The organism is Streptomyces sp. NPDC086549 (assembly GCF_044746205.1).
GTDB lineage: Bacteria > Actinomycetota > Actinomycetes > Streptomycetales > Streptomycetaceae > Streptomyces.
On record NZ_JBIVBS010000002.1, the window covers coordinates 385,612 to 550,195 of the forward strand.

Sequence of the window (164,584 nt, forward strand, 5' to 3'; positions counted from 1 at the left end):
GTCTGGGGGACGCCCGTCGGGGGCCGGGTGACGTTCACGGAGACCTACGAGGGCGACTCCTGGGACCGGCCGAGGGTCAGTACGACAACGTTGCGGTTCCTGGACACCGAGGCCCTCTCCGGCTTCCTCGCGGAGGCCGGACTGGAGGTCGTCGAGCAGTACGGCGACTGGGAGCGGGGGCCGGTGACCCCCGCCGGCCCGGAAATCATCACCGTGGCCCGGCGGTCCCGTTAGGACCTGCCCGGCGGATCATGCCGACGTCGCGGGGTCTGACACGCCGATCTGCGGCGTTGTCGTCGGTTGCCGGCTCCCCCAAGTTCTCGGCTCCGCTCGAACAGGGGGACCCCCATCACGTCGGCGCCCTCCTCCGCCTTGCAGCTCGACGCTCCCCCAAGCTCTCGACTGCGCTCGAGCAGGGGGACCCCCATGACCCCGCTCACCTGCGCCGAGAAGGTGCCGTTGCCTGGAACCGGCCTGATCCGCCGGACAGACCCTAGCCCTCGCCCTCCTCCAGCGCCGCCAGCGCCGGGTCCAGGACGATGTCCTCCTCGCGGGCCTCGATCGTCGGCTCCTCCGGGAAGTGGCACGCCGTCAGGTGGCCCGCACGGTTGCCGGAGATCCGGATCAGCGGGGGCTCCTCGGTCGCGCACTTGTCCTGGGCCTTCCAGCAGCGGGTCCGGAAGCGGCAGCCGGAGGGCGGGGAGATGGGTGACGGGACATCGCCGGCCAGGCGGATGCGCTCGCGCCCTGCCGAATCGGTGTCCGTGAGGTTCACCTCGGGCACTGCGGAGAGCAGCGCGTGGGTGTAGGGGTGGCGGGGGCGGGTGTAGATGGAGTCGCGGTCGCCCACCTCGATGATCTTGCCGAGGTACATCACCGCCACGCGATGCGAGAAGTGGCGGACCACCGCCAGGTCATGGGCGATGAAGAGGAACGCGATGCCCAGTTCCTTCTGGACCTCCTGGAGGAGATTCACCACTTGTGCCTGGATGGAGACGTCCAGGGCCGACACCGGCTCGTCCGCGACGATCAGCTTCGGCTCCAGGGCCAATGCCCGTGCCACGCCGATGCGTTGCCGCTGACCGCCGGAGAACTCGTGCGGGAAACGATTGAAGTGCTCGGGGTTCAGGCCGACGATCTCCAGCAGCTCGCGGACCCGCTTCTCCCTCCCGCCCTCCGGATCGATCCCGTTGATCTCCATCGGCCCCGAGATGATCTTGCCCACCGTCTGTCGCGGGTTCAGCGACGAATACGGGTCCTGGAAGATCATCTGGATCTCGGAGCGGATCGGCGCCAGCTGCTTGCGCGAGGCGCGGCTGATGTCCTGGCCGCGATACGCGATCTTCCCGCTCGTCGGTTCCAGGAGGCGGGTGATCAGCCGGCCGGTCGTCGACTTGCCGCAGCCCGACTCCCCCACCAGGCCGAAACTCTCCCCGACGTGCACGGTCAGGTCGATGCCGTCGACGGCCTGGACGTGACCGACCGTCCGCCGGATCGGAAAGCCGCCCTTGACCGGGAAGTGCTTGGTCAGGGCCGAGACTTCGAGCAGCGGTTCCCCGTCGACGCCGCCGGCCGACTCGCGCGGGGCGGGGAGGACCAGGTCCTCTGTCATGCGTGTCCTCCTGGCCCTAGCCCAGCCTGGGCTTGATCTCGTCGATGAAGATGGTCCGCTTCTGCTCGCCCGTGAGATGACAGGCGGAAGCCCGATCGGGGGCCAGCAGCGGGCGTTCGTTGACACAGCGTCCGGCGCCCTGGACCCGGTCCTGGAAGGGGCAGCGGGGGTGGAAGCGGCAGCCGGACGGCGGGGTGAGGAGCGAGGGCGGGGCGCCCGGGATCGGGGTGAGCGGGGCATCGAGGTCGGAGTCGAGGCGGGGCATCGAGTTCAGCAGGCCCCAGGTATACGGGTGTTGCGGCGAGCGCAGCACCTCGTCCGTCGTACCGCGCTCCACCGCACTGCCCGCGTACATGACCATGATGTCGTCGGCCATGTCGGCGATCACGCCGAGGTCGTGGGTGATGAAGATGATCCCGGAGCCGAACTCCTGCTGGAGGTCCTTCAGAAGGTCGAGGATCTGGGCCTGGACCGTCACGTCCAGGGCCGTGGTCGGCTCGTCCGCGATCAGCAGATCGGGGTCGCAGACCAGCGCCATGGCGATCATCGCGCGCTGGCGCATACCGCCCGAGAACTGGTGCGGGTAGTCCTTCGCCCGCTCCTTCGGATTGGGGATGCCCACCTTGCCGAGCATCTCCACCGCGCGCTCCCAGGCCGCCCGTTTGGATGCGCCGTTGTGCTTCATGAACGGCTCGGCGATCTGACGGCCCACGGTGTAGTAGGGGGAGAGCGCGGTCAGCGGGTCCTGGAAGATCATGGCGACCTTGTTGCCGCGCAGCCGCTCCAGCTCCGACTCCCGGGCGGTGGTCAACTCCTGCCCCTCCAGCAGGATTTCGCCCTCGACCGTGGTGAACATGGGGTTGTTCAGGCCCAGGATGGTCAGGTTCGTCACCGACTTCCCCGAGCCCGACTCCCCCACGATCCCCAGGGTCCTGCCGCGTTGCACGTCGAAGGAGAGCCCGTCCACGGCCCGTACGATGCCGTCCTCGGTCTTGAAGCTGACGTGCAGGTCCCGCACCGACAGCAGGGGACCCGCGCCGGCCGGGACGGGGGCGCCGGCCTCCTTGGTCAGAGTGGTCACGAGAGTGCTCCTAAAACGGCCGCAACGGCCTAGGCCAGCCGCACGCGCGGGTCGATGAAGGCGTAGCAGGCGTCGACGATGATGTTGAAGAGCAGGATCATGGTCGCGGAGAACAGCATCACGCCGAGCAGCAGCGGCAGGTCGCTGAAGAACACGGACAGCACCGCCAGTTGGCCGAGGCCCGGCAGGCTGAAGGTGTACTCGGTGATGATGGCGCCGCCGAGCAGGGCTCCGAGGTCGATGCCGAAGATGGTGACGATGGGGATCAGCGAGCCGCGCCAGGCGTAGCGGAAGAAGACGTACCGCCGGGACATGCCCTTGGCGCGGGCGGTGCGTACGTGTTCCTCCTGGAGCTGTTCGATCATCGATGAGCGCGCCATACGGGTGTACTGCGCGGCGAAGATCGTGGACAGGACCACCCAGGGGATGATCAGGCCCGTGAACCAGGTGACCGGGTTCGCGGTGAAGTTGTTGTAGGCGGGTTTGTCGAACCAGTGGGTCTGGTAGACGAGGATCGCCAGGGCGAGCGGACCGAGGAAGTAGATCTGCATCGAACTGAGCACCATCGCCCCGGCCGTGGCCGCCTTGTCGATGAGCGTGCCTCGCCGCCAGGCGGCGAGCAGGCCGCTGCCGAGGCCGACGAGCAGGAAGCAGAACGCGCCGCCGAGGGTGAGCGAGACGGTGGTGGGCAGCCGGTCCATCAGCGTGCTCCACACCTGTTCGTTGGTGTGGTACGAGTACCCGAAGCAGGGCGCCGGGCAGGGACCCTGGGCGAACTGGTCACTGCCCATCACGAGGTTGTGCAGGAAGATCCAGTACTGCTCCGGGATGGACTTGTCGAGGCCGAGCACATGGTGGATGTTGGCGAGGCTGTCCGGGTTGCAGGTCTTGCCGCACATCAGCAGCGCCGGGTCGCGCGGCATCCCGAAGAACAGCAGGAACGTGACGATGCTCAGCAGGAAGAGAATGACGACGGCACCGAGAAACCGGCGGACGAGGAAGCGCAGCATGACAGGGGCAGCTCTCTGACGTCGGCGGGCCGACCGGTACCCGGCGCTCCCCCCTCACTGGGGCGACGCACCGGGTACCGGGCCGGGACGGTTACTTGATGTAGAGGCGACGCGGGTCGATGCCGCCGATCACGTCGTCGTAGACCAGGCCGCCGACCTTGGAACCGGCGATCTGGGTCTGCTTGTAGTACGCCGTCGGGACGACGTTGACGACGTCCTTCACGAGGTACTGGTCGAGCTTCTCCCACTCGGCCGCGGACTTCACCGGGTCGGTGATCTGGTTGATGCGGTCGATCTCGCTGTTGACCTTGGGGTCGTTGACCTGCGAGTAGTTCTGCGCGCCGTCGGCGATCACGCGGCCGTCGTACAGCGGCGGGAGCACGGTCGAGGGGGACGGCCAGTCAGCGCCCCACGCGGTGTGGAAGATGTCGTAGTTGTTGTTCAGCTTGGAGACCTGGTCGTAGTAGGTCTCGGCCGGGATCTCCTGGCGCTGGACGTTGAAGCCGGCCTTCTTCAGGCCCGCCGCCATGGCGGTGGAGTACTGCTGGCCCTCGGGGGTGTTGATGTATCCGAAGGTCAGCTTCATGTTGAGCTTGCCGGCCTTCTTCAGCAGCTCACGGGCCTTGTCCGGGTCACCGGCGGGCTTCTTCTTCTTGCCCCACGGGTCGAAGGCCGCGTCGTAGCCGCTGACGGTCGGGGAGATCAGGCCGCCGGCGACCTCCATGGCGTCGGTGCCGCCGAAGGCGCGGACGAACGGCGTGATGGGCAGGGCGTAGGCGATGGCCTCGCGGACCGTCTTGTCCTTCAGCGCCGGGTGGCTCATGTTGATGTTCATCTGGCCCACGTACGGCTGGTAGCCGGAGACCGTGCGGGACTTGAGTTTCGGGTCCTTGAGGACGTTGGACAGGTTGCCCGCGTCCACCTGGTTGTTGAAGCTGACGCCGGTCTGGTCGGCACCGCTGTCGGCGAGCAGCGCCTTGGTGGAGGTTTCGAACTGCTGGTTGAAGGTGATGTTGAACTGGTCCACGTACTGGTGGCGGATCGGGTCCGTCTTCGGGTCCCAGTTGGTGTTCTTCACCAGCACCATCGACTTGCCGGACTTGAACGACTGGACCTTGTACGGGCCGCTGACCACCGGTGCCTTGTCGTACTTCTCCTTGGTGTCGCCCTTCTCGGAGACGACCGCGTAGCCCGCCATGGCCAGCGCGTACGGCAGGTCGGGGTGGGCGGTCTTGAAGTGGAAGACGATCGTCTTGTCGTCCGGCGTCTCCAGGATGCTGCTGGGCAGGTGCTTGCCCTTGTACGGGCCGTCCTTGAGCAGCTTGCGGTAAGCGGTGCCCGGCGAGTCGGCAAACCACTGCTGGAGGTAGGTCGGGCCCTGGTTGATGAAGGACGCGAAGAGCCGCTCGAAGGTGTGCCGGAAGTCCTTGGACGTGATCGGCGAGCCGTCCTGGAACTTGATGCCGTCCTTCAGCGTGTACTTCCAGGTCTTGCCGCCGTCCGTGGTGGTACCGGAGTCGGTGGCGAGGTCACCGACGACCTCGTGCTTCGCGCCGTCGTCGCTGGTCGCCTTGTAGCCGGTGAGGCCTCTGTGGAGCAGCGTGGCCAGGGAGCCCTCGTCGGACACATAGATCTGGGCCGGGTCGAGGTGGGCGTAGGTGTCGCGCTGCAGTACTTCCATGGTGCCGCCGGTCTTGGCGCCGGGCACGTCGGCCGCCGGTCCGGTGGAGTCCGCCGTGCTGCCGAACTTGATCGACGCCTGCTGGCGCTTGGCGTTCTGCTGATCCTTCTTGTCGTTGCCACCGCTGTCGCTGCCGCCCTTGCTGCAACCGGTGAGCACAAGAGCTCCGGCCGCGAGCACGGAGAGTGCGCCGTAGACGTGGCGTCCGCCCCTACTCATCACTCAGTTTCCCACCCATCTTGTGTGTCACCGGTGCCCCGTCTGCCACCAGTGCGGAAGAACTGCCGTGGAGGAATGTGCAAGTGCCCGGTCAGCGGGCGGTCTTGGGGTCGAAGGCGTCCCTGACCGAATCCCCGAGCAGGTTGAACGCGACGATGAAGATGATCATCGAGATGCCCGGGAAGAACATGTAGGTGATGTCGTTCTGCATCACCAGTTCGGTCGACGCCTTGGAGAACATCTGCCCCCAGTCCGGCGTCGGTTCGACGATGCCCACGCCCAGGAAGGACAGACCGGCCTCGGCGGTCACGAAGCTGGGCAGCAGATACGTCGACTGCACCAGGAGCGGTGTGACGACGTTCGGCAGGATCTCCTTGCGGATGATCCGCCAGGGCGAGGCGCCGCTCACCTTGGCCGCCTCGATGAACTCCCGTTCACGCAGGGCGAGTGAGGTGCCGCGCAGGATGCGGGCCAGGCTCATCCAGCCGAGGAACCACTGGACGAGGATGAGCGCGACCACGCGCACATAAGTCGGCGTCTCGTCGCGCGGGCTGACGAACAGTGAGACCACGACGGGCATGCTGGCGATGAAGAACAGCTGCGCCGGGAAGGCGAGCAGGAAGTCGATGACCCGGCCGATGAAGAAGTCGGTCCTGCCGCCGAGATAGCCGGCCGCGACGCCGAGCAGGATGCCGGTCACGACGACCGCGATCGTGACGGCGACCGAGATCATCAGCGAGGTGCGGATGCCGTAGATGAGCTTGGTGAAGACGTCGTAGCCGTTGCCGGGTTCGAGGCCGAACCAGAACTCGCCGCTGATGCCGCCGTTGGGCTGGACCGGCACGCCGGCGCTGTCGAAGAGTTCGGGGCGTTCGTCCGCGTACACCGTGTACGGGTCCTTGCCGTACAGCTTGGAGATCAGCGGCGCGAGCAGCCCGACCAGGAAGAAGAAACCCACGACGTAGGCCGAGATCACGCCCGTACGGTCGCGCTTGAAGCGGATCCACATCAGCTGGCCGGGGGACCGGCCTTCGAGTTTGACGGCCTCGGGCTGCGGCTGCGGCCCTGAGTCGCCACCGACGGCCACCGCTGTCCCGCCGCCCTCAATGTCGATAGGACTTGTCACTGTTCGTCCGTTTCACAGGTATGGGTGTGAGAGGCGTCCAGGTACTCCGAGACACGCGAATCCGCAGTGGGACGCGCGTAGTCGAGCGGCCGCACTGAGCGGTCGCGGGATTCTCAGATCTGGTCGCCGGACGAACGGCTGGAATAACCGCGCATGGGGGTTCCTCCTCATGACGTCACGTGTTCACCATCGGGAGGGGGTTACCGTCCGCATCCTCCGACACCCCTGACGGAGGGTCAGACACCCCCTGGTGCTCGTGAGTCGGCGCTGTCCCCACAGCGCGTGACCCATTGACCCGAGCGCTACGCGGCTAACTATCTGCCATGGGCCGACTACCGACCACCGTTCTTAAATCTCAATTCAGTCACAGCTCACGCGTAGAACTTCCAAAATCTGGACAAACGGTTCGACCGAAGAAGGCCGCGAAACGGACGTGTTACATGGCTATCGGGCAGGGATCTCCGCATTACGGACATCCGCCGCCTGAAAAATGGCTTGCAAAAAGCCCGGGTGCCCCCACCATGGGGACACCCGGGCTCATGCCGTGAGTTGCGCGGTGTGACTGCCGCGCCGGGCGGGTCAGCCGTGCTTGGCGCGGCTCGCGGTGCGGGCGCGGTCCCGCTGGTCGAGCACGACCTTGCGGATGCGGACCGCCTCCGGGGTCACCTCGACGCACTCGTCGTCGCGGCAGAACTCCAGCGACTGCTCCAGGGAGAGCTTGCGCGGCGGGACGATCGCCTCGAACGAGTCGGCCGAGGACGACCGCATGTTCGTGAGCTTCTTCTCCTTGGTGATGTTGACGTCCATGTCGTCGGAGCGGGAGTTCTCGCCGACGATCATGCCCTCGTACACCTCGGTGCCCGGATCCGTGAACAGCACGCCGCGCTCCTGGAGGTTCGTCATCGCGAAGGCGGTGACGGCACCGGCGCGGTCGGCGACCAGGGAGCCGTTGTTGCGGGTCTGGAGCGTGCCGAACCAGGGCTCGAAGCCCTCGTGGATGGAGTGGCCGATGCCGGTGCCGCGGGTCTGGGTGAGGAACTCGGTACGGAAACCGATCAGACCGCGGGACGGCACGACGAACTCCATGCGGACCCAGCCGGAGCCGTGGTTGGACATGTTGTCCATCCGGCCCTTGCGGACACCCATGAGCTGCGTGACCGCGCCCATGTGCTCCTCGGGCACGTCGATCGTCATGCGCTCGACCGGCTCGTACGTCTTGCCGTCGACGTCCTTCGTGACGACCTGCGGCTTGCCGATGGTCAGCTCGAAGCCCTCGCGGCGCATCTGCTCGACCAGGATGGCGAGCGCCAGCTCACCACGGCCCTGGACCTCCCAGGCGTCCGGACGCTCGGTGTCGAGCACGCGGAGGGAGACGTTACCGACCAGCTCGCGGTCGAGGCGGTCCTTGACCTGGCGGGCGGTGACCTTGCGGTCCTTGACCACCGCCTTCGCGTCGGCGCCCTTGCCGGTGCCACCGCGGCCGACCAGGGGAGAGGTGTTCGTACCGATGACCATCGAGATCGCCGGCTCGTCGACCGTGATCAGCGGGAGCGGAATCGGGTTCTCGGTGTCGGCGAGGGTCTCACCGATCATGATGTCGGCGATACCGGCGACGGCGCAGATGTCACCCGGGCCGGCCTTCTCGGCGGGCTTGCGGGTGAGGGCCTCGGTCATCATCAGCTCGCTGATGCGCACGTTGCTGACCGAGCCGTCGCGCTTGATCCAGGCCACGGTCTGGCCCTTGCGCAGCTCGCCCTGCTCGACGCGGAGCAGCGCGATACGGCCGAGGAAGTTGTCGGCGTCCAGGTTGGTGACGTGGGCCTGGAGCGGGGCGGCCTCGTCGTAGTTCGGGGCCGGGATGTGCTCCAGGATCGTGGAGAAGAACGGCTCCAGGCTGGTGGAGTCGGCCGGGACCGTGCCGTTCTCCGGCTTGGTCAGCGAGGCGATGCCGTCACGGCCACAGGCGTAGACGATCGGGAACTCGATCTGCTCCTCGTCCGCGTCCAGGTCGAGGAAGAGGTCATAGGTCTCGTTGACGACCTCGTCGATACGGGAGTCCGGGCGGTCCGTCTTGTTGATGCACAGGATGACGGGCAGGCGCTGCTGGAGCGCCTTGCGCAGCACGAACCGGGTCTGCGGCAGCGGGCCCTCGGATGCGTCGACGAGCAGGACGACGCCGTCGACCATCGACAGACCGCGCTCGACCTCGCCGCCGAAGTCGGCGTGGCCGGGGGTGTCGATGATGTTGATGGTGATCGGCTCGCCGCCGTCCTTGGGGTGGTACTTCACCGCCGTGTTCTTGGCGAGGATCGTGATGCCCTTCTCACGCTCCAGGTCGTTCGAGTCCATGACCCGGTCGTCGACCTGCTCGAGCTGGTGGGCGGCGAAGGCACCGGCCTGCTTCAGCATGCCGTCGACGATGGTCGTCTTGCCGTGGTCGACGTGGGCGACGATGGCGACGTTGCGGATGTCGTGGCGCGTGGCCATGGTGTGGCGTTCTCCCGGGGTGTGAGGAAGGCCTGTGCGTACGTCCGTGTGACGCGGGCCCTGCCGGGCTTGACACGCCACGGCCTCACCCCATGTTACGTGGCCCGGCGGGAAGCAGCCTCCGCAGGGCCACTGGAGATCACTTCGCCGAGGGGCTCGGGGAGATTTTCACACCCTTCTTCAGGAAGCCCATGTCCTCGTAGACGGGGGTCTGGAAACCGAAGGCACCCGCGTTGACCAGGTCTTTCCTCACTCCGATGAGCTGGGGGCGCTGATAGAGCGGGAGGGAGCCGGCTGCCGCCCAGATGCGGGAGTCGGCCTTGCGGAGCAGGTCGTCGGACTCGCCTTCGTCCAGCGTGGCCACGGCCTGGTCGAAGAGCTGGTCGACCTGGTCGGTGCCGACGCGGGTGTAGTTCTGCTCGACGCTCACGGAGCCGTCCGCGGCCGGGACCGGCTTGGCGTAGATGGGCCGGGCGTCGGTGGCGGGGAAGGCGGAGGACGGCCAGGAGTAGAGCGCGAGGTCGTACTGGCCGGCGGCGATGTGATCCTTGAAATAGCTCTCGTCCGGGACCGCGGTGATCTCGGTGCGGATCCCGACCTTGTCCAGCATCACCGAGATCCGGTCGGCGACGGTTCGGAGGCTGTCCGAGCCGGGACCCGTGGGGAGCACGAAGCGGAGCGTGAGCGCCTTGCCGTCCTTGGCGAGCGGTCCGGCCGCGGCGCCCGCCGGGGCGGCGGTGCCCTTGGGCGCGTACGCGCCGGGCGCGCCGCCCTGCTGCAGGTGGTTGCCCGTGTACTGCCGGCCGTCCTGCGCGAGGTGCCTGCCGCCGTCGTCACCGGTCGACTCGCGGTGCTTGTTCTTGCGGTCCTTGGGATTGTCCTTGTCGTCCTCGCCGACGATGAAGGTGCCGTCGTCGCCGCCGTCGGACTCGTCGGCCTTGGTGGCCTGCGGCCCGGCCGCCTTCTCGGGCTTCGTCTGCTCCTTGACCGGCCCGCCCGGCACCCAGCCGGCGTCCGCGAGCAGTGCCTGCGCCGCCGCCGTGTCCTGACCGCCCAGGGCGCCGCTGTTGTCGGCGTAGGCGGCCTGGCCGGAGAGGGCGAGGTGGCTGCCGACGGGGACCGCGGGCAGGCCGAGCGGGGTCAGGACGAGCTTGGCGAGCTCCGTACGGTCGAGGGCACGGGCGACGGCGCGGCGCACCCGCTCGTCGGCGAGCGGTCCGCCGGAGCCGTTGAGGGCGAGCTGGGTGTAGGCGGGTTCCAGGGACGTGCGGACCTCGACGGCCTGCAGCTCGTCCTGCTGGGCGGGCACCTTGTCCCGGCCGGCCGGGGTGATGCGCTCGGCCTCGGAGGTGTCGAGGTCGGCGAGGTCCACCGTGCCGTCGGCCAGCGCGGCGACCCGCTGGTCCTGGGGCACGGCGTGCAGCACGATCCCGGACAGTTTCGTGGGGTGGCCCCACCACCGCGGGTTGCGGGCGAGGACGATGTCCTTCTTGGCGGTGTCGACCTTCTCGACCCTGAAGGGACCGGCGGTGACCTTGAGCTGGCGGCGCGCCCCATCGTTGAAGGCGTCCGGGGTGCCCATGACGTCCTTGGGGTACAGCGGGGAGAACAGCGACTTCCAGTCGGCGTAGGGGCGGCTGAAGGTGACCCGGACCTCCAGGTCGTTGGCGCCGCGTTCGATCTTTTCGATGCGGTCGTAGCCGGCGTTCCTGGCGGTCCAGTAGCCGGAGTCCGTGCCGGACAGGGCGCGCCACTGGGCGGCGAAGTCGGCGGCGCCGATCTCCCGGCCGTCGCTCCAGACGGCCTGCTGGTTGAGCTTGTACAGGACGACCTGGCGTGGCTCGGTCTCGATGACCTTGGCGGACTCCAGGTAGTCGGGGTTACGGACCGGGCGTCCGTTCTGGTCGAGGCGGAACATCGAGGGCAGGACGGCCTGGGCCACCCGCGTGGTGCCCGCGTCGGCGTCGGCCTGGAAGGTGTTGAGGGTCTGCGGCACGGTGTCCACGGCCCAGCGCAGGGTGCCGCCGTCGGCGACCAGGTTCCGGGCGGCGGGGGCGATGTCCTGTCCGGCCAGCGGACGGCTCACCTGGTCGTCGTCGGAGCCGCAGCCGGCGAGGAGGGGCACCGCGAGCGCGCCGGCGGTGAGGAAGGCGACCGAGCGCATGACCGCGCGCAGTCCGACGCCGTCGTGGGACATCTGCTACCTCCGGGGAGCCCCGTGACACAGGTGTGGTCTGTTCACATTGGGCGTATTTTGGTGCTGATCAGATGTACGGACCCACTGAAGAGGAAAGGGTTCGCCTGCCGGGGGCGACACGGCGGCGGGGGCGCCCAAGCCCACCCGTGCGGCGCAACACGCGCCCCCGGCGCACACAGAGCGCGTGCGGGCGTGCGGCGGAGGCATGCAATCCGCCAATCGCTGCACATGGCTTCACATCAGCAGGTGTGACGCGCAACACTCGCAGGCGCATGAACGTTGCCGCCTTGGACCACGAGGTCCGCGGAAGTGAGGTCACGTCATGTCCGTGCACGACGACCTGACGTCAGTCCAGCGTTGCCTAGAGGACCTGTCCCGGTCCGTCGCGCGCCTGGAGCAGCAGCTCGGGAGCGGCGGTCTGGAGATGCGCCGCGTCCGCACCGACGCCGATCACCTGCGCGAGAGCGTGGCACTGCTGCGCGAGGCCGCACCCGGCCTCGGCCAGCCGCGGCGTCCCGATCTCGTGACCATCTCCGACACCCCGTACGACATCAGCCTGTGGACGGACTCGGACGACGAGGGTCTCGGCGCCCGCGACCGGCACGCCCCCTAGGAGCGCGGCCCGCAGGCCCCCCGTAACCCGAACCCGACCGGAGTCAAGAGTTGGCCACTGGTACGGAACCCAATATGAACAGCGGCGGCGTACGCACCGGTACGCGCGCCGCGATCGCCGCCCCGCATCTGCGGACCGACCGCTGGTGGCTGGCCCCGGCCGTCACCGCGGCCGGTCTGTTCGCCTTCGTCGTCTACTCGACCTGGCGGGCCTTCGCCAATGCGCACTACTACGCGGCGCCGTACGTCTCACCCTTCTACTCGCCGTGCCTGGCGGAGAACTGCCGGACCATGCGCGCGGGCCCGAACGCCGACCTGTTCGGCAGCTGGTGGGCGATCTCCCCGGCGATCATCATCCTGATCTTCCCGCTGGGCTTCCGCCTGACCTGCTACTACTACCGCAAGGCCTACTACCGCAGCTTCTGGGCGTCCCCGCCCGCCTGCGCGGTGGCCGAGCCGCACAAGAAGTACACCGGTGAGACCCGCTTCCCGCTGATCCTGCAGAACGTCCACCGGTACTTCTTCTACGCCGCGCTCCTGGTCGCCGGCGTGCTCACCTACGACACGGTGCTGGCCTTCCGCGACGAGCACTACCGCTGGGGCCACATGGGCCTGGGCACCCTCGTATTCCTGCTCAACATCGTGCTGATCTGGGCGTACACGATCTCCTGCCACTCCTGCCGGCACATCGTCGGCGGGAAGCTCAAGCACTTCTCGAAGCATCCCGTGCGCTACAAGGCGTGGCAGTTCGTCGGGAGGCTCAACGCCCGCCACATGCAGCTGGCCTGGGCGTCGCTGGTGAGCGTGGCGCTCGCCGACTTCTACGTCTATCTGGTCGCGTCCGGTGTCTTCGACGATCCGAGGTTCTTTTGATGTCCGTGGTGGACCGGCAGGAGTGGGACGTCGTCGTGGTCGGTGCCGGTGGCGCCGGGCTGCGTGCCGCGATCGAGGCGCGGGAGCGGGGCGCCCGTACGGCGGTGATCTGCAAGTCGCTGTTCGGCAAGGCGCACACGGTGATGGCCGAGGGCGGCATCGCGGCGGCGATGGCCAACGTCAACGAGCACGACAACTGGCAGGTCCACTTCCGCGACACCATGCGCGGCGGCAAGTTCCTCAACCAGTGGCGGATGGCCGAGCTGCACGCCAGGGAGGCGCCGGACCGGGTGTGGGAGCTGGAGACCTGGGGCGCCCTGTTCGACCGTACGAAGGACGGGAAGATCTCCCAGCGCAACTTCGGCGGCCACGAGTACCCGCGCCTCGCCCACGTCGGCGACCGGACGGGCCTTGAGCTGATCCGCACCCTCCAGCAGAAGATCGTCTCCCTCCAGCAGGAGGACCACCGCGAGACGGGTGACTACGAGTCCCGGCTCAAGGTCTTCCAGGAGTGCACGGTCACCCGGATCCTCAAAGACGACGCGTCCATCAGCGGCTCCGCCGCCGGGCGCGTCTCGGGGGTCTTCGCCTACGAGCGGGAATCCGGCCGGTTCTTCGTCCTCGAAGCACCCGCCGTGGTGATCGCGACCGGCGGCATCGGCAAGTCCTTCAAGGTCACGTCGAACTCGTGGGAGTACACGGGCGACGGACACGCCCTCGCCCTGCTCGCCGGGGCGCCGCTGCTGAACATGGAGTTCGTCCAGTTCCACCCGACGGGCATGGTCTGGCCCCCGTCGGTGAAGGGCATCCTGGTCACCGAGTCCGTGCGCGGCGACGGCGGGGTGCTCAGGAACTCCGAGGGCAAGCGGTTCATGTTCGACTACGTCCCGGACGTCTTCAAGGAGAAGTACGCCGAGTCCGAGGCGGAGGGCGACCGCTGGTACGACGACCCGGACAACAACCGGCGTCCCCCTGAACTGCTCCCCCGCGACGAGGTGGCCCGTGCCATCAACTCCGAGGTGAAGGAGGGCCGCGGCTCCCCGCACGGCGGGGTCTTCCTCGACGTGTCGACGCGCATGCCCGCCGAGGTCGTCCGGCGCCGGCTGCCGTCGATGTACCACCAGTTCAAGGAGCTGGCGGACGTCGACATCACGGCGGAGGCCATGGAGGTCGGACCGACCTGCCACTACGTGATGGGCGGCATCGCGGTCGACTCCGACACCGCGGCGGCCCGGGGGGTGCCCGGACTGTACGCGGCCGGGGAGGTCGCGGGCGGTATGCACGGCTCGAACCGGCTCGGCGGCAACTCGCTCTCCGACCTGTTGGTGTTCGGGCGCCGGGCGGGCCGGCACGCGGCCGAGTACGCGGCGGGGCTCGGTGACGGACGGCCGCCGGTGGACGAGGTCCAGGTCGACGCGGCGGCCGCGGAGGCGCTGCGCCCGTTCTCGGCGGAGGGCCCGGCACCGGGCGAGGAGGCCGAGGAGGGCCGCCCGCCGGAGAACCCGTACACCCTCCACCAGGAACTCCAGCAGACCATGAACGACCTGGTCGGCATCATCCGCCGCGAGGCCGAGATGGCGCACGCCCTGGAGAAGCTGGGCGAGCTGCGCGTACGGGCGCGGCGGGCCGGGGTCGAGGGCCACCGCCAGTTCAACCCGGGCTGGCACCTCGCCCTCGACCTGCGGAACATGCTGCTGGTCAGCGAGTGCGTGGCGCGGGCGGCCCTGGAGCGCACGGAGTCGCGCGGCGGGCACACCCGCGAGGACCATCCGACGATGGAACGCGAGTGGCGCCGAGTCAATCTGCTGTGCCGGCTCGCCGACCCCACGGGCGGGCTGGCGGCGACCGACCCGGTCCGGGGCCAGATCCGCCTCACCCGCGAGACCACCGAACCCATCCGCCCGGACCTGCTCGCCCTCTTCGAGAAGGAGGAGCTGGTCAAGTACCTCGCCGAAGAGGAGCTCTACGAGTGAGCAGCTACGAGGCCCGCTTCAAGGTGTGGCGGGGTGACGTCGGGGGCGGCGGCCTGGAGGACTTCGAGGTCGAGGTCAACGACGGCGAGGTGGTACTCGACATCATCCACCGCCTCCAGGCCACCCAGGCGCCCGATCTCGCCGTGCGCTGGAACTGCAAGGCGGGCAAGTGCGGTTCGTGCTCGGCGGAGATCAACGGACGGCCGCGCCTGATGTGCATGACCCGCATGTCGGTCTTCACCCGCGACGAGACGATCACGGTCACGCCCCTGCGCACCTTCCCGGTGGTCCGCGACCTGGTGACGGACGTCGGCTTCAACTACCAGAAGGCCAGGGAGGTTCCGTCGTTCGTGCCGCCCGCCGGTCTCGGCCCCGGCGAGTACCGGATGATGCAGGAGGACGTGGACCGGTCGCAGGAGTTCCGCAAGTGCATCGAGTGCTTCCTGTGCCAGGACACCTGCCATGTGGTCCGTGACCACGAGGAGAACAAGAAGGCGTTCGCCGGGCCGCGCTTCCTGATGCGGGTGGCGGAGTTGGACATGCACCCGCTGGACTCGGCGGAGGAGACCGGCCTGGACCGCAAGAGCACGGCCCAGGACGAGCACGGCCTCGGCTACTGCAACATCACCAAGTGCTGCACGGAGGTGTGCCCCGAGGGGATCAAGATCACCGACAATGCGCTGATCCCCTTGAAGGAACGGGCCGTCGACCGCAAGTACGACCCGCTGGTGTGGCTGGGGTCGAAGATCAGGAGGCGGACTTCGTAGAGGTCAGCCCGGGGGTACGGCCGGGCCGGGACGCTGGGCCAGCATCTGAATGCCCAGGCTCCCCATGAACAGGAACCAGCCGACGAGCGGGACCACATCGAATTTCCCGGGGAACACGCCGAGGAACATCCACAGGGACATCCCGACCGCTCCGAGCAGTTGGCCGTACCCCCACAGCTTCGGCCGCAGGACGCGGCGCCGGCCGAACGGCGCCACCCAGCCGGTCGTGATGCCGGCGATGCCGAACACCGCCATCAGCGTCACGACCAGCACGGCCGCGACGACCAAGTACATGTGCATGACGGTCATCGTCCCACCGGGGTCGACGCCCGCGCCAGGTCGTACTCCGCGGTCCCGCGTATGGATTCCGTGTGGGAAAAGTCCCCGTCGAGCGGACGCGGCGGCCGCTGTCGTGTGCGGGGTCGTGTGCGGGTCACCGCACCCAGTCCTCCCTGTACGCCGTCCAGTCCGCCTCCGTGGCCGCGAAGTCCACGTACAGCGCCACGCCGAAGCGGGCGCGGTCCGCGTCCGTGCGGGACAGGCCCAGGCGCACGCCCCGTACGGCGGCCGTGACGGTCTCGGCGTGCGCCCAGTGGCCGAAGCGGTTCTCGTGGTAGAAGGGCAGGCCCATGAGGAGGTCGGTGGAGTCCGGGGTGACCTCCAGGGCGAGGCTGGTCTGCTGGGCGACATAGCCGCCGTACAGGCTGTCCAGCGGCTGCATGGTGTCGTACGACATGACGGCGATCTGGTCGACGCGGCGGGCGACCTGCCCGAAGTACGCCTGCGACCACCACTTGGGGTGGCCGGTGGTCGTGCCCCAGAAGGAGTGGAACGCGGGCAGCGGGTCGATCTGGTGAGCGGCGACCGAGAGCAGGGCGTCGCTCTCGCGGGTGACGCGGTGCAGGTCGTCGAGGAGGGAGAGGTAGTCCTGGTCGCCGGAGTGGAGGGGCTCCAGGTCGAAGTGGGCGCCCTCGAAGCCGGTGGCGAGGATCTGCCGGGTGGAGCGGACGACGGCGGCGCGGGTGGCGGCGCGTTCGAGCCGCAGGCCGTCCGGGGACTCGCTGGCCAGCTTGTCGCCCAGCCAGGCCTGGACGCGGATGCCGGGCAGCTCCCGGTGCACGGCCGCGATCAGCCAACGGGCCTTCGGGTAGTCCGACTCGGGGAGCGTGCCGTCGTGCTCCAGGGGGCCCGAGTGGACGTACAGGTCCCGGATGCCGGTGCCTCGCAGACGGCGGGCGAGGGCCTCGACGTCGGCGTCGTGCTTGCGGCCGTCGACCCAGGCGTGGCCCAGCCAGATCGCGTCCTTGTTCCTGGTGTACGTGCCGTCCGCCGGGTCGCCGGTGTAGTTCACGCGCAGGGCGGTCTCGGCGGCGAGGAGGGGCAGGAGGACGGCGAGGACCAGACCGAGGACCGTGCGCCTGGCCCACTTGAGCCGGGTGCGGCGCCGGCTCCGGGGGTCGGCGGGCGGCACGGCGTCCCGCGCTTCTTCCTCGGACACCTCTGCGGCCCGCGTTTCTTCCTCGGGCACTTCCGCGGCCCGCGCGGCTTCCTCCCCGGCGGCCTGTATCGGTCCCGTGTCCATTCCGTCCCCCCTGTCCCGTAGTCCCCCCGACGCATCCATCCCGGTCGCGGAGGCGCTTACCTGCCCATACGCTCCGAAATGTGACGTCACCCTCGACCCGTGGCCGGCCCAGGCATGCCAAGTCGCACATAGCCGTGCGGGTGGCCCACGCCCTGCTGGGCATCGTGGTCGGGGTCGGGTGGCTGGTGTTGCCGGGGATGACGATCAGGGCCGAAGATCCGGTTCCCGTGGCGGGGGCCGCCGCCGCGCCGGAGCAGGGCGGGACGACCGCCACCGATCTGATCCTGCCGATAGCGGTCGTGGTCGCGGCGCTGGTGCTGGCGGGGTACGGCTATGTACGGCGCACCCGGCGGGCCCGGAGCCGTACGACGCCCGGTCTGGTGTCCGAGCGGCCGCCCGCGCAGACGGCGCACGACTTCGAGCGGCAGGCTCGGGCCTCGCTGGTCGAGGCGGACGACAGTGTACGGACGAGCCGGGAGGAACTCGGGTTCACCGAGGCGCGGTTCGGGGCAGAGGCCGTAAAACCGTTCGCAAGTGCCCTGCGGGCGGCGCAGACCGAGCTGACGGCCGCGTTCGCGATACGGCGGCGGTACGAGCAGGGGGCACCAGGGGACGAGACGGCCCGGCGGCAGGCGCTGGTCGGGATCGTGGGGCGGTGCGCGGAGGCCGGGCGGCGGCTGGACGCGGAGGCGGCCGGGTTCGACCGACTGCGGGCGCTGGAGCAGGGGGTGGGTGCCGCGCTGGAGGTCGCGGAGAGGCGGTTCCGGGAGCTGGCCGGGCGGACGGGGGACGCACAGGCCGCACTGGCGGAGCTGGGCGAGCGGTACGTGCCGTCGGCCGCCGCGTCCGTCACCGGGTACGTCGAACAGGCCAAGGACCGGCTCGTGTTCGCCACGACCCATCTCAACCGGGCTCGCCAGTCGGCCGATTCGGGGGACGGCGAGCGGGCGGCCCGCGCTCTGCGCGCGGCCGAGGGCGCCGTGGCCCAGGCGGACGTCCTGGTGTCCGGGGTGGAGCGGCTGGCCGGGGAGCTGCGGGAGGCGGCGGGGCTGGTGCCGACCGCGCTGACGGGCGGGGAGGCGGAGATCGCCGAGGCGCGCAGGCGGCCCCCGCTCATTCCCGAGGGCGAGCTCCTGGCCCGCGTGGCCCACGCCGACGTCGCCCTGGCCGCCGTAAGGGAGGAGCTGACCCGTGGGCGGCCCTACGACCCGTTGGACGCCCTGCGACGGATCACCCGCGCCGTCGGACTGCTCGGAGTGGGACGCGCCGGTGTCGTGCCCGTGGCCGCCCGGCTGGCCGCCCGCAGCGCCGTGTCCGCCGCGGGGGACTTCGTCTCCACGCACCGGGCGGCGGTGGGGGCGGAGGCCCGCACGCGCCTGGCGGAGGCGGAGCGGCTGCTCGCCGAGGAACCCGCCGAGTACGCCGTCGCCGACGGCCTCGCCCAGGAGGCCCGGGAGCTGGCGGAGCGGGACGTGCGGGCGCACGGGAATCCGTACGACGGCGCCGCCGACCACGCGAGCGGGCTGGCCGGGGCGGTCCTCGGCGGAATCCTGCTCGCCGAGGAACCCGACGGCGGCCCTCCGGCAAGCTTCGGCGGCCCCGAGACCCGCGACCGCCGCAGGCTCCCCCGGGAATAGCCGACCGCGCTCGCGACAGGAACCCCCAGCGAGTCACGACACCCCGAGACCCGCGACCGCGGAGGTGCCGCCGGTTGTCCTCAGAACAGGCTCAGCAACGCCTCCGCGGGGTCCGTCAGGCCGTTCTCGCCGTCTGGTAGGGGGAGTTCGAACCAGACCGTCTTGCCGCGCGGTGTGCGCCGGGAGCCCCAGGCCGCGCTGAGGAGGCCGACGAGCTGGAGGCCGCGGCCGCCCTCGTCCGTGTCTCGGGCACGGCGGCGGCGCGGCTGGACCAGGCCGGAGTCCCAGACCTCGCAGACCAGGGTGCGGTCCAGCAGGAGCCGGAGTCTGATCTCGCCCTCGCCGTAGCGCAGCGCGTTGGTCACCAGCTCGCTGACCAGCAGCTCCGTGGTGTCGACCAGCGGCTCCAGGCCCCAGCTGACCAGCTGGCCGCGGGCGTACTCGCGGGCGCGGCCCACACTGCGCGGCTCGCGCGGCAGCGCCCAGTCGCCGACGGAGTCGGCCGGCAGGCCCTGGACGCGGGCCATGAGCAGGGCGATGTCGTCCTCACCGTGGTGGGTGTCGAGGGTGTTGAGGACGTGGTCGCACACGTCCTCCAGGGGGCTGGTCGGGTCCGTGAGCGCTCCGACGAACGCCTGGAGGCCCTCGTCCAGAGGGTGGTCCCGGGATTCGACCAGGCCGTCCGTGTAGAGGGCCAGCAGGGCGCCCTCGGGGAGTTCGACCTCCACCTCCTCGAACGGTTCGCCGCCCACGCCGAGCGGCATGCCCGGGGGCACGTCCAGCATCAGCGCCGCCTCGCCCGGCTCCACCAGCACCGGCGGCAGATGGCCCGCGTTGGCGAACGTACAGCGTCTGGACACCGAGTCGTACACGGCGTACACGCACGTCGCCAGGTAGACCTCGGAGAGGTCCGCGTCGCGGGGCTGGCGGGCCGTGCGGGTCGACTGCTGGATGCCTCCGGGGGTGCCGAGGCCGCGCGCGATCTCGTCCAACGCCGAGAGCACTTCCGCCGGTTCCAGGTCGAGCAGCGCCAGCGTGCGGACGGCCGTGCGGAGTTCGCCCATCGCCACCGCCGCGCGCAGGCCGCGGCCCATGACGTCGCCCACCACCAACGCCGTGCGGTGGCCGGGTAGTTCGATCACGTCGAACCAGTCGCCGCCGACCTCCGTCGCGGCGTTGCCGGGCAGGTAGCGGCACGCGATGTCCAGGCCGGACGCCTCGGGGTCGCCCGGCGGGAGCAGGGACCGTTGCAGTATCAGCGCCCGCTCGTGCTCACGGCGGTACAGGCGGGCGTTGTCGATACAGACGGCGGCACGCGCGGCCAGCTCCACGGCGAGGTCCCGGTCGCGGTCGCCGAACGGCTCGCTGCCCTTGGTCCGGGCGAACTGGGCGAGTCCCACGACCGTGTCGTGGGCGACCATCGGAACGGCCAGCGTGGACTGGACGAGGCCGCCCTCCTCGGCGGGGACGTTGCGCGGGCGGGCGGTGCGCAGGGCGTCCGCACAGGGCGAGTTGAAGGGAAAGTGGTGGACCGCGCCGACGGCGACCGCTGATCCGCCGCCGACGAACGGCGCGTCGGAGACCGCGCTGGCGAAGGCGACGCGGCGCAGCTCCGCGCTGCCGTCGGCCAGGCCGGGCGGGGTCTCGTCGCCGGCCAGGAGTCCCTGGTAGAGGTCGACGGTGGCGATGTCGCAGAAGCCGGGGACGACGACGTCCAGGAGTTCGCGGGCCGTCGTCTCCAGGTCCAGGGAGTTGCCTATGCGGGCACCCGCCTCGTTCAGAAGGGCGAGATTCCGCCGCGCGGCCGCGGCCTCGCGGGCGGCCGCGCGACGGGCCGTGATGTCGGTGCCCAGCCAGGCGATGCCGATGGGGCGGCCGCTGCCGCTCTGCACGCGGTAGAGGTTGACGGACCAGTGCCGGCGCTCTTCGGAATCGGGCACGAAGCCCGTGACGTGCATGTCCGTGATGGAGTTGCCGGTCTCCAGGACCCGGCGCAGGGTGGCCTCGACCCGCTCCGCCTCGCCGCGCGGCAGGTAGTCGTGGACTCCCTTGCCCCGGTGGTCGTCCGGCGTACCGCCGAAGATGGACGCGAACCGCATGTTGGCGCGGCGGACCCGCAGGTCGGGGTCGATCAGCAGGAAGCCGAAAGGGGATTGACCGAAAATCGCCTGCGAGGCGGCGAGGTCGGTCTCGATGCGGCGCAGGGTGCGAACGTCGACCACGATGCAGACGGCGGCCCGGTCGCCCTCGACGGTCCGGGTCGGCATGACGTAGACCTCGGCGAGGCCTTCCTCCCCGCGCTGTCCGTCCTCCGTGTCCGGCATCCGGAAGGGGACGACCCCGGTCCACTCCCGCCCGTCGAGGATCTCGGCCATCTTGCGCTGGCCGCGCTCGCGCAGATCGGGGTCGATGAAGGCCTCGATGGGATCCATGCCGACGGCGCGTTCGGCGCGGATGCCGAAGAGCTGCTCGGCGCGCAGGCTCCACTGGTCGACGAGACCGCCGGGACTGATGGAGAAGGAGGCGACCTTGATGTAGTCGTACATGGAGCCGGGCGGACTGATCTGCCACATGGCGTCTCCGGCAGCCGCGGCAGAATCCCCTCCCTCCGCCCTCGCGCCGTCCGACGGGTCCTCGGACTCCGTGGCCTTCGCTGGTATCTCGCTCACGCGAACCGTCCCCTCCAGCTCACCGCGTCCGGCACCGGTCACCGGAAACGGCTGCCCGCAGTATCCAGCACTACGGGGCCGCACGACACGGTGTTCACGATCACAGCTCGGTCCAAACGGTTTTCGGACCGGGCCGCGACAACACTCCCAGTCTTCTAACCAGGGAACACGCCCTCGAATCACGTACTCCGGCAACAGCCGTCGGCCTGTGCCGTTCCGTGGACGGCGAGAGGGGGGCTGTACAGTGCGGGTGCCCGTTTCATCCCGGGACCGAGAGCTCGAACCACACCGTCTTCCCGTTGTCCCCGGGCCGGGTTCCCCAGCGGCGTGAGGAGCTGGCGACCAGTTGGAGGCCGCGGCCGCTCTCGTCCTCGGGACGGGCGACGCGCTCGTGCGGCGGGTCCGGGAGCGGGTCCGAGACCTCCACCAGCAGGGTGTCCCCGAGGCCGGAGGGGCGCACGAGACGAACACCGATGGGGCCGGTGGCATGCCGCAGGGAGTTGGTCACCAACTCGCTGACCAGCAGCGACGTCATGTCCGCGAGGCTTTCCAGCCCCCAGCCGCACAGCTGGTCACAGACCGCGGTGCGGGCGGTGCGCACGGCGCCGGGGTCCGCGGGAAAGGTCCACTTGGCGGAGTGGCCTTCGGTGTCGATCACGCCTGATCACTTCCCAGGCAAGCAAGCCCACTCATGTCCGGTTTCGTGGGGTTAATGGGCACATACCCGATATCCGGAAGGTGGTACCGCCAGGAAGGGCGCACTGTGGCACGAACGGCGTACGGGGACCTCGACGTACCCCCGATTCGCCCACATGCCCCTTACCGACCTTACCTACGCGCCTCTTACCGAGCGCCTCTCGCCGACGCGCCTCTCACCGACGGGCCTCGACCTGCCGTACGGCGGCGACGTCCTGGTCGAGCCAGTCCACGTCCCAGACCTCACCGGGGCCGAGCCAGCGCAGCGCGTCGTGGTCCTGGAGGGGCTTGGGGTCGGCGGAGCCGGGGCACAGCCGGGCGGCCCACACGTGCAGCACGTACGGAGGCTTCAGGGGCCACTCCCCCGGAACACGCTCGACGGCCTCGGCCTCCACGCCGAGTTCCTCGCGCAGCTCGCGCACCAGGGCGGCCTCAGGGGTCTCGCCGGGTTCGACCTTGCCGCCGGGCAGCTCCCAGCGGCCGGCGAGCTCGGGGGGCGCGCTGCGGCGCGCGGCGAGCAGCCGCGCGCCGTCGAACAGGGCGGCTCCCACCACCACGATCCGTTCCGTCATGCGGGGGAGCCTACGGGAGCGCGGTCGAGGTCAGTTGCGCGTACTGTCCCCGTTCTGGGCGATGCGCTCGACCCAGTACAGCTGCTTGTGTCCGCGGTCGTCGAGGCTGTCGGCGATCTTCTGGGCCTCGGCCCGGGTCGCGTACCTGCCCACGCGGTAGCGATTGCCGTTGTCGTCCTGCCGTATCACGAGCCAGGGAAGAGAGATCGTCCCTTCACTCATGGCGCCCCACCCCTCCGCTTCCCGTGGACCCGCACTCCGAGGAAACCGCAATCCGCATATGCCCGAGCGTACGCCTAACATTTACGCAGCGAACACGGCTTTTCACAAAGAGGTACGCAACCAGCCAGAACCCCGGGGGCGCACGATGCCGAATGCGCCGTCCGCGCGCCCCGGTGCGTCCGGTCGGCGGCATGCCGAGGACAGCCGGGTCCACCTGCGAAAACGGCCGGATTCCAACGGCCCGGGACGATACCCGAATCGGGCGGGTGACAGGGGCAACTGCCCAGAGGGTGTGCGCTACTTCACGGGCAGGTGGTACGCGGCACGGTAACGGTCGGCGGGAATCACCAGGTCGGCCGTCTCGACCGGGCGGCCGGAGGCGTAGTACGTGCGCTGGATGACGAGGACGACGTGCCCGGGGACGCCGCCCAGCGTGAGCAGTTCCTCGGCGAGGCCCGGACGGGCGCCGACCTCCTCGGTGACGTTGTCGACGATGACGTCGATGGCGCGCATGCGCTCGACGACCCCCATGCCGCCGAGCGGGCCCTCCTCGGGCAGCATCACGGGCGTGCGGCCGGTGACGGCGAGGGGCTCCCAGGAGGTGGAGAGCATCATCGGCTCACCGGCGTCCCGGAAGAGGTACTTGGTGCACATGACGCGGTCACCGGGCCGGATGCCGAGCCGCTCGGCGATGGCGCCGCTCGCCTCCGCCTGCTCGCTGCTGGACTCCCAGGTGCCGCGCGCGGCGGCGTCGGACTGCTCCTGCCGGAACGGCGAGGCGCCGCCGACCGGGCGGAATCCGGAGCGGGCCACCCGCCGGGGCACGGGCCGCTCGCGCACATACGTCCCCGAACCGGAGCGGCCCTCGACCAGCCCCTCGGCCATCAGCACCTTGCGGGCCTCCAGGGCGACCGTGTCGGAGACGCCGTACTCCTCGCGGATGCGGGCCTGGGAGGGGAGCCGGGCGTGGGGCGGCAGCGAACCGTCGACGATCTTCTGGCGGAGATCACCCGCGACGCGCAGATACGCCGGCTGCTCACCGAAAGTCACTGGCCGCTCCCATCAGATTGTACAGACAGCAACAGCGTGGCAACCGTGGGTTGTGCCATGCAAGCGAAGGCCAGAGAATCACTCGATGTGATGACTTGCCATGGGGGAGGGCTTTACGCAGGCACTTTCTCCCCGTTATGGCCGCCGTCACACCTCCATTCCGGCACCGTCTCCCTCGCTGCCGGAACCGCTGCCTCCGGCGTCATCGGGCGGCGGGGTCGTGGCCAGGCCCAGAGCCTTGCGTGCGGTGACCGTCTTGTTCCGGTCGAGCAGCTTGAGGCCCTTGTCGTAGTGCGCGTAGAAGGCGTCGGCGTCGGAGGCCCCGGCGGCCTTCGCCCACTCGGCCCGGGACTTGTCGATCAGCACAATCAGGGCGGCGACCGGCTTCTTCGCGTCCGCCGGCCACCGGTGGCCGCGCAGCATCCCGGCCTGTGTGGCGAGCGCCTTCTCGACCCGGCCCGCCCACGCCTTGTGCCCCGGCAGGTCGTCCTCGACGTACTCCGCGTCGGGCGCGCTGTCCATGGCGGCGTTGAGCACGGCAGCAGCCTTCAGATAGGCGACCTGGTCCGCGTCGAGGACGGTCTCGTCGTTGCGCAGCGACCCGGTCAGGGGCTTGCCCTCGGTCGTGTTGCCGAACACGCAGGTGACCTCGCGGTCGCCCAGGCTCCAGCTGTCCGAGGTCGGCGTGACGTAGTAGACGTCGACGTCGCGGGGAATGGCCCAGCCGTCCATCGCGTAACTGTCCTGGAGCCCGTAGCACCGCTTGCCGGCGCTGTCCGCGACCGAGTCGTCGCCCGGGTAGGAACGGCCCGTCAGCCTGAAGGTGCCGAACACCTCGCCGTCATGCTTCCCGGCACAGGAGACCTTGTCGGCGCCGTGCGCCTCGCCCGTGAGCGAGCCGTTGGGCGTGTTGAAGCACTCGCCCTTGGCCAGCGAAAGGCTCGCGCCGTCGCGCGCGCCCTCCTTGAACCCCTCCCAGAATCCGGCCGCCCCGCCCGTGGCGAGCGCCAGCACCCACAGCGCGAGCCCGATCCCGGACAGCACGGAGCCGGCGATCGCCATGCCCTTGCCGCGCTCGCCCCGCTTCCTGATCTGGCTCAGCGCGATCAGCCCGAGGACGAGTCCCACGCCCGGCAGGAAGCACAGGATGCCGAGGACGAGGGCGGCGATGGCGAGCCCGTTGACGGGCGCCGGGTGGTTGAAGGGGCTGTAGCCCTGGGCCCAGGGCTGGTACGGCAGTTGCCCGTAGGGGCCCTGGGGGTACGGGCCCTGGGGGTACGCCCCCTGGGCATGAGGCCCCTGGGGATACGGCGGGTACTGGCCTTCGGGCTGCTGGGGGCCGGGAGGCGGAGGTATGGACACGGGTACCGTGCTCCTGGGTCGGGCGGTGGCAACGCTGAACTGACGTACGACTGGGCGCATCGTAAGCGCGCTACGGGTGGGGGTGGAATGCGGGTCGCGGGTGCGACGGTCCGCTCGGTGAACGGGCTGACCGCCCGTTGGGCGGGGGCCTCGGAGGACGGCACGGTGTTCTCGGCCGCGGGGGTGTGGCCGCTGCTGGCCTTCCTGGCCGACGGTGCCGGGGGTGCGGCACGGGCCGAGCTGGCGGAGGCGCTCGGGCTGCCCGCCGGTCGGGCGGCGGGCGCGGCACGGGAGTTGCTCGCCGCGATGGGGGCGATGCCGGGGCTGGACACGGCCGTGGGGCTGTGGACCGAGCGCACGCTGGAGCTGCGGGAGGAGTGGGAGGCGGGGCTGCCCGCGGAGGCGCACGGCGTGCTCACCCACGACCTCGCCGCCTCCCGGGAGGCGCTGGACGCCTGGGCGGCGAAGCGGACGGGCGGGCTGATCGAGCGGATGCCGGTCACGCTCACGGAGGACGCCAGGATGGTCCTGGCCACCGCTCTCGCCCTGCGCACGGACTGGCGGCAACCCTTCACCGAACGGCCGCTGCGCCCGGATGCCGGACCGTGGCAGGGCCGCACCCTGTCCGGCCTGCACCGCAGGAGCGTCCGCCCGGACCGGGTGGGGGTGACGAGCACGCCCGACGGCTTCGTCACCGTGCTGAAGGTGCCCGGCGACAACGGCATCGACGTCCATCTGGTGCTCGGCGAGGAGCGGATGACGCCGGGCCAGGTACTGAGGGCGGGCGTCGGCGTCCTGGAGCGGACGCTTCCGGTGGCCGGGGGCGGCCGGCTTGACCACGGGCACGTGGGACCGGGCCTGTACGTCGAGCGGCAGCCCTCCGTCGCTCCGGAGCCGACGCAGCTCGACGTGACGACGGTGGCGTACGAGGTGACGGCGGACCACGACCTGCTCGCCCTGCACGGCCTGTTCGGGCTCACGACGGCGCGGGACACCTCGCAGGGCCACTTCCCCGGCGTCAGCGCCGCCCCGCTCGCCATCGGGGCGGCCGGGCAGTCGGCGGTGGCGCAGTTCGGGGCGCTCGGGTTCCGGGCCGCCGCAGTGGCGGCCGTCATGCCCGTGGCGGCCGGCGGCCTTCCCCGGTACCGCTACGAGACCACCGTCGTCCGGGCGGTGTTCGACCGCCCCTTCGGCTTCCTCGCCGCCCACCGGGAGACGAGCCTCGTCCTCGCGGCGGGCTGGGTCACGGACCCGACGCCGTTCGGCACCCCGGGCCTCAGGGACGCTCACGCTCCAGGACGGTGACACAGCGGGCGAGGAGTCCGGTCAGTGCCGCCCGCTCCTCGTCCGTGAACTCCGCCGCCAGCGCCCGCTCCACCCGTACGGCCCGTGCGTCCGCGTCGGCCATGACGGCTCGGCCCTCGTCCGTGAGCCGGGTCTCCAGGACGTTCCTGTGCCACTCGTGCGGAGTGCGTTCGATCAGCGCACGGTCCTGGAGGTTCTTCAGGACCGTGTTCATGGTCGGCGGGGTGACCCCGCACAGCCGGGCGAGGGCCGCCGCGCTGATACCGGGGTTGCCCGAGAGGTGGAGCAGCGCCGAGTACTGCGCGACGGTCAGGCCAGCGGGTTTCAGAACCGCGGCCTTGGTCGCGCCGAGGGCCTGTTCGGCCCGCTTGAGGTGGGAGCCGAGGCGCTCGGAGGCGGGCATGGACGTCATCTGCGCATGCTAGGTCCTTGTCCTGTCGGGCACGTCCATCGGTTCACCCTCTCCCGCCCATTAATACATTGACGATGATTAGAGCTCTAATCTACGTTCATGTTCGTCATCCTGTGAGAAGCCGAACCGAGAGGCACCGCTGTGTCCCGTTCGATGCACCGCCGCACTTTCCTCACCACGGCCGCCGCCGTGGCCGTCGCCGCGGCCGCCCCCACGGCACACGCGGCCGCCACGCCCCGTGTCTCTGCCGCCTTCGCGCTGCCCGGCGACCGCGTCTACCCCGAGGGCATCGCCCTCGACCCGCGCACCGGCGACGCGTACGTCGGCTCGTACGCGAACGGCGCCGTCTACCGCGCCGCTCGCGGGGAGCGCACAGCAGAGGTGTTCCTGCCCGCGGGCGCCGACGGCCGCGCCACCGCCAACGGACTCAAGGCCGACCGGGCCGGGCGGCTGTGGGTCATCGACTCGACCGCCGGCGTCGACGTCTACGACCTGCGCGACCGGTCCCTGATCGCCCGCTTCGAGGTGCCGGGCGACGCGCCCCGCTTCGTCAACGACCTGGCCGTCACCCGGGACGGCACGGCCTACCTCACCGACAGCATCCGCGCGGTGATCTACCGCGTCACCCCCGCCGACCTGGCCCGCGGCCCGCGCGGGACGCTGACCCCGGCCTACGACCTGAGCGACGTCAAGGACCAGCGGTCCCCCGACGCCTTCACCCTCAACGGCATCGTCGCCGACCCGGCCGGACACCGGCTGTTCGCCGTCGACATGACCGGCGGCGGCCTCTACCGGGTGGACGTCACCACCGGAGCCGTACGCCAAGTCACCCTGCACGGCGGAGACCTGACCCACGGCGACGGTCTGGAGCTGGCGCACGGCACCCTCTGGGCCGCGCACAACGCCGTCGACACGATCACCCGCTGGCGGCTGTCGCCGGACGGCTGCTCGGCCCGCCTGGAGCGGCGGTTCACCGATCCGGCGCTGCAGATCCCGACCACGCTGGTCCGGGACGAGGGACGGCTGCTGGTGGTGCGGTCCCAGTTCGACAAGGGCGGACCGATGGGACCGGGCGTGCCCGAGTCGCCGTTCACCGTGGCGTCCGTGACGGGAATCTGACGGTCGTTCGTCGAAGACGAGGAGAGTTCCGGTCCAACCGGTTTCCCCTCCGGTTCACCTCGCCGGCCTCCGGCTCCACAACTCCAGCAGCACCCGCTCCGGCTGCTCGCCACGGGCCAGCAGGCGGGCCGCCCTGGACCATGTCTCCGGGGGCAGGCCGTGGTCGGTGACCAGGCGGTACAGCGTGGGGCCCGGGCCGGGCAGCATCAGCAGTTCGCCGAGGAGGCGGGCCTCGCCCGGCGGGGCATCGGTGGCGAGGACCAGGTCCAGCGCGTCGGAGCCGTACCGTTCGACCAGGGCGAACCCGTCGTCCCCCGCCGCCAGCAGCCACGGAGTGAGCCGGCCGGCGCGGGCGCCGTGCTTCTCCCGCTGCTCCACCAGCAGCCGCAGCACGCGTGACCCGGAGCGGCCCGCGAGCAGCGGCAGCCAGCGCGTCCCCCACACCGTGACCGCCTCGGCCGCGCCCGGCAGCCGCTGCTCGACGACCGCCGCGGTCACCATGGCCCGGGGCCCGAACCGGGCACCCACGGACAGCACGGCCTCAAGCGACCGTGCCGCCAACTCATGTGTCAGCGGGGTCAGTTCGGCGAGCATACGGCGCTGCTCCGGGCTGAGTCGGAACCGGTCGGCGAACTGCTGGGCGACCACTCCGAGACCCTCGCGCAGCAGGGTACGCAGGGCGAGGGGCGGATCCGCGGAGGCCAGGATCAACGGGAGTTCACGACGGGCCCGGGGGTCGAGGGTGCCCTCGGGTTCGGCGGCGTGCAGGCGCAGCAGGGCCGTGCGCTGCTCGGAGCCGGCGAGGGCGGCCAGCAGGGGCAGCAGGGCCGGGTCGGCGGCCAGCGCGTCGGCCGTGCCGGGCGGGGCGCCCGGTCCGAGGACGTCGGCGGTGACCCGGTGTGTCAGCCGGGGTCCGTCGACCGCCCAGTCGCGGATCTTCGCGGGCCGTTCGACGACGTTGCCGAGGACCCAGTCGAGGGCTCTGCCGCGCTCCAGCTGCCAGCGGGACCAGGCGACGGCGGCGGCCGTGCCGAGCGGCGCGGTCTGCTCGGCGCGTTCGTAGCCGCGTTCCTGGAAGGCGGCCACGACATCGGCCAGGGAGCGTCCGATGCCGTCGGCGTACCCCTTGAGCAGGCTCATCGCCCGCTGGTCCAGGCCGAGTTCGACGGCGTTGCGCAGTCCGTCGGTGCCGTAGCGGGCGAGGGCCTGCTCGGTGTCGGGGAACGCGGCGACGATCTCGGTGACGTCCAGGTCGCCCTGTTCGGCCAGCCAGCGGCCGGCCAGCACCGGGTGGGCGCAGATCACCGGCCAGTCGGCGGGCGCGGTGCCGAGCAGCGCGCGGACGGCGTCGTGCCCGGGGGCCCGCGCGTCGGCGGCGATCTGCAGCAGCACCCGGGCATCCACCGCCCCGGCCGGGTCCTGGTCCACGACCTGCACCCAGCCCAGGCCCAGCAGGCCCAGGTGCTCGGGCTGGCGCAGCCCGTCCAGCAGGCGCCGCCACATCTGGGGGGTGTAGCGGGAGAGCAGGTCGAGGTCGTCGCCCTGGAAATGCGGCCGGAGCAGGGCGAACAGCTCCGGGTCCTCCAGGCGGGTCGCGAGGAACTGGAGGCTGGGCGCGGGAATGCGGGAGAGCAGGGAGACCAGTGCGTCGTCCATGGCGGTGACCGCGACCGCCAGACGCTGCGGCGGGACCTCGCGCACGGCCGTGCACAGGCGTCCGTACAGGCCGACGCGGCGGATGCCGGCGCGCTCGCGCAGGGCGTCGTCCATCGCCAGTCCGTCCGCGCCGATCTCCCGGCGCGGGTCGAAGACGTCGGCGAGGCGCCCGGCCACCGGCAGCAGGCGCCGCGTGGCCTCGCCGTACAGGTCCTCCTCCGCCGGGCCGAGCAGGGCCGACATCAGGCAGTCCCGGAAGACGGAGCGTGGCACGCCGGACAGGGCGGTCACCATGCGGCGCATGCCCGCCTCGTCGAGCAGCCGGGTCTGTTTGCGCAGGCCGGGCGCGTTCTGCCGGTGGCGGACCGCGACCAGCAGTTCGGTGTTGGTGCCGAAGCAGTCGGCCATCCGGTCGAGCAGCATCGCGCGCTCACGCGGCCGCATGCCCCGCTCGACGCCGTCCAGCTTGAGCGTCCAGCCGCCGGCGAAGGTGCGGCGGCGCATCGCCTGGCCGCCCTTGCCGTCCAGGATCTCCTCGGAGTACGTGTCCATGTCCCGATCGGTGAAGTACGGCAGCTGGTCGGCGCGCACACCCGCGATCTTCGGCGGGATCACGGACATGTCCTCGGGGTCGACCTGTTCGACCCGCCCGCCGCGCACCCGCTGGAGCTCGCGCAGCGAGGGCGCGCCCATGCGGCCCACGACCACCAGCCGGGCGCGCGGGGCGGCCGACGCGGCCCGGCCGGCCAGGCCGACCAGTTCGTCGGGCCGCACGAGGACCCAGCCCGCGCCGGACAGGAGGGTGGCGCTGCGGGTGCTGAGCCGCCGGCTGTCGAAGGCGGCCAGGGCGATCACCTTCGGGCCGTGCTCGTGCAGCAGGCCCAGGCGCAGCGCCTCCGGGTTGACGGCGAGCCGTTCGCCGCCGCTGAACTGGGCCGCGTCGTCGTACACCAGCAGCGCCTCGGCCTCGGCGAAGTCGGCGCGGGCACGTGACTGCTCCTCCAGGCGGGCGGCGCGGGCGAGGGTGTCGGCGAGCTGACCGGGGCGCAGCGCCGGAACGCGCTGGAAGCCCGCCGCCGTCAGATAGCCGCCGAGGTCGGCCGGGCCGTCCACCGATCCCCAGGCGCCGGGTGGCAGCCCGCAGGCCATCCAGCCGGCCAGCCGCGTCAGGGCACGGACCTGGACCTCGCGCCAGCGGACCAGGGCTTCCTGGCCGGTGGCCGCGGTCGGCAGGTCGCCGCCGAGGAGCAGCGCGCTGGGCAGGGACATGCCCTGGGCGCCGGGCATCCGGCCCTCGAAGGGCAGATAGCCGTGCCTGCCGATGCCGGCCAGCATCAGCGAGCCGGAGTTGACCACGAGGTGGTCCGGGGACAGCTCGATCGGCACGTATCCCTCGCGTGCCATGTCGTCCAGGGCCCGGCCGAGCGGCACCAGGGTGCGCAGCGCCCCGGCGGGCGTCCAGCGGTGGCCGGCGACCAGCATCGCGTCCAGGTCGTCGCGTTCGCGCAGCATGTACAGCGGCAGGGAGGAGTCGCCCGGCGCCCAGGCGGTGATCAGGGCGGGCGGCAGCCCGGGGTGGTCGACGATGTCGAGGAGCGCGGGTGTGACGGGGTTCCCGGCGGCGAGCAGGGCGGCGGCCTGGCCGCGCCGCCTGCGGTTGGGGAACAGCCGCAGTGCCCCGTACACGTCGGCGTCCTCGTCCTTGACCAGCCGGGTGGCACGGACCGCGGCCGCGGACCGCAGGTGTCCCGGCCGCAGCTGCACGGTGTGGGGCTCCCAGAAGCGCCCGGAGCGGCCGGGGATGCGGGTGAGGAGGCGGCCGAGTGTTGTGCCGGAGTCGGTCACGACGCCTCCCCCAGTCCGCGCAGCGCCGACTGCAGCACCGTCGCGTCGCGTGCGCGGGCCAGGTCGATGCGGACGCGGTCGACGGTGGCCAGGCGGAACTTCCTGGAGGACAGGCAGGTGGTCAGCGCGTTGGTGAGCACGGGGCCGTAGTCGAGCGAGGTCAGGTACTTGCGGGCGGGGGCGCTGGCCTCGAACTCGTCGGCGTACAGCTGGCGGTACTGCTGCTCGGTGAGCCGGTCCAGCGCGGCGGCGTGCGCGAGGGTGGCGCCGAGCATGTAGATGTCGAAGCGCACGGACGCCTCGGACATCTCGCCGGGGTCGTCGGAGCCCTCGGGGCCGGGAGGCGCGTACGCCGGTGTGGTCGTGGAGATGCGGCCGCCGACCGGGACGGCGGCGTCGTAGTCGATGAGCACGTAGCGGGCCGGTGGGCCCAGCACCAGGATGTTCTCCGGCTTGATGTCGGCGTGGATCCAGCCTTTGGAGGAGGTCTTCCCGGTGTGCCGCTCGGCGTGCAGGGCCGCGAGCGTGTTGCACAACTGCTCAGCCAGATCAAGGAGTTCGTCCTCGGTGTAGCGGCGGCTCGCGTCCTTCCTGGCCTGGATCTCGTGCTTGAGGGTGAGCGGCGTGCCTCCGCGCTGTCCGATGAACTGCTGCACCAGGAAGTCCTCGTGGGGCGGATCCGGGTGCCGGCCGGCGGCGATCAGCGACGGCGACGGCTGGAACTCGACGCTGATGACCACCGGGCACTGCTGGGTGAGCTGGGTGGCCTGCCGGACGGCGCGCAGGCCCTGCTGCCGCTGCCGCCGTTGCTCCGACAGCGTGTTCTGGACCTGCCGCGGGTCGTCGAGGGCGGTCTCCGGCCACCACATGCCCTTGAGCACGACGTCCCCGCCGGACCAGCGGTCCTCGGCGAGCACGATGTAGCCCTGGCCCGCCCTGGCCAGCACGTCGCGGGTCACGAACCGCCCGTCCACGCCGAACTCGGCCGGGATCCACGCCTTGCGTGGCGAGCCGAGCGCGTCGGGGTGGTCGGCGTACTCCCAGCGCGGCACGAATCCGCTCACGCGTCGCCCCCGAAACTGATCCGCAGCCGTACCATGCCCGGCCCCAGGTGGAGTTCGTCGCCGTCCTCCAGCGCGTACGGTGTCGCGGTGGCGAGCCGGCCCGTCCGGGGCCGGCCCAGGCCGTCCGTGTCCGGGTTGAGGAACGTGACGTTCTGATGCGGCTCCGGCACGTGCTCGACCAGCGGCATCCCGTCGTCGTCGAGGAAGATCCGCAGGTGGGTGCGGGAGATCTCGGCCGCCTCGTCCCGGTCCAGGCCCGCGGTCACGTCGGTGACACCGGGGCGGCTGCGCGAGGCCCGGCCCAGTGTCAGACCGCCCTCGGCCGGTACGGCGACGATGTGCCGGAAGATGTGCCCGTGCTGGACGCCCACCTGGACGGGTCCGGCGACCGGGCCGTCGGGCAGGGCCGGTTCGGCCACGATCTCGACGGCCTCGTAGCCGCAGGAGCGGCAGTACCAGCGGGCGCCGTCCTTGTTGACCTGCCGTGGCAGCAGCACCTCGCCGCCCCGTCGGCAGGCCTCGGCGTCGGAGGTGCACCGGAAGCGTTCCTCGGCGTCCCGGCCGAGCAGACCGGCCTTGGTGCGCTTGCGCTGCCAGTCCCGCTCGATCTCCTCCTCGGTGGCCACCCCGAGCTGTCGCGGGCTGAACAGGATCCGGCCGCGTATCCGGCGCACGCTCCACACCCGTGAGTCGTTGCCCTGCAGCCAGGGGTGCTCGCGGCGTGCATAGCGGAAGTTGTCGCTGGAGACGATGGCGGCGTCGAACTGCTCGGCGAGCGCGAGGATCCGGTCGTCGGCGTCGCCCTGGTGGACCTCCAGCCACTGGGCGCGCTCGGCCTGTTCGACGAGGTGCCGGTCGCCGAGGACGGGCCGGACGCTCGCGTCCACGACCGCGAGGGCGCCGGCCCCCGGATGCTCCCGCAGCCAGGCGTCGCGCACGTCGACGACCCGGGCGAACGGCCAGGGACGCTGCCTGGTCGCGGCCACGTTCGACGCGTCGATGATCACACCGGGGACACTCATGACGCACCCGGGCGGAAGGACGGGGGCTGGGTGGGGGCGTCGGGGCCGTCGGCGCCGGGACGGGCGCCGGAGCCCCCGTACGGGCCTGCGGAGCCGTACCCGCCGTAGCCGCCGTGGGCACCACCGGTGTCGTCCTCGTCGTCGTCCAGACTCCGCGTGCGGCGCCGGGCACGGATCTCGTCCGGCATCTCCACCGGGATGGGCTGGAACCAGTCGCGCTTGCTGCGGGTGGAGCTGCGGCTGGAGGTCGCCCTGGACTCGTTCATCACGTCCTTCTCCTGCATCCCCTCGCGCAGTCCGCCCGCCGACTGCTGGAACACGGCGGCGAGGTCGGGGTCGGGGACGCGGCGGGCGCGCTCCACGCCCTCTTCGAAGATCCGTTCGCGCTCGGCCCGCGAACCGGCCGCGTCCGCACGCTGGTTGATCTCGCGTTCCAGGTCGACCGCGGCCACCTCGCGCTCGTAGTCGGGCCGGATGTTCTGCGCCAGCGGGTTGTCGACCGTCGGCAGGCCGAGGGAGCCCGGCTCCAGTGCCCTGGCGTCGGCACCGGATCCGATGCGTCCGGTCGCCTTCAGCACCGGGACCGGGCCGGCGCTGACCCGCTCGGGCGCGCGGATCTTCAGGGCGTAACGCGGCTGGCCGTCGTGGCCCTCGCCGATGGCGCCGAGGGTGAGCCGGATCTCGCTGGGGCGGCGGCCGCCGCCGTCGGAGAGGACGCCGTCGAGACGCCGCCGGACGGGGTCGATCTGGTAGACGCCGAGGACCTGGAAGTGCGGGTTGATCTCCAGGGACAGTTCGCCGCTGCCCGCGACCACGTCCCTGCCGTACGCCGCGAACCGCGCCGTGATCTGCTTCATCGCCTCGGCGGCGGTGGCCCGGGAGGCCACGTGCTCGGTCATCCCGGTCGGCGCGAGCCGCTCCAGCAGGCCGTAGTCGGCGCCCGCGCCGATGCCGATGACGTCGGTGTGCAGCTCGCGGTCGGCCGCCCGCCGGGCGAGGGCGGCCAGCCGCTGCGGGTCGGTCTCGCCGTAGTTGGGCAGTCCGTCGCTGAGCAGCACCACCCGGCGGGAGCCCGCCTGCTGCCGCTCCAGCTGCTCGTACGACCGCTGCAGGGCGCCCTCGATGTTGGTCCAGCGGCGCTCGTCCTCGACGTTGCCGTTCCACCGGCCCTTGCGCCGCAGCTCGTCGGCGGTGCCGGAGAAGCGCACACCGGCGTTCTGCGCGAAGGTGACCACCTCGACCCTCGCGCCCTGCGGCAGCGCTGCCGCCAGCTCGCGCACGCCCGCCTCCGCGACGTCCTTGCGGCTGACGTCGTCGGGATTGCCCGGGTCGGCGAACTCGTCGCTGGTCGAGTCCGCCCTGATGCCCATCGACCAGCTGTCGTCCACGGCGAGGACATAGGCGACGCCGTCGGCCACCCGGTCGGCGCGGCGCAGGATGCGCGGGGCGACGGACACGACGAACTCGTCGCCGAGATGGACCTCGTGCCGGTCTGCCGCGATCTTGATGTCCTCGGTCATACGCCTTCCGCCTCCCCGTCGGTCATGCGTTCCCGCCCTCGTCGGCTCCCCTGGCCGGTCATACGTCCTTCGCCTCCCCGATCGCGCACACCAGCGCCGTGGCGTTGTCCCAGCCGCCCAGCGCCTCGGCCCGCTGCACCAGGGCGGCGGCGAGGGCGGGGGCCGGCGGGCGCCCCGACGCGTCGAGCTGAGCGGCGAGGTCCGCCAGGACCGTCCCGAACCAGCGGTCCCGCTCCGGCTCGGTCGCCCCGTCCGAGGCGAGCAGCAGCAAGTCACCCGGGGCGAGCGCGACGGTGGTGTGCGTCCAGCGGCCGGGACCGTTGCCGAGGTAGTTGACCAGCGCGGACTCCTCGCCCTCGGCGTCCGGGGTGATCCGCAGCCGTTCGGCGAAGCCGGTGTGGGCGGGGGTCAGCCTCCAGGCGGCGTAGGGGAGTTCACGCGAGGACACCGGGTGGCGCAGGGGCCGTACCAGCCAGGCCTCCGAGTCGCCGACGGACACCAGGGAGGCGGTGCCGTCGGGGCGCACGGTCGCCAGCACGGCGGCCGAGCAGCCCAAGGCGGTGGCCCGGCCGATGGCCGCGTCCAGCTCGTCGACCAGCTGCTGCGGCGACAGGTCCTCGTCCATCCGCCAGCGCCGCACGGACTGCTCCAGGGCCGCGCGGGAGGCGAGGGCGCCGGAGCCGTCGCCGGCACCGGTCACCCCGTCGAAGACGGCGCACCGCATCGTGCCGGACGCGCCGCGCACGGCGCCCGCCGTGTCCTCGTTGTCCATGGCCGGATCGCCCTTGGCCTTGCGGGAGCCGACCGCGCTCTCCTGGTAACAGGTCGCGGAGATCCTGTCCGGCGCGCGCCGCTCCAGGGCCTCGTGCAGCGGCGCCAGGCCGGCGGCGACGCCGTGGCGCAGGTCGTGGGTGAGCAGCCGGTGGCAGACCGCGTCCAGCCCCGGCGGATAGGTGCCGGCGAACACCTCCATCATCCTGAGGGCGTCCCGCAGATCCAGACAGGGCCGCTCCGCCACCGCGTCCACCAGGGCCTGCACCAGGGCGCGCCGGTCCCGGGGCGGCGGTGCGACATCGCGCCGGTCGCGCGGCCCGAAGCCGCCGTCGAAGTCGTAGCGCGGCAGGGCGGCCACCTGCCAGCCCTCGTACGTGTCGTGCCGTACGGACTCGGTCACCAGGCAGCCGGGGCCGACCCGCTCCAGCGCGGCGTCCACGGTCCGCCACAGCGCGGGCAGTTCCGCGAGCAGTCCGGCGGGCTCCAGGCTGCCGTGCTCGACGACGGCTTCCCGTAGGACCGGCGCCAGCTCCTGGTTCCAGCGCACGGTGATCTCGGGGACGGCGACGGCGACGAACTCGGGCGCCTCGGCCGGCGCTTCCGTTTCCCGCTCGTGTTCCCGCTCGTGCTCCTGCCCGCCGACGGGGTCCTCGACTCCGTCCACCGGCGACTCCATGGGCTCATCCACGCTCGGACTCCACTGCGCTCGCGTCTCCTCGGGGGTGGCGGCCGGAGGTCCGGCCGGGGACGGGGGCTCCGGCACGCTCAGGCCGCCTTGAGTACGACGGCCAGGACGACCGCGATCACGGCGAGGACGCCGACGAGCACGAGCCGCTGGAGGCCCGCGCGGTTGGCCCGGTTCAGCTCCTCGGTCAGCCGGGTCCGCTCGCTCTCCGCCTGCTGCGTCCGGAACTGCCAGTGCTGCACGGCCTGCCCGACCTCGTCGCGGGCGGCGGCGACCTGCCGCTGGGACTCGGCCCGGACCTCGGCGACCTGCCGGGCGGCCTCGTCCCTGGCCCGCCGCACCTCCTCCTGGGCGCGTTCCTCGCGTGCGCGGGCGTGCCGTTCGGCCACCTCGGCGCGTTCGGCCGCCTCGCGTCGGGCCGCTGCCAGTTCGGCTTCGGCGCGCTGCGCGGCCACGGCGGCCTCGGCCCGCACCCGTGCCCGCTCCTCCTCCGCCGCCCGGTTCAACAGGGCCTCCACGTCCGGCCCTTGGCCGACCGGGAAGGGCGCGGCACGGTGTGGCCGGGCGGTGTCCAGGGGCTCGGTGTCCGAGTAGAGCTCGGCGACGGAGGTGGCGGCGCCCACGGGCGGTTCGGCCAGGGACAGCGAAACAGGGCGGACGGTGAGCGCGGCCGGGTCGAGGACCGTGACCGGCCGCCAGCCGCTGAACCCGTCGGGCTCGGCGTCGTACACGGCGGTGACCGCGACGCCGGATCCGAGCACCGCTACGGTGCCGTCGACCTGTGCCCACAGGGTTTCACCGGCCTTCAACAGGGAGGCGACGACCTCGGGCGTGGGTGTGGGCACCCCGGACGGCGGGGCGGGTTCGGGTCGCGGGGCACCGGGTGTGACGGGCTCGTGGGCGTCGTCGACGAAGACACCCCAGTCGGAGCCCCCGGCGGCGGGGGTGGGATTCGGCGTATGAGCCCCGCCCCGGGCCCCGGACGGCTGCTCGGGCGGTGTCTCGTCCACGAAGGAACCCCAGCCGGACACATCGCCCCCCAAGTCTCGCCGTTACCAAGACCAATGCTCCGTAAGGTAATTAACATCACATCAGGTCCGCGCGTGGGGACTTTCGAGGAAGCGGGGGAATCCTGTGGAGAAGCATCTGACGACGAATTACAAGGAAGCCTGCTTCCTCGTCGACCTCTCGAACGTGGTGCGCCGCCAGGACCTGGGCGAGCCCGGCCTGCGGTCACTGCGCAGGCTGGGTCTCGTCGTCGACGCGGCCGTCGAGCTGGCCCGCGATCCCGACCTCAAGCTGTATCTGGTGGCCGACCGCAGCCTGCGCCTGGGCGGCCGCCACGAGTTCACCGATCCGGCGGACGTGCGCCTGCTGGGGCAGTGGGTGCGGCGCGGCCTGGTCGAGGAGCTGGGCGACGCCGACGAACGGGTCCTGGAACTGTGGGCGATGATCGGCATCCCGGTCATCACCGGCGACCGCTACCGGGGTGCGCGCGAGGACTACCCCTTCCTCCAGGGCAACACGGACGACTTCCTGGAGCCGGTGCCCGGTCCGGGCGGCACGGTGCGGCTCGTCCCGCTGGACATGGGGGTGGCCAGGCCCGACGAGATCTCCCGCAAGTCGGAGGAGGACGCGCTGAAGAAGCAGGGCCTGCTCGGCCCCCGGCGCAAGCCGCGCTCCGAGGTGGTCGACCGCAACTGGCGCTGCCCCGACCGCCGCTGCACCACCTACGACACCCGCAAGGGCTCGCGCGTCCTGCTGCCTCGTATGCACCGCGGCGTCCCGACCTGCGAGCAGCACGGTCTCGAACTGGTCGACGACGGCCCGCGTACCGCCACCGCTCAGGTGAAGCTGCTCGTCGGCGGCAAGGTCACGGCCCGCTTCACCCTGGAGGACGGCTCGACGGTACGGATCGGCCGGGCCCCGGGCACCGGTGACATCGCCCTCCACGACCTCCTCCCCGGCGACCTGGCCGCCCGCGTCAGCCGTGCCCACGCCGAACTGCGGGTGGCGGGCGGCATGGTGCGCGCCAGGGACGTGAGCAGCTTCGGCACACGGTGGCGGGCGACGGCGGGGAGGTCCGGTCCGGGCCCTTGGCACGAACTCCCGAAGGACGCCTCGCGGGACTTCCGCGTCGGGGACGAACTGGAACTGACCGAGGGTGTGGTCCTGGCCCGCAGCGGGCGCCGGTTCCCGGCGGAGCTGTCCCAGGAGTGGCAGCGCAGGACGCCGCCGAGCGGGGAGGGGTCGGACGCGGTCACCCGGATGTACTGACGGGTGCCGGACTCTCCGCAGAGGCCGGGCTCTCCGCAAGGGCCGTCTCATCCATGCGAGAGAGTCACGATGCGGGAGGACCGAAGGACCTTGCCCCGCGCGTCCAGCGCCTTTACCTGGAAGTACGGTCCGGGGTTGTCCGTGGTGACGGCGGTCTCGAATCCGGACCGAGGGGCATGTGCGGTGACGACCGACAGGGAGTCGGGGGCGGGTCCGGCCAGTACCCGCCATGCCCTGGTCTCGGTCGAGCCGTTCCAGGAGGCGTAGACGACGCTGTGGCCGCCGTCGGACCGTGCCGCCGCACTCGGCGGGTAGTACGGCGTGCCGGTCCACTCGTTCCTGAACGCCCGGTACGAGATGTCGGAGCCCGGCTGCTTCGCGTCGTAGAGCAGGTTCCGTGAGGCGTTGCCCTCGGTGTTCCCCGCACCCGCGTACTCCGAGTAGTACGGGCTCTGGCCCCACCCGATGAACTCGTTGCCGTTGGAGAGGGCCTGCGTGTTGCCCTGGGTCGGCGACTCCAGCGGCGGCTGGTGGTAGTAGGCCCTGTCCACGGTCGCCTTCCGGCCGCGGAAGTCGAGGTTGAGGATCAGGCCGTGCGACCGCTGTTCGGGGGCGCCGTCGGGCAGGTCGCAGCAGCCGTCGTCGAACATGCTGATCCGGTTTCCCGGCCGGAACCGGGCATCGTGCTGCCAGTAGAAGTCCGCGTTCGGGCCGAAGGTGAAGTCGCTCTTCTTCCCCCCGATCTGATAGCGGATCCTCCCGGACTTCTTGGCGACGTCGTAGATCGCCCACATGTTCCGGGCCGAGATCAGCAGTCGGCCGTCGGGACCCTCGTCGACCGAGTTGATGTGAAAGGCGTCCCACACCCCGCCCGACGACGACGCGCTGGAGGCGGCCTCCTCGGAATCGGCGGGGTCGAGGTGGTCCAGCGCGTTCCACGAGTAGAGGAGTCTGCCCGTGGCGAGGTCGACCTCCTGGATCTCGCTGTTCTCGATGGCTCCGTTCTGCGGTCCCCCGTAGGGCGTGAGATCCATGGGCACCGGTCTGGAGGCGATGAACAGTGCGGTGCCCCTGCGGGTCAGGGTGAATTCGTGCTCGTCCGGGTAGTAGCCGTGCTGGGCGGAGACAGTCCTGAGCAGGCGGTAGTGGGTGTCGTAGAGGTAGTAGCACCCGCCCGGTTCCGGCGCGCCGGCCGGCAGGTTCGTATACGCCGGGGGAAGCGCGAGGGTGCCCTGCCACCAGGTCAGCACCGGTTGTCCTTGGTCCCCGTGGCCGTCGAAATAGGTCTGGACCCTGAAGTCGGCGTTCTGCAGGTTCGTCGAGGACAGCGGGCGGAACCAGACCGGATCACCGGACTTGTCGTTAATGAGCGCCCCGGTCTGGCCGACCATCCGGTCAGCGCTGAACGGGGCGACGAAGATGCTGCCGGGAGCCGTCCCCGGCCTGTTCGCCGTGACGGTCACCCGCATGGGGCGAAGGCCCGGCTCGGAGACGAAACTCCAGACGTCGCTGCCCGACAGGACCGGGGGCGGAGTGGGTTGCGACGGCGGGAAGGGGGTCGTCGCGCACAGGCGCGATGCGCCCTCCGGCGGACCGGTCGCGGCCGACGGCACGCAGCTCGCGACGACACACCCCGCAGCGAGCGCACAGGCCCACAGGGCGCGACGGGCCCTTCTGCCTGACCGCCGAGCCCACGGCTCTCTCGACGCCATCGCCGACCTCCTTGGCACCCGGCAACAAGATCGGGAGTTGCTCCCCGGGCGAAGGTAAGCGGCGAGGACCGCCCGCACCCGCTCGAAGCCACGCGGGGTAGGCCGTTCGGCAGGCGCGAACTCACCCGGACATATGACGGAGCGCCCACCCCGTCCACTGACGATCTCGTGTGCCCGGATCTTGCCGAGTCGCTACGGTTGAGCTATGACCGCACTGCCCGACTGGATGCGCCCGCCGCGCGCGGAAGGCTGGTTCGCGGAGGACCTGGACCGCCTCCCCGAGGCACCTCGCCATACCGAGCTCATCGACGGAGCCCTCGTCTTCATGATGTCGCCGCAGAGGTGGTGGCACGGCCACCTCGTCACCATGCTCACCGTCGCCCTCATGGAGCAGGCGCCCGGCGATGTCAGAGTCGGCCGCGAGATGACCATAAAGCTCGACGAGCGAAACCGGCCCGAGCCGGATCTCCTCTTGACGACGGCTGACTACGACGGAGACCGCACCTGGTTCGCACCGGACGAGGTGAGACTCGTCATCGAGGTCGTCTCCCCCGAGTCCGCCCACCGCGACCGCACGGTCAAGCTCCGCAAGTACGCGGAAGCCGGTATCCCGCACTACTGGTGCATCGAGGACGAGGACGGCGCCCCCGTCGTCCACGTCTACGAACTCGATGAGCCCACGGGCACCTACGCACCCGCCGGCATCTTCCGAGGCACGCTGGAACGCCCCGTGCCCTTCGAAATCAGCCTGGACCTCGACAAGCTCACCCCGCCACGGGGCAACTGAAAGCCGGCGCGGGACGACGGAAGGGGCCGGGCTCAGCTGAGCTCGACCCCTTCCGACCTGGACGGTCACACGTTGAAGCGGAACTCCACCACGTCCCCGTCCTGCATCATGTACTCCTTGCCCTCCATCCGCGCCTTGCCCTTGGCGCGGGCCTCGGCGACCGAGCCGGTTTCCACCAGGTCGGCGAAGGAGATGACCTCGGCCTTGATGAAGCCCTTCTGGAAGTCGGTGTGGATGACACCGGCGGCCTCGGGGGCGGTGGCGCCCTTCTTGATGGTCCAGGCGCGGGATTCCTTCGGGCCGGCCGTGAGGTAGGTCTGCAGGCCGAGCGTGTCGAAGCCGACGCGGGCGAGGGTGGCGAGGCCGGGCTCGGTGGCGCCGACCGACTCCAGGAGCTCCATGGCGTCCGCCTCGTCGAGCTCGGCGAGGTCCGCCTCCAGCTTGGCGTTGAGGAAGATCGCCTCGGCGGGCGCGACCAGGGCGCGCTGCTCGTTCTTGAAGTCGTCGTCCATCAGCTCGTCCTCGTCGACATTGAAGACGTAGAGGAACGGCTTGGTGGTGAGCAGGTGCAGGTCGTGCAGCAGTTCGTTGCGCTCGGTGCCCTGGACGATGCCGTGCGCGAAGAGGGTGTCGCCCTTCTCCAGGATCTCCTTGGCCTCCTCGACGGCCTTGACCTTCGGCGCGACGTCCTTCTTGATGCGCGACTCCTTCTGGAGGCGCGGCAGGACCTTCTCGATGGTCTGGAGGTCCGCGAGGATCAGCTCGGTGTTGATCGTCTCGATGTCGTCCTTCGGCGAGACCTTGCCGTCGACGTGGACGACGTTCTCGTCCTTGAAGGCGCGGATGACCTGGCAGATCGCGTCGGACTCACGGATGTTCGCGAGGAACTTGTTGCCCAGACCCTCACCCTCGGAGGCGCCGCGCACGATGCCGGCGATGTCGACGAAGTCGACGGTGGCCGGGAGGATCCGCTGCGAGCCGAAGATCTCGGCCAGCTTGGTGAGGCGCGCGTCGGGGACGCCGACCACACCCACGTTGGGCTCGATCGTGGCGAACGGGTAGTTGGCCGCGAGCACGTCGTTCTTGGTCAGGGCGTTGAACAGGGTCGACTTGCCGACATTCGGCAGACCGACGATTCCGATCGTGAGCGACACGTTGCGACTTCCCGTATGTGGAGAGGGCCAGGTGTGGCCAGGGGACCGGCCGATCCACCAGTCTACGGCGTACCGGGCCGGGCCCCGGTGGCCCTGTCGAACGCTGCGGCAAGCTCTGTCCAACGGCGTGTCTGAGGGGCGATTCGACACATAAACAGACCTAAGTTGGTCCAGTGGAGCAACACAGGACGCGACCCCCGCAGCACGGACCGCGACGCGGCACGCCCCGAGCGTCGCTGCCGCCCCAGGCGAGACGCCGCCCGGAGGGCCTACGGCGGCCCGCCTCGGGTCCGGCACGACCCGTACGACCGGTACAGCCGCAACGGCGGATGCCCAATCCCCGGCTCACCGGGCTCGGCAGCGGGCTGTTCTGCGGGGTGGTGATGTTCCTGCTGGGCTGTCTCGACGAGCTGCTGTTCGGGGCATCCCCGACGGTGTACGGCGTGCTGTTCCTGCCGGTGTGCGTGCTGACCGCGATGTGGGTGCGCGGGGGCGATCTGATGACCGCGCCCGTCGTCGTGCCGATCGCGTTCGCGGCGGGGCTGCTGCCCGTCGTCGACAGCAGCGGGGGGACCGCCGGGCGGCTGATGGGCCTGGTGACGGGGCTCGCCACGCAGGCCGGGTGGCTGTACGGGGGGACGCTCGTCGCCGGTGTGATTGTGATCGTACGGAGGATCCGGCTGGTCAGGCGCCGGCGACGGGCGTGAGCGCACTCCTGGCCCGCTGTGCTATCCGTGCTTGGCCGCCCGCATCGCCGCCCCCACGATCCCCGCGTTGTTCTGCAGCTGCGCCGGGACGATCTCCGCCTTGATGCCCTCGATGAGGTGCAGGAACTTGTCGGACTTGCGGCTGACGCCGCCGCCGACGATGAACAGCTCGGGGGAGAACAGCATCTCGACGTGGGCGAGGTACTTCTGGACACGGCGGGCCCAGTGCTCCCACGTCATGTTGTTGTCCTCCTTGGCCTTGCTGGAGGCCCGCGTCTCCGCGTCGTGGCCGCTCAGCTCCAGGTGGCCCAGCTCGGTGTTCGGGACGAGGGCGCCGTCGACGAAGAGGGCGCTGCCGATGCCGGTGCCGAAGGTCAGCAGGATGACCGTGCCCCGGCGGTCGCGGCCCGCGCCGAAGTTCATCTCGGCGACGCCGGCCGCGTCCGCGTCGTTGACGACCGTCACGTCGTGGCCGCCCAGACGGTCGCTGAACAACGCGCGCGCGTCCGTGTCGATCCAGCTCTTGTCCACGTTGGCGGCCGTACGGATCGTGGCGCCGCCGGTGACCACGCCCGGGAAGGTGAGCCCGACCGGGCCCGTCCAGCCGAAGTGCTCGACGACCTCCTTCACCCCGTCGGCCACCCCGTCGGGCGTCGCCGGGTGCGGAGTGAGCACCTTGAAGCGCTCCTCCGCCAGGTCGCCCCGCTCCAGGTCCACAGGGGCACCCTTGATCCCGGATCCACCGATGTCCACGCCGAAGATCTGCATGGCTCTACGTTACGTCGTACGACTGACGGTCACGCTTCGGGCATCCCGCAGGTCACGCGTCCGACGTACCCGAGCCGCCGCGCTCGGCGACCAGGACCGCCGCCTCCTCGCGCAGGTCGCGGCGGAGTTCCTTGGGCAGCGAGAAGGTGATGGACTCCTCGGCCGCCTTGACGATCTCGACGTCCGCGTAGCCGCGCTCGGCGAGCCACTCCAGGACCTGCTCGACCAGGACCTCCGGGACGGAGGCGCCGGAGGTGACGCCGACCGTGGTCACGCCCTCCAGCCAGGCCTCGTCGATCTCGTCGGCGAAGTCCACGAGGTAGGCCTCGCGGGAGCCGGCCAGCTTGGCGACCTCGACGAGCCGCTTGGAGTTGGAGGAGTTGCGGGAGCCGACCACGATCACCAGCTCCGCCTCGGCGCCCATCTGCTTCACCGCGAGCTGACGGTTCTGCGTGGCGTAGCAGATGTCGTCGCTCGGCGGGGAGATGAGCTGCGGGAACTTCTCCTTCAGGGCGTCGACGGTCTCCATGGTCTCGTCGACGGAGAGCGTGGTCTGCGACAGCCAGACGACCTTGGAAGGGTCGCGGACCTCCACCTTGGCGACGTCCCCGGGGCCGTCGACGAGCTGGATGTGCTCGGGGGCCTCGCCGGAGGTACCGATGACCTCCTCGTGGCCCTCGTGCCCGATCAGGAGGATGTCGTAGTCCTCGTTGGCGAAGCGGACGGCTTCCTTGTGGACCTTGGTGACCAGGGGGCACGTGGCGTCGATGGTGGCGAGACGGCCGCGCTCGGCCTCCTCGTGCACCACGGGGGCGACCCCGTGCGCGGAGAACATGACGATGTTCCCCGGCGGGACCTCCTCGGTCTGCTCGACGAAGATCGCGCCCTTCTTCTCCAGGGTCTGCACGACGTACTTGTTGTGGACGATCTCGTGCCGGACATAGATCGGGGCCCCGTACTGCTCCAGGGCCTTCTCGACGGCGATCACGGCGCGGTCCACACCCGCGCAGTAGCCACGGGGGGCGGCGAGCAGGACACGGCGGCCAGGCGAAGCAGTCATGGGCACCATCGTAAGGCCGCCCCGGAGGCCGAAGATCGGGCGAGGGGGATTGTCGGTGGTGCCCGTTACTCTCGGCGCATGGCTGTCAACACGTCCGCGGACGCACCGCTGCCCGTCGGTGAGGTGTCGCGGCTCATCGGGAGCTGGATCGACCGGCTCGGGGCGGTGTGGGTCGAAGGGCAGATCACGCAGTTGTCGCGGCGGCCGGGTGCCGGGGTGGTGTTCCTGACCCTGCGGGACCCGTCGTACGACATCTCGGTGAGCGTCACCTGCTACCGGCAGGTGTTCGACGCCGTCGCGGACGTCGTGGGCGAGGGTGCCCGGGTCGTCGTCCTCGCGAAGCCCGAGTGGTACGCCCCGCGCGGGCAGCTGTCGCTGCGGGCCGCGGAGATACGGCCCGTGGGGGTCGGGGAGCTGCTGGCCCGGCTGGAGCAGCTGAAGAAGACGCTCGCGGCGGAGGGGCTCTTCGCGCCCGAGCGCAAGAAGCCGCTGCCCTTCCTCCCCCAGCTCATCGGCCTGGTCTGCGGCCGGGCCTCGGCCGCCGAGCGGGACGTCCTGGAGAACGCCCGCCACCGCTGGCCCGCCGTCCGCTTCGAGGTGCGCAACGTCCCGGTGCAGGGTGTGCACGCGGTGCCGCAGGTGGTGCAGGCGGTGAAGGAGCTCGACGGGATGGAGGAGGTCGACGTGATCATCGTCGCGCGCGGCGGCGGCAGCGTCGAGGATCTGCTGCCCTTCTCCGACGAGCAGCTCGTCCGCGCGGTGGCCGCCTGTCGTACGCCCGTCGTGTCCGCCATCGGGCACGAACCGGACAACCCGCTGCTCGACCATGTCGCCGACCTGCGCGCCTCGACACCGACGGACGCCGCCAAGAAGGTCGTACCGGACGTGGGCGAGGAGTTCGAGCGCGTGCGCCTGCTGCGGGACCGGGCCCGGCGGTGCGTGGGGGTCTTCATCGAGCGGGAGGAGCGCGGGCTGGCCCATGCGCTGGCCCGGCCCTCGATGGAGGATCCGCACCGCATGGTCGACGAGCGGGCGGACCATGTCGCGTCGCTGGTCGAGCGCTCCCGGCGCACCCTGGGACACCTCCTCGACCGGGCCGACTCCGAGCTGACGCACACGCACGCGCGCGTGGTGGCCCTCTCCCCCGCGGCGACGCTGAAGCGCGGTTACGCGGTGCTGCAGAAGTCCGACGGCCATGTGGTGCGGGACCCGGACGAGGTGACGGCGGGCGAGGCGCTGCGGGCGCGGGTCGCCGAGGGTGAGTTCTCCGTACGAGTCGATTCTTAGGGTGAGTGGATGACCGGCAAGGTGGATGAGGCGCTCGGCTACGAGCAGGCGCGGGACGAGCTGATCGAGGTCGTACGACGGCTGGAGGCCGGGGGTACGAGCCTGGAGGAGTCCCTGGCCCTGTGGGAGCGCGGCGAGGAGCTGGCCAAGGTGTGCCGCCGCTGGCTGGAGGGGGCGCGGGCCCGGCTGGACGCGGCTCTGGCCGAGGAAGAGGAAGAGGCCGAGGAGACGGAAGGGGCGGGCGACTAGCGATATGCGCCGGTCGGTTGTGAAGCGGATCACCATGCCCCGGTTTTGATTGAACCTTGAACTTCTCTGGCGTACGTTCGGTCCCGTAAGCCGGACCGGCACTCCGGGACCGGACGCGCATTCGAGGAAGTTGACGCATGTCTCTCGTTCTTGACCCCGCCGCCCAGGACCTGCTGTTCCGCGAGGCTCGCACCGCGAACACCTTCACCGACGAGCCGGTGACCGAGGAGCAGGTCCAGGCGATCTACGACCTCGTCAAGTACGGTCCGACCGCCTTCAACCAGTCCCCGCTGCGCATCACCCTGGTCCGCTCCCCCGAGGCCCGCGAACGCCTGGTCAAGCACATGGCCGAGGGCAACCAGGCCAAGACGGCCACCGCCCCGCTGGTCGCGATCCTCTCCGCGGACAACGAGTTCCACGAGGAGCTGCCGGCCCTCTTCCCGCACTTCCCGCAGGCCAAGGACGTCTTCTTCGGCGAGCGCTCGGCCCGTGAGGGTGCCGCCGCGCTGAACGCCGCCCTCCAGGCCGCGTACTTCATCATCGGCGTCCGCGCCGCGGGCCTGGCCGCCGGCCCGATGACCGGCCTCGACTTCGCCGGCGTCCAGAAGGAGTTCCTGGACGACGACCACGCCCCGCTGATGGTCGTCAACATCGGCAAGCCGGGCGACGACGCCTGGTTCCCGCGCTCGCCGCGACTGGCGTACGACGACGTCATCACCACCGTCTGACACGCAACGCGTACGAGAGAGGCCCCCGGCACGGTGATTCGAACACCGCCGGGGGCCTCTCTCGTACGCGCGGGTCTCGTACGCGCGGGCGCTCACGCCATCTTCAGCGCCTCCGCCATCTTCGTCAGCTGCGCGAACGAAGCCGTGCCCGCCACCACCGTCGTGGAGCCGGGTGTGTCCTCCAGTACGAGGGCGTCGTAGCGGCCGCCGGTGTAGCGGGTCCACGTGCGGCCGCCGATCCTCTCGGAGGCCTTGGTCGCCTTCGCGCCCTGGCTGGCCGTCTCGATGAAGTCCGCGCGCTTCTGGGTGGACTGCTCGACCTGGACGTACTCACCGGCGGGGTTCTGGAAGCCCAGGTGCCAGCGGTCGGAGTCCGCCCCCTGGAAACGCACGGAGGTCGCCTTCCAGGTGTCCGGCAGGCCCTCGGGCGCGGCCACCGGGTAACTCGCCGCGCGGCGCGCGGTGAGGAGCTCCACGCGGTAGTCCACCCGCGCGATGTCGGGAGCGTGGTCGTCGTGCGGGATGAAGAGGTAGATGACGCCCGCCGCGATCCCGATGAGGCCCAGGGAGAGAATCATGTCCCGGACCGTCTTCTGCTTGCCGTTCGAACCTGCCACGCCCCTATCGTCGCAGGTGTCCGGTGCGCTCATCCGTGGGGGGCCCTGCTCATTTTGTCTGCCTAACGATAGAGTCGTGAGGAAACCCCTCATCCGGCCGTCGTCGTATCAGAAAGGTGCGCTCCGATGACCGAGAATCATCATCTGCCGTCCGAGCTCGAAGTACCCTCCGAGGCTCCTGACCGCAACCTCGCCCTGGAACTCGTCCGGGTGACCGAAGCCGCCGCCATGGCCGCAGGCCGCTGGGTCGGGCGCGGCGACAAGAACGGCGCCGACGGTGCCGCCGTGCGTGCCATGCGGACCCTCGTCTCCACCGTCTCGATGAACGGCGTCGTCGTCATCGGCGAAGGCGAGAAGGACGAGGCACCGATGCTCTTCAACGGAGAGCGCGTCGGTGACGGGACCGGCCCCGAGTGCGACATCGCCGTCGACCCGATCGACGGCACCACACTGACCGCCAAGGGCATGCCGAACGCGATCGCGGTGCTCGCCGCCGCCGACCGCGGCTCGATGTTCGACCCGTCCGCCGTCTTCTACATGGACAAGCTGGTCACCGGGCCGGAGGCCGCCGACTTCGTCGACATCGACGCGCCCGTGGCCGTCAACATCCGCCGGATCGCCAAGGCCAAGCGCGCCACGCCCGAGGACGTCACCGTCGTCATCCTCGACCGGCCGCGCCACGAAGGCCTCATCAAGGAGGTCCGGGAGGCCGGCGCGCGCATCAAGCTGATCTCGGACGGCGACGTCGCCGGCTCGATCTACGCGCTGCGCGAGGGCACCGGCGTCGACCTGCTGCTGGGCGTCGGCGGCACGCCCGAGGGCATCATCTCGGCCTGCGCCGTGAAGTGCCTGGGCGGCACCATCCAGGGCAAGCTGTGGCCGAAGGACGACGAGGAGCGGCAGCGGGCCATCGACGCCGGGCACGACCTCGACCGCGTGCTCACCACGAACGACCTGGTCTCCGGTGAGAACGTCTTCTTCGTCGCCACCGGCATCACCGACGGCGAGCTGCTGCAGGGCGTGCGCTACCGCTCCGAGACCGCGACGACCGACTCGATCGTCATGCGCTCCAAGTCCGGCACGGTCCGCCGGATCAACTCCGAGCACCGGCTTAGCAAGCTGCGCGCCTACAGCGCGATCGACTTCGACAGGGCGAAGTAGCAGGCTCCGCCGACCCGTCGGCATCGCAAGGGGCGCCCCCTGGTGCGGAGGGGGCGCCCCTTCCCGTACCTGGGGTGCCAGGTCAGTAGGGCTAGCCCGCCGCCGCTATGCGGCTGGTCGCGCGTGCCGCCTTCTTCAGCTCCATGTCCCGGCGGCGGCGACGGGCCAGGACCACACGGCGCTCGGCGGCGGTGAGGCCGCCCCAGACGCCGTACGGCTCGGGTTGCAGCAGCGCGTGCTCGCGGCACTCGACCATCACCGGACAGCGCGCGCAGACCCGCTTGGCGGCCTCCTCGCGGGACAGCCTCGCGGCGGTGGGTTCCTTGGAGGGGGCGAAGAACAGGCCGGCCTCGTCGCGCCGGCACACCGCTTCGGTGTGCCAGGGTGCGTCTTGGTCCCTGTCCCGCGCCGGCACCCGCTGGGCCGGAACGGCAGCGACCTGCAAGGACGAATGCGGCGGTTGCAGCACGGTCTACTCCTGACGACGGCTTCGCGAGCGAGAGACGATGGTGCAAGCCCTACCCGCTGTGCGCACGCCTATGCACAGCGTTCCGAGCCGCAGGAGCGCGGCGGCTTGTTCACGACCCTGTGCGCCGCCTGTCCGAGCGCCGATTCGTTCCGGATCCGATCCGATTCGCAATCGTCAACGGTCGAGATGTTTGCGCAAAGTCCGGTCGACCCTGCCCTGAACACGGTCGAGGATGTCCGCGACGAGCTTTCCGCGCTTCGGTCGCGCCTCCACATTGCCCAGCACGGCCCACCCGTCCACATAGACGACAGGCGCCTCCGACTCGGCCGAATCCAGTGGGGACACCTCGAAGTTGCCGAGGACACCGCCGCCGGTGCCGCGCAGCGACACGTTCTCCGGGACGCGGATCTGGACGTCCCCGAAGACCGACACCGCCTTGATCACAACCTGCTGGTACTCGAAGATCGCCTCGCTGAGGTCGATCTCGACGGTGCCGAAGATCGCGAACGCGTGCAGGCGGCGCCCGGCGCGCCAGCGCCCCCGGCGCATGGCGCTGCTGAACACGGCGACAACGTTGGCGTCGGCCTCGACCGGTATCGCACCGGGCGTGGGGCGGGGCGGTGCGGGCGCGTAGACCGAGGCGGCCGGACGCTCATGGGCGGCGGGCAGGTCCCGTATGAAGACCTCCAGCTCACCGACCGTCTTGGCGGCCAGCACCCCCTCCACGCGCTCGGCGTGCTCGTCGGCGGTCAGGCGCCCCTCGGCGAGGGCGTCACGCAGGATGTCGGCGATGCGGTCACGGTCGGCGTCCGAGGCGCGCAGTTCGGCGACGGGAGGCGCCGCGTACTCCTGCTGGGTGTGCTTCTGAAGGTCCACGGCAGCAGCGTACCGAAACGCGATAGATCGCGACTAGGGGTGTGGACAACCCCGCGCGTCGCGAACTGAGCCTTACCTCACAGGTTCCGTGCCGGCGGCAGGTTCTACGCTGGTGAGCGCCCGCCAGCGTCGGCGGGCGCCGTCTGTCGAGTGAGGAATGGGCTGAGATGCCTGAGTTCGCGTACACCGATCTGCTCCCCCAGGGAGAGGACACCACCCCGTACCGGCTGGTGACCTCCGAGGGTGTCTCCACCTTCGAGGCCGACGGGCGGACCTTCCTCAAGGTGGAGCCGGAGGCGCTGCGCAAGCTGGCCGCGGAGGCCATCCACGACATCCAGCACTACCTGCGCCCGGCCCACCTGGCACAGCTTCGCCGCATCATCGACGACCCGGAGGCGTCGGCGAACGACAAGTTCGTCGCCCTGGACCTGCTGAAGAACGCGAACATCGCGGCGGCCGGCGTGCTGCCCATGTGCCAGGACACCGGCACGGCGATCGTCATGGGCCAGCGCGGCCAGAACGTCCTCACCGAGGGCGGGGACGAGAAGGCGCTCTCCCACGGCATCTACGACGCCTACACCAAGCTGAACCTGCGCTACTCGCAGATGGCTCCGCTCACCATGTGGGAGGAGAAGAACACCGGCTCCAACCTTCCGGCGCAGATCGAGCTGTACGCCACCGACGGCGGCGCGTACAAGTTCCTGTTCATGGCGAAGGGCGGCGGCTCCGCCAACAAGTCCTTCCTGTACCAGGAGACGAAGGCCGTCCTGAACGAGGCCTCCATGATGAAGTTCCTGGAGGAGAAGATCCGTTCGCTGGGTACGGCCGCTTGCCCGCCGTACCACCTGGCGATCGTCGTCGGCGGCACGTCCGCCGAGTACGCGCTGAAGACGGCGAAGTACGCCTCCGCGCACTACCTGGACGAGATCCCCTCGGAGGGCTCGGAGCTCGGTCACGGCTTCCGGGACAAGGAGCTGGAGGAGAAGGTCTTCGAGCTCACCCAGAAGATCGGCATCGGCGCGCAGTTCGGCGGCAAGTACTTCTGCCACGACGTGCGTGTGGTCCGCCTTCCGCGGCACGGCGCGTCCTGCCCGGTCGCGATCGCGGTGTCCTGCTCGGCGGACCGTCAGGCCGTCGCGAAGATCACCGCCGAGGGCGTGTTCCTGGAGCAGCTGGAGACGGACCCGGCGCGGTTCCTGCCGGAGACCACGGACGAGCACCTGGCGTCCGACGGGGACGTCGTCCGCATCGACCTGAACCAGCCGATGGACGACATCCTGGCCGAGCTGACCAAGTACCCGGTCAAGACCCGTCTGTCCCTCACCGGCCCGCTGGTCGTGGCCCGTGACATCGCGCACGCCAAGATCAAGGAGCGGCTGGACGCGGGTGAGGAGATGCCGCAGTACCTGAAGGACCACCCGGTGTACTACGCGGGTCCGGCGAAGACCCCCGAGGGCTACGCCTCCGGTTCCTTCGGCCCGACGACGGCCGGCCGCATGGACTCCTACGTCGAGCAGTTCCAGGCGGCGGGCGGCTCCAAGGTGATGCTCGCCAAGGGCAACCGCAGCAAGCAGGTCACGGACGCGTGCGGCACGCACGGCGGCTTCTACCTCGGCTCCATCGGCGGCCCGGCCGCCCGCCTCGCCCAGGACTGCATCAAGAAGGTCGAGGTCGTCGAGTACGAGGAGCTCGGCATGGAGGCCGTCTGGAAGATCGAGGTCGAGGACTTCCCGGCGTTCATCGTCGTCGACGACAAGGGCAACGACTTCTTCCAGGATCCCGCTCCGGCTCCGACGTTCACGACGATTCCGGTGCGGGGGCCGGGCCTGGCGTAACGCCACCGGTGCGGCGGGGGCGGGACGTCGCCCCCGCCGCCCCTGCCCGTCCCGTCCCAGGGGCTCCGCCCCTGCTCCTGCCCACCCGCCCGCCCGACTCGGTGGGCCCAGAAGTGGCCGCCACGGGGCTCCGCCCCGAACCCCGGCGGGGACTACGTCCCCTGCACCCCTCGCGGGGTTCCGCTCCCGCACCCTCACGGGACTCCACCGCTGAACCCCGTCGGGACTCCGCCCCCGCACCCCGTCAGGGCTCCGCCCCAGAGCTCTTTTTCGGCGTGACCTCTCTCGTCCTCAAACGCCGGACGGGCCGAGTGATGCCTCCGCCCCTCCCGGTACCGCTACCGGGCCACAGCCCGGAACATCCGCACCACTCCGGTCGCTGTAACCGGCATGAGCGAATACCGCATCGAGCACGATTCCATGGGCGAGGTCCGCGTCCCCGCCGAGGCCAAGTGGCGGGCGCAGACCCAGCGTGCCGTCGAGAACTTCCCGATCTCCGGTCAGCGCATCGAGCGGGCCCACATCGAGGCCCTCGCCCGGATCAAAGGGGCCGCGGCGAAGATCAACGCCGGGCTCGGGGTGCTCGACAAGGACATCGCCGAGGCCATCCAGGAGGCGGCCGAAGAGGTGGCCGAGGGGAAGTGGGACGAGCACTTCCCGGTGGACGTGTTCCAGACGGGGTCCGGGACCTCGTCCAACATGAACACCAACGAGGTCATCGCCACCCTGGCCGGCGAGCGGCTCGGCCGGGACGTGCATCCGAACGACCACGTCAACGCCTCGCAGTCGTCCAACGACGTCTTCCCCTCCTCCCTGCACATCGCCGCCACCGCCGCCGTCACCCGTGACCTGATCCCGGCCCTGGAGCACCTCGCCGGCTCCCTGGAGCGCAAGGCCGAGGAGTTCACGGATGTCGTGAAGTCCGGGCGGACCCACCTGATGGACGCCACGCCGGTGACCCTGGGGCAGGAATTCGGGGGGTACGCCGCCCAGGTGCGGTACGGCGTCGAGCGGCTTCGGGCCTCCCTGCCGCGGCTGGCCGAGCTGCCGCTCGGCGGGACGGCGGTGGGAACGGGCATCAACACGCCGCCCGGCTTCTCCGCCGCCGTCATCGAGGAGGTCGCCCGCGCCACCGGGCTGCCGCTCACCGAGGCCCGGGACCACTTCGAGGCGCAGGGGGCACGCGACGGGATCGTCGAGACCAGCGGGCAGCTGCGGACCATCGCCGTCGGACTGACGAAGATCTCCAATGATCTGCGGTGGATGGCCTCGGGGCCGCGGACCGGGCTCGCCGAGATCCAGCTCCCCGACCTCCAGCCCGGGTCCTCGATCATGCCCGGCAAGGTCAACCCCGTCATTCCCGAGGCCGTCCTCATGGTCTGCGCGCAGGTCATCGGCAACGACGTGACCATCACGACCGCCGGGGCGTCCGGGAACTTCGAGCTCAATGTGATGCTTCCGGTCATCGCGAAGAACGTGCTGGAGTCGGTCCGGCTGCTCGCCAACGTCTCCCGGCTGCTCGCCGACCGGACCGTCGACGGGATCACCGCCAACCGGGAGCGGGCCCGCGAGTACGCCGAGTCGTCACCCTCCGTGGTCACTCCGCTCAACAAGTACATCGGGTACGAGGAGGCCGCGAAGGTGGCCAAGAAAGCCCTCGCGGAACGGAAGACCATTCGTCAAGTGGTGCTGGAGGGCGGGTACGTGGAGCGCGGCGCGCTGACTCCGGAGCAGCTCGACGAGGCGCTGGATGTCCTGCGTATGACGCATCCGTAACCGATCGCGGACCATTGCCGCCGCCGGGCCAGAACCGTGACGCGCACCGCAGCGTCGTATGCCTACGGCACCTAATATCTGTGCATGGCGGACGGTGGAGCGGTGAGACGCGTGGAAGCGGGCGGCGCGACGGGCTTCTGGGCCCCCGGGAGTCACATCCTGTGGCGGTACCGGGAGAACGCCGGCGAGCGCTTCCACATCGCGCGCCCCGTCACCGTCGTACGGGACGACGCGGAGCTGCTCGCCGTGTGGATGGCACCGGGCACCGAGTGCGTGAAGCCCGTGCTCGCCGACGGCACACCGGTGCACATCGAGCCGCTGGAGTCCCGGTACACCAAGCCGCGCACCGTGCAGCTCGACCGCTGGTACGGCACGGGGGTGCTGAAGCTGGCCCGGCCCGGTCAGCCCTGGTCGGTGTGGCTGTTCTGGGAGTCGGGCTGGCGGTTCAAGAACTGGTACGTCAATCTTGAGGAACCGCTGGCCCGTTGGGACGGCGGAGTGGACTCCGAGGACCACTTTCTGGACATCTCCGTCCACCCGGACCGCAGTTGGCACTGGCGCGACGAGGACGAGTTCGCGCAGGCCCAGCGGGACGGGCTGATGGACCTCCGGCTCGCCGAACAGGTGTGGGAGGCGGGGCAGGCCGCGGTGGAGGTGATCGGCGCCTGGGGCCCACCGTTCTCGGACGGCTGGCAGCACTGGCGCCCGAATCCCTCCTGGGCTGTACCTTCACTCCCGGAGGACTGGGACCGTACGCCTGCGCACGTGTCCTCATGAGACCCTTGCTGCGCCCCCGGACCGCAACCGTAGGATCGTCCTCCGCAAGGGCAGCGCAGCCACAACTCCCGGAGCATGCGCCGGGCTTGACCGAACGTCACCGAGGGGCGGCAGGACGTGAGCGAGGGGTACGAGGGCAACGCAGGCCCTGGGGACCGGAAACGGTACGCCTACGGCACAGGAACAACCTCTGACCACGCGGGAATTCCGTTCCTGGGGCACGTATTCCGGGTATCGGGATTTCTGCGGGACGAACTGCGCGCGCGGCGCGCAGCCCCGGACGGATGGATTCGACACGCGTGACGGAGCACCCCACCCCCTCCTACGAGCGCCCCCAGGCGGGCGCCGACCCCGCGGAGCACCGCGGGGCGCTCCTGCGTTCCCCGAAGCCGCTCGGTGCCACCGCCTTACCCGCACAGGCCCGCACCGGCGAGACGCCCTCGTCGTCGGGTACGAGCACGCCCCGCGGCAAGGGGAAGGAGCCCCCAGTCAACGGCCCCGAGCACTCCCAGCCGGCCGCCGCCGAGCCCGACACCCACCGCCCGCGTCCCGCGCCCGCGCCGGAGGGCATCCCGCCCCAGCCCGGCGCCGAGCAGGAGCGGGCCGTCGGCGGCCAGGACCGCCGTATCGGGCGGGGGCTGCCGCCCGGACGGCCGATGCCGATGCGGCGGGACGGGGACCGGCTGCGGTTCGTGGGCGCCGCGACCCGTCGGATCGCGCGCGGCATCGACCTCGACGAGATCGTGATGGGCCTGTGCCGGGCCACCGTGCCGACGTTCTCGGACGCGATCCTCGTCTATCTGCGCGACCCGCTGCCGGTCGGCGACGAGCGCCCCACCGGCCCCGTCGTGCTGCGGCTGCGGCGCACGGACCGGATTCCGGAGGAACGTGACACCGAGGGCGGCTTCCTGCCCGTGCAGGTCCCGGAGCCGGAGCCGTCGGAGCTGACAGGGCTGTCGGAGCTGTCCTCGCTGACCGCCGAGCTGTGCGAGGTGCGGCCCGGCGGCGCGCTGAACGAGGTGCTGCGCGGGGTACGTCCGGTGTTCGCCGACTCGCCGGCCGCCCGCGCCGCGCTGCCCGAACTCCTGGGTGAGAGCGGCGAGTCGGTCGTACCCGACGGACAGCACGCGATCCTCGCCCCGCTGCGCGGCCGCCGCCGTGTCATCGGTGCCGCGCTCTTCCTGCGCCGCCCGGAGCGCCTGGCCTTCGAGGCCGACGACCTGCTGGTCGCCGCCCAGCTGGCCACGCACAGCGCCCTGGGCATCGACAAGGCGGTGCTGTACGGCCGCGAGGCCTACATCGCCGACGAACTCCAGCGCACCATGCTCCCGGAGACCCTGCCCCGCCCCACAGGTGTACGGCTGGCCTCCCGCTACCTCCCCGCGGCCGAGACCGCCCGGGTCGGCGGCGACTGGTACGACGCCATCCCGCTGCCCGGCAGCCGGGTCGCGCTCGTCGTCGGCGACGTCATGGGGCACTCCATGACCTCCGCCGCGATCATGGGCCAGCTGCGCACCACCGCGCAGACCCTGGCCGGGCTCGACCTGCCGCCGCAGGAGGTGCTGCACCACCTGGACGAGCAGGCGCAGCGGCTGGGCCACGACCGGATGGCGACCTGCCTGTACGCCGTCTACGACCCGGTCTCGCACCGCATCACCATCGCCAACGCCGGCCACCCCCCGCCCGTGCTGCTGCACCTGGGCGGACGGGCCGAGGTGCTGCGGGTGCCGCCGGGCGCGCCCATCGGCGTCGGAGGGGTCGACTTCGAGGCCGTCGAGCTGGACGCGCCCGCCGGGGCCACGCTGCTCCTCTACACCGACGGCCTGGTCGAGTCCCGGCTGCGGGACGTGTGGACCGGCATAGAGCAGCTGCGCGAGAAGCTCGCCGCGACCGCGCAGCTGACCGGCCCCGATCATCCGCCGCCCCTTGAAGCCCTGTGCGACGAAGTGCTCGACATGCTCGGTCCGGGCGACCGGGACGACGACATCGCGCTGCTCGCCGCCCGCTTCGACGGGATCGCGCCGAGCGATGTGGCGTACTGGTTCCTGGAGCCGGAGGACGCGGCCCCCGGCCGGGCCCGCCGGCTGGCCCGGCGCGCGCTGGACCGCTGGGGCCTGGAGGAGCTCAGCGATTCGGTCGAGCTCCTGGTCAGCGAGGTCGTGACGAACGCCGTGCGCTACGCCTCCCGTCCGGTCACCCTTCGTCTGCTGCGCACCGACGTGCTGCGCTGCGAGGTCGGCGACGACGTGCCGCAGCTGCCGCGGCTCAGGCAGGCGCGGGCGACGGACGAGGGCGGGCGCGGACTGTACCTGGTGAACAAGCTGGCCAGGCGGTGGGGCGCGACACGGCTGAGCACCGGAAAGGTCGTCTGGTTCGAACTGAACCGGGGTTAGGGCCCGGTCGAAGGCGGGAGAAGCGCAGAGGGCGCCCGGGGTCTCCGGGCGCCCTCTGGCGTCACTGCTGGTCGGCCGGGTTCAGCGGGTCGTCCGTGACACCGTCCGTCGGTGTGGCCGGCGGGGACGTCGTCGTCGGCGGCCTGGTCGTCGGGGGCTGGGTCGGCGGCTGTGTGGTCGGGGGCTGGGTCGGGGACTGCGTCGGCGTGTCGGACGGGGTCGGCGACTGGGAGGTCGGGGTCTGGGACGGGGTCTCCGAGGGCTTCTCCGTCCAGCTCGGGATATCGGTCGGCTCGACGGCCGCGCCCTGCGTGGTGTTCAGGTCGAACTTCGCCTTGTCCGTGACGCCGAAGGTGTACGCCGCCCAGATCTTCGCCGGGTAGCCGCCGCCGTTGACCCGGAGGCCGGGGACCGGGAGTCCGGTCGCGCCCTTCAGCGAGACGTGGTTCTGGGTCTTCTTGTCCTCGCCGAACAGGCCCACCGAGGTGACCAGGTCGGGGGTGTAGCCGGTGAACCAGGCGGACCGGTTCTCGTCGGAGGTTCCGGTCTTGCCCGCCACCTGCTGGCCGTCGCGCAGCGAGTTCTTCGCCACCGACGTGCTGGCCGTACCGTCGTTGACCACGCCGGTCAGTACCGAGGTCACCGTGTCGGCGGCGGTGCGGCTGATCACCGAGCCGCCGATCGGGTTGGGTATGTCGACCGTGCGGTTCTTCTTCTCCGCCGACTTGACGATGGACGGCGTCACCTTGTAGCCGTGGTTGTCGAAGGTGGCGTAGATGCCGGCCATCTCCAGCGGGCTGGCGCCCATGGAGCCCAGCGTCTGCGCGGGCACCGCCTGCATGCCCTTGGTGTCCATGCCCAGCTTCTTGGCGGTGCTCATCACGTTGTCCATGCCCACGTCGACGCCCATCTGGGCGAAGACCGAGTTGACGGACTTGTTCATCGCCGTCTGGACCGTGATGGGGCCGTAGTTCTGGTCGTCCTCGTTGGGCGGGGCGAAGCCGACCTTGGTGCCGTTGTCCACGACCGGGCGGCGGCTCTTGCCGCTGTAGACCGTGTCGGCGGTGATCTCCTTGCCGTCCTGGGTCTTGGCGTCGTCCTCCAGCGCCGCGGCGAGGATCAGCGGCTTGAACGTCGACGCGGGCTGGAAGTCCGGGCGGGTCGCGTTGCTGATGTAGTGCTTGTAGTAGTCGATGCCGCCGTACAGCGCGACGATCTTGCCCGTCTTGGGGTCGACGGAGACCGCGCCGGCCTGGACGTTGCCGTCGACCTTGCGTTTCTTGGCGTCGAGCTTGCTGGTCAGTTCGGCCTTGACGGCCTTCTCCAGCGCGTCCTGCTTCTTCCGGTCGATGTTCAGGGTGATGGTCCAGCCCTGGTCGACCACCGCGGCCTCCGCCTGGGACTGGTTCAGGCCCTCGGACTCCATCAGCTGCTTCTCCAGCTGGTGGTTGGCGAGTTCGACCAGGTAGCCCTTCTGTCCTTCCAGACCGGGGGCGCCCTTGGGGGCCTTGGGGTACGGGAACGTCATGGCGTCGCGCTTGGCCTTGGTCAGCCAGCCCTCCTCGACCATGTTGTTCAGGACGTAGTTCCAGCGCGCCTTCACCAGCCTCTTGCCGGTGTCGGACGCGACCGCCCAGTCGTACTGGCTCGGCGCCTGGAGCAGGGAGGCGAGGTACGCGCCCTGTGAGACCGACAGCTTCTGGGCGTCGACCCGGTAGTAGGCCTGCGCCGCGGCCTGGATGCCGTAGGCGTTGCGGCCGTAGTAGCTGGTGTTGATGTAGCCCGCGAGGATGTCGTCCTTGGACGTCTCGCGTTCCACCTTCAACGAGATGACCAGTTCCCTCAGCTTGCGCGTGACGGTCTGGTCCTGGTTCAGGTAGAAGTTCTTGACGTACTGCTGGGTGATCGTCGAACCACCCTGCTTGCCCTTGCCCGAGAGCGTGTTGATCAGACCACGGGCGGTACCCCGGAAGTCGATGCCGGGGTCGCTGTAGAAGGACTTGTTCTCGGCCGCCACGAAGGTCAGCTGGACCTTCCTCGGCACCTTGGTGAGGTCCACGATCTCGCGGTTGACCTTGCCGTCACGGGCCAGGATCGTGCCGTCGCTGAACTTGTAGACATTGCTCTGGCGCTTTGCGGCCGGGTTGCCACTGGGCACGTCCACCAGCATGTAGAGCACGAAGAAGCCGCCGATGCACAGCAGGCAGAAGCCCAGGAACGTGCCGAGGATCTTCTTCCAGGTGAACAGCCTGCGTATCCAACTCTTGGCGGGCTTGGCAGGCTTGGCCGACTTGGCCCGCCTGCCCTGCTGGGCCTGCTGGGCCTGCTGGGCGGGCGGGGCCTGCGGGGTCTGTCCGGCCGGCGCTTCCGACGAGCGGCTCCTGGGCGCCGCGCGGTGGCCACCGCGCTGTCGCGCTCGTCTCTCTTCCGCTCGTCCCATGACTACGTCTGCTCCGCTCCGTCTCGGCTGTCGCACAGGTCCTGGCTCAGGTCAGCTCAGAAAGCTAACACCGCTCTATATGACAAAGGGCGTCTGATCCGCTCTTTTACGGACGTGACAATCAGCACCCCGCCCCAAGGGAACCGACGTGCGAACGGGGCGCGAGGTTGCTTCTGCGCGATAAAGTGTTATCACTTAGATAGGCCGACGCTAGATGAGCGAGCGCCGCGCGACCTTTGCCAGACGAACGGGGGGACCACCCATGTCCACACACGACGTACCCGAGATGCCCGCCCCACGCGTGCGGGAGTTCACCGCGCACAGCATCGGCGGCGGACTCGCGCTGCTGCTCGGACTGGTCGGCCTGGCGGCCGCCGTCGGCCTCATAGCCACCTCCTCGGCGATCGAGGCGACGCCCGGCGTCAAGGGCGCACTGGCCGCCGCGGGCGCGCTCGTCCTCCTCGCCTCCGTCATCGCGATGCGCGGGCTGAACACGGTGGCGCCGGGCGAGGCGCGGGTCGTCCAGCTCTTCGGCCGGTACCGGGGGACGATCCGGCAGGACGGCCTGCGCTGGGTGAACCCCTTCACCTCGCGGACCCGGATCTCCACCCGGGTGCGCAACCACGAGACCGCGGTCCTCAAGGTCAACGACGCCTACGGCAACCCGATCGAGCTCGCCGCGGTCGTCGTCTGGAAGGTCCAGGACACCGCCCAGGCCGTCTTCGAGGTGGACGACTACTCCGAGTTCGTCGCCACGCAGACCGAGACGGCCGTACGGCACATCGCCATCGAGTACCCCTACGACGCCCACGACGAGGACGGGCTGTCGCTGCGCGGCAACGCCGACGAGATCACCGAGAAGCTCGCGGCCGAGCTGCACGCGCGCGTGGAGGCGGCCGGTGTGCGGATCATCGAATCCCGCTTCACGCACCTCGCGTACGCGCCCGAGATCGCCTCGGCGATGCTCCAGCGGCAGCAGGCCGGCGCGGTCGTCGCGGCCCGGCGGGAGATCGTCGACGGAGCGGTCGGCATGGTCGAGGCGGCACTCGCCCGGATCGCGGAGCAGGACATCGTGGAGCTGGACGAGGAGCGCAAGGCGGCGATGGTGTCCAACCTGATGGTGGTGCTGTGCGGAGACAGGGCACCGCAGCCCGTACTGAACACTGGGACCCTGTACCAGTGACGGATCCCGCCGAGGGCGCCACGCCCAAGCGCCGGCCGCAGCAGCGCAAGCAGGTGCTGCTGCGGCTGGACCCATTGGTGTACGAGGCGCTCGCCCGCTGGGCCGGGGACGAACTGCGCTCGGCCAACGCGCAGATCGAGTTTCTGCTGCGCAAGGCCTTGGCGGAGTCCGGGCGGCTGCCCCGGGACGCCGGCCCCATTCCCCGCCGCGGACGGCCCCCGGAGTCGAACTGACCGCCGTGTAGCAGAACCGTGACAATCGGTCCCTACCTGCGGAGGCCTACCCCCCGCCACGACCTGCACACTCGACGTATACATACTGCGTATACACCGTGTGTAGAGTGCTCCGCATGTCCATCGGTCACACCCTTCTAGGACTCCTGGAGTCCGGCCCGCGACACGGTTACGACCTGAAGCGGGCCTTCGACGAGAAGTTCGGTCACGACCGGCCGCTGCACTACGGCCAGGTCTACTCGACGATGTCCCGACTGCTGAAGAACGGGCTCGTCGAAGTCGACGGGATCGAGGCGGGCGACGGCCCCGAGCGGAAGCGCTACGCGATCACGGACGCCGGGGTCACCGACGTGGAGCGGTGGCTGGCGACTCCGGAGAAGCCGGAGGAATACCTCCAGTCGACGCTCTACACCAAGGTCGTCCTCGCGCTGCTGACCCACCGGAACGCGGCCGACATCCTCGACACCCAGCGCTCCGAGCACCTGCGCAGCATGCGGATCCTGACCGACCGCAAGCGCAGGGGCGACCTGGCGGACCAGCTGATCTGCGACCACGCACTGTTCCACCTGGAGGCGGACCTGCGCTGGCTGGAGCTGACCGCCGCGCGCCTCGACAAGCTCCGTGAGGCGGTGGCCCGATGACCCCTCCTCCCGGTTCCCTGCTCGCCGCCGAGCAGCTGCGCAAGGCGTACGGGCCGACCGTCGCGCTCGACGGCGCCGAGTTCTCCATCCACCCCGGTGAGGTCGTCGCCGTGATGGGCCCGTCCGGGTCCGGCAAGTCGACGCTGCTGCACTGCCTCGCCGGGATCGTGACGCCCGACTCGGGCTCGATCATGTACGACGGGCGTGAGATGGCGACCATGAGCGACGCACAGCGCAGCGCGCTACGGCGCTCCGAGTTCGGGTTCGTGTTCCAGTTCGGGCAGCTCGTGCCGGAGCTGACCTGCGTGGAGAACGTCGCCCTTCCGCTGCGGCTGAACGGCACCTCCCGCAAGGCGGCCGAGAGGGCGGCGCTGAGCTGGATGGAGCGCCTCGAGGTCGACGACCTGAAGGGCAAGCGGCCCGGTGAGGTCTCCGGCGGCCAGGGGCAGCGGGTCGCCGTGGCGCGGTCGCTGGTCACCGAACCGCGGGTGCTGTTCGCCGACGAGCCGACCGGCGCGCTCGACTCGCTCAACGGCGAGCGCGTGATGGAGCTGCTGACGGAGGCAGCCCGGTCGACCAACGCGGCCGTCGTACTCGTGACCCACGAGGCACGGGTGGCCGCCTACTCCGACCGCGAGATCGTCGTACGGGACGGGAAGTCCCGGGACATGGAGCGCGCGGTATGAACGGAAAGGGGGGGCACCTCCCTGCTCGAGCGGAGCCGAGAGCTTGGGGGCGGTCCAGGGATCTGGCCATGGGGGTTCGGTTCGCCTTCACCGGCGGACGGGAAGGCTGGGTCCGGGCCCTGCTGACGGCCGTCGGCGTCGGGCTCGGGGTGGCGCTGCTGCTGCTGACGACAGCGATACCGAACGCCCTGAGGGCGCGCGACCACCGCGGCAGCGCCCGGGACGACTTCACCTACAGCGCGAAGAAGCTGCCGAAGGCGGACGACACACTCATCATCGCCCGCACCGACACGACGTTCCGCGACGCGGACGTCCGCGGCCGGCTCCTGGAGCCCGAGGGCACCCGGGCGCCGCTGCCGCCGGGCCTCGGGAAGTTCCCCGGGACGGGAGAGATGGTCGTCTCGCCCGCCCTGGACGAACTGCTCAAGTCCGACTCCGGCAAGCTGCTGCGCGAACGCCTCCCCTACCGCATCACCGGCACCATCGGGCAGTCCGGGCTCATCGGGCCCGCCGAACTCGCCTACTACGCGGGCGGGAAGGGACTCGAGAACCGTCTGACGGGCGGCGGCGTCGAACGCATCCACTACTTCGGGCCCTCCGCCGTGATCCGGAGCGACCCGCTGGACCCGGTCCTGCTGCTGCTCGTCCTGATCATCTTCGTCGTGCTGCTGCTGCCGGTCGGCGTGTTCATCGCGGCGGCCGTGCGCTTCGGCGGCGAGCGCCGGGACCGCCGGCTCGCGGCGCTCCGGCTGGTCGGCGCGGACGGGCGGATGGCGCGCCGGATCGCGGGCGGCGAGGCGCTCGCCGGGGCACTGCTCGGGCTCGTCCTCGGCGCCGGCTTCTTCCTGGCCGGCCGTCAGCTGGCGGCCCTGATGGAGGTGCGGGACATCAGTGTGTTCCCGAGCGACCTCAACCCGTCGCCGGCACTCGTCCTGCTCGTCGCCGTCGCCGTACCCGCCGCGGCCGTCCTGGTGACGCTGTTCGCACTGCGCGGGGTCGTCATCGAACCGCTCGGCGTGGTCCGCGCGGCGCAGCCGCCGCGGCGCCGGCTGTGGTGGCGGCTGCTGCTGCCGCTGGGCGGCCTCGCGCTGCTCTACCCGATGATCGGCCAGGGCAGCAGGAACGGGAACTTCAACCAGTGGCTGGTGATCGGCGGCACGGTGCTGCTGCTCGTCGGCGTCACCGCACTGCTGCCGTGGGTCGTCGAGGCCGTGGTGGCCCGGCTGAACTCCGGCTCGGTCTCCTGGCAACTGGCCGTCCGAAGGCTGCAGCTGAGCAGCGGTACGGCCGCCCGTATGGTCAACGGCATCGCCGTCGCGGTGGCCGGGGCGATCGCGCTGCAGATGCTGTTCGCCGGGGTCGAGGGCGACTACACCAAGAGCACCGCCAACGACCTGAACCGGGCGCAGCTGGAGATCTCCCTGCACAACGACGTGCCACTGACCGAGGCCGGCCGGCAGCTCTCGAAGACCGAGGGAGTGCGCCGCGCGTCGGTCATCTCGCAGACCTCGATCGGGGAACGGGCGAAGGAACCCCAGACCGAGCTGGAGGTCGCCATCGGCACCTGCGCGGAGCTGCGCGAGGTGGCGCGCCTGACCTCCTGCCGGGAAGGCGACGTCTTCCAGATCCACGGCAGCGACTACGACAGCAAGACGAAGAGGTTCAGCACACCGGGCAACACCGTGTACTTCGACCCGGCGTACGAAGGAACACCGAACCACCCGGTGGCCTGGAAGGTGCCCTCCGGGGTGAAGACGGCGGGGCCGCGGGAGGATCCGACCGGCTACGCGCGCGGCGGCCTGCTGTTCACCTCGGGCGCACTGCCCAAGGACGCGGCGGCAGGCCTGGCCCAGAAGGTGTTCGTGAGTCTCGACCCGTCGGTGCCGGACGCCAACGACCACGCGCGCAACACGGCCGCGCGGCTGGATCCGCTGGCGGACGTCTGGACCCTGGCCTCCAGTGAGCAGTCGCAGCAGTTCCGGTCCATCCGTACCGGCCTCTTCGTCGGTGCCACCTGCGTCCTGCTGCTGATCGGCGCGAGCCTGCTGGTCTCCCAGCTGGAGCAGCTGCGCGAGCGCAAGAAGCTGCTGTCGTCGCTGGTCGCCTTCGGCACCCGGCGCCGCACACTGAGCCTGTCGGTGCTCTGGCAGACGGCGATCCCGATCGCGCTGGGGCTGCTGCTGGCGTCCGTGGTGGGCATGACGCTGGGCACGGTGCTGCTGAAGATGACCGGCGCCACGGTCCGTGTGGACTGGGCGAGCGTCCTGGAGATGACCGGCGTGGGCGCCGGCGTCGTCCTCCTCGTGACCCTGCTCAGCCTGCCGCCGCTGCTGCGGCTGATGCGGCCGGAGGGGCTGCGGACGGAGTAGCCGCCGCTACGGAGTACCACCACTACGGAGTAGTCACCGCCCCCTTCTCGTGGGCCCCTTCCCGCCAGGAGGGGCCCACGTGCCGTGCGGTCACAGGCTGTGCTCCCGCACCACCCTCCGGGCCTGGGCGAACAGCATGCCGACGTTGACCGACTTGCGGCAGACGACCACGGCAACGACGTCCTGCTGCTCGTTCATGCGGATGAACAGGTGGGTGAGGTTGTCGCTGTTGACCAGGATCTCCTGGAAGAAGTGACCGTCACTGGTCATGCCGCGACGCTCCTTGAAGAGGTCCTCGATCATCACGACCGTACGCCCCTGGAACAGGTCCAGGGTCGCGCCCGCCAGCAGGTCCAGGACCTCGGGCGGATGGTTGTCGATCGTCTCGTACGAGAGCAGCATCCCGGTGGACATGTCGACCACTCCGGCCGCGACACACTCCGGCGCCTCGTTCCGCAGCGATTTGACCAGGCTCATCACCTGGTCCGAGAAACCCGTGGTCATACGCTTCGTCGCCATCCCTTCACACTCCCTCTGTTGCCTTCTCGGTGAGGATCGAGCCAATGCGGTCGAGGACCGGATGGGTCGCCCGGTGCAGGCGCTCCACGTCCATCCCCTCGTCGCCGAGCACGACCATCAGAGCGGTGTCGCCCACCGCGTAGTACGCGACGCAGCCGTGGCTGCCGTAGGTCACCGTCTGCCGCAGCGCACCACGCGCGGTGGCCTCGGCGGTGCGGCGCGCGAGGCCGAGGCCGGCGGCCGCGAGGGCGGCGAGGCCCTCCGGGTCGATGGAATCCGCGGTGTCGGCGGCGATCAGCATTCCGTCGGCGGCCGCCAGAGCCGTGTCGGTGATTCCGGTGACCCGTTCGCGCAGCCCGCGCATTTCCTGCGCCAGGGCTTCGTGATTCATGTGCTCAACTCCCTCATTCCTGACTGAATTCGACCGCTGCGACAATCAACACGCCCTTTTCATTTGGCGGTTCCGTGCCGCAGCCGGAAGAACCCTTTCCAGCTCGCCCCGCTCTTCGGCGGGCCGAGGGCTTCGGTGATGCCGCTGGCGCCGGGATCACGGCGCGGCAGTTCGACGGGGGTGGGGACCGGCTCCGGCTCCGGGGCCGGCGGGGGTGGCTCCCGGTGCCGTACGACCGGAGCCTCCAGCGGCATCCGGACCGGGATCCCGGCGGTCGGGCCGGCGCATTCCAGCAGCCCCTCGCCGAGCATGCGCGCGACCTCCACCGTGACGGTGTAGACCCCGCGACCGGTACGGAAGGCCAGGTCACGGGCGGTGCGGCGGCCGTCGGCGTGGCCGAGCAGCTCCTGTTGCAGCGAGGTGAGGGGGCGGTCGGCCGCGGCGGCGGGCAGGGGGCGTTCCCGGTCGGGGCGCACGGGGTGGGGCAGCGCGGCCAGGGCGGCCAGCTTGCGGTTCGCCTCCTGGAGCAGCCGGGCGGGTGCCTCGCCGACGGCGACCGGGGCGTGCGGCTCGGTGCCGAGGACGGCCTCGCAGCCGTCCACCCGGCCGGCGACGATGGCGAAGGCCGCGTCCTGCAGCGCCATCACGCACACCACTCTGAGCTGGGCCGCCCCCGCGTAGCCGCGCGCGATCAGGCCAGCGACCGGCCAGCGCGCCCCGCCGGACTCCCGCACCAGATCGGCCCACTGCTCACCGTCGATGCGGTCGGAGCGCAGCAGCAGCGCCTCGGGGCCGGGGGCGCCGGGGCTCTCGGTCGCGACCACGAGCCCACCCCGCAGATGGAAGGCGCCGCCCGGGCTGCCCGGCACCCGCAGTTCTCCGCTGAATCCCTCGCGCCCGCACCCGATCAGGGCGTGCGCGAGCCGGCCGTAACCGGCCCTGCCGAGGGGATCCCGAACCTCCGACATCACTCCCCTTGGCATATCGGCATTTCGCACAGACGCCTGATGCGTCGCACCGAGGGGGTATGTGTATCAGCTCGATGGCATATTTCAGCGAGGGATTTCCCACCTGTCCCCAGCTGACGGAAGTTGGAACATTGAGCGACTCAAATCGCTTTGTTCGACACACATTTGATCGATTGAAGGACGGACTCAGGCGCCCCCGCCGAGGACCCGCACCGGCAGCGGCCGCAGGGCCTCGCGCAGGGCTGCCGCCAGCTCCCGGTACTCGGCGCCGCGGGCCGCTCCGGTGCGCATGGCCAGGGCGACGCGGCGGCTCGGAGCGGGATCGGCGAAGGAGCCGGTGAGCAGCTGGTTGCCGCGGGAGACCTCGACCTTGAGGGCGGTGCTGGGCAGCAGGGTGCAGCCGAGACCGCCGGCGACGAGCTGGACGAGCGTCGAAAGACCCGCGGCGGTGGTCGTGACCGGCGCGTCCTCCCGACCCGCCTCGCGACAGATGTCGAGGGCCTGGTCGCGCAGGCAGTGCCCCTCGTCGAGGAGCAGCAGGTTGAGCTCCTTGAGGGCCTCGCGCGGGATTCCCTCGCGGCCGCCGAGCCAGTGGCCGGGCGGGGTGACGAGCACGAAGTCCTCGTCGAAGAGAGGGAGTTCGACCACACCGGGGATGCCGAGGGGCACGGCGAGCAGCAGCAGGTCGAGCCGGCCGCCGCCCAGCCCGTCCAGCAGGCTGGCGGTCTGCTCCTCGTGCACCTGGAGGTCGAGGTCGGGGTACCGGTCGTGCACGAGCCGCAGGACGGTGGGCAGCAGATAGGGCGCGACGGTCGGAATGACCCCGAGCCGCAGCACCCCGGTGAAGGGCGCGCGGACCGCCTCGGCCTCCTCCAGCAGCGCGCCGACCTCATCCAGTACCGCCTTGGCCCGTACGGCGAGCCGCTCACCGGCGGGCGAGAGCAGTACCTTCCGGGTCGTACGCTCCAGCAGGGTGACCCCGAGGGTCTCCTCCAGGGCCGACACGGCCCCCGAGAGGGCGGGCTGGCTCATCCCGATGGCGGCCGCCGCGTCCCGGAAGTGCAGGTGCTCGGCGACGGCGGAGAAGGCACGCAGCTGGGACAGGCTGGGCTGCCGCCGCTTCCCGCTCACGCTACTCACGGTCACTGATAGATCCCTCCGATCAACCCGACCGAGTGTAGCTATTTCCCGTATCAATACACCCTGTGCCAACATCGACAACGTCCAACCCAAGGGAAACGCCCGCGATCCGGGGGTTTCCTCGCTGCAAGGAGAGCGCGTGCTCACTGTTGGTGACAAGTTCCCCGAGTTCGAACTGGCCGCCTGTGTCTCACTGGAGAAGGGCAAGGAGTTCGAGACGATCAACCACAAGACCTACGAGGGCAAGTGGAAGATCATCTTTGCGTGGCCCAAGGACTTCACCTTCGTGTGCCCGACCGAGATCGCGGCCTTCGGCAAGCTGAACGACGAGTTCGCCGACCGTGACGCCCAGGTCCTCGGCTTCTCCGGTGACTCCGAGTTCGTGCACCACGCCTGGCGCAAGGACCACGACGACCTGCGCGACCTGCCGTTCCCGATGATGGCCGACTCGAAGCACGAGCTGATGCGCGACCTGGGCATCGAGGGCGAGGACGGCTTCGCCAAGCGCGCCGTCTTCATCGTCGACCAGAACAACGAGATCCAGTTCTCCATGGTGACCGCCGGCTCCGTCGGCCGTAACCCCAAGGAGGTCCTGCGGGTCCTGGACGCCCTCCAGACGGACGAGCTCTGCCCGTGCAACTGGACCAAGGGCGACGACACGCTGGACCCGGTCGCGCTGCTGGCCGGTGAGTGAGTTGTCCCTCGACTCCCTCAAGTCCCGCATTCCGGACTACGCCAAGGACCTGAAGCTCAACCTGGGCTCGGTCATCGGCAACTCCGACCTGCCCGCGCAGCAGCTGTGGGGGACGGTCCTGGCGACCGCCATCGCGTCCCGCTCCCCCATCGTCCTGCGCGAGCTGGAGCCGGAGGCGAAGGCGAACCTGTCGCCGGAGGCGTACACCGCGGCGAAGTCCGCGGCCGCCGTCATGGCGATGAACAACGTCTTCTACCGGACGCGCCACCTGCTGTCCGACCACGAGTACGGCACCCTGCGCGCCGGCCTGCGGATGAACGTCATCGGCAACCCCGGCGTCGACAAGGTCGACTTCGAGCTGTGGTCGTTCGCGGTGTCCGCCATCAACGGCTGCGGCATGTGCCTCGACTCGCACGAGCAGGTGCTGCGCAAGGCGGGCGTCGACCGTGAGGTCATCCAGGAGTCCTTCAAGATCGCCTCGGTCATCCAGGCGATCGGCGTGACCCTGGACGCGGAGGCCGTGCTCTCCGAGTAGGCCGCTGTACCGCGGGGCCTCGCTCACTCCTGGTGGGCGAGGCCCTCGGTGCTTTCCTGGGCGTCCCTGGGGGCCGCGCTCCCGGGGACGCCTTCGGCCTGGACGGCCTCGTCCTCAAGAGCCGGACGGGCCGGAGGAAGCGGGCCGCTGTCCGGTCCCACTCCCGGTCCCGCTCCCTTCGAGGCCTGCTCCATCGAGTACTGCCGCAGGTACCCCACCACCGTGTTCGTCACCGCCACCAGCGGTACGGCGACCACGGCGCCCCCGATGCCGGCCACCATGCCGCCCGCCGCGACCGACAGCACCACCGCCAGCGGGTGCACCCGCACCGCACGGCCCAGGATGAACGGCTGGAGGATGTGGCCCTCGATCTGCTGGACCGCCAGGACCACCATCAGGGTCATGACCGCGGTGAAGACGCCCTGCGTCACCAGCGCCACCACCACCGCGAGCGCGCCGGACGCCACGGCGCCCACCAGCGGGATGAACGAGAACAGGAAGATGAACACGGCCAGCGGGACGGCCATGGGGACGTCCAGGAAGTAGATGCCGAGGCCGATGAAGATGGCGTCGATCAGGGCCACCAGCACCGTGCCGCGGACGTAGGCGGTCAGCGTGCGCCAGGCGCGCGGGCCGGCGCCGGCCACGCCCGGCCGGGCAGGCGCGGGCACCAGCTTCAGCAGCCACTCCCAGATGCGCTCACCGTCGTACAGCAGGAACAGCGTCGAGAAGAACACCAGCAGGATGCCGGTCAGGGTCTCGACGATGACCTGGACGCCCTCCAGGCCCGCGGACGTGATCTGGTCGGCGTTGGCACCGATCGCCTCGCGGAGGTTCTTGGCGATCTGGTTGATCTGCTTGTCAGTGACGTGGAAGGGGCTCTTCAGCAGCCAGTTGCGCAGATCGTCGATGCCGTTCTGGATCTGGTTGGAGAGGGTGTCGATGTTCTCCATGACCTGCCAGGTCACGAACCACCCGATCAGCCCCATCACGACGAAGCCGAGGATGGCGGTGAGCGCGGTGGCCGGACCGCGCGGCACCCCGTGGCGTCGCAGCCGGGACACCGTCGGGTGCAGAAGCGCGGTGATCAGCAGCGCTATGACGAAGGCGAAGACGACCAGTTGTACGGCGCTGATGACCCGCATCAGCACCCAGACCGTGCCCGCGAGCACCAGCAGCCGCCAGCCCGCCTCCGCGGCGACCCGCACGCCCCACGGCACGGCCTGCGCCGGGTCCGGACGGGGACCGGCAGGCACCGCGGGCGGAAGGGCGACCGGCTCCGGGTCGGCGACGACCGGCTCGGGCTCGACGAGCTCCTTCTCCACCTCGGCCCTGCGCTCGTCCAACCGCTCGCCCATCTCGGTCAGTCCGGCGCCGAGTCGGCCGAGCCACCCTGGCACTCGCGACATGATCCGTCCTTTTCCCCCGCTTCCCCGGGTGCTCGCCACCACTCCCCCCTGGAGTCGTTCGCGTCCGACCGTACAGGGCGAAAGCCCCTCCCCCTAGGACGGGGAGGGGCTGCGCAAGGTTGAGAGGGAACCGGCCGGCTCAGTACCAGCTGTTCGCCTGCCAGAACGTCCAGGCCTGGCAGGGGCTGCCGTACCGGCTGTTCATGTAGTTGAGGCCCCACTTGATCTGGGTGGCCGGGTTCGTCTGCCAGTCGGCGCCGGCGGACGCGTACTTGCCGGCGGGCAGGGCCTGGAAGAGGCCGTAGGCACCGGAGGAGGCGTTGACCGCGTGGTAGTTCCAGCTGGACTCGTGGTCCACGATGTTGCTGAAGCACTGGAACTGGTCGCCCGCCACCATCTGGCGCGCCATCGCCTGGATCTGCGCGACGGTGTACGAGCTCTGGACCGGGAAGCTGGAGGAGTCACGGGCCGCGGAACGGCTGGCCGCCTTCTTCGCCTCGGCGCGCGCCTTGGCTTCCCTCTCCGCCTTCTCGGCGGACGCCTTCTTCGCGACGGCGGTCTCCGCGGCTGCCTTGCGGGCCGCCGCTTCGGCGTCCTTCTTGGCGCTCGCGTCGGCCTGAATCGCCTGGGCGTCGGCCTGCTGCGTCAGGGACGCGGTCTGCACCTGGGCCTGCTGACCCGCGGGTATGTCCGCGAGAAGCGTGGTGTCGGCGGCCGTCGGCTCGGCGTCGTTGTTCTGCGCGACGCTGCCCGAGGCAACTCCGACGACGCTTCCGACGGCGGTGACCGCGGTGGCCGAGGCCACTGCGAATCCCCGGACCGAAATCCGGCTCACACGGTTTCCTTCCAGCATCGTCCGCTTCGGTGACCCTGGCGGACGCAATCGTGCCCCTGAACGCTGGCCTCCCAACTGCGGGGTCACGGGAGGCACGGGCCCGGTGGGCAACTCCCTGCACGGGAGTGCCGCGTGGTACTTCGGGCGGCATACGACGTCGCTGTGGAGTTAGCTGTGGTGCTTTTGTGGTGCCGTACCGCTGGGGGTACAGGGGTGCCGTATGCGGGGCCTGACAGGAGTGAGACTCTGCCGTAACCGGGCGGCGGGTGGCAATTCCGTGTTGCGTGTGAAAGCTCACATCCTGTTTGACCCGGGAATTTTCGAGAAACCGCCACACACGAAGGCGCCGCCCGGCTAGGCTCAGGCCTTTGCCGGACGGCGCCAACTACGGGGCAATCAACCCAAGTTGGACACTCGGGTCAGATATGACCGTCCTCCAGCATTTCGGTCACAAGTGCGGCAATCTGGGACCTCTCGGACCGCGTCAGGGTGACATGGGCGAAGAGCGGATGCCCCTTCAGCTTCTCCACCACGGCGACGACACCGTCGTACCGGCCGACGCGCAGATTGTCCCGTTGCGCCACATCATGGGTCAGAACCACCCGCGAATTGGAGCCGATTCGGGACAGAACGGTCAGAAGCACATTCCGTTCGAGCGACTGCGCCTCATCCACGATCACGAACGCGTCGTGCAGCGAGCGGCCGCGGATGTGGGTCAGAGGCAGGACCTCCAGCATCCCGCGCGCGGTGACCTCCTCGATGACCTCGCGGCTGGTGACCGCGGAGAGCGTGTCGAAGACCGCCTGCGCCCAGGGGCTCATCTTCTCGGCCTCGGAGCCGGGCAGATAGCCCAGTTCCTGCCCGCCGACCGCGTACAGCGGACGGAAGACCATCACCTTCTGGTGCTGGCGGCGCTCCAGGACCGCCTCCAGGCCCGCGCACAGCGCAAGCGCCGACTTGCCGGTGCCGGCCCGGCCGCCCATCGACACGATGCCGACGTCCGGGTCGAGGAGCAGATCGAGGGCGATCCGCTGCTCCGCGCTGCGGCCCTTGATGCCGAACGCCTCCCGGTCGCCGCGCACCAGGCGGACGTTCCCCTCGGCGGTGACGCGGCCGAGGGCCTTGCCACGTTCGGACTGAATGGTCAGGCCGGTGTGCACGGGGAGGTCGGAGGCCTCCGGGACGTACACGTGTCCTTCCTCGAAGAGGATGTCCACCTGCTCGCCGGACAGGCTCAGTTCGGACATTCCGGTCCAGCCGGAGGAGTCCGTGATGGCGAGTTCGGCCCGGTACTCCTCCGCGAGAAGCCCGACGGACGACGCCTTGATCCTGAGCGGGAGATCCTTCGACACGACGGTGACGTCGTACCCCTCGGCCTGCAGATTGCGGGCCACCGCGAGGATGCGGGAGTCGTTGTCCCCCAGGCGGTAGCCGCTGGGCAGCACGCTGGGGTCCGAGTGGTTGAGCTCGACACGGATCGTTCCGCCGAGATCCCCGATCGGGATGGGGGCGTCCAGACGGCCATGCCGCACCCGGTAGTCGTCGAGCAGACGCAGGGCCTGCCGGGCGAAGTAACCGAGTTCGGGATGGTGCCTCTTGGCCTCCAGTTCCGTGACCACCACGATCGGGAGCACGACCTCGTGCTCCTCGAAGCGGGCCAGGGCGTTCGGGTCGGCCAGCAGGACGCTGGTGTCGAGAACATAGGTGCGCCGGTCTGACTTGCGGCGCGTTGTGCTGGTCACCACGGAAGGACGTACCCCCTCGGATGAGGTCGGGGAGCGACGAGATGGAGCTGGACCGGTCCACGGCCGCGATGCACGGGCCGAGAACCGGCCCTCCGCGTCTTCGTCCGTGCAGGGACAGCACGGTCGCGCTGGTGCAAAGGGCCTCCCGGGCGGACGGCCCCGAGCCGCCCGCTGAGATCCGACACCCGTGGTTCGGGCGTCGACCTGCTTGGCTTATGCCCTCGAACATGCGCTGCCATGCAAATGCATAGGACAGCGCGTCGGTGAACTCCTCATCACTTCCGCCCCAACAGGGTTATACGGGACGGTTCCCGGGACGTGCGCCGCTCCGGTCGGGGTACGTCAGCCGCCGTAGCGGCGATGACGTGCCGCATAGTCACGCAGGGCGCGCAGGAAGTCGACCTTGCGGAAGGCGGGCCAGAAGACCTCACAGAAGTAGTACTCGGAGTGGGCGGTCTGCCACAGCATGAATCCGGACAGCCTCTGCTCGCCGCTGGTTCGGATCACCAGGTCGGGGTCGGGCTGGGCACCGGTGTAGAGGTGGCGGCCGATCATGTCGACGTCGACGGACTCGGCGAGCTCCTCCATGGAGGTGCCCCTGTCGGAGGCGTCCGTGATCATCGAGCGCACGGCGTCGGCGATCTCCTGGCGGCCGCCGTAGCCGATGGCGACGTTGACCAGTATCCCGTCGATGTGGGCGGTGGCCTCCTCGGCCTCCTTCAGCGCCGTCTGCATCTGGGAGGGCAGCAGGTCCGGGGTGCCGACGTGGTGCACACGCCAGCGGCCGTCGGCCGCGAGGGTACGTACGACGTCCTCGATGATGCCGAGCAGCGGGACGAGCTCTTCCTGGGCACGGTCGAAGTTGTCCGTGGACAGCAGCCACAGGGTGACGACCTCGACGTCCGTCTCACTGCACCAGCCGAGGAACTCCTCGATCTTCTCGGCGCCGGCCCGGTGACCGTGGACGGTGGTGGAGCCCGCGGCCTTCGCCCAGCGGCGGTTGCCGTCCATGATGACGCCGATGTGCTTGGGCACCTGAGCGTGGTCCAGGTGGCCTTCCACCCGGCGTGCGTAGAGCCTGACCAGAAGGCCGCGCAGTTTGTCGCGCAGGTTCACGAGATTGTCAGCCCCTCCATACGGTGGTCCCCTTGCCGGCGAAGCCTACCCCTGCGGGGCTTTGGCGGGGTTCGCGGGTTCGGGGCGGGTTCGGTTTACGGGTGGGTGCGGGTCGCGGGTGGGTGCGGGTCGGCGGGGGTCTCTCGCGCAGTTCCCCGCGCCCCCGGGGTGGGGGCAGTGGGCGCCCATGGGTGGGGGCAGTGGGCGTCCCTGGGTTGGGGGCAGTGGGCGCCCCTTTGAAGCTGCACGGCGGTGGCACAAAAAACGGGCCGGTCCGTGGGGGGGAGACGGACCGGCCCGAGGGGGGGTTTCCACCATAACCCTTCGTAAGTGATGCTGCGCGCATCGACGCCAAATAATTACTCTACGGAGTCGTCCGGCGACGCCCAGGTGGGGTGGTGAGCCGTTGTTCGGGGGTCAAACATGGCCGATTCACAGCGGATTCCCAGGAAAATGGGGCCCATTTCGAGAGATCAAGAGGGTTTGGGGCGCCTTCAGGGCCGTTCGGGGCTCCCGTCCACCGTCCCCCCGACGGGCTACTGCGGGCGCGAATCACGGCTTGACGTGTCCGCCGGTGCATTTCGGCACCGCGCAGCCCCCTCCGCTGCGCGATGCCGCCCGCGCAGCTTTGCTCACGCGAATTACCTTGGTCTGAACTTACTTGAGGGGAGGGGGTAATGGGAGTGACTCGTGATAACGATGTGGAAACCCTGGGGGGATTTCTGGGTGTGACGCGTCGGTGAGTTCACGTATGCGCAGATCACCCGATTTGCTCGCCGGTGCGAACGGCGGTTCCCGGCCATTTCGCCGCCACCCCGCCCGCGGGAGCGCTGTCGTCGGTGCGCGCTGCTAGCTTCCGGCGGCATGACGACACCTGACCCTGAGGACACTCCGGGGATGCCGTACGCGGGAGACGGAATGCCGTATGCGGGAGACGGAATGCCGTACGCGGGAGACGAGAAGGAAACCCTGCACGCGAGTCTCCGGCAGCACCGCGACGCGGTCCTGTGGAAGCTCGACGGACTGGACGACGAACAGCTGCGCCGGCCGATGACACCGTCCGGGACGAACCTGCTCGGCCTGGTGAAGCATCTGGCGTCCGTGGAGTACGGCTGGTTCGTGGAGACCTTCGGCGGCGAGACCGAGCCGCTGTGGTTCGACCCGTACGAGAGCGAGGACATGACCGTGGGCCCCGGCGAGACGACCGAGCGGATCGTCGCCTTCTACGGCCGTGCTCGCGCCGCCGCCGACCCTGTCATCGACGGACTCTCCCTGGACACCCTCGGCCGGCCCGCGTGGTGGGACCACTCGGTGTCCCTGCGCTGGGTCCTCGTCCACATGACGGAGGAGACCGCTCGGCACGCGGGGCACATGGACATCGTGCGGGAGCTGATCGACGGGGCCACCGGCGACCGTCCCCGGGTCACAGATGGCGACCGTCCCCGGGTCACAGATACGGCCTGACGAGGTCGTACGCCGTCTGCGCGGTCGGCGCGTCTAGGAGACCGTCGGCCTCGGCCAGGCAGCGGCGGACGGCACGGGCGGCGACTTCGTCGACCTCCTCGGGGTTGTGCAGAACTCCCCAGAGGTTCATGAGGAGTTCGCTGAAGCGGGCGAGGGAGCCGAGGGGACCGTCCAGCGGTCCCTCTCTCCTCGCCCAGCGCGCGGCGATGGTGCCGCCGACGCCGGGCACGTCCTCGATGCCGCGCCACATGGCGTCGGCTGCCGCGTACACGACGTGCGGGACATGGCTGTGGATGAGGGCGCTGCTGCACAGCAGACAGGGTTCGAGGGTGGTGTAGAGGCGGTGACCGGGGTGGCGGCGGCCGATCGGAAGCCGGGCCAGGGCGTTGATCTCGGCGTGCGCGATGGCCGTGCCGACCAGCTGACCGGCCGGGGCGATGGACTCCTGACTGCGGTTCCGGCCGGTGGCGACGACCCGGCCGTCGGCGTCGACCAGGACCGCACCGATGGGCCGGCTGCCGGCCCGGAATGCCTCCCAGGCCAGCTCGAAGGGGAGCCGCCAGGGATCGGGGATCGCGGTCACCGTCACCTTCACCGTCACCGCCCGCTGTCCTCCTTCGTCCCCGTCCCGCGGAGCATGAGCAGGACGTGTTCGTCGCCTCCGTACCGGACCGTACCGGCACCCGATCAACGTCTCCCCTACAACCATGGCTCCCCTACGACCACGGCTCCCCTACTTCACGAGGGGCCGGACCTCCTCGGCCGCGAACCGCACGAATCCCTCGGGGTCGGGCTCGTCCCCCGTCGGCTGGAGGACCACGGTGTCGGCCCCGGCGTCCGCGAACCGCCGCACCGCCTCGGCCACGGCCTTCGCGTCTCCGGCGACGCCGAGCTCCGGGACCGACTCCAGTCCCTCGGCCACCAGTTCGGCACGGAGCCGGTCGGCGGCAGCGGCCCCGGTGGCGGTGAGCAGATATACGACGACCTGGTGCGGGCCGGCGTTCCCGGCGGCCTCCCGCCCCTCGTCGATGAGCTGTCGTGCCCGCCGTACGCCGTCCGGTGTGGTGGCGGAGGTGAGGATCGTGCCGTCGGCCGCCTCCCCGGTGAGGCGCAGCGTACGCGGGCCGGTGGCACCGGCGAGCACCTCGACGGCACCCTGTGGCGGCCAGTCGAGCGCGACGTCGTCCAGCTTGACGTACCGCCCCCGCACGGTGAGCCGCTCGCCCCGCAGCAGGGCCCGCAGGGCGTCCAGGTGTTCCCGGAGCAACGTCAGCGGGGACTCGGCGCGCGCTCCGACCTGACCCATCCAGTCCTGCACACCGTGCCCGACACCGAGGACCGCCCGCCCCGGGAACATCCGGTGCAGCGCGGCAGCCTCCATCGCGGTGATGGCGACGTTCCGCAACGGCACGGGCAGCAGACCGACGCCGACCCGTACCCGCTCGGTCCAGGCGAGAGCGGCGGCCGCGGTCGAGAACCCGCCCTCCCGGAAACAGTCCTCCCACAGCCACAGCTCTTCGAGCCCCGCGTCATCAGCGAGCCGAGCCACCGCCTTGAGCCGCTCCGGGGGAAGTTGGGGCCGGAACACAGCACCGAGTCGAGTCATGGTGACCTTCGTAGCGGGCGGCGGGAGAAGCGACAACTCCTTTAACGGCAGGCGCGAAGTGGCGAAGGTTTGGGTAGGGCTGGGGACCGGCGTTCACGAGTTGCCGTTGGGGCCGCCCGCTTCTTCGCCAGTGTCGTGCTTCCGCGCCCCGAGTAAAGGGCGCTCCCTCCGGTCGCGTCGCCTGCGGCGATGGCCCTGCGGGCCACCCTTGACTCGGGCCGCTCCAGCACGGGTGAGAAGCGAGCGGGCAGCCCGGGGAAAGTGGCCGGCTCAGGGGGTTCGCCCTGGGGCAGGCTGCGTTCTGGGCCGGGGCGGAGGGGACGCATCAACCAAGTGGCGGCACGCCGGGTGGGTTTGGCGGCGCGGGATCGGTGGTGGGTGGGGGGCGCGGGGGCGCCTCGCCTGCACGCCGGGCCGGTTTAGCGGCTTGCGGTTGGTGGGGGGCGCGGGAGCGGGGTGATGGCACGCCGGGTGGACTTAGCGGCTTGCGGCGAGTGGGTGGCGGGGGCGGCGCATCGGCGCCTCGCCTCCACGCCGGGCCGGCTTAGCGGCTTGCGGTTGGTGGCGGGTGGGGGGCGCGTCGGCTGGGTGGCGACACGCTGGGGGGATTGGCGGTTTGCGGCCGGTGGGTGGAGCGCGGGAGCTGGGTGGCGACACGCCGGGCGGGGGCGGCGGCTCGCCGCCGGTGGGTGGCGAGGGCGGCGCATCGGCGCCTCGCCTGCACACCGGGTGGGCTTGGCGGTTTGCGGGTGGTGGTCGGCGCCTGGGGAAGGGAGGGGAGAGGAAGAGAGGGGAAGGGAAGGCGCGGCCCTGGGCGGTTCTGGGGTCGGACGCAATGCCTCGCCGGTCACATCGGCCGGACCAATCACCCTGCGCGAGTTGGGAGCCGGACCAGGGCGGTGCCCCGCCAGTCACATGGGCCACGCAGACCACGTCCCCTGAGGCAATTGGTCGATTTGGGCCCACCAGCCCCCCAAAAGACCAGGTCGCACGGCTCCGGGGTGTCCCAAAGCGTCCAATTACCCCTCTCGCCCCCACCCGTCAGCCAACCGGGGGGAACAGAGCCACACCCCCTCCACCCACCGCCGCTCCCGCCCACCGCCCCGTCCATCAGCCGCATGTCGCCCAGCCACCCGGCGTGCCCCCACCCCGCGCCCGCGCCCACCCACCGGCCGCAAGCCACCAAGCCCACCCGGCGTGCCACCACTCAGCGGATGCGCTGCCCCATTCCCGCCGACCGCAAGCCGCTAAGCCGGCCCGGCGTGCAGGCAAGGCGCGACCGCGCGCCACCCACTAGCCGATCGCCGCTAAGCCGACCCGGCGTGCCGCCACCCCGCCGCCGCGCCCCACCAACCACCCACCGCAAGCCGCTAAGCCAGCTCGGCGTGCAGGCGAGACGCGACCGCGCCCCACCCACGGACCGATCGCCGCCAAACCCACCCGGCGTGCCGCCACCCCGCCGCCGCGCCCCACCCAACAGCCGATCGCCGCTTACCCCACCCGGCGTGCTGGCGAGGCGTGGTCGCGGACCGTCGGCTCCGGACGCGGACGCAGCCGACGGTTGCCCGCGAACCCTGGCCGGGACCCCGTCTTTCCGGGCCGCTCGCTCGCTTCTCACCCGGGCTGGAGCGGCCTGGGTCAAGGGTGGCCCGTAGGGCCATCGCCGAAGGCGACGCGGAACGCAGTGGAGCGCCCTTGAGGCAGGCCGTGGAAGCACGACACTGACAAAGAAGCGGGCGGCCCCGACGGCAACTGCTCCAACAGGCGTTCACCGCAAGCTCGTGGGTACGGTCACAGTGGAGGTGGCCCAGGAATGGCACGTTGGCGGGACGGGCGAGGCAAGCTCGTCATTCACGGCGTAGGCGTAGGCGACGGCGACGGAGATGGAAACGGCCGTGGGGGTCTGCTTGCCGTTCCGCTGGAGATCGCGGCCTCTTATCGCGCCCGGACGAAAGGGCTGTTGGGCCGTGATGCCGTCGACGGGGCGATCCTGCTCTCCCCTGCCAACGGCATCCACACGTTCCGGATGCGCATCCCCATCGACGTCGCCTACCTCGACCGCGACCTCACCGTCATCGCCGTACGCACCATGCAGCCCGGACGCCTGGGTCTGCCCCGGCTCCGCTCCCGGCACGTGCTGGAGGCGGAGGCGGGGGCCATGGCGGGGTGGGGAGTGAGGGTGGGCGGGCGAGTGTCGGTCGAGGCCGCGAGTGTCAGCGGTTCAGGTCCATGACACCGACCCCGAGTCCGCCGTAGGCGTCCGGCACGACGGTGGCCACCAGAGCTCCGTCAGGGAGCGCCGGGTTCGGCCGCGTAACATGCACGGCTGCCGCGACGCCGAAGTCGACACCGTCGGGGAGCAGTTCGGCGACGGTCATGGCCATCGCGTAGTCGACGTCGATGGTCCTGAGCACGTCCAGCAGCACACCCACGTGGGCGACGACGCCCGCGCGCTCGCGCTCAGCTTCCAAAAGACACAGGACGGGAGCCCACAACCGCACGTCATCACTGGACGCTGCAGCCTGGATCAGGCCAGAAACCTGTTCGATCTGGCTCAACGGGACGACTCCGCCTCGGCGAGCGCAGCCCGGTGAGCAGCGGTGGCCTCTCGCATCTTGCGCCGCATCTCAGCGGATTCCTCGTCCGTCACGTCGTGCCCGGATAGCTCGGCGAGCAGAGCACGGGTGCGGTCCGCCCGCTTCATACATGCCGTATACGCCGCCTGCTTCTCCGTGTGCCAGTCAGCTTTCCGCGCGTGGGAAGGAGACCTCCACTCGTCGGTTCTTCTTCCGGCCTGCCTCTGTCGAGTTGTCCGCGATCGGGAACTGCTCGCCGTAGCCCCGTACCTCGAACGTGATGTTCGCGTCGTTGAGGTCCGCGTCCAGGACCGCCTGTACGGCGTTGGCGCGCTGCCGGGACAGGACGTCGCCGTGGGCGGACGAGCCCAGGTTGTCCGTGAAGCCGAAGACCCTGATCTGTGTTGCGTTCTGCTTCTTGATCTCCTCCGCGATCGCGTCGATACGGGCCTTGGCCTCCGCGCTCAGCTTGGCGCTGTCCTTGCTGAACAGCACCTCGGCCTGGAGCGCGAACTTCACGTCCGCGTTGGTGTCTTCGCGGCGTTCGTCTCCGCTCTGGTCCTCTACGACCGACTTGATGTCCAGGACCTTGGGATCGGCGAGGGTGGCACCCTCGGGGAGCTTCAGGTCGGGGTCGGTGGGGTCGATCTTCACCGGGGCGGAGGCTGAGGGTTCAGTGCCTGGGGGGACGCTGGGGGTGGTGTCGTCGGCGTGGGCTGCGGTGGTGGCGCAGAAGTTGGCGGCGATGAACAGGGCGGCTGCGGTTACGGCCAAGGGGAGGCGGGTTGTCGTAGTCACAGGCCCTCACCCAGAGATCGTGATGTCAGCGGGGGCGAACATGGGCAGCTGGAAGGACACCTGGTTCGTGTCGGCGGGCGGCGCCGGGAACTGCATGAACACCGGCACGGTCTCTCCGGACTTGACACTGGAGACCCCTGTTGTTGTGAGGGGACGACCGTCGGTGTCGCGAAGGACGTAGTAACGCTTCTTTCCCTTGGAGTCCACAAGCGTGGCTCCTCCGAATGACCGGCCGTTCCTGATGATCTCGGTTTCGTTGCCGCTCAACTGTGCAGGGATCGTGATCAATTTGGCACTGTCATTCTTCAGGTTTCCGCTCACGGTGACGAAGCCACCGGTGTCACGAGCAGCCGAAGTGATGTCAAGCAACAGGCCACCCGGCCCCTTCAACTCGGCGAGGGGCGTGTCCGACTTCCCTTCCTGAGTACTCGGCCGGGAGCCACCTGTCTTCGAGGTCGACGCCGAACCCTCCGGCTTCTTGTCGTCGCCGCCACCACCGCCACAGCCGACCGCGCCGAGGGCCAGACCGGTCGCCACCGTCAACGCGACCAGCCCCCTGCGGGCCTTCGCAGTGAACCGAATGCTCATGACTGCTTCCTTCTTGACTCGTCGTACGCTTGTCAGTCGGCCAGGTGGACGTCGAAGAGGTCCTCGGGCCCCGGGAGATCGGTGAGATCATCCGGGTTGAGGTCCCAGTTCCGGTCCTTGCAGGTGAGCTGTGGCAGCACATTGTCCCCCGCGTCCTCTCCTGGCGATTTGAACGTGCAGAGCGGCTCGATCACAGCCGTGGCGGTTGCCGTCGAGTGCACGTTCTCTGTGCCCGGGACGACGGAGTCCCCAACGGGCTTGGAGGTCCTGACGTCAACCTTGAAGCCCAGCAACCCCACGGGCACGCAACCCCCACCCGCAATGGTGGCGTCGTTCTGCGCGGCAAGCTGATAGGCCCGCCAGCAGGACTCGTCGACCCCCACCTTCCCGTCGAAGATGTCCTGCCACTTGGCCGGATCGAGTACAGCCTCCACCCACTTGTCCGCAAGCTGGTCCCGCTTGTTCTGGGCCGCAGCGAGGGCGGCCGCGTCCGCGGCCGTCTGGGCGCCGTTCCGATTCGCCGCCGCCTGGCCGACCGCGAGGTAGGCGAACGCAAGAAAGAGCAGACCCGCCACCACCGTGATGTAGATGGGGAAGGCCTGCCCTGCGTCGCGGTATTGGCGGAGGTGCGTCAGCCGCCGGTGACCTCGCCAATCTTGTCCGTAATGGCATTGAAGATCGTCTGCCCGATGTCCGTACCCGTGATCGCCAGCACAATCGCCACGACCACCGCAATGATCCCGAGGTACTCCACCGCCGTCTGGCCCTTGTCGCTGCGGGCTGCGCGGGCCTGCAGGTAAGTGACCGTGGTGTTGAGCCAGTTGCTCATGGTGTTCCCCTCCAGGATCGCCTCCGATCCGGCAAACGTAGGCCGGACCGCCCCACCCCTCGTAGGGCCCCAGGACCCATTCCCAGGCCCAATCACACCTCCCCACGTCACGCCACCCCCAACCACTTCGCCGCCGCCTGCGACCGGCTCGTGCTGTGGAGCTTGGCGAAGATGCGGTTGATGTGGTTCTTGACCGTCTTCTCGCTGATGAAGCAGGTGGCGGCGATCTGCTGGTTGTTCATGCCGGACGCGATGAGGTCCATGATCTCCGCCTCCCTGGTGCTGAGTTGGAACCGCGACCGCAACGACTGTCCCACACCAGATTGCAGTTGCGAAAGGTTTTGTGAAGAAATTGTCGGTGAAACGTTGGGTAATCCGCTGGCCGTGTGTGCAGTTGCATGCGATCGGAGCTGGGCCAGTAACGCTCCCGCCGCCGTCGGAGTGAAGTGCGGCCTGCCCTCGCCGATGTCCCTCACCGCCCTCACCAGTTGCTCCACGCCGAACTCGCCGTGGACCAGGTAGCCCCCGGCTCCCAGGCGTACGGCCTCCTGGATGATCTCCGGCTCGTGGCTGTACGTGAGCATCATGACCGGGGCCAGCCGCACGAGGTACGGAAGTGCCGAGATGCCGTCCACGTCGGGCATGCGGACGTCCAGGAGGACCACGTCGGGACGGTGCTGGAGGGCCGCCTCGCAGGCTTCCCGGCCGTTCGCCGCCTCCGCGACCACGGTGATGTCCTCCCGGCCGGAGAGGAGGGCCGTGAGGCCGGCGCGGACCACGGGGTTGTCGTCGGCGACCACGAGCCGGAGCGGTGCGGCGGGGGTGGTCGGCGGAAGGTTCTCGAACTCGAAGGGATTCCGTGGCATCGGGGTGCCTCCTCTCATACGTCTTGACGCTGCGGGTGGGTGGGGGATGTCAGAGCGGCCAGCGGGAGTTCCAGCAGGATCTCCGTGCCCGTGGCGCGGGGGCCCGCTCCCATGTGGAAGCGGGCGCCCACGGACGCCGCTCGTTCGGTCATGCCGAGCAGGCCGAAGTGGCCGGCGGTGCGGAGCCGTTCAGGGGTGGTGCCGGGTGGGAGGCCTCGGCCGTCGTCGTGGACGCTCACGCGGAGCAGGTCGCCGTGGACTCCCGCCGCCACGTCCACCCGGGTCGGCGCCGCGTGGCGGTGGGCGTTCTCCAGCGCCTCCGAGACGATGGAGAGGAGCTGGCGAGCCACCGCGGGCGGTACGGGCGGGAATGGGGAGTCGCTCGTGCGGCGGTACACGGCCGGCAGTCCCGTGCGGGTCGCGAAGTCCTCGGTACGGGCCGCCAGTTCCGTCAGGAGGTCCGTGCCGTGGGCGGGGTCGTGCTCGCGGCGGAGGTCGGTGAGGAGTTCCCGGGCCTCGGCGGCCGCCCTGCGGGCCGAGCGGGCCACCAGTTCCGCCTGCTGCTTGATCAGGGCCGGGTCCATACGGGTGCCCGCGGCCGCCGAGCCCGCCAGGCCGTCGGCGGCCAGGGCCACGCCGTACAGGGTCTTCGCCACCGAGTCGTGCATCTCCCGGGCCAGGCGGGCCCGTTCCGCACTCACCGCCTCGGCCACCGCCAGCCGGGCCTGGACCGTGGTCAGGGCCTGGGTCGCGGCGCCGAAGCGGAGCATCAGGTTGCGCAGGGTCGAGCCCACCGCGCCCGCGATGACGCAGAGGCCGGGGAGGAGGAGGGACTCGGCGACGTCCGCCCGGTGACCCCCCTTCAGCGTCGCGTGGACCAGGAGCAGGATCAGGGACTGGAGCGAGGCGAAGCAGGCCGCGCCCCGCCAGCTGTAGACCAGGCCGGCGAGGAGGGGGGTGCAGACGCTGACGTAGGCGAGGGTGGTGTCCGGGCCCGCCGAGACGAGGAGCAGCGAGCCGAAGAGGGTGTCCGCCGCGAGGAGCGTGGGGTGGCGCAGGAGGAGGGGGCCGAAGCGTTCCCAGTCGCGGAACAGGACGTACGAGACCATGAAGGTGACGACCACGGCCGCGCCCACCAGGCGGGCGCCCAGGCCGGGGGCCGCGTTGACGAGGGCGGCCGGGGCGGCCAGGGCGATCATGGCCATGCGGAAGCCGAAGACCTGCCGGCACATCGCCTGGAGCGCGCGGATCTGGATCTTCTCGGGGTCGGGGAGCGGACCGCGGATCGCGCCGACGGGGGCGGGGGCGGGCGACTCCGGTGGCAACTCCGGTGGCAACTCCGGTGGCGGCGCCGCCACGGCCGCCGACGGGTCGAGCGCGATCCCGGGCGGCCGTGCGCGACGCCACCGCGGCCGCGTGCGTTCCCTCGCTCCCGCTCCCGCTCCCGCCCCAGCCCCAGCCCCCGTCCTCGCCCCCGCCCCCGCCCGCGCCCTCGCCATGACCGTCACCGCCCGCCTACTTCCCCGTGATCGAGCCGAAGTCCACGCCGGAGCCCAGCAGCAGACCCGCGCCCAGCAGCAGCATGGTCGCCGGGACCATGAACGTGGTGATCATCAGCGTGGCCCTGGGGACCGCGCGGGCGGCCTTGCGGCGCGCGTTCTGGGCGTCCGTACGGCGCATGTCCTTGGCCAGGGCGACGAGGGTGTCGACGATCGGGGCGCCCAGCTCCTCGCCCTGCTGCAGCGCCGTCACGAACATCGCCACCTGCTCCGAGTCGTTGCGGCGGCGCAGCTCGGCGAAGGCCTGGCGGCGGCTCATGCCCAGGTCCAGCTGGCGGAGCGTGATGCGGAGTTCGTCCGCCCAGGGGCCCTCGTAACGGGAGGACACGCGGTCCAGGGCCTGGCGGAAGCCGAGGCCGGCGCTGACGACCACCGCGAGCACGTCCAGGAAGTCGGGCAGCGTCCGCTCGATCACGTCCCTGCGGATGCGGATCGCCGACCAGATGCCGACCTCCGTCCAGAACGCGCCGAAGGCGAGCAGGAGCAGGGCGACGAAGTAGTTGCCGCGCATCAGCATCACCAGGAAGCCGACGCCGCCGAGTGCGCCGTACACCGCCCGGCGGGCCGCGTAGCGGTCGATGGTCAGGCCGCCGGGGTTGCCCGCGAGGTCGATCCTGCGGCGGTACTTGGCCACCTGTTTGGGGCCCATCAGGCGCAGGACCGTGGGCGCGTAGCGCATGCCCATGCGGTCGATGACGGAGTCCACCGCGCCGGTGCGGGTCGCGCCCACCTCCAGGGCGATCGCGAGGTCACTGGGCAGTTTGGTGTCCGCGCGGTACATGCGGATCCCGGCGAAGACGCCCCAGACGCTGAGGCCCATGGCCAGAGCCAGCAGAAGTGCCATGTGTCCGCTCCCTCTCAGACGTCGATCCGGCTCATACGGCGGATGAGGACGAAGCCGACCGCGTACAGCCCGAACGCGATGATCACGCAGGCCTGGCCGACCGGTGAGCCGGTCATGCGCTCCAGGGCGCCGTCCTTGACGCCGTCCATGAGGAACAGGGCGCCGATGCCGAGGACGGGAACGGCGTACGAGGTCATGGTGACCTGGGAGAGCTGGGTGCGGATCTCGCGCCGGGTCTCCTTGCGCTCCTCCAGCGTCTCGGTGAGGTTGCGGAGGGCGGAGACCACCTGGCCGCCCGCCTTGTTGGACAGGACGAGGGTGGTGACCAGGACCACCAGTTCGCGGGACGGGAGGCGGTCCGCGAGTTCGCCCAGCGCGTCGTCCATGGAGTGGCCGACCGACAACTGGTTGGCCACCTTGGCGAGTTCCTCGCCCGCCGGGGCCTCCAGCTCCTCCGCCGCCATGCCGATCGCGGTGCGCAGGGCGAGGCCGGCCTGGGTGGCGTTGGCCAGGATGCGGGCCAGTTCGGGGAGTTGGTTGATGAAGCGCTCGATGCGTTTCTGGCGCTGCCAGTTGAGGAACTGGAACGCCGCCCCGATGCCGAGCAGGCCCGCGAGCGGGCCGAAGAAGGGGGCCAGGGCGGCCTGGCCGATGAGCCAGAGGGCGGCGACCGTGGCGAGCATGTACGTGAAGAACTCGCCCGGGGTGACGTCCAGGCCCGTCGCCGCCAGCCGGAGTTCCAGCTTCCGGCCGAACCCGGTGCGGCGCAGCCGGCGGTCGAGGGTGCGGAAGCGGCGTCGGCGGCCGGTCTCCGTGAGGCTGCCGGTGTACGACAGACGGTCGATGAGCGCGGCGCGCTGGGCCCGGCCCGAGGCGTAGGTGTGGACGCCGACGACGGCCAGGACGCAGGTCAGCAGGGTGACGCCGGTGGTGAGGGTGACGAGGGTGTGGAGATCCATGGGGGGTGGCCTACCTACCTGGCTTCTCGGGTGGCGAGCTGGTCCGCGTGCTGGGCGACGCCGAAGGCCTGGGGTATGGGCTGGCTCGCCATGTAGAGGCGGTCGGCGGTGCGGCGTGGGAGGGGGAAGTAGTGGAAGGCGCCGTAGACACGGCCGTCGGGGGTCATGGGCCGTGCGTCGAAGCGGGCCACGGTCGCCAGCCGGTACGGCTCGCTGCCGTGGCTGTCGAGCAGCGCGATCTCGGTGATGCGGCGGGCGCCGTCGGCGAAGCGGGTGAGCTGGACGAGGACGTCGACGGCGCTGTTGATCTGGTCGTGCAGGGCGACGAAGGGGACCTCGACGTCGGACATCGAGGCGAGGGTCTGGAGGCGGGTGAGCGCGTCCTCGGCACTGTTGGCGTGCACGGTGGCCAGGGAGCCGTCGTGGCCGGTCGACATCGCCTGGAGCATGTCGAGGGACTCGCCGCCGCGGACCTCACCGACCACGATGCGGTCGGGGCGCATCCGGAGGGAGTTGCGGACCAGGTCGCGGATGGTGACCTGGCCCTTGCCCTCCACGTTCGGGGGGCGTGACTCCAGGCGGACGACGTGCGTCTGCTGGAGCTGGAGTTCGGCGGAGTCCTCGATGGTGATGATGCGCTCGTGCGCCGGGATGAGCCCGGAGAGGGCGTTGAGCAGGGTCGTCTTGCCGGTGCCGGTGGCGCCGGACACGATGATGTTGAACTTCGCCTGGACCAGGCCCGCGAGCAGGAACAGCATGTGCTCGTCCAGTGAGCCGAAGTCGATCAGCTCGGGGAGGGTGTAGGAGCGCGGGAAGCGCCGGATGGTGAGGGTGGGGCCGGTGAGGGACAGCGGCGGGATGATGACGTTGACGCGCTCGCCGGACGGGAGGCGGGCGTCGACCATCGGGTTCGACTCGTCCACGCGGCGGTTGACCGTCGAGACGATCCGTTCGATCGTCTGCATCAACTGGTCCTGGGACGCGAAGCGGAGCGGCAGCTGCTCGACCCGGCCGCCGCGCTCGACGAAGATCGCGTCGGGGCCGTTGACCATGATCTCCGTGATGGACGCGTCTTCGAGGAGCGGTTCCAGGATGCCGAGCCCGAGCGCCTCGTCGACCACCCGGCGGATCAGCTGCGCGCGCTCCACCGTCGACAGGACCGGGCCCTCGCGGCTGATGATGTGCCCGAGCACCCGCTCCAGCCTGGCCCGGCGCTCGGCGGCGGCCAGCGAGCTCATCTCCGCGAGGTCGATCTCCTCCAGGAGCTTGGCCCGGTACGAGGCGACCAGGTGGCCGTCCTCGCCCCGGCTGCCCTGCTCCTCGGGGGAGTTGATGCGTGCCCGCAGGCTCATGGGTGGGGTGCTCCTCGTTCCTCGGTCAGTGGTCGAGTGGCATGGTGGCGGTCTTGTGGGCGGAGCCGAAGTCCCAGCCGGGGACGATCGAGGGGATGTGGACGGTGGCGGTGACGGTGACCTCCTTGCCGGAGTACGCCGCGGGGCAGCTGGTGTCGCCCGCGAGGAAGCCACTGACCGCGTCCTTGCACGCCTGGTCGGCGCTCTCCCGCAGTGAGGCGGCGCGCGCGCCGGCACGGGCCGCCGTCCCCGCCTGCTGGGCGGTGTAGGCGATCACCCCGATCTGGATGCCGGCCAGCGCGACGAGCATGAGGATCGGGATGAACCCGAGGTACTCGATGGCGACCTGGCCCCGGTCCCGGCGGGCTTCACGCTCGTACGGCATGTCAGTTCTTCACCTCCTCGACGGCGCCGGCGTGGCCGTGGACCGTGACGGGGAAGTCGATCGAGCCCGGGAAGAGCACCGGGACCTTGAGTTCGACGTCAGCGGTCACATAGCCGGTCCCGTCGCACTGCGTCACCTTGGCTCCCCCTTTCCACGCCCCGGACAGGTGCTTGAGCGCCGCCTGCCGGCACACCCCGAAGCGTGCCCCCCGAGGCGCCGCCGTCCCTGCCCGCACTCCTTCGTCGGCAGCGTTCCCCGCGAGCGTGTAGGCGTACCCCACGAGCACGCACTGCCACACCAGCACCAACGTCAGCACGATCAACGGAGTCATCCCGAGGAACTCGATGCTCACCTGGCCCCGGTCCCCGCCGGTTCGTCTCTTCCCCCTGATTCCCGTCGCTCCCCTCACTCCCCTCACTCCTTCCGGCGCCGCAGACTCACCGACCCCCGGTCGCCCCGCGGCCGGCCACCGCGATGCGCCCCCTCGGGCACGCGCACCAGCCCCAGTTCGCCGGCGAGCGCCCACAGGGCCTGTTTCACCACGCTCTTGCTGTCGAGCTCGTGGATGCGTCCGGCGTCCACGGCGCTCTGGAGTTCCTTGAAGTTGGCGGGGACGGCCGTGCCGGCCAGCGCGGTGCCGGTGATGCGCTGGATCAGCGGTGGCTGGATCTCCGTACCGCGGGTGTGACGGTTGACGACGACCGTCGTCTCCTCGGCCTTGCGGATCTGCAGCCGGTCCCACATGCGCACGGTGCGCTTGGCGGCCCGTACCGCGACCACGTCCGGGGTGGTCAGCAGGAGGGCCGTGTCGGCCATCTCGACGGCGGCCGCGCTCGCCCCGGTGAGCTGGGCGCCGCAGTCGACGACGACGACCTCGTAGCGGGAGCGCACGGCGCTGACGATCTGGCGGGCGGCGCGGTCGGTGACCTCCTCGCCGCGTTCGCCGTCGCCGGGGGCGAGCAGCAGGGCGAGGCCGGTGTCGTGGCGGAAGACGGCGTCGGCGAGGACGCGCGGCGAGATGTCGGTGATGGCGGCGAGGTCGACGACCGAGCGGCGGAACTGGACGTCGAGGAAGGAGCCGACGTCGCCGGTCTGCAGGTCCATGTCGATCAGGGCGGTGGCGCGGCCGGACGCCTGGGCGGCGAGGGCGAGCTGGATGGCCGTGACGGTGGCCCCGACGCCTCCCTTGGCGCCGCTGACCGTGACGACCGTGCCGCCGACCCCGGAGAACACGTCGGCTCCGTGGCCGAGATGGCGCCGTACGCCGGTGGACCACTGGGCGACGGCCTGGACGCGGTTGCCCAGCTCCTCGTAGCTGAGCGGGAGGCCGACCAGGCCGCGGGCGCCGGAGTCCATGGCCGCGGCGAAGAGGCCGGGGCTGACGTCCGTGGTGACGAGGATGACGCCGACGGCCGGGAAGCGCAGGGCGACTTCGCGGATCAGTTCCAGCGCGGGGACCGGGCCGATGCGCTCGTGCACGACGACGACCTCGGGGAGTTCGTCGACGGACTCGGCGGCGAGGCGGGCGAGGGTGTCGATCAGCTGGGTGGAGTCGACTACGGGGGCGACCGGTTCGGCGTCCGGCAGCTGGCTGAGCAGGGTCGTGAGGGAGCGGATCGCGTCCGCGTCACCGACGGCCGGGAGGATCCTGATGGGCATGCGGGCCGCCTCTCACTTGTCCGTCGCGAGTTCGTACGTGCGGTCCTTGTCGGGGACGCCGGTCTCGCTGCCGGGGGCCACCAGCGCGAGCCGGACCCGCTGGGCGAACGACTCGGCGTAGGTGATGCGCTGGGCGTCGATGGTGGACAGCGCGAAGGTGATCGGGACGGCGTCGGTGGGCTGCTGGTTCTTGTTGTCCGGCTCCAGGGAGGTGAGCTTGCCGACGGCGAGGACCCGGGCGTTCGTCACGATGATCTTCGACTGGTCGGGGTCGCCCTGCTTCTTTCCCTCGAAGGTGGCGTAGACGTTGACGCGGGAACCCGGGGTGATCTTGCCGGCGACGCCGGTGGCCGCGTCGATCATGATGGCGACCTCCTGCTGGCCCGCCTGGAGCGCGGGCTGGTCGACGATCATGTCGCTCTGCAGTAGGGAGCCCTCGTGCAGGGTGGTGACGGCGATCTTGCCCTGGATCTGACGGAGATCGGTGACGGCGGTGGACGACAGCCACCGCTTGGGCATCTTGATCTTCTCGAACTGGCCCGTGTTCAGCGTCGTGTAGGGCGCCACGTCGGACCTGAGCCGGTACGCGGTGACCTCGGGGCCGACCTTGGACTTCACGTCGTCGATCACGGACAGCACGCCGGCGAACGCGCCGAGCGCGCAGAGGACCGACAGGATCAGGATTATCACGCCGCGGCGCTGACGGGAGTTCATGAACCGTGCAACCTCATTGGGGGAATCGGTCGAGCGGGATCGAAGGGGGGTGAGCGGGGCGGGGCCGGGCCGGTCAGGCGGGCGTGCGTTGCTCCAGGGCCCGTGGAGCGGGTGGTTCGTAGCCGGGCGGGGTGGCCGAGCAGAAGACACAGCGGTCACCGATGACGTCGACGCCGCACCAGTGGCAGGTGCTCTGCCGTACCGAGGTGACCAGCTGGTAGAGGACGGAGAGGTCGGCGAGGTAGCTGCAGAACTCGATGGCCTTGCCCGTCCCCCACCAGGTGGACGACTCGGCCGGCAGCGGGGTCTCGCGCAGCCCGTGCACGCTCCAGGCCTTGGCGAGGGTGCCGACCCACTCGGACTGCAGCTGGCCCTTGGCGACGAGCATCCAGGTGCTGAACTCGGGCCCGGTCAGGGTGGCTTCGGGTCCGACCCGGACAAGCTGGGGCTCGGGATGGGCGACGACGGCGAACTGGCTGCCCGGCACCCAGGACTTGGCGTGCGCCTTGAGGCCGACGGGCACCCGGTCCAGCCTGGCGACGGAGCCGAGGACCGCGCCGCAGTGGATGTAGTGGGTGAGCAGCCGTCCCGCGGAGGCGAGGACGCCGGGGCTGAGGTCGCAGGAGGCGAGCTGTCTCAGCTGGCGGGCCAGTACGGCGATCCCGAGCGGCGGCAGCTCGGGCCGGAACAGGGCTATCCGGTCGCTCTCCATCAGCGACCGGAGGGTGTGCAGCCGCTGCGTCACACCCGCCGGCACGGCCTGCGAGGACACGACGATCACATGTCCGTGTTGTTCCACGAGCGTCTGGAGTTCGGCCAGCGCATGCTCCAGCGGCCGCTTGTCCAGATCCCGCAGCACGACGGCGGGCATGGTCCGTTCGTCCTGCGGCGGCAGCGCCATGTCGGCACTGGTCACGGCAATGGCAGTTGGCACGCGCAGCTCCCCGCTCTTCACACCCGTCGGCCCACCGGTGTTACTCCAATGCGCCGGGACGACTTCATTGCGTGACTACCTCAGCACTGTATCCACGCCTCTGTGACCGGAGAACAGCGTTTGTGTAGCTACCCGGGATCTGCGTTCGCACAACACCCGCCAAATCGGGACAGGTTGAGCGGAAGGCAGGAACTTCATCTGGTCTGGACCTATTGACAGCGCGATTGGTCTGGACCAACTTGTTGTCATGCCCAGATACAGACGACGCACACGAACCTGGTCTGCCGTCGCGGCCCTCTCGATGGCCGTGGCACTGGCGGGGATGTCCGGCGGTCCGGCATCCGCCGCGGATGTGAACAACGTCAAGAACGCCGGCTTCGAGTCGGCCCTGAGCAACTGGACCTGTTCCGCGAGCAGCGGTACGACGGTCTCCTCCCCGGTCCACTCCGGCGCGGCCGCGCTGAAGGCGACCCCGGCCGGGCAGGACAACGCCCAGTGCACCCAGACGGTGGCGGTGAAGCCGAACTCGTCGTACACGCTGAGCGCGTGGGTGCAGGGCGGCTACGCGTTCCTGGGCGTGACGGGCACGGGCACGACGGACGTGTCGACGTGGACCCCCGACTCGACGTCGTGGAAGCAGCTGTCGACCACGTTCACGACGGGCGCGTCCACGACGTCGGTCACGGTGTACACGCACGGCTGGTACGGCCAGTCCGCGTACTACGCCGACGACGTGTCGGTGTACGGCCCCGACGGCGGCGGAGGCGGCGACCCGGCCCCGACGGTGCCGGGCGCACCGGCCGGACTGAGCGTCTCCGGCACGACCTCGTCGTCGGTGTCCCTCGCCTGGAACGCGGTGTCGGGCGCGACGGGCTACAACGTCTACCGCAACGGCACCAAGGTCACGGCGGTCACCGGCACATCGGCGACGGTGACGGGCCTGGCGGCCTCGACCTCGTACTCCTTCCAGGTCACCGCGACCAACTCGGCCGGCGAGTCCGCGAAGTCGGCGGCGGTGGCGGGCACGACGACGGCGTCCGGAGGCGGGGGCGGAGGCGGCGCTCTGCCCAAGCACGCGGTCACGGGGTACTGGCAGAACTTCAACAACGGGGCGACGGTCCAGAAGATCTCCGACGTCCCCTCGGCGTACGACATCATCGCGGTGGCCTTCGCGGACGCCACCTCGACCCCGGGCGCCGTGACCTTCAACCTGGACTCGTCCGGTCTCGGCGGCTACACCGTCGACCAGTTCAAGGCGGACATCAAGGCGAAGCAGGCGGCCGGGAAGAAGGTCGTCGTCTCGGTCGGCGGGCAGAACGGCACGGTGTCGGTGAACGACTCGACGTCGGCGGCCAACTTCGCGAACTCCGTCTACTCGCTGATGCAGACGTACGGCTTCGACGGCGTCGACATCGACCTGGAGAACGGTCTGAACGCGACGTACATGTCGCAGGCGCTGCGCTCCCTGTCGGCGAAGGCGGGCTCGTCACTGATCCTCACGATGGCCCCGCAGACGATCGACATGCAGTCGACGTCGAACACGTACTTCCAGACGGCCCTGAACGTGAAGGACATCCTCACGGTCGTCAACATGCAGTACTACAACAGCGGTTCGATGCTCGGCTGCGACGGCAAGGTGTACTCGCAGGGCTCGGTCGACTTCCTGACCGCCCTGGCCTGCATCCAGCTGGAGGGCGGCCTCTCGCCGTCGCAGGTGGGCCTCGGCCTGCCGGCCTCGACCAACGCGGCGGGCAGCGGCTATGTGTCGCCCACCGTGGTGAACAACGCGCTGGACTGCCTGGCCAAGGGCACCGGCTGCGGCTCCTTCAAGCCGTCGAAGACGTACCCCGACCTGCGGGGTGCGATGACCTGGTCGACGAACTGGGACGCCGCGTCCGGGAACGCCTGGTCGAACGCGGTGGGGGCGCACGTGCACGCACTGCCCTGACGGACACGTCCGACGCCCCGGCGGCCGGCGGGCCGCCGGGGTCAGGGCTGCGGGGCTTCGGGGCTACAGGGCCAAGGGGCTACGGGACTACGGGGCTACGGCTGTCGACTGCCGCAGCCGTCGCACCCGCAGGTGCCCAGCTCGAACCACACGGTCTTGCCCGGTCCCGGCCCGTCCTGGTGGCAGCCCCAGCGCCGGGCGAGCGCGTCCACCAGGGACATCCCCCGGCCACTCTCCGCGGTGCCCGCGTCGAGCACCTCGGGCGTGCTGCGGTCCTCGTCGGAGACCTCGCACCGCAGGACACCGTGGGAGGCCGACAGAGTGAGCCGGAACCGGGTCGCCGCATGGCGCAGCGCGTTGGTGGCAAGCTCGCTGACCAGGAGTTCCGCCACGTCCGCGAGCTCGTCCTGCTCGGCCAGCCCCCACTCCTCCAGTTGTCTGCGGAGCGCCGCGCGCGCCTCGCGGGCCGCCGTGGGCAGGGGGTCGTACTCGACGCTCAGATGACCGGCCCCTATGGGCGGTTGCGGATACGCGGCGTACTGAGGGCCGGAGTCCGGGAAGCCTCTCCCGGAAGGTTGCAGCATGTATTCAGGGTGCCTCCCCGCATACCCGATCACACGGGGAGGATTACCCCATTCCGTACCTGTGTCGACCTGTTCGACACCTACGTATGCATAGATGCGGACATACGTACGTGCCCGCGACCGGCCCGGCTACGCGTACTGGATGCGGACCGTCGATCCCCCGGCATGGTCGCGCACGTCCACGTACGCGCACACCTGCCGGGTGAACCACAGCCCCTGTCCGGGCGCCGGCTCCCCGGTGGGCGGGGGGACGAAGCCGGCGAGCGGGTCGGCGACGCGGTGGGGCAGGTGGAGTTCGCAGACGCAGGACGGGGCCCGGCCCCAGAGCAGGGCGCCGGCGACAGGGCCGAGGGCGGACGCCGCCTCGGTCACCGCCGTGCTGAACAACTCGGCTGCGGCGGGCGGGAGTCCGTGGTCCGCCGACCACGCGCGCAGGGCCTCGGCGGTGGGGGCCGGGAGTGAGGCCGCGTCGTCGGGGGCCGGCGCCAGCGGTACGGCGTCGAGTTCGCGTACCAGGGCGGGCGGGGGCTCGTAGACGCCGGTGCCGGGGTGGGCCCGGCGGGCCGCTTCGACCAGGGCCGGGCCCGCGGTGCGGGTGTCGTAGGCGCACATCGCCGTCGTGGAGAGGGGGGCGAAGAGCAGGTTCGCCAGGGATTCGTAGCGGATCCACTCGGCCGTCTCGCGGGGCGAACTGCCCGCGCGGCCCGCCCAGTCCGGCTCCATCAGGAGGTGGATACGGCCACCTGGGCCCGCGTGCGCCGCGAGGTAGGCGGCACCCTGGGCGACGGCGTTGGCCGCGGAGCCGGTGTACCAGTCGGTGTGCGGGATGAAGCCGACGTTCCCGGCGTCGCTGCCCAGGGCGTCCCGGAGGAGGCCCAGCGCGGCGGGGGCGGCGATGGCCACGGGCGGCGGTTCGTCAGGGGCGGCCAGGCCTTCGGCCAGGAAGGGCAGGGCGGCCGCCACGAACTCGTCGTCCGAGCCGAACACGGCCATGCGGTGGTCGAACTCCCCCTGGTCGGGGCCGGATTGCGCATGCGTTCGTGCACTCATGGAGTCCCCATCTGTTGTACGTCCCTCACGGTGGGCCTGGTCAGCGCTGCGCCGTCACCCAGGCGGCGATCTGGCTGCGGTTGCTGAAGCCGAGCTTGCTGAGGATGCGCTCCACATGGCCCTCGGCGGTGCGGCGGGCGATCACCAGGCGGTCGGCGATCTGCTGGTTGCCCAGCCCCTCGGCGACGAGCTTCGCGACCTCGGCCTCCCGGCGGGTCAGGCGCGGCGGAGCGGGCGGCTCCCGCTGCCCGGAGGCATCCTGGGGATCGTCGAGCGCGTACGACACGATCCCGGCGAGGCCGAGCCCGCCGCCCCTGCCGTACGCCCGTTCGTAGGTCCGCTGCCCCACCGCCGCGCACGCCCGCGTCTCGCAGTCGCGCCGGGCGGAGTTGAGGGCCTCGGAGCCCCAGCGGTCGCGGTCGATGTCGGACCAGACCCGGTCGGCGCCGCCGAGCAGCACGGCGGCACGCTCGGCGGCTCCGCAGCCGTCCGCGATCACCGCCAGCAGGTCGAGGGTGAGCCCGATGCCGATGACGTCGTGCACGTCGAGCTTGAGACGCAGGGCCTGGCAGGCGTACGGCTCGGCGCGCCGCCAGTCCTTCCGCCCGGCGTGGGCGAGGGCCAGGATGCGCAGCACGTACGAGCGCACCCATTCCTCGCCGTGCCGCTCGCAGAGCCGCAGGGCGTCCCCGCAGACGGCGACCGCGCGGTCCGTCCTCCCCAGGAGGGCCAGCGCGCAGGCGAGTTCGACCAGGTCGAGGCCGTGCAGGCTGAGGTGCTGGCCGGGGACGCGGCCGCGGGCGACGGTGGTCTCGTAGTGGGCGAGGGCGGTGTGCAGGTCGTCGGAGAAGAGCTGGACGACGCCGATGACGTAGTCGGCGTGGGCGGCCTCGGCCGGGTCTCCGAGGTCGCGGGCCAGGGCGCGGGCCTCCTGGGCGCGGCGCAGGCCCCGGGTGAGGTCCTCGGGGCTGCCCGCGAGGAGGCCGGACAGCCACAGGGCGCGGGCGCGTTCGCGGGTGGGCTCGGGGCTGGCGTCGAGGGCGCGGTCGAGCCAGTAGCGGCCCTCGCGGGGAGCCCCGCACCCGTGCCAGTAGAACCACAGCGTGCCCGCGAGGCGCAGTCCGGCGAGGGCCTCGTCGGGGGTGGCGAGGCTGAAGTCCAGGGCGGCGCGCAGGTTGTCCTGGTCGGCGCGGAGCCGCGCCACGATCTCCCGCTGGCCCGGTCCGAACCAGGCCTTCTCGTATCCGGCGGCCCTGTCCTGCGTCCAGTCCCGCTGGCGGCGCCGGGCGGCCGCCTCCTCGCCGGGGAGCTCGCGCAACTTGCCGAGCCCGTAGTGGCGGAGGGTGTCGAGCAGCCGGTAGCGCACTCCGCCGGGCCCGTTCTCCCGGTCCAGCACGGACTTGTCGACGAGTCCGGCGACGGCTTCGAGGACGTCGCACGACACGATCCGCTCGCCGTCCGCGCACACCACCTCCGCCGTCTCCAGGTCGAAGCTCCCGGCCAGCACCGACACCCGCGCCCACACCGACTGCTCGCGCTCGGTGCACAGGTCGTGGCTCCAGTCGACGGCGGCGCGCAGGGTCTGGTGGCGGGGCGGGACGGCGGGGCCGCCGGCGGAGAGGAGGCGGTAGCGGTCGTCCAGGCGGGCCAGGAGCTGCTCGATGCCGAGGACGCGCATGCGGACGGCGGCGAGTTCGATGGCGAGCGGCAGGCCGTCGAGGCGCTCGCAGAGGCGGGCGACGGCGGCGCGGTTGCCGGGGGTGAGGCGGAAGCCGGGGACGACGGCGGCGGCGCGGGCGGCGAACAGGGCGAGGGCGGGGTTGGCTTCGGCGGCGGTGAGGTCGCCGTCGGGGTCGGGGACCGGCAGGGGCCGTACCTCCATGAGGTGTTCCTCGGTGAGGCCGAGTCGGTGGCGGCTGGTGGCGAGGACGCGGACCCCGGTGGTGCCGCGCAGGAGGGCGGCGGCGAGTCCGGCACAGGCGGGCAGCAGGTGTTCGCAGTTGTCGACGACCAGGAGCAGACGGCGGTCGCGGAGCTGTTCCACCAGGATGTCCAGCGGGGGCTGGGTGGAGTGGTCGTGCAGACCGAGTGCGTCGGCGGCGGCGAGCGGGACGAGCGCCGGGTCGTACAGGCCGGAGAGCTGCACACAGCGCACGCCGTCCGGGAAGGCGCGTTCGACGCGGGCCGCGAGGCGTCCGGCCAGGCGGGTCTTGCCGACGCCGCCCGGGCCGGTCAGGGTGACGAGACGGGCCCGGGCCAGCAGTTCGCGGCCCTCGGCCAGTTCGTCCCGCCGGTCGACGAAGCTGGTCGTCTCGACCGGCAGGTGAGAGTCCCGTCGCGGCGCTGATCCGCCCATGAGCAGCCCGGCCCTCCTCTTGGGCCTTCACTCTTCCCCCCGGGCGCGCGGGTCCGCACGCCTCCGTCACGCCAACGGGTGCTCTTCGGTGGGGGTCGCTCCGGGGATTGGGGGCGCGCGTACACTGCCCGGCCGATTTCCGACCGGTGACCCTTTGTCCACCCTTGACCAGCTCATGCCAAACCTTCACCATGAGCGCCAACCCCCGCACAGCTCACGCACAGCACCCCGCATCCGCACACATCACCCCGCACCCCGCACCCCGCACGTCGCACTGAAGCACCCCCAGCTCCACTCCACTCCCCACGTCCGGTGACCCCGGAATTCCTGGAGACCCAAGGAGATTTCATGCGACTTCGCACCCGCGGCTCAGGCGCCCGCGGCAGCAGACGGACAGCCGCTCTCGGCGCCCTGCTGGCCCTCGCCCTCGCGGCACCCGTGTCGGCGATGGCCACGCACGCCAGCGCCGCCGGCGTCCGCAAGGCGGCACCCTCCGCCGACGATGTCCGGCAGTACGAGATCCACCAGAGCACCACCCCCGTGACCCGTACGGCCATCCAGCGGACCGGCGTCACGGTGGACGAGGCCGACGAGGAGACCGTGGTGGTCTCCGGACGCGCGGACCAGATCAAGCAGCTGAAGCGGCTCGGCTACGACGTCACCCCGCTGGGCACCGCGCCCGACCGGTCGAGCTCCGCCGACGAGCTGCGGCTGTTCGACTTCCCCTCGGCCGACTCGAAGTACCACAACTACGCCGAGATGAACACGGAGATCGACCAGCGGCTCGCCGCCTACCCGAGCATCATGAGCAAGCAGGTGATCGGCAAGTCCTACCAGGGCCGGGACATCGTCGCCATCAAGGTCAGCGACAACGTGGCCACCGACGAGAACGAACCCGAGGTGCTCCTCACCTTCCACCAGCACGCCCGTGAGCACCTGACGGTGGAGATGGCGCTGTACCTGCTGCGGGAGCTGGGGGCCGGATACGGCACCGACTCCAGGGTGACCAACATCGTCAACAGCCGCGAGATATGGATCGTGCCGGACCTGAACCCGGACGGCGGCGAGTACGACATCGCCACCGGGTCGTACCGGTCGTGGCGCAAGAACCGGCAGCCCAACAGCGGTTCGTCGTACGTCGGTACGGACCTCAACCGTAACTGGAACTACAAGTGGGGCTGCTGCGGCGGGTCTTCGGGCTCGACCTCGTCGGAGACCTACCGGGGCTCCGCCGCCGAGTCGGCACCCGAGGTGAAGGTCGTCTCGGACTTCGTGCGCAGCCGGGTCGTCGGCGGGAAGCAGCAGATCAAGGCGGGCATCGACTTCCACACGTACAGCGAGCTCGTTCTGTGGCCGTTCGGCTACACCTACTCCGACACGGCCACCGGGATGACCGCCGACGACGCCGCCGCGTTCAAGGCGGTCGGGCAGAAGATGGCCGCCAGCAACGGGTACACCCCGGAGCAGTCGAGCGACCTGTACATCACCGACGGGTCGATCGACGACTACCTCTGGGGTGTGCACAAGATCTTCGACTACACCTTCGAGATGTACCCGACGTCCAGTTCGGGAGGCGGGTTCTACCCGCCCGACGAGGTGATCGAGCGGGAGACGTCCCGGAACAGGGATGCGGTGTTCCAGCTGCTGGAGAACGCGGACTGCATGTACCGGTCGATCGGGAAGGAAGCCCAGTACTGCAGCTAGTCCTCGGCCTGTCAGTCCTCGAAGTAGGCGTCCAGCACGGCGTCCAGCTGTGACTCCCACTCCTGGAAGCGGCTCCTGGCCGTCGCCTCGATCTCGATCGGGTACCAGCGGCGGTCAGGAGTGTGCACCGTGATGGTGAACCGCTTGCCGAAGCGGGGCGCCTCCGTCTCGACGGCGCCGATCTCGTCCCAGCGGAACTCGCAGGCCTCCTCGTCGAGGTGCAGACGGACGCCCGCACGGTCGGCCACTATCCTGGCCCGGCGGTCGGAGGCCTCGAAGACGGGGCCCTCCGGGGCCTCCTCCTCGTCCGAGGCCTTGTTCTTCGCCTCGTCCTTCGCTTCGGTCTCCGCCTCGTCCCGCTCCTCGGCGTCCTGGCCGGCGGCACCCGCCGGGGCCGCGTCCTCGGCCGGCGCCGACTCCTCGCCCTCTTCCGGCTCGGCGTCGTCCGGCTCGGCGGACACGGGTGAGGTGAGTCCGGGGACGAAGGCCGGGTCGAATCCGGCGCCCTCCAGGGGCTGGCTGCTCGATCCTATGCGCTGCTCCACGGCGGAAGTATGGACGACATACCTGTGCCGGAACCAGCCAGCCCACCCTTCACCCTGGTTCGACCCGATTACTCGTCATTACTCGCATTACTCATCCATGATGACAATCAGCCGAGTACCGCCAGGGCGTCGATCTCGATCAGCAGGCCCTTGGGGAGACCGACGTACACCGTCGTACGAGCGGGCGGAGGTTGCGTAAGCCCCTGCTCTTCGAGATAGCCGTCGTAGATCTCGTTCATCTCGGCGAAGTGCTCCACGTCCGTCAGATAGACGCGGATCATCATCACGTCGTCCCAGCTGGCACCGCCCTCCTCAAGGATCGCCTTGACGTTGGCGAAGGTCTGGAGGGTCTGCTCGCGCAGGGTGGGACCGGCGGGCGTCGGGGGCCTGCCCTCCTCGGCCGGGACGAAGCCCACCTGGCCGGCCACCTGGAGGATGTTGCCCTTGCGCACGCCGTGCGAGAACTTGGCCGGAGGGGCGGCGTGCGTCTTCGGGGTGAGCGCGGTCTTGTCCGTCATACGGAGTCCTTTACCGGAGTTCTGCCGGAGTACTCCCCGCTGATCGCGTCCGCGGTCCGGCGCACCAGTGGGAGCAGGGTGAGGAGTTCGTCGGCGGTGACGACGACGTTCGGCGCGGAGACCGACATCGCGGCGACCACGCGGCCGTCGGCGCCGCGGACGGGGGCCGCGACGCAGTTGACGGACTCCTCGTGGCCGCCGAGGTCGGTGGCCCAGCCCTGTTCGCGCACCTTCTCCAACTCCCGCAGGTAAGCGGGCGCGTTGGGGGTGGAACGGGCCGTGTACACGGGGTATTCGAGCCTCTCCGCGACGGCGCGGCGCTCGGGTTCGGGCAGACCGGCGAGGAGCAGCTTGGCGACGGCCGCGACGGTGATGGCGACGGGCCTGCCGATCCGCGAGTACATGCGCACGGGGTAGCGGCTCTCGACCTTGTCGATGTAGAGCACCTCGCCCTCCTCGTACACCGCGAGGTGGACGGTGTGTCCGCACTGCTCGTTGAGGCGTACGAGGTGGGGGTGGGCGATCTCGCGGATGTCGAGGTTCTCCATCGCCTCCTGGGCGAGGGCGAAGAGGCGGGCGCCGAGGCGGTAGCGCTGGTCGGACTGGCGGTAGACGAGGCCGTGCTCGTGGAGGGTGCGCAGGAGGCGCAGGGCCGTGGACTTGTGGACGCCGAGCCGGTCGGCGACCCGGCCGAGGTCGGCGGGGCCCTCGGCGAGCAGCGGCAGGATGCTCAGCGCGCGGTCGACGGTCTGGCTCATGGGGTGCCTGCCTCCTCGGGGGCCTGATCGGCGTGCGTCCAGCCGGGGCCCAGTCGAAGTCTCCTCCATGCCTCCTCGTCCAGGGTGGCCAGGCGGTCGGCGTGGTCGGTCCAGGAGGGGCGAGGTGCGGCCGCTCCGTGAGGGGCGGTGGCCGGGTGACGGGTGGGCGGCAGGGCGAGGTCTCCGGCGACGGTGAGCGCGGCGGCGGCCATGAGGTGCCCGTGCCGCAGGCGGTCCCGTACGGGAAGGCCGCGCAGGGTCGCGGACAGGAAGCCGGCGGCGAAGGCGTCCCCCGCGCCGACGGCGGCCACGACGTCGACGTCGGGGGCGGGTACGAAGGCGACGGTGCCCTTGTCGTAGACGGTCGCTCCGGCGCCGCCCTGCTTGACGACCAGCACCTCGGGGGCGGGGAGCGCCATGCGGATGTCGTCGGGGCCGTCCAGCCCCCACAGCCGGGCCGCCTCGTCCTCGCCCACGAACACCAGGTCGGCGCCGCGTGCCAGTTCGAGGAGCACGTGCGCTCCGGCGCCGTCCCGCCACAGCCCCGGCCGGTGGTTGACGTCGAAGGAGACCAGCGGCCGCCCGGCCCGGGGTGCGGTCAGTGTGCGCAGCAGTTCCAGGCAGTCCGCGGAGAGCGCGGCCGTGATGCCGGTCAGATGCAGCACGCGCGTCGCACGCAGTGCCGCGGGGTCCACGTTCTCCGGAGCCATCGCCGAGGCCGCCGATCCGGCGCGGTAGTACGCCACCTCGTGGTCGTCGGCCGCCCGGTCGCCGGCCGTGCGGAAATAGACGCCCGTGGGGCGGGCCGGATCGCGCCGCACGGACGCCACGTCGACGCCGTACCCCCCGATCGTCTCGACGAGGTGGTCGCCGAAGCCGTCCGCCCCGACGCGGCTCACCCAGCGCGCCCGGTGCCCGGCGGCCGCCAACGCGCAGGCCACGTTGGACTCGGCGCCGCCGACGGCGCGGTCGAAGGAGGGGACGTCGGCGAGGCGGCCGGGTCGGGTGGGCAGGAACGCGACCATGGACTCGCCGAGCGCGACGACGTCCACGACGGGGGCACCGGCCGAGCCGTCAGCAGCGTCCAGAATGATGACTCCTGTTGATGTCCGGGCGACGGCGGCTCCGTTGACCCGGTTGTCGGCGAGATGCTAGACACCGATCAGCGCCATACGCAAAGGGCGTTGCACATGTTGCAACGATCCTGAGAGGGAGGCTCCATGAGCACCGAAGCGCTCGCCCGCCTGGCCGGGGAACGGGTAGACCACCGCTTCAAGGGCCTCCCCCCGGACGCCGACGGGCTGACCGTCGGCGAGCTGACCGCCGAGCGGCGCAACCTCTTCACCGACGGCTTCACGACGCCCGTCCTCGCCCTGTCCGCCGAGCGCCTGGAGCACAACCTGCGGCTCATGGAGACGTACGCGGCCCGGCACCGTCTCACCTTCGCCCCGCACGGCAAGACCTCCATGGCCCCGCAGCTCTTCCGGCGCCAGATCGAACACGGGGCGTGGGGCATCACCCTGGCGGTGCCGCACCAGGTGCGGGTGGCGCGAGCGTTCGGCATCCGGCGGATCTTCCTCGCCAACGAGCTGGTCGACCCGGCGGCCCTGCGCTGGATCTCCGCCGAACTCGACAGCGACGACGACTTCCGCTTCGTCTGCTACGTCGACTCCGTGCGCGGGGTGGAACTGATGGACGCGGCTCTGCGGGGCGCCGCCCGCCCGGTGGACGTCGTCGTCGAGCTGGGCGCGGGCCGGGGCGCCCGCACCGGCGCGCGCACGGAGGCGGAGTGCGCGGCGGTCGCGGACGCGGTGGCGGGCGCGCGGACGCTGCGCCTGGTGGGCGTGGCGGGCTACGAGGCCCAGGTCCCCGGCGCCGGTGTGGACCCGGTGCGGGCCTGGCTGCGCCGGCTGACCGGGATCGCCGCGGAGTTCGACAAGGCGGGGCGGTTCGCCCAGGCGGACGAGATCGTGGTGAGCGCGGGCGGCAGCGAGTGGTTCGACGCGGTCGCCGACGTCTTCGCCGAGATCCCCGAACTCTCCCGGCCGGTGCTGAAGTTGCTGCGCTCGGGCGCATACGTCTCGCACGACGACGTGCACTACCGCAAGCAGACCCCGTTCAACCGGGTGCCCGAGGAGGGCGCCCTGGAGCCCGCGTTCCGGTTGTGGGCCCAGGTGGTGTCCCGCCCGTCGGCGACCGAGGCGTTCGTCAACGCGGGCAAGCGGGACGCCGCCCACGACCTCGGCCTGCCCGTCGCCCAGGTGGTGCGCCGGGACGGCGTCGAGCGCCCGGCGGCCGGGATCGAGGTGACCGCCCTGTCCGACCAGCACCTGTGGCTGCGCACCGGCCCGGAGGCGGACGTCGAGGTCGGCGACTGGCTGGGCCTGGGCCTGTCCCACCCCTGCACGTCCTTCGACAAGTGGCAGCTGATCCCGGTGGCCGAGGCGGACGGGACGGTCGTCGACTACATCCGCACGTTCTTCTAGGAGGTCACCGGCCGTGGAGCAGCTCGTCGTCCGGGACGCGGACGTGGTGGACGGCAGCGGGGATCCCTCGTACCGCGTCGATGTCCTGATCGACGGCGGCCGCATCGTCTCGATCGTCAAGGAGGCGGCGGCCGCCGGCTGTCAGCGTCCCCGGGCGATGCGGGAGCTGGACGCCGAGGGCCTGGTCCTCTCCCCCGGCTTCATCGACATGCACGCCCACAGCGACCTGGCCCTGCTGCGGGACCCCGACCACAGCGCCAAGGCGGCGCAGGGCGTGACGCTGGAGGTGCTCGGCCAGGACGGGCTGTCGTACGCGCCGGTCGAGGACCGCACGCTCGACGAGGTGCGCCGGGCGGTCACCGGCTGGAACGGGTACGGCGACGACATCGACTTCGACTGGCGGTCGGTGGGCGAGTACCTGGACCGGCTCGACCGCGGAATCGCCGTGAACGCGGCCTATCTCGTCCCCCAGGGCACGGTCCGGGCGCTCGTCGTCGGCTGGGAGGACCGGGAGGCCACACCGGAAGAGCTGGACCGGATGCGGTGGCTGGTCGCGGAAGGCATGGAACAAGGCGCGGTCGGCATGTCGTCCGGGCTCACCTACACGCCGGGCATGTACGCCGGGGACGCCGAACTCACCGGGCTGTGCCGGGTGGTCGCGGAGTACGGCGGCTACTACTGCCCGCATCACCGCTCGTACGGGGCGGGCGCCCTGGAGGCGTACACGGAGATGGTGGGGCTGGCCCGGGAGGCGGGCTGCCCGCTGCATCTCGCCCACGCCACCATGAACTTCGGCGTCAACGCGGGCCGCGCACCGGAGCTCCTCGCCCTGCTGGACGACGCCCTCGCCGCCGGGGCCGACATCACCCTCGACACGTACCCCTACACCCCCGGCTGCACGACACTGGCCGCGCTGCTGCCGAGCTGGGCCGGCGAGGGCGGCCCGGAGGCGGTCCTCGGCCGGCTCGCCGACGAGGTGACCGCCGAACGGATCCGGCACCACATGGAGGCCGTCGGCGCGGACGGCTGCCACGGGGTGCCCGTGGAGTGGGACACGATCGAGGTCTCCGGCGTGACGGACCCGGCCCTCGGGGAGTACGTCGGCCGTACGGTCCAGGAGTCGGCGCGGCTGCGCGGCGAGGCCCCCTGGACGACCGCGCGCCGGCTGCTGGCCGAGGACCGGCTGGGCACGACGGTCCTCCAGCACGTCGGCCACGAGGAGAACGTCCGGGCGATCATGCGGCACCGCACGCACACCGGCGGCTCGGACGGCATCCTCCAGGGGACCAAGCCGCATCCACGGGCGTACGGCACCTTCCCGCACTACCTCGGCCGGTATGCGCGGGAGCTGGGCGTGCTCTCCCTGGAGGAGTGCGTCGCCCACCTCACCTCACGGCCCGCGGCCCGGCTGCGCCTGCCGGACCGCGGACTCGTCCGCGAGGGGTACCGCGCCGACCTGGTCCTGTTCGACCCGGAGACGGTCGCGGCCGGGTCCACCTTCGAGCGGCCGCGCGCGCTGCCCTCCGGTATCCCCCACGTCCTGGTCGACGGCCGGTTCGTGATCGAGGACGGGCGCCGGACGGACGTACTGGCGGGGCGGGCGGTGCGCCGCGCCCCGCTCCCGTGACGGTTACGGCTTGGGCAGGGTGCAGCCGCTCGCGCTCAGGTTCAGCTTGTTGCCGGTGGTGAAGCAGCCCGGGATGTTGTAGGTCTCCTCGGCGTAGTTGATGCCCTGGCGGACCGTCACGTTGCCGCTCGCGTCGACCTCGCAGGGGTTGTTCTCGGTGCAGCGCTCGCCGTCCTCGTTGCCGGTGTTGTTGACGGCGACGACCTTTCCGGTGGCGTTGTCGATGACCGGGGACCCCGACGTGCCGCCGATGGTCTGGCAGGCGGAGGTGTAGCGGACCGAGTCCTTCCAGGTCCAGTCGCCCTCCTTGAGGCGGTAGACGAACCCGTCAATGTTGCAGGCGTAGGTCCGCTTCCAGTAGCCGGAGACGACGGTGATGGCGGTACCGGCGGTCGGGTGCGTGTCCTGCAGCGTCAGCGCGCTGATCCCGTACGTGCTCTTGATCTGCGCGTACGTGGTGGTCAGCTGGTAGATCGTGACGTCCGTGTCGGTCATCGTCGAGTACGCGACCTTGCTGGCGCGCAGTGTGCCCACCCGCGTGGCCGACGCGTTGAGCAGGCCGAAGGTGCGGCTGGACGACTGGTCGACGATCACCTCACCGGGCTCCGGGAAGCCGGTCTCCAGGCAGTGGCCGTTGGTCATCACCAGCGCCGGGTCGCTGTCCGCGGAGGCCGGGAAGCGGATGACGGAGCCGGAGCAGTTGCTGAGCGAGACGGTGCCGGCGAAGTTGACGGCCTTGAGCGTGGGTGCCGTGCTCTTCGTCGCCGTGGCCGTCTTCTGCGTCATCGTGGCGGCCGCCGCGGGTGCCATGCCCGCCCCGGTGATCACCAGGGCCGCGAGCGTGGCAAGGAGAGGCTTGTTCATGTGGGGGTCCCCTCTGCAGACGTGAGCGACCGGAGATCTTCCGGTCGCCTGTCGTCTTGTCATGGGCATTGTGAGGGGCGCGGGAGATCACGGCAAGAACTTGTATGCGATCCGCGCGAGGCGGACCGCATACTCAACTCACCTCAAAGCAGGCCTACTTGGGGCTCTTGGTCCGGCCCCTGCCGTGACCGGGGCGGCCGCCCTGGCCGGCGTCGCTCGCGGAGGCTGTCACCGACGGACCGGCGGTCGCGGTGGCGCCCGCCGTGGAGGACGCGGGCGAGGGGCTGCCGCTCTCCGTCCCGGTCGCGGAACCGCTCACCGAGGCCTCCGGGGTCGCGCTCGCGGAGGCCGCGGAGCCCGGCACCGCACTGTCCGGCGAGCCGGTGGCGGTGGGCGCCGCGGACGACTGCGGGTCGCTGGGCGCCCCGGAGTCCTCGGCGCTCGAACCGGCGCGCTCACCCTTGCCCTGCGGCCCGTCCGAGGAGGACCCCGAGAAGGCGGACATCCCCGTGATCACGGCGAGGGAGACGGCCCCCACGGCCCCGACGGCCATCACCACCCGGCGCGAGCGCGGCCGGCTCCGCCTGCGCTGGGCGCGGCGTGCCTCGGCCCGGCCCGGCCCCTCCGGAGCGACCGCCGTGGCGACTGCCGGAGCGACCTCCGGAACTCCCGCCGGAGCGACCTCCGGGGCGACCGGCAGGACGGCCGTCCCGTCGGGCACCCGGGGCAGCTGAGTCGTCTCGTCGTACGCGTTCTGCCAGCCGTGCGCGGTCGCCGGATCGGCGTACTGGCCGTACTCGGGGGCCGGCGCGGCCTGCGGGTGGTAGACGTTCGGCGACCCTGCGGGCCCACCGCCCGCGGGACCCGCCTCGGGGATGCCGTGCGCCTCGGGCGCGCCGTTCGCGGCATTCGCGCCGCCGGCCCCGTTTTCGTACTGGCGATGGCTGGACATGGCCGGGAATTCTAGGTACGGGAGGGGCGGCTGGGACAGCTACCGGCGATAACAGGCCAAAGCGCACCGTCTCACGTGGTGGAAAACACGGCCCGCAGGGCGTTACCGGGCCGTAAGCTCACGTGCATGCAGGTGATCCAGTCGACGAAGCTCGCCAACGTCTGTTACGAGATCCGGGGCCCGGTTCTCGAGGAGGCGATGCGCCTCGAAGCAGCCGGTCACCGCATCCTGAAGCTCAACACCGGCAACCCCGCCGCCTTCGGCTTCGAGTGCCCGCCCGAGATCCTGGAGGACATCCTCCGCAACGTCTCCACGGCGCACGGCTACGGCGACGCGAAGGGCCTGCTGGCGGCCCGCCGCGCGGTCGTCATGCACAACCAGACCCTCGGCATCGAGACGGACGTCGAGCACGTCTTCATCGGCAACGGCGTCTCCGAGCTGATCGTGATGGCGATGCAGGGCCTGCTGGACGACGGCGACGAGGTCCTCGTACCGGCGCCGGACTACCCCCTGTGGACGGCGGCGGTGTCGCTGGCCGGCGGCACGGCGGTCCACTACCGCTGCGACGAGCAGTCCGACTGGATGCCCGACCTCGCCGACATCGAGCGCAAGGTCACCGACCGCACCAAGGCGATCGTCATCATCAACCCGAACAACCCGACGGGCGCGGTGTACGACGAGACGGTGCTCAAGGGCCTGACGGACATCGCCCGCCGCCACAACCTGCTGGTCTGCTCGGACGAGATCTACGACAAGATCCTCTACGACGGCGCGACGCACACCCCGACCGCGGCCGTGGCCCCCGACCTGCTGACACTGACGTTCAACGGCATGTCGAAGGCGTACCGGGTGGCCGGCTACCGGGTCGGCTGGATGTCCGTCTCCGGCCCGCGCGCGCACGCCGACTCCTACCTCGAGGGCCTGACGATCCTGGCGAACATGCGCCTGTGCGCGAACATGCCGGGCCAGCACGGGGTCGTGGCCGCGCTGAGCGGCCGACAGTCGATCAACGACCTGGTGCTGCCGGGCGGGCGGCTGAAGGAGCAGGTGGACACCGCCTACGAGCTGCTGACGCAGATTCCGGGCGTGACGTGCGTGCGGCCGAAGGGCGCGCTGTACCTCTTCCCGCGCCTGGACCCGCAGGTCTTCAAGATCAAGGACGACCGCCGGATGGTCCTCGACCTCCTCCGCCAGGAGAAGATCATGGTCGTCCAGGGCACCGGCTTCAACTGGCCGGAGCCGGACCACTTCCGGGTGGTGACCCTGCCGACGGTCGGGGACCTGCGGGACGCGGTGACCCGGATCGGCAACTTCCTGGACGGATACAGCCAGCCGTAGCCGAGGGACCGCAGCCCGTGACAAGGGTCAACTTTAGACGAAATCTAAGCTAGGATGGCTTCCTGTCAGAGCACAGGAGGCCATCCCATGTACGAACCGATCCGCACGGGGCCTTCCCGCAGGTCCGTCCACGGCACGATGGCCGGCACGACCTCGGACTTCCCCCACCGCTCACGCGAGGAGGAGCTGGACATCCAGCTCGCGGGGCACCTCGCGGCACTGCTGGCCGTCACGGACGAGCTGCGGGCGCTCGCGCCGTCCACCGACCTGGACCTGGCGGCCGAACGGCTCGCCGGGCAGGTGGCCCGTCTACGGGGCGGCGGCACGCCGGCCCGCGCGTCCGGCACCGCCGCCGACCCCCGGGTGGCGGCCCTGCACGAGCGGGCGCACACCCTCGCCGGTCGCGCCCTCGTCGTCGCGGCCTCCCGCGCGGACACGTCGGCGGCGATCCTGTCCGCCGAGCGCATGGACGCGCACACCGCCGCGCTGGCGGGCCCGAAGGAACTCAGCGCGGCCCACTGACCCCTCCCCGGGGTCCCCTCGACGGCCCCGGTCCGCGTGCACCCGCAGCGACGCGCGGACCGGGCGCCATTTTTCTGTGCGCGCGACGCGTACATTCGGGTGGACTGCGCGCACCAAGTGCCCGCCGAACGGCGGCTGCATCACCAATGCCTCGTAACGTCGTTGGAAAAGACGGTGGTTCGGGCTCCGGCACGCCATCGCCCCTCACTATTCCACGAGATGTGACAAAGTGAAACGCAGGCAATTGTTGGCAGGGCTCTTCGGTATGGCGGCAGCTGCCACCGGAGTTACGGCGTGGGCAATTCACTCCTACTCGGCAGTGCCCCCGGACTCCAAGCCCCCGTCATCACAGAACATGAACGAGCAGGATGCCAATACGCTTTTGGAGGCGGGCATTCTGCAGCAGAACAACCACGACTTCGAAGCGGCCGACCGCGCCTACCGGCGAGTTCTGGAGCTGGACCCGCAGAACAAGTACGCCTGGTACAACCTGGGAGTCATGGCGCACGGGGACGGCAGGGTGGCCGACGCCCGTGCGGACTACGACAACGCGCTGAAGATCGATCCGGTGTTCCAGTCAGCTCTTTACAACGAATCGCTGCTGCTGGAGTCGAGCGATCCCGACCGGGCCGTCGAACTCCTCAAGAGTCTCATTGACGCCGAGCCGAAGGCGGGCACGGCACATCTGCACCTCGGACGGATCTGGGCGCAGAAGGACCGTGACGACGACGCCGCGAAGGAGTTCCGTCGTGCGCTCGAGGACGATCCCTCGCTGCGTTCCCAAGTACCGGAGGAATTCCGGTGATTCCCAACTCCCCGATCCCCTCAACCCCCTCAACCCCATCACCGACATCGAGCCAAGCAGGGAGCAACAGATGACGTCGACCGCGACACCGAGGTTCTCCGTCTTCACCCCCAGCCACCGGCCCCGTTTCCTCGATGAGTGCCTGGCAAGCCTGCAGGCACAGACCTGTTCGGACTGGGAGTGGATCGTCCTGCTCAACAACGGCGCCCGGTGGCGGCCGGAGCGGCCCGACGACCGGGTCCGCGTCGAGATCGCGGACGACGTCGACGGGGTGGGGGCCGCGAAGCGCAGGGCCTGTGAACTGGCGCGCGGCGAGATCCTCGTGGAACTCGACCACGACGACCGGCTGGCGAAGGCGTGCCTGGCGGAGCTCGGCAAGGCGTTCGACGAAAATCCCGAGGCCGTCTTCGTCTACAGCAACACCGCGCAGATCACCGAGGACGGAAGGCGGGACGACACCCGGTTCGACGAGACGTTCGGCTGGCAGTACGAGGAGGTGGACGTCGACGGCCGCAAGCTGCTGCAGGTCGTCTCCCTGGCACCGACGCCGCACAATGTCGCCTACATCTGGTACGCGCCCAACCATGTGCGGGCGTTCCGGAAGAAGAGCTACGAGAAGGTCGGCGGGTACGACGCCGAGCGTACGGTTCTGGACGACCAGGACCTGATGTGCCGCCTCTTCCACCTCGGCGACTTCCACCACATCGACCGCTGTCTCTACCTCCAGCGGGTTCACTCCGGGAACACCCAGAGCGACCCGGAGATCAACGCGCGCATCCAGCGCGAGACGGTCGTCCTGTACGACAAGTACATCGAGGCGAACGCCCTCGCCTGGACCTACCGGCGCGGACTGCTCGCCCTGGACCTCGGCGCGGCCCACCGGAAGCCCCCGGGCTACGTCGGGGTGGACCGGCGGGATGCCGAGGGCGTCGACATCGTGGCGAACCTGCCCGAGAAGCTGGACCTGACCGACGGCTCCGTCGGGCTGGTGCGGGCGGTGGACTTCCTGGAGTACGTGCCCAACAAGGTGCCGCTGATCAACGAGCTGTACCGGCTGCTGGCACCGGGTGGCATGCTCCTCACCATGACGCCCAGCTCAGACGGCCGCGGCGCGTACCAGGACCCGACCCACGTCGCCTACTACAACGAGAACTCGTTCTGGTACTACACGGACGACCAGTACCGCACCTTCGTGCCGGATCTGCAGGCCAAGTTCCAGTCGTCGCGGCTGGTCACCTACTTCCCGAGCGACTGGCACTCCAAGAACGACATCTCGTACGTGGTCGCCAACCTCATCGCGATGAAGGACGGCGCCGCGCGGTGCGGCGGGAAGCTGCTGGTCTAGGTCCCGCGAAACGGCAGGCGCCCGGTGGACCGTGGGGTTCCACCGGGCGCCTTCGACGTCTGCGGGCCGGACTCACACCGTTTCAGACTCCGACGCGTTGCCTCGCCGCGGCGAATTGCTTCGAGCGCAGGTGGCGTCGTGAGAGCTCCAGGTTCTGGAGCACGCGGTCACGATGTTCGGCGGGCAACTCGTCGCCCGCCAGCAGGCGTTCACAGCAGTCCTCCGACTCCTCGTACTCCCCCACCCAGTAGGCGGACACCCCGAGTTCGTCGAGCGCGCGCCAGCGGTACCAGTCGGGCTCGACGAGCAGGTGGTCGTTCGTCGGATACGGGAGGCGTGCCGCCTGCCGCGCGAACAGGTGGGCGAGCGGCCACCGCTGCCCGTTGAGGCGGCACCAGCGCGCGAGCTCACCGAGCGCCTCGGCGCGTGTGGGGCGGCTCTCGTGCGCACCGAGGTAGCGGTCCATCACCTCGGCCGGCGGCCGCTCCAGCTTCTCGGCCAACTGTGCGGCGAACAGGCGGGCCAAGAAGACCTCCTCGTCCAGGCTGCCCATGCCCGCACGGCGGTCGTAGGCTTCGACCGCCTTCTCGAACTCACCCACGTTGCCCCAGCTCTTGGCCAGGTAGAACACATAGCGTTCGTTGTCGGGCTCCTTGATCAGTCCCTGCTGGAGGATCTCGACGTCTCCCAGGTATTTCTCCCGCACGCTCTTCCCCCTGCTGCGTCCCCCGTCGCCCACGACGACGATGGTGGCGCCTTCCAGGTTCCCGATGCTGTGCTGCGAACCGCAGTCGAGGTACTCGTGCAGGACACCGACGTACCGCCACGGCAGCCGGGTCGAGACCAGGGCGCGGCGCCGGTGCGTGTAGTACCCGCTCCTGATGGTGAGCCGGTAGGCGTCTTGAGTCAGCTCGGGCATGCTGGAGCCGGGCGCCATCTCCATCACGTCGTCGGCGTCCATGAAGAGCAGGTAGTCCGCGCCGGCACGGGCGAGTTCGATCGCCTCGGTACGGCTGCCGTCGAACCCCTTCCAGGGCCGTTCGTACAGTGCGCCGGGCAGGTCGCTGTAGACGTCGCGGATGACCTCCTGCGTGCCGTCGGTCGAGCCGGTGTCCACGATGACCCAGGTGTCGATCAGGGGCCGTACGGATTCGAGACAACGCCGGATAACCGGAGCCTCGTCCTTGACGATCATGTTGAGACAGACCGTTGACTTCACGGGTCCCATCCAATCCAGCCGATGAAAGCCAGGCAAAGAGGCTGGGCCGCAACCATTCTCGGGACTCGTGCATTCGAGTGGTCTGAACGCCCCTCGCGCCTGCCGTACGACGGCACCGTCGGGGGCGACTCGTAACGTCGGTGCGGACGACCTGAGACAGGCCGACTCCATCCGTCCGCCACCTTCCACGAAAAGTGACCCCATGAAACGTACGAGATTGTGGGCAGGGCTCGCCGTGACGGCGGCGGTCGCCACCGGGGTGACCGTCTGGGCGCTTCCATCCCCGTCGACCGTGCGGTCGGAATCCAAGGCCGCGTCCATGCCCCGGAACGGCAAGCAGGCGGACACGCTGTTGCGGTCCGCACTTGATCACATGGCGAAACAGGATTCCCTCGCGGCCGCCCGGGACTACCGGCGTGTACTGGAACTGGACCCCAAGAACAAGTTCGCCTGGTACGGCCTCGGCCTCGTCGGGCAGCAGAACGGCAACACGGCGGATGCGGTCGCCGCCTATGAGAAGTCCCTGGAGACCGATCCGTCATTCATGTCCGCTCTCTACAGCGAGGCGAATCTGCTGAAGTCGAGCAATCCCGACCGGGCCATCGAGCTCTTGAAGCGTGCCGCTGACGCCGATCCGAAGGCCACCTCGGTCTATCTGCAACTGGGTTATTTCCTTGCGGAGCAGAACCGCAAGGCCGAGGCCGAGGACGCGTTCCGTCATGCGGTGGCGGTCGATCACCGGCTTCTTTCCCAAGTGCCGGAGCAGTTCCAGGAGTCCGTGGACCGGTAAGTGCCTGGCGCCCCGGAAGGCGCCCTGCGGACCGTCCGGTTCCGCAGGGCGCCTTCTACGTGTGGCGGGCGCTCGCCCGGGCCGCGGCGGCCAGGTCGGCGAACGCGGGTTCCTTCAGGGCGGCCGTCAGCTGGTCGTCCCACGGGGGGAGGGGGGCCAGGCCGGCCCGCAGCCAGCTGTCGTGGCCGAGGACGCCGAAGGCCGGGCGGGCGGCCGGACGCGGGAACTTGTCCGAGCCGACCGGGCGGATCCGCTCGGGATCGAGGCCGCTGAGCCGGAAGGTCTCACGCGCCAGACCGCACCATGTGGTGCGGTCGGCCGCCGTGCCGTGGTAGATGCCGGCCGGTGCCTGTCCGGTCAGCGCGGCACGGCCGAGGGCGGCCAGCTGTCGGGCGAGCGCCCGGGACCAGGTCGGCTGCCCGTGCTGGTCGGCCACCACGTCCAAGGTCTCGTGCCGGGCCGCGAGTTCCAGCATGGTGGCCACGAAGTTCCGGCCGTGCGCGCCGTAGAGCCAGGCGGTGCGCACGACGTAGCCGGTGCGGGGCAGCAGTTCGACGACTGCCCTCTCCCCCGCCAGTTTGCTTCGCCCGTACGCGTTGACGGGCGCCGTCGGGGCGTCTTCGGGGTACGGATGACGGGCGTCGCCCGGGAACACGTAGTCGGTGGAGATGTGGAGCAGGAGCGCGCCGCTGTCCGCGCAGGCGTGTGCGAGGTGGCGGACTCCTGTGCCGTTCACGGCCGTGGCCGCCGCCTCGGACCGCTCGGCGCCGTCGACGTCCGTCCACGCGGCGCAGTTGACGACCACTCGGTGACCGGCGACGGCGGCGCGGACGGCCGCCGGGTCGGTGATGTCGAGCCCGTCCCGGCTCAGTCCCGTCACCGTGGCGTCCGGATCGGCGGCGAGCTCGGCCAGCACGTCCTGGCCGAGGAGCCCGCGTGCGCCGGTCACCAGCCAGCTCGTGGTCATCGCAGCGCGGCCCTCTCCTTGAGCGGCTCCCACCAGGAGCGGTGTGCGCGGTACCAGGCGACCGTGGCGGTCAGGCCCTCCGTGAAGGGCACCTGCGGGGCATAGCCGAGGTGCTCGCGGATCTTGCTGTCGTCCAGCGAGTAGCGCAGGTCGTGGCCTTTGCGGTCGGCCACGTACTCGACCCGGTCCCAGCCCGCGCCGACCGCGTCCAGCAGCAGGCCGGTGAGCTTGTGGTTGCTCAGCTCGGTCCCGCCGCCGATGTTGTAGACCTCCCCGGCCCTGCCGCCGTGCAGGACCAGGTCGATGCCCCGGCAGTGGTCGGAGACGTGCACCCAGTCGCGGATGTTGCGGCCGTCTCCGTAGAGGGGGACCGTCTTCCCGTCGATGAGGTTGGTGATGAAGAGCGGGATGACCTTCTCGGGGAACTGGTACGGCCCGTAGTTGTTGGAGCACCGGGTGATCACGACGTCCAGGCCATGGGTGCGGTGGTAGGCGAGAGCCAGCAGGTCGGAGCCGGCTTTCGACGCGGAGTACGGGGAGTTCGGCGCCAGGGGCCACCCCTCGGTCCACGCGCCTTCGCCGATCGAGCCGTAGACCTCGTCGGTGGAGACATGGACGAAGCGGCCGACACCGTGCCGGTGGGCCGCGTCCAGGAGCACCTGCGTGCCCATCACATTGGTGCGGACGAACGGACCGGCCCCGTCGATCGACCGGTCCACGTGCGACTCGGCGGCGAAATGGATCACCGCGTCCTGGCCCGCCATCACCTGGTCGACCACGTCTGGGTCGCAGATGTCGCCCCGGACGAAGGTGTAGCCCGAGTGTTCCGCCACCGGTGCGAGATTGGCCTCGACCCCCGAATAGGTGAGTGTGTCGAGGACGGTGATCCGCCCTGTCGGCTCCGAGTTCAGCCGTCGTCGGACGTATTCCGAGCCGATGAATCCAGCGCCGCCGGTTACAAGGACGCGCATAGCTCTCCGATTCTTCCTGCTGCCCGGCGCTTCAGCGCCGGGGCTTCCCTTCCGGTGCCAGGTCGCGGGCACGGGCGCAACGCGGACGGTGCCCGCGAGGCCGAAGCCTCGGGGCACCGTCGCTCATTCCCAGGGGAAGCGGACGGCAGCTGGCGCGCTGCCGTTCGCGTGGGAGTTACGGGGTGATGTCGGCGCAGACCACGTAGGCCGTGACCGTGTTGGGGGGAGCGGGCAGAGGCCCACTCAGGGTGGGCGCGCTGCCGACCTCCCACGCGATGGGGGTGTCCCCTGTATCGTTGGGAACGGGCCTGTTGAGCGAGATGTCGGCACCGGCCTCCGAGAAGTATCCGCCGCCGGTGGCGATGTCGCCGGTGTCGCACGAGGCGATCACCGATTGCTCCGGGGGAGCGAAGGTGGCGAAGTTGACGTACGTCTTGATTCCCGAGGCACCCTGAGCACCCTGGGCTCCCTGAGCACCCTGCGCGCCCTGGGCACCCTGCGCGCCCTGGAATCCCTGGAATCCGCGAGGGCCCTGAGCTCCCTGCGCGCCCTGGGCTCCCTGGGCTCCCTGAGCTCCCTGAGCTCCCTGAGCACCCTGAGCACCCTGCGCGCCCTGAGCTCCCTGAGCTCCCTGCGCGCCCTGAGCTCCCTGCGCGCCCTGGAATCCCTGGAATCCGCGAGGGCCCTGAGCACCCTGGGCGCCCTGGAATCCCTGGAATCCCCGAGGGCCCTGCGCACCCTGAGCACCCTGGAATCCCTGGAATCCGCGAGGGCCCTGAGCTCCCTGCGCGCCCTGGGCACCCTGAGCTCCCTGAGCTCCCTGTGCACCCTGCGCGCCCTGCGCGCCCTGGGCACCCTGCGCGCCCTGGAATCCCTGGAATCCGCGAGGGCCCTGAGCTCCCTGCGCGCCCTGGGCACCCTGAGCTCCCTGAGCTCCCTGTGCACCCTGGAATCCCTGGAATCCCCGAGGGCCCTGCGCACCCTGAGCTCCCTGAGCTCCCTGAGCTCCCTGAGCTCCCTGAGCTCCCTGGGCACCCTGAGCGCCCTGGAATCCCTGGAATCCCCGAGGGCCCTGCGCACCCTGAGCACCCTGAGCACCCTGGGCACCCTGGGCACCCTGGGCGCCCTGAGCTCCCTGCGCACCCTGGGCGCCCTGAGCTCCCTGCGCACCCTGGAATCCCTGGAATCCACGAGGGCCCTGCGCACCCTGAGCGCCCTGAGCTCCCTGCGGTCCCTGCGGTCCCTGCGGACCCTGCGGACCCTGAGCACCCTGAGCACCCTGTGCGCCCTGCGCGCCCTGAGCACCCTGCGCGCCCTGCGGACCCCGCGGACCCTGCGCGCCCTGAGCACCCTGCGCGCCCTGCGCGCCCTGCGCGCCCTGAGCACCCTGAGCGCCCTGCGGACCCCGCTTGCCCTGCGCACCCTGCGCACCCTGCGCACCCTGCGGACCCTGCGGACCCTGCGGACCCTGGGCTCCCTGTGCGCCCTGAGCACCCTGCGGGCCCTGCGGACCCCGCTTGCCGGGCTTGCCGTCATGGCCCGGCTTGCCCTGGGGGCCCCGGTCGCCCTTCGGACCCCGGTCGCCCCGGTTGCCCCGGCCGCCGGCCATGTCTGCGTTCGTGCTGCTGGACGTCGCTTGGGGCACAGAGCCCGACCTGTGGATCGCGTCGGCGATGGCCACCGTGCTCGGCGCAACGTTGAGCACCACCGCCAGCGCGCCCGCGGACATCAGCGTGGCGGACCTCAGGCGTGAACTTCGGATCGTTCTACGGTTCAAGAGAACTTCCTCAGGAACTGGGAGGGAATCAGACCGCACGCGCGGACCCCGTGGGCTTTATTCGCATGCGCGTCACGTCGCCCTTGGCTACGGACAAAACCATTCTTAATCTCTCACCAATTGAATGGTCACGGGTCACGCCACGACTTGCGCGAGGATCACCCGAGCGGCCTCAATAGACCTGCTTTCTCCGTGCCTTCCTCGCAGATTCCTTCGGTGAGCCCGCCGCGATACACGGCGCAGTCCTCGAAGGAAGGCAGCAGACCTTGCCGACCGGCTTCCTCCAGCGTGGGCGCGGCGGCGTCCTTCTCGGAAAGGTGCGGGACGAGTTCCCCGGGCCAGGCGATGGCCAACTCGGAGTCGAGCGGATTGATCCCGTATTCGCGATGCGGCGCGTATCCCTCTGAACAGAGGTAGACAACGACGGAATTGTCCTCCAACGCCATGAAGGCGTGGCCCAGCCCTTCCGAGATGTAGACGCTGCGGTGCGTCGTGTCGTCGAGCCTGACCGCTTCCCACTTCCCGAAGCTCGGGGAACCGGTGCGGATGTCGACCACCACGTCGAGGACGGCACCGCTGACGCAGGTGACGAACTTGGCCTGGCCCGGTGGAACCGATGCGTAGTGGATGCCGCGGAGAGTTCCGAGAACGGAGCGGGAGCAGTTGGCCTGCGCGAGTCGGAGTCCGTGGCCGGTGGAATCACGAAACTGTTCCCCCTTGAACCACTCATGGAATCTGCCCCTGCCGTCCGTGAACACCTTGGGCGTGTCGACCCAGGCCCCTTCGATGCCAAGTGGTTCCATGCGAATGCTCCTTTTCGCCGCGCAGTCGGTTCAGGGTCGGCCCAGCGGTTCTTCGCGGCGCGGTCCGCCGCCTCTCTGGGGCACGACGGCATGCCGGTAGTCCTCCAGCAGCCCGAGCAGGTAGTGGCCGTATCCGCTCTTGAGCAGGGGCTGGGCCAGTTCGCGGAGCCGGTTGTCATCGATCAGTCCGGCGCGCCATACCGCTTCCTCCACGCACCCGACCTTGAAGCCCTGGCGCTCCTCGATCACCCGGACGAACTCCGAGGCCTGCATCATGGAAGCGAAGGTCCCGGTGTCCAGCCATGCGGTGCCGCGGTCCAGCCGGGTGACCTGCAGCGTCCCGGCCTCGAGATAGACCCGGTTGAGGTCGGAGATCTCCAACTCGCCCCGGGCACTGGGCCGCAGACCGCGGGCGACCTCCACGACATGATGGTCGTAGAAGTAGAGGCCGGGCACGGCATAGCGGGACTTCGGCCGGGCCGGTTTCTCCTCGATGGACAGCGCCCGGCCCGACTCGTCGAACTCCACCACACCGTAGGCCGAGGGGTTGGCGACCTGGTAGGCGAACACCCTCCCGCCCTTGAGGTCGTCGTCGTGGCGGCTCAGCCTGGTGCCGAGGCCACTCCCGTAGAAGATGTTGTCGCCCAGGATCAGGGCCACCGACTCGCCGTCGATGAAGTCGGCCCCCAGGAGGAAGGCCTGGGCGATGCCCTCCGGACGCTCCTGCGTCATGTACTCCAGCCGCAGGCCCAGTTGACGGCCGTCACCGAGCAAGCGGCGGAACTGGTGCTGGTCTTCGGGGGTGGTGATGACCAGGATCTCGCGCACACCGGCCATCACCAGTGTGGAAAGCGGGTAATAGACCATCGGTTTGTCGAACACCGGCAGCAGTTGCTTCGACACCGAGCGGGTCAGTGGCCACAGTCGCGAACCGGTGCCCCCGGCCAGGAGAATTCCGCGCATGGCAGCACCATAGGCGAATTGCCAGTAAATACCGGTTTGTTACACGTCGTCATGGAATGTTTCGGACATACTGATCGCCGTCGCGCCCGGATGCCGTCCGCACGGCGCGATCGAGCGCGACCTGAACGGAGTCCGGAATGCTCGACACAGCCGCCGAGACCCCCCGCCGGCAGACCGCCGATTCGACGGTGCTGGCGCTGGCTGCATACACCACGGTGGCGGTAGCCCTCTTGGTGCGTATCCTTCTGCTGCCCTTCGAGTCGGGTGACTACGTCACCTTTCTCGAACCCTGGTACTGGCACATCGTGAGCCACGGAGGGTTCCAGACTCTCGCCGACCCCAGCTTCTCGGACTACAACGTCCCCTACCTCTATCTGCTGACCGCGCTGACCTACCTGCCGCTGCCGTCGCTGGCGGGCATCAAGTGGATCTCGATCCTGTTCGACCTGGCGCTGGCGTACCACAGCTTCCGGATCGTGTCCCTGCTCCGGCCCACGCAACGCTGGACGGCCTTCGGCGCGGCCACGGTGGTGCTGTTCCTGCCCACCGTCGTCGCCAACAGCGCTTGGTGGGGGCAGTGCGACGCCATGTACACGGCCTTCCTGGTCGGCGGGATCCACCATGTGCTGCGCCGTCGGCCGTGGTGGGCGTGCACGTTCTTCGGGATCGCGCTGGCGGTCAAGTTCCAGGCGGTGTTCCTCTTTCCCTTCCTGCTCGTCCTGGTGCTGGTGGGACGGGTGCCGTGGCGGAGCCTGCTCGCCATTCCCGCGGTGTACCTCGCGCTCGATGTCCCGGCCCTCCTGCTCGGCGCCGACCCGGGGAAGCTGCTGACGGTCTACGCCCGGCAGGCGGACACGTACCACTATCTGACCGTCAACGGGCCGTCCCTCTACCAGTTCGTGGCGGTACCTGGTGACGACACCGACGCCGTACGCAGCGCCGGTGTCCTGGTCGCCGGAGTGCTCGTGGCCCTCCTGATCGGACTCGCGGTGTGGTCCCTGTGGCGCGGCCGACGCGGCGGACCGGATTCCGGTCCCGGCATGCCGGGGCTCACGGACACCCGGATCGTGCTGCTGGCCGCGTGCTCCGCGATCGTGGTGCCGTTCCTGCTGCCCTCGATGCACGAGCGGTACTTCTTCACTGCCGACGTGCTCACCGTGCTGGCCGCGTTCCTGCTGCCCCGGCAGCTCTGGTACGTGCCGGTGCTGGTGCAGCTCGCCTCGTTCGGCAGCTACCTGTACTGCAACTCCGCGACCCTGGTTCCGTATCTCTCGATGCCCGCGCACGGTGTGCTGATGCTGCTGGCGCTGATCGCCCTGCTCCGGACGACTGTCCATGAGTTCCGCCACAGGTCCGATGCGCCGGGCGTGCCCGGGCAACAGGTGGTCGACAGGAGCCCGGCCGAGCCGAACCTGGTGTAGCACGTCGCGGACCCGGCGACAGGAAGAGTTCCCCAAGGTGATGCGGGAAAGCCGAACGGCGCTGGGTTCGACCATCACATGAAGCAAAACTCTTTTTTGTGGAGATCCCGATGGTAGCCACCACGCCGCTGTCCCCGCCGCGCGAAGAAATCCGGAATGCAGAGGCGGCCGCACCGAGAAGACACCGGCCACAGCAGCTGCTGTGGCCGTTCGCCCTCACCTTCGCTGTGACCAGCTACGGCCTGACCGCACCCCTGCTGGGGCGCGACGAACTGATCACGTGGGAAGTAGTGACCCGCGACGCGGGACACATCCTTGCCACTCTGCACAATGTCGACGCCGTGCACGGAACGTATTACCTGCTGATGCACCTGTGGGTGAGCCTCTTCGGTGATTCCGTCATTTCCATGCGGCTTCCCTCGGTTCTCGCCGCTTCCGGAGCCGCGGCCGTCCTGAGCCTCATCGGAAAACGGCTCTTCGGATCGCGCGCCGGAATTCTTGCGGGAATCCTCTTCGCATTCGTTCCGGCCGTGAGCCGATACGCCCAGGAGGTACGCAGCTACGCCCTCGTGATCCTCCTCGCGGCACTCGCGACCCTCCTGCTGCTCCGGGTGCTCGACCGCCCTCGCAGCCCCTGGCGCTGGGCCGCGTACGCACTCACGCTGCTCGGCCTCGGACTGCTCCACGTGATCGCGCTGTCCGTCGTAGCAGCCCACGCCTGCATGCTCGCGGCCCACGCGCGGCGTGACCGCTCCCTGTGGTGGAAGTCCGCCCTCGCCCTCCTGGCCGTCGCCGTCTGTCTCGCCCCTCTCGTCCTGCTCAGCCGGTCCCAGGTCAACACCCAGCTGTGGTGGATTCAGGTGCCCGACGGGTGGGCGCTCCTCGCCATCTGGCAGGACATCCTCGCCTCCGGAGCGTGCGCCGGAGCGCTGATCGGCTTCGCTGTCCTGGCTCGCTCGCCGCGCAGGTCTGCGCTGCTCCTGTGCGGCGTCTGGGCCATCCTGCCCCCCGTGCTCGTGTGGCTCGCCTCCCAGGGCGACGTCTCCTACTTCCGCCCCGCGTACCTGCTGTTCACCATCCCCGCCTGGGCGCTTCTCGCCGGCGCCGGCCTCAGCGCGGCCTGTCAGTCCTGGAAGGCCGCGACGGCCCTCCTCGCGGTGCTGGCCGTCCTCAACCTGTTCGACCAGAGACAAGTGCGACAGCCCTACGACCACGACGCCCCGATCATGCAGACCCCCCTCGACTACAGGTCCGCGGCGGACCTGATCAGGAAGCACTACCGGCCCGGGGACGCCGCCGTCTACGACCGTGAGCACTCGTGGAAGATCGACGCCGGAGTCAAGTACTACCTGCCCCGCGGCCTCAAGATGCGCGACGTCTTCCTGCAGAGCGCGCCGAGTGAGATCAACCAGCTCACGGCGGTCGACTGCTCCGTGCCCGACCAATGCCTGAAGGGCGAGCAGCGCATCTGGCTCCTGTCCCACGGTGCCGACCCGGACCCGTTCAACGCCATCAACCAGGGCCAGGCCTCCGTTCTGCGGAACCGGTACAAGCCGTCCTGGAGCCAGTCGCTGGCGGGGATGACCGTCACCCTGCTCGTACGCAACGACTAGCACCAGGTTCAGGGGAGGGAGGGCCGCGCCCTCCCTCCCCTGAAGGTCAATTCCCCTGGGCCCGCGGCGTATTGCGTGGCTGGATCACATGCCAATGGAGGGTCACTCCGTCGGTGTCGCCCGGTTGCTTGTCCGCGGTGTAGGTGTAAAGGGGCGAGCCGTCGTACGTGACCTGATCGCCGCCGTCGGGGAGGGAGACCGTACCGAGTGTGCCGACGATGCCGGGCGGCAGCCGGAGTTCGGTGCCGGGTCGGGTGAGAAGTGGCTTATGGGTGTCCGTGCAGGTCGAGACACAGAGGACTTTCCCGGCGTCCTCGCGGTCGTAGCGGTAGAGCGTGCGTCCGTCCGGGGTCGTGAGGACGCGGCCCAGGTTGTCCGTGTACTCGACCATGACGGTCAGCGGCGGGGGTGTGGGTGCTGCCGCGGGGTGTTGCTGGGGGGCCGCGGCCATGCAGGACGCGACGGCCAGTGCGGCCAGGAAGGGAGTCATCGGTCTCTGCATGGTGCTCTCCTCAGCCCACCGGAGCCTCAGTAGGCGATCTTGACGCCGCTGAGGACCGTGTGATTGTCCGTGTATCCGCCGGTGGCCCCACTGAACCCGACCCGTACGTTCTGGGGCAGGGTCACCGCGGTGTCGATGATCTGCTTGCCGTCCAGGCTGACCAGCAGGTGCCCGGCGGCCGTCACGCTCACGTCGACCGCGTGGGTACCGGACCGCAGGGATGGAATCGCGGTCGAGGTGGCCGCGTACTGCAGTGTGTCGCCGGAACCGCCGACGGCCACTCCGACGAAGTTGTTCGAAGGGTCGTTGCCGTTGCGATAGGTGTCCAGGGCGACGGCGATGCCCGGCAGTCCCGAATAACCGAGGCCGCCGCCACCCGACCCCAGCGCCGTGGTGGGCGCCTTGGCGGGGTCGAGCAGGAGGAAGGCCAGGCCGTCGGCGCCGCTCCCGCCGCCGATCGAAGCGGTGAAGTGTGCCTGCAGTCGCGCCGACGGTACGGCGGTGGCCTGGAGGGCGGACCCCTTGGTGTGCGCGGTCGTGTTGGTGAGCACCAGGTTGGTGCCGGACAGCCCGGCCGAGCCGTTGAAGGTCCAGCCGTTGGGCCCGGGCGGCGGCACCGCGTACGAGGGGGCGGTGATGCCCACGTTCCGTACCGTGTGGATGTCGGTGAGCCCGCCGGTGGAGCCGGTGAAGCTCAGCAGGGCCGTGGGGCCGAGCGAGGGCACCGCGGTCCGCAGCAGCTGCGTGCCGTCCATGGTGACCGTGAGGGTGGTTCCCGTGACGGAGACGGAGACGGCGTGGGTGCCCGAGCGCAGATTGGGCACGGCGGTGGTGGTCGCCGTGTAGGTGAGATCGTCGCCGCTTCCCGCGGTGGAGATGCCGACGAAGTTCGACGACGGGTCGGACCCGTTGCGGTACGTGTCGAAGGCGACCGCCACGCCCGGTTGTCCCGCCAAGCCGAGGCCCCCGCCCTTGCCGCCGAGCGCGCTCGGGGTGGCCCTGGCCGGGTCCAGGAGGCTGAAGGTCAGACCGTCGGCGCCGCTCCCGCCGCCGATGACGGTCGTGAACTGCGCCTTGAGGCCGTCGGTCACCACCGGGACGGGGAAGACCGCGGAGCCCGCCTGGTCGCCTACGGCTTGGGTGAGCTGGAGGTCGTCGCCGGAGAGCTGCGCGGATCCGTTGAGTTTCCAGCCGCCGGCCGCGGGTGCCGGGACGGTGACCCCGGTGCCGGCCACGGTTCCCGTACCGGTGAGCGTCTCGTTCTGCGGGCCGCGGCCGTCGTCCGAGGTGAGCAGGTAGGTGCCGGTGGCGGCACCGGCGGACGTCGGGGAGAAGGTGACGGACTGGTGCACCACGTCCTCCGGGCCGATGACCTGACCCTCGCTGATCGGATTGCTGACCTGGAACGGAGCCGTGGGTGGTGCCGCCTTGGTGATGGTGAGCGGGATGTTGCCCGTGTTGCTGATGTCGAAGGTCCTGGTGACCGACTGTCCGACCGGTACCTGCCCGAAGTCGGTGGAGGTGGGTGTGACCGTCAGCCGCGCCTGGCCGACCACCGCCGTGCCGGTCAGGCTCACGGTCGCCGTGCCGTTCTGCCCGGTGACCGAGAGCGTCCCGGCGTTGTCGCCGGCGGCCGTCGGGGTGTACTTCACCTGGACGGTGACGGACTGCTGGGGCTGGACGACGGTGCCGGCCGCGGGCAGACCGGTGGCGCTGAAGGGCGCGCTCGGCGGACTGGTGGCCGAGATCGTCTCGGCCTGGGTACCGGTGTTGGTGAAGCTCACACCCAGGGTCTTGGACGTGCCGGTGGCCACCGTGCCGAAGGCCAGCGTGGCCGGGACGGCCTTCAGGCCGGATTGGACGCCGTATCCGGTCAGGCCGAGCCCGATCGTGCCGGCATCGGTGGTGAAGTTCAGTACCGAACTGTCCGCCCCGGACGTCGTCGGTGAGAACGAGACCGGCACCGAGTACGTATCGCCGGCGTGCAGCGTGACCGGAAGACCGGTGGGCGCGGCGGAGAACCTGCTGCCCGACTGCGTGGACACCGCTGTGACGGTCACATCACGGGTCGCGGTGACGGTGGCCGTGGCCTTGCCGGTAGTGCCCACCTGTACCTTCCCGAAGTCGACCGGGTTGCCGGTCAGCGCGGTACTCGACGGGCGGCCGAAGGCCAGCACATGGCCGTCCCTCGTGCCGACGTAGACCCGTCCGCCGTCGGTGGCGGGCACGGTGAACTTGGCCGCGGTGCCGATCGGGCCGGACCAGCGCAGCTTCATCGTCCCGTTCACCGGCACGGCGTCATAGGCCCGCAGCTGGCTGTTGCCGCCGTCCGGGTGGACGACCCAGACCAGGGCGGAACCGGGTGTGGTGCCGGTGGAGGTGACCACCGGCGAGCCCGTGGTGAAGTCGAAGGTGCCGGTACTCGTGCCCGCACTGGACAGCGCGGGCAGTCCCGAGCCCGTGGTCCCGTAGGCGAAGGCCCGCAGTGGGCCGTGGCTGCCGATCGTGTATACATAGCCGCCCTCGCCCCCGTAGGCGGCCGGGTGCCCCCAGACGCCCTCGTACGGACCGAAGTTGCCGAGCACCCCGTCGGTACCGCCGGGCCCCTGGCTGCGGCCGCCGAGGTTGTCCCGGTCGAGGAGGAAGAGCCGGCCGTCCTTGCCGATCTGCACCAGGAGGTGGGGATGCTCACTCGTGCCGAAGGGGGAGCCGGGCAGCGCGACCGGGCCCCCGGCGCCGAGGTCGGTGTCGTTCTGGTCGAGCTGTGGGGCGTTGGTGGGGCTGAAGAAGTCCTGGGCGGACATCGTGCCGTCGCTGTTGACGCCCAGCCGCACCACGGACTCGGCGAGCTGACCCGGAGGCTTCGAGCCGGGGCCGGGCGCCGGGGAGACTCCGTTGCCGGTGGTGAAGAGGATCCTGCCGGGCCCGTCGGAGACCAGGCCGCCGCCGCTCATCCAGATGCCGGCCATGCCGTTGGCGGAGGAGTCCTCCGTGGCCCACAGCGTGGTCGCGCGGGTCGTGGTGTTGACGCCCAGCACATAGCCGACGTAGGTGCCGAGGTCGCAGTGCGAGGCGAAGCCCGCGTAGACCGATCCGTTCATCAGGAGCAGGCCGGGGCGCTGGGCGGCGCTGTACGCGTTGAACGGGTGGCCGGGGTTGTTCACCGGAGCGCCCTGCACCTTCACCGGCCAGCCGCTGCGCTCGGCGCCGGTGGCCGCGTCGAGGGCATGGATGTACCAGCTGGGATGCTTGGTGTCGGGACCGTCATTGACCTTCGCGGTGAGGTAGACGCTCTTGGTGGCCGGGTCGTACACGGGGGTCGAGGTCACCCCGATGTTGGGCGTCAGGTCACCGCAGCCGATGGCCGAAGCCGGCCATGGCGCACCGAAGTCCCTCGTCCAGTTGATCTTTCCCGTCGCCGAGTCCAGTCCATATGCCTTGTTGTTCTCGGTGGCGGCGACGACGGTCTTTCCGGCCACCAGGGGCTGGGCGTAGACCTGGCCGTCCACGGCGGTGGAGAACTGCTGGCCGAAGTCGGAGCTGGACACCTGGGAGGGCGACAGACCGGGCTCGTCGGAGTCCCAGCCGGTACGGAACGTGTCGGTCGAGACCGTCGTCACGTCGGCGCGCGCCGGCGAGGCCGACAGCAGCGGCAACGCTCCTGACGCCACGGGCAACAGACAGGTCGTCAGCAATGCGGTCAGGAACCCCGGCAGCCGACGGCCCGTCAGCCGGAGGTGAGTCATCGGTCTGCGCGTGCGGTTCATATACCAACCTCGGAACGCGAATTGCGAGGGCGGAGACATGTTCGTCCCGCCAGCCCTCATGATCGACTGGAGAGGGCGCCATCCGTTCGATCCCGGTCCGCCCGCCCGTCGTTGTCCACCCGGACGGGCCAAGGAGCGCCGCCGCTCGAACCGGGACGGGTCCACGGCCGTACCGGGCAGCGGCGTCTGCCGTTGGAATCCAGCGCTAGAAGGCGTCCTGCCGGCTTCCCTGGCCGCGTCGCGGGCCCGGCCATGCGATGCCCGCCGCGGAGGCGTCCGCCGTGCCGGTGTCGTCGCCGACGTAGTAGGTCGGGCGTTGCTTGACGGCGGAGTAGATGCGGCCGATGTACTCGCCGAGCACGCCCAGGCAGATGAGCTGGACTGCGCCGATGAAGAGAACGGCGATGATCAGGGAAGCCCAGCCGGGGGCGGTGTCGCCCGCCGTGTAGACGGCCAGCGTGTACACGAGCGTGCCGAGGCAGACGAAGAAGGCGAGGGTGCCGAGCCAGGTGGCCAGGCGCAGCGGGGCGACGGAGAAGCTGATGATGCTGTCGACCGCCAGCAGGATCATCTTGCGCAGGGGGTACTTGGTGTGACCGGCGACGCGCTCGTCCCGGTGGTAGGTGACCTCTCCGCTGGGGAAGCCGAACCAGGGCACCAGGAGCCGGTACACCTGCGGCTGGTCGGGCAGGGCCTTCAGGGCGTCGAGGACGTTGCGCGACAGCAGGCGGAAGTCGCCCGCCTGGGCGGGGACGTGGTTGCCGACCAGGCGGCGCATGAGCCAGTAGTAGGCCCCCGCGGTGTGGCGCTTGAAACCGGTGTCGGTGGAGCGGTTGGCGCGTACGCCGTAGACGATGTCCAGGCCCTGGGCGCGGGCCAGGGCGAGCATCTCGGGGATCTTCTCCGGGGGGTCCTGGAGATCGGCGTCGAGGCTCGCGGCGTAGCGGCCGCGGGCGCGGTGCAGGCCGGCCGTCAGCGCTGCCTGGTGTCCGCTGTTGCGGCGCAGCCGTACCAACCGCAGCTGCGGCCAGGCGACCCGCAGCTCCGCCAGCAGTTCGACCGTCCTGTCCGTGGAGCCGTCGTCCACCGCGACGACCTCGTACTGCTCTCCCGTACCGTCCAGCACCGGCCGCAGCCGCCCCACCAGCGCCGGCAGCGCCTCTTCCTCGTTGAACATCGGAATCACGACCGACAGCTCGATCGCCGGCTCGATCAGGTCGGTCGGGTCGTGGAACAGATCAATCATTCGGAGATGCCAGCCCAATCTCGAGCGGGTCGGCGCAGCAATGCGCCCGATTTGCTCGCATACGGTACTGTCCGTGACTGTTTCAATGCGTACAGACACACGTTCTCCGACCCCGGGTGCCGTAATCGATGCCGAACTCCACCGAGACCGCCGCCGATGTGACCGAGGCCGGGGTCGCCCGGCAGCTGCCGGCGTTCGCGATCATCGGCGTACTGTCCACCGCCGCCTATCTGGGCCTGTACACGGCCCTGCGGCCGGTGCTCGACGCCCAGTCCGCCAACCTGGTCGCGCTGCTGGTCACGGCCGTGGCGAACACCGCCGCCAATCGCCGGTTCACCTTCGGGGTGCGCGGCGCGGACGGGGCGGCCCGGCACCAACTCCAGGGACTGGTGGCCTTCTTCGCCGGGCTCGCGCTCAGCAGCGGCGCCCTCGCCCTGGTGCACCGGACCCTGCCGGACGAAACGCAGGTGGAGGTCGCCGCGTTGATCGTGGCCAATGCCGCGGCGACGGCGCTTCGCTTCGTGCTGCTGCGGCTGTGGGTCTTCAGAGGACCCTGACTCCGGAGGACCCCGACTCCAGAAGACCCCGGTTCCGGAGGCCCCCGACTCCCCGGAAACGGGTCCGGGGCCCGCTCCGTACGCCGTTGTACGGTGCGGGCCCCGGGCCCTTCTTCATGGTGCTGTCACCGCGGCCGGCCGTGACGATCGCTGGTCAGGGCATCCGAGGACCGGCCGCGGAGTCTTTTCGTGCGGGTCTCAGCCCAGGCGCTCCACCAGCGCCCGGTACTCGTCCCACAGCTCCTTCGGGGTGTGGTCGCCGAAGGTGTTGAGGTGGTCGGGGACCAGCGCCGCCTCCTCGCGCCAGATCTCCTTGTCGACCGTGAGGAGGAAGTCCAGGTCGGAGTCGGCGAGTTCGAGGCCGTTGGTGTCGAGGGCCGCCTTGGTCGGCAGGATGCCGATGGGGGTCTCCACGCCCTCGGCCTTGCCGGCGAGGCGCTCCACGATCCACTTCAGGACGCGGCTGTTCTCACCGAAGCCCGGCCAGACGAACTTGCCCTCGTCGTTCTTGCGGAACCAGTTGACGTAGTAGATCTTCGGCAGCTTGGACTGGTCCTTGTCCTTGGCCACGTCGATCCAGTGGGCCATGTAGTCGCCCATGTTGTAGCCGCAGAAGGGCAGCATCGCGAAGGGGTCGCGGCGCAGTTCGCCGACCTTGCCCTCGGCGGCGGCCGTCTTCTCGGAAGCGACGTTCGCACCCAGGAACACGCCGTGGTTCCAGTCGAAGGACTCCGTCACCAGCGGCACCGCCGACGCCCGGCGGCCGCCGAACAGGATCGCCGAGATCGGCACGCCCTTCGGGTCCTCCCACTCCGGCGCGATGATCGGGCACTGGGAGGCGGGGACCGTGAAGCGGGCGTTGGGGTGGGCGGCCGGGGCCTCGGACGCCGGCGTCCAGTCGTTGCCCTTCCAGTCGGTGAGGTGGGCCGGAGTCTCCTCCGTCATGCCCTCCCACCAGATGTCGTCGTCGTCGGTGAGCGCGACGTTGGTGAAGACGGCGTTGCCCCACAGCGTCTTCATCGCGTTGGCGTTGGTGTGCTCACCGGTGCCGGGCGCGACTCCGAAGAAGCCGGCCTCGGGGTTGATCGCGTACAGACGGCCGTCCTCGCCGAACCGCATCCAGGCGATGTCGTCGCCGATGGTCTCGACCGTCCAGCCGGAGATCGTCGGCTCCAGCATGGCGAGGTTCGTCTTGCCGCAGGCGCTCGGGAAGGCCGCCGCGACGTACTTCGACTCGCCCTGCGGCGGGGTGAGCTTGAGGATCAGCATGTGCTCGGCGAGCCAGCCCTCGTCGCGCGCCATGACGGAGGCGATGCGCAGCGCGTAGCACTTCTTGCCGAGCAGGGCGTTGCCGCCGTAGCCGGAGCCGTAGGACCAGATCTCGCGGCTCTCGGGGAAGTGCGAGATGTACTTGGTCTGGTTGCACGGCCAGGGGACGTCCTGCTGACCCGGCTCCAGCGGGGCGCCGAGGGTGTGCACGGCCTTGACGAAGAAGCCGTCGTCGCCGAGCTCGTCCAGGACCGGCTGTCCCATGCGGGTCATCGTCCGCATCGACACGGCGACGTACGCCGAGTCCGTGATCTCCACGCCGAGCGCGGAGAGCGGCGAGCCCAGCGGGCCCATGCAGAAGGGCACGACGTACATCGTGCGTCCGCGCATCGAGCCGCGGAACAGACCCTTCTCGCCCTGGAAGATCTCCCGCATCTCCGCGGGCGCCTTCCAGTGGTTGGTGGGGCCGGCGTCCTGCTCCTTCTCGGAGCAGATGAACGTCCGGTCCTCGACACGGGCGACGTCGGTCGGGTCGGAGGCCGCGTAGTAGGAGTGGGGGCGCTTGACCGGGTCCAGCTTCTTGAAGGTGCCCTTGCTGACGAGCTCCTCGCACAGTCGCTCGTACTCGGCCTCGGATCCGTCACACCAGACCACGTTGTCCGGCTGGGTCAGTTCGACGATCTCGTTGACCCACGAGATCAGTTCCTGGTGGTTGGTGGGGATGACGGGGGGAGCCGCGATGTCGCGCGCCACGATTGCTCCTAAATGAGGGATTTTGTCCTTTGTTGCCCCGTGGGGGCCGCGGCCCGGACGCTTCGTAGCCGCTCATCCGGTGCCGACCGCACTCATTTGATCATCCGATGGTAGTGCGCATATGTCCAGAGCGCATCACAGGTGAGCGACGTGAGGAAGACCACGGTTATCGCGTTTCTTTGCGTGCACGATGGGTTCGCCTGAAGGTCTTTTTGCGTTACCGCGGGTTTGCGGTCGAAGTCGGACACAACGGAGGCGCGAGGGCGCGACCCCGTGAGACGATGGCCACTATCGACCCGTCATCGAGCCGGAGTGCGGCGTAACTTACGGTTCCGTAGGTACGATTCCGGTCATGACTGCGTCCGCCCCCGACGCGCCCACGGACCCGCCGGCCGCCGGCCGCAGTTCCGTCGCGCCCACCCTGCCGCACCCGGTCAAGCCCAAGCTCCGGGGCTGGCTCCATCTCGGCATGTTCCCGGCCGTACTCGTGGCGGGCCTGGCGCTCACCGCCCTCGCCGACTCCCCCCGCGGCCGCGTCGCCTGCGGCATCTACGCCCTGACGGCATGCCTGCTGTTCGGCGTGAGCGCGCTGTACCACCGGGGCAACTGGAGCCCGCGCATGGACGGCATCCTGCGCAGGCTGGATCACGCCAATATCTTCCTGATCATCGCGGGCACCTACACGCCGCTGACCATGCTGCTGCTGCCGGACGCCAAGGGGCAGTGGCTGCTGTGGGGCATCTGGGCGGCCGCGGCGGCCGGGATCGTCTTCCGCGTCTTCTGGGTCGGCGCCCCGCGCTGGCTCTACACCCCCTGCTACCTCGCCATGGGCTGGGCGGCCGTCTTCTTCCTGCCGGACTTCATGCGCACCGGCGGCATCGCCGTCCTGGTCCTGGTGATCGTGGGCGGCCTGCTGTACAGCGCGGGCGGCGTGGTCTACGGGATCAAGCGGCCCAACCCGTCACCGCGCTGGTTCGGCTTCCACGAGGTGTTCCACTCCTTCACGCTGGCCGCCTTCGTCGTCCACTACGTCGGCATCTCCCTGGTGGCGTACCAGCACGGGTAACCCCCTCTCCCCCTCCCCCGAGTGGCCACGGCTTGCGAGCCGTGGCCATTTTTCATTGCCTGACATCTGCACCCCATTGACAGTCACTCGATTTTGAAAGCTACTCTCATTTCATGGTTACTGTTACTCCAGACCCCAGGCGTTGGTGGGCCCTCGCGGCCCTGGTCGCAAGCATGCTCACGCTCGGCTTCGACATGACGATCCTCAACGTGGCGCTGCCGACCATGGCCGGCGAACTCGGGGCCACCACCGGACAGCAGCAGTGGATGGCGGACGCGTACGTCGTCGTCTTCGCCGCGCTGATGCTCCCGGCCGGACTCCTCGGCGACCGGTTCGGACGGCGGCGGATGCTGATCGCCGGGCTCGGGGTCTTCCTGGTCGGCTCGCTGATCGGCGCACTGGCCGGGGACGTGAACTGGGTCGTCGCCGCCCGCGCGTTCATGGGTGTCGGCGGCGCGCTGGTCACCCCGCTCGCGCTGTCCGTGCTGCCCTCGCTGTTCGGCCCCGACGAACGTACCAAGGCCGTCGGCATCATCTCCGCCGCCTCCGCGCTCGGCCTGCCGCTCGGCCCGATCATCGGCGGCTGGCTGCTCAACCACTTCTGGTGGGGCTCGGTCTTCCTGGTCAACGTCCCGATGGCCGCGATCGGCATCGCCGCCTGCGTCCTGCTGCTGCCCGAGACCAGCGACCCCGCCTCGCCGAAGGTCGACGCGCTGTCCACGGCGCTCACCGCGACCGGCCTCGGCGCCCTGATCTACGCGATCATCGAGGCACCCGACCGCGGCTGGGGCGACGGACTGGTGCTGGCGACGTTCGCCGCGGCCGCCGTCATGCTCACCGCGCTGGTACTGCGCGAGAGGCGCGTCGAACGCCCCATGCTCGACATGGCGCTGCTGGGCCGGCGAGGCTTCCTGTTCAACACGCTCGCCGCGACCCTGGTGATGTTCGTCCTGTCGGGCCTGCTGTTCGTGCTGCCCCCGTACCTCCAGGCCGTCCTCGGCCACGACGCCTTCGGCACCGGCCTGCGGCTGCTGCCGATGATGGGCGGTCTGATGGTCGCCGCACGGGGCGCGCAACCGGTCGTCGCGCGTTTCGGCCCGCGTGCCGTGGTGAGTGCGGGCCTGGTGGTGCTGGCCTTCGCCGCGCTGCTCGGCAGCCGTACCACGGTCGACTCCGGTTACGGCTTCACAGCGCTGTGGCTCTCGATCGCCGGCCTCGGCTTCGGCTTCTCCGTCGTGCCCGCGATGGACGGCGCCCTCGGCACCCTGCCCCGTGACCGGGCCGGCAGCGGATCAGGGCTGCTGATGACGCTCCGCCAGGTCGGCGCCGCGATCGGCATCGCCCTGCTGGGCAGCCTGCTCGCCAGTGTCTTCCGGGACCGGCTCGACGTCACGGGACTGCCCGCGCGGGCCGCCGACACGGCCGGTGACTCCGTGGTCGCCGCGCATCTGATCGCCGAGAAGGCGCACCCCGAGAACGCGGCCCGCCTGGCGGCCTCCGCGAACAGTGCCTACGTCCACGGCATGGGCGTGGTCCTGCTGGTGTGCGGGATCGCCGCGCTGCTCTCCGCGCTGCTGGCAGCGGCCTTCCTGCCGAGGGCCACGACCGCGGGGCCTGCGGAGAGCGCGGACCCCGAGATGGCCGTCCCGGTGGCGGATGCCCGACAATGAGCCGCATGACGGCCGCACGTTCCCCCCTCTCCCCCGCCGACCGCCCCCAGCTCGGCCTGCGGGAACGAAAGAAGATCAAGACCCGCGAGACGATCCGCGCCGCGACCTACGCGCTGATCAAGGAACAGGGCTTCGACGCCACGACGATCGAGCAGATCGCCGACCGGGCCGAGGTGTCGCCGTCGACCGTCTTCCGGTACTTCCCGACCAAAGAGGACATCGTCATCACGGACGAGTACGACCCGCTGATGGCCGAGGAGTTGCGCTCCCGACCCGCCGACGAGCCCTGGATGGACTCGCTGCGGCACGTGATGGGCAAGGCCATCGGCGCGCTGATGGCGGAGGACCCCGAGACGGTCCGGATCCGGGCACACCTCGCGCTCCAGGTCCCCGCCGTCCGCTCCCGGATCTACGAGAGCATGTCGGAGACCGGACGGATGCTGCGCGACGCCATCGGCGAGCGCTTCGGTCTCGACCCGGAGGGCTTCGAGCTGCGCGTCTACGCGATGTCGCTGATCGGCGGCCTGATGGAAGTCAACATGTACTGGGCCGAGAACGGCTGCGAGGGCGATCTGCGCGCCCTCGTGGACCGGGCCCTGGAAGTCCTGGAAAACGGCCTCACACCGAAAAACTCCTGAGGCCACGGCCATCTTCCGTGCCATCCTGACCGGGTGAACGGTCCCGAGATCCACGTCGAGTTCGCCCCCGACCTCGCCCTGTTCGTCCAGCGCGTCCTGCGCCGCACACTCGTCACCGACGGCGTCTCGACCCTCGGCCACGTCGTCGAGTCGGCCGGCGTCCCGCTGACCGAGGTCGGCGCCCTGTGGGTGGACGGCCGCGAGGTACCCACGTCGTACGTCCCCGCCGCCGGCGACTCCGTCGAGGTCCGGCCCGTCGAACGGCCTCAGCGGGTCCCCGGCGCGCCCCTGCGCTTCCTCCTCGACGTCCACCTCGGCACCCTCGCCCGCCGGCTGCGCCTGCTCGGCGTGGACACGGCCTACGAGTCGACGGACATCGGCGACCCGGCACTGGCCGCCCGCTCGGCGGCGGAGAAGCGGGTCATGCTCAGCCGCGACCGCGGCCTGCTGCGCCGCCGCGAACTGTGGGCGGGCGCCTACGTCTACAGCACCCGCCCCGAGGACCAACTCCGCGACGTCCTCGACCGGTTCGCACCGGAGCTGCGCCCCTGGACCCGCTGCACGGCCTGCAACGGCCTGCTGAAGGAGGCCTCCAAGGACGAGGTGGCGCACCAGCTGAAGGGCGGGACGCAGCGGTCGTACGACGTCTTCGCGCAGTGCCTGGAGTGCGGGCGCGCGTACTGGAAGGGCGCGCACCACGACCAGCTGGAGGCCATCGTGGAGCGCGCCCTGGCGGAGTTCAGCGGGCGAGGCTAACGCTTCCTCGCATCACCCTTCCCACAGGCGATTCCGTCCTTGTCGGGGTCCAGGCCCAGCGGGTCGTCGCTGCCGTTGATCTTCAGCCGGCCGTAGTGGTTCTTCTTGAGCCAGGTGCAGCGTGCCGCGGTCGTCCTCTTCACCTCGGCCGGGAAGACGGTCGGCACACAGACGTTGATCGATCCGTAGTGCCGGTCGCAGCCGGAAAGCGTGGTGCTGACCTTCTGCGACGTCCGCTTCTTGCCGGGCCCGGAGACCTTGCCCTCCAGGGAGTCGGCGAAGGAGTGGATGTGCGCGGAGGGGGCCGAGGCGCTCAGCGCGGCCGGGCCCTGCAGGTGCACCCACTTCGCCACCGACGGCACGCCGTTGGCGTCGACCGCGAAGAGCATGTACCAGCCGGGCGGGGCCAGGTTGGGGTTGCTCGTCACGTTCAGGTCGACGTTGTTGCCGTCCACCGAGAGGGGGAGGTCGACGAACCGCTGGTTGGGGTCGGAGGAGTGGGTGACCGCGGCCGGGCGGATCAGCTCCGCCTTGGCGACGGGCCGGTCGACCGTGATCCGCTGGGTGTCGCCGTACTTCCACTCCTGGTTGATCACCGAGGTGATCGTCGGGCGGGTGCCCTTGTAGAGGTAGGGCGGGGTGTAGATCGACACGTTGTGGTTCCAGGTGCCGTTGCCCGGGTTGTCACCGGTGGCCATCACCCGGCCGTCGGGCAGCAGGAACGCCGACGAGTGGTAGCCGCGGGCCTCCGGGTCGGCCGCCACCGGGTCGAAGGTGTTGGCGTTCGGGTCGTAGAGCGAGGCCTCGTACACCGGGTTGGCGCGGTTGTGCAGGCCGCCGCCCGTCTCCAGGACCTTGCCGTCGGGCAGCAGCACGGCGGAGACGTACATCTTGCCCTGGTTGCCGGTCTCGGCGACCTTGCCGGCTCCGAGGTCGACCGTGCCCTGCGGGATCGGCGGCCCGGCGACGTACGACGGGCTGGCCTGCTTGAGGTCGATGACGTCGGTCAGCCGGTTGGCGTCCGGGTTGGAGTCGATGTTGCCGCCGCCGAGGGTCAGTACCCGCTGGTCCTGCGCCGGGGGCAGCAGCACGCTCGCCGACTGGTCGCGCTGGTCCTTGTTCTGCAGGCCCGGGATCTGCGTGACCGTGTTGGCGTTGTAGTCGTAGACCGCCGATCCGGTGCCCGGGATGTTGTTGCCGAAGACATGGCTGCCCGAGTAGAAGAGGCGGCCGTCCTGCATCAGGATCATCGACGGGTACAGGCCCCAGAACGACCAGGTCTGGTTGACCTTCCACAGCGGCTGCCACGCCTGGTCCTTGTCCGACCAGTACTCGGCGGTCACCGAGCCGGACGAGTCCTCGCGCAGACCGCCGAAGGAGACGACGTCACCGTTGCCGAGTTCGGTCGCCGAGGGGTACCAGTGGCCGTCGTTCAGGTCGTTGGTCTTGCTGTACGTCTCGGTCTTCGGGTCGAAGATGTACGAGTCCTTGAAGCCCTCGTAGCCGTGCCCGCCCGGGACCGGGAACGCCTTGTTGCCGCTCATGACGAGCACGCGCCCGTCCTGGAGCTGGATGTGACCGGCGCAGAACATGTCCTTCGGGGTCGGGATGACCTTGTAGGTGCCGTTCGCCGGGTCGTAGACCGCGGAGGTGAAGGTCCCCGCGTTGAAGTTCTCCTCGCTGTTGCCCGAGCCCGCGATCAGCAGCACCTTGCCGTTGTTGAGGACGACGGAGTGCATGGAACGGACCGGGTTCTGCGTGGGCAGGACCGACCAGCTGCCGTCCGCGCACTGGGCGTTCGTGCCCGTGCACTGGGCGGGCGGGAGCGTGTCGGGGACCTGATCCATGGTGTAGTCGTCGGTGGTGGCCGAGCCGGTGCCGTACACCGAGACACCCCAGGTGATGCGGTCGGTGCCGGCCGGGACCTCCGGCGTACGGACCGAGGCCTGGGTCCAGCCCGACGCCATGTCCAGGGTCTTGAGGTCGGTCCAGTACTGCCAGCCCGCGGTGGTGTCGTGCCGGAACAGGGTGACGTTGGCGTCGGGGGTGGTCGACTTGTACCAGAGCCCGAGGTCGTACTGCTTGCCCGCCGACACCGCCGGCGCGCAGTCCGTCGACTCGGTGATCAGCGCCTTGCGGTCGCCGTCGACGCGCCGGGTGAGCGTGACCTTCATGGCCTTGGCGCCGCTGTGCGCGTCCGACGTCGTCGCGAAGGTGAAGTCGTTGTTCCCCCAGCCCGACTTCTCCCAGCAGTACGGCATCCCGTCGGTGCCGTCCGTCTCGAAGCCCGGGTTCTTGATCAGGTTGGCTGCCTCGGCCGGCTGGGGCGAGGTCAGGAGCAGACCGGCGGTCAGGGCCCCCACCCCGACCAGTGCGGTCCTTCTTCGGTGCAGGTTCACACGGCTCTCCTTGCAGTGGTACGACTCCCGCTCCGCCGCGGGAGGTAGACCAGCGCTTCGGTCCCGACGAAGCGCAGGACGAACGTCGTCACCAGCGCGAGCGCGGTGGCGGGCAGGGCGCCCATCCCGAACCGGTCGACGAGCACCGCGATCAGCGGGATGCGCAGCACCAGGTCGGCGTTGGCGAGCAGCGCGAACCGGCCGACGCGGTCCCACCAGCGGCGGTGCGCGCGCCGGTCGCGGAACAGCAGGTGCTCGATGAGCAGGAAGTTCCAGGCGACGCCGAGCTGGTTGGCGAGGATCTCGGCGAGGACGTAGTGCATGCCCAGCGCGGTCAGCGCCCACAGGCCGACCAGGTTGGGCACGAAGCCGGTGGCGCCGATCAGACCGAAGGCGACCATGCGGGCGACCGGTGAGGCGGTGCGCAGGCCGACCAGGTGACGCAGGAAGCGGAAGCCTTCCTGAGCGGTCGACTTGGACTCGCCGGCGAACCGGTCCTGGAAGACGAACGGCACCTCGGCGACCGCGCGCGGCCGGCTCCGCACGGCGAGCTCAAGGAGGATCTTGTAGCCGAGGGGTTTGAGCACGTCCGCCGTGACCGCGCTGCGCCGGATGGCGAAGAAGCCGCTCATCGGGTCGCTGATGCCGTGCAGCTTGCGCGGGAAGAGGGACTTGGTCAGCCAGGTCGCCCCGCGTGAGACGGCCACCCGGTAACTGCCGGCGAGCCCGGCCCGGCTGCCGCCCTTGATGTACCGGGACGCGACGACGAGCCCCGCGTTCGCGCGCTCCCCCGTGGCCACCAGCTCCGGCACCAGGGAGGGCGGGTGCTGGCAGTCGCCGTCCATCACGACGATCCACTCCGAGCCGGCCGCCTTCAGCCCCTCGACGACCGCCCCGCCGAGCCCGCCCACCGGCTCCTCGCGGTGCAGCACGGTCACCGGGAACGGGCAGTCCTGCGCGGCCTGCCGGATGACCTCGGGGGTGTCGTCGGTGGAGTCGTCCACGAAGACGACCTCGCAGGGCAGCCGGGCGGGCACCGACTCGGTGATCTGGTGCAGCAGCTGCCGGATGTTCGCGGACTCGTTGTAGGTCGGTACGACGATGGTGACGGCACCGGGCTCGGCGACCTCGGCGGCCCGTACGGCCGGATCGCCCAGCTCACCCGGGACGGTGTACTCGTGGCTGCTCATCGCTCGCCTCCCGCGGCTGCCGTCTGGATCTTCCGGATCTCGATGCGGTCGGGTCCGGTGCCGAAGGTGGCTACCGGGGTGGAGTGCTGGATGGCGGCCCTGACGTTGGGCAGGTCGCGGGCGTCACGCCGGACCGTCGGCGAGGCGACCACGTAGTCGAGGTCCTTCCAGCCGTGCGGCATGGTCTTCGTGACGGCCGGGTCGAGGTCGGCCTTGTAGAACCAGATGGCGCCGAGCCCCGGCTGGTAGCCGTGGTGGACCAGGTCCAGCCACAGCGCGTCGTCGACGAGGACCCGGGTGTGCTTCGGGTCGCCCACCTTGCTGCCGAGCCATTTCGAGGCCTGCCGGTAGGAGGCGTTGGCGTCGGCGGTGACGGCGGTGCGGTCGCCGTCGTACCAGTGCGGTACGACATAGAAGCCGGCGGCGACGGCGAGGACGGCGGCGAGCGCGTACCGGCCGCCGGTGAGGTACCGGTTCTCGCCCTCGGACCGCCATCTGCGCAGCACGGCGTGGGTGACGGAGGCGGCGCCCCCGGCCAGGACCAGCGCGAGGAACGGCAGGGCGCCGATGACGTACATGGCGGGCAGGTAGCCGTTCGGCCGCATGGCCACCGCGGCCAGGATCGCCACGGTCAGGGCCGGTCCGGCGAGGGCGCGGGCGGTGACCGACCAGCGCCAGGTGACGAGGAGCAGCAGCGCCCCGGCCAGACCGCCGAGGGGCAGGACGCGGTCGTAGTACAGCCAGGAGTGGAGCACTCCGTACGAGCCGGACGAGGTGTCGAGGATGAATCCCGAACCCGGCCTGGACATCTGGTACTTGATGCCGTCCCAGAGCGACACGTGTCCACTGCCCGGCAGCAGCTCGCCCTTGAGGAGGGCGAAGAGCGGGTAGGAGAAGCCCGCGAGGGCACAGGCGGTGACGGCCCCGGTGAGGGCGAACTTGCGGGTGTCGCGGTGGCTGTGGCGCCACATGGTGACCAGCAGGGCGGGCAGGACGACGAGCATCGTCTCCTTGGTGAGCACACCCGCCGCGGCCGCGAGTCCCGCGCCGAAGTGGTGCCACAGATGCCGGCTGGGCGAGGCGGCGAGGCAGAACGCGAGGAGCAGCCACATCACGGCGATGTTGTCGAGGAAGATCTCGCGCTGGAGGACGACGGCCAGCGGCGAGAGCCCGAAGAGCACCATGCCGAGGCCGGCCGCCCAGCGGGGCAGGGACAGCCGCCGTCCGAGGACGTAGACGAGGACGGCGCTGACGGCGCTGATCACCAGCATGGCGACACGCATGCTGCCGACGGTCATCGAACCCGGGCTGATCGCGGACGGGATCCAGGTGAGCAGGGCTATCTGGATCCAGCCCAGCGGCGGGTGGTCGTACCAGTAGGTGTAGTGGGCCAGGCCCTTGCCCTGTTGCACGGCCCAGGCCTGGGCGAGGTAGGTGCCCTCGTCGTCGCTGAGGGTCGGGTAGTCGGCGATGTTCCAGCCCTGGACGACGAGGATCGCCAGGAGCAGCACACCGCACAGGAGCAGGTCGGAACGGGAGGAGCTGAGCCGGGTCGGCGGCGACGTTCGACCAGTCGAACGCTCCGAGGGCGCAGGTCGGCGCTGCGCGGGGACCTTCGGAGTGGTCACCGCGGGGAGGGTGGAGGTCACGCAGGAACGTCCTCTCGGATCGTCTCGGCCGCGGTCAGGTGCGCGCCGACGTGCGAGGTCAATTCCCAGTCGTTACGGCCGCGCTGCTCACGCCATACGGCGCGGATGGCGGCCCCGGCGAGGAGGACCTGGTAGAAGGGGCCGCCCACGATCAGCTTCACGTAGTGGACGAGGCGGACACGGAGTCCGTACTGCTTGCCGAAGTCGTGCAGCCCGACCACCTCGAAGACGAAGGTGACGGCGGCGGTGACCAGCGGCAGGAAGGTGAGGAAGGCGACTCCGACGGGCACGTCGAGGAAGAGCGCGACCGCGGCGTTGAGCGGGATGACGACTCCGGAGAAGGCCTGCAGGAACGGCGTCATCAGGGTGTACCGGGCGAGCAACCGCTGGCCGAAGCCGGGGAGTTGCTTCCAGTCCTTCTTCCGGTAGACCTGCAGGAAGCCCTGGTTCCAGCGGGTGCGCTGCTTGAGCAGCGACATCAGCGAGCCCGGGGTCTCCTCACGGGTGACCATGTCGGAGTCGTAGGCGACGACGACCTTCTTGCCGACGCTGGACAGCCGGACGCCCAGGTCGCAGTCCTCGGCGAGGCAGTTGGGGTCCCAGCCGTCCGCTTCCCGCAGCACGTCCGTGCGGACGAAGACGGTGTTGCCGCCGAGCGGGATGAACCCCTTCTGCGCGTGCAGGTGGAGCCGGGAGCGGAACCAGAAGAAGTACTCCAGGCAGTTGCGCAGGCTGTACCAGCTGGAGTGGAAGTTGATGAGCTGGACGCCGCCCTGGACGACGTCGGCTCCGGTGGTGCGGAAGGCGTGGTCGACGTGGGCGAGGAGCTCCGGGTGGACCTGGTCCTCGGCGTCGAAGACCCCGACGACGTCACCGCGGCAGTGCGGCAGCGCCGTGTTCATGGCCTTGGGCTTGTTCTTCTTCTCGTGGGTGTCGACGACGACCCGGACGCGCGGGTCGCGTTCGGCGGCCCGCTCGGCCACCGCCGTGGTCTCGGGGTCGTCGTGCCCCACGATCACGATGATCTCGAAGTCGGTGTGCGTGGACTCCAGCAGCCGCTGGATGGTGTGGTCCAGCACGGCCTGTTCGTGCCGCGCCGGCAGCAGCAGCGAGAACGACACATGCTCGTCCCCGTCCGGCCTGCTGAACCGGGTGGAGGCGAGCACCTCGGGCGTGCGCCACGCGTGCATCTGCCACCACAAGGTGAAGGCCGCCATCCAGAACAAGGCCAGCGAAACGGCAGCAATTAAGACAGACGTGAGCACAAAGATCCCCCCAGATCCCAAATCCCCCTGGCGCGACGTGGCACCCCACCCGTCGCGTCACGAAGGAGAGACTATGAGTGATCTGTGAAGCCCGCAGGCCTTTTCAGTGAAGAGCGTGTTTCATCACCATGCACGTCCTCGATGAGCAATTCGAACGCTAGTCACGTTTAGGGCGGTTGGACCCTTGTGTTTCAGCTGTTCAGCGCGGTGCGCAGCCGCTCCGGATCGGTCGTCGGGGCGTCGCAGGCGAAGTTACGGCAGACGTACGCGGCCGGCTCGCCGCCGATCAGCGGCCGGACGGCGAGGAGCGGGAACTCGTCGCTTTCCGGCGACCCGAACGCGACCACCGCGCCGGGAGCGGTGCCCAGAAGTGCCGTACGGTGCAAGGCCCTTGCCGCCTCGTCGTCGAGCGAAGGCCCCACGACCGCGACCTCGCGCGGGCCGTCGAGCAGCGCCTCGGCGACGGCGAGCCCCCAGCCGATGAACCGCGGCACACGCGGACCGAGCGCCTTCACCACGCCCAACGCCTTCTCGGCCGCGGCGCGATGGGGCTCGGAACCCGTGTGGGCGGCATAGCCCAGCAGCGCGCCCGCGGCGGCGGTCCAGCCGGACGGGGTGGCGTTGTCGGTGGGGTCCTGCGGCCGGCGGATAAGCTGTTCGGCGTCGGCGGCGGTGTCGTAAAGCGCGCCGCTCTCCGGGTCGGTGAAGCCGGTGAGGACACGGTCGAGGAGCAGTCCCGCGAACTCCAGCCACACCCCTTCCCCGGTCACCGACGCCAGCGCCAGGAAACCCTCGGCGACGTCGGCGTAGTCCTCCAGCACGCCCGCGTTGGCACCGACCTGGCCGTCCCGGCTGGTGCGGGCCAGGTGGGCGCGGTCGTCCAGGTGCAGCCGTACGAGGAGATCGGCGGCGCCGACCGCGGCCTCGACCAGGTCCGGGCGGTCGAAGTAGGCGCCGGTCTCGGCGAGCGCGGCGACGGCCAGCCCGTTCCAGGCGGCGACGATCTTGTCGTCGCGCCCCGGGGCGGGACGCTCACCACGCGCGCGCAGCAGCCGCTCCCGGACGGACGCGATCTTCCCGGCGTCGAACACCCCCTCGTGTTGAGGAAGTTGGAGGACCGACTGGCCGTGCTCGAAAGTGCCCTCCTCGGTCACCCCGAAGTAGTGGGCGGCGAGTTCGGCGTCGTCACCGAGGACCTCGCTGAGCTGCTCGGGTGTCCAGACGTAGTAGGCGCCCTCGATGTGCCTGCCCGCGCCGTCGTCGCTGTCGGCGTCCAGGGCGGAGGCGAACCCGCCCTCGGCGGTGCGGAGTTCGCGGACCATGAAGTCGGCGGTCTCCAGCGCCACGCGGCGGGCGAGCTCGGAGCCGGTGGACCGCCAGAGATGGGCGTACACGCGACACAGGAGCGCGTTGTCGTAGAGCATCTTCTCGAAGTGCGGCACGATCCAGTCGCGGTCGACGGAGTACCGGGCGAAGCCGCCGCCGAGCTGGTCGTAGATACCGCCGCGCGCCATGCGCTCGCAGGTGTCCTGCGCCATCTGGAGCGCGCCCTCGGAGCCGGTGCGAGCGTGGTGACGCAGCAGGAACTCGATGACCATGGACGGCGGGAACTTCGGCGCCCCACCGAATCCGCCGCGCTGCGGGTCGTACTCGCGGGTGAGCCCGAGGAGCGCCTGGGCGAGGTCCTCCTCGCCGGGGACCTGCGCGGTCTGGTAGTCGATCTCGCGGCCCGCCAGATCCCGCACGATCTTCCCGGCGACCTCGGTGACCTCGTCGCGCCGGTCGCTCCAGGCCTGCCGCACCCCCTCCAGCACCTGCCGGAAGGAGGGCATGCCGTGGCGGGGAGCGGGCGGGAGATACGTGCCGAAGTAAAAGGGTTCGGCGTCCGGCGTGAGGAACACGGTCATGGGCCAGCCACCCTGACCGGTGGCTGCCTGGACGGCCTCCATGTAGACGGCGTCTACGTCGGGGCGCTCTTCGCGGTCGACCTTCACGCTCACGAAGTGGTCGTTGAGGTAGGAGGCGATGGCCTCGTCCTCGAACGATTCGGAAGCCATGACGTGGCACCAGTGACAACTCGAATAGCCGACGCTGAGCACCACCGGTACCGCGCGCCGCCGCGCCTCCTCGAACGCCTCTTCCGACCAGGGCCACCAGTCGACCGGATTGTCGGCGTGCTGGAGCAGGTACGGGGACGTTTCATTGGCCAATCGGTTCGGCATAGTCCCCATCCTGCCCCACTTGCTTCAGTCCGTCGCAGGACAGGCCGCCCGTCAGCCGACCGCCGGGGTCGATGCACGCCCCTCGTTCGACAACCAGAGCGACACTCACAAGATCGATCGATTGATCTCAGGGGCACGGGGGCGAACTCCGTGATCGTCGCCCCCTCGCGCTCAAGTCTCCGTCGAAGGACACTCGTAGGCAAAGGAGTTGCCGCCGGAGGGGGACGGGACATGCGGGACAGCCATCGGACCGAGGCCGAGCGGCTGGTGGCCAGGGCCGTGGAGGAGGAGGTACGGCGCTCGGGCGGGCGCGTCGACGGACAGGTGCTGCTGTCGCGGGCCGGCGGCGCGCTGGACGCCATGGCCCAGAACGCGGCGGAGGAGTACGAGGCCTATACGCGCGCCCTCGACGAGGCGGAGGCCGGCCGGCTGACCTTCGGACAGCGGTACGCCCGCGAGGGCACCGGAACTCCCCTGCTGATAGCGGGCGTTGCCGCGGTTGCCGCCACCGTGGCCGACCTCTCCCTCGGCACCGGCGCGGGCACGGCGCTGGGCGCGGGCGTGGCCGTGGGCGTGGTGGGCACGGCCGCCACCGTCGTGAAGGTGGCGAGCTCCCATCTGCCCGCCGCCCACCACCGCGCCGGAGAGGTCGGACAGCCGGGCGGCCCCGAGCAGCTGCGCCTGCAGTGGCTGACGGCGCTGGAGGTGCGCGGCATCCGCCCGTTCCTCGACCAGCAGCGGGTGCTCAGCGCCTCCACGGGCCCGAAGAAGACGGGTCCCCAGCTGCGCGGCTCGGACAAGAGCGCGGCGGCCCGCAGGCGCACGGCGCTCGACCAGTCGTTCGGCCAACTCCCCGAGCCGGAAGGCGCTTTCACGGGCCGACGGCAGGAACTGGCGCGGATCCGGCAGTGGGCGCAGGCGTCCAGGGCGACCACCGAGACCCGGCCGACGGTGGTCGTGCTGTACGGGACGCCGGGCTCCGGCCGCACCACGCTCGCCGTCCACGCCACGCACGATCTCAGGGACCACTTCCGCGGCGCGGTCGTCGTCAACCTGCGGGGCGACAGCGGCGAGGAGCCGCCGCTGTCCACCCGCGACGCCCTGCTGCACCTGCTCAATCGTTTCGGCGCGCCCCGCGAGCAGCTCCTGTTCCGCGAGCGCTCCTCCCCCGACCAGCAGATCAAGCGTCTGAGCGAGCTGTACCACCAGCATCTGACGGGCCTTGCGGTGACGATCGTCCTCGACGACGCCTCGGACCCCGAGCAGGTCCGCGCCCTCGTCCCGGAACGCTCCGACAGCCTGGTCCTGGTCACCGCCCGAAAGCCCCTCGACCTGCCCGCCGACCTCCTGGCCTGGGTCCACCAGCTCCCGGTCGAGGCACTGGACGCGGCGGGTGCGGAGGAGCTGCTGGGCGCGGCCGCGCAGGACGCCTCGGAACCGTACGACGCCGAATCCGCCGACCGGATCAGGGAGTTGTGCGGCGGGCTGCCGCTGGCGCTGCGCATCGCGGGCTCGTCCCTCGGCCCGCGTTCACCGCGCGGGCTGGCCACCGACCTCTCCGCGTACGGCCCGGTGGAGCCGGTCGAGCGCGTGCTGTGGCTGCGCTACACCGACCAGTCCGAGACCGCGCGCCGGCTGCTGAGAAGATTGGCCATCGCCGGCCGGGCCTCCCTCGGCGCCGCGGCGGCCGCCGCCCTGCTCGCCACCGACGAGGCGGAGGCGACCCGCCATCTGGTGGCCCTCGCGCAGGCGGGCCTGATCGACCACGTCCGCGGCAGCCGCTACCGGCTGCACGATCTGGTCCGCGCCTTCGCCCAGGCCCGTCTCATGGACGAGGAGGAACCGGCCGAGCGCACGGCGGCGCAGGAACGCCTGATCGTGAACTACGCGGAGCTCGCCGACTCCGTGCTCCGTCTGGTCGACGGCAATATGTCGACCCGCTCGGACCGCTTCGGCCCGCACGGCTTCACCTCCCTCGACGAGGCGCTGCGCTGGCTGGACGACGAGTCGAGCTTCATCACGGCGGCCCTGCGTCAGGCGGAGGGCGTGAACCAGGCGGCCGTGCTGAACCTGCTCGGCGCGCTGTGCGACTACTGCCTGCTGCGCGGCGACCTCTACCGCCTCGGCGAGATCAGCGAGCTGACACACGCCGTCGACCGGGGCCTCCTGGTCCGCTCGGTGCAGTGGCGCACCGGCATCGCGGCCCGCCACCTGGGCGAACTGGACACGGCCCGGACGACCCTGGCCTCCGTCGTCGACCTCTACATGGAGGCGCACCACGACGCGGGCGCGGCCCGCGCCCTGTGCTCCCTCGGCATCACGCTGCACCACCAGGGCAACCTCACGGAGGCGGCGGCGAAGCTCCAGGAGGCCCTGGATCTGCAGGCGGCGCCCGAGCTGGCGACGGACCGCGCCTGGACCATGCACGCGCTGGCCGCGGTCCAGCGCGACCGCGCCCGGCTGTCGGAGGCCCTGGACCTGCTCACCCGGTCCCTGGTCCTGCACCACGAGGGCGGATCCGTGCACGGCGAGGCCTGGGCCCACTTCCAGCTGGGCCAGCTGGGGCTGCGCATGGGGGACGTACCGCGTGCGGAGCGCGAGCTGCGGGCCGCCCTCGACCGCTACAGCCGTACCCGCGACGCCCGCGGCGAGGCCTGGGCCCTGACCCAGCTGGCCCGCGCCCGGCTGGTCGCCGGCGACCCCTCCCCGGCCGTGGACGGCCTTCGCCGGGCGGCCGCCCGGCACCGCGACAACGAGGACGCGCGCGGCGAGGCCTGGACGGTCTACTACCTCGGCCAGGCCCTGGAGGAGACGGGCAACCTGGATCTGTCGGTGCGCGAGCTGGAACGCTCCCGCACGATGTTCTCCCGCATGCGCGACGTCTACGGCCTGGCCTGCGCCCGTCACCACTCGGCCCGCGTCACCCGTGACCAGCGCGCGGCCCAGACCGGCTCGCTCAGGAACTCGGGCTTCGCCCGGCAGCTCCTCGTCGACGCCCGCGCCGACTTCCAGCGCATCGGAGTCGCCCACGGCGAGGCGTGGACCTGTCTGGAGCTGGCGGTCGTGGACGCGGGCAACACCCGCACCCAGCAGGCCCTCGCCCTGTGCGACGAGGCGATCGGCCTGTTCACCTCGTACGGCGACCGCCGCGGCGAGGACTGGGCGCGCTTCCTGCGCTGCACCCTGCTCCCCTACGCCGCGCCCGGCGGCGTGGAGGTCGGCACGGCGGTCGCCCTGGAGGAGCTGACCCAGCTCGCCCGCACCGGACACCCCGCGCGCGACGAGAAGCTGGACGACTACGCCGCCGCGTACCGGCTGCTGCTGGAGCGCGGCGTGAACCTGGAGGCGGGCTGGCAGGCATGGCGTCTGGGGATGGTGCCGGACCGGCATGCCCGGGAGGTCATGGGGGTCCCGGTGCCGGCCAGGCAGTGATCCCCCGGTCAGCCGTGCTGCGCCTTCGGGTCGTCCGCGGTGGTCCCGGACTCCGCGCCGGGGGCCGGGGTCTCCTTGAAATCGACCTTCTGCATGTGCTTACTCATGGACTTCATCAGGCCCCACACGGCCAGGGCCATCACCGCGAAGACGATGAAGCCGAGGACGCCGGGGGTGACCTTGTTCTCGTCGACCTCCTTGGCGAGGGGGACGAGGTGCGTCAGTGCCAGGCTCGCGCTCATGTCAGGCATTGTCGCGGATGCCCGCAAAGAGGTCGTCCTCGGGGAGGGATGTGTCGACGAGAGACTTCGCGAGCTCGTACTCCTCGGTCGGCCAGACCTCCTTCTGGAGCTCCATGGGCACCTTGAACCAGCCGCCGTCGGGGTCGATCTGCGTGGCGTGGGCGATCAGCGCCTTGTCGCGGATCTCGTAGAACTCGGCGCAGGGGACGTGCGTGGTGAGCGTGCGCTCCGTGCGCTCGAACTCGCTCCAGCGCTTGAGCCACTCCCCGTAGGGCGACTCCAGGCCGCGCTCCAGCATCGCGTTGTGCAGCGCCTCGGTGCGGGGGCGGTTGAAGCCCTGGTTGTAGTAGAGCTTGAGCGGCTGGTAGGCGGGGCCGAACTCGGACTCCGGGTACTTCTCGGTGTCCGCCGCGCCCTCGAACGCCACCATGGAGATCTTGTGGGTCATGATGTGGTCGGGGTGCGGGTAGCCGCCGTTCTCGTCGTAGGTGGTGATCACCTGGGGACGGAAGGAGCGGATCTGCTTCACCAGCTCGCCGGCCGCCTTGTCGACGTCCTCCAGGGCGAAGCAGCCATCGGGCAGCGGGGGCAGCGGGTCGCCCTCGGGCAGGCCGGAGTCGACGAAGCCGAGCCACTCCTGCTTGACGCCGAGGATCTCGCGGGCCTCGTCCATCTCCTTCTTGCGTACCTCGTGGATGTGCTCCTCGATGTACTTGTCGCCCTGCAGCTTCGGGTTGAGGATGGAGCCGCGTTCCCCGCCCGTGCAGGTCACCACCAGCACGTCCACCCCCTCGGACACGTACTTCGCCATGGTGGCCGCGCCCTTGCTCGACTCGTCGTCGGGGTGCGCGTGAACGGCCATCAGTCGCAACTGGTCAGTCAAGACTCAATCCTCAGTAAGTCGGCGCCCCCGTGTCGTCGGGCGCGATCGGCGGCTTCTATAGTGACCGAATCGGAGGGCGAATAATTCCGGGCCCCGCCCCGGAGGCCCCTTTCGGGACGTTCTGTCCCGTCTCTGCCGAGAGGACGATCATGAGTACGGCGAGCACGCGACTGCCCGAGGGGCGTTACGGCCGTTCCTCGGACGAGAACGCGGACCGCGGGCTCAAGGTCGCCGGGGCCGTCCTGGGCGCGGCCCTGCTGGCGCTGGTCGGCTACTTCGCCTACCACTACGTCGGGCAGAACGAGATCAGCGCGCAGGTGATCGCCTTCAAGGCCTCGGACGACGCCGTCAAGGTGCATCTGGAGGTCCACAAGGACGCCGGCGCCGACGGCTACTGCACGCTGCGCTCCCAGGGCGAGGACGGCTCCGAGGTGGGCCGGGCGGACTTCCGTTTCTCCGGATCGGCCACGAGCATCGACAAGGTCGTCACCCTCCGTACGACGGCCCGGGGCTCGACGGCCGAGCTGCTCGGGTGCCACACCGGCTGACATCACTCGCGTCGCGCAGGCTCCGACCTGCGTCGATGTAATTCTGGTGGCTTATGTCCTCCCCCTTTAGCCGTTGAATTGTTAGGCTCGTGGTTTCGCCCATCCGTGAAGGAACATTCTTCTGGGTAGGGCGATGCTTTGTATTCCCAGTACCGACGAGGAGCACCTGTGACCCAGACCAGCGAGAACGTCACCTGGCTGACCCAGGAGGCGTACAACCAGCTCAAGGCCGAGCTGGAGTACCTGTCTGGTCCTGCGCGCACGGACATTGCCGCCAAGATCGCGGCCGCGCGCGAGGAGGGCGACCTGCGCGAGAACGGCGGGTACCACGCGGCCAAGGAGGAGCAGGGCAAGCAGGAGCTCCGTGTGCGCCAGCTGACCCAGCTTCTCGAGAACGCCAAGGTGGGCGAGGCTCCGGCCTCGGCCGACGGTGCCGTGGCGCCCGGCATGGTCGTGACGATCGCCTTCGACGGTGACGAGGACGACACCATGACGTTCCTGCTCGCCTCGCGCGAGTACGCGAGCGCCGACATCGAGACGTACTCGCCGCAGTCCCCGCTGGGCTCCGGGGTCATCGGCCACAAGGTCGGCGAGGACGCGGAGTACGAGCTGCCCAACGGCAAGAAGGCCTCGGTGAAGATCCTCAAGGCCGAGCCGTACTCGGGCTGATCCCGCTCACGGTTTCCCGGCGAGCCCCCGGCGTCCGCGTGACGCCGGGGGCCTTGTCATGCCGGGCCCCGTCATACCGGGGCCTTCGTCATGCCGGGGGCCTCGTCATGCCGTGGCCGAGCGGTACTTCCGGACCGCGAGGGTCCGGAATATCGCGATGATCAGGACCGAGTAGATCAGCGAGGCCCAGACCGGGTGCTGCATGGGCCAGGCGTCCGATTGGGACTGGCCGGGGTTGGCGAACAGGACACGGGCCGCCTGGACCGTGGCGCTGAACGGGTTCCACTCCGCGACGTGACGCAGCCACGGCGTCATGTTGCTGGTGTCCACGAACGCGTTGGAGAGGAAGGTCACCGGGAAGAGCCAGATCAGCCCGCCGGAGGTGGCCGCCTCCGGGGTGCGCACGGACAGGCCGATCAGGGCGCCGATCCAGGTGAACGCGTACCCGAGCAGGAGCAGCAGGCCGAAGGCGCCGAGGATCCTGGCGGCGTTGGTGTCCCCGAAGGTGCTCGTGCGCCAGCCGACCAGCAGGGCGACGACCGCGAGGACGACCAGGGTCAGTGCCGTCTGGACCAGGTCGGCGAGCGTGCGCCCGGTGAGCACCGCACCGCGGGCCATGGGCAGCGAGCGGAAGCGGTCGATGAGGCCCTTGTGCATGTCGTCGGCGATGCCCGCGCCGGAGCTGGCGGTGGCGAACGTGACGGTCTGCGCGAAGATGCCCGCCATCAGGAAGTTCTTGTAGTCGATCGCGCTGGTGCTCGCGCCGATCTTCATGGACCCGCCGAACACGTACGAGAACAGCACCACGAACATGATCGGCTGGATGAGCCCGAAGATGACCATCTCCGGGATCCGGGACATGCGGATCAGGTTGCGCTGGGCGACGATCAGCGAGTCGCGGACCAGCTGGCTGACGGGGTTGGAGGGAGCCGCGACCCGCACGGCGTCGGTCACGGCACTCACTTCGCGGCCTCCTTGGCCTTCGCCTCGTTGTCGTTGTCCTCGGCGACGTGTCCCGTCAGGGACAGGAAGACGTCGTCGAGGGTGGGGCGGCGCAGTCCGACGTCGTCGATCTCTATGCCGCGGGTGTCGAGTTCCCGGATGACCTCGGCGAGCAGCTTGGCACCGCCGGTCACCGGCACGGTGAGCTTGCGCATGTGCTCCTCGACCGTGGTCTCGCCCTTGCCGAAGCCGCGCAGTACCTCGGCGGCGGTCGCGATCTCCTCGCGCTCGTGCACGACGACCTCGACGCGCTCGCCGCCCGTGCGGGCCTTGAGCTGGTCGGATGTGCCCGTGGCGATGACGCGGCCGTGGTCGACGACGGCTATCTCGTGGGCCAGGTGGTCGGCCTCTTCCAGATACTGGGTGGTGAGCAGCAGTGTCGTACCGCCGGAGACCAGCTGTTTGATGACGTCCCACAGCTGCTGGCGGTTGCGCGGGTCGAGGCCGGTCGTCGGCTCGTCCATGAACATCACGGGCGGCGACACCACGAGCGCGGCCGCGAGGTCGAGCCGGCGGCGCATGCCTCCGGAGTAGGTCTTGGTGGGACGGTCGGCGGCGTCCGTGAGGTTGAACTGCTCCAGCAGCTCCACCGCGCGGGCCTTCGACGCCTTCGCGCCCATCTGGTACAGCCGGCCGACCATCTGCAGGTTCTCGCGGCCGGTGAGGTATTCGTCGACCGCCGCGAACTGGCCGGACAGGCCTATGGAGCGGCGGACGGTGTCGGGGTGCTTGAGGACGTCCACGCCCGCGACCACGGCCTTGCCGCTGTCGGGGCGCAGCAGGGTCGTCAGGCAGCGGACGGTCGTCGTCTTGCCCGCGCCGTTCGGCCCGAGCAGGCCGAGGACCGTGCCCTCGGGCACATCGAGGTCGACGCCGTCCAGTGCCCTTACGTCGCCGAAGGTTTTCACCAGGCCTTCGGCGTAGATGGCGCCTGGCATATGAGTCTCCACGTCTTTGGGGATGGGGTCTTTGGGGATGGGCGGAAAACGCTGGGGGGTGGCTGCAACACACCGTAACGCGATGTATCGCGTTACTCAACAGACTTTTCTCTGGATTGCCCGAACGAGTGACGGACTCGACGTTGCCCGAACAAGATGACGGAAGAGTGTCGGCGAGGTCTCCGACCTCAATCGATGACCGTGTATCCCGCCTCGCGCAGGGCCTGACCGACCTCGGCGCAGTGCACCGGGCCCTTCGTCTCCAGATGCAGCTCCACCTCCGCCTCCGTGAGCCCGAGCCGCGGGTCGGTCCGTACATGGCTCACGTCGAGGACGTTAGCGTCGACCACTGACAACACCCCGAGAAGCGTCGCGAGGGCGCCCGGCCGGTCCGTCAGCCGCAGCCGAACGGCCAGGTAGCGGCCCTGCGCGGCCATGCCGTGCCGCAGGACCCGCTGGAGCAGCACCGGGTCGACGTTCCCGCCGGAGAGCACCGCGACGACCGGCCCTGGGAAGGCACCGGGATGGCCCAGCATCGCCGCGACCGGGCTCGCACCGGCCGGCTCGACGACCAGCTTGGCCCGCTCCAGGCACAGCAGCAGCGCCGCGGACAGCTGGTCCTCGGTGACCGTGAGGACCTCGTCGACCAGTTCGCCGATGATCCCGAACGGCACGTCACCCGGCCGCCCCACCTTGATGCCGTCGGCCATCGTCGACGGGTTCTCGACCGACACCGGCCGCCCGGCCGCGAGCGAGGGCGGGTACGCCGCCGCGCCCGCCGCCTGCACGCCGACGATCCGCACGTCCGGCCGCAGCGTCTTCACCGCGACCGCGATGCCGGCCGCGAGCCCGCCGCCGCCGATGCCCACGACGATCGTGCCCACCTCCGGGCACTGCTCCAGGATCTCCAGGCCGACCGTGCCCTGCCCCGCGATGATGTCGGGGTGGTCGAAGGGGTGGATGAACACCGCGCCGGTCTTCTCCGCGTACTCCTGCGCGGCGGCCAGCGTCTCGTCGACCACCTGACCGTGCAGGCGCACCTCGGCGCCGTAGTCCCGGGTGGCGCTGATCTTCGGCAGCGGGGCGCCCCTCGGCATGAACACGGTGGCGTGCACGCCGAGCAGCGCGGAGGCGAGCGCCACGCCCTGCGCGTGGTTGCCGGCGCTCGCGGCCACGACACCCGCGGCGCGCTCCTCGGGCAGCAGTCCGGCGATACGGACGTAGGCGCCCCTCAGCTTGAAGGACCCCGTCCGCTGGAGGTTCTCGCACTTCAGGTGGACCGGCGCGCCCACCAGCTGCGACAGATGCCTGCTGCCCTCCATCGCGGTCACCCGCGCCACACCCGAGAGCATCTTCTGGGCGCCGCGTACGTCGTCGAGAGTGACGGACCGCAGGGAGTCGGCCGTGCTGTAGCTCATGACTCAAGTCTCGCAGTTCGCAGTCGCGCACAGCTGGTGTGACCAAGCTCCGAGACCGGTTTACACAGCCCCGGTACGGCCCACCCCCCGGCCGCGTACCCTGTCCCCCAACCCAGCACCCTTCATGAAGTGAGCCCCCGGCCATGCCCACAACACCTGAAATGTCGATGGACATGACGACCGTCGGTGACACCGGTCTCCTCGACACGATGCAGCACGAGGTGGCGGTGTTCGCCCGCCGTGCCGAACAGACCCGGCTCGGCGGCGTCGGGCAGGTGCGCAACTCCATGGACCGCGCCGCGTACCTGCTGCTCAATCGCCTCGACAAGGAAGGCCCCATGGGCGTCAAGGCGCTCGCGGCGAGCATGGGGATCGACTCGTCGACGGTCACCCGGCAGGTGGCTCCGCTGGTCGACACCGGGCTCGTCAAGCGGACCTCGCACCCCGAGGACGGTCGCGCCGTGGTGCTCCAGCTGTCCCCGCGCGGGCTGTCCCGGCTGGAGGAAGTCCGCTCGTCCAGGCGTCAGTTGATGGCCGAGCTGACACACGACTGGGCGCCGGAGGAGCGCGAGGCGTTCTGCACGCTCCTCACGCGCTTCAACAGCGCGCTCTCCGCCCGCATGGCAGTGCCGGGTGTGCCCGCGCCGGAGACTCCGCCGACCTCCTGAGCCCCGACTCTTGACCTTGGGCCGCCGCTGGCCTCATATGAGACCGGGTCCTGGTCGTACACGCTTCCGTATGCCGTACCGGCAGGGCCCCTCAGGCGGGAGGATCGGGTGCGAGCACGGCAGGTGTCCCAGAACGCCCGCCGGGCCCGGGAGTTCGAGGCGTTCGTCGCGGGCGCGGCAGGACGGCTGCTGCATGCCGCCACACTGCTGACCGCCGAGGCACCGGACGACAACCCGCGCGCGCGGCGGCTGCTGACCCTGGCCCTCGCGCACACGTACGCGTACTGGGACCGGCTGCACGGCGAGGACCCGTACGACCGCGCCCGCCAGTACCTCGCCACACGGTTCGCGCGCGGGGCGTGGCACCAGTACGGCGGCTTCGGCCGGGCCCGCCCGCATCCCAGGAGCGCCCTCGCCGTCCTCACCCCCCAGGAGCGCCTGATCCTCGTCCTGCGACTGTACGAGGGAGTCGCCGAGGAGCAGGCGGCGGCGCTGCTCGGCCTCCCGGTGGAACGGGTCCGCACGATCTGCGACCGGGCGACGGCCACGCTGCTGCATCCGCGCCGGGGGCAGCCACCGGCGGTGATGGGCCCGAAGGTGGCACCGTCGTGAGGCGTCGGAACGACAGGAGGCCCGTATGAACCGGCCCGAGCGGGAGGCCACCGCACGGCGGATCATGGAGCAGGTGCCGCCGCCGGTGCCACCCGAGCTGTACGCGGAGGTCGTGCGCCGCGGGAGCCGCATGCTGCGCCGCAGGACCGCGGCCCGCCGCCTCCTGTGGCTGCTGCTGTCGGCGGCGACCGTGGCCTTCACCGTCTGGGCCCTGACGGCGCGCCCCTGGGTGGAGCCGCCCTCTCGGACGACTCCACCGATCACCGGCTGGTGAGCCGGCGCCGCGGCCGGCCCTCGGCTAGCCCAGCGCCTGCTGCAGGTCCTCCAGCAGGTCGTCGACGTTCTCGATGCCCACGGAAAGGCGGACGAGGTCGGCGGGGACCTCCAGGGCCGAACCGGCCGCGGAGGCGTGCGTCATACGGCCCGGGTGCTCGATGAGGGACTCGACGCCGCCGAGGGACTCCCCGAGCGTGAAGATCTTGGCGCGGTTGCACACCTCGACGGCCGCTTCCTCGCCGCCTTCCACCTGGAAGGAGACCATGCCGCCGAACGCCTTCATCTGCTTGGCGGCGACCTCGTGACCGGGGTGCTCCGGCAGGCCGGGGTACAGGACCCGCGTCACGCGCGCGTGCCGGCTCAGCATGTCGGCGATCTTCGTGGCGTTCTCGCTGTGCCGGTCCATGCGCACCGCGAGCGTCTTGGTGCCGCGCAGCACCAGCCAGGAGTCGAAGGGCCCGGCGACCGCGCCCATCGCGTTCTGGTGGTACGCCAGTTCCTCGCCCAGTGCCTGGTCGGACACGATCAGCGCGCCGCCGACCACGTCCGAGTGACCGCCCATGTACTTGGTCAGGGAGTGCACGACGACGTCCGCGCCGAGCGAGAGCGGCTGCTGGAGGTAGGGCGTGGCGAAGGTGTTGTCGACGACGAGCCGCGCGCCCGCGTCGTGGGCGACCTGGGCGACGGTGGCGATGTCGGTGATGCCGAGCAGCGGGTTGGAGGGGGTCTCCACCCAGACGGCCTTGGTCTTCGGGGTGATGGCGGCCCGTACGGCTGCCGGATCGCTGGTGTCGGCGACGGACCATTCCACGCCCCACCGGGACACGACCTTCGCGAAGAGGCGGAACGTGCCGCCGTACGCGTCGTTCGGGATGACCACGTGGTCGCCGGGGCTGAGCAGCGTACGCAACAGGGTGTCCTCGGCCGCCAGCCCGGACGCGAACGCGAGGCCGCGACGGCCGCCCTCCAGGGCGGCGAGGTTCTCCTCCAGGGCGGTCCTGGTCGGGTTGGCGCTACGGCTGTACTCGTAGCCGCCGCGCAGACCGCCCACACCGTCCTGCTTGTAGGTCGAGACCTGGTAGATCGGCGGGACGACCGCACCGGTGAGGGGATCGGCGGTGTTGCCCGCATGGATGGCGCGGGTCTCGAAGTGCTGACTGATATGCCTGTCGCTCATGAGCACCGAGCGTAGTGCGCTCGCGCGACTGGTGCCGTGCCGGGCGGTTTTCCACAGGGGAGGGCCGGTTCTCCACAGGGGGAGCCGGACGGGTTGGCCAATTGTCGGCGGCGTCTGGTTCGCTTGAGCCATGGAGATTCTCTGGGTCCTGATGGCGCTGCTCATGCTGAGCTTCGCACTGCTCCCGGTCCTGCGGCGCAGGCGCGGGATGATCGAGCGGGTCTCGCCCGACCACCCGGACGCCGCGGACCCGGCGAACTACGGCTTCGCGCGCGAGGAGGAGCTGGACATCCGGATGCCCGGCCCCGACCAGGATCTGCTGGACGTCCTGGAGCTGGTGCAGCGCACCCAGGACTACCGGGCCGCCGCACAGCTGCTGGCCGGCACCGAGACGGAGGGCGAGCTGCGCTGGCAGCGCGTCCAGGCCTTCGCGGGCGCGGCGGCGCTGGAACTGCAGCAGCGGCCCGGCGGGATCCATGAGACGCCGGGCGGACAGTGGCTGCGGGTGTGGCGGGCCGAGCAGCCCAAGGACGCGGGCGGCGCGGCGGTGCACGCGGAGTTCCTGGTGCAGCAGGCGTGGCGCACGTCGACTCCGGGCACGGACGAGTTCCGGATCATCATGGAGGAGGCCAGGGACGCCAGCGGGCAGGCCGCGCTGCTGTCTCCCGGTGACCCGGTCCCGTACGTCATCGAACTGTCGGTGGCCCGCGGGCTGGCGTATCCGCAGCCGGAGTTCGAGAAGCTGTGGCTGAAGATCCTGGACCGGGCCCCGGCCCACATGGGCGCCCACCTCGCGGCCCTGCACTACTGGTGCGAGAAGTGGCACGGCTCGCGCGAGCTGGCGTACTCCTTCGCCGAGGCCGCCGCGGCGCGCGCACCCCAGGGCTCCCTGCTCGCCGCGATGCCCCTCTTCGCGGTCTTCGAGCACCTCCCCGAGGTGAACCTGGTCAGCAGCTTCTACCGGAGCGAGGTCGTGACCAGGGCGATGCACGGCGCGCTCCACGCGGTGCACGCGGCCCGCCCCGACGACCCGATGTCGGCGCATGTCCGTCACCTGCTGGTCTTCTTCCTGGTCCGCGCCGAGCGCTGGGCCGAGGCCATGGACCAGCTGATACACGTCGACGGCCACGTGGGCGCCCTGCCCTGGTCCCTCTCCCCCGACCCGGCGGCGGAGTTCGCCGTCTACCGCGCCCTGGCGGTGGCGGGCTACGAGGCGAACGGCGGCAGCCCGGCGACCCTGCTCAGCTGACCGTCCCCGCGGTAGGCGACGCAGGCGAGAACGTCCTTTCCCGGGAGCGTCGCTCGAAAGGCTCGGCACCGGCTGTCGCCCGAAGGGCCCAGCAAAAGTTGGCGTCACCCGTACGGCGGCCCTGACGTGCAGCCGGTCGCCACAACCGGAAGCCTAGGATCCGTCTCTGGAAAACGGGAAAATATCCGCCTTGTCAAGGTATGGGCGGGCCCGCTCCACGACCGAAGGAGACGGGATGTCGCACCGCGCCGGCAAGACCCGTTGGCGGCGTTTCGCGGCAGTCCTGGTACCCGGCGTCGCAGCCGCCGCAGCCCTCGGCATCGCCATGGGACAGGGGGCGCTGGCCGCGTCGTTCCTCATTTCCGGGCAGAGGTTCCTGGTCACCGCGGACACCCTGACCTCTCGCGGACTCAGCATCTACAGCATGCTGGACGTGACCAGGCAGGGCGAGCGTGTGCCGGTCCTGGTCACCGGTGCCCGGTACGCGACGATCAGCGCGCTGTGCCAGTCCGTAGTGGTCGAAGTCCCGGTACTGGGCACGCAGACGCTGAGGATCACCGGTGGAAACGACCGCCTGGTCGAGGCAACGAACCTGTTCCTCGACACGACATCCCAGTCGGCCGGGCAGGCGAATTTCACGGGCCTCGACCAGGGCATCGCGCAGGGGGAGATCACCAAGGGACCGATCAACCCGGGCGACCGGGACTCGCGCTTCTTCGACCCCAACGGCTTCGGGCAGCAGGCCACGTCGGTCACCCTGACCGACGTGCGAGTGACCGCGGTCGCGCTCACCGCCGGTACGTTCAACATTCCCGGCCTGCACGTGCAGATCGAGCAGGGCCGCCACGAATGCCCCTGAGCCCCGGGCGGACGAACCTGCCGGACACCCCCCGCATCCGCCTCACGCGGCCCCTGCGCACGCCGCACCGCTGATCAGGAACACATGTGATCCCCAACCTCTTCGGCAGACGACCCCGACTGCGCGTCACGGCGGCGGACGCCCGGCACAGGTTCAGAACCTGGCGTGGCGAACGTCCCTTCTGGGCCGGGCTTTTCACCTCGCTGGCGGGACTGCCCATCCTGTACTGGCCGTACGCGAATCTGGACCTGGGCGGATTTCCGCTGGCCATGTCGACCACGTCCGGTGCCGGAGCCCTGATCATCGGAGTGCTGCTCATCGCCCTGGGGCTCACCCTCTGGTACCACCCGCACCATCGCGTGTTCGCCGGGATCGCCGCTCTCCTGCTCGCTCTCGTCTCCTTCCCCGTCGCGAACCTCGGCGGCCTCTTCCTCGGACTGATCACCGGGCTGGTCGGCGGCTCCCTGGCCTGTTCCTGGACTCCCCCCGTCGCCACCGAACCGTCGACGGCGCCGGCGAACCGCGCGTCCACGGCCGTTCCGGCAGGAGAAGGCCGACGTGACGACTGACCACGCCCGCATGCTCGGCCGGGTACCACGGCCCATCGCCTGCGCGCTGGCCGCGGCCGCCGTGCCCCTGGTCCTGCGCCTCCCCACACCCTCGCCGACGGACCCGCTCCTCACCCCCGGCGGCACGGGCACGCCCACGGCACCGGTGAGCACCCCCGCGGCAACAGCGCCGACACCGTCGAGCGGCACGCCGCCCCCCACAGGCACCACCCCGCGACCGGCCGGTCCCGCGCCGGCACGCTCCGGCAACGCAACGACACCCGCGCACGCCGCGCGGCCGTCCGCGAGCACCGCACGAGCAGCCGCGAAGGCCTCGCCCTCCGCGGCCGCCGCACCAATCGGCGCCGCACCACTCGGCGACGCCCCGCTCGACCCACCGCGGACCCGCCCCGCGGACACCTCCTGGGTACTGCGCGCCGACCGGCTCGTGCTCCGTGCCGTCAGTTTCCGCGGCGTGGTCAGGGTGCGCACCGCGGCCGGGCCCGTTCGGGCACTGAAGTTCGTCGCCCGGTCGGTGGACGCCGTCAACCTCGACGCGACCGCGGGCCGGGGCCGTGCGGCGGTGCGGCTGCGGGCCAGGTCCACGGCCACGCTCAAGGGCCAGGGCGACAAGGGCGTGGTGACCCTCTACATCCGCAAGCTGTCCGGCAAGGTCACGGACCTCGGCGGCGCCCCGCTCCCGGCGAACCGCAGCGTCACCATCACCCCCGACGCCGTACCTCCCTGGCTGGCACACCCGGCCGCCCGCACCCGCACGATCACCTGCGTCGGCGCGACCGTTTCACCGGTCGCGCAGTTCGGCGGCAACCTGTCCGTCAAGCGGCCGCTGCTGCGCGCCAGGGCCGGGTGACCGGCGGACGAACAGGCCATGCCGGGAGGAACGGGAAAGTCGCGGACGGAGACCGGTGGGAGGAACATCGGAGGCACGGAGTCAAGGTGGTGGCTAATGGGGACGCCGTCGATGCTGTTCAGCGAGAGTCCGGAGGATCCGTTCGCCCTCGGGCACGGCGCCTCGGCCGTGCTCGACGATCGCGGCACTGTGGTCGGATGGAGCGCCCGTGCACAGGAACTGCTGGGCTATCCGGCCAAGGAAGTGATCGGACGGGCGTGGCGCGACCTCCTGATCGACGCCCGTGACCTGCCTGCCGCGCGGTCCGTCGTCGTGGACGCCATGAGGGCGGGGGGCTGGTTCGGGGTCCTGCCCGTCCGGCACCACGACGGACGGCGTGTGCAGATAGGTTTCCGCGCCCGCGCGATCACCCGGGACGAGGACAGTCAGGAGTGGGTCCTGGTCGGAGCCCCCGCCGCGGAGGTCATCGCCTGGCAGCGGGACCGTGCGCTGCTGGACGGCCTGTACCGCCGGTCCCCGATCGGTCTGGTCACCTACGGCCCGGACAGAAAGGTGATCCGGGTCAACCGTGCGATCGAAAGGGCGAGCGGCGTCCCGGCCGAGGCGCCGGTGGGCCATCGCCCTCGCGAATTCATGGTCGAGGAGGACGCGGGTCCGGCCGACGACCGGGTACGGCACGTCCTGGAGACCGGCGAGCCGGTGATCTTCACAGAGCAGTCGGCCCGGTCACTTCATGAACCGGGCCGGGAACGGATGGTGTCCGTCTCGGCCTTCCGCATGGAGGACTCCGCGGGCCGGGTTCTCGGTGTGGCCGAGACGATCGAGGACGTGACCGACCGCTACCGGGCCCGACGCAGGCTCACCCTGCTGAACGAGGCCAGCGCCCGGATCGGAACCTCACTCGATGTGACGCAGACGGCCCGGGAACTGGCCGATGTGGCCGCCCACGGCCTGGCCGACTACTGCTCGGTGGACCTTCTGCAACCGGTGACACTCGGTGACGAACCACCCCCCGAAGGGACCGGTCCGCTGCTCCGAGTGTCCCTCTCGCCCCCGGAACCCCGGGTCCCGTTCCAGGCGGGCGACGTGGTCCCGCTCCTTCCGGACTCCCCGCAGGCGCGGTGCCTGGCCGAGCGACGCACGATTCTCGAACGGTCACTGTCCCTCCGCCCCGAGTGGTCCGCCATGGACCGGCGGCGGATCGAGATCGCCCTGGGTCTCGGCGTTCATTCGCTGATCGTGGTGCCCCTGATGGCGCGCGGCCTGGTACTGGGCGTGGTCAGCCTGTGGCGGGTGCGCCATTCGGAGCCTTTCGAGGACGACGACGCGGCGGTGGCCCATGAGTTCTCCTCGCGTGCTGCCGTCTGCATCGACAACGCGCGCCGCTTCACCCAGCAGCAGAGCGCCGCCCTGACGCTCCAGCGCAGTCTGCTGCCGACCGTGGCGCCCGACCTGCCGGCCGTCGAGGTGGCCTGCCGATACCTGCCGGCGAGCGGTGAGCCGGGCATCGGCGGTGACTGGTTCGACGTGATCCCGTTGTCGGGGGCCCGGGTCGCCCTCGTCGTGGGAGACGTGGTCGGCCACGGGATCCACGCCGCGGCCTCGATGGGCCGCCTGCGCGCCGCCGTACGCACCCTGGCCAGCCTCGACCTGGAACCGGACGAAGTGGTGGCCCGGCTGGACGATCTGGTCAGTCTGCTGGCCACCGAGCTGGAGGCGAGCGCCGACGGCAACGGGTCGGCAGTGGAGCAGGTGCTCGGGGCCACCTGCGTGTACGCGGTCTACGATCCGGTCTCCCGGCACTGCTCCCTGGCACACGCGGGCCATCCGGCACCGGTGGTGTCCACGCCGGACGGCCAGGTGACCGTGCTCGACCTGCCCACAGGTCCACCGCTCGGCCTGGGCGGACTGCCGTTCGAGACGTGCGACCTCGAACTCCCCGAGGGCAGCCTGCTCGCCCTCTACACCAACGGCCTCCTGGAGGCGCGCAACGGCGACATCGACGCCGCGCTGGAGAACCTGAACGAATGTCTCACCCACTCCGCCGACTCTCTGGACCACACCTGCCACGCCGTGATCGAAGCACTGCTGCCCAAGGGCCACCGCCCCGCCGACGACGTCGCCCTGCTCATCGCCCGTACCCGGGTGCTACCGCCGGAGGATGTCGCCACCTGGGAGCTGCCCCTGGACGCGACCGCCGCTGCCCGCGCCAGGGAGCTGGTCACGGCACAACTGGTCGAATGGGAACTCACGGAACTGACCTTCACCACCGAGCTGGTCGCCAGCGAGCTCGTCACCAACACCTACCGGTACGCGGCCGGCCCCGTCACCCTGCGCCTCATCCGTTCGCAGAGCCTGATCTGCGAGGTGTCCGACACCAGCCACACCACCCCTCACCTCCGGCGGGCCCTCAGCACGGACGAGGGCGGACGCGGGCTCTTCCTGGTCGCGCAGCTCACGGAGCGGTGGGGCACCCGCTACAGCCACGACGGCAAGACCGTCTGGACGGAGCAGCCCCTGCCGCCCGGGTGATGCGCCCGCGTCATGCCGCCCGGGTGATGCCGCCCGGGTGACTGCTTGTTGGGCTGCAACTCGCGTACCGCCCGATGGGTGCCCGCGGGGGCACCGGCCGCGCCTCGCTCACCCTTTCACCGCTCGTGCCGTGCCGTGGGGCGGTGCGCGGGTGATGCTGGCCGCGGGTTTTCAAGTGCCCTGAACGCTCCCGGAGGCCGCCATGGGGAAAGCTCTCGGTGATGTGCTGGGTCTCGCGGCCGGTGTTGCCGTGAGCCCTCTCCCGGTCGTCGCGATCATCCTGGTCCTGGCCACTCCGCGGGGTCGGCCCAACGGACTGCTGTTCGCGGCCGGCTGGATGCTGGGGCTTTCGGCGCTGGGCGCGGTGATGCTGGTGATCGGGGGGTCCTCCAGTGCCTCCACGAACAAGCAGCCCGCCACCTGGGTCGGGGCCCTCCACCTCGCGCTGGGAGTGCTCCTTCTCCTGTTCGGCGCACAGCTGTGGCGCAAGCGGCCTGCCAACGCCTCCGAGGCCCGGTTGCCGAAGTGGATGGCCGCGATCGACCGCTTCACACCGGTCAAGATCTTCGGACTCGGAACGGCCCTGGCGGCAGCCAACGCCAAGAACGCTCCGCTGACCATCGCCGCGGGTGCCTCGATCAGCTCCAGCGGGCTGCCCATCGGGCAGCAGATCGTCACCCTGGCACTGTTCGTGATCATCGCTTCGCTCGGCGTCCTGGCTCCGCTCGCGGTCCTCCTGCTCATGGGCGAGCGGGCGAAGAGCATGCTCGGCAGCTGGAAGGACTGGGCCGCGCTGCACAACATCGCCATCATGGCGGTCCTCTTCTTCGTCCTCGGACTGAAGCTGCTGGGGAACGGCATCGGCGACCTCACGGCGTAGCCGTGGATGCCCAGGGGGGTACAACACAGTGGGTGGGCGTACTTCGGGCAACGGGGGGCTCTTGTGGAACTGGAACTGAGCTACGACCGGCTGGGTGGCCGGCTGTGTGCCATCGGCGACGTCAGGATCACCCACGGCAAGTGGGGCGGCAGGCCTCAGGCGCTCGGGCCGTGGCCGCTTCAGTACGACATGATGGGCCATCGGCTGAGGTGGATCGGTGACCTGCACATCGGGTACGGGCGATGGGGCAACCGGCCGAGGACGTTCGGGACGTGGGACGTGGACTGCGGCTGGTCCACGATTCCGCGGCGCGTCGGACCCTACGTCGTGGGCCGGCACGGATTCAGCGGGAAGGTGCGGACGATCGGGCCGCTCGCCATCTCGTACGACATGCTCGGCAGCCGTCCCCGGCGCATCGAGTTGCCCAAGGGCCACGACGTCCTCCCCGACGATCTCGGATGCGTTCTCTTCCTGGTGTTGCACCTTCAGGCGGAAAGAGCGAGGGGCGCCGCTGCGGCCTCCTGACCACCGGACGCACGCCGTGGTCGTGCCGAGTGCCGAGTGCCGAGTGCCGAGTGCCGAGGTACCGAGCGCCCGAAACAGGTCTCGCCAGGCACCCGTTCTCTCGAACAGGGTGCCTGGCGAGGCTGTTTCGGGGACGGGGCTAACCGGCCATGGACGGGGCGTAGGGCGACAAGGCCGGGGCGAGTTGCACTCCGGGAGCCAGGCCGAGGGCGACGAGGGCGTCGGGCAGGCCGCGGCCGACGCGGGCCGCCTCCATCGTGCCCTGGGCGGCCAGCTGGCGGCAGCTGGCCGAGATGATGTCGAACAGGTGCTGCACCCGGCCGGGTCCACGGGGCAGCAACTGGCCGTGGAAGTCCTCGTGGTGAGCGAGAACGAGGGCGGCGAGGCCGGCGACGTGCGCCGAGGCCGTGCCGGTGCCGTCGAGGGCCGCGTATCCGCCCTGCGGCACGTCCGACAGGACCGCCACACCGGGGGCGGCCGCGTCGACGCCGGGGCCGTAGCAGCTGAACGGCGCGACGAACAGCCCTTCCGGAGTCAACTGGGGCCCCGAATGGGTTGCTTGGGAGGTGTCCTGCGGGTAGGAGCCGAAGACTCCCAGCGCGCCCACGGCGAACACGGTGGGCAGCGAGCCCGGGAAGGCGACCGGCCCGCCGGTGTCACCGGTCGGCGCGACGCAGGCGATGCCCATCGCGTTGGCGTCGGCGAGTTTGCGCGAGACCAGCGCGGACGAGTACGGGGTCGCCACCGCGATGTGCGCGATGTCGACCTCGCGTTCGATGCAGTGGTCCAGGGCGGCGATGAGATCGCTGAAGTGCCCGTCGGGCATCACCTGGCAGACCTCGATCTCGGCGTCGACCGCGATGCCGATGACGCCCTTGCCGGTGTCCGCCCCGGCGATGATGCCCGCCGCGTGTGTACCGCTGCCCACCGTGTCGCGGGCCCATCCCTCGTCCGTGCCGTGCACGAGATCGACGCCGGAGCGCACCCGTTGCCTCAGGTCGGGGTGCTCGGCGCTCACCCCCGAGCCGATGACCGCGATCTTGACGCCGAAGGCGCGGAACGTGGGGGGCAGCCGGTCCAGCCGCATGGCCTGCTGGCCCCAGCCGTACTGCTGCCGCTTCTCCAGCTCCGGGTACACCTTGGCCAGCGGGGTGAGGGTGACGAGGTTCTCCCGGGTCGCGGACAGGTCGGGGCGGTGGATCCAGCGGTCCGTGTACCCGCCCGCGGGCCGCACGTACAGGGACTGAATGGAATCGGCGGTCTCCGTCGCGAGCGTGATGGTGACCGTCCCGTCCTTCCCGGTGACGCCCTGGCCCGGCCACGTGGCCCCGATCAGGAACACCCCGGCGCCGGCCAGCGGTTCGCCGTCCGGGCCGCAGACCCGCAACGAGATCTCCAAGGGTTGTTCCAGCGGCGTGACCAGCCCCGGATCGGGCAGCGGCAGAATGCCCGCGGTCGGCGTGGCGGCGGGTCCGGTTCCGGCCAGTGGCAGATCCGGCTCGATGTGCACGTGCAGCGACCGCATCGCCGGCACCTGGGCCTCGGCCGCCTCGACGACCGCGAGCTCCGGGCAGGAGGGGAGCAGTCCGGCCGACTGGAGTTTCTCCGAAGGCTGGAGTCTGCGGATCACTTTGACCTCGGGCATCCGGTCCAGCCGGTCGCACATGGCGTCCATGTCGAGTTCGGGCACTCCCGGCGGGAGCAGATTCTGCGGCAGCGGTGTCACCAAGTACCGTGCCAGGCGCGGCTGCACGGGGAAGGCCCCCTGCGTGCCTTCCTTGCGTGGCCCCGTCGCCCTGCCTTCGGGTCCCGGCCCAGCCGCCCCCGCGCCCCCGCCCGCGCTCTCGCCGCCGCTTTCGGACCTTTCCTTGACCATTACGTCCACCTTCACCACGCTCGCGTCGTATTCCTGCACCTGATCCGGTGACGGGCGGATCGCGCTTCCACGGTGATGCGGTGTGCCCGGGACTCCGGGCACACCGCATCGCGCGCCGCCAGAGGTCAGCCGATACCGAAGGGCTGACCCATCAGGCCGTAGCCGAAGCCCGGCTGCTGCTGGTACTGCGGGAACTGCTGACCGAACGACTGCTGCTGGCCGTACCCGCCGCCCCACTGCTGACCCGGCTGGATCTGCTGCTGGCTCTGCTGGCCCGGCTGGGCCTGCTGGAGCAGGGCCACGATCGCGGTGGGCAGCGCCTGCTGCACGGACTGCTCCACCGCGCTGCGGACGCCCGCGTGCAGCGTGTGGTGCAGCGCGAGAGCCAGGTACGGGTGCGCCTGCTGACCCATGCCCTGCTGCTGGAGCTGCTGCTGCACCTGCTGGATGTGCTGCAGCGTCTGCTGCATGCGCTGGGCGATCTGCGTGGCGGCCTGCTGACACGCCTGCTGGATCGACTGCTGGACCACCTGCGCGAGCTGCTGCTGCGGGGCGCCGATCTGCGGGGTGCCGATCTGCTGGCCGAACTGCTGCAGGGGCTGGGTACCGGTCATCACCGACATGAATGCTCCGTTCGATGGGAACGCGAGAGAAACCGACATAAGGCCTATGTCGGGCTTATCGGATTAATCCGACGCCCCGAAGCTAGTCGGCCGTCGCGGGGCCCGCAATCGGAGGACCGCCCTGGTGTGAGTCGGCTCGTCACCCAGCGCACCCGGCGCACCGGCGGGAGACGATGGAACTCCCGGGCCGGGTGAGGTGGTGGCGATGCCCGCATGGCATCTGCACGACCATCACGACGACGGTCTCGCCCAGGCGATCCGGATCTGGGACCAGAGCCGCCGGGCCGACGACGACCCGGTGTTTCCGGTCTCCGAGGTGATGGCCGCGGCGCGGACGGGCCGGACGGCGGCGGTCGCGGCGGTCGGCGACGAACTCGTGGG

Annotated in this window: 145 protein-coding genes and 1 pseudogene (1 of these 146 cut by a window edge); 58 read left to right on the forward strand and 88 right to left on the reverse strand. The window is 70.5% G+C overall.

The features are described from left to right. A protein-coding gene (locus tag ACIPSA_RS08440) for a class I SAM-dependent methyltransferase (protein ID WP_402630398.1) crosses the window boundary here: on the forward strand, window positions 1-234 show its end. The gene continues 507 nt to the left of window position 1, outside the view; only the last 234 of its 741 coding nucleotides appear in the window; its start codon lies beyond the left edge, outside the window; it ends in the stop codon at window positions 232-234. 259 nt (window positions 235-493) lie between these two features. Here ACIPSA_RS08440 and ACIPSA_RS08445 read toward each other — a convergent pair whose 3' ends face one another. The 7 genes from ACIPSA_RS08445 to ACIPSA_RS08475 form a co-directional block, all read right to left on the reverse strand. Beyond that, on the reverse strand, window positions 494-1,612 hold the full coding sequence (locus ACIPSA_RS08445) for an ABC transporter ATP-binding protein (RefSeq protein ID WP_402630401.1): 1,119 nt from the start codon (window positions 1,610-1,612) through the stop codon (window positions 494-496). Between the two features lie 16 nt (window positions 1,613-1,628). Continuing rightward, window positions 1,629-2,693, reverse strand: a complete 1,065-nt coding sequence (locus ACIPSA_RS08450) for an ABC transporter ATP-binding protein (protein WP_402630404.1) — start codon at window positions 2,691-2,693, stop codon at window positions 1,629-1,631. Between the two features lie 29 nt (window positions 2,694-2,722). Further along, a complete protein-coding gene (locus ACIPSA_RS08455) occupies window positions 2,723-3,703 on the reverse strand; it encodes an ABC transporter permease (RefSeq protein WP_402630406.1) in 981 nt (326 codons plus the stop codon). A gap of 91 nt (window positions 3,704-3,794) precedes the next feature. Continuing rightward, window positions 3,795-5,603, reverse strand: coding sequence for an ABC transporter substrate-binding protein (locus ACIPSA_RS08460; RefSeq protein WP_402630408.1), 1,809 nt, complete (start codon window positions 5,601-5,603; stop codon window positions 3,795-3,797). A gap of 91 nt (window positions 5,604-5,694) precedes the next feature. Beyond that, window positions 5,695-6,729 carry an ABC transporter permease gene (locus ACIPSA_RS08465; RefSeq protein WP_402630411.1) on the reverse strand — a complete coding sequence of 345 codons (1,035 nt, stop codon included), beginning with the start codon at window positions 6,727-6,729 and terminating at the stop codon, window positions 5,695-5,697. A gap of 579 nt (window positions 6,730-7,308) precedes the next feature. Next, window positions 7,309-9,216, reverse strand: coding sequence for a translational GTPase TypA (gene typA / locus ACIPSA_RS08470; protein ID WP_402630413.1), 1,908 nt, complete (start codon window positions 9,214-9,216; stop codon window positions 7,309-7,311). Between the two features lie 139 nt (window positions 9,217-9,355). Further along, window positions 9,356-11,413: an ABC transporter family substrate-binding protein gene (locus ACIPSA_RS08475; RefSeq protein WP_402630416.1), complete on the reverse strand. Its 2,058-nt coding sequence runs from the start codon at window positions 11,411-11,413 to the stop codon at window positions 9,356-9,358. 322 nt (window positions 11,414-11,735) lie between these two features. Between ACIPSA_RS08475 and ACIPSA_RS08480 the strand changes: the two genes are divergently transcribed. The 4 genes from ACIPSA_RS08480 (at window position 11,736) to ACIPSA_RS08495 (ending at window position 15,638) form a co-directional block, all read left to right on the forward strand. Next, window positions 11,736-12,026 carry a hypothetical protein gene (locus tag ACIPSA_RS08480; protein ID WP_402630419.1) on the forward strand — a complete coding sequence of 97 codons (291 nt, stop codon included), beginning with the start codon at window positions 11,736-11,738 and terminating at the stop codon, window positions 12,024-12,026. A gap of 74 nt (window positions 12,027-12,100) precedes the next feature. After that, a complete protein-coding gene (locus tag ACIPSA_RS08485) occupies window positions 12,101-12,898 on the forward strand; it encodes a hypothetical protein (protein ID WP_402630421.1) in 798 nt (265 codons plus the stop codon). Continuing rightward, window positions 12,898-14,871 carry a fumarate reductase/succinate dehydrogenase flavoprotein subunit gene (locus tag ACIPSA_RS08490; RefSeq protein ID WP_402630424.1) on the forward strand — a complete coding sequence of 658 codons (1,974 nt, stop codon included), beginning with the start codon at window positions 12,898-12,900 and terminating at the stop codon, window positions 14,869-14,871. The genes ACIPSA_RS08485 and ACIPSA_RS08490 overlap by 1 nt, the downstream gene beginning before the upstream one ends. Continuing rightward, entirely contained in the window at window positions 14,868-15,638 is a 771-nt protein-coding gene (locus ACIPSA_RS08495; protein ID WP_402630427.1) for a succinate dehydrogenase/fumarate reductase iron-sulfur subunit, read from the forward strand. The genes ACIPSA_RS08490 and ACIPSA_RS08495 overlap by 4 nt, the downstream gene beginning before the upstream one ends. A 3-nt stretch (window positions 15,639-15,641) precedes the next feature. Here ACIPSA_RS08495 and ACIPSA_RS08500 read toward each other — a convergent pair whose 3' ends face one another. Both ACIPSA_RS08500 and ACIPSA_RS08505 read right to left on the reverse strand, forming a co-directional pair. Next, complete coding sequence (locus ACIPSA_RS08500) at window positions 15,642-15,938, reverse strand: hypothetical protein (RefSeq protein ID WP_402630430.1); 297 nt, start codon at window positions 15,936-15,938, stop codon at window positions 15,642-15,644. Between the two features lie 133 nt (window positions 15,939-16,071). Next, complete coding sequence (locus ACIPSA_RS08505; RefSeq protein ID WP_402630432.1) at window positions 16,072-17,220, reverse strand: hypothetical protein; 1,149 nt, start codon at window positions 17,218-17,220, stop codon at window positions 16,072-16,074. Window positions 17,221-17,300: 80 nt separating this feature from the next. Here ACIPSA_RS08505 and ACIPSA_RS08510 point away from each other — a divergent pair, with 80 nt between their 5' ends. Continuing rightward, entirely contained in the window at window positions 17,301-18,857 is a 1,557-nt protein-coding gene (locus ACIPSA_RS08510; RefSeq protein WP_402630435.1) for a hypothetical protein, read from the forward strand. An 80-nt stretch (window positions 18,858-18,937) separates the two neighbouring features. Here ACIPSA_RS08510 and ACIPSA_RS08515 read toward each other — a convergent pair whose 3' ends face one another. The 6 genes and pseudogenes from ACIPSA_RS08515 to ACIPSA_RS08540 form a co-directional block, all read right to left on the reverse strand. Further along, complete coding sequence (locus ACIPSA_RS08515) at window positions 18,938-21,526, reverse strand: SpoIIE family protein phosphatase (RefSeq protein WP_402630438.1); 2,589 nt, start codon at window positions 21,524-21,526, stop codon at window positions 18,938-18,940. A gap of 259 nt (window positions 21,527-21,785) precedes the next feature. Beyond that, window positions 21,786-22,215: pseudogene (locus ACIPSA_RS08520) on the reverse strand (ATP-binding protein). A 183-nt stretch (window positions 22,216-22,398) separates the two neighbouring features. Continuing rightward, window positions 22,399-22,794 carry a (deoxy)nucleoside triphosphate pyrophosphohydrolase gene (locus ACIPSA_RS08525; protein WP_402630441.1) on the reverse strand — a complete coding sequence of 132 codons (396 nt, stop codon included), beginning with the start codon at window positions 22,792-22,794 and terminating at the stop codon, window positions 22,399-22,401. 30 nt (window positions 22,795-22,824) lie between these two features. After that, entirely contained in the window at window positions 22,825-23,016 is a 192-nt protein-coding gene (locus tag ACIPSA_RS08530; protein WP_402630443.1) for an SPOR domain-containing protein, read from the reverse strand. A 297-nt stretch (window positions 23,017-23,313) separates the two neighbouring features. Beyond that, on the reverse strand, window positions 23,314-24,066 hold the full coding sequence (locus ACIPSA_RS08535) for a GntR family transcriptional regulator (protein ID WP_402630446.1): 753 nt from the start codon (window positions 24,064-24,066) through the stop codon (window positions 23,314-23,316). 147 nt (window positions 24,067-24,213) lie between these two features. After that, on the reverse strand, window positions 24,214-25,428 hold the full coding sequence (locus tag ACIPSA_RS08540) for a DUF4190 domain-containing protein (RefSeq protein ID WP_402630449.1): 1,215 nt from the start codon (window positions 25,426-25,428) through the stop codon (window positions 24,214-24,216). Between the two features lie 87 nt (window positions 25,429-25,515). Here ACIPSA_RS08540 and ACIPSA_RS08545 point away from each other — a divergent pair, with 87 nt between their 5' ends. Continuing rightward, on the forward strand, window positions 25,516-26,733 hold the full coding sequence (locus tag ACIPSA_RS08545; RefSeq protein WP_402630451.1) for a serpin family protein: 1,218 nt from the start codon (window positions 25,516-25,518) through the stop codon (window positions 26,731-26,733). Here ACIPSA_RS08545 and ACIPSA_RS08550 read toward each other — a convergent pair. After that, complete coding sequence (locus ACIPSA_RS08550; RefSeq protein ID WP_402630454.1) at window positions 26,705-27,145, reverse strand: MarR family winged helix-turn-helix transcriptional regulator; 441 nt, start codon at window positions 27,143-27,145, stop codon at window positions 26,705-26,707. The two genes, ACIPSA_RS08545 and ACIPSA_RS08550, sit on opposite strands and share 29 nt — an antisense overlap. Before the next feature lie 153 nt (window positions 27,146-27,298). Here ACIPSA_RS08550 and ACIPSA_RS08555 point away from each other — a divergent pair, with 153 nt between their 5' ends. After that, on the forward strand, window positions 27,299-28,264 hold the full coding sequence (locus ACIPSA_RS08555; protein ID WP_402630457.1) for an SMP-30/gluconolactonase/LRE family protein: 966 nt from the start codon (window positions 27,299-27,301) through the stop codon (window positions 28,262-28,264). A gap of 54 nt (window positions 28,265-28,318) precedes the next feature. On the opposite strand, the gene ACIPSA_RS08560 is transcribed toward ACIPSA_RS08555, so the two are convergent. From ACIPSA_RS08560 to ACIPSA_RS08585, 6 genes are all read right to left on the reverse strand, one after another. Continuing rightward, window positions 28,319-31,765: a hypothetical protein gene (locus tag ACIPSA_RS08560; RefSeq protein ID WP_402630459.1), complete on the reverse strand. Its 3,447-nt coding sequence runs from the start codon at window positions 31,763-31,765 to the stop codon at window positions 28,319-28,321. Next, the gene (locus ACIPSA_RS08565) at window positions 31,762-32,829 is read right to left on the reverse strand and encodes a phosphotransferase (protein ID WP_402630462.1); all 1,068 of its coding nucleotides are present in this window, start codon (window positions 32,827-32,829) and stop codon (window positions 31,762-31,764) included. Before ACIPSA_RS08565 ends, ACIPSA_RS08560 begins: the two co-directional genes overlap by 4 nt. Further along, entirely contained in the window at window positions 32,826-33,851 is a 1,026-nt protein-coding gene (locus ACIPSA_RS08570; RefSeq protein ID WP_402630464.1) for a hypothetical protein, read from the reverse strand. The genes ACIPSA_RS08565 and ACIPSA_RS08570 overlap by 4 nt, the downstream gene beginning before the upstream one ends. Beyond that, entirely contained in the window at window positions 33,848-35,371 is a 1,524-nt protein-coding gene (locus ACIPSA_RS08575) for a VWA domain-containing protein (RefSeq protein ID WP_402630466.1), read from the reverse strand. Before ACIPSA_RS08575 ends, ACIPSA_RS08570 begins: the two co-directional genes overlap by 4 nt. A 58-nt stretch (window positions 35,372-35,429) precedes the next feature. Continuing rightward, window positions 35,430-36,833 carry a hypothetical protein gene (locus ACIPSA_RS08580; protein WP_402630469.1) on the reverse strand — a complete coding sequence of 468 codons (1,404 nt, stop codon included), beginning with the start codon at window positions 36,831-36,833 and terminating at the stop codon, window positions 35,430-35,432. 77 nt (window positions 36,834-36,910) lie between these two features. Then, a complete protein-coding gene (locus ACIPSA_RS08585) occupies window positions 36,911-37,840 on the reverse strand; it encodes a hypothetical protein (RefSeq protein WP_402630472.1) in 930 nt (309 codons plus the stop codon). 124 nt (window positions 37,841-37,964) lie between these two features. Between ACIPSA_RS08585 and ACIPSA_RS08590 the strand changes: the two genes are divergently transcribed. Continuing rightward, entirely contained in the window at window positions 37,965-39,107 is a 1,143-nt protein-coding gene (locus ACIPSA_RS08590) for an FHA domain-containing protein (RefSeq protein WP_402630475.1), read from the forward strand. A 47-nt stretch (window positions 39,108-39,154) separates the two neighbouring features. Here ACIPSA_RS08590 and ACIPSA_RS08595 read toward each other — a convergent pair whose 3' ends face one another. Beyond that, window positions 39,155-40,576: an arylsulfotransferase family protein gene (locus tag ACIPSA_RS08595; RefSeq protein WP_402630478.1), complete on the reverse strand. Its 1,422-nt coding sequence runs from the start codon at window positions 40,574-40,576 to the stop codon at window positions 39,155-39,157. 448 nt (window positions 40,577-41,024) lie between these two features. On the opposite strand from ACIPSA_RS08595, the gene ACIPSA_RS08600 reads away from it, so the two are divergent. Next, window positions 41,025-41,606 (forward strand): Uma2 family endonuclease, encoded by a 582-nt coding sequence (locus tag ACIPSA_RS08600; protein ID WP_402630481.1) that lies wholly within the window; start codon window positions 41,025-41,027, stop codon window positions 41,604-41,606. A gap of 65 nt (window positions 41,607-41,671) precedes the next feature. Here ACIPSA_RS08600 and ychF read toward each other — a convergent pair whose 3' ends face one another. After that, window positions 41,672-42,760 (reverse strand): redox-regulated ATPase YchF, encoded by a 1,089-nt coding sequence (ychF, locus tag ACIPSA_RS08605; RefSeq protein ID WP_402630484.1) that lies wholly within the window; start codon window positions 42,758-42,760, stop codon window positions 41,672-41,674. A gap of 173 nt (window positions 42,761-42,933) precedes the next feature. On the opposite strand from ychF, the gene ACIPSA_RS08610 reads away from it, so the two are divergent. After that, window positions 42,934-43,467 (forward strand): DUF6542 domain-containing protein, encoded by a 534-nt coding sequence (locus ACIPSA_RS08610; protein WP_402630487.1) that lies wholly within the window; start codon window positions 42,934-42,936, stop codon window positions 43,465-43,467. Between the two features lie 21 nt (window positions 43,468-43,488). Here ACIPSA_RS08610 and ppgK read toward each other — a convergent pair whose 3' ends face one another. Both ppgK and ACIPSA_RS08620 read right to left on the reverse strand, forming a co-directional pair. Beyond that, complete coding sequence (gene ppgK / locus ACIPSA_RS08615) at window positions 43,489-44,235, reverse strand: polyphosphate--glucose phosphotransferase (protein ID WP_402630490.1); 747 nt, start codon at window positions 44,233-44,235, stop codon at window positions 43,489-43,491. 52 nt (window positions 44,236-44,287) lie between these two features. Further along, a complete protein-coding gene (locus ACIPSA_RS08620) occupies window positions 44,288-45,304 on the reverse strand; it encodes a 4-hydroxy-3-methylbut-2-enyl diphosphate reductase (RefSeq protein WP_402630493.1) in 1,017 nt (338 codons plus the stop codon). A 69-nt stretch (window positions 45,305-45,373) separates the two neighbouring features. Here ACIPSA_RS08620 and xseA point away from each other — a divergent pair, with 69 nt between their 5' ends. From xseA to ACIPSA_RS08635, 3 genes are all read left to right on the forward strand, one after another. After that, entirely contained in the window at window positions 45,374-46,582 is a 1,209-nt protein-coding gene (gene xseA, locus ACIPSA_RS08625; RefSeq protein ID WP_402630495.1) for an exodeoxyribonuclease VII large subunit, read from the forward strand. Between the two features lie 9 nt (window positions 46,583-46,591). Next, entirely contained in the window at window positions 46,592-46,831 is a 240-nt protein-coding gene (locus tag ACIPSA_RS08630; RefSeq protein WP_402630499.1) for an exodeoxyribonuclease VII small subunit, read from the forward strand. Between the two features lie 137 nt (window positions 46,832-46,968). Beyond that, window positions 46,969-47,559, forward strand: a complete 591-nt coding sequence (locus ACIPSA_RS08635) for a malonic semialdehyde reductase (protein ID WP_402630502.1) — start codon at window positions 46,969-46,971, stop codon at window positions 47,557-47,559. Between the two features lie 92 nt (window positions 47,560-47,651). Here the strand turns inward: ACIPSA_RS08635 and ACIPSA_RS08640 are convergent, their stop codons facing one another. Continuing rightward, window positions 47,652-48,176, reverse strand: a complete 525-nt coding sequence (locus tag ACIPSA_RS08640; protein WP_402630505.1) for a DUF4245 domain-containing protein — start codon at window positions 48,174-48,176, stop codon at window positions 47,652-47,654. A gap of 126 nt (window positions 48,177-48,302) precedes the next feature. Between ACIPSA_RS08640 and glpX the strand changes: the two genes are divergently transcribed. Further along, window positions 48,303-49,337, forward strand: coding sequence for a class II fructose-bisphosphatase (gene glpX / locus ACIPSA_RS08645; RefSeq protein ID WP_402630508.1), 1,035 nt, complete (start codon window positions 48,303-48,305; stop codon window positions 49,335-49,337). Between the two features lie 91 nt (window positions 49,338-49,428). Here glpX and ACIPSA_RS08650 read toward each other — a convergent pair whose 3' ends face one another. Next, window positions 49,429-49,806 (reverse strand): WhiB family transcriptional regulator, encoded by a 378-nt coding sequence (locus ACIPSA_RS08650; protein ID WP_402630511.1) that lies wholly within the window; start codon window positions 49,804-49,806, stop codon window positions 49,429-49,431. 174 nt (window positions 49,807-49,980) lie between these two features. Then, complete coding sequence (locus ACIPSA_RS08655) at window positions 49,981-50,682, reverse strand: DUF1707 domain-containing protein (RefSeq protein ID WP_402630514.1); 702 nt, start codon at window positions 50,680-50,682, stop codon at window positions 49,981-49,983. Window positions 50,683-50,849: 167 nt separating this feature from the next. Between ACIPSA_RS08655 and ACIPSA_RS08660 the strand changes: the two genes are divergently transcribed. The 4 genes from ACIPSA_RS08660 (at window position 50,850) to ACIPSA_RS08675 (ending at window position 57,463) form a co-directional block, all read left to right on the forward strand. Further along, entirely contained in the window at window positions 50,850-52,517 is a 1,668-nt protein-coding gene (locus ACIPSA_RS08660; protein WP_402630517.1) for a fumarate hydratase, read from the forward strand. Between the two features lie 390 nt (window positions 52,518-52,907). Beyond that, window positions 52,908-54,293, forward strand: coding sequence for a class II fumarate hydratase (locus ACIPSA_RS08665; protein WP_402630520.1), 1,386 nt, complete (start codon window positions 52,908-52,910; stop codon window positions 54,291-54,293). Between the two features lie 84 nt (window positions 54,294-54,377). Further along, window positions 54,378-55,070: a DUF402 domain-containing protein gene (locus tag ACIPSA_RS08670; RefSeq protein WP_402630523.1), complete on the forward strand. Its 693-nt coding sequence runs from the start codon at window positions 54,378-54,380 to the stop codon at window positions 55,068-55,070. Between the two features lie 284 nt (window positions 55,071-55,354). After that, a complete protein-coding gene (locus tag ACIPSA_RS08675; RefSeq protein ID WP_402630526.1) occupies window positions 55,355-57,463 on the forward strand; it encodes a SpoIIE family protein phosphatase in 2,109 nt (702 codons plus the stop codon). Between the two features lie 61 nt (window positions 57,464-57,524). Here ACIPSA_RS08675 and ACIPSA_RS08680 read toward each other — a convergent pair whose 3' ends face one another. After that, on the reverse strand, window positions 57,525-59,903 hold the full coding sequence (locus ACIPSA_RS08680; protein ID WP_402630529.1) for a transglycosylase domain-containing protein: 2,379 nt from the start codon (window positions 59,901-59,903) through the stop codon (window positions 57,525-57,527). A 262-nt stretch (window positions 59,904-60,165) separates the two neighbouring features. Here ACIPSA_RS08680 and ACIPSA_RS08685 point away from each other — a divergent pair, with 262 nt between their 5' ends. From ACIPSA_RS08685 to ACIPSA_RS08705, 5 genes are all read left to right on the forward strand, one after another. After that, window positions 60,166-61,086: an SPFH domain-containing protein gene (locus tag ACIPSA_RS08685; RefSeq protein WP_402630532.1), complete on the forward strand. Its 921-nt coding sequence runs from the start codon at window positions 60,166-60,168 to the stop codon at window positions 61,084-61,086. Beyond that, window positions 61,083-61,319, forward strand: coding sequence for a hypothetical protein (locus ACIPSA_RS08690; RefSeq protein ID WP_402630534.1), 237 nt, complete (start codon window positions 61,083-61,085; stop codon window positions 61,317-61,319). Before ACIPSA_RS08685 ends, ACIPSA_RS08690 begins: the two co-directional genes overlap by 4 nt. Window positions 61,320-61,435: 116 nt before the next feature. Beyond that, window positions 61,436-61,960 carry a PadR family transcriptional regulator gene (locus tag ACIPSA_RS08695; protein WP_402630537.1) on the forward strand — a complete coding sequence of 175 codons (525 nt, stop codon included), beginning with the start codon at window positions 61,436-61,438 and terminating at the stop codon, window positions 61,958-61,960. Continuing rightward, entirely contained in the window at window positions 61,957-62,646 is a 690-nt protein-coding gene (locus ACIPSA_RS08700; protein WP_402630540.1) for an ABC transporter ATP-binding protein, read from the forward strand. Before ACIPSA_RS08695 ends, ACIPSA_RS08700 begins: the two co-directional genes overlap by 4 nt. 68 nt (window positions 62,647-62,714) lie before the next feature. After that, entirely contained in the window at window positions 62,715-65,015 is a 2,301-nt protein-coding gene (locus ACIPSA_RS08705) for an ABC transporter permease (protein ID WP_402630543.1), read from the forward strand. Between the two features lie 90 nt (window positions 65,016-65,105). On the opposite strand, the gene ACIPSA_RS08710 is transcribed toward ACIPSA_RS08705, so the two are convergent. From ACIPSA_RS08710 to ACIPSA_RS08725, 4 genes are all read right to left on the reverse strand, one after another. Beyond that, window positions 65,106-65,534 (reverse strand): hypothetical protein, encoded by a 429-nt coding sequence (locus ACIPSA_RS08710; protein WP_402630546.1) that lies wholly within the window; start codon window positions 65,532-65,534, stop codon window positions 65,106-65,108. 4 nt (window positions 65,535-65,538) lie between these two features. Further along, window positions 65,539-65,925 (reverse strand): roadblock/LC7 domain-containing protein, encoded by a 387-nt coding sequence (locus ACIPSA_RS08715; RefSeq protein WP_402630549.1) that lies wholly within the window; start codon window positions 65,923-65,925, stop codon window positions 65,539-65,541. Window positions 65,926-65,984: 59 nt separating this feature from the next. Continuing rightward, complete coding sequence (locus ACIPSA_RS08720; protein ID WP_402630552.1) at window positions 65,985-66,893, reverse strand: MarR family transcriptional regulator; 909 nt, start codon at window positions 66,891-66,893, stop codon at window positions 65,985-65,987. A 186-nt stretch (window positions 66,894-67,079) separates the two neighbouring features. Next, entirely contained in the window at window positions 67,080-68,024 is a 945-nt protein-coding gene (locus ACIPSA_RS08725) for a LysR substrate-binding domain-containing protein (RefSeq protein WP_402630555.1), read from the reverse strand. Window positions 68,025-68,172: 148 nt separating this feature from the next. On the opposite strand from ACIPSA_RS08725, the gene ACIPSA_RS08730 reads away from it, so the two are divergent. Next, window positions 68,173-68,727, forward strand: a complete 555-nt coding sequence (locus ACIPSA_RS08730) for a peroxiredoxin (protein ID WP_402630558.1) — start codon at window positions 68,173-68,175, stop codon at window positions 68,725-68,727. A gap of 1 nt (window position 68,728) precedes the next feature. Then, window positions 68,729-69,262 (forward strand): alkyl hydroperoxide reductase, encoded by a 534-nt coding sequence (locus ACIPSA_RS08735; RefSeq protein ID WP_402631703.1) that lies wholly within the window; start codon window positions 68,729-68,731, stop codon window positions 69,260-69,262. A 23-nt stretch (window positions 69,263-69,285) separates the two neighbouring features. Here the strand turns inward: ACIPSA_RS08735 and ACIPSA_RS08740 are convergent, their stop codons facing one another. The 4 genes from ACIPSA_RS08740 to ACIPSA_RS08755 all read right to left on the reverse strand — a co-directional run bounded on the left by ACIPSA_RS08740 (window position 69,286) and on the right by ACIPSA_RS08755 (window position 74,367). After that, entirely contained in the window at window positions 69,286-70,671 is a 1,386-nt protein-coding gene (locus ACIPSA_RS08740) for an AI-2E family transporter (protein ID WP_402630561.1), read from the reverse strand. Between the two features lie 139 nt (window positions 70,672-70,810). Then, window positions 70,811-71,506, reverse strand: a complete 696-nt coding sequence (locus ACIPSA_RS08745) for a transglycosylase SLT domain-containing protein (protein ID WP_402630564.1) — start codon at window positions 71,504-71,506, stop codon at window positions 70,811-70,813. A gap of 419 nt (window positions 71,507-71,925) precedes the next feature. Next, window positions 71,926-73,251: a PhoH family protein gene (locus tag ACIPSA_RS08750; RefSeq protein ID WP_402630566.1), complete on the reverse strand. Its 1,326-nt coding sequence runs from the start codon at window positions 73,249-73,251 to the stop codon at window positions 71,926-71,928. Window positions 73,252-73,593: 342 nt separating this feature from the next. Continuing rightward, window positions 73,594-74,367: an isoprenyl transferase gene (locus ACIPSA_RS08755; RefSeq protein ID WP_402630568.1), complete on the reverse strand. Its 774-nt coding sequence runs from the start codon at window positions 74,365-74,367 to the stop codon at window positions 73,594-73,596. A 939-nt stretch (window positions 74,368-75,306) separates the two neighbouring features. Between ACIPSA_RS08755 and ACIPSA_RS08760 the strand changes: the two genes are divergently transcribed. Next, window positions 75,307-75,831 (forward strand): DinB family protein, encoded by a 525-nt coding sequence (locus ACIPSA_RS08760; RefSeq protein WP_402631706.1) that lies wholly within the window; start codon window positions 75,307-75,309, stop codon window positions 75,829-75,831. Here the strand turns inward: ACIPSA_RS08760 and ACIPSA_RS08765 are convergent. Further along, entirely contained in the window at window positions 75,815-76,432 is a 618-nt protein-coding gene (locus tag ACIPSA_RS08765; RefSeq protein WP_402630571.1) for a nucleoside deaminase, read from the reverse strand. The genes ACIPSA_RS08760 and ACIPSA_RS08765 overlap by 17 nt on opposite strands. A 132-nt stretch (window positions 76,433-76,564) precedes the next feature. Beyond that, the gene (locus ACIPSA_RS08770; protein WP_402630574.1) at window positions 76,565-77,437 is read right to left on the reverse strand and encodes an LLM class flavin-dependent oxidoreductase; all 873 of its coding nucleotides are present in this window, start codon (window positions 77,435-77,437) and stop codon (window positions 76,565-76,567) included. A gap of 1,813 nt (window positions 77,438-79,250) precedes the next feature. On the opposite strand from ACIPSA_RS08770, the gene ACIPSA_RS08775 reads away from it, so the two are divergent. Further along, window positions 79,251-79,670 carry a DUF192 domain-containing protein gene (locus tag ACIPSA_RS08775; RefSeq protein ID WP_402630577.1) on the forward strand — a complete coding sequence of 140 codons (420 nt, stop codon included), beginning with the start codon at window positions 79,251-79,253 and terminating at the stop codon, window positions 79,668-79,670. On the opposite strand, the gene ACIPSA_RS08780 is transcribed toward ACIPSA_RS08775, so the two are convergent. The 16 genes from ACIPSA_RS08780 to ACIPSA_RS08855 all read right to left on the reverse strand — a co-directional run bounded on the left by ACIPSA_RS08780 (window position 79,651) and on the right by ACIPSA_RS08855 (window position 91,521). Beyond that, window positions 79,651-79,908, reverse strand: a complete 258-nt coding sequence (locus ACIPSA_RS08780) for a hypothetical protein (protein WP_402630580.1) — start codon at window positions 79,906-79,908, stop codon at window positions 79,651-79,653. The genes ACIPSA_RS08775 and ACIPSA_RS08780 overlap by 20 nt on opposite strands. A gap of 83 nt (window positions 79,909-79,991) precedes the next feature. Continuing rightward, window positions 79,992-80,141 (reverse strand): hypothetical protein, encoded by a 150-nt coding sequence (locus ACIPSA_RS08785; protein WP_402630583.1) that lies wholly within the window; start codon window positions 80,139-80,141, stop codon window positions 79,992-79,994. A 37-nt stretch (window positions 80,142-80,178) separates the two neighbouring features. Next, the gene (locus ACIPSA_RS08790) at window positions 80,179-80,787 is read right to left on the reverse strand and encodes an OmpA family protein (protein ID WP_402630586.1); all 609 of its coding nucleotides are present in this window, start codon (window positions 80,785-80,787) and stop codon (window positions 80,179-80,181) included. Between the two features lie 30 nt (window positions 80,788-80,817). Next, a complete protein-coding gene (locus tag ACIPSA_RS08795; RefSeq protein ID WP_402630589.1) occupies window positions 80,818-81,399 on the reverse strand; it encodes a hypothetical protein in 582 nt (193 codons plus the stop codon). A gap of 32 nt (window positions 81,400-81,431) precedes the next feature. Continuing rightward, entirely contained in the window at window positions 81,432-82,034 is a 603-nt protein-coding gene (locus ACIPSA_RS08800) for a pilus assembly protein TadG-related protein (RefSeq protein WP_402631708.1), read from the reverse strand. Next, window positions 82,031-82,228 carry a Flp family type IVb pilin gene (locus ACIPSA_RS08805; protein ID WP_402631710.1) on the reverse strand — a complete coding sequence of 66 codons (198 nt, stop codon included), beginning with the start codon at window positions 82,226-82,228 and terminating at the stop codon, window positions 82,031-82,033. Before ACIPSA_RS08805 ends, ACIPSA_RS08800 begins: the two co-directional genes overlap by 4 nt. Window positions 82,229-82,335: 107 nt before the next feature. Further along, complete coding sequence (locus ACIPSA_RS08810; protein ID WP_402630592.1) at window positions 82,336-83,094, reverse strand: response regulator; 759 nt, start codon at window positions 83,092-83,094, stop codon at window positions 82,336-82,338. A gap of 14 nt (window positions 83,095-83,108) precedes the next feature. Then, window positions 83,109-84,326, reverse strand: coding sequence for a sensor histidine kinase (locus ACIPSA_RS08815; protein ID WP_402631712.1), 1,218 nt, complete (start codon window positions 84,324-84,326; stop codon window positions 83,109-83,111). Between the two features lie 283 nt (window positions 84,327-84,609). Beyond that, window positions 84,610-85,497 (reverse strand): DUF5936 domain-containing protein, encoded by an 888-nt coding sequence (locus tag ACIPSA_RS08820; protein ID WP_402630595.1) that lies wholly within the window; start codon window positions 85,495-85,497, stop codon window positions 84,610-84,612. 14 nt (window positions 85,498-85,511) lie between these two features. Next, window positions 85,512-86,456: a type II secretion system F family protein gene (locus tag ACIPSA_RS08825; RefSeq protein ID WP_402630598.1), complete on the reverse strand. Its 945-nt coding sequence runs from the start codon at window positions 86,454-86,456 to the stop codon at window positions 85,512-85,514. Between the two features lie 14 nt (window positions 86,457-86,470). Beyond that, window positions 86,471-87,808 (reverse strand): CpaF family protein, encoded by a 1,338-nt coding sequence (locus tag ACIPSA_RS08830; protein WP_402630601.1) that lies wholly within the window; start codon window positions 87,806-87,808, stop codon window positions 86,471-86,473. A 25-nt stretch (window positions 87,809-87,833) separates the two neighbouring features. After that, complete coding sequence (locus ACIPSA_RS08835; RefSeq protein ID WP_402630604.1) at window positions 87,834-88,193, reverse strand: TadE/TadG family type IV pilus assembly protein; 360 nt, start codon at window positions 88,191-88,193, stop codon at window positions 87,834-87,836. Window position 88,194: 1 nt separating this feature from the next. After that, window positions 88,195-88,524, reverse strand: a complete 330-nt coding sequence (locus tag ACIPSA_RS08840) for a pilus assembly protein (protein WP_402631715.1) — start codon at window positions 88,522-88,524, stop codon at window positions 88,195-88,197. A gap of 83 nt (window positions 88,525-88,607) precedes the next feature. Continuing rightward, a complete protein-coding gene (locus ACIPSA_RS08845) occupies window positions 88,608-89,852 on the reverse strand; it encodes a CpaE family protein (RefSeq protein ID WP_402630607.1) in 1,245 nt (414 codons plus the stop codon). A gap of 12 nt (window positions 89,853-89,864) precedes the next feature. After that, a complete protein-coding gene (gene cpaB, locus ACIPSA_RS08850) occupies window positions 89,865-90,566 on the reverse strand; it encodes a Flp pilus assembly protein CpaB (RefSeq protein ID WP_402630610.1) in 702 nt (233 codons plus the stop codon). Between the two features lie 73 nt (window positions 90,567-90,639). Further along, entirely contained in the window at window positions 90,640-91,521 is an 882-nt protein-coding gene (locus tag ACIPSA_RS08855; RefSeq protein ID WP_402630613.1) for a hypothetical protein, read from the reverse strand. A 226-nt stretch (window positions 91,522-91,747) separates the two neighbouring features. Here ACIPSA_RS08855 and ACIPSA_RS08860 point away from each other — a divergent pair, with 226 nt between their 5' ends. Further along, on the forward strand, window positions 91,748-93,448 hold the full coding sequence (locus ACIPSA_RS08860; protein WP_402630616.1) for a chitinase: 1,701 nt from the start codon (window positions 91,748-91,750) through the stop codon (window positions 93,446-93,448). 95 nt (window positions 93,449-93,543) lie between these two features. On the opposite strand, the gene ACIPSA_RS08865 is transcribed toward ACIPSA_RS08860, so the two are convergent. From ACIPSA_RS08865 to ACIPSA_RS08875, 3 genes are all read right to left on the reverse strand, one after another. Further along, window positions 93,544-94,032 (reverse strand): ATP-binding protein, encoded by a 489-nt coding sequence (locus ACIPSA_RS08865; protein ID WP_402630619.1) that lies wholly within the window; start codon window positions 94,030-94,032, stop codon window positions 93,544-93,546. A 129-nt stretch (window positions 94,033-94,161) separates the two neighbouring features. Then, window positions 94,162-95,082, reverse strand: coding sequence for an anti-sigma factor RsbA family regulatory protein (locus tag ACIPSA_RS08870; protein ID WP_402630621.1), 921 nt, complete (start codon window positions 95,080-95,082; stop codon window positions 94,162-94,164). Window positions 95,083-95,122: 40 nt separating this feature from the next. Further along, entirely contained in the window at window positions 95,123-97,438 is a 2,316-nt protein-coding gene (locus tag ACIPSA_RS08875; protein ID WP_402630624.1) for an ATP-binding protein, read from the reverse strand. Window positions 97,439-97,786: 348 nt separating this feature from the next. Here ACIPSA_RS08875 and ACIPSA_RS08880 point away from each other — a divergent pair, with 348 nt between their 5' ends. Further along, window positions 97,787-99,142: a M14 family metallopeptidase gene (locus tag ACIPSA_RS08880; RefSeq protein ID WP_402630627.1), complete on the forward strand. Its 1,356-nt coding sequence runs from the start codon at window positions 97,787-97,789 to the stop codon at window positions 99,140-99,142. A gap of 11 nt (window positions 99,143-99,153) precedes the next feature. On the opposite strand, the gene ACIPSA_RS08885 is transcribed toward ACIPSA_RS08880, so the two are convergent. The 4 genes from ACIPSA_RS08885 to ACIPSA_RS08900 all read right to left on the reverse strand — a co-directional run bounded on the left by ACIPSA_RS08885 (window position 99,154) and on the right by ACIPSA_RS08900 (window position 102,015). Continuing rightward, window positions 99,154-99,687, reverse strand: a complete 534-nt coding sequence (locus tag ACIPSA_RS08885; protein WP_402630630.1) for a hypothetical protein — start codon at window positions 99,685-99,687, stop codon at window positions 99,154-99,156. Between the two features lie 107 nt (window positions 99,688-99,794). Continuing rightward, entirely contained in the window at window positions 99,795-100,205 is a 411-nt protein-coding gene (locus ACIPSA_RS08890) for a RidA family protein (protein WP_402630633.1), read from the reverse strand. Beyond that, a complete protein-coding gene (locus tag ACIPSA_RS08895; protein WP_402630635.1) occupies window positions 100,202-100,963 on the reverse strand; it encodes an IclR family transcriptional regulator in 762 nt (253 codons plus the stop codon). Before ACIPSA_RS08895 ends, ACIPSA_RS08890 begins: the two co-directional genes overlap by 4 nt. Beyond that, on the reverse strand, window positions 100,960-102,015 hold the full coding sequence (locus ACIPSA_RS08900; protein WP_402630638.1) for a sugar kinase: 1,056 nt from the start codon (window positions 102,013-102,015) through the stop codon (window positions 100,960-100,962). Before ACIPSA_RS08900 ends, ACIPSA_RS08895 begins: the two co-directional genes overlap by 4 nt. Window positions 102,016-102,183: 168 nt before the next feature. Here ACIPSA_RS08900 and ACIPSA_RS08905 point away from each other — a divergent pair, with 168 nt between their 5' ends. Further along, window positions 102,184-103,449 carry an alanine racemase gene (locus ACIPSA_RS08905; RefSeq protein ID WP_402630641.1) on the forward strand — a complete coding sequence of 422 codons (1,266 nt, stop codon included), beginning with the start codon at window positions 102,184-102,186 and terminating at the stop codon, window positions 103,447-103,449. Window positions 103,450-103,462: 13 nt separating this feature from the next. Next, window positions 103,463-105,076, forward strand: a complete 1,614-nt coding sequence (locus ACIPSA_RS08910) for an amidohydrolase family protein (protein WP_402630644.1) — start codon at window positions 103,463-103,465, stop codon at window positions 105,074-105,076. Between the two features lie 3 nt (window positions 105,077-105,079). Here the strand turns inward: ACIPSA_RS08910 and ACIPSA_RS08915 are convergent, their stop codons facing one another. After that, entirely contained in the window at window positions 105,080-105,940 is an 861-nt protein-coding gene (locus ACIPSA_RS08915; protein WP_402630647.1) for a serine protease, read from the reverse strand. Window positions 105,941-106,094: 154 nt separating this feature from the next. After that, the gene (locus tag ACIPSA_RS08920) at window positions 106,095-106,892 is read right to left on the reverse strand and encodes a hypothetical protein (RefSeq protein ID WP_402630650.1); all 798 of its coding nucleotides are present in this window, start codon (window positions 106,890-106,892) and stop codon (window positions 106,095-106,097) included. 126 nt (window positions 106,893-107,018) lie between these two features. On the opposite strand from ACIPSA_RS08920, the gene ACIPSA_RS08925 reads away from it, so the two are divergent. The 4 genes from ACIPSA_RS08925 (at window position 107,019) to ACIPSA_RS08940 (ending at window position 110,902) form a co-directional block, all read left to right on the forward strand. Further along, window positions 107,019-108,230 (forward strand): pyridoxal phosphate-dependent aminotransferase, encoded by a 1,212-nt coding sequence (locus tag ACIPSA_RS08925; protein ID WP_402630653.1) that lies wholly within the window; start codon window positions 107,019-107,021, stop codon window positions 108,228-108,230. Between the two features lie 87 nt (window positions 108,231-108,317). Beyond that, a complete protein-coding gene (locus ACIPSA_RS08930; protein ID WP_402630656.1) occupies window positions 108,318-108,752 on the forward strand; it encodes a hypothetical protein in 435 nt (144 codons plus the stop codon). A gap of 355 nt (window positions 108,753-109,107) precedes the next feature. Beyond that, the gene (locus ACIPSA_RS08935; protein WP_402630659.1) at window positions 109,108-109,557 is read left to right on the forward strand and encodes a tetratricopeptide repeat protein; all 450 of its coding nucleotides are present in this window, start codon (window positions 109,108-109,110) and stop codon (window positions 109,555-109,557) included. Between the two features lie 70 nt (window positions 109,558-109,627). After that, window positions 109,628-110,902: a glycosyltransferase gene (locus ACIPSA_RS08940; RefSeq protein WP_402630662.1), complete on the forward strand. Its 1,275-nt coding sequence runs from the start codon at window positions 109,628-109,630 to the stop codon at window positions 110,900-110,902. Window positions 110,903-110,984: 82 nt separating this feature from the next. On the opposite strand, the gene ACIPSA_RS08945 is transcribed toward ACIPSA_RS08940, so the two are convergent. Beyond that, the gene (locus ACIPSA_RS08945; RefSeq protein WP_402630665.1) at window positions 110,985-112,121 is read right to left on the reverse strand and encodes a glycosyltransferase; all 1,137 of its coding nucleotides are present in this window, start codon (window positions 112,119-112,121) and stop codon (window positions 110,985-110,987) included. Window positions 112,122-112,356: 235 nt separating this feature from the next. On the opposite strand from ACIPSA_RS08945, the gene ACIPSA_RS08950 reads away from it, so the two are divergent. After that, entirely contained in the window at window positions 112,357-112,911 is a 555-nt protein-coding gene (locus tag ACIPSA_RS08950) for a tetratricopeptide repeat protein (protein WP_402630667.1), read from the forward strand. 55 nt (window positions 112,912-112,966) lie between these two features. On the opposite strand, the gene rfbD is transcribed toward ACIPSA_RS08950, so the two are convergent. The 3 genes from rfbD to ACIPSA_RS08965 form a co-directional block, all read right to left on the reverse strand. Continuing rightward, a complete protein-coding gene (gene rfbD / locus ACIPSA_RS08955; RefSeq protein WP_402630670.1) occupies window positions 112,967-113,878 on the reverse strand; it encodes a dTDP-4-dehydrorhamnose reductase in 912 nt (303 codons plus the stop codon). After that, complete coding sequence (rfbB, locus tag ACIPSA_RS08960; protein WP_402630673.1) at window positions 113,875-114,849, reverse strand: dTDP-glucose 4,6-dehydratase; 975 nt, start codon at window positions 114,847-114,849, stop codon at window positions 113,875-113,877. Before rfbB ends, rfbD begins: the two co-directional genes overlap by 4 nt. 175 nt (window positions 114,850-115,024) lie before the next feature. Then, window positions 115,025-115,240, reverse strand: coding sequence for a hypothetical protein (locus tag ACIPSA_RS08965; RefSeq protein ID WP_402630676.1), 216 nt, complete (start codon window positions 115,238-115,240; stop codon window positions 115,025-115,027). Window positions 115,241-115,243: 3 nt separating this feature from the next. Between ACIPSA_RS08965 and ACIPSA_RS08970 the strand changes: the two genes are divergently transcribed. Next, a complete protein-coding gene (locus ACIPSA_RS08970; RefSeq protein WP_402630678.1) occupies window positions 115,244-116,602 on the forward strand; it encodes a hypothetical protein in 1,359 nt (452 codons plus the stop codon). Window positions 116,603-116,784: 182 nt separating this feature from the next. On the opposite strand, the gene rfbC is transcribed toward ACIPSA_RS08970, so the two are convergent. Together rfbC and rfbA are read right to left on the reverse strand one after the other, a co-directional pair. Continuing rightward, complete coding sequence (gene rfbC / locus ACIPSA_RS08975) at window positions 116,785-117,429, reverse strand: dTDP-4-dehydrorhamnose 3,5-epimerase (RefSeq protein ID WP_402630681.1); 645 nt, start codon at window positions 117,427-117,429, stop codon at window positions 116,785-116,787. Window positions 117,430-117,459: 30 nt separating this feature from the next. Next, entirely contained in the window at window positions 117,460-118,392 is a 933-nt protein-coding gene (gene rfbA, locus ACIPSA_RS08980) for a glucose-1-phosphate thymidylyltransferase RfbA (RefSeq protein WP_402630684.1), read from the reverse strand. A gap of 137 nt (window positions 118,393-118,529) precedes the next feature. Here rfbA and ACIPSA_RS08985 point away from each other — a divergent pair, with 137 nt between their 5' ends. Together ACIPSA_RS08985 and ACIPSA_RS08990 are read left to right on the forward strand one after the other, a co-directional pair. Further along, window positions 118,530-119,813 carry a glycosyltransferase 87 family protein gene (locus ACIPSA_RS08985; RefSeq protein WP_402630687.1) on the forward strand — a complete coding sequence of 428 codons (1,284 nt, stop codon included), beginning with the start codon at window positions 118,530-118,532 and terminating at the stop codon, window positions 119,811-119,813. 110 nt (window positions 119,814-119,923) lie between these two features. Further along, entirely contained in the window at window positions 119,924-121,426 is a 1,503-nt protein-coding gene (locus ACIPSA_RS08990) for a glycosyltransferase family 39 protein (RefSeq protein ID WP_402630690.1), read from the forward strand. A gap of 46 nt (window positions 121,427-121,472) precedes the next feature. Here the strand turns inward: ACIPSA_RS08990 and ACIPSA_RS08995 are convergent, their stop codons facing one another. The 3 genes from ACIPSA_RS08995 to ACIPSA_RS09005 all read right to left on the reverse strand — a co-directional run bounded on the left by ACIPSA_RS08995 (window position 121,473) and on the right by ACIPSA_RS09005 (window position 126,941). Then, the gene (locus tag ACIPSA_RS08995) at window positions 121,473-121,928 is read right to left on the reverse strand and encodes a hypothetical protein (RefSeq protein WP_402630693.1); all 456 of its coding nucleotides are present in this window, start codon (window positions 121,926-121,928) and stop codon (window positions 121,473-121,475) included. 26 nt (window positions 121,929-121,954) lie between these two features. Then, window positions 121,955-125,674, reverse strand: coding sequence for a choice-of-anchor D domain-containing protein (locus ACIPSA_RS09000; protein WP_402630696.1), 3,720 nt, complete (start codon window positions 125,672-125,674; stop codon window positions 121,955-121,957). 226 nt (window positions 125,675-125,900) lie between these two features. After that, window positions 125,901-126,941 carry a glycosyltransferase family 2 protein gene (locus ACIPSA_RS09005; protein ID WP_402630698.1) on the reverse strand — a complete coding sequence of 347 codons (1,041 nt, stop codon included), beginning with the start codon at window positions 126,939-126,941 and terminating at the stop codon, window positions 125,901-125,903. Window positions 126,942-127,069: 128 nt separating this feature from the next. On the opposite strand from ACIPSA_RS09005, the gene ACIPSA_RS09010 reads away from it, so the two are divergent. Further along, entirely contained in the window at window positions 127,070-127,498 is a 429-nt protein-coding gene (locus ACIPSA_RS09010) for a GtrA family protein (protein ID WP_402630701.1), read from the forward strand. A 198-nt stretch (window positions 127,499-127,696) separates the two neighbouring features. Here ACIPSA_RS09010 and ACIPSA_RS09015 read toward each other — a convergent pair whose 3' ends face one another. Next, the gene (locus ACIPSA_RS09015) at window positions 127,697-129,520 is read right to left on the reverse strand and encodes a phosphoenolpyruvate carboxykinase (GTP) (RefSeq protein WP_402630704.1); all 1,824 of its coding nucleotides are present in this window, start codon (window positions 129,518-129,520) and stop codon (window positions 127,697-127,699) included. 352 nt (window positions 129,521-129,872) lie between these two features. On the opposite strand from ACIPSA_RS09015, the gene ACIPSA_RS09020 reads away from it, so the two are divergent. The 4 genes from ACIPSA_RS09020 to ACIPSA_RS09035 all read left to right on the forward strand — a co-directional run bounded on the left by ACIPSA_RS09020 (window position 129,873) and on the right by ACIPSA_RS09035 (window position 133,650). Further along, window positions 129,873-130,586 (forward strand): hemolysin III family protein, encoded by a 714-nt coding sequence (locus tag ACIPSA_RS09020; RefSeq protein WP_402630706.1) that lies wholly within the window; start codon window positions 129,873-129,875, stop codon window positions 130,584-130,586. 113 nt (window positions 130,587-130,699) lie between these two features. Next, entirely contained in the window at window positions 130,700-132,256 is a 1,557-nt protein-coding gene (locus ACIPSA_RS09025) for an MFS transporter (RefSeq protein WP_402630709.1), read from the forward strand. After that, window positions 132,253-132,894, forward strand: a complete 642-nt coding sequence (locus ACIPSA_RS09030) for a TetR/AcrR family transcriptional regulator (RefSeq protein WP_402630712.1) — start codon at window positions 132,253-132,255, stop codon at window positions 132,892-132,894. The genes ACIPSA_RS09025 and ACIPSA_RS09030 overlap by 4 nt, the downstream gene beginning before the upstream one ends. 33 nt (window positions 132,895-132,927) lie before the next feature. After that, window positions 132,928-133,650: a Mut7-C RNAse domain-containing protein gene (locus ACIPSA_RS09035; protein WP_402630715.1), complete on the forward strand. Its 723-nt coding sequence runs from the start codon at window positions 132,928-132,930 to the stop codon at window positions 133,648-133,650. Here the strand turns inward: ACIPSA_RS09035 and ACIPSA_RS09040 are convergent. From ACIPSA_RS09040 to ACIPSA_RS09060, 5 genes are all read right to left on the reverse strand, one after another. Beyond that, entirely contained in the window at window positions 133,647-136,049 is a 2,403-nt protein-coding gene (locus ACIPSA_RS09040; RefSeq protein WP_402630718.1) for a galactose oxidase-like domain-containing protein, read from the reverse strand. The genes ACIPSA_RS09035 and ACIPSA_RS09040 overlap by 4 nt on opposite strands. Beyond that, window positions 136,046-137,239, reverse strand: coding sequence for a glycosyltransferase (locus ACIPSA_RS09045; RefSeq protein WP_402630721.1), 1,194 nt, complete (start codon window positions 137,237-137,239; stop codon window positions 136,046-136,048). The genes ACIPSA_RS09040 and ACIPSA_RS09045 overlap by 4 nt, the downstream gene beginning before the upstream one ends. Continuing rightward, window positions 137,236-138,888 carry an ArnT family glycosyltransferase gene (locus ACIPSA_RS09050; RefSeq protein WP_402630724.1) on the reverse strand — a complete coding sequence of 551 codons (1,653 nt, stop codon included), beginning with the start codon at window positions 138,886-138,888 and terminating at the stop codon, window positions 137,236-137,238. Before ACIPSA_RS09050 ends, ACIPSA_RS09045 begins: the two co-directional genes overlap by 4 nt. Continuing rightward, window positions 138,885-140,153: a glycosyltransferase gene (locus ACIPSA_RS09055; protein WP_402630727.1), complete on the reverse strand. Its 1,269-nt coding sequence runs from the start codon at window positions 140,151-140,153 to the stop codon at window positions 138,885-138,887. Before ACIPSA_RS09055 ends, ACIPSA_RS09050 begins: the two co-directional genes overlap by 4 nt. Before the next feature lie 191 nt (window positions 140,154-140,344). After that, window positions 140,345-142,375 carry a thioredoxin domain-containing protein gene (locus ACIPSA_RS09060; RefSeq protein WP_402630730.1) on the reverse strand — a complete coding sequence of 677 codons (2,031 nt, stop codon included), beginning with the start codon at window positions 142,373-142,375 and terminating at the stop codon, window positions 140,345-140,347. Between the two features lie 231 nt (window positions 142,376-142,606). Between ACIPSA_RS09060 and ACIPSA_RS09065 the strand changes: the two genes are divergently transcribed. Next, window positions 142,607-145,807 (forward strand): tetratricopeptide repeat protein, encoded by a 3,201-nt coding sequence (locus tag ACIPSA_RS09065; RefSeq protein WP_402630733.1) that lies wholly within the window; start codon window positions 142,607-142,609, stop codon window positions 145,805-145,807. A gap of 8 nt (window positions 145,808-145,815) precedes the next feature. Here the strand turns inward: ACIPSA_RS09065 and ACIPSA_RS09070 are convergent, their stop codons facing one another. Both ACIPSA_RS09070 and mca read right to left on the reverse strand, forming a co-directional pair. Continuing rightward, complete coding sequence (locus ACIPSA_RS09070; RefSeq protein WP_402630736.1) at window positions 145,816-146,049, reverse strand: hypothetical protein; 234 nt, start codon at window positions 146,047-146,049, stop codon at window positions 145,816-145,818. Between the two features lies 1 nt (window position 146,050). Beyond that, entirely contained in the window at window positions 146,051-146,911 is an 861-nt protein-coding gene (gene mca / locus ACIPSA_RS09075) for a mycothiol conjugate amidase Mca (protein WP_402631718.1), read from the reverse strand. A gap of 170 nt (window positions 146,912-147,081) precedes the next feature. On the opposite strand from mca, the gene ACIPSA_RS09080 reads away from it, so the two are divergent. Both ACIPSA_RS09080 and greA read left to right on the forward strand, forming a co-directional pair. Beyond that, entirely contained in the window at window positions 147,082-147,480 is a 399-nt protein-coding gene (locus ACIPSA_RS09080; protein ID WP_402630739.1) for a DUF4307 domain-containing protein, read from the forward strand. Between the two features lie 168 nt (window positions 147,481-147,648). Beyond that, the gene (greA, locus tag ACIPSA_RS09085) at window positions 147,649-148,149 is read left to right on the forward strand and encodes a transcription elongation factor GreA (protein ID WP_402630741.1); all 501 of its coding nucleotides are present in this window, start codon (window positions 147,649-147,651) and stop codon (window positions 148,147-148,149) included. Window positions 148,150-148,254: 105 nt separating this feature from the next. Here greA and ACIPSA_RS09090 read toward each other — a convergent pair whose 3' ends face one another. The 3 genes from ACIPSA_RS09090 to ilvA form a co-directional block, all read right to left on the reverse strand. Beyond that, on the reverse strand, window positions 148,255-149,112 hold the full coding sequence (locus ACIPSA_RS09090; RefSeq protein WP_402630744.1) for an ABC transporter permease: 858 nt from the start codon (window positions 149,110-149,112) through the stop codon (window positions 148,255-148,257). After that, on the reverse strand, window positions 149,109-150,089 hold the full coding sequence (locus tag ACIPSA_RS09095) for an ATP-binding cassette domain-containing protein (protein WP_402630747.1): 981 nt from the start codon (window positions 150,087-150,089) through the stop codon (window positions 149,109-149,111). The genes ACIPSA_RS09090 and ACIPSA_RS09095 overlap by 4 nt, the downstream gene beginning before the upstream one ends. Before the next feature lie 188 nt (window positions 150,090-150,277). Beyond that, complete coding sequence (ilvA, locus tag ACIPSA_RS09100; RefSeq protein ID WP_402630749.1) at window positions 150,278-151,507, reverse strand: threonine ammonia-lyase; 1,230 nt, start codon at window positions 151,505-151,507, stop codon at window positions 150,278-150,280. Between the two features lie 161 nt (window positions 151,508-151,668). Between ilvA and ACIPSA_RS09105 the strand changes: the two genes are divergently transcribed. From ACIPSA_RS09105 to ACIPSA_RS09115, 3 genes are all read left to right on the forward strand, one after another. Next, window positions 151,669-152,175: a MarR family winged helix-turn-helix transcriptional regulator gene (locus ACIPSA_RS09105; protein ID WP_402631721.1), complete on the forward strand. Its 507-nt coding sequence runs from the start codon at window positions 151,669-151,671 to the stop codon at window positions 152,173-152,175. Between the two features lie 108 nt (window positions 152,176-152,283). Continuing rightward, window positions 152,284-152,787: a sigma factor-like helix-turn-helix DNA-binding protein gene (locus ACIPSA_RS09110; RefSeq protein WP_402630752.1), complete on the forward strand. Its 504-nt coding sequence runs from the start codon at window positions 152,284-152,286 to the stop codon at window positions 152,785-152,787. A gap of 25 nt (window positions 152,788-152,812) precedes the next feature. Continuing rightward, entirely contained in the window at window positions 152,813-153,061 is a 249-nt protein-coding gene (locus tag ACIPSA_RS09115; RefSeq protein ID WP_402630755.1) for a hypothetical protein, read from the forward strand. A 24-nt stretch (window positions 153,062-153,085) separates the two neighbouring features. On the opposite strand, the gene ACIPSA_RS09120 is transcribed toward ACIPSA_RS09115, so the two are convergent. Further along, window positions 153,086-154,240 carry a cystathionine gamma-synthase gene (locus ACIPSA_RS09120; RefSeq protein ID WP_402630758.1) on the reverse strand — a complete coding sequence of 385 codons (1,155 nt, stop codon included), beginning with the start codon at window positions 154,238-154,240 and terminating at the stop codon, window positions 153,086-153,088. Between the two features lie 130 nt (window positions 154,241-154,370). Between ACIPSA_RS09120 and ACIPSA_RS09125 the strand changes: the two genes are divergently transcribed. The 7 genes from ACIPSA_RS09125 to ACIPSA_RS09155 all read left to right on the forward strand — a co-directional run bounded on the left by ACIPSA_RS09125 (window position 154,371) and on the right by ACIPSA_RS09155 (window position 161,704). Next, window positions 154,371-155,489 carry a hypothetical protein gene (locus tag ACIPSA_RS09125; protein ID WP_402630761.1) on the forward strand — a complete coding sequence of 373 codons (1,119 nt, stop codon included), beginning with the start codon at window positions 154,371-154,373 and terminating at the stop codon, window positions 155,487-155,489. A gap of 235 nt (window positions 155,490-155,724) precedes the next feature. Further along, the gene (locus ACIPSA_RS09130; protein WP_402630764.1) at window positions 155,725-156,348 is read left to right on the forward strand and encodes a DUF6230 family protein; all 624 of its coding nucleotides are present in this window, start codon (window positions 155,725-155,727) and stop codon (window positions 156,346-156,348) included. A gap of 86 nt (window positions 156,349-156,434) precedes the next feature. After that, window positions 156,435-156,917 (forward strand): DUF6114 domain-containing protein, encoded by a 483-nt coding sequence (locus ACIPSA_RS09135; protein ID WP_402630766.1) that lies wholly within the window; start codon window positions 156,435-156,437, stop codon window positions 156,915-156,917. Further along, window positions 156,907-157,767: a hypothetical protein gene (locus ACIPSA_RS09140; protein ID WP_402630769.1), complete on the forward strand. Its 861-nt coding sequence runs from the start codon at window positions 156,907-156,909 to the stop codon at window positions 157,765-157,767. Before ACIPSA_RS09135 ends, ACIPSA_RS09140 begins: the two co-directional genes overlap by 11 nt. A 96-nt stretch (window positions 157,768-157,863) precedes the next feature. Further along, window positions 157,864-160,299: a SpoIIE family protein phosphatase gene (locus tag ACIPSA_RS09145; RefSeq protein WP_402630772.1), complete on the forward strand. Its 2,436-nt coding sequence runs from the start codon at window positions 157,864-157,866 to the stop codon at window positions 160,297-160,299. 202 nt (window positions 160,300-160,501) lie between these two features. Then, window positions 160,502-161,179, forward strand: a complete 678-nt coding sequence (locus tag ACIPSA_RS09150) for a GAP family protein (protein ID WP_402630775.1) — start codon at window positions 160,502-160,504, stop codon at window positions 161,177-161,179. 63 nt (window positions 161,180-161,242) lie between these two features. Then, on the forward strand, window positions 161,243-161,704 hold the full coding sequence (locus ACIPSA_RS09155) for a hypothetical protein (RefSeq protein ID WP_402630778.1): 462 nt from the start codon (window positions 161,243-161,245) through the stop codon (window positions 161,702-161,704). 139 nt (window positions 161,705-161,843) lie between these two features. Here the strand turns inward: ACIPSA_RS09155 and ACIPSA_RS09160 are convergent, their stop codons facing one another. Next, the gene (locus tag ACIPSA_RS09160) at window positions 161,844-163,457 is read right to left on the reverse strand and encodes a S8 family serine peptidase (RefSeq protein ID WP_402630780.1); all 1,614 of its coding nucleotides are present in this window, start codon (window positions 163,455-163,457) and stop codon (window positions 161,844-161,846) included. A gap of 248 nt (window positions 163,458-163,705) precedes the next feature. Beyond that, window positions 163,706-164,203: a hypothetical protein gene (locus ACIPSA_RS09165; RefSeq protein ID WP_402630783.1), complete on the reverse strand. Its 498-nt coding sequence runs from the start codon at window positions 164,201-164,203 to the stop codon at window positions 163,706-163,708. Between the last annotated feature and the right edge of the window lie 381 nt (window positions 164,204-164,584).

What these genes read in the sequence shown, in the direction of transcription:
- ACIPSA_RS08445 (WP_402630401.1), bottom strand. Translation starts at nt 1,612, where the DNA reads ATGACAGAGGACCTGGTCCTCCCCGCCCCGCGCGAGTCGGCCGGCGGC.
- ACIPSA_RS08455 (WP_402630406.1), bottom strand. Translation starts at nt 3,703, where the DNA reads ATGCTGCGCTTCCTCGTCCGCCGGTTTCTCGGTGCCGTCGTCATTCTC.
- ACIPSA_RS08460 (WP_402630408.1), bottom strand. Translation starts at nt 5,603, where the DNA reads ATGAGTAGGGGCGGACGCCACGTCTACGGCGCACTCTCCGTGCTCGCG.
- typA (WP_402630413.1), bottom strand. Translation starts at nt 9,216, where the DNA reads ATGGCCACGCGCCACGACATCCGCAACGTCGCCATCGTCGCCCACGTC.
- ACIPSA_RS08475 (WP_402630416.1), bottom strand. Translation starts at nt 11,413, where the DNA reads ATGTCCCACGACGGCGTCGGACTGCGCGCGGTCATGCGCTCGGTCGCC.
- ACIPSA_RS08480 (WP_402630419.1), top strand. Translation starts at nt 11,736, where the DNA reads ATGTCCGTGCACGACGACCTGACGTCAGTCCAGCGTTGCCTAGAGGAC.
- ACIPSA_RS08485 (WP_402630421.1), top strand. Translation starts at nt 12,101, where the DNA reads ATGAACAGCGGCGGCGTACGCACCGGTACGCGCGCCGCGATCGCCGCC.
- ACIPSA_RS08490 (WP_402630424.1), top strand. Translation starts at nt 12,898, where the DNA reads ATGTCCGTGGTGGACCGGCAGGAGTGGGACGTCGTCGTGGTCGGTGCC.
- ACIPSA_RS08500 (WP_402630430.1), bottom strand. Translation starts at nt 15,938, where the DNA reads ATGCACATGTACTTGGTCGTCGCGGCCGTGCTGGTCGTGACGCTGATG.
- ACIPSA_RS08505 (WP_402630432.1), bottom strand. Translation starts at nt 17,220, where the DNA reads ATGGACACGGGACCGATACAGGCCGCCGGGGAGGAAGCCGCGCGGGCC.
- ACIPSA_RS08525 (WP_402630441.1), bottom strand. Translation starts at nt 22,794, where the DNA reads ATGACGGAACGGATCGTGGTGGTGGGAGCCGCCCTGTTCGACGGCGCG.
- ACIPSA_RS08530 (WP_402630443.1), bottom strand. Translation starts at nt 23,016, where the DNA reads ATGAGTGAAGGGACGATCTCTCTTCCCTGGCTCGTGATACGGCAGGAC.
- ACIPSA_RS08545 (WP_402630451.1), top strand. Translation starts at nt 25,516, where the DNA reads ATGCGGGTCGCGGGTGCGACGGTCCGCTCGGTGAACGGGCTGACCGCC.
- ACIPSA_RS08550 (WP_402630454.1), bottom strand. Translation starts at nt 27,145, where the DNA reads ATGACGTCCATGCCCGCCTCCGAGCGCCTCGGCTCCCACCTCAAGCGG.
- ACIPSA_RS08555 (WP_402630457.1), top strand. Translation starts at nt 27,299, where the DNA reads ATGCACCGCCGCACTTTCCTCACCACGGCCGCCGCCGTGGCCGTCGCC.
- ACIPSA_RS08570 (WP_402630464.1), bottom strand. Translation starts at nt 33,851, where the DNA reads ATGAGTGTCCCCGGTGTGATCATCGACGCGTCGAACGTGGCCGCGACC.
- ACIPSA_RS08575 (WP_402630466.1), bottom strand. Translation starts at nt 35,371, where the DNA reads ATGACCGAGGACATCAAGATCGCGGCAGACCGGCACGAGGTCCATCTC.
- ACIPSA_RS08595 (WP_402630478.1), bottom strand. Translation starts at nt 40,576, where the DNA reads ATGCGGGTGACCGTCACGGCGAACAGGCCGGGGACGGCTCCCGGCAGC.
- ACIPSA_RS08600 (WP_402630481.1), top strand. Translation starts at nt 41,025, where the DNA reads ATGACCGCACTGCCCGACTGGATGCGCCCGCCGCGCGCGGAAGGCTGG.
- ppgK (WP_402630490.1), bottom strand. Translation starts at nt 44,235, where the DNA reads ATGCAGATCTTCGGCGTGGACATCGGTGGATCCGGGATCAAGGGTGCC.
- ACIPSA_RS08620 (WP_402630493.1), bottom strand. Translation starts at nt 45,304, where the DNA reads ATGGTGCCCATGACTGCTTCGCCTGGCCGCCGTGTCCTGCTCGCCGCC.
- xseA (WP_402630495.1), top strand. Translation starts at nt 45,374, where the DNA reads ATGGCTGTCAACACGTCCGCGGACGCACCGCTGCCCGTCGGTGAGGTG.
- ACIPSA_RS08630 (WP_402630499.1), top strand. Translation starts at nt 46,592, where the DNA reads ATGACCGGCAAGGTGGATGAGGCGCTCGGCTACGAGCAGGCGCGGGAC.
- ACIPSA_RS08635 (WP_402630502.1), top strand. Translation starts at nt 46,969, where the DNA reads ATGTCTCTCGTTCTTGACCCCGCCGCCCAGGACCTGCTGTTCCGCGAG.
- glpX (WP_402630508.1), top strand. Translation starts at nt 48,303, where the DNA reads ATGACCGAGAATCATCATCTGCCGTCCGAGCTCGAAGTACCCTCCGAG.
- ACIPSA_RS08660 (WP_402630517.1), top strand. Translation starts at nt 50,850, where the DNA reads ATGCCTGAGTTCGCGTACACCGATCTGCTCCCCCAGGGAGAGGACACC.
- ACIPSA_RS08665 (WP_402630520.1), top strand. Translation starts at nt 52,908, where the DNA reads ATGAGCGAATACCGCATCGAGCACGATTCCATGGGCGAGGTCCGCGTC.
- ACIPSA_RS08670 (WP_402630523.1), top strand. Translation starts at nt 54,378, where the DNA reads ATGGCGGACGGTGGAGCGGTGAGACGCGTGGAAGCGGGCGGCGCGACG.
- ACIPSA_RS08675 (WP_402630526.1), top strand. Translation starts at nt 55,355, where the DNA reads ATGGATTCGACACGCGTGACGGAGCACCCCACCCCCTCCTACGAGCGC.
- ACIPSA_RS08680 (WP_402630529.1), bottom strand. Translation starts at nt 59,903, where the DNA reads ATGGGACGAGCGGAAGAGAGACGAGCGCGACAGCGCGGTGGCCACCGC.
- ACIPSA_RS08685 (WP_402630532.1), top strand. Translation starts at nt 60,166, where the DNA reads ATGTCCACACACGACGTACCCGAGATGCCCGCCCCACGCGTGCGGGAG.
- ACIPSA_RS08695 (WP_402630537.1), top strand. Translation starts at nt 61,436, where the DNA reads ATGTCCATCGGTCACACCCTTCTAGGACTCCTGGAGTCCGGCCCGCGA.
- ACIPSA_RS08700 (WP_402630540.1), top strand. Translation starts at nt 61,957, where the DNA reads ATGACCCCTCCTCCCGGTTCCCTGCTCGCCGCCGAGCAGCTGCGCAAG.
- ACIPSA_RS08705 (WP_402630543.1), top strand. Translation starts at nt 62,715, where the DNA reads ATGGGGGTTCGGTTCGCCTTCACCGGCGGACGGGAAGGCTGGGTCCGG.
- ACIPSA_RS08710 (WP_402630546.1), bottom strand. Translation starts at nt 65,534, where the DNA reads ATGGCGACGAAGCGTATGACCACGGGTTTCTCGGACCAGGTGATGAGC.
- ACIPSA_RS08715 (WP_402630549.1), bottom strand. Translation starts at nt 65,925, where the DNA reads ATGAATCACGAAGCCCTGGCGCAGGAAATGCGCGGGCTGCGCGAACGG.
- ACIPSA_RS08720 (WP_402630552.1), bottom strand. Translation starts at nt 66,893, where the DNA reads ATGTCGGAGGTTCGGGATCCCCTCGGCAGGGCCGGTTACGGCCGGCTC.
- ACIPSA_RS08740 (WP_402630561.1), bottom strand. Translation starts at nt 70,671, where the DNA reads ATGTCGCGAGTGCCAGGGTGGCTCGGCCGACTCGGCGCCGGACTGACC.
- ACIPSA_RS08760 (WP_402631706.1), top strand. Translation starts at nt 75,307, where the DNA reads ATGCCGTACGCGGGAGACGAGAAGGAAACCCTGCACGCGAGTCTCCGG.
- ACIPSA_RS08770 (WP_402630574.1), bottom strand. Translation starts at nt 77,437, where the DNA reads ATGACTCGACTCGGTGCTGTGTTCCGGCCCCAACTTCCCCCGGAGCGG.
- ACIPSA_RS08775 (WP_402630577.1), top strand. Translation starts at nt 79,251, where the DNA reads ATGGCACGTTGGCGGGACGGGCGAGGCAAGCTCGTCATTCACGGCGTA.
- ACIPSA_RS08785 (WP_402630583.1), bottom strand. Translation starts at nt 80,141, where the DNA reads ATGAAGCGGGCGGACCGCACCCGTGCTCTGCTCGCCGAGCTATCCGGG.
- ACIPSA_RS08795 (WP_402630589.1), bottom strand. Translation starts at nt 81,399, where the DNA reads ATGAGCATTCGGTTCACTGCGAAGGCCCGCAGGGGGCTGGTCGCGTTG.
- ACIPSA_RS08805 (WP_402631710.1), bottom strand. Translation starts at nt 82,228, where the DNA reads ATGAGCAACTGGCTCAACACCACGGTCACTTACCTGCAGGCCCGCGCA.
- ACIPSA_RS08810 (WP_402630592.1), bottom strand. Translation starts at nt 83,094, where the DNA reads ATGCCACGGAATCCCTTCGAGTTCGAGAACCTTCCGCCGACCACCCCC.
- ACIPSA_RS08815 (WP_402631712.1), bottom strand. Translation starts at nt 84,326, where the DNA reads ATGTGCCGGCAGGTCTTCGGCTTCCGCATGGCCATGATCGCCCTGGCC.
- ACIPSA_RS08820 (WP_402630595.1), bottom strand. Translation starts at nt 85,497, where the DNA reads ATGGCACTTCTGCTGGCTCTGGCCATGGGCCTCAGCGTCTGGGGCGTC.
- ACIPSA_RS08825 (WP_402630598.1), bottom strand. Translation starts at nt 86,456, where the DNA reads ATGGATCTCCACACCCTCGTCACCCTCACCACCGGCGTCACCCTGCTG.
- ACIPSA_RS08830 (WP_402630601.1), bottom strand. Translation starts at nt 87,808, where the DNA reads ATGAGCCTGCGGGCACGCATCAACTCCCCCGAGGAGCAGGGCAGCCGG.
- ACIPSA_RS08835 (WP_402630604.1), bottom strand. Translation starts at nt 88,193, where the DNA reads ATGCCGTACGAGCGTGAAGCCCGCCGGGACCGGGGCCAGGTCGCCATC.
- ACIPSA_RS08840 (WP_402631715.1), bottom strand. Translation starts at nt 88,524, where the DNA reads ATGACTCCGTTGATCGTGCTGACGTTGGTGCTGGTGTGGCAGTGCGTG.
- ACIPSA_RS08845 (WP_402630607.1), bottom strand. Translation starts at nt 89,852, where the DNA reads ATGCCCATCAGGATCCTCCCGGCCGTCGGTGACGCGGACGCGATCCGC.
- cpaB (WP_402630610.1), bottom strand. Translation starts at nt 90,566, where the DNA reads ATGAACTCCCGTCAGCGCCGCGGCGTGATAATCCTGATCCTGTCGGTC.
- ACIPSA_RS08860 (WP_402630616.1), top strand. Translation starts at nt 91,748, where the DNA reads ATGCCCAGATACAGACGACGCACACGAACCTGGTCTGCCGTCGCGGCC.
- ACIPSA_RS08865 (WP_402630619.1), bottom strand. Translation starts at nt 94,032, where the DNA reads ATGCTGCAACCTTCCGGGAGAGGCTTCCCGGACTCCGGCCCTCAGTAC.
- ACIPSA_RS08870 (WP_402630621.1), bottom strand. Translation starts at nt 95,082, where the DNA reads ATGAGTGCACGAACGCATGCGCAATCCGGCCCCGACCAGGGGGAGTTC.
- ACIPSA_RS08875 (WP_402630624.1), bottom strand. Translation starts at nt 97,438, where the DNA reads ATGGGCGGATCAGCGCCGCGACGGGACTCTCACCTGCCGGTCGAGACG.
- ACIPSA_RS08880 (WP_402630627.1), top strand. Translation starts at nt 97,787, where the DNA reads ATGCGACTTCGCACCCGCGGCTCAGGCGCCCGCGGCAGCAGACGGACA.
- ACIPSA_RS08890 (WP_402630633.1), bottom strand. Translation starts at nt 100,205, where the DNA reads ATGACGGACAAGACCGCGCTCACCCCGAAGACGCACGCCGCCCCTCCG.
- ACIPSA_RS08895 (WP_402630635.1), bottom strand. Translation starts at nt 100,963, where the DNA reads ATGAGCCAGACCGTCGACCGCGCGCTGAGCATCCTGCCGCTGCTCGCC.
- ACIPSA_RS08905 (WP_402630641.1), top strand. Translation starts at nt 102,184, where the DNA reads ATGAGCACCGAAGCGCTCGCCCGCCTGGCCGGGGAACGGGTAGACCAC.
- ACIPSA_RS08915 (WP_402630647.1), bottom strand. Translation starts at nt 105,940, where the DNA reads ATGAACAAGCCTCTCCTTGCCACGCTCGCGGCCCTGGTGATCACCGGG.
- ACIPSA_RS08920 (WP_402630650.1), bottom strand. Translation starts at nt 106,892, where the DNA reads ATGTCCAGCCATCGCCAGTACGAAAACGGGGCCGGCGGCGCGAATGCC.
- ACIPSA_RS08925 (WP_402630653.1), top strand. Translation starts at nt 107,019, where the DNA reads ATGCAGGTGATCCAGTCGACGAAGCTCGCCAACGTCTGTTACGAGATC.
- ACIPSA_RS08930 (WP_402630656.1), top strand. Translation starts at nt 108,318, where the DNA reads ATGTACGAACCGATCCGCACGGGGCCTTCCCGCAGGTCCGTCCACGGC.
- ACIPSA_RS08935 (WP_402630659.1), top strand. Translation starts at nt 109,108, where the DNA reads ATGAACGAGCAGGATGCCAATACGCTTTTGGAGGCGGGCATTCTGCAG.
- ACIPSA_RS08940 (WP_402630662.1), top strand. Translation starts at nt 109,628, where the DNA reads ATGACGTCGACCGCGACACCGAGGTTCTCCGTCTTCACCCCCAGCCAC.
- rfbD (WP_402630670.1), bottom strand. Translation starts at nt 113,878, where the DNA reads ATGACCACGAGCTGGCTGGTGACCGGCGCACGCGGGCTCCTCGGCCAG.
- rfbB (WP_402630673.1), bottom strand. Translation starts at nt 114,849, where the DNA reads ATGCGCGTCCTTGTAACCGGCGGCGCTGGATTCATCGGCTCGGAATAC.
- rfbC (WP_402630681.1), bottom strand. Translation starts at nt 117,429, where the DNA reads ATGGAACCACTTGGCATCGAAGGGGCCTGGGTCGACACGCCCAAGGTG.
- rfbA (WP_402630684.1), bottom strand. Translation starts at nt 118,392, where the DNA reads ATGCGCGGAATTCTCCTGGCCGGGGGCACCGGTTCGCGACTGTGGCCA.
- ACIPSA_RS08985 (WP_402630687.1), top strand. Translation starts at nt 118,530, where the DNA reads ATGCTCGACACAGCCGCCGAGACCCCCCGCCGGCAGACCGCCGATTCG.
- ACIPSA_RS08990 (WP_402630690.1), top strand. Translation starts at nt 119,924, where the DNA reads ATGGTAGCCACCACGCCGCTGTCCCCGCCGCGCGAAGAAATCCGGAAT.
- ACIPSA_RS08995 (WP_402630693.1), bottom strand. Translation starts at nt 121,928, where the DNA reads ATGCAGAGACCGATGACTCCCTTCCTGGCCGCACTGGCCGTCGCGTCC.
- ACIPSA_RS09000 (WP_402630696.1), bottom strand. Translation starts at nt 125,674, where the DNA reads ATGACTCACCTCCGGCTGACGGGCCGTCGGCTGCCGGGGTTCCTGACC.
- ACIPSA_RS09005 (WP_402630698.1), bottom strand. Translation starts at nt 126,941, where the DNA reads ATGATTGATCTGTTCCACGACCCGACCGACCTGATCGAGCCGGCGATC.
- ACIPSA_RS09010 (WP_402630701.1), top strand. Translation starts at nt 127,070, where the DNA reads ATGCCGAACTCCACCGAGACCGCCGCCGATGTGACCGAGGCCGGGGTC.
- ACIPSA_RS09020 (WP_402630706.1), top strand. Translation starts at nt 129,873, where the DNA reads ATGACTGCGTCCGCCCCCGACGCGCCCACGGACCCGCCGGCCGCCGGC.
- ACIPSA_RS09025 (WP_402630709.1), top strand. Translation starts at nt 130,700, where the DNA reads ATGGTTACTGTTACTCCAGACCCCAGGCGTTGGTGGGCCCTCGCGGCC.
- ACIPSA_RS09030 (WP_402630712.1), top strand. Translation starts at nt 132,253, where the DNA reads ATGAGCCGCATGACGGCCGCACGTTCCCCCCTCTCCCCCGCCGACCGC.
- ACIPSA_RS09045 (WP_402630721.1), bottom strand. Translation starts at nt 137,239, where the DNA reads ATGAGCAGCCACGAGTACACCGTCCCGGGTGAGCTGGGCGATCCGGCC.
- ACIPSA_RS09060 (WP_402630730.1), bottom strand. Translation starts at nt 142,375, where the DNA reads ATGCCGAACCGATTGGCCAATGAAACGTCCCCGTACCTGCTCCAGCAC.
- ACIPSA_RS09065 (WP_402630733.1), top strand. Translation starts at nt 142,607, where the DNA reads ATGCGGGACAGCCATCGGACCGAGGCCGAGCGGCTGGTGGCCAGGGCC.
- ACIPSA_RS09070 (WP_402630736.1), bottom strand. Translation starts at nt 146,049, where the DNA reads ATGAGCGCGAGCCTGGCACTGACGCACCTCGTCCCCCTCGCCAAGGAG.
- mca (WP_402631718.1), bottom strand. Translation starts at nt 146,911, where the DNA reads ATGGCCGTTCACGCGCACCCCGACGACGAGTCGAGCAAGGGCGCGGCC.
- ACIPSA_RS09080 (WP_402630739.1), top strand. Translation starts at nt 147,082, where the DNA reads ATGAGTACGGCGAGCACGCGACTGCCCGAGGGGCGTTACGGCCGTTCC.
- ACIPSA_RS09095 (WP_402630747.1), bottom strand. Translation starts at nt 150,089, where the DNA reads ATGCCAGGCGCCATCTACGCCGAAGGCCTGGTGAAAACCTTCGGCGAC.
- ilvA (WP_402630749.1), bottom strand. Translation starts at nt 151,507, where the DNA reads ATGAGCTACAGCACGGCCGACTCCCTGCGGTCCGTCACTCTCGACGAC.
- ACIPSA_RS09105 (WP_402631721.1), top strand. Translation starts at nt 151,669, where the DNA reads ATGTCGATGGACATGACGACCGTCGGTGACACCGGTCTCCTCGACACG.
- ACIPSA_RS09115 (WP_402630755.1), top strand. Translation starts at nt 152,813, where the DNA reads ATGAACCGGCCCGAGCGGGAGGCCACCGCACGGCGGATCATGGAGCAG.
- ACIPSA_RS09120 (WP_402630758.1), bottom strand. Translation starts at nt 154,240, where the DNA reads ATGAGCGACAGGCATATCAGTCAGCACTTCGAGACCCGCGCCATCCAT.
- ACIPSA_RS09125 (WP_402630761.1), top strand. Translation starts at nt 154,371, where the DNA reads ATGGAGATTCTCTGGGTCCTGATGGCGCTGCTCATGCTGAGCTTCGCA.
- ACIPSA_RS09130 (WP_402630764.1), top strand. Translation starts at nt 155,725, where the DNA reads ATGTCGCACCGCGCCGGCAAGACCCGTTGGCGGCGTTTCGCGGCAGTC.
- ACIPSA_RS09145 (WP_402630772.1), top strand. Translation starts at nt 157,864, where the DNA reads ATGGGGACGCCGTCGATGCTGTTCAGCGAGAGTCCGGAGGATCCGTTC.
- ACIPSA_RS09150 (WP_402630775.1), top strand. Translation starts at nt 160,502, where the DNA reads ATGGGGAAAGCTCTCGGTGATGTGCTGGGTCTCGCGGCCGGTGTTGCC.
- ACIPSA_RS09165 (WP_402630783.1), bottom strand. Translation starts at nt 164,203, where the DNA reads ATGTCGGTGATGACCGGTACCCAGCCCCTGCAGCAGTTCGGCCAGCAG.